The 230,686-nt window shown below is 42.9% G+C and carries 174 protein-coding genes, 3 tRNA genes, 3 rRNA genes and 1 pseudogene (2 of these 181 cut by a window edge); 76 read left to right on the top strand and 105 right to left on the bottom strand.

Annotated features, from left to right (window positions below):
- The 3 genes in view from rpsB to rplM are tightly spaced (at most 25 nt apart) and all read right to left on the bottom strand, a layout consistent with a single transcriptional unit that may run on beyond the window.
- A protein-coding gene (rpsB, locus tag SNE26_RS28325) for a 30S ribosomal protein S2 (RefSeq protein ID WP_090529482.1) crosses the window boundary here: on the bottom strand, positions 1 to 798 show its 5' portion. It extends 45 nt beyond the left edge of the window; only the first 798 of its 843 coding nucleotides appear in the window; the start codon lies at positions 796 to 798; its stop codon lies off the left edge, out of view.
- 18 nt (positions 799 to 816) lie between these two features.
- On the bottom strand, positions 817 to 1,203 hold the full coding sequence (rpsI, locus tag SNE26_RS28320) for a 30S ribosomal protein S9 (RefSeq protein WP_110587286.1): 387 nt from the start codon (positions 1,201 to 1,203) through the stop codon (positions 817 to 819).
- Positions 1,204 to 1,228: 25 nt separating this feature from the next.
- A complete protein-coding gene (rplM, locus tag SNE26_RS28315; RefSeq protein WP_110587285.1) occupies positions 1,229 to 1,666 on the bottom strand; it encodes a 50S ribosomal protein L13 in 438 nt (145 codons plus the stop codon).
- A gap of 881 nt (positions 1,667 to 2,547) precedes the next feature.
- On the opposite strand from rplM, the gene SNE26_RS28310 reads away from it, so the two are divergent.
- Both SNE26_RS28310 and SNE26_RS28305 read left to right on the top strand, forming a co-directional pair.
- On the top strand, positions 2,548 to 3,837 hold the full coding sequence (locus SNE26_RS28310) for a BamA/TamA family outer membrane protein (protein ID WP_321557179.1): 1,290 nt from the start codon (positions 2,548 to 2,550) through the stop codon (positions 3,835 to 3,837).
- Between the two features lie 87 nt (positions 3,838 to 3,924).
- Positions 3,925 to 4,611, top strand: coding sequence for a PAS domain S-box protein (locus SNE26_RS28305; protein ID WP_321557178.1), 687 nt, complete (start codon positions 3,925 to 3,927; stop codon positions 4,609 to 4,611).
- A gap of 54 nt (positions 4,612 to 4,665) precedes the next feature.
- Here SNE26_RS28305 and SNE26_RS28300 read toward each other — a convergent pair whose 3' ends face one another.
- Positions 4,666 to 5,067: an SPW repeat protein gene (locus SNE26_RS28300; RefSeq protein WP_321557177.1), complete on the bottom strand. Its 402-nt coding sequence runs from the start codon at positions 5,065 to 5,067 to the stop codon at positions 4,666 to 4,668.
- Positions 5,068 to 5,396: 329 nt separating this feature from the next.
- Here SNE26_RS28300 and SNE26_RS28295 point away from each other — a divergent pair, with 329 nt between their 5' ends.
- A complete protein-coding gene (locus SNE26_RS28295; protein WP_321557176.1) occupies positions 5,397 to 5,531 on the top strand; it encodes a hypothetical protein in 135 nt (44 codons plus the stop codon).
- 117 nt (positions 5,532 to 5,648) lie between these two features.
- Here the strand turns inward: SNE26_RS28295 and SNE26_RS28290 are convergent, their stop codons facing one another.
- Positions 5,649 to 6,134 (bottom strand): ABC transporter ATPase, encoded by a 486-nt coding sequence (locus SNE26_RS28290; protein WP_321557175.1) that lies wholly within the window; start codon positions 6,132 to 6,134, stop codon positions 5,649 to 5,651.
- Positions 6,135 to 6,179: 45 nt separating this feature from the next.
- Here SNE26_RS28290 and SNE26_RS28285 point away from each other — a divergent pair, with 45 nt between their 5' ends.
- Positions 6,180 to 6,662, top strand: a complete 483-nt coding sequence (locus tag SNE26_RS28285) for a hypothetical protein (protein WP_321557174.1) — start codon at positions 6,180 to 6,182, stop codon at positions 6,660 to 6,662.
- On the opposite strand, the gene SNE26_RS28280 is transcribed toward SNE26_RS28285, so the two are convergent.
- Positions 6,657 to 7,448: a (Fe-S)-binding protein gene (locus tag SNE26_RS28280; RefSeq protein WP_321557173.1), complete on the bottom strand. Its 792-nt coding sequence runs from the start codon at positions 7,446 to 7,448 to the stop codon at positions 6,657 to 6,659. The two genes, SNE26_RS28285 and SNE26_RS28280, sit on opposite strands and share 6 nt — an antisense overlap.
- A gap of 77 nt (positions 7,449 to 7,525) precedes the next feature.
- Positions 7,526 to 8,824 carry a (Fe-S)-binding protein gene (locus SNE26_RS28275; RefSeq protein ID WP_321557172.1) on the bottom strand — a complete coding sequence of 433 codons (1,299 nt, stop codon included), beginning with the start codon at positions 8,822 to 8,824 and terminating at the stop codon, positions 7,526 to 7,528.
- Positions 8,825 to 9,030: 206 nt separating this feature from the next.
- On the opposite strand from SNE26_RS28275, the gene SNE26_RS28270 reads away from it, so the two are divergent.
- Positions 9,031 to 9,103, top strand: a tRNA-Phe gene (locus tag SNE26_RS28270).
- A gap of 415 nt (positions 9,104 to 9,518) precedes the next feature.
- Here SNE26_RS28270 and SNE26_RS28265 read toward each other — a convergent pair.
- From SNE26_RS28265 to SNE26_RS28230, 8 genes are all read right to left on the bottom strand, one after another.
- Positions 9,519 to 10,454, bottom strand: coding sequence for a DNA/RNA non-specific endonuclease (locus tag SNE26_RS28265; protein ID WP_321557171.1), 936 nt, complete (start codon positions 10,452 to 10,454; stop codon positions 9,519 to 9,521).
- 5 nt (positions 10,455 to 10,459) lie between these two features.
- Entirely contained in the window at positions 10,460 to 13,576 is a 3,117-nt protein-coding gene (locus tag SNE26_RS28260) for an ATP-binding protein (protein ID WP_321557170.1), read from the bottom strand.
- 4 nt (positions 13,577 to 13,580) lie between these two features.
- Positions 13,581 to 14,657, bottom strand: a complete 1,077-nt coding sequence (locus SNE26_RS28255; protein WP_321557169.1) for an SIR2 family protein — start codon at positions 14,655 to 14,657, stop codon at positions 13,581 to 13,583.
- A 23-nt stretch (positions 14,658 to 14,680) separates the two neighbouring features.
- Positions 14,681 to 15,649, bottom strand: coding sequence for a trypsin-like peptidase domain-containing protein (locus SNE26_RS28250; RefSeq protein ID WP_321557168.1), 969 nt, complete (start codon positions 15,647 to 15,649; stop codon positions 14,681 to 14,683).
- Between the two features lie 3 nt (positions 15,650 to 15,652).
- Complete coding sequence (locus SNE26_RS28245) at positions 15,653 to 16,378, bottom strand: hypothetical protein (protein WP_321557167.1); 726 nt, start codon at positions 16,376 to 16,378, stop codon at positions 15,653 to 15,655.
- Positions 16,379 to 16,603: 225 nt separating this feature from the next.
- Positions 16,604 to 16,825 (bottom strand): hypothetical protein, encoded by a 222-nt coding sequence (locus tag SNE26_RS28240; RefSeq protein WP_321557166.1) that lies wholly within the window; start codon positions 16,823 to 16,825, stop codon positions 16,604 to 16,606.
- Between the two features lie 6 nt (positions 16,826 to 16,831).
- Positions 16,832 to 18,484: a S8/S53 family peptidase gene (locus SNE26_RS28235; RefSeq protein ID WP_321557165.1), complete on the bottom strand. Its 1,653-nt coding sequence runs from the start codon at positions 18,482 to 18,484 to the stop codon at positions 16,832 to 16,834.
- Between the two features lie 859 nt (positions 18,485 to 19,343).
- Positions 19,344 to 20,408: a hypothetical protein gene (locus SNE26_RS28230; protein WP_321557164.1), complete on the bottom strand. Its 1,065-nt coding sequence runs from the start codon at positions 20,406 to 20,408 to the stop codon at positions 19,344 to 19,346.
- A 1,134-nt stretch (positions 20,409 to 21,542) separates the two neighbouring features.
- On the opposite strand from SNE26_RS28230, the gene SNE26_RS28225 reads away from it, so the two are divergent.
- Positions 21,543 to 21,890: a hypothetical protein gene (locus tag SNE26_RS28225; RefSeq protein ID WP_321557163.1), complete on the top strand. Its 348-nt coding sequence runs from the start codon at positions 21,543 to 21,545 to the stop codon at positions 21,888 to 21,890.
- 627 nt (positions 21,891 to 22,517) lie between these two features.
- The gene (locus tag SNE26_RS28220; RefSeq protein ID WP_321557162.1) at positions 22,518 to 22,643 is read left to right on the top strand and encodes a hypothetical protein; all 126 of its coding nucleotides are present in this window, start codon (positions 22,518 to 22,520) and stop codon (positions 22,641 to 22,643) included.
- A gap of 451 nt (positions 22,644 to 23,094) precedes the next feature.
- Here the strand turns inward: SNE26_RS28220 and SNE26_RS28215 are convergent, their stop codons facing one another.
- The 12 genes from SNE26_RS28215 to SNE26_RS28160 all read right to left on the bottom strand — a co-directional run bounded on the left by SNE26_RS28215 (position 23,095) and on the right by SNE26_RS28160 (position 41,294).
- A complete protein-coding gene (locus tag SNE26_RS28215; protein ID WP_321557161.1) occupies positions 23,095 to 23,385 on the bottom strand; it encodes a hypothetical protein in 291 nt (96 codons plus the stop codon).
- Positions 23,375 to 23,971: a DUF4304 domain-containing protein gene (locus tag SNE26_RS28210; RefSeq protein ID WP_321557160.1), complete on the bottom strand. Its 597-nt coding sequence runs from the start codon at positions 23,969 to 23,971 to the stop codon at positions 23,375 to 23,377. The genes SNE26_RS28215 and SNE26_RS28210 overlap by 11 nt, the downstream gene beginning before the upstream one ends.
- Positions 23,972 to 23,980: 9 nt before the next feature.
- Complete coding sequence (locus SNE26_RS28205) at positions 23,981 to 28,135, bottom strand: RHS repeat-associated core domain-containing protein (protein ID WP_321557159.1); 4,155 nt, start codon at positions 28,133 to 28,135, stop codon at positions 23,981 to 23,983.
- A gap of 38 nt (positions 28,136 to 28,173) precedes the next feature.
- The gene (locus SNE26_RS28200; protein WP_321557158.1) at positions 28,174 to 33,540 is read right to left on the bottom strand and encodes a hypothetical protein; all 5,367 of its coding nucleotides are present in this window, start codon (positions 33,538 to 33,540) and stop codon (positions 28,174 to 28,176) included.
- A gap of 6 nt (positions 33,541 to 33,546) precedes the next feature.
- Positions 33,547 to 34,110, bottom strand: coding sequence for a hypothetical protein (locus SNE26_RS28195; RefSeq protein WP_321557157.1), 564 nt, complete (start codon positions 34,108 to 34,110; stop codon positions 33,547 to 33,549).
- A 4-nt stretch (positions 34,111 to 34,114) separates the two neighbouring features.
- Positions 34,115 to 34,666 carry an OmpH family outer membrane protein gene (locus SNE26_RS28190; RefSeq protein ID WP_321557156.1) on the bottom strand — a complete coding sequence of 184 codons (552 nt, stop codon included), beginning with the start codon at positions 34,664 to 34,666 and terminating at the stop codon, positions 34,115 to 34,117.
- Positions 34,667 to 35,226: 560 nt separating this feature from the next.
- Positions 35,227 to 35,754 carry a hypothetical protein gene (locus SNE26_RS28185; protein WP_321557155.1) on the bottom strand — a complete coding sequence of 176 codons (528 nt, stop codon included), beginning with the start codon at positions 35,752 to 35,754 and terminating at the stop codon, positions 35,227 to 35,229.
- A gap of 1 nt (position 35,755) precedes the next feature.
- Positions 35,756 to 36,970, bottom strand: coding sequence for a hypothetical protein (locus SNE26_RS28180; RefSeq protein WP_321557154.1), 1,215 nt, complete (start codon positions 36,968 to 36,970; stop codon positions 35,756 to 35,758).
- 4 nt (positions 36,971 to 36,974) lie between these two features.
- Positions 36,975 to 38,903: a hypothetical protein gene (locus SNE26_RS28175; RefSeq protein WP_321557153.1), complete on the bottom strand. Its 1,929-nt coding sequence runs from the start codon at positions 38,901 to 38,903 to the stop codon at positions 36,975 to 36,977.
- Positions 38,904 to 38,909: 6 nt separating this feature from the next.
- Complete coding sequence (locus SNE26_RS28170) at positions 38,910 to 40,343, bottom strand: GspE/PulE family protein (RefSeq protein WP_321557152.1); 1,434 nt, start codon at positions 40,341 to 40,343, stop codon at positions 38,910 to 38,912.
- Positions 40,340 to 40,867 carry a hypothetical protein gene (locus SNE26_RS28165; RefSeq protein WP_321557151.1) on the bottom strand — a complete coding sequence of 176 codons (528 nt, stop codon included), beginning with the start codon at positions 40,865 to 40,867 and terminating at the stop codon, positions 40,340 to 40,342. Before SNE26_RS28165 ends, SNE26_RS28170 begins: the two co-directional genes overlap by 4 nt.
- Before the next feature lies 1 nt (position 40,868).
- Positions 40,869 to 41,294: a type IV pilin protein gene (locus SNE26_RS28160; protein WP_321557150.1), complete on the bottom strand. Its 426-nt coding sequence runs from the start codon at positions 41,292 to 41,294 to the stop codon at positions 40,869 to 40,871.
- 242 nt (positions 41,295 to 41,536) lie between these two features.
- Between SNE26_RS28160 and SNE26_RS28155 the strand changes: the two genes are divergently transcribed.
- The 10 genes from SNE26_RS28155 (at position 41,537) to SNE26_RS28110 (ending at position 50,400) form a co-directional block, all read left to right on the top strand.
- Complete coding sequence (locus SNE26_RS28155; RefSeq protein ID WP_321557149.1) at positions 41,537 to 42,496, top strand: hypothetical protein; 960 nt, start codon at positions 41,537 to 41,539, stop codon at positions 42,494 to 42,496.
- Positions 42,497 to 42,504: 8 nt separating this feature from the next.
- A complete protein-coding gene (locus tag SNE26_RS28150) occupies positions 42,505 to 43,008 on the top strand; it encodes a hypothetical protein (RefSeq protein ID WP_321557148.1) in 504 nt (167 codons plus the stop codon).
- Positions 43,005 to 43,604: a hypothetical protein gene (locus SNE26_RS28145; RefSeq protein ID WP_321557147.1), complete on the top strand. Its 600-nt coding sequence runs from the start codon at positions 43,005 to 43,007 to the stop codon at positions 43,602 to 43,604. Before SNE26_RS28150 ends, SNE26_RS28145 begins: the two co-directional genes overlap by 4 nt.
- A gap of 1 nt (position 43,605) precedes the next feature.
- Positions 43,606 to 44,874, top strand: a complete 1,269-nt coding sequence (locus SNE26_RS28140) for a hypothetical protein (protein WP_321557146.1) — start codon at positions 43,606 to 43,608, stop codon at positions 44,872 to 44,874.
- Complete coding sequence (locus tag SNE26_RS28135) at positions 44,856 to 45,224, top strand: hypothetical protein (protein WP_321557145.1); 369 nt, start codon at positions 44,856 to 44,858, stop codon at positions 45,222 to 45,224. Before SNE26_RS28140 ends, SNE26_RS28135 begins: the two co-directional genes overlap by 19 nt.
- Positions 45,214 to 45,711 (top strand): hypothetical protein, encoded by a 498-nt coding sequence (locus SNE26_RS28130; protein WP_321557144.1) that lies wholly within the window; start codon positions 45,214 to 45,216, stop codon positions 45,709 to 45,711. The genes SNE26_RS28135 and SNE26_RS28130 overlap by 11 nt, the downstream gene beginning before the upstream one ends.
- Entirely contained in the window at positions 45,711 to 46,859 is a 1,149-nt protein-coding gene (locus SNE26_RS28125) for a type II secretion system F family protein (RefSeq protein ID WP_321557143.1), read from the top strand. The genes SNE26_RS28130 and SNE26_RS28125 overlap by 1 nt, the downstream gene beginning before the upstream one ends.
- An 854-nt stretch (positions 46,860 to 47,713) precedes the next feature.
- Positions 47,714 to 48,499 (top strand): hypothetical protein, encoded by a 786-nt coding sequence (locus tag SNE26_RS28120; protein WP_321557142.1) that lies wholly within the window; start codon positions 47,714 to 47,716, stop codon positions 48,497 to 48,499.
- 166 nt (positions 48,500 to 48,665) lie between these two features.
- A complete protein-coding gene (locus tag SNE26_RS28115; protein ID WP_321557141.1) occupies positions 48,666 to 49,424 on the top strand; it encodes a DoxX family protein in 759 nt (252 codons plus the stop codon).
- Positions 49,425 to 49,620: 196 nt separating this feature from the next.
- The gene (locus SNE26_RS28110; protein WP_321557140.1) at positions 49,621 to 50,400 is read left to right on the top strand and encodes a CHAD domain-containing protein; all 780 of its coding nucleotides are present in this window, start codon (positions 49,621 to 49,623) and stop codon (positions 50,398 to 50,400) included.
- A gap of 103 nt (positions 50,401 to 50,503) precedes the next feature.
- Here the strand turns inward: SNE26_RS28110 and SNE26_RS28105 are convergent, their stop codons facing one another.
- The gene (locus SNE26_RS28105) at positions 50,504 to 52,492 is read right to left on the bottom strand and encodes a PAS domain S-box protein (RefSeq protein ID WP_321557139.1); all 1,989 of its coding nucleotides are present in this window, start codon (positions 52,490 to 52,492) and stop codon (positions 50,504 to 50,506) included.
- A gap of 224 nt (positions 52,493 to 52,716) precedes the next feature.
- A complete protein-coding gene (locus SNE26_RS28100) occupies positions 52,717 to 55,503 on the bottom strand; it encodes a substrate-binding domain-containing protein (protein WP_321557138.1) in 2,787 nt (928 codons plus the stop codon).
- 353 nt (positions 55,504 to 55,856) lie between these two features.
- On the opposite strand from SNE26_RS28100, the gene SNE26_RS28095 reads away from it, so the two are divergent.
- From SNE26_RS28095 to SNE26_RS28065, 7 genes are all read left to right on the top strand, one after another.
- A complete protein-coding gene (locus SNE26_RS28095) occupies positions 55,857 to 57,182 on the top strand; it encodes a sugar porter family MFS transporter (RefSeq protein WP_321557137.1) in 1,326 nt (441 codons plus the stop codon).
- Between the two features lie 12 nt (positions 57,183 to 57,194).
- Positions 57,195 to 58,106 (top strand): carbohydrate kinase, encoded by a 912-nt coding sequence (locus SNE26_RS28090; RefSeq protein ID WP_321557136.1) that lies wholly within the window; start codon positions 57,195 to 57,197, stop codon positions 58,104 to 58,106.
- Positions 58,107 to 58,134: 28 nt separating this feature from the next.
- A complete protein-coding gene (locus SNE26_RS28085; protein WP_321557135.1) occupies positions 58,135 to 61,275 on the top strand; it encodes a SusC/RagA family TonB-linked outer membrane protein in 3,141 nt (1,046 codons plus the stop codon).
- Between the two features lie 18 nt (positions 61,276 to 61,293).
- Entirely contained in the window at positions 61,294 to 63,000 is a 1,707-nt protein-coding gene (locus SNE26_RS28080; protein ID WP_321557134.1) for a RagB/SusD family nutrient uptake outer membrane protein, read from the top strand.
- Positions 63,001 to 63,110: 110 nt separating this feature from the next.
- Positions 63,111 to 64,640, top strand: a complete 1,530-nt coding sequence (locus tag SNE26_RS28075; RefSeq protein ID WP_321557133.1) for a glycoside hydrolase family 32 protein — start codon at positions 63,111 to 63,113, stop codon at positions 64,638 to 64,640.
- Between the two features lie 493 nt (positions 64,641 to 65,133).
- Positions 65,134 to 65,958 (top strand): family 16 glycosylhydrolase, encoded by an 825-nt coding sequence (locus SNE26_RS28070; protein WP_321557132.1) that lies wholly within the window; start codon positions 65,134 to 65,136, stop codon positions 65,956 to 65,958.
- Between the two features lie 265 nt (positions 65,959 to 66,223).
- Positions 66,224 to 66,628 carry a response regulator gene (locus SNE26_RS28065; RefSeq protein WP_321557131.1) on the top strand — a complete coding sequence of 135 codons (405 nt, stop codon included), beginning with the start codon at positions 66,224 to 66,226 and terminating at the stop codon, positions 66,626 to 66,628.
- 431 nt (positions 66,629 to 67,059) lie between these two features.
- On the opposite strand, the gene SNE26_RS28060 is transcribed toward SNE26_RS28065, so the two are convergent.
- From SNE26_RS28060 to SNE26_RS28035, 6 genes are all read right to left on the bottom strand, one after another.
- Positions 67,060 to 67,533, bottom strand: a complete 474-nt coding sequence (locus tag SNE26_RS28060; RefSeq protein WP_321557130.1) for a macro domain-containing protein — start codon at positions 67,531 to 67,533, stop codon at positions 67,060 to 67,062.
- On the bottom strand, positions 67,533 to 67,775 hold the full coding sequence (locus SNE26_RS28055) for a hypothetical protein (protein ID WP_321557129.1): 243 nt from the start codon (positions 67,773 to 67,775) through the stop codon (positions 67,533 to 67,535). The genes SNE26_RS28060 and SNE26_RS28055 overlap by 1 nt, the downstream gene beginning before the upstream one ends.
- 7 nt (positions 67,776 to 67,782) lie before the next feature.
- On the bottom strand, positions 67,783 to 71,370 hold the full coding sequence (locus tag SNE26_RS28050; RefSeq protein ID WP_321557128.1) for a DUF6443 domain-containing protein: 3,588 nt from the start codon (positions 71,368 to 71,370) through the stop codon (positions 67,783 to 67,785).
- Positions 71,371 to 71,400: 30 nt separating this feature from the next.
- Positions 71,401 to 74,790 (bottom strand): hypothetical protein, encoded by a 3,390-nt coding sequence (locus SNE26_RS28045; protein ID WP_321557127.1) that lies wholly within the window; start codon positions 74,788 to 74,790, stop codon positions 71,401 to 71,403.
- Between the two features lie 532 nt (positions 74,791 to 75,322).
- A complete protein-coding gene (locus SNE26_RS28040; protein WP_321557126.1) occupies positions 75,323 to 77,452 on the bottom strand; it encodes a glycoside hydrolase 43 family protein in 2,130 nt (709 codons plus the stop codon).
- A gap of 48 nt (positions 77,453 to 77,500) precedes the next feature.
- On the bottom strand, positions 77,501 to 79,489 hold the full coding sequence (locus tag SNE26_RS28035; protein WP_321557125.1) for an alpha-L-arabinofuranosidase C-terminal domain-containing protein: 1,989 nt from the start codon (positions 79,487 to 79,489) through the stop codon (positions 77,501 to 77,503).
- Between the two features lie 519 nt (positions 79,490 to 80,008).
- On the opposite strand from SNE26_RS28035, the gene SNE26_RS28030 reads away from it, so the two are divergent.
- Together SNE26_RS28030 and SNE26_RS28025 are read left to right on the top strand one after the other, a co-directional pair.
- Positions 80,009 to 83,329, top strand: a complete 3,321-nt coding sequence (locus tag SNE26_RS28030) for a TonB-dependent receptor (RefSeq protein ID WP_321557124.1) — start codon at positions 80,009 to 80,011, stop codon at positions 83,327 to 83,329.
- A gap of 11 nt (positions 83,330 to 83,340) precedes the next feature.
- The gene (locus SNE26_RS28025; RefSeq protein ID WP_321557123.1) at positions 83,341 to 85,149 is read left to right on the top strand and encodes a RagB/SusD family nutrient uptake outer membrane protein; all 1,809 of its coding nucleotides are present in this window, start codon (positions 83,341 to 83,343) and stop codon (positions 85,147 to 85,149) included.
- 612 nt (positions 85,150 to 85,761) lie between these two features.
- Here SNE26_RS28025 and SNE26_RS28020 read toward each other — a convergent pair.
- Together SNE26_RS28020 and SNE26_RS28015 are read right to left on the bottom strand one after the other, a co-directional pair.
- Entirely contained in the window at positions 85,762 to 86,289 is a 528-nt protein-coding gene (locus SNE26_RS28020) for an adenine phosphoribosyltransferase (protein WP_321557122.1), read from the bottom strand.
- Positions 86,286 to 87,155, bottom strand: a complete 870-nt coding sequence (locus SNE26_RS28015; RefSeq protein WP_321557121.1) for a helix-hairpin-helix domain-containing protein — start codon at positions 87,153 to 87,155, stop codon at positions 86,286 to 86,288. The genes SNE26_RS28020 and SNE26_RS28015 overlap by 4 nt, the downstream gene beginning before the upstream one ends.
- 74 nt (positions 87,156 to 87,229) lie before the next feature.
- Between SNE26_RS28015 and SNE26_RS28010 the strand changes: the two genes are divergently transcribed.
- Positions 87,230 to 88,984: a lysophospholipid acyltransferase family protein gene (locus tag SNE26_RS28010; RefSeq protein WP_321557120.1), complete on the top strand. Its 1,755-nt coding sequence runs from the start codon at positions 87,230 to 87,232 to the stop codon at positions 88,982 to 88,984.
- A 241-nt stretch (positions 88,985 to 89,225) separates the two neighbouring features.
- On the opposite strand, the gene SNE26_RS28005 is transcribed toward SNE26_RS28010, so the two are convergent.
- The 10 genes from SNE26_RS28005 to rpsT all read right to left on the bottom strand — a co-directional run bounded on the left by SNE26_RS28005 (position 89,226) and on the right by rpsT (position 101,409).
- Positions 89,226 to 90,152, bottom strand: coding sequence for a hypothetical protein (locus tag SNE26_RS28005; protein WP_321557119.1), 927 nt, complete (start codon positions 90,150 to 90,152; stop codon positions 89,226 to 89,228).
- A 2-nt stretch (positions 90,153 to 90,154) separates the two neighbouring features.
- Positions 90,155 to 90,853 carry a hypothetical protein gene (locus SNE26_RS28000; RefSeq protein ID WP_321557118.1) on the bottom strand — a complete coding sequence of 233 codons (699 nt, stop codon included), beginning with the start codon at positions 90,851 to 90,853 and terminating at the stop codon, positions 90,155 to 90,157.
- Positions 90,854 to 91,000: 147 nt separating this feature from the next.
- Complete coding sequence (locus SNE26_RS27995; protein WP_321557117.1) at positions 91,001 to 94,312, bottom strand: carboxypeptidase regulatory-like domain-containing protein; 3,312 nt, start codon at positions 94,310 to 94,312, stop codon at positions 91,001 to 91,003.
- Positions 94,313 to 94,623: 311 nt separating this feature from the next.
- The gene (locus SNE26_RS27990; protein WP_321557116.1) at positions 94,624 to 95,169 is read right to left on the bottom strand and encodes an Mpo1-like protein; all 546 of its coding nucleotides are present in this window, start codon (positions 95,167 to 95,169) and stop codon (positions 94,624 to 94,626) included.
- A 65-nt stretch (positions 95,170 to 95,234) separates the two neighbouring features.
- The gene (rny, locus tag SNE26_RS27985; RefSeq protein WP_321557115.1) at positions 95,235 to 96,800 is read right to left on the bottom strand and encodes a ribonuclease Y; all 1,566 of its coding nucleotides are present in this window, start codon (positions 96,798 to 96,800) and stop codon (positions 95,235 to 95,237) included.
- 243 nt (positions 96,801 to 97,043) lie between these two features.
- Positions 97,044 to 97,334 carry a cell division protein ZapA gene (locus SNE26_RS27980; RefSeq protein WP_090529762.1) on the bottom strand — a complete coding sequence of 97 codons (291 nt, stop codon included), beginning with the start codon at positions 97,332 to 97,334 and terminating at the stop codon, positions 97,044 to 97,046.
- A gap of 21 nt (positions 97,335 to 97,355) precedes the next feature.
- The gene (locus tag SNE26_RS27975) at positions 97,356 to 97,646 is read right to left on the bottom strand and encodes a hypothetical protein (protein ID WP_090529765.1); all 291 of its coding nucleotides are present in this window, start codon (positions 97,644 to 97,646) and stop codon (positions 97,356 to 97,358) included.
- 92 nt (positions 97,647 to 97,738) lie between these two features.
- On the bottom strand, positions 97,739 to 100,138 hold the full coding sequence (gene pheT, locus SNE26_RS27970; protein ID WP_321557114.1) for a phenylalanine--tRNA ligase subunit beta: 2,400 nt from the start codon (positions 100,136 to 100,138) through the stop codon (positions 97,739 to 97,741).
- Between the two features lie 233 nt (positions 100,139 to 100,371).
- Positions 100,372 to 101,070 (bottom strand): DNA repair protein RadC, encoded by a 699-nt coding sequence (gene radC / locus SNE26_RS27965; protein ID WP_321557113.1) that lies wholly within the window; start codon positions 101,068 to 101,070, stop codon positions 100,372 to 100,374.
- An 84-nt stretch (positions 101,071 to 101,154) separates the two neighbouring features.
- Positions 101,155 to 101,409, bottom strand: a complete 255-nt coding sequence (gene rpsT, locus SNE26_RS27960) for a 30S ribosomal protein S20 (RefSeq protein ID WP_076374856.1) — start codon at positions 101,407 to 101,409, stop codon at positions 101,155 to 101,157.
- Between the two features lie 244 nt (positions 101,410 to 101,653).
- Here rpsT and SNE26_RS27955 point away from each other — a divergent pair, with 244 nt between their 5' ends.
- Positions 101,654 to 102,412: a class I SAM-dependent methyltransferase gene (locus tag SNE26_RS27955; protein WP_321557112.1), complete on the top strand. Its 759-nt coding sequence runs from the start codon at positions 101,654 to 101,656 to the stop codon at positions 102,410 to 102,412.
- A gap of 16 nt (positions 102,413 to 102,428) precedes the next feature.
- On the opposite strand, the gene SNE26_RS27950 is transcribed toward SNE26_RS27955, so the two are convergent.
- Positions 102,429 to 102,695 carry a type II toxin-antitoxin system Phd/YefM family antitoxin gene (locus tag SNE26_RS27950; protein ID WP_321557111.1) on the bottom strand — a complete coding sequence of 89 codons (267 nt, stop codon included), beginning with the start codon at positions 102,693 to 102,695 and terminating at the stop codon, positions 102,429 to 102,431.
- 79 nt (positions 102,696 to 102,774) lie between these two features.
- On the opposite strand from SNE26_RS27950, the gene SNE26_RS27945 reads away from it, so the two are divergent.
- Both SNE26_RS27945 and SNE26_RS27940 read left to right on the top strand, forming a co-directional pair.
- Positions 102,775 to 103,737, top strand: coding sequence for a zinc dependent phospholipase C family protein (locus SNE26_RS27945; RefSeq protein ID WP_321557110.1), 963 nt, complete (start codon positions 102,775 to 102,777; stop codon positions 103,735 to 103,737).
- A 98-nt stretch (positions 103,738 to 103,835) separates the two neighbouring features.
- Positions 103,836 to 104,516 carry a hypothetical protein gene (locus SNE26_RS27940; protein ID WP_321557109.1) on the top strand — a complete coding sequence of 227 codons (681 nt, stop codon included), beginning with the start codon at positions 103,836 to 103,838 and terminating at the stop codon, positions 104,514 to 104,516.
- A gap of 24 nt (positions 104,517 to 104,540) precedes the next feature.
- On the opposite strand, the gene SNE26_RS27935 is transcribed toward SNE26_RS27940, so the two are convergent.
- The 7 genes from SNE26_RS27935 to SNE26_RS27905 form a co-directional block, all read right to left on the bottom strand.
- Positions 104,541 to 105,191, bottom strand: coding sequence for a DedA family protein (locus SNE26_RS27935; protein WP_321557108.1), 651 nt, complete (start codon positions 105,189 to 105,191; stop codon positions 104,541 to 104,543).
- A 45-nt stretch (positions 105,192 to 105,236) separates the two neighbouring features.
- Positions 105,237 to 105,977 (bottom strand): DUF4397 domain-containing protein, encoded by a 741-nt coding sequence (locus SNE26_RS27930; RefSeq protein ID WP_321557107.1) that lies wholly within the window; start codon positions 105,975 to 105,977, stop codon positions 105,237 to 105,239.
- 8 nt (positions 105,978 to 105,985) lie between these two features.
- Positions 105,986 to 106,681: a DUF4397 domain-containing protein gene (locus SNE26_RS27925; protein WP_321557106.1), complete on the bottom strand. Its 696-nt coding sequence runs from the start codon at positions 106,679 to 106,681 to the stop codon at positions 105,986 to 105,988.
- Positions 106,682 to 106,794: 113 nt separating this feature from the next.
- Positions 106,795 to 107,919 (bottom strand): DNA polymerase III subunit beta, encoded by a 1,125-nt coding sequence (gene dnaN, locus SNE26_RS27920; RefSeq protein WP_321557105.1) that lies wholly within the window; start codon positions 107,917 to 107,919, stop codon positions 106,795 to 106,797.
- A gap of 33 nt (positions 107,920 to 107,952) precedes the next feature.
- Positions 107,953 to 110,349 carry a gliding motility-associated ABC transporter substrate-binding protein GldG gene (gene gldG, locus SNE26_RS27915; RefSeq protein ID WP_321557104.1) on the bottom strand — a complete coding sequence of 799 codons (2,397 nt, stop codon included), beginning with the start codon at positions 110,347 to 110,349 and terminating at the stop codon, positions 107,953 to 107,955.
- Positions 110,350 to 110,615: 266 nt separating this feature from the next.
- Positions 110,616 to 111,101, bottom strand: a complete 486-nt coding sequence (locus SNE26_RS27910) for a hypothetical protein (protein WP_321557103.1) — start codon at positions 111,099 to 111,101, stop codon at positions 110,616 to 110,618.
- 60 nt (positions 111,102 to 111,161) lie between these two features.
- A complete protein-coding gene (locus SNE26_RS27905) occupies positions 111,162 to 111,662 on the bottom strand; it encodes an outer membrane beta-barrel protein (protein ID WP_321557102.1) in 501 nt (166 codons plus the stop codon).
- Positions 111,663 to 111,920: 258 nt separating this feature from the next.
- Between SNE26_RS27905 and SNE26_RS27900 the strand changes: the two genes are divergently transcribed.
- Positions 111,921 to 112,919, top strand: a complete 999-nt coding sequence (locus SNE26_RS27900; protein WP_321557101.1) for a helix-turn-helix domain-containing protein — start codon at positions 111,921 to 111,923, stop codon at positions 112,917 to 112,919.
- Positions 112,920 to 112,928: 9 nt separating this feature from the next.
- Here SNE26_RS27900 and SNE26_RS27895 read toward each other — a convergent pair whose 3' ends face one another.
- The 3 genes from SNE26_RS27895 to SNE26_RS27885 form a co-directional block, all read right to left on the bottom strand.
- A complete protein-coding gene (locus SNE26_RS27895; protein WP_321557100.1) occupies positions 112,929 to 113,636 on the bottom strand; it encodes an ATP-binding cassette domain-containing protein in 708 nt (235 codons plus the stop codon).
- A 158-nt stretch (positions 113,637 to 113,794) separates the two neighbouring features.
- Positions 113,795 to 116,383: a gliding motility-associated C-terminal domain-containing protein gene (locus tag SNE26_RS27890; protein WP_321557099.1), complete on the bottom strand. Its 2,589-nt coding sequence runs from the start codon at positions 116,381 to 116,383 to the stop codon at positions 113,795 to 113,797.
- Positions 116,384 to 116,769: 386 nt separating this feature from the next.
- On the bottom strand, positions 116,770 to 117,435 hold the full coding sequence (locus SNE26_RS27885) for an FAD-binding oxidoreductase (protein ID WP_321557098.1): 666 nt from the start codon (positions 117,433 to 117,435) through the stop codon (positions 116,770 to 116,772).
- A gap of 532 nt (positions 117,436 to 117,967) precedes the next feature.
- On the opposite strand from SNE26_RS27885, the gene SNE26_RS27880 reads away from it, so the two are divergent.
- Positions 117,968 to 119,449 (top strand): glycine--tRNA ligase, encoded by a 1,482-nt coding sequence (locus tag SNE26_RS27880; protein ID WP_321557097.1) that lies wholly within the window; start codon positions 117,968 to 117,970, stop codon positions 119,447 to 119,449.
- Positions 119,450 to 120,363: 914 nt separating this feature from the next.
- Here the strand turns inward: SNE26_RS27880 and SNE26_RS27875 are convergent.
- The 3 genes from SNE26_RS27875 to SNE26_RS27865 all read right to left on the bottom strand — a co-directional run bounded on the left by SNE26_RS27875 (position 120,364) and on the right by SNE26_RS27865 (position 123,463).
- A complete protein-coding gene (locus SNE26_RS27875) occupies positions 120,364 to 120,921 on the bottom strand; it encodes a hypothetical protein (protein ID WP_321557096.1) in 558 nt (185 codons plus the stop codon).
- 130 nt (positions 120,922 to 121,051) lie between these two features.
- Positions 121,052 to 121,249 (bottom strand): hypothetical protein, encoded by a 198-nt coding sequence (locus tag SNE26_RS27870; RefSeq protein ID WP_321557095.1) that lies wholly within the window; start codon positions 121,247 to 121,249, stop codon positions 121,052 to 121,054.
- A gap of 75 nt (positions 121,250 to 121,324) precedes the next feature.
- On the bottom strand, positions 121,325 to 123,463 hold the full coding sequence (locus SNE26_RS27865) for a hypothetical protein (protein WP_321557094.1): 2,139 nt from the start codon (positions 123,461 to 123,463) through the stop codon (positions 121,325 to 121,327).
- Between the two features lie 332 nt (positions 123,464 to 123,795).
- On the opposite strand from SNE26_RS27865, the gene SNE26_RS27860 reads away from it, so the two are divergent.
- Complete coding sequence (locus tag SNE26_RS27860; protein WP_321554927.1) at positions 123,796 to 124,176, top strand: hypothetical protein; 381 nt, start codon at positions 123,796 to 123,798, stop codon at positions 124,174 to 124,176.
- Between the two features lie 29 nt (positions 124,177 to 124,205).
- Positions 124,206 to 125,081 carry an IS3 family transposase gene (locus SNE26_RS27855; protein ID WP_321554928.1) on the top strand — a complete coding sequence of 292 codons (876 nt, stop codon included), beginning with the start codon at positions 124,206 to 124,208 and terminating at the stop codon, positions 125,079 to 125,081.
- A gap of 202 nt (positions 125,082 to 125,283) precedes the next feature.
- On the opposite strand, the gene SNE26_RS27850 is transcribed toward SNE26_RS27855, so the two are convergent.
- The 7 genes from SNE26_RS27850 to SNE26_RS27820 all read right to left on the bottom strand — a co-directional run bounded on the left by SNE26_RS27850 (position 125,284) and on the right by SNE26_RS27820 (position 133,411).
- Positions 125,284 to 126,351, bottom strand: a complete 1,068-nt coding sequence (locus SNE26_RS27850) for an AAA family ATPase (RefSeq protein WP_321557093.1) — start codon at positions 126,349 to 126,351, stop codon at positions 125,284 to 125,286.
- A gap of 500 nt (positions 126,352 to 126,851) precedes the next feature.
- Positions 126,852 to 127,091: a hypothetical protein gene (locus SNE26_RS27845; protein ID WP_321557092.1), complete on the bottom strand. Its 240-nt coding sequence runs from the start codon at positions 127,089 to 127,091 to the stop codon at positions 126,852 to 126,854.
- Positions 127,092 to 127,819: 728 nt separating this feature from the next.
- Positions 127,820 to 127,931: ribosomal RNA gene (gene rrf / locus SNE26_RS27840) — 5S ribosomal RNA — on the bottom strand.
- Between the two features lie 273 nt (positions 127,932 to 128,204).
- A 23S ribosomal RNA gene (locus SNE26_RS27835) occupies positions 128,205 to 131,084 on the bottom strand.
- A 283-nt stretch (positions 131,085 to 131,367) separates the two neighbouring features.
- Positions 131,368 to 131,441, bottom strand: a tRNA-Ala gene (locus SNE26_RS27830).
- Between the two features lie 95 nt (positions 131,442 to 131,536).
- A tRNA-Ile gene (locus tag SNE26_RS27825) sits at positions 131,537 to 131,611 on the bottom strand.
- 279 nt (positions 131,612 to 131,890) lie between these two features.
- Positions 131,891 to 133,411: ribosomal RNA gene (locus tag SNE26_RS27820) — 16S ribosomal RNA — on the bottom strand.
- Together the 16S, 23S and 5S rRNA genes with 2 tRNA genes alongside form the textbook arrangement of a ribosomal RNA operon.
- Before the next feature lie 1,131 nt (positions 133,412 to 134,542).
- Between SNE26_RS27820 and SNE26_RS27815 the strand changes: the two genes are divergently transcribed.
- Entirely contained in the window at positions 134,543 to 135,850 is a 1,308-nt protein-coding gene (locus SNE26_RS27815) for an IS110 family transposase (RefSeq protein WP_321555135.1), read from the top strand.
- A gap of 117 nt (positions 135,851 to 135,967) precedes the next feature.
- On the opposite strand, the gene SNE26_RS27810 is transcribed toward SNE26_RS27815, so the two are convergent.
- Positions 135,968 to 137,047 carry an IS110 family transposase gene (locus tag SNE26_RS27810; protein WP_321555355.1) on the bottom strand — a complete coding sequence of 360 codons (1,080 nt, stop codon included), beginning with the start codon at positions 137,045 to 137,047 and terminating at the stop codon, positions 135,968 to 135,970.
- 459 nt (positions 137,048 to 137,506) lie between these two features.
- On the opposite strand from SNE26_RS27810, the gene SNE26_RS27805 reads away from it, so the two are divergent.
- From SNE26_RS27805 to SNE26_RS27785, 5 genes are all read left to right on the top strand, one after another.
- Positions 137,507 to 138,844, top strand: a complete 1,338-nt coding sequence (locus tag SNE26_RS27805; protein ID WP_321555623.1) for an IS4 family transposase — start codon at positions 137,507 to 137,509, stop codon at positions 138,842 to 138,844.
- A gap of 469 nt (positions 138,845 to 139,313) precedes the next feature.
- Positions 139,314 to 140,240 carry an outer membrane protein assembly factor BamD gene (locus SNE26_RS27800; RefSeq protein WP_321557091.1) on the top strand — a complete coding sequence of 309 codons (927 nt, stop codon included), beginning with the start codon at positions 139,314 to 139,316 and terminating at the stop codon, positions 140,238 to 140,240.
- Between the two features lie 31 nt (positions 140,241 to 140,271).
- The gene (locus tag SNE26_RS27795) at positions 140,272 to 140,604 is read left to right on the top strand and encodes a DNA-directed RNA polymerase subunit omega (RefSeq protein WP_090529735.1); all 333 of its coding nucleotides are present in this window, start codon (positions 140,272 to 140,274) and stop codon (positions 140,602 to 140,604) included.
- 130 nt (positions 140,605 to 140,734) lie between these two features.
- Positions 140,735 to 141,937, top strand: coding sequence for a bifunctional phosphopantothenoylcysteine decarboxylase/phosphopantothenate--cysteine ligase CoaBC (gene coaBC / locus SNE26_RS27790; RefSeq protein WP_321557090.1), 1,203 nt, complete (start codon positions 140,735 to 140,737; stop codon positions 141,935 to 141,937).
- Positions 141,934 to 142,827, top strand: a complete 894-nt coding sequence (locus SNE26_RS27785) for a DUF4835 family protein (protein ID WP_321557089.1) — start codon at positions 141,934 to 141,936, stop codon at positions 142,825 to 142,827. The genes coaBC and SNE26_RS27785 overlap by 4 nt, the downstream gene beginning before the upstream one ends.
- Before the next feature lie 560 nt (positions 142,828 to 143,387).
- Here the strand turns inward: SNE26_RS27785 and SNE26_RS27780 are convergent.
- On the bottom strand, positions 143,388 to 145,055 hold the full coding sequence (locus tag SNE26_RS27780; RefSeq protein ID WP_321557088.1) for a glycosyltransferase family 39 protein: 1,668 nt from the start codon (positions 145,053 to 145,055) through the stop codon (positions 143,388 to 143,390).
- 32 nt (positions 145,056 to 145,087) lie between these two features.
- A complete protein-coding gene (locus SNE26_RS27775; RefSeq protein WP_321557087.1) occupies positions 145,088 to 146,068 on the bottom strand; it encodes a glycosyltransferase in 981 nt (326 codons plus the stop codon).
- 76 nt (positions 146,069 to 146,144) lie between these two features.
- Here SNE26_RS27775 and SNE26_RS27770 point away from each other — a divergent pair, with 76 nt between their 5' ends.
- Both SNE26_RS27770 and SNE26_RS27765 read left to right on the top strand, forming a co-directional pair.
- Positions 146,145 to 146,354, top strand: a complete 210-nt coding sequence (locus SNE26_RS27770) for a hypothetical protein (RefSeq protein WP_321557086.1) — start codon at positions 146,145 to 146,147, stop codon at positions 146,352 to 146,354.
- Positions 146,332 to 146,766 carry a putative toxin-antitoxin system toxin component, PIN family gene (locus tag SNE26_RS27765; RefSeq protein WP_321557085.1) on the top strand — a complete coding sequence of 145 codons (435 nt, stop codon included), beginning with the start codon at positions 146,332 to 146,334 and terminating at the stop codon, positions 146,764 to 146,766. Before SNE26_RS27770 ends, SNE26_RS27765 begins: the two co-directional genes overlap by 23 nt.
- On the opposite strand, the gene SNE26_RS27760 is transcribed toward SNE26_RS27765, so the two are convergent.
- The 3 genes from SNE26_RS27760 to lpdA all read right to left on the bottom strand — a co-directional run bounded on the left by SNE26_RS27760 (position 146,756) and on the right by lpdA (position 149,327).
- Positions 146,756 to 147,196, bottom strand: coding sequence for a sterol desaturase family protein (locus SNE26_RS27760; RefSeq protein ID WP_321557084.1), 441 nt, complete (start codon positions 147,194 to 147,196; stop codon positions 146,756 to 146,758). The genes SNE26_RS27765 and SNE26_RS27760 overlap by 11 nt on opposite strands.
- Position 147,197: 1 nt before the next feature.
- Positions 147,198 to 147,821: a TlpA disulfide reductase family protein gene (locus tag SNE26_RS27755; RefSeq protein WP_321557083.1), complete on the bottom strand. Its 624-nt coding sequence runs from the start codon at positions 147,819 to 147,821 to the stop codon at positions 147,198 to 147,200.
- 102 nt (positions 147,822 to 147,923) lie between these two features.
- Complete coding sequence (gene lpdA / locus SNE26_RS27750) at positions 147,924 to 149,327, bottom strand: dihydrolipoyl dehydrogenase (protein ID WP_321557082.1); 1,404 nt, start codon at positions 149,325 to 149,327, stop codon at positions 147,924 to 147,926.
- A gap of 270 nt (positions 149,328 to 149,597) precedes the next feature.
- Between lpdA and SNE26_RS27745 the strand changes: the two genes are divergently transcribed.
- From SNE26_RS27745 to SNE26_RS29600, 10 genes and pseudogenes are all read left to right on the top strand, one after another.
- Entirely contained in the window at positions 149,598 to 151,454 is a 1,857-nt protein-coding gene (locus tag SNE26_RS27745; protein WP_321557081.1) for a CocE/NonD family hydrolase, read from the top strand.
- A 110-nt stretch (positions 151,455 to 151,564) separates the two neighbouring features.
- Complete coding sequence (locus SNE26_RS27740) at positions 151,565 to 152,182, top strand: hypothetical protein (protein ID WP_321557080.1); 618 nt, start codon at positions 151,565 to 151,567, stop codon at positions 152,180 to 152,182.
- Positions 152,183 to 152,223: 41 nt separating this feature from the next.
- Positions 152,224 to 153,894 (top strand): M1 family metallopeptidase, encoded by a 1,671-nt coding sequence (locus SNE26_RS27735; protein WP_321557079.1) that lies wholly within the window; start codon positions 152,224 to 152,226, stop codon positions 153,892 to 153,894.
- Between the two features lie 11 nt (positions 153,895 to 153,905).
- Complete coding sequence (locus SNE26_RS27730) at positions 153,906 to 155,570, top strand: M1 family metallopeptidase (protein ID WP_321557078.1); 1,665 nt, start codon at positions 153,906 to 153,908, stop codon at positions 155,568 to 155,570.
- Positions 155,571 to 155,710: 140 nt separating this feature from the next.
- The gene (locus SNE26_RS27725) at positions 155,711 to 156,454 is read left to right on the top strand and encodes a head GIN domain-containing protein (RefSeq protein ID WP_321557077.1); all 744 of its coding nucleotides are present in this window, start codon (positions 155,711 to 155,713) and stop codon (positions 156,452 to 156,454) included.
- Positions 156,455 to 156,670: 216 nt separating this feature from the next.
- A complete protein-coding gene (locus tag SNE26_RS27720) occupies positions 156,671 to 157,693 on the top strand; it encodes a proline iminopeptidase-family hydrolase (RefSeq protein WP_321557076.1) in 1,023 nt (340 codons plus the stop codon).
- A 45-nt stretch (positions 157,694 to 157,738) separates the two neighbouring features.
- Positions 157,739 to 158,578, top strand: coding sequence for a DUF2911 domain-containing protein (locus SNE26_RS27715; protein WP_321557075.1), 840 nt, complete (start codon positions 157,739 to 157,741; stop codon positions 158,576 to 158,578).
- A gap of 200 nt (positions 158,579 to 158,778) precedes the next feature.
- A complete protein-coding gene (locus SNE26_RS27710) occupies positions 158,779 to 159,633 on the top strand; it encodes a transposase (RefSeq protein ID WP_321557074.1) in 855 nt (284 codons plus the stop codon).
- A 37-nt stretch (positions 159,634 to 159,670) separates the two neighbouring features.
- Positions 159,671 to 160,267, top strand: coding sequence for a transposase (locus SNE26_RS27705; protein ID WP_321557073.1), 597 nt, complete (start codon positions 159,671 to 159,673; stop codon positions 160,265 to 160,267).
- A gap of 215 nt (positions 160,268 to 160,482) precedes the next feature.
- Positions 160,483 to 161,576: pseudogene (locus SNE26_RS29600) on the top strand (ISAs1 family transposase).
- 67 nt (positions 161,577 to 161,643) lie between these two features.
- Here the strand turns inward: SNE26_RS29600 and SNE26_RS27690 are convergent.
- The 3 genes from SNE26_RS27690 to SNE26_RS27680 form a co-directional block, all read right to left on the bottom strand.
- Positions 161,644 to 162,369, bottom strand: a complete 726-nt coding sequence (locus SNE26_RS27690; RefSeq protein WP_321557071.1) for a DUF2490 domain-containing protein — start codon at positions 162,367 to 162,369, stop codon at positions 161,644 to 161,646.
- Between the two features lie 158 nt (positions 162,370 to 162,527).
- Positions 162,528 to 163,553 carry a hypothetical protein gene (locus tag SNE26_RS27685; protein WP_321557070.1) on the bottom strand — a complete coding sequence of 342 codons (1,026 nt, stop codon included), beginning with the start codon at positions 163,551 to 163,553 and terminating at the stop codon, positions 162,528 to 162,530.
- 10 nt (positions 163,554 to 163,563) lie between these two features.
- Complete coding sequence (locus SNE26_RS27680) at positions 163,564 to 165,288, bottom strand: glycosyltransferase family 39 protein (protein ID WP_321557069.1); 1,725 nt, start codon at positions 165,286 to 165,288, stop codon at positions 163,564 to 163,566.
- Between the two features lie 150 nt (positions 165,289 to 165,438).
- Between SNE26_RS27680 and SNE26_RS27675 the strand changes: the two genes are divergently transcribed.
- On the top strand, positions 165,439 to 165,918 hold the full coding sequence (locus tag SNE26_RS27675) for a DinB family protein (RefSeq protein ID WP_321557068.1): 480 nt from the start codon (positions 165,439 to 165,441) through the stop codon (positions 165,916 to 165,918).
- Here the strand turns inward: SNE26_RS27675 and SNE26_RS27670 are convergent.
- The 9 genes from SNE26_RS27670 to SNE26_RS27630 all read right to left on the bottom strand — a co-directional run bounded on the left by SNE26_RS27670 (position 165,915) and on the right by SNE26_RS27630 (position 174,493).
- Positions 165,915 to 167,258: a hypothetical protein gene (locus SNE26_RS27670; protein ID WP_321557067.1), complete on the bottom strand. Its 1,344-nt coding sequence runs from the start codon at positions 167,256 to 167,258 to the stop codon at positions 165,915 to 165,917. The two genes, SNE26_RS27675 and SNE26_RS27670, sit on opposite strands and share 4 nt — an antisense overlap.
- Positions 167,243 to 168,751: an FAD-binding protein gene (locus SNE26_RS27665; protein ID WP_321557066.1), complete on the bottom strand. Its 1,509-nt coding sequence runs from the start codon at positions 168,749 to 168,751 to the stop codon at positions 167,243 to 167,245. Before SNE26_RS27665 ends, SNE26_RS27670 begins: the two co-directional genes overlap by 16 nt.
- 2 nt (positions 168,752 to 168,753) lie before the next feature.
- A complete protein-coding gene (locus SNE26_RS27660; RefSeq protein ID WP_321557065.1) occupies positions 168,754 to 169,113 on the bottom strand; it encodes a Bor/Iss family lipoprotein in 360 nt (119 codons plus the stop codon).
- 128 nt (positions 169,114 to 169,241) lie between these two features.
- On the bottom strand, positions 169,242 to 170,357 hold the full coding sequence (gene cfa, locus SNE26_RS27655) for a cyclopropane fatty acyl phospholipid synthase (protein WP_321557064.1): 1,116 nt from the start codon (positions 170,355 to 170,357) through the stop codon (positions 169,242 to 169,244).
- A gap of 175 nt (positions 170,358 to 170,532) precedes the next feature.
- The gene (locus SNE26_RS27650) at positions 170,533 to 171,081 is read right to left on the bottom strand and encodes a transposase (RefSeq protein ID WP_321557063.1); all 549 of its coding nucleotides are present in this window, start codon (positions 171,079 to 171,081) and stop codon (positions 170,533 to 170,535) included.
- 178 nt (positions 171,082 to 171,259) lie between these two features.
- A complete protein-coding gene (gene recA, locus SNE26_RS27645; protein ID WP_321557062.1) occupies positions 171,260 to 172,282 on the bottom strand; it encodes a recombinase RecA in 1,023 nt (340 codons plus the stop codon).
- Between the two features lie 158 nt (positions 172,283 to 172,440).
- A complete protein-coding gene (gene nth / locus SNE26_RS27640) occupies positions 172,441 to 173,196 on the bottom strand; it encodes an endonuclease III (protein WP_321557061.1) in 756 nt (251 codons plus the stop codon).
- A gap of 247 nt (positions 173,197 to 173,443) precedes the next feature.
- A complete protein-coding gene (locus SNE26_RS27635; RefSeq protein ID WP_090534406.1) occupies positions 173,444 to 173,638 on the bottom strand; it encodes a hypothetical protein in 195 nt (64 codons plus the stop codon).
- 270 nt (positions 173,639 to 173,908) lie between these two features.
- Positions 173,909 to 174,493, bottom strand: a complete 585-nt coding sequence (locus tag SNE26_RS27630) for an RNA polymerase sigma factor (RefSeq protein WP_090534404.1) — start codon at positions 174,491 to 174,493, stop codon at positions 173,909 to 173,911.
- A 506-nt stretch (positions 174,494 to 174,999) separates the two neighbouring features.
- Between SNE26_RS27630 and uvrA the strand changes: the two genes are divergently transcribed.
- The 4 genes from uvrA (at position 175,000) to SNE26_RS27610 (ending at position 181,345) form a co-directional block, all read left to right on the top strand.
- Positions 175,000 to 177,888: an excinuclease ABC subunit UvrA gene (uvrA, locus tag SNE26_RS27625; RefSeq protein ID WP_321557060.1), complete on the top strand. Its 2,889-nt coding sequence runs from the start codon at positions 175,000 to 175,002 to the stop codon at positions 177,886 to 177,888.
- 244 nt (positions 177,889 to 178,132) lie between these two features.
- On the top strand, positions 178,133 to 178,726 hold the full coding sequence (locus tag SNE26_RS27620; protein ID WP_321557059.1) for a glycoside hydrolase family 19 protein: 594 nt from the start codon (positions 178,133 to 178,135) through the stop codon (positions 178,724 to 178,726).
- Positions 178,727 to 178,815: 89 nt separating this feature from the next.
- Positions 178,816 to 179,613: a Fic family protein gene (locus tag SNE26_RS27615; protein ID WP_321557058.1), complete on the top strand. Its 798-nt coding sequence runs from the start codon at positions 178,816 to 178,818 to the stop codon at positions 179,611 to 179,613.
- A gap of 91 nt (positions 179,614 to 179,704) precedes the next feature.
- Positions 179,705 to 181,345: an ABC transporter substrate-binding protein gene (locus SNE26_RS27610; protein WP_321557057.1), complete on the top strand. Its 1,641-nt coding sequence runs from the start codon at positions 179,705 to 179,707 to the stop codon at positions 181,343 to 181,345.
- A 154-nt stretch (positions 181,346 to 181,499) separates the two neighbouring features.
- On the opposite strand, the gene odhB is transcribed toward SNE26_RS27610, so the two are convergent.
- The gene (odhB, locus tag SNE26_RS27605; RefSeq protein WP_321557056.1) at positions 181,500 to 183,071 is read right to left on the bottom strand and encodes a 2-oxoglutarate dehydrogenase complex dihydrolipoyllysine-residue succinyltransferase; all 1,572 of its coding nucleotides are present in this window, start codon (positions 183,069 to 183,071) and stop codon (positions 181,500 to 181,502) included.
- Positions 183,072 to 183,129: 58 nt separating this feature from the next.
- Positions 183,130 to 185,946, bottom strand: a complete 2,817-nt coding sequence (locus SNE26_RS27600) for a 2-oxoglutarate dehydrogenase E1 component (RefSeq protein WP_321557055.1) — start codon at positions 185,944 to 185,946, stop codon at positions 183,130 to 183,132.
- Between the two features lie 206 nt (positions 185,947 to 186,152).
- On the opposite strand from SNE26_RS27600, the gene SNE26_RS27595 reads away from it, so the two are divergent.
- Positions 186,153 to 186,335, top strand: a complete 183-nt coding sequence (locus SNE26_RS27595) for a hypothetical protein (protein ID WP_321557054.1) — start codon at positions 186,153 to 186,155, stop codon at positions 186,333 to 186,335.
- Positions 186,336 to 186,451: 116 nt separating this feature from the next.
- Here the strand turns inward: SNE26_RS27595 and SNE26_RS27590 are convergent, their stop codons facing one another.
- From SNE26_RS27590 to msrA, 3 genes are all read right to left on the bottom strand, one after another.
- A complete protein-coding gene (locus tag SNE26_RS27590) occupies positions 186,452 to 187,747 on the bottom strand; it encodes a DASH family cryptochrome (protein ID WP_321557053.1) in 1,296 nt (431 codons plus the stop codon).
- Between the two features lie 255 nt (positions 187,748 to 188,002).
- Complete coding sequence (locus SNE26_RS27585; protein ID WP_321557052.1) at positions 188,003 to 188,809, bottom strand: 5'-nucleotidase, lipoprotein e(P4) family; 807 nt, start codon at positions 188,807 to 188,809, stop codon at positions 188,003 to 188,005.
- Positions 188,810 to 188,936: 127 nt separating this feature from the next.
- Entirely contained in the window at positions 188,937 to 189,482 is a 546-nt protein-coding gene (gene msrA, locus SNE26_RS27580) for a peptide-methionine (S)-S-oxide reductase MsrA (protein ID WP_321557051.1), read from the bottom strand.
- 115 nt (positions 189,483 to 189,597) lie between these two features.
- On the opposite strand from msrA, the gene SNE26_RS27575 reads away from it, so the two are divergent.
- Positions 189,598 to 189,990: a DoxX family membrane protein gene (locus tag SNE26_RS27575; protein WP_321557050.1), complete on the top strand. Its 393-nt coding sequence runs from the start codon at positions 189,598 to 189,600 to the stop codon at positions 189,988 to 189,990.
- Positions 189,991 to 190,441: 451 nt separating this feature from the next.
- On the top strand, positions 190,442 to 191,188 hold the full coding sequence (locus SNE26_RS27570; RefSeq protein ID WP_321557049.1) for a hypothetical protein: 747 nt from the start codon (positions 190,442 to 190,444) through the stop codon (positions 191,186 to 191,188).
- Between the two features lie 89 nt (positions 191,189 to 191,277).
- On the opposite strand, the gene SNE26_RS27565 is transcribed toward SNE26_RS27570, so the two are convergent.
- Positions 191,278 to 191,847: a CPBP family intramembrane glutamic endopeptidase gene (locus SNE26_RS27565; RefSeq protein WP_321557048.1), complete on the bottom strand. Its 570-nt coding sequence runs from the start codon at positions 191,845 to 191,847 to the stop codon at positions 191,278 to 191,280.
- Here SNE26_RS27565 and SNE26_RS27560 point away from each other — a divergent pair.
- Positions 191,846 to 192,064, top strand: a complete 219-nt coding sequence (locus tag SNE26_RS27560) for a hypothetical protein (protein WP_321557047.1) — start codon at positions 191,846 to 191,848, stop codon at positions 192,062 to 192,064. The two genes, SNE26_RS27565 and SNE26_RS27560, sit on opposite strands and share 2 nt — an antisense overlap.
- A 308-nt stretch (positions 192,065 to 192,372) precedes the next feature.
- On the opposite strand, the gene SNE26_RS27555 is transcribed toward SNE26_RS27560, so the two are convergent.
- Complete coding sequence (locus tag SNE26_RS27555) at positions 192,373 to 193,269, bottom strand: LysR family transcriptional regulator (RefSeq protein ID WP_321557046.1); 897 nt, start codon at positions 193,267 to 193,269, stop codon at positions 192,373 to 192,375.
- Between the two features lie 99 nt (positions 193,270 to 193,368).
- Between SNE26_RS27555 and SNE26_RS27550 the strand changes: the two genes are divergently transcribed.
- On the top strand, positions 193,369 to 194,007 hold the full coding sequence (locus SNE26_RS27550; protein ID WP_321557045.1) for an NAD(P)H-dependent oxidoreductase: 639 nt from the start codon (positions 193,369 to 193,371) through the stop codon (positions 194,005 to 194,007).
- On the top strand, positions 193,973 to 194,263 hold the full coding sequence (locus SNE26_RS27545; protein WP_321557044.1) for a putative quinol monooxygenase: 291 nt from the start codon (positions 193,973 to 193,975) through the stop codon (positions 194,261 to 194,263). The genes SNE26_RS27550 and SNE26_RS27545 overlap by 35 nt, the downstream gene beginning before the upstream one ends.
- 309 nt (positions 194,264 to 194,572) lie before the next feature.
- Here SNE26_RS27545 and SNE26_RS27540 read toward each other — a convergent pair whose 3' ends face one another.
- Complete coding sequence (locus SNE26_RS27540; protein WP_321557043.1) at positions 194,573 to 194,896, bottom strand: hypothetical protein; 324 nt, start codon at positions 194,894 to 194,896, stop codon at positions 194,573 to 194,575.
- Positions 194,897 to 195,957: 1,061 nt separating this feature from the next.
- On the opposite strand from SNE26_RS27540, the gene galB reads away from it, so the two are divergent.
- The 6 genes from galB to SNE26_RS27510 all read left to right on the top strand — a co-directional run bounded on the left by galB (position 195,958) and on the right by SNE26_RS27510 (position 204,629).
- On the top strand, positions 195,958 to 198,390 hold the full coding sequence (gene galB, locus SNE26_RS27535) for a beta-galactosidase GalB (protein WP_321557042.1): 2,433 nt from the start codon (positions 195,958 to 195,960) through the stop codon (positions 198,388 to 198,390).
- Between the two features lie 393 nt (positions 198,391 to 198,783).
- A complete protein-coding gene (locus SNE26_RS27530) occupies positions 198,784 to 199,605 on the top strand; it encodes an SDR family NAD(P)-dependent oxidoreductase (RefSeq protein WP_321557041.1) in 822 nt (273 codons plus the stop codon).
- 169 nt (positions 199,606 to 199,774) lie between these two features.
- Positions 199,775 to 200,665, top strand: coding sequence for an AraC family transcriptional regulator (locus tag SNE26_RS27525; RefSeq protein ID WP_321557040.1), 891 nt, complete (start codon positions 199,775 to 199,777; stop codon positions 200,663 to 200,665).
- Between the two features lie 107 nt (positions 200,666 to 200,772).
- Complete coding sequence (locus SNE26_RS27520; protein WP_321557039.1) at positions 200,773 to 203,220, top strand: bifunctional YncE family protein/alkaline phosphatase family protein; 2,448 nt, start codon at positions 200,773 to 200,775, stop codon at positions 203,218 to 203,220.
- 111 nt (positions 203,221 to 203,331) lie between these two features.
- Positions 203,332 to 204,201 (top strand): aldose 1-epimerase family protein, encoded by an 870-nt coding sequence (locus tag SNE26_RS27515; protein WP_321557038.1) that lies wholly within the window; start codon positions 203,332 to 203,334, stop codon positions 204,199 to 204,201.
- Positions 204,202 to 204,290: 89 nt separating this feature from the next.
- Positions 204,291 to 204,629, top strand: a complete 339-nt coding sequence (locus SNE26_RS27510) for a hypothetical protein (RefSeq protein ID WP_321557037.1) — start codon at positions 204,291 to 204,293, stop codon at positions 204,627 to 204,629.
- 466 nt (positions 204,630 to 205,095) lie between these two features.
- Here SNE26_RS27510 and SNE26_RS27505 read toward each other — a convergent pair whose 3' ends face one another.
- Positions 205,096 to 206,898 carry a hypothetical protein gene (locus tag SNE26_RS27505; RefSeq protein WP_321557036.1) on the bottom strand — a complete coding sequence of 601 codons (1,803 nt, stop codon included), beginning with the start codon at positions 206,896 to 206,898 and terminating at the stop codon, positions 205,096 to 205,098.
- A 256-nt stretch (positions 206,899 to 207,154) separates the two neighbouring features.
- Here SNE26_RS27505 and SNE26_RS27500 point away from each other — a divergent pair, with 256 nt between their 5' ends.
- The 7 genes from SNE26_RS27500 (at position 207,155) to secG (ending at position 213,996) form a co-directional block, all read left to right on the top strand.
- Positions 207,155 to 208,012 (top strand): hypothetical protein, encoded by an 858-nt coding sequence (locus SNE26_RS27500; protein WP_321557035.1) that lies wholly within the window; start codon positions 207,155 to 207,157, stop codon positions 208,010 to 208,012.
- A gap of 394 nt (positions 208,013 to 208,406) precedes the next feature.
- Entirely contained in the window at positions 208,407 to 209,900 is a 1,494-nt protein-coding gene (locus SNE26_RS27495) for a MiaB/RimO family radical SAM methylthiotransferase (protein ID WP_321557034.1), read from the top strand.
- Between the two features lie 52 nt (positions 209,901 to 209,952).
- Positions 209,953 to 210,189, top strand: a complete 237-nt coding sequence (locus tag SNE26_RS29595; RefSeq protein WP_373695587.1) for a four helix bundle protein — start codon at positions 209,953 to 209,955, stop codon at positions 210,187 to 210,189.
- 247 nt (positions 210,190 to 210,436) lie between these two features.
- On the top strand, positions 210,437 to 211,693 hold the full coding sequence (locus SNE26_RS27490; RefSeq protein ID WP_321557033.1) for a sigma-54 dependent transcriptional regulator: 1,257 nt from the start codon (positions 210,437 to 210,439) through the stop codon (positions 211,691 to 211,693).
- 5 nt (positions 211,694 to 211,698) lie between these two features.
- Positions 211,699 to 212,223, top strand: a complete 525-nt coding sequence (locus tag SNE26_RS27485; RefSeq protein WP_321557032.1) for an LptE family protein — start codon at positions 211,699 to 211,701, stop codon at positions 212,221 to 212,223.
- A gap of 21 nt (positions 212,224 to 212,244) precedes the next feature.
- Positions 212,245 to 213,618, top strand: a complete 1,374-nt coding sequence (locus SNE26_RS27480) for a hypothetical protein (RefSeq protein ID WP_321557031.1) — start codon at positions 212,245 to 212,247, stop codon at positions 213,616 to 213,618.
- Positions 213,619 to 213,627: 9 nt separating this feature from the next.
- A complete protein-coding gene (secG, locus tag SNE26_RS27475; protein WP_321557030.1) occupies positions 213,628 to 213,996 on the top strand; it encodes a preprotein translocase subunit SecG in 369 nt (122 codons plus the stop codon).
- Between the two features lie 350 nt (positions 213,997 to 214,346).
- Here the strand turns inward: secG and sprA are convergent, their stop codons facing one another.
- From sprA to SNE26_RS27425, 10 genes are all read right to left on the bottom strand, one after another.
- Positions 214,347 to 221,360: a cell surface protein SprA gene (sprA, locus tag SNE26_RS27470; protein ID WP_321557029.1), complete on the bottom strand. Its 7,014-nt coding sequence runs from the start codon at positions 221,358 to 221,360 to the stop codon at positions 214,347 to 214,349.
- A 24-nt stretch (positions 221,361 to 221,384) separates the two neighbouring features.
- Entirely contained in the window at positions 221,385 to 221,969 is a 585-nt protein-coding gene (gene ruvA / locus SNE26_RS27465) for a Holliday junction branch migration protein RuvA (RefSeq protein WP_321557028.1), read from the bottom strand.
- Between the two features lie 289 nt (positions 221,970 to 222,258).
- A complete protein-coding gene (locus tag SNE26_RS27460; protein ID WP_321557027.1) occupies positions 222,259 to 224,535 on the bottom strand; it encodes an NADP-dependent malic enzyme in 2,277 nt (758 codons plus the stop codon).
- Between the two features lie 146 nt (positions 224,536 to 224,681).
- Positions 224,682 to 225,050, bottom strand: a complete 369-nt coding sequence (locus SNE26_RS27455; protein ID WP_321557026.1) for a DUF1801 domain-containing protein — start codon at positions 225,048 to 225,050, stop codon at positions 224,682 to 224,684.
- Between the two features lie 362 nt (positions 225,051 to 225,412).
- A complete protein-coding gene (locus SNE26_RS27450; RefSeq protein WP_321557025.1) occupies positions 225,413 to 226,687 on the bottom strand; it encodes a transglycosylase SLT domain-containing protein in 1,275 nt (424 codons plus the stop codon).
- Positions 226,688 to 226,754: 67 nt separating this feature from the next.
- Complete coding sequence (gatA, locus tag SNE26_RS27445) at positions 226,755 to 228,179, bottom strand: Asp-tRNA(Asn)/Glu-tRNA(Gln) amidotransferase subunit GatA (RefSeq protein WP_321557024.1); 1,425 nt, start codon at positions 228,177 to 228,179, stop codon at positions 226,755 to 226,757.
- A 103-nt stretch (positions 228,180 to 228,282) separates the two neighbouring features.
- Entirely contained in the window at positions 228,283 to 228,456 is a 174-nt protein-coding gene (gene tatA, locus SNE26_RS27440) for a twin-arginine translocase TatA/TatE family subunit (RefSeq protein WP_321557023.1), read from the bottom strand.
- A gap of 32 nt (positions 228,457 to 228,488) precedes the next feature.
- Positions 228,489 to 228,932 (bottom strand): twin-arginine translocase TatA/TatE family subunit, encoded by a 444-nt coding sequence (locus SNE26_RS27435; protein ID WP_321557022.1) that lies wholly within the window; start codon positions 228,930 to 228,932, stop codon positions 228,489 to 228,491.
- Positions 228,933 to 228,991: 59 nt separating this feature from the next.
- Positions 228,992 to 230,302: a peptidoglycan DD-metalloendopeptidase family protein gene (locus SNE26_RS27430; RefSeq protein WP_321557021.1), complete on the bottom strand. Its 1,311-nt coding sequence runs from the start codon at positions 230,300 to 230,302 to the stop codon at positions 228,992 to 228,994.
- A gap of 16 nt (positions 230,303 to 230,318) precedes the next feature.
- Positions 230,319 to 230,686: the final stretch of a DUF4292 domain-containing protein gene (locus SNE26_RS27425; protein ID WP_321557020.1), read on the bottom strand. 418 nt of this gene lie beyond the right edge of the window; only the last 368 of its 786 coding nucleotides appear in the window; the start codon falls outside the window, past its right edge; the stop codon is at positions 230,319 to 230,321.

Genomic DNA, 230,686 nt, shown 5'->3' with positions numbered 1-230,686 from the left:
AGCTACTTCAGCAACTTTACGGGTTCTTTTACCGCCTTCGTTAACTTCAGGAGCATCAGCTTTAGCTTTTGCAGCTACTGCTTCTTTTTCAGCTTCGTCTTCTTTCTCGCGTTTGCGCTCATCTAAACCTTCTTCGATAGCTTTGATGATGATGCTGGTGATCAATGAAATTGATTTTGTAGCGTCGTCATTGGCAGGGATCGGGAAGTCGATGTTTGAAGGATCAGAGTTGGTATCAACCATAGCAAATGTAGGGATGTTCAACTTCAATGCTTCTGAAACCGCAATGTGCTCTTTCTTAACGTCGATCAGGAATAATGCAGCCGGTAAACGGTTCAGATCAGAGATACCACCTAAAAGGGTTTCTAATTTGATACGCTCACGCTGGATCATCAGACGCTCTTTTTTAGAAAGGTTGCTGTAAGTACCGTCTTTAGTCAATTTATCGATGTTTGACATCTTTTTGATCGACTTACGTACAGTTGCAAAGTTAGTTAACATACCACCTAACCAACGCTCGGTGATGTATGGCATGTTTACGCTTTTTGCATAATCAGCAACGATATCTTTCGCTTGTTTCTTTGTAGCTACGAATAATACCTTACGGCCTGATTTTACAATTTGTTTTATAGCTGCAGCAGCTTCTTCAACCTTAGTTAAGGTTTTATTTAAATCGATAATGTGGATACCGTTACGCTCCATGAAAATGTACTGTGACATTTTCGGATCCCATTTGCGGGTAAGGTGACCAAAGTGTACACCAGCGTCCAGTAAATCCTGATAAGTTGTTCTTGCCATTTTGTTGTCCTCCTTTGATTAACGTTTACTGAATTGGAATCTCTTACGTGCTTTCCTGCGACCTGGTTTCTTACGCTCAACCATACGGTCATCGCGGGTCATTAAGCCTTTAGCACGTAATGCTGGTTTCTTTTCAGCATCAAGTTCAACAATAGCTTTAGCGATAGCTAAACGAACGGCTTCTGCCTGTCCTTTTACACCACCACCTGCAACGTTTGCTTTAACATCAAATTTTCCGGTGCTACCAGAAACCTCAGTGCTCTGAGTAACGATGTATTGCAATGGCAAAGTAGGGAAATACTCTTTGTAATCTTTACCGTTAACGATGATCGCACCATTTCCTTCTGTAAGGTAGATGCGGGCAACGGCTGTTTTTCTTCTGCCTGAAGTGTTAGTTGTTGGCATTTTTTTTCTCCTTAAAAATTAAAAATTAAATGGCTGTTGGGTTTTGCGCTGCATGAGGATGCTCAGCACCTGCATATACATGCAAATTGCCGAATAATGCTTTACCCAAACGATTTTTAGGTAACATACCACGTACCGCTTTCTCGATGATGCGGGTTGGATGTTTCGCCAATAACTCCTTAGGAGAAATAAAACGCTGACCACCTGGATATCCAGTGTACCTAACATAAGTTTTGTCACTCAGTTTGTTACCGGTCAGTTTTACCTTGTCTGCGTTGATAACGATCACATTATCACCACAGTCTACGTTTGGGGTGAAATCAGGCTTGGTTTTACCACGAATGATCATTGCGATCTTCGTAGACAAGCGCCCCAAAATCTCGCCTTCGGCGTCAACAACAACCCATTGTTTGTTAACGGTTTTTTTGTTGGCTGAGACAGTTTTGTAACTTAACGTATTCACTTGCTTTAAATTAAATTGTTTAAACGTTTACTATACCCCGTATTTTCGGGACTGCAAAGATAGGGTTAATTACGTTATTAGCAAATAGTTTTTAAGGAAATATCTGAACCATGATTTTCCTGATTGACGGATGGCAGGATTGTTTGGACTGAACGGGGATTGGGGAGATTCGGAGATTGTCGGGGTTTTATTTTGTATGAACCTGAATTTGTTGAATTTTGCGAATAGTGAAAATTTTAGAGATTCGAAAAAATTCAACAATTCGTTTAATTCGGGTTCAAACCGAAAAATCCTGACAATCCTTAAATCCTAAAAATCATGGTTCATAATGGTGTTGCCGTTAGCTAACGGCCCGGGCTTTCCGCTCATACGCCTGCAAGCCTTATGCGCATTGGCCGGTATCCGCTACTATCCCTAACACGGAAGCAGTGATATCCAATTCAACTAAAGTTATATTAACACAAGTTTACTTCTTACCCCCGTCAACAATAAGCTTCGGGCGAAATCGGGCAGAACATGATGGCCTCGTGCGGTTGCAGGGGCATTAGCAAACATTGCCGAAGCACGGGCTGTGCGAACGAAGTGGCGGCAGTGTTTAGCAGCCCGTGGTTCTGGCCGATTTGTGGGGCAAAGGCCTTGCGACGGGCTTCAGGAGGGGAAGTGCGGCAAAGAAGCCTCTTTGTTGACTTGACTTTTTGGATACTTTTGTGTCAAGACAAAAGTATCTGGCCCTCCCGCGGCCAAGAGCGGGGCCGATGTTAGTTAATTACAAAATATCACCTTATAATCCCTCTTTAATCCCCTTTTTTATTTCGTAATAAGTTTTTTACATTCAGATGATATAAATATATTAGCAGGAACACTAATTAATCCCTGAATAATTGGCTCCCGCTGTTTACCGGCTTACCTTAACCTTGTTTGTACTTTTAAGTACCTGCAAGCTGTTTGCCCAAACCCTGGCCGATCCGGTTGATTCTTTACAAACACAAATAGACGCCAATGGGATCTTAGCCTCTATATTCAGCGGTAAAAGCAGTAAACCCGCCACAACTACCGGGCAGTCACGCAATCGCACTTATTGGTCGGTATTGCCATCGGCCGCTTATAACCCAAGCGTAGGGTTCGCTGCCGGAGTGATCTCGTCAGGAGGAAAATATTTTGGCGACCCTTCATCTACAACCCTTTCGGTAATTAATGCGGGCTTTTATTTATCTACAGGCGGGCTCTCCACTTTTGAGTTTAAGCAAAACGCTTTTTCGGCCGAAAATAAGTGGAACCTCCAGGGCACTGTACAAATAGGTAAAACTGTTGCTATGGATAACGGCCTCGGCACCGGCAGGCGCAGCTTTGGCGAAGGCAACTTTTTCATGAACAATACCCATTTTGAAAATAACCCTGATGCTTTCCCTATCCGTTATGTATATATCAAGGCCAATGAGCGCATCTACCGTAAACTGGCACATCATATATATGTAGGCGCCGGTCTAAGCTTTAATTATTACAGCCATATCGACGACGACCGTAAAGAGATCCCTATAACCCAAACACACAATTACCGTTATAGCATCCGCAACGGTTTTCCCGTCAGCTCGTACCAGGCCAACGGCTTACTTTTTAATTTTCAATTTAATAACCGCGATCAGCCTAACCGTCCTTTTCGGGGCATTTATGCAGATATAGTTTTGCGGAGCAACCAAACATGGCTGGGCAGCAACCGCAATGCCATGCAGGTAAAACTCGAATTCAGAAAATACTGGAGCTTATCATCAACTAACCCCGAGTGCGTATTTGCCGTTTGGCACTGGTCAAACTACCTGCTAAGCGGTGCACTCCCCTATCTTGAACTGCCCGGTACCGGCAGTGATGCTTACGGGCGTATAGGCAGGGCATTTATAATCGGGCGATTTAAGGGCTTATCATTTGTATATAATGAAGCTGAGTACAGGTTTCCCTTAACTGCTAACAAACTATTAAGCGCTGTTACTTTTGTAAATGTTGAAACCGCCAACAACCAGCAAAGGGTAAAGCTGTTCAGGTATTGGGAGCCCGGAGCGGGCCTTGGCTTACGGTTGTTGTTTAATAAATACACCCGGTCAAACCTTTGTATTGATTATGGTAAAGGCACATACGGTTCAAGTGGTTTCTTTTTAGGACTTAACGAGGTTTTTTAATAATAACAATTGCCTTATCACCTATAAATTGATAACTGGTGTCATTTTTGTGCTTAAAGCTTTTCAAAGGATTAATCTACTACAAAAATGCGCACTCCGTTAACCTCACAACTACTTGGCGATCTGATTGAAAAAGGCTACGAATATGTACTGGTTAAGATCAACCTTAATCAACAGGAAGATGAGGCTGTTGATATAACGCTTGTACCCATAAAAGAAAAGCCGGAGCTAAATAAGCTACCGGCAGGCTTTGAAACTTTTTACCGCATAACCCGCGAGCCTATGCAGCTTGCCTGCGGAGTTGATAATACGAGCATCTTTATCGAATATCAAACCTTTGATGATACCATAACCGGTCAGGATATTTTTAACGACACTTATTTTAGGATGAGCGAAGACTTTTTCAGGCAGGTGCTGGACAGCCTGGAAGATTACGCGGTGATCACCACTGATAAAAACGGCGATATCAACAGCTGGAACACCGGCGCCCAAAAGGTGCTTGGCTATGCCGGGCAGGAAGTTTTAGGCCTTAGCGCCCGGATCTTTTTCACCCCCGAAGATATAGCTGAAGGTAAACCCGAAGCCGAATTAAAAAAGGCCCTGAGCCTGGGCCGCGCCATTGACGAACGTTACCATGTACGCAAGGATGGCACACGTTTCTGGGGCAGCGGGTTGGTTTTCCCGCTGTTTGATGAGCAGCACAATCACCGTGGTTTTACCAAAATCATGCGTAACCAGCGGGAAGAACAACGCTCAAAAGAGCTTGGCATATAAAACAAAAGAGGCGCATAAGCGCCTCTTTTGTTTTATATTTTTCAAGAAAAAGGATTAAGCATTATAGCTTACGCCATGATCTTCTTCTACCTGTGGATTAATAAATGGAGAACCTTTGGTAAAGCAACCTACAATTAAAAGGTATGCACCAAAAATCAATTGAGGCAATACCATTTTATCAGAAAAGGCATAAACCCATGGTGAGCAAAATAAAAACGACCCCATAAGTACGTCACCAGCATTGTGCATAACCATCGGGAATTGTTTAATGAAACCCATTTCGTTTTTAGCAAAGATAGCCATGATCAATTGCAACCAACCAATTATCAAAGGAAGAAACAAAGCAGCACCGCCAACATGCAGGGTACCACCGAAAGTCCATAAGGTTGAAATCATTAACAGGGCTACAACGTAATTTAAAAATCCGTAAGTTTTGGTTGAGATGAAGCCTTTCATTTTTTAGCTTATTTTATAAAGTATGGTATAAATAGTTTGTATCAAAAATTTATCGCAAAGTTAAGCATTTATGCGTGCAGCGCTACATTAAATTTTATATAATATAAATCGCTGTTTCTTTACGGGTTATGTGCTTTAAAACCTCTACCTTTAATTAAAACGCATTAATAATACGTGTAAAGATATACGTTTTAAAATTAAAGCGATCTGTTTCTCTCCTCACCATCGGGCAGTATATACCGTCCGTTTCATTTTGTCCTGCCGCTATCACTATTAACGGATACAAATATCAATAATCCGCTAAAAAATCAAACATTAAAATAAAAATCATGAGCAAGAACAAGCAATCTACCAAAGAAAAAAAGAAACCAGCCGCCGAAGGTAACAGCAAAGCCCCTTCTGATTATCAATCGGGCAAAAAAGACATTGTAAAACCGATCATTACTCCAGCTAAGAAGAAATAAATATTTCTACACGAATGACTTGCAGGGCTTATACAATAATAGCGGATTACACGAATCTTTATTCAAATTAAAAATTCGTGTAATTCGCTATAATTCGAAAAATTAGTGAGCAATTTGTTATGCTGTTACAATATCACGGAACAACTGGATATGCCAGCTGTCCTTAAACGGCACTTCCCATTTGGTTTCGAGCTCGGTTAAATTTTGCACCAGGTTATTGTAAACAACAGTTTCCTTATTGATACTGCCCTCTTTTAGTTTGGCCTCAAAATCATGACGGGGTAACGAAAGCACCTCTTCCCCATCGCGGTAAGCCAAATTAAACCTGTCGAAAAGGTTGATGCCCAAATGCTGCTGCACCTGCTGCATAAAGTGAACCGATTTATCGATAGAGCACCCGCTGGCGCCGGCCTGGCTTTCGTCAACTATCAAAATAAAAAAACGGTTATACCGTACCTCGCCTTTGGCTTTCAACTGGTTATTGTGAGCTGTCCAGTTGGTGGCAAACCTGTCCAGTTCGGGCTGTATCTGCTGTACTTCCAGGTCGGTTAATTTCCTGTTCGACTGATAGATCCAAACTCTTGACTGTGGAGAAAATTTCATTTCCAAAAATATCAATTTATTAACTTCGGGTTACATTTTGTTGTCATGAAAATATCAATTCTGCCTTCAATTGGAAAAACCGCGCTCATTACATCACTTTTAGCCCTTATTGCGCTAAATTACGGTTTTAAAGCCGAAATGAGCGAACAGGAATGGTTAAACTGGAGCAATAAATGCCTCAGCAGCTCATTTAACCCCGCGCCCGATATCAACCTTAAAAAGTGGGAGATTACCCTTACCAACGACTATTTTTTACGTTTGAGGAAAACTTATCAACAGGGTAAACAGGAATATTTTTCTTTCAATCTGCACCGTCTCGCTAATGTTGATTACCTGGTCAGCGATACCACGGGCACGCTCAAATTCAATACCCAAACCGATGATATCATTGTACAAACTTACGAAGACCCCGATGGCAATATCGACTCAATGGCCACTACACTTGGCCTGCCCGTGCATAATATGAACACAGCCAGGTTTGATAGCTTGAAAAGTGCGTTGAATTATTTCAGGATGAAAGGTTTATAAACCGTTAGCCCTTACCGTTATCTCGGCAATATCCAGCACTTTGATCTCCTGTTCTTTATCCTGATTTTTTACGCCATCGGTAAGCATGGTCATACAAAACGGACAAGCAGCAGCTACCACCTGTGCTTTGGCTTCAATAACATCGGCAATACGCTCTATATTGATATCTTTTTTGCCTGGCTCTGGTTCTTTAAACATTTGCGCGCCGCCTGCACCGCAGCACAAGCCGTTTGATTTGCAGCGTTTCATTTCAACCAGTTCGGTATCTAATATTTCAAGTGCGGCACGCGGAGCTTCGTAAACATCATTTCCCCGGCCTAAATAACACGGGTCATGATAGGTGATCCTTTTACCTTTAAAGCTTTCCCCGCCTTCAGCTTTAAGCTTCCCATCGTTTATCAGGCCCTGAATTAACTGCGTGTGATGGATCACTTCGTAATTGCCACCCAAACCGGGATATTCATTTTTTATAGTGTTAAAACAATGCGGGCAACCGGTAACTATTTTTTTGATGTTATAACCGTCCAGCACCTGGATATTCATCATGGCCTGCATCTGGAACAGGAATTCATTTCCTGCACGTTTGGCAGGATCGCCCGTGCAGTTTTCTTCAGTACCTAAAACTGCATAGCTAATACCCACATGCTGCAAGATCTTACAGATATCACGCGTAATTTTGCGGGCCCGTTCATCAAAGCTGCCGGCACACCCAACCCAAAACAATATCTCAGGTTCTTTCCCTTGTGCAGCCATTTCGGCCATGGTAGGTATCTTTATTTCACTCATAAATTAGTCATTGGGTCATTTCGTCATTAAGTCATTAGCCACCATACAATGATTTAATGACAAATGACTTAATGAATTTATTCATCAGCCCAGTTAAACCTGTCGGCCTGGCTATATTTCCATGGGGCACCATTGTTTTCTACGTTGCCAAACATATTGTTTAAACTCGCCGGGGCCTGCGACTCTTCCATCACAATATAACGGCGCATTTCGGTTATGATCTCCAGCGGATTGATGTTTACCGGACAAGCTTCCACACAGGCATTACAACTTGTACAGGCCCAAAGCTCTTCGCGGGTAATGTAATTATCAAGCAGTGCTTTATCGTCCTGGAAGTCTTTACCATGCTTATCAATGTTATTGCCGATCTCGGTAATACGGTCGCGGGTATCCATCATAATTTTCCGTGGCGACAGCAATTTGCCGGTAATGTTGGCCGGGCAAACCGAGGTGCACCTGCCGCATTCGGTGCAGGTATAAGCCTCCATCAGGTTTTTCCAGGTAAGGTCTGTTACATCCTTTGCGCCAAAACGGGCGGGCTCGCCGGTGTTTTCGGGCACGAAAGAAGGATCAAGCATGGCCTTAACCTCATTGGTAACCGATGCCATATTGGTAAATTTACCTTTAGGGTTCAGGTTTGAATAGTACGTATTGGGGAAAGCCAGCAGGATATGAAAATGCTTTGAATATGGCAGGTAATTTAAGAAACACAAGATCCCGACAATATGGAACCACCAGCAAACCCGCTCGGTAATTACCAATGCCGAAGCGCTACCTGGCAGCAACGGCGCCAGCAATGAACTCACCGGGAAGCTTCCGGCGGTGACATAGTGGCCAAAATGCAGCAGTTGTAATTTATAATCGGCCGCATTCATAGTCAGGAAAGCGGTCATGAGCAATATCTCGGTAATGAGGATGTAATTAGCATCAGATTTTGGCCATTGGGTCATTTCTGCACCTGTAAACCGTTTCAGGTGCACAACATTGCGCCTGCACAGGAAAACGATACATGCCGTAAGTACCAGTACTGCAAGCACCTCGAAACCGCCTATTAAAAAACCATACAAACCGCCAAGCGGGTGCGCAAAGATGCGGTGAGAACCAAAAACTCCATCAATCATGATCTCCAGCACTTCAAGATTGATGATAATAAAACCTATATAAATAAAAAAGTGCATTACCGCCGCTACGGGGCGCTTAACCATTTTGGTTTGCCCCAGGGCAATTTTGGCCATCACTTTCCAGCGCAAGGCCGGCCGATCGTTACGGTCCGTGTCTTTACCAAGCAAAATATTGCGCCTTATTTTAGACACATTTTTACCGAAGAAGTAAATGGCAACCCCCAGGATGATAATAAATATAAGCTGAGCAATCATTATGCGTGCATAGTATTTTTCTCAAAGTTAAATGAATTGTTTAAAGCACGAAATGTTTTGGGATTGAAAAAATATTTGAAAATTAATTAGCTGATTACCTGCACAATTATTTAAACCCGGCACACAAATAGAAACTTTTTTCAAAAAAAAATTTTCAAACATAAAAAAAAGGCTACATTTGCACTCCCCAAACACGGGAACGGTTTGGTACCATAGCTCAGATGGTAGAGCAAAGGACTGAAAATCCTTGTGTCACTGGTTCGATCCCAGTTGGTACCACACTTAAAAGCTTCTTAGAATTCTCTAAGGAGCTTTTTTTATGCCTTAAGTGCCTATACAGCGTCCAAATGCAGGTTTTGAATTCGATTGATTAATAATTTGGTTACTTCTTCTGATCAGTTCATTTGCTACTTTTTGGTTCTTTCTAACGGTTTTAGTTGAGTTAGCCATAATTGCAATTTACTTCAATATTTCATAGCGCCGGAGGTAAGTCATATAATCGCTTTTCTATTGAATCCAACGATTCTGTAACTAAATCTGCTAATCTTTTCAAATCGTAGAAGAAATGGTTTGTTATAATTAAAGTCGGGAACCGACCATACTGGATGGGTCCGATAATTCTGAACTCGTCCGGTTCTTGTTTTTACGTTTTTTTAATCCGCAATATATTTCAAGAAATCCAGTCCAGTTTGCATTAAAGTAATAAATTGTCAATTGCAAACCCCAACTCCTGTTGAACGTTGGAACTTTCAAGAAACGATTCATGTACGTCTATTTCTTTTAAGATCAATTTAATTTTCCTGTTATCTGTAAATGGTTCTATCGCTGGTTCAAAATGCAATTTTGTCAAAGATTCAATGGTTCCAACGTTCACCTGGTAGGTATCTGCATCCTCAAAATCCATGAAAATATCTTCTTCACTCCTCAGTTCAAACTCCATGCGTTCTTTAATAATCCCATCTTTAAGCAATAGCGAATTTTGGCTCATCATAAACCCAGCCCGGTAAAATTCACCGTCAGCTTTTTTAAAATAAACAATCTTCCAAAAAATCACCGGGATCTGAAGCTTTTGCCCGTTAATTTCGGTTACAAATTCCGGGTCTTTTTCGTGCAAAACCGGGCCGGTAAAAACCGCAACCCGTAAATTGTTTCCTCGGGTTTCGGTGTGAAGAATATAATCCTCCAGGCTTCTCCATACCTTTTGATTAAGATCGGCATGTTGCGGAACCGCATTGGTATAATAAAATGTAGAATCTGCTGCAAGGCTTGCCAATGCAATTGTAGGTCCCCATTGAACGTCTTCTCTTTTTGTCATGTGCCCTTTATCAAAATCGCTGTTCGCAGCCTTGTAAAGTTCAGGGCCCCATTGATGTTCTTTTGCTACTCTGCTGTCTGTTCTCCAATTATCCTTACGTGGCGCTTTTTGAAATTGAGCCCCGTCTATATTTGAAGCGGTAAAAATTGGGAAGCGCCGTAATGTAGACAGTATAAGGCTATAATTAACATACTTAACTACGCCATCGGTGCTATCTTCGGCGGGAGCGATAACTTCTTTATATGCCCCATGCTCCGGAAGCTTTATCTCAACACCTAAAAAGGCTTCCTGGTAACCATTATAAAAATCATTCATCTCAATTATTTTAAGTTTATTAATTTTTCAGTTCCTTTTGTCAGCTCGGGGAAAATTGTTTTGTAATAATTTCTGTTTCTTACAATATCATTTATGAACACTATGCCTCCCGCATTGTCAAACGTGCTTGCTACCTGGATATAACTATCCGTAAAATATCGCCCAATCTTCTTTACAGGATAGTTTTGAACCTTTTCCTCGCCGGTAATTAAATTCACAATCGTTAACTTGTTTGTTACCCCCGGTTTAATAAATGCAAAATATTTACCCGATGAGCTGAACCTACAAAGCTGGTCAAGGGTAAAAAGGCTCCGTGAGCTCCAGATTGAATCTTGATTAAATATTCGCCAGCGTTTATCTGCTATTTTAGATGCCTCGCTATCTACGGCTTTTATAATAAGATATCCTTTTTGGTTTATATAAGCATAGCGTTCTTCATCTTCACTAATAACATAGTTATTTAGCCTGGAATCCAGTATCACAGAGGTGTCTTTATCATTGAACATCCGAAATGAAGTAGCCTTCGCTAAATCAATGATTACAGGACTGGAAAGAATATTTAACGTAAATTTATCGCCCGATTCTGTCCACCGGATCAGATTCGAGTTAAATTTCACACTCTTAAACCTTTGATAAAGTTTAGTATTTTGATTAAACCTCGTATCAAACCGTTTCTGTTCAAAATCATAAACCATTAATTTCCCTTTAAAAAAGAAAATTGCTTTTGAACCATCCTTTGAGGGTATCATTGTTTCAACATTGGATGCGATTAGTTCTGAATTATCCCGGTTCAAATTATCTAATGATGTGATATCGTATAAAAAAACTTTATGATCCTTCCTGATATATGCAAAAAGTCCTTTTTTTGATGTTGCAAATGCGTTTTCAACATTTTTAACAAGATTTTTATCCACTATCTTACCTGTCATATCCCAAAAATTAATTTTTTTTGATTTCGGTTTGCGGGTAAGGATATAGTTAGATCCCGGCGAATAAAGAAAAAGATCCTTTATATCTTTACTTTGGTATTTATTTTCATAGCTCAGATAAATATAACCCAGCAGTTTTTTTCTGCCTGCATCATATATCTTGAAATTTCCATCAACGTTCATAAACGCAAGCCACGGGGATTTATCTAAAAAATCCATCTTAAAATCGGCTATATTACTACTGATTAATGGGTTATTACCAAAAGATACAGAATTTAGCCTGGAGCCCTTAACAAAAGAGTTCTTTCTCTGCTGGATATCATAAACATTGATCAAACCGCTGGTGTCTCTATAAGCGGCAAAGCGCCCTACCTTAGAAACAATCATGTTCATCGCACTATTTATTATTGTATCAAGTACCAGCTTCCCCCGTCCTTTTATACAGGCGTCGTTAATTTTCCAGATGTAAATGGTATTGTCAGTATAATGAACGGCTACGGTTACGCTATCAACCGTAACAACTTCATCGCCTCCTGAGATATCGTAGAGAAATTTCTTGTCAAAAGCCTGAATATCTTTTCCTTTTTCAGAACTGTAATAAATATTACTTCTTAATTTATTAGCGTATAAAAAAGCCAGGTAATGATTGTTGTGAACATACGCGTCATTTGCCCTATCGTTGAGTATGCTATTGATTGAGCTGCCTGCAATAAAATAAAAAATGAAACCCATGGCAACAGTAACCGCAGATGCAAAGCCCAATATATAAATCCTTGAAATTAATCTGGCACGGGCCGCTCTTCTCAATTCCTCTTCTTTTCTTTTTTCCTCTTCCTCTCTTCTTTTTAATTCCTGCTCTTCTATCCTCTCCCTGTACTTAACTTCCCTTTCCCTGATGTCCTTACGCTTTTGAACTGTAGCTATTAACTTATCATGAATAAGTTCATATCGTGCCCCCCTGCCGGTTTCTTCTTCTCTGATTAAACGGGCATTCAATAATTTCTCTAAGAGTGCAGTATTTTCGTTTAGCCTGTTAAGTAATTGATTTCTCGATAAGCCAACCCGTTCCCCTTTTTCAACAAAGTGATCTTCAATCACCTGCCGTGCAAAATCCACCTCCGCCGCATCACCTAACTTGCCGGTTTGGGTAAGATAAAAAGTATCAAGAATTTGCCCGAGATTTACTTCGGTATTAAACTCATCTTCAGTGAACTCATATGGATTTGATTGATTCTCCTTGTTTTTTTCAATTACTTTTTCCTCAACCGAATAACAGATCACCTGAAGCAACGAACTGTCTACCTCATTAAATTCATTTATTACACTTTTCGCGATTTTTCCGGGTATGTCTCCTTTAAAGTCAATTTTTGGAGATTTAAAGCTACCGTCAAGCCAGGCAGGTTTCATGATCGCCTCCACGGCGTTTGATCCGTTAAAATGCTTGAGTTCCATTCTCGAGCCCAAAATATTGGGAATAAAGCTTATCAGGTTGCCCAATTGGTATAACCTATCTGATCGAATTGAAAAAACAACCTTGATATTGGGTTGCATATACCACTCCAAAATTTCAGGTGTCCGTTCAGAGTCCTCTTTTTTTGCAATCCAATCCAATATCCGCGTTGGTGGTAATTCGTGGAGTACTTCGGCTAATTGGAGGCTAAACTTGTTTTGAGTATCTAACGGCAGGGAAAAAAACTCCTCAAATTGATCAAATACCAAAACGATAGTGAAATTTGAATGGTTTTTGGTTGTTACCTCAGCCAGTTTAACAAGTTCCCATAACGAGTACGAATCCTTGTTGAAAACAATCTGGTTAATATCGTATACAAGCCCCTCTTTCTTGAAAAAACTTTCCAGCTCACATTTTACAATTTCCAGGGGCTCATCCTTTGTTTCAAAGGTATCCGACCCGCGTTTAATATTCTCCGCCGCCTCGTCTTTTATTGGAGCTTCATGAACCTCCCGCGGCTGAAACCTTATCCGGACGGGCTTAAACGACTTAAGGATATCATTTTTTTTATATAACGTATTTAAAAGGGAACTTTTTCCGACACCCGACTTACCAAAAAGCACAAGGAACCTTTCGAAATAAATTATTGAAGCCAATTGTGCGCTTTCCTTTTCCCTGCCAAAAAATAGCGCTTCATCATCTTCTTCAAAAGACCGAAGCCCGAGGTATCTGTTCTTGCTCATAAACTTAAAGGTCCATTAAAAGATCATCTTCCGTGTAAAAGGTCATATTGAATTGCCTGGAATAATATTCCAGGTGCTGCTCTGCTATTTCACCGTCATATACCGAATAATTTCCGGGTTTATTCCGCAGATCAAGAACGTCAAACAAAATTTTCAGATGCCAGTCATGAAAATCAAAACCAACAAACAGGCCGTAGCTTTGCATTACCTGGGTTCGTACTTCTTGCAGGATTGGCGGGTTTTTTTCATACGCGCCCTTTGTAAATGCCACGGCCTCTTTTTCTGTAAAAAGCACCGAATGTTCATTGTCAAAAGAGCCATAAATGTTATACACGATTGTTTTCCCCGAATAATCAGCAGGAAGTGCCTGGGCCTGGGCATTGGATTTATCATACCGCAAGTGGACGAACCTTTCTGTATTGGCCCGCCTGCCAAAAAGTATCTCAGGATTTGTATTGATAACCACCGGGAAATTTAAACTTTCGAGCTTCTCATAAAATGGGATATATGGAGTTGCTTCCCGATACCATTTTGCTGCAAAAGCTTTGGTATCGGCTAACGATGCTGCCTCTCTTGATTCATACCGGTCAATCAGATAGCTTAATTCATTAACAGCTACCGGCTCGCAAAAAATATCCATCCGGTTAAGTTCAGCAACAAACTTCCCGGCTAAATAATCAGAAAAAGGAACTATCCTATCCCTCTGAATACATTTAAAAGCATTGGGGCCTAAAAACAACACGCATTGCCTTGTGTTAATGATGTCCCTTAAATGGTTAAGAAGAAGTTCTGGAGTTTGGGCGTAAATTTCCGTTTTTAGTTCCTCAAAATTTTTTCTGTCCTTGTCAGACTCCGGTTTACTTTGCGTTAGATCGAACGAAATTGCATTTAGAGTTGAACTAAAATCATCTTTGTCTTTGATAAATTCAACAATGTTGTTCCACCGCTTTGACGAAGCCCCTTCAATATCAATATCCTTTGATCTGACATCCCTAATAACCCTTACTACTTCTTCCAGAGTTGGGTAAATTTTTGAGAGGATATCTACCAGCTTATATTTTTGCCGCTTTAATAATGCCATCTTTTGTCAGGTTTTTAATGCTACTATTTAAGCGCTTCAATGATCCTGTTAATATTAATCCCCTCGTTGTATGCTTTAGGTCCGTTTAACTCGGGGCTTTGTATATATTTCCCGGCGTGGTGCAGGGCTACGATTTCCCAATCCGAATTAAAAACCGGTGAGCCTGACGCGCCCGGCAAGGTATCTGTCAGATATTGGACTATACCCGATTCGGCCAGGGTTACTATGTTGTGATACAAAGCAATCTGCTTTTTCTGCCCGGCCGGGTGCTGGATAATATTCACAAACTCATCCTTCTTTACTACGGTATTTTTAAGTTCAAGCGCTCCAAATTGTTCATTGGCAGTTCCAAACTCATTATCTTTAACCTTTACTGCTGTAAAATCGAACTCCTGGGATGTTTTAAAGAAATCATCAGGAGCCAGTTTAAATTCAACCACCTTGCGTTCGTTTCCACTTAGGTTATCCTGGTAATTAAACCAGCACGTGGAGGCCGCGGCTATTTCCGGCGTTTTAAGCACGTGGTTATTTGTAATAAGGATATTTCCGTCAATTAAAAACCCCGTGCCCACTTCTCCTGTAGTTCCAACATTTACCAGGCAAACGGATGCGGCCATGTTAAGCCCTTTTTCGAGAAAGGCAATAGGAAGAAGTGTACTTTGTTTTCCCGTAAGTTTTTCAAAAACTTTTTTATCATCGGCCACTACAGTTCTTGATTCCGCGGGAGGCATCGATACCGATTGGGTATTATTTTTATAAGCAAGAAACTCCGCCGTTCCGGGGTTTTCTTCAAGCCCGATATCTACCAGATTATCAAGTTGCCCTGCATTACGAGCCTGGTCAATTATGATGCTCCATACCACTACAGGTTTATTGCCCCAGGATATATTTCCAACGTTAAGGCCTATAAGTTTAGCCATCCGGGATTGTTCTTCGTAGATCGGATAAAGCCTGCTAAAGGCATATTGTAATCTTATTAAATTTTCGTCCATAATTTATTGTGTCAAAATTCCAGGGAAATCAATTACTATACATTCAACCAATACCGCCACCCTATCAAGCCTGATTGCTTGTTCAAGCAGTACGATTGCCATTCGAGAAGCAGCATCTTCGGTAATTTGCGAGGGCGGGATACCTGCATTTTTTGCAAGGCGGTATATTTCATGAGATGTAGGATACTTATCGGGGATAATTATTGCAAGCCTGTCAATCGTAAAGCCCCTAAAGCAGGAGCCTTTAATCCTTTCTTTAATCAATCTCATCTGAGTTAAGCCGTACCTGTCTTGTGTCTCTAAATCCCTTGGGTATGCATAACGTGCATCAAAATAGGGATCAGAAGGGTCAATTGCCAACAAGTATTCGCCTGCAACACCTGTATGTTCCAGGTACCTCTCAAAAAATTGTTTAGCTTGTTGTCTTGAAGAACGGTCGGCCGCATTCATTGAAACGTACACGAAATCATATAAAAAGCCATCAGCCGCCTGCCGCTCCATTACCGAAAACGGTTGTACTTGTATGTTTGTCTGCTGGCCGGTTTTAGAAATCATATCCGGGTGATCAACTACAAGATATCCTCTCGGAATACCACTAACGGCAGGAAATTTATTTTGCCATTCAACAGACATTTTCTTCCATCTGGCGTTTATTATATTTATGCACTCGCCTTCTTTCAACCGAAGGTATTCCTGTACTTCAGGATAAATTAATACAGGTATGCCCACAGAAGCATTAGCCGAAGTTGAAACCGACGCGAGAAGGTTACCGCGATCATCATTAGGAAGCTTTAAGGTACCTATTCCCCCGGAAACGTGTACAGACTTACCCAGAGGGCGATAAATATGGCCAACGGAGCCAAACTGCTCAGCATTTTCTAAGGGATAGTATTTTGCAAACGACCGAAGCGTTGATGCTGCTTTTGTGTAAAATAACCCCGGTACGCGAGCAATCTAATTGGTAAAACTACAATAATCAATACTGACCCTGACATCCCAAAAATCCTCGGGCGATCTCAAAACATCGTTCCAAAAGGGCAAATCCCCATAAACCCAAATAGTTTTTTCGGAATAATGCGAATCAACATTTGTAGGCACCGTATCAAACGCAACAGGATAATTTTCAAGGGTTTCAATAATACGGCTCCCCTTTACCACATCTAATAAAGCTGACATATTAAATTATGCTAACATTTGTGCAAGAAACTTTTTAAGTGCTTCAGATGCCTGCGGCAAACCGATAATTATCATGATAAATTCCGTCCTTTCTTCGGGGCTAAGCGTTTCTAACTGCTTTTCTTCATAATCAAGAAATTGCTGTAATTCTGCCGACTGCAAGATGAGTTGCTGTATCTCCAGTTCATACATTTCTGCTTCGGCATCAGAGATTTTTATGAACGATTCAGAGAATACAATATCTGCGAGCAAGCCAAGCACAGGCAAAAATATGGAGTCTTCTTTTTCCTGCACCAAGCCCGCACTCAAAGGCTTAATTTCAAGCATGTCTGCCACACGGAGTGTCCCGTTACCAAAATAAAGCTCTTTATCATCAGAGTTACCATTACCCGCGCTTGCAAATAGAGCTTTTCTTATTACTTCTACTTTTTGCCAACCTTCTTGAAGCTCCTCAATATCGCTGAAATATTTTTGATAGTATAAAGCAGCAGCCGCTGCAACCTGCGGGGTAGCCGACGAAGTTCCTGCACCTGAAATATCCACCTTTTGCTCACAACCAAACCTTGCCCAGGGTACATTTGGTGTAAACGCGGCCACTGCGGTCCGCATCATACGCCTTGGCCCATAGTTCCCCTGCATAATTTTTAAGTGGGGCAATAAATCAAATTTATAATAAGGGGTTTTATCATGCGTTGCACCGCAGGCTGCAATTACCCTGTTAAAACGCGCGGGATATACTAACGTCCTGGGCGTAACCCCACCAAAATTATTACCCGATGCCGTTACAATAAAAATACCCAAATCGTAAGCTTTATTAACCAGCCTGGCCCAATTACGCGTTGGGGCACCGCCCATACTCATAGTAATGATATGACAACGTTTAGACGGATCATCATGAAGCCCTATCACGTATTCAAGTGCTTTCTCGAATGCCCGACTTTTAAAAAGCACAACCGAGTGGGCTATACGAACAGGAACAATTTCAATGCCGTGGGCGGCCGATAAACCAATGGTATCTTTGAAGCCATAATCATTATCGTACATCCCGCCCGCTAAAACGCTGAGCGTGCCACAGCCGTGGCCTCCGTTTGCGCCCATTCCTTCATCTCCGGCATTATCAGGGTCTCCGTCTCCCGTGTAGTTTTTTTGAAGATCTAACCTGATTAAGTCTGCCGGATACGTAATATGGCCGCGATCATAACCTGTATCAAAATGCGCTATCCGTACAATTGTTTTCTCGCTTCGCTGAATCAATAACTGTGCAACTTCTTCTCTTGCCTCTAACAATTGAGAAAAAGCGCTTTGAATATGCCACACTTCTTTTTTGCCGGCAACCGGGCTTGGCCAATCGAGATCATAGTCAATTTTTTTTAAACAAAGATCTTGTGCATCCGTAAAAGACTCGTGAAATGTATCTGCAATTTCAAGCTTAAGGTTTGGAAACCCCTGTCCCAATTCATTGATAATATCGGGCTCAATAAAATCAACTTCCGAGCTTAGAGCTAATTTACTATACAACTGATGTGCCTGGTCCCAGGCATTAGCCGGATCTGGCAAAAAGGATTCAAATTCTGACTCTTTAATTAAAGCTGAATCGGGTTTGGTTAATGTTCCGCCTTCCTTTAAATGAATAATAAGATTTTCGGATAAGATTTGCATAAACAAGCGAATAGGTTTTGGCTGGGTTTTGAAATTAGAGCCGAGTAAAATAAACTTAGCTGAAAAAATATTAATCAGCCGTTAATGTATTGTTAATCAGCTATTTTAAACAATATTAAATAAATATATTAGAATATACAAGGTAAAATAAATCTTATTAAGCGTATTCACGTCAGACTGCCAATAGCTAATAAATAAGTTTGAAATTATCGGTTATTACACTATCTACGTAGGCCCTTATTCCATTCTTATACTTGACAGAAACAATAATAAACCCGAAGTCAGATAAACTAATAGTTTTTTGATTGGATAATAAAAACAATACGCCCCCTAATCAAACCTTACTGATAAGAATTATCTCAATTGGATATTCCGGAGGCCTTAATCATCCAGTTTCTGGAATCGCGGCCCAATAGTTCTCCAACACTTTGACCATATCAAATCATTGATCAATAATTGCCATTTTTCAAAGCGATAAACACAAAGCGCTGCTCTAAATGGCACAGAACCACCTGATCAAGGCCTCCGGAACGCCCATACATACGCCTGAACCCTCACTGATGCATTGAGCGTGTACACGTGCTACCGGTAAACACATAAGCATGCCCAGGCACAAGCGTTATCGCAAGGTTAGTAACCGATATCGTTTGATCCCCATGAATATTAGCGACACGGAAAACCTCCGCATCGGTAATTTGATCGGTCAATATCGCCCTCGGGCAATCAGTTACTCCCTGTTGGGCACTAAACGTTTTAGCGCGTCATTTGCATCTACGGTTACAGTTTTAGTTTGTGCATTAACAGCCTCAAATGCAAATAAACTCGCGGTTAATAAAAAAATGATTGGATTTTCATAAGGTTAATTGGACTTTGCTGATGAATTAATCTGTTTTTGGAGTTGGCTGACCTCGGTTTTTAACGCTATCAGGTATAGCGTTAGTTCCTCCACCTTTTTAAGCAGCAATCTGTTCATTTCTCCAAGGTTCTGTCCGTCTTTGGCGATTTCCCGGGCTGAAGGGATTTCGGGCAAATGCTGGTATTGGTCGATGTACGTCTTCACCTCACCTAATGATGGCAACGTATAATCCTTTGTGAATACATAGTCAGGCCATGCAGAATTGAGTTTAACTGTCATGGAGGTTGCTATTGCACTTCCATTAACTGCCAGCTTATAACCCTTGCTGTCCGCGGTTCCGATACTTACATTTCCGCCAGCTATGCGCATCTGTAAATAATTCGATAAATCAGAATTAGTGATATTATAGCTGGATCCGCCGGTAGCAGCACCGTTATAAAAGTTGATTGCCGCACCGTTATTACCGCCATTATCCATTTTAATGGCGCTAAAGTAATTCGAACCTCCGTCACCCCTTACATTATAGGTCCCGTCGCTATTATCTTTAATAGCTCCGCCCAAAAACAAATTGGTGTAATTATTGGCTGGCAGTCGCAAACAGGAAAGATAGCCGAATGAATTCATGGAAATAACCCCGTTTACATCAAGCCTTGTATTGGGTGTCTGGGTTCCGATACCCACATTTCCAAGTACGGTGCCGTCGCCCCTGGTACCTAAAATCGTGTTTCCGTTTAAGGATTTGATAATATCCAGATCACCTCCCGTCGCATTAAGCCCAACGCCATTAGGATACTGGTACACTCCTCTTATTGTCCAGTTTTGTGCACCTGTTATGCCCGATACGCCTAAAGGAATTATATGGACTACATTTAAGGACTGAAAACTTGGGTTGGGATCTAAAATACTTTTTATACTTCCGTTTACAACGAGCTTTTCATCAGGTGTGCTTGTTGTGCCTATACCCACAGTGTTCGGTGTAGTGGTAACAGATCCGGATGTAGTCCATTGAGCGTGCAAAGAACAATTAAAGATAATTGATGTAAGGAGGGTTAAGATCGATTTTTTCATGAGTTTAATTGGTAAATATTGTTCTTGGGAGTGATATCCATATGGACTGACGATACTTTTGTCTTTGATATTTTAAGATGCCGGGCTGCGATACTTAATGATATATTTCTCATTGCATTTTTATGAGTATCTCAATCAGTGGTTTTTACAGGTACAGATGGTCCAAGCCCGCGTTAAACTGGATATGCTCGGCAAAGCCCAAAAAACATCTATTGGCTACTACTAAAGCAAGACATTGAAATTTATATTTCACAGCCTGTTCCAGGCAACATTCGAGATATTCTTATGTATTTCTATTTAATGAATTGCCCTGGGCACCAAAATGGTTGTAGTCAATAGAAAAGCGGATGGGATTTAGCAGGGGGCTAATTTGTGATTTCATGAGATAAGTAAGGTTGTTAAAAAATTCACACAAAAATATTTAATAATATTTAACAAACAACCTTCTCGTTGAAAATATTTGGGGCACGACTCCGCCTATACTACACATCAATAAAACAAACAAAAAGGCCCTTAATATAGCGATTGCTTGATAAGATGATTATTCATCCGGTAAATGGCGGACAATGAAATTTGGCGCCGACATTACGTAAATGCCGTTGGACTGGAAACTCTGATAGAAAACAACTATAACCAAGGCATGACGGCAGATGCAGAAATTATCGCGAAAGACGCTTCTATTTTACAGAGAATTTTAAGTTTGTTTAAAATTTTACGATAGGCTGATCTAACGCAAACTTCCAATTCTATAGCGCATTCGAGGCCTCAGAGCAAAGTTCAATAAACTGTTTACAATAGCTTAAGACAAGGAAGCCAAAGTGGGTTTTGTCAGGTATCAGGATAACGGCAAGGCTGAGAAACGTGAACAGTTTTTAAAGGAGCCTGCACAAGACCAGAAAACAGCGCTAAACAAATCCCAGAGAAAGGAACAGGGAATGGTTGTCTGAAGATCAGCTGAAAATACTCCGGAATATCCAAACTTAGTCATTGATATTGATGAGGTGTAAGATGCGGCAGTAGAGGTGGAAGTAGCAGTATATTATCAAATACAATCTTTATTCTCAAGATATTTTGGATGTAAAAGCTATATTTGACTTCGAAAAACATGTGTCACTAACACCTAAATCCTGATCAATGAAAAAGACATTTTTTTTATTTTCTACATTCATCGTTATAAGCCTCACCACAAAGGCTCAAACCGACCCGACAATTAAAACCAGCCCCAAAGTAAACGCTGAGAGAACATTAGAGACGTTACAGCGCAGGTTATCGCTGACCGATAAACAGAAAACCGGTCTGTATCTGATACTGCTTGAACAAAACAACAAGATAGACAGCCTGAAGAATATCCAGGCCCCCAGGGTAATTATAAAAGAACAGGTTAAGTCGTCGTATCAAAAAATAGCAGGGCTATTGACTCCTGATCAATTAAAAGAATATGATAACTGGATGACCGAGATCAGAAGCAAAGCAAGCCATTAAAATTAATGGCTTGCTTTGCTAAGTGTCCCTGATCTTTTCATCATGAATGATCTGGGACACTTAAACTGTTAAAAAAAGGGGCGGTTCATCTCTCGCATGTCACAGAATTCTAAAACAAGGTCGGCTTATAAAAAGTAAAGGCCAACACTGTAGTCGGGGCTTTGGTATCTTATCGGTCGGCGATATAACAATCACCCGAAATAGAGACATTCGGACAGCGCGTTTGCATGTTTTACATAATTCGCAGCCGATAATTTAATAGCTTATTGAATAGCATTACATTATAACAATTTCGCTATTATACAATGGGTTTACATTAATCAGACCATTACAGAAAATATCTCGTTTGCATATAAAACCTACAAGCCCAACTGTTGTGATTGGGCTTGTATTACCGTTTTTATCAGAACACACGCCGCAGGTTTGCGTAAGCAAGAGGTTCCTATCCTATTTTGCAAAAGCGGGATGCCAGCGGTTCTGGGAATACAGTCCTTAACAAACCAGGCGCCGCGAACAGCCAGTGTGGGCAGAGGGTATCGCGACGGGAACCATGTCGGCGATACGAAGATACAATGCCCAAAACCTTCAGCGTTAAAAAGCTCAGCAAATACCTGCAGGCAACAACGGATGGCTTTCGGAAGATGTGCAGCTATCGAGCCGGTGATGGGCCACCCGAAGGCAGACCACCGGCTAAGCCGTAACTTTTACAAAGGAATATTACGTGATAATATCAATGTGCTGCTTGCAGCATGAGCTTTCCATTTCAAAAGGATGATGGGCAAATGGAAAACATCTTTTTTGGGACTTTCTAGATCAGATATTTCACGTGTTCTTAATTGCTTTTTATTCCAAATCCTCTTTATAAAAACAGAAACCTTGGTTTTTAAGACTCAATTAATTAGCCACTTGTCACAAATTACCGAGAACTGGCTGAAGTGTTTTTATTTACTGCTCATTGGATTACCGTATGGCATATAACACTTATTCTTGCTGCAATTCAATTAGCAGAGGGCGATAATCCATCTGCCCCTATTTTTATATCACGTAAGCACTTAATTGAACTCTCCCATAATGGGAGATATTGTCACTTATTATAAGTATATTAAAGAATTGGTAGAATTCGCATAATTTGTTATTATACGGGATCAGAAGTAAAATCGTTATTGAATTTTAATCTGGAAAAAAAATGGATTTTATAATATACTTATATTCTGATAAAAACTGATTTGACTCCATCAAAATACAATTCTAGTCTATTATCAACTATTGCAAACTGCGTCGTTTCCTGTTTAGGAGACGACGGTTGATCAGTTAATAATTTATTCCCTTGCACTTCATATGTCATAAATACATGCTGTTTTTTATCGCCTTCATTTACTGTATATAACAGTTCCCCATTATCCTTAAACTCCATGGACGTATTCCCGTAAATTTCGAGAGCTTCCAAATTCGTTTCATCCAATTTCCATGTTCCAATTAACTCATTACTTTTCATCAATGAGTTTATTTAAATGTTCATTTCCGACCTCTTCAAAAGCCTTCCCTTTTAAAAAAATAATAAATTGTGCGATAATACTCGACAATTTTTCGCTCTTATTCAATTTTAAAAGTGTTGTTAAATAGATATATCGCTGTAACTCCGTCAATCCAGTAGAGAATCCCGCCAGCCATTCTTTCTCTAACTCCCCTTCTTTCAAATGATTTAAGATTTCCGGGATAGCAATATTCAATATTACAATTAAGATTTCGTCTTCTACTTCTTTTATATTGCTATCATCAATCTTCCACCAGTAATCTGTTTTTTGAGGCAATAAATGTCCAATTCGCATTCCCCAATGACAATCTAAGACATCTGGCTTCTTTTTAATATTTTCATTTTTAAACCTTCTCAATGAAACCAACGAAACTCCTAAATTTATAGTTAATATAGTTTCGGCATTAGTACTGCTTTTGCTTTTTTGAAAATTTAACATGCCCCAATTGCCGTTACTTTCAATGTAGAAAGTGTTTCCCGACTTGACAAATCCTTTTCGTTTGAGAACGTTCTCAATATTAGCAAGAAGTAATTTTAATTTATCCATATTTAAAAATTAAGGTTTTCTAACAAGTTGAACGTGGTAACCTTCGTTAACCGCAAGCCAGATGTCCTTCAATCTTTGCATTGCCGTATAACGTGAACTACCAACTTTTGTTTCAATCCCGCCCAATATTTCACCTGTAGCATCTCTAACTTCAATATCTATGAATCGAGCTCCAAATGGAGTACGTTTAAACACTTCAGTTTTGACGGTTCTGCCTTCTGCTTCTAGTGCAGCTGCTAATTCATCTCTGAATGCATCGCCCGCGATTTTATTTAACTGTACAGTAGCTGTTTCAACTTCTTTAATAGCAATCGCTTCTACCCCTGTTTTAACTACGCTTGCGGTTTTCCCTGTCGGGATAGCTAACGCAAATGTATTTCCAAATGCTCCAACACGCTCATTTGGGGTAGCCCAGGAGCCATCCAAGTTATTAGCCTGATTTTTACTTGGCCAAAAAAGCGTTTTACCTGTAAGATAAATTCCGTTAACTATTCCATATGAGGTTTTTGATGCCCAATTCTTAGACATACTCCAACTTTGCCAAAAATTCGGCTCAAATTGCCTAATAGTCGGTCGTTCAATCCGCTCAGCCGTAATGGTTATATCACTTGTTATATAACCTGTCGGGGTTGACTTAACTGTTACCGGATCACCATCAGCGCCGCCATCAGGATCGCTCCTGGTAACGGGGTTGTTACCCATGCCGACATACGGGGAAGCATATTGCTCCGCAGGATCAACACTTAACCACCTGCCGATACGGCCATCATACATCCTTAAGTCAAAATTATTAAATCCCGTCACCGGATCTTTCTCCGCATAAGCGCCCTGGTAATCATACCTGTAATTTGTACCACCGCTACGGGCAATACTGCCATACGAAAAATAATCATTATAAGTAAAAATATCTACCTGCCCACTACTATTTTTGTTGCGATTTATAACAACCCGTACACTACCGACATTGTCTTTTAGTTCATAAACGTAACTGTTACTGCTTATGGTATACGTACCTAAACGCACACTCCCATAAACCGGAATCTCATTTAATGTAGTTCCTGCGTATATACTCAACACATTTCCGCTGGAATCATATACATAATAACTTGTTACTGGCGATGATCCGGTATTATCCGTTCTGCTGATTCGATTACCACTTTCGTCATAAGTATAACCTACTTTTAACTGGGTTAGCGCTGCATCCGCATAAATTCCGGTAATTTTGCCTGTCACATCATATTTAAGATAGTATGCAAATGGTGAACCGGTTTTATTTTCACTTTTCAATCGTCCTAAATCATCGTATGTAAAACTTGCATAAGCGGTTGGGGCTGCGGCATTACCTACACTGTTTAACTTATTAGTGTTAGCCTGGTATTGATAACTACTGAAATCATCGCTTAGTGCCCCTGCGCTATTGGTGCGTTGCAAGCCTTTGATGTTACCATTAGGGTCGTAGCTAATATTTTTTTCGGCAAACTGGCTTGCCGCGACAAAATTATTGGCTGTAAAGCTTGGCGTTCCCCAGGTAGCATTGTTTAATTGGTATTTATTATCATAGGTATAGGTATACATGGTGGGGTTTTGTATAGCAGCCCCCATAGTGCTAACTACGCTTGCCGGCTTTTTACTTTGCCAGCTAATGCCATTTACATTGCCATTATAATAGCTGGTTTGTCCGGTGGCTATGCTGGCAATATTACTTCCCGTACGGCTATAATCATTCGGAAAGTATTCCATTTGCATCCCAAAAGCATCGGCTGCAAAACCGTTATTGCCGTCGAGCCCAGGATCTTTTGCATTATCGCCCGATGCATGATTAATGCTTTTGAGCAGTCCTTGCGCGGTATACACATAGTCAACTCCCTGTAGCTGGTCACCCAGTTCAACCCGCTTTACAGGGCCGTGCAAATAATATTGGTAATTGGCATGCTGTAATTTAGTTGTACCGTCTCTACTGGTTTGTACATTGATCAAACGCTGATCGGAATCGTAAGTATAATAATGGTAAAACTTTTCGGCAGCTAAGTTTTTCTGATAAGCTACGGAAGTTACATTACTAAAATAATCATAGGTATAGTCAATGGTTTTATAACCCAAACCATTGAGCCATTTAATCACCCAGATCACTTTCCCCTCCTGATCATAACTGTACCAGGTTTTACTGTTGATATTTTCTGTCCAGGATACAGCTCCATCTACAAAATCCTGCACGTAACCACTTTGCCCATGGCTATTATCCGGTAAATCATAGTGGGTACGCACCCAATCCGTTTTTGAACCAGCGGTAAGTCCACCCGTTGCCGTAGTATTTTCCAACAATGCAAGGTTAGTTTTGGCGGCGGCAAAAGTAATATCTCCGGGCAAATATTCACCTGATTCTATCGATCTTCCGCTGTCATCATAGTTGGTATAGCTAAACCGGCCATTTTTGCGCTGCTCGGCATTTTGGCTAAACCGGATCTTACCATCCTTGCGGTAAATGATCTCTGATCTGCCGCTTTCTGATTTATTATCAACTGCCAATAGCCTGCCTTGCTGGTCATATTCGTACAGCGTAACAAATGGGATCGCATTTTTATCCGCGTAAGCCGCAATGCCATTGGTGATCAATTGCTGCACGCCATTTGGCGGAATAGTGGCTACTAATTGCCCTTTCTGATTATAAAAATTATAGTTGATATCGCTCCATTTTGTGGTATAACCTATTTGGGGGGTACCTGACTGGGCTACAACTTTGAACATACCTGCAGTTAAAGTAACCGCAGCCGACTGATTGTTGTATAATACCGAATTGCTGATCAGATCGAGTACCTGAACTGCACCGCCTGAAATATTGAGCGTTCCACCCTGCGGAAGGTTCAGGTAGTGATAATCCTGCCCGTTAGCATTGCCGCTTTGAATCAGGGAATGACAATTTTCGCAGCCCAGTGTCTGTCCGGTAGTACTATTGGCGGCAACATAACTTATTGTAAAGGGCTTATCTGATAAAAAACGATAATTACCTGCGGTAATATCAGGCACCGCGTAGCCGGTAACCGATGGTTGATAAGATGGAGTACCATTCTGGTAAACCAGTAGCTGGCCGGCACCTACAAGTTTGATCTGTTTTAAGGGTACATTCAATGTACTGTAATTGAGATCATACTCCTCTTTTAAATTATTTAAGGTTACCGTATTATTAACAGTGAGCCAGGTACCTGGTAAAGCGCTCATCAACGCATTACCATTTTTGTCCTGAATGGACATTCCCCACTTACCCTGCTGGTCTTTTCCCACATTTTGTACCGAAGCCCCTATCAGATCGGTTTGACCGATCTGCCCCATAGTAGCATCAGTAAAAAAACGATTTCTTATGGCCAGGTAATTCGATAACTCCTGAATAACCGGGAAACTATTACTTACCGCCTCCCTTCCCTTTCCCATCCTCAATTCCTCTCCAATACCTGCGGTGCGTGCAACGGCATTTGTACCATCATCAAAATAATCTGCGCGGCTATATGGATAGGTTGTGGCCGGCACAAATTTATCCCAGGTGTTATTATTACTGTAGTACCAACCTAAAGTACCTTGCTGGCTTGCATCGACGGCATCAGGAGCATTCAGCTTTGTACCTGCATCAAAATTGGTAGTATTATAGCGTTGCCCGCTTCCATTCCTTACAAAATCAGGTTTGTAAATGAAAGTGCTGCTGTTAATTGGCGCAGCCAGCGTCTGTATAGCCGCCCTCCCATAAAGATCATAAATGGGCTGACTGGCTAACACATGCTGGGTGGTTGCGCTTTTGGTTTGTGTTTGCAGGGCTTGGCCACTCAAATCAAAGAAGCTTTTATTTTCGCCTAACAAATTCCCGTTTTGATCAAAAGAACGGCTAAGTGTCCAGTTTAATTCCGGGTTATCAACACCAGATGCCGGTGGCACCGGGTATATTGATGCTGAAACAATTTTAAGTTGAACAACAGATCCTGAAGGTGCTGAAAAACCCGGCATCAACGAAATAGATGTATTGCTGGTAACAGTCAGCGGCGTACCAACGGTGACTGTTTGTGTTGTTGCCGGTGGCGTTGGCAACACAATTGGCCCGGCATTTTGAATGTTCTGTGCCCAGCCACCAATAGCGGGCAATAAAAAAATTGCAAACAGAACTAATTTTAGCTTATGCATATTTTTACTATTTGTGATAGATAACAGGTTCAGGTTAATTAATTGGTACTATGAGCATAATTATATTGGTACTCGTTAGTTTGTTTAACCCCATAGCCAAACCGCTCGGCAAATGTTTTAATTAAACGCCCTTCGGCATCATACTGGAATTTTGCAAACAAATTATTATTATCCAAAAGGTACAGCAACTCGCCAGTCCATGGGTCATATACATAAGAAGTCATAGCTGAATTGATAGGCTTAAACCTAAAGTCATCAAAATAAGCAGTAACAGTCCCATTATTAACACAACCGATTTCCAAAGTACTATTGGCAGTCAATGCTGTTGAAGGTATCTGTAAAGTAACCTGATACCACTGCCCAGCCACTTTTGCCGTATTTACAGTTGCTGGTACAGCTGTACCGCCATTGATACGGTAATAGAGTGTAGCATTGGCAGGCGTAGTACTTTTCATCCAAACCGAGGCTATAAAACTGCGGTTGGTTTTTAGTTTACTCGTATTAATGGTATATGACAAGCCACTTTGTCCTGCATTTAACTGAACCGAATTAGTACCTGTATGGCTTGTACTGGCGGTAATAACGGCCGAACCAAGGTTTACTCCTCTTGGTAATAGTGTTGAAGTTATTATTCCGTCCTCCAGGCCGGCATAGGTCATCTCCGCATAGTTGGCATTTGATGCTGTAGCCGTTACTTTAGATTGCTGGAGATCCATTTTGGTAGTACCATAATTGCCGTTAATATCAAATGCCTCAAGTGCATTTGAATATTTATTATACAAGGTAATCTGTGATCCTAATACCCAACCCGGCAAACTTGAGCCTCCGTTAAAATAAGGGTTAAAATTAGCTATCGGAGTAACTCCTCCGGTTCTGTCCTGCGGCATCCACTGAAAGGTTTGATATGGTCGCCAAATATTAAATGGCGTGGTACCAAACGCGTTGAGTGTATTCACTACCGCTTCTGCGTTGTTAAGTACATTGCTTTGATTGCTCCATACGGTAGCGGAGGCAGACCCAACACCTGTATTGTTGTTATTTTGGTCGACTGTGTAGGTAATGGACTCTGCTAACTGGCTTAACATATTCGCATTTTGCACATTCATCGATTTTAAACCCATTTGCGGATATACCCGATATGCAGGGGTAGCCTGGGTCATAAAACGGTTTCCGTAGCTATCATATGTTAATGTTTTAACAGCCTGACCTGAATACATATCATATGCCAGTGTTTGGCTGTTTGATGTTAATCCTGTTTTATAATCAATGGTTGTAGATCCTGTTGGGATATTGGGGTAAGTTGCATAAGCAGTCATTACGCTTCTGGTTTTGCCATCATTATAACGTCCTTCGGCAGTACGTTCCATAATTACACCTTGCTTATTAAACCTGCCCGTTAAAACTTCGTATTGATTTTTATTAGCATCGGCCGATTCCCCCTGCTGTTCATCATACAAATACTTGTTAATGGTTTCGCTTAATTTATTCCCTTTATCGTCATAACTGATAATCCGTTTTAAACTGCCTATGCGACTGGCATAGTTTTGAATCGACACATTTGATATTTCGGTGGTGCTTGTTTTTGATGACGGACTGTTCCACACACCCAGCATACCTTTATTAAATACTTCAAATTGATACTGGGAACTGCCTAAGCCCTGGACAGTTTGCCCGTCAACGGTACGGGAAGTGGTAACCCCCACGTACTCATACATTACCCCCGGCCCGGGCACCAGCCGCGAAATGCCCAATAAATTGGAGAAATTCTTTGATATTACAGACTGATAAGCACTGGAGGTGACCCCTCTCAATTTCACTGCATCAATACCCAATGGTTCATATGATGTTGTACCAGAGCTCAATGTCGGGATACCAGGTATATTATAATTGTAAGCCACAGTCATTGTGGTACCTGTTATCGGCTCTTTATTAACAACCTGTTTTATCCTTAGTCCGCCGCCATAATTATTGCCAATACCTCCCGCCGAAAGGTTTCCACCGTAAAATGTGGCGCCCTGTTGATTATGAAATACGGCATTATAAAACCCGGGATCGTTAATGGTTATAGAGTTGGCTGTAACCGCGGTTACCAATAAAGATGGCACATCGCCGGATGATATCGTAGTTCCCACATCCACGGGAGCGTAGTAACTATCAGAGCCTGAGCCAGAGTCTTCACTATAGGTGCCGACTAAGGTAAGCTGCACCTTATCCCCCGGCTGAATAAAATCTGTTAAATCCACGCCAAAATCGCCGGTGCTGGTAACCATAAAGCTTGTTCCATTTGCGCCGTTTCCGCTCAAATCTACAGGGGGGCTACCTATAGTTACCGGCGCATTTTTATACAGAGCCACCTTGCTATACACATCAGATTCATAAACGATATCGGTTGTCATTCCAAGAGCATGATGAATCCGTCGTAATGACCATACGTCGGCTGCTTTGGCGGAACCCCTGGATGGTAAACGCGCCAGGTTCTCATTTCCTGAAACTGCCTGGTAATCCCCCTTAAACATTCCCCACATATCGTAATAATCAGGCACATAAGGAGGGTTTTTAGTGGTACTGAAGGAATAGGAGCCGTTTACACTTAAAGATGGCGGTGATGTCCCGATAAATTTGACGTTCATATCATATTTCGAAACCTGAAGCTGAGGGTCATTATGGAGAGCGATTGATTTTATCAACCCGTAATAAGTCTGGCCACTTTGGCTGAACTTTATAATATCTCCCTCTTGAAAAACATTGGCATATGATTTAAAGAACAATATATTGGAATTAGCTTGCTGACCTGTATAGGTTAACTGGTCACTTTTAACAGCATCAGCCGATAATTCATAATCAAATGTAGTTGGCGGTATGCTTGATTGCCCTTGTTTACCCAACAACGATACAGACTTTAAAGTCAGTTTGCCAAGCCCTGTTTCTATGACGTCGTGGGGTGCCCGGTATGGAGGCAGCGTATGGTCTATATAAAAAACAGTGCTGCTGTTCCCACAGCTGTTTGGCATTTGCTGGCTAAGGCTATAATCGTAACCAAGTCTGACATCTCTGATGATCTTCGAGGTAATGTTTAAGGCTTGAATGTCGTCCTTATCGATGACATTTTCACTGTATTGCAACTTTAATTGAGTAACAGATGAAGCGCCGGTCTCGTCGAAACCGTAAAAATTGTTGTAATTGGTTGGGGCATCACCACTCAAATTACGGATCTGATCGATCGACTTGGTCAAATCTTTATTATTAACCAGGATCATATCATTTAATCGCAACGATGATGTATTATTATTATATTCCTGTCCATAGACCGATGCCGATTTTGCATCACTCCTTATTTCCTTTGAAAATAACGCGGTATGCGTAGGAGTGATGATGGCATCCAGATAATACAATTCCTTTAAACCGGTAGTTGAATATTGAAAGTTTTGATCAATATCCTTCTTTACTCCGGTAAATGGTGTACGCCATACATAATTAGGGGTCCATCTGCCGTATTCCATATCTACCCAATACCCCCAATCACCCTGATCGGCTAAGCCATCCCCATTAGCATCTATATAATCAGGGCCTGTCACCGCTGTTAATAACCAGCTGGTTGCATATGGAACATCTCTTTTTTGTTCATTATAATTGTTAACACCGTATATATTTTCGGTATGCGACAGTTCTCCGTAAGAATATACAGGCAAGGCATAATGATAGGTGATACCGCTTGCGTTGGTGATCATAAAACCACCTATCCTGTTGTCACTTGAGCTATTTACAGCAGTTCCATTCGGGTTTTTAGTCCTGTTAAAACCGTTAACCTGCGCATCATGCGTATTGATAAATCCTTTTTGTTTGGCAACTCCTGCGGTTATTTCGGCATTTGTAAAATACTCTATATTCCGTGAGGAGGCCAGGCGTTCCTTACTGTTGTCAAAACCATAATTCCCATCATTTAACCCATAAACCGGGTTAAGATCAAACTGAAATACAGAACCGTTATTGGTTAAATTTTGCTGTAAATATCTGTTTGAGAAATCATCCGTAAAGCGAAAACTCAATTTGGAGGGGTTATTAACATGGTAAACAGTATAATGATACTCGTCGCCGCCGTAGGTAACATAATCCTGGATCCGATCATCCCAACCATATGTAATTGGAGTGTATCCAATTTCATCTGTTACAATATCCCTGTTTGTATGAAAACTATCTGTGCTGTTTTTTCCTTTCCCGGTTACTTCCAACTGATAAGCATATGGGCGCATTAAACCTGATATTCCCTGCCCCAATACAGAATAAGTATCATAATCAGGAAGTGAACCGCCTGTTGATTTCACCGGATCATTTTTACTTGTATTGATTAAATCATAATTAGGATCATTAATATCGGCCATGTAATAGGTATCATATTCCTTATCGGAACTGTAGCCCCTGCTTGTTGGGTAATGTAACGTGCCAAATGTATTTACGGCGTCCGCGGACTCACCCCAGTAACGCATATAATTATGGCTTATTGAGATTGATCCAATCACAATTGGAATACTCATATCTGAACTGGTTGATGTTGATTGGATCTTAAGAGGGTTTCCATTATCAACAGCATTATAGCCATGTGAATCGCTATATCCAATGGGACCGCCGACTTTAAAACCATTTGATGATAAGGAAGCTCCAGCCAGTGAAGGGCCTCCGGCACTTACACTTGCGCCCGCGCCTACATTTAAACTTTTAAAATTGGTTCTGAAATTTAGTCCTATACTGCCACCAAGCGGAGAAGTGCTATTGCCACTAAATGAAGCACCTACGCCGCCAGTTAATGAAGTCCCGCCAAACGGGTCAAAAGCAACACCTAAAGATACGGAAGGACGAAACCCGCTACCCTCCTGCATTTTATAACCGACACTCAAACCAACATTGCCTCCAACACCTGTTCCCAGATATGTATCGTGCGCCACGGTAATACCAATTTCTGCTGACAGGATACCAGTTAAACCAACATTTAGTCCTACAGATGTCGAAGACCTGGTGCCACCGGACCAATATTGCCGCACAACACTTTGTTGCCCGTCAAAATCATCCGGAAAACCACTCACGGAACGGTCAACAGCTCCTGGATTTAGGGTCCAGCCAAGCCCCACCCATGAGGCTTCTTCTTCGGGCATGATACCTGCGTGGTAGGAAAGTGATAACGGGTACCCCCCTTCCGGTCCGGGGACTTCAATCATGGGAATGTTGTAGGCCAAATCACCACTAAACAAATTAACCATATCGGTGGTATCAACAGGCTCAAAACTGGTCGACTCGGGCCTTGAAGGCCCGGATGTTAATGCCAATGCAATGCTTGGGGTAATGATATTATTTAGAAAAATAACGATTAGCGTAACCGCGATGGTTCTTTTAAAGTTGGAAGGTTTAGGCATAGGGGGTTATTTTATCAATTTAATATTGTAGTAGGTCTTTATATCAGTTTTTTTAAAAATAAATTTGCTGTCAGAAATGTCAAATCCAGGATCATCCACATCGAGTTCATATTCTGATTCTGGCAAAGGCGCGTCAAACACCAATAGCAAATTATTAGATGGCGAAGTGCCGTAATTATTTATAAATGAATAATTACTCACCTGAACCGTGTCTTTTTTATTAATAATCAATCTGCAATATTTGGCAGCATTAAAAGATAAGTTCTCAACCAGCTGTGCATAATTATTTTGGCCTGCATATTGCGCCAATGCTTCGCGGTCATTTTTGCTAAAGGCTAACATAAAATATCGTAGAGAATCTTTCTTGTCTTCTTTCTTTTTATCATTTATCAGTTCTGAGCGAACTAAATAAACTTCTAATTTTAGTTGGTTAGCGTCTACAATTTCTTTTTTTACTCCATTCTTTTCATCCAGCATATACTTTCTTAATTCTTGCTCATTCATTTGTTTCGGTGAACAGGAAATCAAAACCATAAATGTCACTGGAAGAAATAATGTCAGTCTGTTCATATAATTACTGCTTATTTATTTCCTTTAAAACATCATCACTGATGTCATATCCGTCTTTTGCGTAAGCAATAGTCCCTGAATTATTTGCTATGAAAATCATATCGTAGCCATGTTCTTTACCGTAAGTTTTTAAGAAAACATTCAGTTTTTCCAGGGCCACTTTACTTAATTTTGCCTCTTCTTCCTGCAATGATTGTTGCATTGCTTTCTGATAATTATATACCTGTTTGTTATGAAACTGTGAAGAGTCCCGGTAATGCTGAAACTGAACTTTATCGTTCCTGAATTTTTCCATATTTAACATATCCAGTTTAACATGGCCGGTCAAGGTATCCATTCGTTCTTTATACAGCTCCACTTTCTTTTGAAATTCCTTTTTTGCCAGATCAATCTCCTTATATCCGCTGATTACCTTATTGGAATCGATGTAGGCGGTTTTACGATGCCATAATATGCTTTGCGTGAACAAACCTATGATCGCACAAATGAATATGATATTGATTATTAATTGTTGTTTGTTTATTGGTGAGTCGGGTTGTGTATTTGTTTTTTTCACTTAATATTTCAATTAAAGCCTTGTATGTATTTTGAAGCCTGTTTATTATATTATTTAGATTTTAATCCTTTGTGCTTACCAATCCAATAAAGGGTTAGTTCTTCTACCTTGTTCATCAGCATAATAATAGAAAGGGCTAAGATTTGTACAGACGACAAAACTATCTTTTCAATAAGATTAGAGATTAGTATAAATTTGGATATCTAACAGCAATCGAGGCTTGTAAGATTGAGTTAGACATTTCTGCCAATAAAATTTTTCCAATTGAATAAGTCCAAATGAGACTCGAAGAGAATTATTTTGATGTTGTGATAAGGTGCCCATATACATGTTGCCAGGTGGGTCAAATATAATTAATTATCATTTCAAACAAATACAACTTTTAAATATTCTTATTATTAAATTGTTATCATTAATGACACCAATAGATTTTTTTCAATATTTATTACTCCGTACTTAAATACGATGAAACAATAAACAATGTGTACTTTGATGGAAAAAACGAGAGGAGCGTTGAAAATATGTTTCACTTTTTCGCTCTTGGAAATCTCGCGGCAAACCTATTTCACGATGACTTCCAAAAACACATCCAGCAGCACCTTTCCATCACCCAACGCCATGTCCTGCCTCGCCGGAACCCTCAAAGAACAGGAACGGATCATCCCTGTGCCATTTGTTCCCTGTAACTGGTTCAGCAATTTCAGTAATGAAAAATAATCACCGGAAAAAACCAGTTTTTGAAGAATATACTTTTCGGTATGATAACCTTTGTCCTGCACCGGCGCGCTCACAAATTTAACATTGTTTTTTTCCGCGAGGAAGGCTATGGCATTGATCGCGCTGCTTCTGTACGTTACTGTATCTGCATGGTAAAGACCAATGATCCTGTTCAGGTTAGCGTTTTTCCGGTCGGTGTACCCGGGCTGCTCAGTCGCATTATTTTGTTGCGCCAGCTGCTCCCGGAGTTGTCCGTTTACACTTCTGGCCTCCAGTGTGTGTTTGAAGGCCAATTCATAACCAGCAACAGCCAGCAGGACAGTTCCAAGCACCAGCAGATAAACTTTTTTAAAAGGCCAGTATTTCAGCATGTCAATAGCTTAGCGTTATCGTGAATATACCTGTATTGAGTTCATTATTGAAGTTGTAGCTTTCCAGCTCCACGTTCTTCACCCATTTCTTTGATTTAAGCCGGGCAGCCCATTCATTGACCAGTATGATCTGCGCCGACTCCCCACGCATCAGTATTTTCCGTTCCCGGAACTTCAGGCTGCCAAAACTATGATCTGCTGCCCCGTCAACCGGGTTAACGCTGATCTCTTTTAATGTGATCTCCGCAGGCATTAATGCCGCCGCCTGGTCAACCAAACTGCTTTTGTTGATGCCGCCATCCCATCCAAGATCCCTCAATAACGACTCCTTCTGCCTGATCTCATCCGACAAGGCCTGCTGATCTGTGCTCGTCCTGGCCGAGGTACTTACTTCTGCCGCAAGCCGGGCATTTTCGGCATTCAGCCCTGAAAGCCATACAAAATTACCCAGCAGCAAAACGAAAAATATCAGCAGGATGACCATTCCGTTCACTTTAAACTTCCGGTCACTGATCAGTCCTTCAAATGCCGATCCCAGCGCAGGCGCATCAGCTTTGACCACATCAATCTTACCCGATAGCAGCAACTGGAAAGCCGCCGCATAAGGCAGCAGCAACTGCTGGTCAAGCACTTCGTTTTCTACTTTAATGGTATAGGGCGCCTGAAATTCTTCGTGAAAACTGACCTTTTCCCAGCTTTTATCCGCAGACCTTACAATTTTTACACCGGCAAATATGATTTCTTCATCATAGATATTCAATTGCGGAAGGATATGTGCTATGGGAAAAGGCCCCAGGCTCAGCATGAGTGGAGAAAGTCCCTGCTTTGATATAGCATCCAGCCATTTATCCGCCTCTGTCTTACGGATTACTGCCACAAAGGAATGCCCGCCGGAAGGGAAATGCTGTACGTAAAAATCATCTATGGCTGCATTGGGCAGCACCGCGGAGAAATTCGAAGGGCCGATCTCCTCTACCCGCTCCAGTTGTTTATACAGTACGCCCCTGCCGGAGATACTGATACTTAGGGGTATTCCCGTTTTGACCTGTTTTCCCAGTTCTTGCAGGCTTAGCCCGGTAACTTTCTTTTCAAAGGAAAGGTTTTTACCATCCAGAGATACCTGGCAGTAATTAACTATAGCGCTGCCATCTTTACCGATAACAACAGCCAACCCTGCCGCCTGCTTAATGCCGTAAAACCTGTCCAGCAATTCCATAGGCCTATCTGATAATGGTCGATTTAATGAATAGCACACTCACCACTTTTGATTTGGTTTTCGTCCGGCTGCTGAAAATCCATTTTAATACCGGGATCCTGGAAAGTATAGGAATACCTGAGCCGCTTTCATCACTCTCTGTCCTTTCAATCCCGCCCAATACAATGGTATCTTCACTATGTACCCGCAAGCTGGTTTCGAACTTGCTGATAGACTGGGGTGGCGGCGAGCCGTCTGTCGGGATGGAAGTAAAGTCAGAAATATTGACGCTGATGCCAAGTGTCACCTCATCATTGCCGGATACGAGCGGTTTGATCCCGATCGACAGGTCGGCATTCACGGCCTCATACACATTGGAAAAAATGGATTGCGTGGCCGTGGTCGTAATCACATTCTGGGTCGTGTTTTTATAATATCTTTTACTGCCGATGCTCATTTTAGCGGTATGCCCGTTCAGGGCGACCAGTTTGGGTACCGAACGCACATCGACATTATTGCTTTCCTCCAGCGCTTTCAGGCTGATATAAAAATTGGGGGTCACCCGGCCCAGATTGATAGAGCTATTTTTACTGAGGCTGCTCAGGAAGCTGTTGATCGACTTGGCCCCAAACGTGTAATCCAGCCCGGAAAGCACCGTCCCTCCTGTTTTTACACTATCGGAAACACCCGCCGAGATCCCGGTAGAAATCGTGTTCGACTTATGGATATCGATCAGCGTCACTTCAACCAATACACTTGGCACCAAAACGTCAAGCTGCCTGATAAAAGCTTCCACTTCGTTGATTTGTGCATCCGATCCTGATACCAGCAGGGTGTTCTGTTCCCGGAATTCTTTGATTTCCAGTCCACGTTTCCAGTCGGAAGGGATCATCATCATGACCGTGTCGATCGCGCGGTTTTGCAAATGGATCGCCCGATAAGATCTTAAGCCTTCCTGCTTGCGGTCGCCGATGATATAGATCCCGCCTTCCGAATGAAAAGTATACTCGGTGCTTTTAAACAGCAGGTTGAGGAAAGTGTCATAACTCACATCCGTTACATGAAGGGTAATAGTTCCTTTGATCTCCGAATAGATCGAATAGCTTTTGCCGGTTTCCTGCGAGGCCTGCTTGACCATATCACTGATCGGCGCATTGACCGCATCAGCGGAGATCAGCTTTTGCCCGTTCACTATCCGCACGTACAGCCCTGTCGCGCCCCCGGCAACTGCCCCAACCGGCCGGAAATTTTTACGTACCGAAGTATTCCGGTCACCGTTTACATACAATTCCTCGTTCTCCCCCAGCGGCTGGAAAAGGTAAAAACCATCTGCAGTCTTGACCATTTTTAACTCATTGGTGTAGGCCAGCTTTTCCAGCGCCCCTTCAAAAGGAGCTCCTTCGATAAACGCCGTAACCACCTTACCCTGCAGAGCGCCCGGCACAATGACATTTTTGCCGGAGACCTGGCTGATCTTTTTGGCTACTGCGGGCAGGCTGTCATTCTGCAGTTCCAGTGACAGTTTATTCTCTGCCTGGTTATACTTCGCATTGATATCCTTCACCAGCGGCTTCACAAAACGGTTGGGGTCCTGAAAGGGGGTAACATAAATAATCGTCCCTACAACCGAAATATCCAGGTTATATTTTTGCGCCAGCAACATGAGGATATTGGCTGCAGTCGCATTGTTGAACGTATCGTAGACCGTTACCGTCAGCGTCGGGTCAACACTGATATTCAAACTATTGACACGCGCCAATGTATTCAGGTATTCCCTGATCGAAACACCACTGACCCTCAGTTGCACACGCTGACTGAGCCCGGGGACCCTTATGGCCAGATCGTCCAGTTTCTGGTGGATACCCTGGATCCGCTCCGTTTCCTGCGCTATAATTGGGCTTATGCAGCCGGCAGCAATGATAAAAAATAAAAAAAGTAAAAATCTTTTCCCCATATCTCCTTAATAATTAAATAACAGCGGGTAGATCTCGTCAATTGAGGTCAGCCCCTCACTGAATATATCGAAAGCATTCTCAGCCAGCGTATGGATACCGCGCTCCGACAACAGGCCGTGGATATTCGCGTTTCCTTTCTTGATCTCTTCAGCCAGCTCAAGATCGATCGGAATTACTTCATAAACCGCTTTTCTTCCTTTATAACCGGTATAGTAACACTGTTCACAGCCATGCGGCTTGTAATGGTGGGCTACATCACGTGAAGGCCGGTACTGGCGCGGATACATCGAATTGTTAAAATCATGCAACGTTTTACAATGCGGGCACAGCAGCCTGATCAAACGTTGTGCAACCGTGGTACTTAAAGTGTTTGCCACCAGGAATGGAGGTATTCCCATATCGATCAGGCGCGACACCGTTCCCCAGGCTGAATTAGTATGGATAGTTGATAACACCAGGTGACCGGTCAGTGCCGCTCTGATCGCCATATTGGCTGTTTCCGGGTCCCTGATCTCCCCTACCATGATCACATCCGGGTCCTGCCGGAGGAAAGTGCGCAGCGCAGCGGCAAAACCCAGCCCGATTGATTCTTTCAGCTGCACCTGGTTGATCCCTTCCAGCGTATATTCCACCGGGTCCTCGATGGTCAGGATATTCCGGGTCTCTTTATTCAATAATTTTAACGTTGCATATAACGTAGTTGTCTTTCCCGAACCCGTAGGCCCGCTGATCAAGAGGATGCCATTGGGACGCTTTACCCCTTGCAGGTAATTTTCCAGGTCAAAACGCGAAAAACCAAGGCTGTTCAGATCGATATCAGTCGCATCATTATTCAACAACCTCAACACCACCTTTTCACCATATAAGGTTGGCAATACGGAAACACGGATATCAAACTGGTTACCCCCGCTTTTGAAGTTGATCCTGCCATCTTGAGGAAGCCGCTTTTCGGCGATGTCCAGATTGGCGTAGATCTTGATTTTGTTGATCAGCGCCGGGTAGTCATCATTTTTAAGCAGGTAGCGCTCTACCATATTTCCGTCGATCCGGATCCTTACCCGGCATTTGTGTTCATACCGTTCGATATGAATATCGCTGCTCTTCAGATTTTTCGCTTCCGCGATCAGGTTTTCGAGGAAATCATCCGCATGGTTACTCAATTGCAATTGGGTAGCGCTCTCTACTGCATTGTCCCGCAAGTAGTATTTGGAAAGCAACCTGGCGATCGAGGTCACCGGCACAGGTTCCAGCAGAACTTCTTTCCCCAACAGTACTTCCAGTTCGGCAGCCAGGCTGTCTTCCTCTGCTCCGGCTTCACAATACAATTCCATACGAAGGTCTGTTCCTCCTTTCGGCAGGACACGGTAATGCCAGGCCTGCTCCTTAGTGAGGAGGTGGACATTTTCGGTTAACAATAAAATTTCTTCCCCGCTTCTCATAACAAAAAGATATGCCGTAACCAATTATCATCCGTCACATCAAAGTGAAAACAATACCAGTCAGCCATTAAAAACACGATCAACAAAATGGATTGAAACCCCGCAAGCGGAATGTAGCGTTCCCCCTTTACTGAAATGAACTGCCACAGCAACCAGCAAAACAATACCACAATTAAACTTGCCACATAAAAGAACAAGAAGTTCAATACTGACAAATAAAAAGCAGCAGCTAAAAAGAACAGGATATCTCCCCAACCCAGAAGCTGACGAGTAATATTCACGACCCGCCCATTTTTGAGCGAAAAGTATAGCGTCAGTAAAGTAAGCTGCAAACTGACAAAAAGAACATTGAAAGTAACCGGTTCCCAGTAATCTCCCAGTTGACGAAACCTGAACCAATGCATGCCAGCAAACGCAACTGCTAAACAAGGGAACCAGAACCAATACACCGACCGGCTCTTAAAATCCTGTATTGCCAAAGCGCCAAGCACCGTCAGGATTATTAACTTTAAAACCAATGACACCTCAATCCGGGGTTACTTCTTTCAGGTTCTTGTCCTGGTCAATTTCCCAAACATTGAACGTGCCGTTACCATTAAAATCGACGACAGCAGTGGCTTTTGCTGTAAATCCGGTATTGGATGCGTTGGTGATCTCGATGCGGTAATTAGCTTTGGCATCTTTTCCCTCCGTGCTCAGCTTTTCCTGGATAAAACCCAGTTCAATCAGGTCCTTGGAGTATTTGGAATGCTCGTAGAAATAGTTTTTTTCCAATACCTGTAAATGATTGAGCTGTAATTTAGCCTCAGTGCTTTTGGCTTTCGTAATTAAAGGAAGCAGGTTCGGCAATACCAGTAAAACCAATATCCCGATGATTACCAAAACCACGAGGATCTCGGTAAGCGTGTACGCGGTAAGCCGCTTTTGTGATTTTAATTTAGGTAACTTCATTATTAAATTTCAGCACTAAGCTAACAAATATTTATTTCGGTGCAAACGCCTCCATTTAATAATATTTGATATTCAGTTGATTAAAGATTATTGATCATGTACCGAAAGCGCAAAACTATTCCCTACGGGTAAATTACACTAAATAAAAGTTTTCATCCGGCAACATTCTCCACGGTGGGTTTGCTAACATGGTATTTAAAATCATTCAAGCCATTTCATGAATTATTTTTAATTTAGTCGAAATGAAACTTAGACCCGCACAAATCCAGTTTGCCATGTTTGCCATACTGATATTTTCCCTATCAGCATGCAAGGATTTTATCGAGCCGAACATTAGCAAACGACCGGTAACGCTCAACGCGCCTTCAGATAAATACCAGAGCACGAATTATAATATTAATTTTTGGTGGGGAGAGGTTGAAGATGCCCTATCCTATCGCCTGCAGGTTGTAACACCCGGCTTTGACACCATTGGCGGCCTGGTTGCCGATACGCTGGTTAAAGGAAACCGCTTTACACTAACGCTCGACCCCGGAGAGTATCAATGGCGGGTAAGGGCAGAGAACGGCAGCTCCCAAACGGAATTCAGTACGCCCAACCACCTTACCGTCATTCCTTCATCACTTACCGCTCAAACCGTAGTCCTGGGCTCTCCCGCCAACAATACGGTTACTAATCAAAGCAGTATAACTTTTAAATGGGGGGCACTTTTCAGTGCTGTTAACTACCATATCCAGGCGGATACCAATAATTTTGCCGATGCCAGCCACATTCTCATTGACCTGACCATCCCAGGCCAGCAGTATACTTACAAATTCCCCAAAGACCAGAATTATCAATGGCGGGTAAGGGCCGAGAACACTACAGAACAATCCAAATGGTCTGTTGTCAATAATATCAGCTTCGATGCCACTCCTCCTGCCGGCGTAGCGCTTTCATCACCACAAAACAATGCAGTGATCAGCAAACCGGTCAGCCTGCAATGGACGAAATCTGCCGCGGCGTCCAATTATAAACTTTACATATATAAGGCCGACTCGACTACGTTATACAGCACCGCGTACCCTGCCTTACTGAATACCAACACTTACAGTTTCACCCTGGGCACACCTGGAGAAAGGATCTACTGGCAGGTTACCGCGCTCGATGCGGCCAGCAATGAAAGTACCCCTTCGGCTCTGCAAAGCTTTGTGCTGCAATAACAGGCCATATGAAGAATAAAAAATTCACATACCTGCTCGGAGCCGCCGTCCTGATCGTCTGGGGGCTGATCCTCTACCGCGTTTTCGGGGCAATGGGCGATAACGGGCCGGATGAACCGGCAATATCCGGACCTGTAAAAAAAGAAGCCTATAATGATTATGCCATTCCCCGGGATACTACGCACCTATTGCTGAACTACCGGGATCCTTTTGGCATAGTGGCAGCTAAAGATACCGTTAGCCATAAGCATAATCCTGCTGGCCCGGCGCAGGCGCAGCTACACGCAGCTGCGCCTGTTATGAACTGGGATTTTATCAGGTACGTGGGCTATGTCAGGAACCCTGATTCTAAAAAACTGGTGGCCATGGTCCACCTGAACGGAACCGAGCTGATGATGAGCGAAGGCGAATCAAGCGGCAACCTGAAACTTATCAAAAACCTGCGGGATTCGATCCGGATCAATTACCAGGGCAAAACAAAATTCATCCCCCTTAAGCCAGCAAACCCATGAGGAAACTATTACTTTTCATTTTCACTCTTTCATCCTGCGGCGCTATGGCCCAAATGCCGGATTACGGGCTTTACAATATTCATATCAGTGATTCAGCTAAAATCATCCGCACCCAGGTGAACCCCGTTTCGGGTACGGTTTCCACGCGGCCAGGGCTTTTATATCATTGGTTTGGGAGTAATTCCATCCATGAACAGCAGGGCGGTTTCAGCGGCAAGCTGCTCAACGGCATTTACGAGGAGTCTGACAGGAATCACCATTTGATCACACAGGGCGGATTTAAGGCCGGCCTCAAAGATGGCACCTGGAAGACCTGGAACGAAGCGGGCCGGCTGAACAGCGTCATTACCTGGGATGAAGGTGTGAAAACAGGAAAATTCGCTTATTATGATGCAGGTGGCAACGAAACACAATCAGGGAGGTATGATCATGATCAATTGGATGGTAAGATCATTTACCATCCAGCCATCGATTCGGTTAAAACCATCCTGTACAAAAACGGCAAAATAGTGCCGGCGAAAAACGGCAGCTTCCTGAAAAGGATCAACATTTTCAAAAAGAAAGCGACCAGGGGCCAGCAACCCAAAACACCATAAGATGCTCAAAGCCTCCGCCCTGTATATGGTCATTGTGATCACCCTGGTTATTGGCGTGATCTGCTCTGCGCTTATCGTGGCGGCATACCTGTATAAATCCCAGTACCAGGCAAAATTCCGTACCGGCCAGTTACAGAACAACCTGAACTCCGGCATCACTATTTTGCTGAACAGCAGGGACAGTATCTATAAAGACGGGCATGCTTTCAGCCTTTTCAACGGCGATGCAGATTCAATCAATTTAAAAAAAACAAGCTGGGGCATCTTTGATGTATGCAGTGCAAGCGCATCCATTAGCAGGGACACGCTTTACAAAGTTTTTTCTTTAGCAAACAGTATCGACTCCGCTAAATGGGGAGCTTTATACCTCATCGATGAAGACCGGCCCGTCTCCGTCAGCGGGAATACCCTTATCCGGGGGAACATTTATATTCCAAAAGCCGGCATCAGGACGGCCTACGTTGACAACCAGGCTTATACCGGTGATCAAAATATCGTTAACGGCAAGACCTTTGATAGTGAAAGAAGGCTGCCGCCGCTTTCTGCAGCCAGGCTGGGGCAATTGCAAAAACAATTATCGTTTTCACCACCCGTTAACGATCTCCCCGCCGGAGTGGACAGCATTGCCCGGTCTTTTCTAAAACCAACCCTTGCTTTCAGCTTTGGCAAAAAGGCAAAGACAATCAGCCATGTTAGCCTCAACGGGAACATCGTTTTATATTCCGATACCACCCTGGTCATCGACAGCACTGCCAGTCTGAATAATGTATTGGTATTCGCCAAAGGTATATTGGTCAAGAGCGGTTTCCGGGGCAGCTGCCAGCTTTTCGCCGCAGACTCCATCAGTGTAGAACGCGATTGTAATTTCAACTATCCGTCCTGCCTTGGCATACTTCGTTTTACTACCGGCAACACGGTGGGACTGCCGGCTAAATTAAACGTCGGGGACCGGACTGATTGCGAGGGGTTGATTTTTAGCTACCAGAAAGACGATCAACAACTGCCGCCGGTTATTTCACTCGGTAAAAAGACCAGGGTGCAGGGCCAGGTTTATTCTATGGGGATTTTAAACCTGAGGGCCGAAACAACAATAAACGGCAGCGTATTCACCAAACGCTTTTTATACCAGAGCGAGTTCACCCGGTACGAAAATTACCTGATCAATGTTAGTATAGACTCCCGGGCGCTTTCCCCCTATTACTTGAGCAGTGACCTTACACCGGTTGCCGGAAAACCTAAAAAAATCCTACAATGGCTGGAAGCAAACTGACAGACAGGCATCGTGTCAAGGGGTCTACCATACTGGAAGTGATCATCTCGATGATCATCATTATTGTGGTTTTCGGTATCGCCATGATGATTTTTACTAATGTAAACCGTTTATCGCTTTCTGTTAAAAAGCTGAAGGCGCAGGCCATATTACAACATACTTTGCTTCAGGCCGAGCAGGCAAAAGACCATAGCGATCAAACGACCACTGTTGACGATCTGGCCATTAGACAGGAAATAACACCATTTGAAAACGAGCCCGGACTATCGGTCATTACACTTACCGCTTTTGATCCCAAACATGAGCAGGTAGCCCGGCTAAAAAAAGTGATCGCCAGCCATGAAGAATAAAAACAGGGTGCCGGCGTTCACGATCATGGAGCTTACTGTTGCCATGCTCATCTCTGCTATTGTGATTGGCCTGATGTACAGCGCTTATGCGATCATCAGTCATTCCTACCTCTCCTTTATCGACCGCAATGGTAATACCAGTACCCTCGCCTTGCTCGACCGGCGTCTTAGCCGTGATATCGATAAGGCAGAAATGATATACAGGGACAGTAATACAGTGACCTTGAGAAGCCATAAAGATACCGTCATTTACCGTTTCCAGGCAAACCGGGTGATCCGTCAAAAACTGCTTGCGGATACGTTTAAAGTCAGCACCGAAAGTTTTAGCACCTTATTTGAATCTGTTCCTGTTGATGGCAATCCGCCTAACGGGGAAGAAAAGAAAATTGATGACCTGCAAATCGTATTGTTGGCGGAGGGAGAGAAAATTCCGTATCATTACCGTAAAACATACAGTTCCGTTAATCTATTCCAGCCCTTAAACTGATGCCATCTATTGATCTGAGCAGGTACGAACCTAAAAAAGCGCCAAAGCCACCGAAGCAAGGCAGCGAAAGCAGCCTGTCGGCCTTGCTCAATAAGGATATCAGTTTTGGCAGCCGGGAACTAACTGATAAAAAAAAAGAAGCCCTGTACCTGGAACTCAGTTCCCTGCTGCTGGCCGGCATCAACCTCAAAAGCAGCTTTGAGCTTATTACTACCGACCAGGAAAAAGAAAAGGACAAGCAGTTGTTCAGTTCCATACAGGAAGCCGTACTGAAAGGGGTGCCTTTTTCACATGCGCTGGAGCAAACCGGCAAATTTTCGCTTTATGAAGTTTACAGCTTGCAAATCGGGGAAGAGACCGGTAAGCTGACTGAAGTACTTGGGGACCTGGCGAAGTTCTATCAAAACAAGATCAAACAGCGCCGGAAAATTGTTTCCGCGCTTACCTATCCCTGCGTAGTATTAAGCACTTCATTAGGTGCGGTATTTTTTATGCTGAAATTTGTGGTACCGATGTTCGGCGATGTGTTCAAACGTTTTGGCGGTCAGCTGCCCTGGATCACCGAAAAGATCATCAGCATCTCGCAGGCTATGGAAAATAACTTTTATGGTTTTGTGATGGTGATAGCTGTTATCGCGGGTTTGACCTGGTACAGCCGTAAAACAGAGCGTTACCGGCAGTTTATTTCCGCTTTGGTACTGCGCCTGCCGCTGGCCGGCCATATTGTTCAAAAAATCTACCTGGCCCGTTTCTGTAATTCCATGCGCCTGCTGATCAACGCCCGTCTGCCCCTGCTGAGGGCCATTGCACTAAGCAGGCAAATGATCGGCTATTACCCGATCGAATCCTCCCTGCAAAAAGTGGAAGATGACATTCTGAAAGGAAAATCCCTGCATCAGAGTCTGCAACAGTTTAAGATCTACCCCGCCAAAATGATCCAACTGTTAAAAGTTGGCGAAGAAACCAATCAACTGGATTATTTCTTCGCTAAAATATCAGAACAATATATCGATGAAGTGGAATACAAGACCTCTACGATCAGCAGCATGATGGAACCATTGATCATTATTTTCCTGGGTCTCATTGTAGGTGTGATCCTGATCGCCATGTACCTGCCGATGTTCCAGATGAGTAATAGTTTTCAGTAAAAATCATGAATCTAAACAACGAAAGAGATTAACGCTGCGAATATGTCCAAGCCCTTAATGTCGACGAAGGGTTGCCTAAAGCAGCATGGTAATTCCGATATCCCGGCTCAAAAGTCGTTTGTTCAAAACTCTCCCTGGCCATCATCGCGCTTAAACTGAGATTCCAACCGGCCTGCTGTCGTTATCGGGCCGGCATATCAAAGCGCAGCGGATAGCCCCTCCAGTGAAGTACTCTCGCCAATTGTACATTCTAAAATATTGACCCTCCTAAAATCTGGAATAATAGCCATATTGGATAAACCACGCATGACTGACCCCGTTTGGCCAATTTCAAAATGACCATCTTTAGTGCATAAATTCAGGCTTTTAGGAAAAGAAAGAAAATTAGCGAAGAGTGGTCAATGTTATTGGTTTATCCAACTATTTGAACCACTTTCAATTTAGGTCTAAATCTGCCAATCTCTTTAAATCATGAAAGAAATGGTTTGTTATAATTAAAGTCTGCACCACAGAAAGAAGAAGGTCATTTTCGATAGAAAATGGCCCTTTTTGCGTTTAAAGGCATCTTTTCTCCCCGGCTGAATATTGATTCACATTCTCATTGTTCCGTATTTAATTAAACGGCCTTACTTCTTTTAAAGAATTCATTAACAAGCTTTTAATAATTCACTAACAAATTGTTTATGATATATATTATTTGTAAGTTTATGTAACCAATTGCATTATTTATGGTGATAGAATTTTAGGCATTATTTTGTCCTTACCTGGCTCTTTTACTAAGAAGTTGTTGCCCGCCAAATAAAAACCGCTACCAGACGAAATAAAGCCTTATATCATATTAAACCTTAAGCATTATGAATAAGATTTTAGTTTTCGCAGCTTTATTTAGCTTCCTGATTTTTGGATGTAAGAAAAAAGAGAAGTCGCCCGAGGCAGGCCTCTCGGGTGTATACGAACTTGAAAAACAAGTGCTTAATCACGGAGGCAAAGACTCTGTTATTAAACGAACGCAAATTAAAATCTACACAGATCATAACTATTTATATGCCAGCATAGTACCCGACTCATCTGTTGGGTTTGGTGTGGGCACTTATACACTTGACTCGGCTAACCGACTTCAGGAACATAGTATTTACACCAGCAGAGCGCTCGACTCATCCCTAACGTATAATCTTGAGGTTACAAAAAAACCTGGTGGCTATAGCCAGGTCATTCCCGACTTCGCCACAGTAAAAGGTGTAAAATATGTATTGACGGAAGATTATAAAAAATTCCCGCCGGCGGATAGTTCTGTGCTTGATGGTTTGTGGAAAATGGAAAGAACCTATACCATAAAAGGCAAAGACACAATCCCGACTGATGTAACACAGTATAAAATATTCTGGGGAGGGCATTTTATTTTCGTCCACAGGCTCGCTCAGAATAAGGAAAAAACCATCTTTAAAAATGGGTTTGGCACCGGGGTATTTACTTTTAGTAATGATACGCTTAGGGAAGAAGAGCAAATATCAAATTACCGGCTTCTTCAGGGTAATAAATTTACTGTTAAAGTTACGATGAATGGTCATGACGAATATACCCAGGTGATTAATAGTGCTACAAATGGCCAATCTATAGAAATCTACAAGCGGGTCAAATAAAAATTCTTTATTTAACCTTGTGTCACTGGTTCGATCCCTGTTGGGGCCACAGAAAAAGAGATCCTCTTGGTTAACTCCAAGGGGATTTTTTGCTTCTTGTAAATATCAATCTATTTTATTAACTTTGTATTTCAAAGTACTTTTATAAACATAATTACAGGTAAACATGCCCCTTTCTACCACACTCGATCAATTGCATTACCAGGCAAGAGGAAATAAATGGATGCGGCTTTTCGCTATTTTTAACAGGATAGTACTGGCGGCTGGTTTTATAATTGCCGGTACTGTTAAGATTATAGGTGAACGGTTCGCCAGCGGCTTATCGGCCAACCAACCGATGGGACATTATTTAGAAGCCTTGCACCATACAGGCTATTATTACACTTTTATCGGCATTTTGCAGGTGGCAGCTGCTATCCTGTTACTGATTCCCCGTACACGGCTCCTGGGCGCGCTAATCTATTTTCCTATTATCCTGAACATCTGTATACTGGCTTATGCCCTCAGGTTTGAAGGCACCCGCATCACTACCTTAATGGTACTTGCCAATTTATATTTGCTGGGCTGGGATTATGACCGTTTAAAATACATTTTGCCATTTAAACAAGATAAAAAAGGCAGTTATCCCCCCCAGGCAGAAATGCGGAGCAACAAGTTTCCGTTCATTTTTTTTGGAGGCGTTTTTGCAACCGTAGTCGCAGTAATAGTAATTAACCAATTTGTATATGATATCCGCCCGGGCAATTCGTTAATTGAATGCAATAACGGATGTGCAGGAAATGCCAAGCCCGAAGCGTGTAAAGTGTTTTGCGATTGCGTACACAACCTGGGCAAACCGCTGGATAGTTGCCTGGCCCAATATGATAAAGCCCCGGCGGAAATCACCAGGCCGCCAGGCGCAGGCAATACAAACCATAGCAAATGAACACAAGGGCTTTATTCTACTGCTTCTGCAGGTATCAGCTGGCTTTTGTGCAGCTAACGTTTATCTGTCTGTAACAATACTGTGTTAATTAGATCGCCTTTTTAGCACCAAATTTGTTGTTTTAGTCGTATTTTTGAATATGTGGCATCCTTTTTTGAGGATATTACCAAAGCCCCCGGCAACAACGGCAACCGCTATGAAAAAGAAGACGGAACGGAAATACGTAGTTAAGACATGGCGAACTATGAAACGCCATCTCCGCTCTTTTGTCAAAAACGACGAACAGGAAGATTTGCATCGTTTTCGCACCGGGGTAAAAAAACTGCGGGCGCTTTTGATCTTAGCAGACAGCGCGGCCAAGGATGCTGTGCTGGAGAAACGCTTCAAACCCGTTCGTAAGATCTTTAAGCAGGCCGGAAAAATCAGGAATGCTTATATAAACCAGGAACTGGGCAAAGCTGTTAGTGAAAACGCCGATTTTATCCAGGAACAACAGCGGATCATGAAAACTACTACCCGGGCTTTTAACGCTGACAAGGACCAGCACAGGGCCTGGCTCCGGAAAACACGCCGCAGGCTCCTCAGGCGGATCAGGTCAATCAGTAAACTGCACCTCTCCCTGTATTACAGGCAGCAACTGGAAACCATTGCTGCAGCCTTAAACCGTCCCCGTTTTAATGAGGACCTGCATACCTGCCGTAAACAACTGAAGGTACTGCTTTATAATTACCCCCTGGCCCGCCCGGAACTGGACCTGGCTTTTAATGAAACTTATCTTGACCAGGTGCAGGCAGCCATCGGCGACTGGCATGACAATGAACTGGCCATCGCACTTCTTTTAACCACTGAAGACACCCGGAATAGCAACGGGACGCTTAACGGACTAAAGAAACAGTCGGCCGCGCTTAAAAGACGGCTCACCAGGCTCACCCGGAATTTTCGCGAACAGGCAAGCTCCCCGCTGGCCGCAGTTTAGCCATGGCGTAACAATGTGAGAAAATACATATCCGAAGCGGCCGATTATAGAACACCTGTAAAATCAGGTGAAGTATATACTTTCAGAACCTTTCTTCCCCGTTTTAATGGAGGCCGGCATTAATACCGCTTTGGGTTTTTAGCGGCAATACAAAGGAAAAAGTTGATCCCATCCGGGGTTCACTTTCTACCCAGATACGGCCCCCATGCCGTTCAATGATCTCTTTGGTAATGTATAATCCTAAGCCCAGGCCTGTAATGCTCCTGTTTACATCTTTTGCACGATAAAACTGGCTGAAAATGTGGCTGATATTTTCCTTATTGATGCCCATACCGTAATCTTTAACCGATACCTGAATTTCAGTTTCTGACTTTTTTACCGACACCTCAATTTTATCAGATTCCGGCGAATATTTGATCGCATTGGTGACCAGGTTGGTTAATACCTGCTCCAGCCTCATTTTATCCCCTTCTAAAATCATTTCTCCGGTTTCGTCAAAATAAATTTCATGTGATGTATATGCCTCCCGAATAGCCTCAAGGTTCTCTTTGATAAGTGTCGTAAAATCAAATTCTTCAAAATAAAACTGCAATTTTCCGGATTGTATTTTTGAGATATCGAACAAGTCATTGATCAGGGCATTCAGCTTTTTTAACTGGGTTATTGCCTTCGCAACAAAAGGCCGGTTTACATCAATTACCTTTCGTTCCAGCAGTTGTAAAAAACCGCTCATAGAAGTGAGGGGCGTTCTTAATTCATGGGAGGCCAAAGCGATAAATTCATCCTTTTTCTGGCTCAGCTCTTTTACTTCGGTAAATAGCCTGGAGTTATCGAGCGCCACTGCCGCCTGGGAAGCAAGGCTGACCACGAAATCTTCGTGCTCTTGCAGGAAAACACCGGCTTTCGGGTGACCAAAAAATAAGCCCCCAATAACATTGCCCGAACTGCTTATAACAGGCACAGCCAGGTAGCTTACTACCGGCAGGTACCCCTCGGGCATCCCAAAATACGGCGCATTTTGTCCATACCCGGGGTCTTTAGTTATATCATCTACCCTTAATACGCCTTCACCGCTAAATGTGCGATGAAAAACGGCCGTATTCCGGGGCATTCCAAAATGTTCAAAAGCCTCCTTTGGCGCGCCCGATAAGGTGTACAACATATGGGCTTCGCCATCCTGATTGATGGTATTATAAAAAAATGCGCCAAAAGCAGCACCGGTAATCTGTGTAGTGGCATCCGTTACTTTTTGCAGGATAGATTCCGTATCAAGTTTCTCTGAAATGGCTTTCCCTATGGCATTCAGGATCTTCAGTTTTTCCGCCTGATGGCGAATAGCTGTTTCGGCGTTTTTGGCGGCTGTAATATCCCTGGCAATCTTTGATGCGCCAATGATGGTTCCATGGCGGTCCTTTACCGGCGAAACGGTAAGGGAAATATCAATGGCGCTTCCATTTTTGTGCAGCCTGACAGTTTGGAAATGATCAACTTTATTACCATTCCTGATGTTTTCAATAATAATATCTTCTTCGGCCAGCCTGTCACGAGGAATAAGAATAGATATATGTTTACCGATAGTTTCTCTTTCCTGGTAACCAAAAATCTTTTCAGCACCGCCATTCCAGGTAGTGATGATCCCGTTAAGGGTTTTACTAATAATGGCATCATCAGAGTTTTCTACAATTGCAGCCAGCATGCCCCGCTTCTCTTCCGTCTCTTTTTCGTCAGTAATGTCACGCATAATGTGAGATGCTCCAACTACCTCCCCCTGTTCATCCCGTATTGGGGAAATAGTAAGTGATACCGGAAAATCAATCTGTAGCTTACTGCTGCGGACAGTATATAAGTGATTTATTCTTTCACCTGACCATACACGTTCAAGAATAGCCAATTGCTCCTGACGGACGCTTTCGGGGATCAAGGTAAGGATGTTCTGCCCTAACAACGCCGGGGCCGGGCAGCCAAACATTTTTTCGGCAGCCGGATTGCAGTTCAAAATAATATAGTCAAGATCATGGCTCAATACCGCATCTTCCATTCCTTCAAAAATGGCGGTTAAGGTGAAGAGGTCAGGTAACAGGTTGTTTTTCATGAAAAGCTACTTCTTTTTTTGCCCTGCCAGTAAATATCCGGTTTTATTTAAATGTATGCGGCTCATACATCTTATCCATTCATTGAAAACCTAACAGGTTGTTTTCGATGCAGGAGTAACATGGATTGGCCAAAAAGGTTTTAAGAACCCTGTACCTGGCCTTATATAGTGCTGTTATACAATAGCTAAGGGTTATTCCTCCGGTAATACTCAGAAAATAAAACCTATGAATGCTGCTGCTTGCGTTTGTATTCGCTTGGCGTACAGCCATATTTTGCTTTAAAAACCGTGGAGAAATAATTTGGTGTAGAGAAACCCACCATATAGGTTATTTCGGATATCGGATACCCTTCATTCATTAACAAATATTTTGCTTTTTTTAGCCGGCGGTTTAATATATAATCAGAGATACTGCAGCCAAGCAACGCTTTAACCTTTCGGTAAAGCTGGATCCTTGAAACGCCTATCAGTTTACATATTTCATCAACACTAAAGTTTTCATTGGCCAAATTTTGCTCTACAATACCCGCAAAATCATTCAGGAATTTTTTGTCAAGAGCTTTTGATACAGGCACAGTTGATTTACTTACATCACTGGTAAAGTGTTCCTTAAGTGTTGCGCGGCTTTTGATCAAATTCTTCACGGTAGCGAGTAAATAATCAAAGTTAAACGGCTTAACAATGTAGGCATCGGCCATGCAGGTAATCCCATCTATCTGTTGTTCAACGCTGCCCTGTGCCGTTAAAAGAATGATTGGGATGTGCGAGGTACGGACATCAGTTTTTAGTTTTACCGTTAAGGTTTTACCAGACATGCCCGGCAATACCACATCAGAGATGATGAGGTCCGGAACGCGCTCAAAGGTTTCATTTAATCCGCTTACGCCATTATCTGCTGTAAATATTTCATAAGTTGTTCCCAGTTTTTCACTCAGGTAGCTCAGCAGGTCTTTATTGTCTTCGATGATCAATATGGATTGCTCCCTGGGAGCGCCGAATATTTGCCCTTCATCCGTTAATGTAAGAGGTGCGGCCAGGTCTGTAACATAAATTTTTGCCCGCTCTTCAAGATCGGTTTGTTTTGTATTGACATGCTCCTGTGCAGTTTGGTCAAAATGACCATTTCCCAATAGGAGGTTAATGGTAAAGGTAGTCCCCTCCCACTTTTTACTCCTAACTTCGATACTGCCATGATGCAGGGACACAATTTCTTTTGACAGCGCAAGCCCTAATCCGGATCCTCCTGATGTGCTGTTCTCGGCCTGGTAAAACTGTTCAAATACATGGGCGGTGTCCTGCGGCTCCATACCTATCCCGTTATCCTGTATGGCAATATCAACAGAGTTATCATCTCTGCTTTTGAAACTTACCTGGATCCGGCCATTGTCGCTGGTAAATTTCAGGGCATTGGCTATGATATTAAAAAACACCTTATCTAACAGGTTAACATCATACCAAACAATTATCTGCTGCTCATCGCTTACCAGGCTCAGGCTGATATTACGCTTCTGCGCATTTTCCTGAAAGCTGGTGATGATCTCCCTGGCAAATTCAATAATATTATTGGGCGATACATTGATCTGCTGTTTATCATATTCTATTTTACGGTACTCTATCAGCTGGTTAACCAGGCGCAGCAACCGGTATACATTTTTATGGATCAGTTTCAAGCTTTTCCCTGCAACCAGGTTTAGTTTTTCATTGCTCATCATATCTTCTACAGGCGAGAGGATAAGCGTGAGCGGAGTACGGAATTCATGAGAAATATTGGTGAAAAATTGCAGTTTAGCCTCTGTCGCAACTTCAGCTTTTGCCGACATCTCAATCAACTGGTTACGTTGCTGCAGAATTTCATTATTTTTAACTTCCAGGCTTTTATTGATCTTCCGGTTTTCCATGAGCCAGTAAAATGCAAGGCCTCCAAAAACAATAGCTAATACCAGCGATATTACAATTACATTTAAAACCAATTGCTGGCTGTTGTATACTTCACGCTGTTCGGCCAATAATGATCGCTGCCGTTCAATATCTTTTTGCTGGCTGCTGATCTTGCTCCATTGCATTTTCATTAACTGCACGTTGGCAGAGTCGATAACGACCGACTGTAACAGGTTTTCCCTGGCAAATGATTCTTTATTCAGGATCCTGAAGGCGGTCATAATTGCTTCCTTACCTCCTGTAGGATATATCATGCTGGCGTTGATGGTTTTTGAGGCCACCATTTGCAGGCCACCTCCATGTCCGGGCAGGGCATCAACGCCCAATACTTTAATACCGTGCATATTAAACCCGTCAAGCACCTCTCTCGTCCCGAGGGCCATTACATCGTTATGGGCAAATATTACATTCGCATTTTTTATAATTGGCGCAATCCTGTTCAATTGCTTTTTGGCGCTATCCTTTAACCAATCGCCATATACCCTGGCGGTTATACTAATATCAGTGTATTTCCTTATCCCGTCAGAAAAGCCGCGGTCCCTTTCAATAGCCGGAGAGGAGCCGGGCAGCCCCATCACTTCTACAACGTTCCCCCTGCCTTTTAAAAGTGCACCGGCATATTCACCCGCCATTTTACCAATCTGGTAATTATCCGCACCAACATAAGCTGTATATAAAGCCGATGATGTTTTACGGTCTATCACAATTACCGGGATGCCTTTATTGTACGTTTGTTCCACTATCCCGGTGAGGGGTTGGGCTTCGTTGGGTGATATGATCAGCAGATCGACACCATCGTCCAGCATTTTCTTTACCTGTTCAACCTGTTTGCTGCTATTACCGTCCGCATCGGCATAAATGAACCGGGCGTCGGGGTGTAACGAAAGTTCCATCCTCATTTCATCGAGCATAGTGCGGCGCCACAGATCGGAACCTATACACTGTGAAAACCCTATCGTATACTGCGATGTTTTATCGGCCCGCTTACAACCGGCAGCAATAAGCATCATAAAACTGATCAGTATGATACCGGTCAGTATGTTTTTTGCATGCCATTTATTAAGCAGGATCATAAGCTCAGATAATTTGGAAGAAAAAGGTAATTAACAGGATTAATTATTGGTTTGTTTTTCCCTTTTAGGATTAAACAAAGTAAAGATATCTATAAACGTTCCTGAAAAACAAATTTATGCGCCCGGCCAGGCTACCCGATGACCTGAGCAATGTAACCAAATTGAAAGTAACAGGTAACATAAACGAATATTTCAATTTCAAACTTTGCATTTTTAATTTTATATAACTGAAAATCAAATAGATATAAAGAGATTGATTTTTATACTTTATTGATACAAAATCAATAACCACCACAGGCCCCATTGCTCTACTTTGGCCTCAATAAATCCAGTTAACACCTTTTATAATTATTATGAGAAAACACTCCGTCCTGGCCTGGTCCATGGTCGTGGCCCTTGGTGGCTTCCTTTTCGGGTTTGATACCGCCGTAATATCGGGCGCTGAAAAATCTATCCAGCAATTCTGGCACCTATCCGTAGTGGAGCATGGGTTCACGATCTCTATCGCATTAATAGGAACAGTCATCGGGTCATTGTTAGGAGCCCGGCCTTCAGATCTGTTTGGCCGCAAAAACACGCTTTACTTTGTAGCTGCTGCTTACTTATTGTCGTCATTAGGTACCGCCCTGGCCGACAACTGGTATATCTTCCTTGTTTTCAGATTACTTGGGGGCCTTGGTGTCGGTATATCATCAGTTACAGCACCTATCTATATTTCAGAGGTATCGCCGGCCGACCGCCGGGGCAGGCTGGTGGGCCTGTTTCAGTTTAACGTGGTACTGGGCATCCTGGTATCATACCTGTCCAACTACCTTATCAGCCAGGTTGGCGAAACTTCATGGCGATGGATGCTTGGCGTACAGGCCTTCCCTTCGGCATTGTTTTTAGTATTGATCTACTTTATACCGGAAAGCCCGCGCTGGCTTATTCTTAAAAAGGGCGAAATGGAAAAAGCCCTCGGGATCTTACGGATCATCAATCCGCTCAACTGTGATCAGGAGCTGGCATCTATCAAAAACTCAACTTTAAATGATACTGCTTCCAGCGGCAGCCTCTTTTCGGGTCAATATAAAACACCTGTAATATTAGCCGTGCTGTTCGCCTTTTTCAACCAGGTTTCGGGCATCAATGCTATTATTTACTATGCGCCGCGCATATTTGAAATGGCCGGACTGGGCGCCCATTCGTCATTACTATCAACAGTTGGCCTCGGTGCAATCAACTTTGTGTTCACGCTCATAGCCATTAACGTGATCGATAAAGTAGGGCGCCGTATACTGATGCTCATCGGCTCGGTTGGCTTAATCATTTCCCTGTTCCTGGTGGCCTACACTTTTTACTCGGGTCATATGAGTGGCTTTGCCGTTCCTGCATACATGATGCTGTTTATCGCATTCTTCGCATTTTCGCAGGGGGCAGTTATCTGGGTGTTTATTTCAGAAATATTTCCAAACCAGGTGCGGGCAAAAGGCCAAACTCTGGGCAGCTCAACCCACTGGATCATGGCGGCACTGATCGCATTTTCCTTCCCATATCTCGCCGAAAAACTTGGCGGAACAGTAACATTTTCCTTCTTCGGTACCATGATGATATGCCAGTTAATTTTTGTGTGGAGGCTGATGCCCGAAACCAAAGGCAGATCGCTGGAGCAAATTGAAACTAATATGGTAATGCATTAATCAAGATCTGCTATGATGAACCTACACACAAATACCATCACCCCGGCCATTTGTTATGGCGAAATACTCTGGGATGTTTTGCCGGACGGCCCGCAACCCGGCGGCGCTTTGCTGAACGTTTCTTATCATCTTAATAAACTGGGCATGCCTGCCAGCCTGGTAAGTAAAATAGGTAATGATGCCGATGGCCAAAAGCTTGAAAACCTGCTGGACAACTGGGGCATAAAAAAACACCTGTTGCAAACAGATCCTGAACATCCCACCAGCCAGGTGATAGCCAAAATGAATAACGGCAACGAGGTATCCTACGAGATTATTTTTCCGGTTGCCTGGGACTTTATAGATGACAGCGAGCATATTAAAACGCAGATCAGGCCATCAACCTATTTCGTTTTCGGAAGCCTGGCATCCAGGAACAGCGTATCGCGCAACACTTTGTTTGAGCTGCTGGAAAATGATGCTATCAAAGTATTCGACATCAATTTAAGACCGCCATTTATAAGCCGCGATCTGCTGGCCGACCTGCTGCACAAAGCCAACATCGTAAAATTTAACCAGGCCGAACTTGAAATGGTACAGGGCCTTTTCAGGGGCTCGTTTTGGAAAGAATCGGAACAGATCAAATTTATCCAGGATCATTTCAACATCCCCGAGATCATAGTTACCAAAGGCGAGTTTGGTGCCTCCTATTATAAAGAAGATAAAGCCTGGCACATTGCCGGGCGCGAGGTGAAAGTAAGGGATACCATAGGCAGCGGCGATTCATTTTTAGCGGCATTTATCGCCAATCATTATCGTGGTGCATCACCAGAAACCTTATTAAAAAATGCAATAGCGATGGGCGGCTTCATTGCAACAAAGAAAGGAGGTTGTCCGGATTATAAAATCAAAGAGTATCAAGACTTTATAAACAAGATGTTTTAACCAACCAATTACACTTAAATCAAAATCAATGAGAAAATTATTACTTATTTGTTCCTTTCTTATACTGCTCATAAGTGAAGGATATGCGCAATCCCGGACCATTACCGGGACCGTGTCAGACAACTCCTTAAAACCTATAGACGGGGTTACTATCGTGGTTGTTGAAACCCAAAAATCAACACTATCAGATGCAAACGGAAAATTCAGCATCGCTGTAAAAAATGGTCAATCGGTACGGTTTTCTTATGTAGGTGCCAAACCAATACTGGTAACTATCACTGCCGATACCAAAACACTTGACGTAGTATTTAAAGACGCAGAAAACAAGCTTAATGAAGTAGTTGTAACCGGTTACACTTCTGAAAGAAAGAAAGATTTGACAGGCGCAGTTGCGGTTGTTGATTTAGCACCGGTAAAAAATAACAGTTCGGGAAATACCATGCAGGCCTTACAGGGCCGTGTTGCCGGTTTATATATTGAAAAAGATGGCTCGGCAAATGGCGCAACCAGCAGGATCCTGATCAGGGGGGCCAATACTTTAGGCAACAATAACCCGCTGTATATTATTGATGGGATCCCTACTACCAGGCCGGAAGTATTTCAAAATCTGTCGCCCTCAAATATTGCATCCGTTCAGGTGTTAAAGGATGCGTCGTCCGAATCAATTTATGGTTCACGCGCGTCTAACGGCGTTGTCATCGTTACTACAAAAAACGGCGGCAACACCGAGGGTAAAGTGCAGTTTCAGTTTAACAACAGTACTTCAATCCAGTCTGAAAAATCGTTAAGGTTTAAAATGCTGAACTCGGTTGACAGAGGCAGGGCCTTGTGGCAAGCTTCTGTTAACGACGGACAGGACCCTGCCGCGGGTTATGGAGAGATCTATAATTTTGATTGGAATAATAATTTCGGCAACCCGGTTTTAAACAGCGTTACTGCTAAACCATTTGTAGGTGGTGACCCCAACACTCCCGCGGGGGATACCGACTGGCAAAGCGTGTTGTACAAAACCGCCTTTGTTTACAATAATGATTTCACTGCTTCGGTAGGTAATAAAAACTCTTCCATCCAGATAAATTTTGGAAACATCAAAAACACCGGCCTTGTACGTTTTACCAAATACGGGCGTACCACCGGTAGCATTAATGCCATAACCAAGGCCTTTGACAGCAAAGTTACCTTTGGCGTTAATATAAAGATCACCAACTCAAACGAAACCCTCACAACTAATGATCTGGGCGGTGCATCAACCCCATTCCTGGCGGTTACCCTGGCGCCCACTATCCCCGTTTATCAAAAAGATGGTGTAACCTACGCCGGCGAATCAGGAGCCGGTTACTCTGACAGGAACAATCCTTTGCATATGCAGGACCTTGCGAAATGGAATAACGCCAACAGGTTAAATACCTTTGGCAACGTATTTTTAGAGGTACAGCCCATTAAAAATTTATTCTTCAGGTCAAACTATGGTGCCGATAATGCAGACTACCTAAGCAAGGTAATTACGCCAACCTTTTCGGAAGGCGCGTTAAACCGCACTACCAACAGCCTGTTCTTTGATCAGAATCATTATTTAAGCACTACGCTTTCAAATACCTTAAGGTATAACTATGATTTAAACGCCAACAACCACTTTAAAATATTAGTGGGTACAGAATACATTAAAACCTTTACTGATTTTCAAACCACCCTGAAACAAGGATATGCAATCCAAACGGAAGACTACTTTACCTTAGATGCGGGCACAGGAAATACCATTGTTACAGGCAGATCAACAGGGAATAGCTTATTCTCACAATTCGGTCGTTTGGATTACAATTATGCAGGCAAATATTTAGTATCCGCTACCGTTCGCCGCGATGGTTCATCAAGGTTCGGCGCCAATAACCAATATGGTATTTTCCCTTCAGCTTCAGTTGGCTGGAAAATAGACCAGGAAAACTTCCTGAAAAACAACAGCATATTCTCTGAACTGAAATTAAGGGCCGGCGTAGGCCGGGTAGGTAACCAGGAAATCGGCGATCTGTCGCGCTACGCGCTTTACAACACCCGATATGGCACTACCCAAAATCAACTTACTCCCGGCTTTTGGGAACAATATATGAACGTTGGTACCGCATATTCATTATCCGGCGCCAATACAGGAGCGCTGCCATCGGGCTTTGTTCAAACCCAGGCAGAAAACCCTGCCCTTAAATGGGAAACCACCGACGAATTAAATACCGGTTTGGACTTTGCCATCTTAAATGGTAAGATCTCCGGTTCATTTGACTATTTTACCAGGAAAACCACCGGCATCCTGATCACTCCGCCGGTTGCATCGGCATTAGGCGAAGGACAATCTAAAACCGTTAACGGTGCATCAAAAACCAATAGGGGCTGGGAGTTTTTAGTAACCTATCACGGCCAACGGTCGGGAGATTTTAATTACAATGTAACTTTAAACTTCTCCCATTTCAGGGATAAGATCACCGATTTACCGGAGAATGTAAGACCAGCCTATCCGGGCAATATAGATAATACCATAATAGGGCATTCGCAGTTTGATATATTTGGTTATAAAACCAATGGCCTTTTTCAATCGCAGGCCGAAGTTGATGCAGCCCCAACACAAATTGGCGCGGGGCCGGGCAGGATCCGTTATGTTGATATCAATCATGACGGAAAAATTGATGCTAACGATCAAACCTGGATAGGCACTACACTGCCAACTTTAGAGTACGGTGCAAGAATTGACCTTACCTACAAAAAATTCGACCTGTCAATATTCGGATCGGGAGTTGCAGGCAGAAAAGGTTTTGATGTATATACCCTGTATAACAATTTGATGCACAGCCGCGAAAATGTTGGCCCGGGTGTATTTGACGGCTGGACACCACAGCATACCAACACCAACGTACCGGCATTAACACTGAAAGACAATAACAACGAAGGCCGTACTTCTGATTATTTTATCGTAAACACCTCCTATTTTAAATTAAGGAACCTTCAACTTGGATATACCATTTTACCTAAAGCTGTATTTACCAGGCTAAGGGTGTTTGCCATGGCCGAAAACATTTTTACTGTAAAAAGCAGCAAGTACCTGAGCCCTGATCCGGAGCGGATTGACCTCAACCCAATCCCAATTCCACGGATCTTCAGTTTTGGCGTCAATGCATCATTTTAACGAAAAAAATCATTCAATATGAAATCGAAAATATTAGTAACAACTATTTTATCGGGGCTAATAATTTTTAGTTCCTGTAAAAAAGCATTAGATTATACACCAAAGGGTGTACTGTCTTCTTCAGATTTAAAATCACCAACCGCTGTTGAAGGTTTGGTAACCGCGGCTTATGCAGCTATCGGGAATGGCGATATGATAGGGCCAATATACAGTGACTGGGCTTATGGCAGCGTTCGCTCAGATGATGCTTATAAAGGCGGCGGCGGCACAGGAGATGTTGGCGAAGTTGATGCTTTGGAACATTACAACCTGGTTACACCATCTATGGATTCCTTTGTTTCGCGCACCTGGAAAAATTTGTTCAAATCTATTTCAAGGGCAAATGTGGCAATCAGGGCGGTTAATTCACTTTCGGACGCCGAATTTCCAAACAAAAAGATCCGCCTGGCCGAATTGAAGTTTTTACGTGCGCATAGCTACTTCACCATGAAATTGCTCTACAAAAACATACCCATTTTTGATGAAACCGCAACTGAGGCCGACATCCTGAAGGTTTCAAATACTTTATCAAATGATGAATCATGGAATAAAATTGCCGCCGATTTTCAATACGCGGTTGATAATTTGCCAACTACGCAACCCGACCTGGCCAGGGCCAATAAATTAAACGCTCAGGCTTATTTAGCTAAATTAAAATTGTACCAGGCCTATGAGCAGGATGATAAACACCATGTGATCAATATCAATAAAACAAGGTTACAGGAAGTTGTTACGCTTACACAAGCGGTTATCGCTTCGGGTAAATATTCGTTAAGTGCAGATATTGCTGACAATTTTTTACCTGAAACAGAGAACGGGCCGGAATCTGTATTCGCCATACAATTTACTATTAATGACGGCACAACCGCCGGGCGTTTAAATTTTGAAGACGGGCTAAACTATCCGCATGGGGCGCCTCAATACGGCTGCTGCGGGTTTCATGCTGCAAGTCAGAATTTAGTAAATGCCTATACAACTGATGCAAATGGTTTGCCTAACTTTGATACATTCAATAACAGCATAGCCGATCTGTCAAAAGTTACTGTCGACACCAGGTTAGACCATACCGTTGGTATTGACGGGCATCCGTATAAATATGATAATACAAAACCATTCAGTAACAGCTGGGTACGTGACCCGGGAGTTTACGGCAACTTTCATACCATGCGTAACCAGCAATTGGCCACAAGCGCATCTTATTTTAAGCTTGGGCCGTTTATGGGCTCGGCAAAAAATTATGATATCATCAGGTATGATGACGTTTTATTAATGCAGGCCGAAGCTTATATTGAATTAGGGCAACAGGCAAATGCACTGCCATTAATTAACCAAATCAGAAACAGGGCGGCAGCCAGTACAGGGCGGCTTAAAAAGCTGGATGGGACTTTCCCTTCATCCTACAACATAAAACCTTATAGCCTGGCAAACTGGACCCAGGACTATGCACGTAAAGCATTACAATGGGAAAGACGGTTAGAATTTGCCACCGAAGGGGCGCGTTTCTTTGATTTAGTTAGATGGGGAATTGCAGAAAAAACTTTAAACGACTACATTACCGTTGAAAAGGTTAGAAGGCCATTTTTATCTACGGCTAAATTTACTGCCGGAAGAGATGAATACCTTCCAATTCCGCAATCGGAGATTACTTTCACCAACGGTTTATATAAACAAAACCCTGGCTATTAAACTATAATTAAACAACGGGAACCTGGCCTGACAATTCAGGCCGGGATTCCCTTTTTTATACCATAGTTTTGCATACCCTGCTCAATATATAACCATTAAAAGCTTAAATTATGAAAACAAAATGCAGCACATTCATATTGCCCCTCCTTATTGCTTTAAATTGTATTTGTAAAGCCCAGGATTCACCCCAAAAATCTTATACGGAACAATACCGCCCGCAGGTACATTTTTCACCGGCCGGGCATTGGATGAATGACCCTAACGGTATGGTTTATTATAACCATACTTATCATCTGTTTTTTCAGTATTATCCTAAAGATATAGTATGGGGACCGATGCACTGGGGACATGCGGAAAGTAAGGACCTGATCCACTGGAAGCACTTACCTATCGCCTTATATCCGGATAGCCTTGGTTATATTTTTTCGGGCAGCGCTGTTGTTGATTCCAATAATACAACCGGTTTTGGTAAAAATGGTAAAATACCCCTGGTTGCCATATTTACCCATCATGACCCTAAAGGTGAAAAAGAAGGTACCGATAAATTTCAAAACCAAAGCCTTGCTTTTAGCCTGGACGGCGGAGCTACATGGACTAAATATAGCGGCAACCCGGTTTTGAAAAACCCCGGTGTCCGGGATTTCCGCGACCCCAAAGTGATGTGGTATGCGCCTGAGAAAAAATGGGTAATGACCCTTGCAACACAAGATCATATATCCTTTTACTCGGCCCCCGACCTGAAAAACTGGAAAAAGGAAAGTGAATTCGGCATCAAAGCAGGTGCACACGGAGGCGTATGGGAATGTCCTGACCTGTTCCCGCTAAAACTGGGTGGAAAAACTTATTGGGTGCTGATTGTAAACCTTAACCCCGGAGGGCCTAACGGCGGTTCGGCCACACAATATTTTGTGGGGGATTTTGACGGTAACAAGTTTAGGCCCCTTGATTCAAATACCCGGTGGCTTGATTACGGCCCTGATGAATATGCCGGTATTACCTGGAGCAATACAGGCAGCCGTAAAATATTTTTAGGGTGGATGAGCAACTGGCAATACGCCAACCAGGTACCAACAAAGGCCTGGCGTAATGCTGCTACAATTCCACGTGAGCTTAGTCTGAAACAAAGCAAAGGCCAAATTTTACTGGCATCTAAACCGGTGGCCGAACTAAAAAATATTGAGGAAAAAACAATTGTGTTAAAGCAACCTGTGGTTAACAGGTCCCTTGATCTTACTTCAAAAATTAAAAACCTCAAAAGCCGGTATGTTTTAAAATTGAGCTTTGCTACCTTAAAAGATTATAGCATCAGGCTGTCAAACACCAAAGGCGAAGAACTGCTCATGGGTTATGATCCTGCCAAAGATGAATACTATATAGATCGGACCAAAGCCGGAAAAATGGATTTCCAAAAGAATTTTTCGGGCCGTTTTACCGCAGCCCGGCTAAGCACTGCTAAAAATTCCGACCTCACTTTAGTGGTCGACAAATCATCTGCAGAGTTATTTGCTGACGGAGGCTTAACCACTATGACTGCAATCTATTTCCCAACCGAAGATTTCAACAACCTTGCCTTTAAAACAACCGGAAAATTAACTATCGATAATATTAGCATTTCCGGATTAAAATCTATCTGGAAATAAGCGGCAGCAGTGAGCTAAAGAAAAGAAGATTTGAAATGGAATTGCACTCCTCATAAAAGAATGTGCAATTCCAACAAATTTATGCTTGTGATAAGGTTTAGGTAAAATATTATATTCCGAACTCAATTCGGTGTAATACGCTGTTTTGTCCATTACAAAAATACTAATATTTTTAGTAATTCAAAATTAAAAAATTTAAAAAGAATAGCAATTCGACATTAAATTAAGCTGGTTTTAGTTCCTGAAAAAAATAGTAAGCCCCAAAGGTTGTTTTCACTCCGAAAACAACCTTTTTTATTTCCGGGCCGTTCTCTCCGTTGCTTTACCTGGGTGTAACTATATATATAATATTATATATATAAATAACCCCCATAAATTCCAGTTTTGTCCCCCATCGATAGAATTTTAAGTAGGTTAATTTGCATTACCAATTAACCAGTACTCTCATTAAGTATCGGGAGAAGCACACCTATTAACCTAAAAAATCTTTATTATGAAAAATTTAACTTTTGTTTTAATTGCATTTATTGTAATTACATCGTTTTTTGCATGTAGAAAAGATAATGCAGCCACCGCCAACTCTGCCGCAAACACTTCGGCCGATCACCTTGCAACGAACGTGGTATCGTGGGTAAATGTTATTCCGGCTACTTCCTTTAGTTCTTACAGCACTTATTGGAATGATCTGTATCCCTGGGGATCTGATCATAACGGCTCTGCCCGCATGCGCTCTCAAAATATTTCAGTCTCAGGAGGTGTGCTCACCCTCACCAGTGCCCCCAGCGGCAGCGTAGGCAACAGCAATAAAGATCCATACTTACCAATCCATTATTATTCAGGGACAATTTATGCCAAGACCGTGCCCGTAGTAACCGACTCCTGGCCTAAATGGCATTTCAAAGGGGAGTTTCAATGTGAATCACAAACCGGGACATGGCCGGCCTTTTGGGTAACAGGCGCCGATTCATGGCCACCAGAAAGCGACTTTATGGAATTTAAAGGGAGTGCTACCTGCTGGACAAATACCTATAAAAATGCAAGCGGAGGCTGGTCAAGTGTGGGTACAACTATTTCCAGCCCCGGAAACTGGCATACTTACTCAGTTTATATGACCAAGACCAATGCAACTGATGTGTCAATCGAGTATTGGATAGATGGTGTTTTAAAAAGCACGCAAACAGGCGCTAACTTTGTTGGGAAAAATCTGAATATCATTATTGATTACCAAATGGAAGGCTCATCAGGATCACCCGGCCCCACCGGAACCACCTATATGCGCGCGAGGAACGTAATTGTTGAAAAAAGCGCTACATTATAACTTCAACCAAATCATAGGCTTGCTTCTCCGGTACCGGTGATATTCCTGGTTCATTAAAACTAAAAAGGGTATGTATACGCAAAAGCGAAATACGTACCCTTTTAGCTATTACTTTCAAAAATAAAACCACGCATAGTTTATAAATAAATTAATTAATACTATAATAACTTTTCCTAACTGCAGGTTGAGCGCAGTAATACCATCCATTTTTTTTTAAATCGGATAATATACCTTAACTTATGCAACAATATCATAATTACCAATTATGTTCCGATTACTCTTTATTGATGACAGTAAACTTGACCATATTATATTGGATAAGCTTATTGCAGGAATTGAAGATTTTGCCCCTGTATCACATAGCTACGATGGTGAAGAGGCATTAAAATCATTTACAGATAATCCGGCCGATTGTCCTGACGTTATTTTTCTGGACATTAGGATGCCCAGGTTTGACGGCTGGGATTTCCTTGAAGGTTTTAAGGACCTGCACCCGGCATTACCGGTTAAACCGCTGCTCTATGTATTTTCGTCATCAATCGATCCGACAGACCGTGAGCGGGCACTCAGCTATAGCTATGTCACCGGCTTCTTCAGCAAACCGGTTTCACGGCCGGTGCTGGAACTGGTATTAGCAGCATGTGTTGAACGTTCAAGGTTGCCGAAATAGAGTTTACCCATGAGTGTTCCAATTTAAAAGTGTGAACATCTCAATTTTTTCAAAACACATAGTTACTGACAATCAACAACTTGCGTTTGTCATAAAATACATCAAATCTCAACCTGAACAAATGAATCTTGATAACCAAGCAGTTACAAAATTGCATTTTCAAAAGTTGAACACCTGTTTTTTGAAAGTGGAACACTGACAAGGTGTTGTCACTAATCCCTGCTCGTGGAAGTTTGCGCCAGCGTAACTTCGATCCAAAATGCCTGGAAGTGTTATGTTCTTGTGTCCGAATTAACAACCCCAGCTTTGCTAATATAAATTATAGCCACTAAAAAAGCACTGATTAATTTTAGCTTAGTTAAGCTGAAAGCTTAATTTGTTTTAGGTCGAAGTTACGCTGTCGCTAAACTTCGACCAGGTGAGGGCTTGAATTAAAGACTATTGAGCAGGGGTTGATTCTTGAAATTTAATACTATGTGAAGCGAAATTTGGGGATGTTTTTTGGCTTCTTCTTCTATGAGATTCTTTACGTCGCCCCAATCTAATCCTCCTAAGCCTGCCCCAATTTTAGGCAACGCTATTTCTGTTATACTATTTTTTTCTGCTATATCAAGCATGCCTCTAAGAGCATGTTTGACAGCGTGGATTTCCGCCTTGGTCCGCCAAGACCGCTGAGTGGCGAGATTAAAAACAATCCCATTTTCATATTTATAGTCAAAAACGTCTCCCAAGTTAAATTTATTCTCGCTGCATAGCGCCTTATACTTAATAAACATTTCAGGAAACCGTTCTTTAAATTGGACTGCAATGCCCTTTCCCATGGCACCCGCACAATTGCAGCCATGTGCGAAGTTTTGAACTCCGGCAATATTAAAGATATCTCCAAACTCGATGTATTCAACCATTACCTATTGCTCCAAACCTCCTCAAATTCTTGTTCACTGATGAAATCATTTTCTTGCAAATCAAGATCCTGTAATGTCTGGTCATACAATATTGAATCGCCTTTTACAGGGTATTCTTCCGACAGAAATACTTTGCCGTTAGAATTAACTTCAATTTGCCTTACAGCTGTATTGTCTTGAAAATGTAGATAGAATAGAGTTTTCTCTTCTTCCCAAAATTTTTTAACAAATGTCTCTTTCATAATAACGCTATTTAGGAACCACTTTAAATACTGAAACGCCGCCTCTAATAATTCGTCCGCCCAAAGGTAAACTTTCTACACCTGGTACTACATAGTTGTATGGTGCATTTTTTATGACGTTCAATCCTTTAATATCTATTTCTATAAAATGTGTTAGTTTGCGGGCGTTCCACGGGACACCAAACAACCTCCTCGAAGCTTGTCCGGCAGTAAAATCTGCTGGTGCTAAGTCTGTTAAATATTGACCAGCCCCGTAACGAGCATTTTTGGCGCCTATTGATGGTAATAATTCTTGCGATTCCATTATAGCATTATAACCAGCTTCAGTTGTATAATGAAATAAACTCGCCCCATCTTCTGAAGTTTTAGCTGCGATCTTGGTAAGCGAGTAAAGAGAAATCGCTGCTTTAATTTCTGTTACTCCGGAAACTGCGCCATATACATCAAGAACGGGGCTGGTTACGGACAAAGCCGTCGAACGCTGCCCGAGATCCTGCATATCTACCCGCTGCGGCGGGGGCCATGACTGCACCACACTAGGATCCTGGGCCAAGTTTGGAACAAATCTTGAATAAATAGAATAGGTCTTAACTTTTGGTTGCAACTTTGACACTTTTGACGCAACGCGGGTCGCATCAGATTTAGCGGCGGGAGGAGTTTCATGCTTCCTTTTCTTTCTCGTTTTTTTCAACTGATCGAAGAAAGTCCTTGCAGCATCACCATACAAGGTAAAACTTGCTGTTTCTACTGGAACGGCGCTATTGGGAGCAACGTCCGCAACAATCATCCCATCGGGGTCGATATTTCTAATCGGATTATCCTCACCGTAATTGTAGGGACTAAATCGTCTGCTAACCTCAGACATCGGATCAATGCTTGTCCACCGCGCAATGCCAGGATCATAATATCTTGCGCCATAATCGTAATCCCCTGTCTCCTGCTTCTCCTTGCCGTTGTACTTGTAATTATTCAATGGCGATGCAGCATACGAATTGCCAGGATTCATGTCCATCCCAAATGCGTAATAATCCTGGACCTGGCTGATCGACCCGTCCTGCCTGATCGCAGCACGCGTATTGCCCAAATGATCTTGCAAGTAATACTCATATAAGTAAGTGGTGCCGCTTGGCGTTGCACGGCCGTCTTCTGTCCTAACAAATTCTATAGCACCATTGTTGTATTCTATCCCGTCTATATATTCTCTCGTAACGCCCCCGGCTATCTTTTGCAGTTTGGTGCCGTTAGCATCGTACACATAGCTGATATTACCCGGTGTGCGGGTTACGGTCGCGGGCAAGTTCAATCGATTATAGGCAATTGCAGTGACCTGATTCCTGGTATCTTTAGTCACATTACCGTTCCCATCATAGGTATAGGTCCCAGCCTGTGCTGCCGTACCCGCATCCGTCACACCCCATAGTTTGTTGCCGGCGCCGCCGGTGGTGTAATCATAGGTAAAGGCATTTAGGTACGTACCGGCTGTTGTTGTATTGGTACGCCACAAATGGTTAATGTTCCCCATCGGGTCATAATCCAGTCGTTCATTGAATTTACCGACCGACCCTGTTGTCGTATAATTTGCATTCAATAACCTGTTTAATTGGTCATAGTAATAGGAATAACTTTGCAGTTGCTGGGTTAGACCAAGCCCTGTCGGCACAGTTGTTTGCCATGTCATGCTTGCAATGTTACCATTATATTGAGGAGAGGTACCGCTATTATAGGTAAGCTGTTCGCCAAATATCTGTGTCGCAGTAAGCGAATTAGGGTTGTTGATGGTCGAAAGCCAGCCGCGCTCGTTGTACGCATAGTTAATGTCCTGCTTGAACGTTGCCCCATTGTCAGGACTATGCAGATGTTTCGTTTTTACCTGCCCAAGCTCATTGTAGTCAGTCTGACTGATGAGCGTCCCGCCAGGCTGCGGTAGCGACTCATCCCAGATCACTTTCCAAATCTGCCGTTGCCGCCCCATGTGGTCATAGTAATATTGGGTCCCGACGCCTACTTTCGGGTTGCTTATACCGGCGAGGATATGAGCGAATGTGCTGTGATTGATTTGATTGTCAAAGTTGTAGGTGGTGGTGGTTATGTCCATGTTCCCCGTGTTATACCCTGCCGAGCCTCCCTTATAGTGCTGTTTGACGATTATAGTTTCCCTGCCGAAGTTATCATAGCCATGTACGGTCCATAGCATTTGTCCTATGGTGCCGTCGGCGTTCAATACCGCCACTTTGGAGCCTGTTGAGAGCCCTGTTACCCCTGTGGTCGACGAATTGGTGAATGCTGTATAAGGGTTGCCGTTGAACGCGTAGTCGTCATAGTAGTTTACGGTAAGCACGGTGGTTAATGTAGGGTAGCTGGTGATGTTGTATCCGGTGGCAACATTGGCATTATTCCGTACGTCCCACTGCGCACCTGCCTCTATACTGCTTTGTAACGCCGACCGCGCTCTCACAGAGCCCGCATCCCACAAGCCTGTAACGATTACTCTTCCTTGTGCGTCGTATTTGGTCACCGACCACTGGTTGGTGAGCCGCTGGACGCTGTCCTGGCTCAAGACGGCCTGATTTAATTTGTTGTATATGATGACCTCCCAGCCCGCTCCGGGAAGCTTCTTCTGACCAAGGCGCCCCCGTTCGTCATAGCGGTACTGGTAGCACCATGCATCAAGCGTTGTTTTGTTTGGGACGCCGTTATCCGGCAATGCAGAAGGAGGCAATACAAAAGCCAGCTTGCCCATGTCATCGTACACATAGTAGGTCGATAGGACTTGCAGGGTGCCGCTAACAAAATTAAAGATGCGCTTCAGCACAATATGGCCTTCCAAATCTTTATATTCTTCAACCGATCCGCCTCGCGTTCCCTTGTTGTTCTCATCCTTGATCACCGTCACGTACAGCTGCCCTGCTGCATAATTCCCGCTGCTTGTTAGTGTCCTGCTGTGATTCGCGTTAACAGTTGCAAGGTAGCATACGACGGCCCGGCCGTTGTTTGTGTCCGTTACTGCCGTTAGATTGTTGGACGTGTACGATATTTTTACAGTATGACCTGATGCCCCCGGCTGCCAGGGAGATCCCGGAGCGCCCTGCTCGGTAGTACGGTTCAACGGAGAGGCTTCGAAAGAGGTTACTGAGTATGGCGCGGGATTAACTACAATGCCATTGGCCTGCTGAGTACCGCTTGTGCCGCTGCCTGTCGGATTGTAAAAGGAGGATAGCTCGGTAAGCGCGGAAGGCCGATAACTTCCGTCGGTGGTTGATGCCGGATAGGATTTATATTTTATTGCCTCGCGTCCGAAGGAATCGTAGGCAATGGGCACCACAATATCCTTCTTTGCCGGACTGCCTTGCATTTGCACTGACTGGATCGGCCTTCCCAGCCCGTCGAGGTACTGGACGTTTGACTCGACCGAATCTTTGTTCGGCGTGAGTAAGTCAAGCTTGGCGTTGGTCGGTATCCCCCGCCTTGGCGTGCGCGTATAGATATAATTTTGAGTAGCGGTTTGGGCCTGCATGTGGTAAGCCGATAGCAGGAAAAAGAATATCAATAGCAGCCTGTACGTTGGCTGAATAGTATGTTTGCTTAGTGATGACATCTTGCTTCGAATAAGGTGTGTAGGCTATTGTTATGGACGATAGTTATAGTTATAGCTTTTGCGGATATTCCCGTCCCTGTCCTTCGCATTCAGCAGCCGCTGGAAGCTGTCATATTCGTAATAGGCCGTTTCGCTCTTGGCGTCCGTGCTGCTTGTCACGCCGAGCATGGGGTCGAAGGTGAACGTATTGAGCTGCGCATCTGCCGGGTAAATTCGGATGTCGTCGTATGCGTCACTCCCGGTCACTGCCATGGGGAACGTCGGCCCGGTGTATGCCTGTTCTTTTTTGAATTGCCACAGGCCGCCAATGCGGTACCAATAACTGATCACATACGCTCTTGTGTTTGGCTTTGTCCAGGAGACCACCGCGTTGGTCGTATATTTGACGCCCGTATGTCCGGTTCCAGTTCCAATACCGGTTCCGGAACTTTCTTCAAACCCTTCATAATAAAATTCGTTCGGCTCTGCGTTGGTGGCTTTTGCAATGGGATAATTCGAGTTGTATCCCCACTTATAGGAGATGAACGGCCCGTTTTCAACGCGCTGCTCGGTCAAATTCCCGAAGCTGTCATAACTAATGGAATTTAGCCGTAGCTCATAGCTCGCGGATTTCGCATATGCCCCTGCTACTCCTGTAATAGGCAGCACTCCGAAACCCGAATTAGAGAATTTGAAAGACGCAAGTGGAATCAGGTTCACCGTCTTGATGCCATATACCGAATCGACGAGCCCTTTTCCATCCGGCTTGTACGTTCTGAACACTCCCGAAATAATATTGGTATTGGTACCATCAGCATTCTGCCGATATGACACTGTCTCCATCGGTACATCGAGTACGTGGTTGGTCACAAGGTTGTTGATGAAGGGTGTTGAAGTCGTATAGTCTTGCGGGTACGTAGTCAACGTCGTTAGCAACTGCCCGTTGCTTTTGGTGATCTGGCTCCGGGTGGGGTTGAAATGTTTCGGGTTATCGTATCGATCCACTTCCAGGTGGGAAGAGATCAGGTTCTGCTGAGCGTCGTACTCAGTTGTCCTGGTAGAATCTTTATATACCCAATATGAGTTGACATTGTATTGCAATACATCAAACTGATCATAATCGGTTGACGCGATAGGGTTATGCTCTATCGTATACTCGCTGGTGATCACATAGCCATAATGTGTTTCTCTTGCCCGGCTGTCATTGACAAAGTGGTTATAAATTTTGCGGGTGTATAGATATCCTGTCCCATTTTTTTTGAAATAGTTGGTATTGGTTTCATGTCCATTATCCCAACCAATATTTGAGAGCGGGGCTCCTTTAACATCATTTCCCATGGTTATATGGGCAGGTATATCGGAATGGACAGTAAATAGGTGTTCTACTCCTCCATTTTCAAAGTTGTTGCCGAACCCTTCGATTACGCTGTCATACACTACATTGTCGCCGTCATAGACAAACAGATTATACATGCTGGATGAACTACCTTGTTTGTAAGTACAGAAAGTCTCACAGTTGGTGATTGACCTATAGTCCTTATAATAAAGAATGGAAGCCGCATCAATAACTGTATTACTTGAATGGGCATTCAAATTAGACAGGGGCGCGTAATAAAACCTTTTAATGGAGGTATTACTCTGAACAGGATCGAATGTTATTACTTTCGCCACCCGCATCCCACCGAATTGCCCAATCTGCTGTTGATACGTGATATCACCGTCAGCATACGTCAGACGAGCATTTCCCGCTATTACGGAACCATAAGCGGTAACCTTTATAGTATAGGTATGCCCTGGGTCAAGCACAACATTGCCCGTCTTCGTTTCAAATGGAAGCGCTTTTAAGTATAGAAGCCTCGAACCGGTAGCGCCATCGTCAACTTCTGCTTCGGCGAACTGGTGTATCGTGTCATAGGTCCCTGATCCTCCAAGCCCCTGGCAATACAATGTAAAGACACCGCCGGCTTGTTTCAATATCACACTTGAGGTAGTTGAAGCCGTTACTGCTGACCTCGTACCGGCACCAGTTACGTTTTGAGAAACGTTCTTATTCGGTGGAGGAATAGCGACAGTAACAAGTCCCTTGTGTGGCTCATAGATAAGGCTGTCACTGCCACCAGTGGGATAAATTATTTTTGTCAGCAATCCTTTTTTTGCATATAGCGAGTCTGGATTTCTGTCGCCCATAAACGCGGGGAACATCCCCTGAACATAAGGATCATCCGCTGGTGGCACAAAAATAGTATTGTCTTTTCCATTGAAGTACCCATAGTGATCCTGCGCAAATGAGAGCCTCGGGGCGAGCCCGTTGATGTCTTCGTAGCTGAATTTATATTTTTGTGAAGCGACGGCACTGGCGTTTTTTTCGGTGACGCTTTGCAGGAATGGCCTGACCTTTTCGCTGTTTCCAATATAGCTATTGGACACGTATTGCGTCCCGCTGTTGGAGTAAATATATCCCAGGGAAAATTGCTTAAGAACGGTCGCGCTGGTATTGCTATATACATTGATGTTGCTCACCAGTATGTCCCCCTGCACATCGGCTCTTGTAATATTATCTATAGTTACTTTCCCCTGATCAAAATCGACCTCGCTCAATGCAACTCCCTGTGTGCTCAGCGATGATCCGCACACAAGATCATTGGAGATCGTCCCGCAGGTTGTCTGATCGCCGGGGCACGTCGCTCCTGCGCCTGTAGTTGGGGTTCGGGTGAGCGACTCGCTGACTGCTGAGCTGTAGAAATAATTTATCGCGGTATATTTGAAGACAATAGAATCGCCCTTTACAGACTTGATCTTGTTCAAATACCAGGCTGTCGGTATCGGCGATCCGTACGTCTTGCTGCAGCTTGCTCCCCCGGCGGTGTAGGTCTTGGTGTTCTCGGTTGCCGAGCCTCCTCCGAAAAAATATTGCGTGCCGTTACCGTCAGTAACCTTAAAATTCCATATTGTTCCGGTGAAGTTAGGCTCGATTTTTAAATTGGATTTCTCCAGCAATATTGGATGCTTAACGGAATCAAGGATGAATTTTCCCGACATGCCGTTAAAATTGAAGTTGAAGATGTCGGGCTGAGTATCTTGCCCGGTATAGTCGCTGTGTACTGCCGTTTTGAGATAGTTATAAAGCGAGGTGATATGGTTACTAAAGCTGGTAGGGGGCGATACGAAGGTACCAAGCTCGTCCGGCACGTCATATACCGTTCTATTAATCACTCCGCCAAAATTCAAAACCCAGCCAATCCCGACACGGGATGCCAGCTCATCTACTTTTACACCGGACGAGTGGTAGGATAGGCTGATTGGCACGTTGAGGTCTCTACTTTGGACAGTAAACAGTGCTATGTGCTGCTGCGCCGCCCCGGTAAACAGACCAGGGCCAACGCCACCAAAACGTCCCAACTGACCGGCATTGGGAGCCGGTGGAAGAACTTCGGTTGCCATGAAAGGGTTCTGCGCTACTGTTGTGATTGAAAAACAGCTGCACAAGACGCAAAGGATTAAATAAAACCTTGGGTTAAGGAGATTCATTTTTGATAATGGTTTAAGTGCAATAATTTCAGAGTCATGACAACTACGTGGCTCTGTTCGGTGATATTTTACGAAAAGGGGCTGTTTGTCTCGGGTATGGAAACGTTGCTGATAATAGTTGTTAACCCGCGAAGGAGTGTCGCAGCTTTCTTATTGTTTTTGATGGGACTGTAATGCATCCTGGCTTAGATTGTTGCGCTAAAGTTAATTATTGTTCCCCGGAATTGCAATCGTATTTTTACGCTAAAACTACTGGTTAAAATACCTATTGATTTTTTCGTTTATTTTCCCGATACAGCTATAGCGATATTAAGCAATCTACTGACCAAAGCCGGCGGAATGCCTCCACTTGCAGCATGGGTGTCAAGAGCATGATAGATAGTCCGCCCTATCCATCCATTGCTAAAGCCAGCCAAGCTCTTCATAGTCCCAATCTCCAAAACACCTACTCCAAAATTGTCCATAAAAAACAGGAGCCGTCCTTCCGGTCGGGCCGGGCACCGGGGGCATCGGCGGAGGTCAGGCTCCCGCCAAAGGGGTCGGCAAAAAGGTAGCGGTGCGTGGCCAGCGACATCAACATAAGGTCTCCGCGCAGCATGTCCTGCCATTGAAACTGCGATGCTTCGCCTTTTTCTTCATTTTCAAGCCGCACTTCGGCCATTCCACCTAATCCCTTTATGGTAACCCACCTGCCGTCGGTAACTGATTGCAGGGCAATCCGCCCATGTCCGCGGTCAAATATTTTAAAACCGGCCGTATTATTTTTAGCAAACGCGCTGTTTTCCGGCACCGGCCTTAAAAATCCTCTCCAGTTAACCAGGATGGTTGAATCGGCAAGGCTCTTTAGCATAATTACTTTGCCATAAGGAATTGGCCTGGTTAAACCGTTTGCCCTTGGCTCACTTACCACAAACGAGTTAAAATCAGCATCCCCCCCGTTTTTGCCCATAAGGTTAAAATTAAAGAGGCAATACCGCTCGCCCTGGAATGTCCGGCCATTATAGATCATAATATATTCATCGCCTATATTGGTAAAGTTTTTCCCGTCTTCGCTATAGCTGAAAACCGTTTTTTCGGTATCAAAGTTGCAGCTTGCCCGAAACCAGATGTGCGGGCTTTTTACAGTTGTCCTCATCGTTTTATTCCGTTGCTGATCAAACTGCCTGATTTCAATAGTATCGTGATTTTTGGTTGCCGCGATCCAGGCATATGGCATATTTAATAACGCCAAACCGGCAAGGTCTCCCTGTTTCAGGTTTTTCAGATCTGCCTCTGCCGTAACAACCGACTCCGGCCCGATTGCCCGCTGGGTAAGGGTATTTTTCGCATTCCAAAAATCAGTAGCAGGAAGCGATTTCAACCTCAGGTAACCCTTTCTTTCAGACAGCGACCACCTGTTATCGACTGGAACATGGTTCCATTGCCAAATCGGTTGGAGAATGGTTGAAGAGAAGTCATCGCTTCTGCGGAAGGTAGCACGGGGTGCCGTGTCAAAGCCTGTATTGGGTTTTACCCAGGTTTGCGGGCTCCGGGTAAGGTTACCGGGCAATCCGAAGTAAGGCCATTCTTTTTCCCAGGTAACCGGCGACAGGCATAGCAACCTTCCTACTGAGTTATGATCCATCATTGACCAGCCCCACCATTCGCCCGATTGGATCTGAACAATCCCGCCCTGATGCATCGGAATTGCGCCAACCAGGTTTTCTACAGGCGGTTTTATCCTGAAAGGTGCTGTTTCCCTTTCATTAGCAAGCCTATACCCTGTCCCTATCCCCAGGTTTTCCTTTGCGCTCATGACATTAATTTCATAAGGGCCGCGGGGATTGTCAGAGCGGAGGCATACCTGGTAACAAACAGGGTCATAATTGGTATTGGTTATATAATATTTACCGTTGATCTTATAAAAATGAGAACCCTCACCGGCTCCGCTCCCTTTTGGAACTATCACCTGTTCGGAGCCTGGTTTAATGTCAGTCATTTCATCATTCAATTCGGCAAGGTGAACTTCATCATATCCCCAAACAATATAGTTTTTACCATCGTCATCAAACAAAACAGAAAGATCATGAAAGCTTTTTTTCATAGATGCCTGCGTCCATGGCCCTGCGGGGCTTGATGCCGTAAATAACTGGGTACTAAAATGGTTTACATTACTGAAAATATAGTATTTGCCGTTATGATAACGAAAGCAGGGCGCCCAGATCCCTTGTCCATAAACATTTTTTCCTTGTTCGAGGCGAAAATCAGGCCCCAGGTCCAGTTTGTTTACAGCATAGCATACAAATTCCCAGTTCACCAAATCTTTTGAATGCAGTACCGGCAAACCGGGCATGGTATGCATGGTTGTTCCGGTAAGGTAATAATCATTACCAACCCTGATCATATCCGGGTCTGAAAATTCGTCGTAAAACAGCGGATTAGTAAAGGTGCCATTTCCGTTATCAGAAATCCATGTGGCCCCCTTTTGCGGCCCGCCGGTTTTTGTTGTACTTTCCTGTGCTTCACCAGTTTTAACAAGTGTACAAAGGATCAATATAGTCGCAGCCGGTAACTTAAAACAGTAAAAACATTTCATAAAATTTAGTGTGATCATTTTAGGTGGACTTTTTTTTGACATACTCAGTTATTTTGTTTTAAGCCTGATCACACTGAGGGAATAAGGAGGGGCGACATATGATGCAAGGCCGGCTGTTGTAATTTCCCGGCTTACTGTTTGTACTGCCTTTGGATCATTGATCGTATTTTTATCTGCGGGGTTCCCCTTTAGCAAATCCAATATAGCCTGTTGCCCGCTGATGTTAATACCGGCCAGGTCAATTGCCGCGTTCGCTTCTTTCCCTCCCGCATTTACAATTTTCAAAATAATATCTCCTGTCCTGCTGTCCTTTACGCAGGAAGCAGCCAACGTTGAATCCCTGCCGGTATTATGCAATTCAAATTTCACAACCCCGGGGACATACAGATCACCCTGGTTAACCGAAAACAGCTGCTGCACATAATAATTTATAGTAGGTGCAAGTGTTTTGTTGTTGAAATAAATGAGGTTGGGGTTCCAGGAGGTATGCGATAAATTAGCAAGCATTGGGGCATAAGACGCCATTGCAACAATATCACCGTTTCTTTCAAGGCCTGTCATGAACGCGGCTTCCGAAAGAGCGTTGAGCAGGCTGTTACCCCATGATGCATATTCGCCGATATATACTTTTGATTTTGTTCGGCGGTAACTGTCATAACGTGTGTTATTATCAAGGAACCAACCCGGTTTTTGATAAAAGTGTTCATCAACAACAGGCACCGAAAGTTTATCGGCAAAAGCCCAGCCAAGGTCAAAATCTTCACCGGAGGGGAATGGGCCAACAGTGCCTACTATGGTAATTTCCGGGTGTTTTACCCGCACTTCGTTACTGATCATTTTAAACCTGTCCCTGAAATCATCGGTTTGTTTGTCTTCATTTCCGATGCCGATGTACTGCAGGTTAAAAGGTTTGGGATGTCCTGCTGCGGCCCGTTTGGCGCCCCATTTTGAAGTTACAGGGCCGTTGGCATATTCTATCAGGTCAAGTATATCCCGGATGTATGATTTCATTTCGGCCAGCGGCAAACCTTTTTGACCGGTGCCTCTTGTTCCCCCCGAATTTTGGCAGCTTACGGCCGCCGCAACCACCGGCAGCGGCTTTGCCCCAATGTCTTCACAAAACCTGAAGTATTCAAAAAATCCAAGACCGTAGCTTTGATGATAATTCCAGATATTCCTTTGCTGTTGCCGGAGTTCGACAGGGCCGATGGTGTTTTTCCACCGGTACATGTTGTCCAGCCCGTCGCCATGAACGAGACAGCCGCCGGGGAAACGCATAAATTTAGGTTTCAGGTCGGCAATGGCCTGCGCAAGGTCGGCCCGCATCCCGTTTTTTTCGTTTTTAAAGGTATGTTCAGGAAATAAGGAGATTTCATCTATTGCAATTTTACATTTTGCGAGGGCGAGCACCGTAAGCTTTGCCGAATCTGCATCCTGGGCAGCTTTAATGGTGCCTGTATATTTTTTCCACCCGCTGCCCTGGGTTTTAAATGCAAATTGCCCGTACGAAATACCTTTCCCTCCGCGAAGTTCTACCTTCACAGGTACCGGCTTAGCAGAAACCTGCCGGATGTACACCGAAAAATTATAGCTCTCGCCTGCATGCAGGCAAATACCGTCAAAACCTGAATTAGTAATACCAACGCCTTCCTTCCCCGGGTCGTCAATATTCAGCAAAACGTAATGCGGATTGACCGGGGCAATGGACTGTGCGCTTTCTACAGAAATTGTCCCATACCCAAAACCGGCTGTAGTATACTCCCAAAAACTCAGCGGCTGCCATTTTTTATTATCGCCAGGGGTGTATTCAAATGAACGGTTTTGGATTAATTCTGCATATAAACCACCATCTGCAGAATAACTCAGATCTTCAAAAAAAACGCCAAACAGGTTGTTACTGATTGGCTTTAGCTGCTTTTGGCCTACGCCCTGTTCTTTTCCGGCAGAAACTTTGACAGATTGCTGAGCCAAAACCAGGGCCGGCATCAAGGCGGCGGCAAAAAAGAAGGGAAGTAATATTTTTTTAATAAGTGTCATATAAATTGGATTTACCCTTATTGTGGTTACGTCGGCCAGTTTCAATCATAAACTTAATAAATGCCGGCCAAGGCAACCAGTATGCAACAAGACAATCTCATGGTCATTTGATACTCTGAAAGTACAGTATTTTCGGGTATAAATTTCTGCCTTGATATTATTTGCGGAGAAAAGAGGATCTGCAGGTAAGCGGATTTTTCCGGATAAGGTTTGTGGCAAATACCCTCGCTTGCAGGATTGGTATATCACGCGCAATGTCATTCTTTATTGGCAGCCTGAACAAGGCTGCAAGCGGGCATTAAAGGCGTTAAACCAGCCTACGTATATTGACGCTATTACCAGGCACCTTAGCTATTTACCTCCCTGATTTCCATCCCGCAATTATTCCCGTAAGCTCAGGCCGCCAAAAAGAATCTCATTCATTAGTGAGTATAATAAAATCCTGCGGGTGTCTTTATGGTGATTGAGCGGATAGAGCTGGTCATCACACTAAGTCATAAACCTAAAAATTTAAGAACTATGAGTTTTTTTTACCAAAAAAAGTATTCGGCGAGGTGCTTTTTAGTTTTTTTGCTGCTAATAGGCATAGGCTATCATGCTGCGGCGCAGGACCGTCAAATCAGCGGTACTGTAACAGATTCTGTCTCCAGGGACCCCTTGCCTGGCGTAACTGTGCAGGTTATTGGCACTACCAATGGCATTCAAACTGATGTAAACGGCAGGTACAAACTAACCGTTAATCCCGGCGCAAAAATATCTTTCGCTTTTGTGGGCTATAACACGCGTAAAGTTACCGTTGGCGATAATCCTGTCATCAACATTCAATTATCAAGCAAAAGAAGCGATCTGGAAGAGGTTGTAGTGGTTGCTTACGGAACACAAAAGAAGCCGTCGGTAGTAGGCGCTATTGCCACCGTGAGCTCAAAAGTATTTGAAGACCGCGGGCCAACAAATAACCCTGTTGCCAATTTACAAGGCCAGGTTCCGGGCATGGTTGTAACAAGAACTTCGGCCCAGCCGGGCCGCGAAAACTGGAACTTCCAGATCCGCGGTGCAACCTCTGTTAATGGACAGGACCCTTTGGTAATTTTAGATGGAGTTGCTCTAAACAATAACAATGAGCTGAACTCGATCAACCCCAATGATATCGACAATATTTCGGTTTTGAAAGATGGCTCGGCTTCAATATATGGTGCACGTGCTGCCTATGGTGTTGTACTGATCACAACCAAAAAAGGCAAAGCAGGTAAAATGCTGATCCAGTACGATCCTTCTGTATCTGAGAAATTTTTAGGTCTTCAGCCTAAAATGACAAACATTGATCAGTGGGCAAATGGCCTCCTCCAGGCTAAAACCAATGATAATTATGGAGTTGCACCGGCGACAGATCTCTGGTATCAGATGGCCAATTTTGCGCTGGCCAACAAGGGTAATGTAATATTGGCATCCCAGATCCCCGGAAATACTACAGGGGGCATCACTGCAAATTCATTTTACAACGGCTTACCCGTACCCGCATTTCTTGATGTAAAGGAACTCGACTTTATTGATGTTTCGTTACAGCAGTATTTATGGGGCAGGGCAACTTCAACACAACATAATCTCGCTGTATCGGGCGGAAATGAGAAAAATACCTATCGCGTCTCTCTGGGTTATTTAAACGATGGCAGCCAGCTTCAGATAGGCAATAATGGTAATCAGCGCTATAACTTACGGCTGAACAACAGCTACAAATTCAGCGACAGGGTACAATTGGAAACCAACATTGCGCTTGAGCAAAACAATATCCAGCAACCAACCATGTATACTACAGGTAGCTACAGTGCACTTGGTAATGGGTTCCAGGTGGGCCTGCCAATGTACACGCAGTCTGGCAAACCTTATCAGTGGGGAGGCGTGGCAAGCCCGGCAGGTTTGCTGAGGGATGGCGGCGACAACCTGGAGAATAACAGCCGGGCTTTATTGAACTCAACACTTACCTACAATTTCATGAAGCACCTTACATTTACCGGAACAGCAGGATACAATGCCTGGTGGCAAGATGACCGTGTGCAAACCAAAACTGTACGCCTTTATTCGTATGATGACAAATATCTAACCGGGACTACCGCGCCGGCAGGTGGTACTTCGGGAGGAAGCCAAAACTATTTCCGTGCGAATATCAATGATAAATATTATAACCTCATTGGCCGTGTTACCTATGCCAATACTTTTAACAGGGTACATGATGTGTCTTTGATGATCGGCAGTTCGTACGAAAGGGATGAGTATGATATGTTCAACACCCGTACCTACAATTTGGGAAGCGATGATGTACCTTCTTTAAATTTGGGGTTGAGCAGTACGCTGGCCGGTTTTGTAACCAATGATGAGCAACGCAACCACTACGCCCTGGGCTCGTATTTTGCAAGGGCTACCTATGCTTTTAAAGGTAAGTATCTTTTTGAGGCAACCGGCCGGTATGATGGTTCTTCAAAATTTATTGCAGATAAACGCTGGAAACCATTTTACAGCATCATGGGCGGCTGGCGCTTAGGCGAGGAAAGCTTCATCAAAAGCACAAATATTTTTAGCGAGTTAAAGCTGCGTGCTTCTTACGCTACATCGGGTAGCCAGGGCGGCATAGGCCTTTATGACTACCTGCAGTCGCTGAATGTAGGCAACAGTAACACTCTTTTAGGTTCAGCACTTGCAACCGCAACTACAACCACCGGAAACCTGGTTTCGCTTGACAGGACCTGGGAAACAGTGATTAAACGGAACATTGGTATTGATTTCGGTTTGCTGAACGGTCGCTTAAACGGAACTTTTGAGGTATTCCGCAATCAAAATAAAAACATGTTGGTAAGTGTTACCTATCCGGCAGTTTTGGGTATCGGCGCTCCTCAGTCAAATAATGGTGACCTGAAAACCTGGGGATGGGAAGGACAGCTAACCTGGAGAGACCACATTGGGCAGGTAACTTACAGCATTTCCGGTAATATAACCGACAGCCAAAACAAATTGGTATATTTTAATGGTGTTCCGGCACTGGGTGCAGGTTATAACCCCACAGTTGAGGGTTATCCGCTCGGCTCATATTTTGGCCTTAAATACGGAGGCCGTTTCCAGACACAATCGCAGGTTGATAGTTATAATTCCACTTATTATGCCCCCGGGGGAGTGATCAATACTATTGGCATCCCTATCGCTTCAGCGCTTACCAATTTGCCGGGTCAAAATTCAGGTTTACGCCCGGGTGATAATTACTATGTTGATGTTAACGGTGATGGTAAACTAACCACCGGTACATCGGCAAAAGATATGGGCGACCTCATATACTTAGGCAGCGACGTTCCGCGCTATACCTTTGGTTTAACCTTAGGCCTGCAATGGAAAGGTTTTGATTTTACAAGCATTTTTCAAGGTGTAGGAAAAAGAACAATATTCAGGGCCAATGGCAGTGCAAACAACTGGCGCATACCTTTTACCGCGCTTGGCCAGGCGCAAACCACCCAATGGGTGGGTAACACCTGGACACCCGAAAACACCAATGCTTTTTATCCCAACCTTCACAGCAACGGTATTAACGGTTACAACTATCAAATCTCCAGTTGGTCCGTTGAGAATGGGGCTTATGTACGCCTGAAAAACCTTGTTATAGGTTATACTTTACCCAAGGCATTACTGGCGCGCACCAAGGCCATCAGCCGTTTAAGAGTCTACATTTCGGGAAGCGACCTGTGGGAATACAGCAAAATCCACGATGGCTGGGACCCTGAAATTACCAGGACCACTGCAGGCAATGAGCGTTATCCCTTTTACAGGTATGTAACTTTAGGTGCAAACATTACTTTTTAATTGAAATGATTATGAAAAATATATACCGAAGGATCTTCAGTATCCTGTCAATCATTATTACCATAGGCTTGTCCGGTTGCAACAAGTCACTTAACCTTAAACCACAGGACCAGCTTTCGGAAGCCGCGTACTTTAAATCGGCCAACGATTTTAAGACCTTTGCCAACCAATATTATGGCTATCTCCGTAATTTCAACAATTCATTCGCAGATAACCCGCATTATGACGGGCGTGCGGATGTATTTGGCGGCGGGGGTACTTATGGGGCAGGTATCAATACCGTGCCGGCAAGTGATGCTTACTGGACTAACAATTATGCAAGGATCAGGACCTGCAATTACTTACTTGAAAAGGCGGCCACTTTCTCCGACCAGGCCAGCATCAGCCAATTTGTAGCCGAAGCTAAATTTTTCAGAGCTTACTGCTACTTTGAATTGCTACAATTGTATGGCGGGGTTCCGCTGATCACCAAAACGCTGAACCTGGATTCGCCTGAGCTTTACGGCGGCAGGGCAACACGTGACCAAATAGTTGATCAGATCGTAGCCGACCTGGAAGCAGCCATACCAAATTTGCCTGCATCCATCTTAGCCAATTCTGCAGATTTTGGCCGGGTGAGCAAGCCGGCTGCACAAGCGTTTTTGGGCAGGGTTGCACTTTATGAGGGTACCTGGCAAAAATTCAGAAACGGCAATGCCGCCCGCTATAATATGCTCCTCGACAAATCGGCTGCGGCTTCCAACGCGGTGATAACCAGTAATCTGTTCGCGCTTTTTGGCACACCGGCATCCAATGCCCTGGGCGGTAACAGTACCATATTGGGTGATTCTGCGCAGAAGTACCTTTTTATCCTCGAAAACCCAAAATCAAACCCTGCTTCAGTTACCAAAACTGCTAATCATGAGTACCTTTTATCGTACCGCTATGATGATGTGAGCAAAACAATCGGAACAAATATCAGCAGGCAGGGAACGCAAATTGGCCCTCAGCATAAATATGTTAATGCATTTTTATGCCAGGATGGGTTACCTATCGAAAAGTCGCCGTTGTTCCAGGGCTTTGAAACCTACGGTTCAGAATTTGTGAACCGTGACAACCGCTTAAAGTATACCATCAAAATAAATAACATGTATTACTGGTATGGTAATGCCAATTACCGTGTAACGTGGCTAAATGACGCCGCTGATATTGCAACGTCTACCGGGAAAGTTGTTCAGATCTCAGGCTACGGAAATCAAAAATGGGTAACTGAGCGTAATTGCCCGGATACGAAAGAATCTGAGGATTACCCGGTGATCCGCTATGCCGAAGTACTGCTCAACTATGCAGAAGCAGTTTATGAACGTGACGGAGCTATAACAGATGCCGACCTCAACAAATCGCTCAACCTGGTACGTTTACGGGCTAATAAAAATATGCCGCCATTAACCAACGGCTTCGCAGGCGCAAACGGATTGGATCTGCGCACAGAGATCAGAAGGGAACGTTTTATTGAGCTTTATTATGAAAACTTCAGGTTTGACGATATCAAGCGCTGGCATAGTGCCGCCACCGACCTGGTTACCAACACCGGGGGTACTGCTTATGGAAACATCAGTGCTTTTGTAAGCCAATGGCCGGTGGGCATTAAATTTAAAGGTACACAGGCCGATGTTGGGCCAAACCCTTTAAAGCCGGCCCCTACCAACGCGTTGGATGCCAATGGCCAGCTGATCATTGACAATACAGCACGCAATTTTTCGGAGAAAAATTATTTATATCCGATCCCGGCACAACAAATCACCCTCAATCCCGCGTTAACGCAAAATCCGGGATGGTAAATTTATTTAACAATCCAAAGGCCGCCTCAGGGGCAGCCTTTGGATTGTTATGTATTATCACCTATAACAATTACAAATTTTTCTTAAATAGATCTGCCGTTTAAGTTGTTTATACATGCAGAGTAATTCGTTGGCGTTCCCGTTAGCTAACGGGCCGGGCTGTACATTCCAGTCCTCGCTTTTCCTGCCCACATCCCAACCCGCGCTGATCTAAAATGGTCTTTTGTTCTATAAGCAGTAATCATAGAACACTATCAGATAGCAGATTAAGCCAATCGAACCGTTAACAAAACAGAAATATTCACGATGAACAAATAGCCGGATTTGGTGATTTGGTAAAAGAAATTACATATGCACGTCAGGATAAGTGAAAGTATTGAAAGTTGATCCCGGCATTGGTTTGTAAATGTTGATTGCTGTGACAATCAACATCGGCCTCTTTAAAATTCAAGTCTAATTAATTGTAATTAAATTTTAAATCATCCTTGCAATTATATCAATTAGTGTTATAATTGCAAGGATGATAAAACGCGAAGCTCAACAGGAAATTGTCATTTTATTGCAGGAGTTTCCTGCTGTAGGGTTATTGGGGCCGCGCCAGGTGGGTAAAATTTAATAATCCGCCAGCACTATCAGCTTATCACAAATAGGCGTTATCCTTTCTTTACCATTCAAAAAACCCAGCCCTACTACAAAGGAAAAACCGGCAACTACACCGCCCATTTCCTTGATAAGCTCGCTGGCCGCGGTTACTGTGCCGCCGGTAGCCAGCAAATCGTCATGAAGTAATATATGCTGACCGGGTTCAAAGGCATCGGTATGCAGCTCGATGGTGGCGGTGCCGTACTCCAGCTTATACGCTTTTTGTTTTATGGTGAAAGGCAGCTTACCCGCCTTACGCACAGGTACAAACGGCACCCCTAATCTGGTAGCCAGCGTAAGCCCGAACAGGAAGCCCCTGCTTTCGATACCGGCCACTGCATCAATCCGGGTCCCCTGCAATTGTTCAACAAAAGCATCGATGATGTTTTCGCACAATCCGGGATCTTTCAGTATGGGCGTGATATCTTTAAAAACAATTCCCGGTTTCGGAAAATCAGGAATATCCCTTATGGCTGCTTTAATTTGCTGAGCTATCATTTGAAAACTAAATAAGGCCCAATTTTACGCAAAATTCCGTCATTAAGTATCGCAATATTTTTCAGGTCGTGCAGGGCATTGTAATTACCGTGCTCATCCCGGTAAGCAACAATGGCATCCATTTGTTTATAGCTCAGGTAGGGGAAGCGCTTAAGCTCATTAAAGGTAGCCGTGTTGATGTTCACTTTAATAATGTGTTTGCCATCAACTTCGATACCGGCTTCAATCTGCTTATACTTTTCTTCATCAATGCCATACACTTCCCTCAATTGTTCCTTATTGTAAAACCCGCCTACCCGCTCCCTGTAATGAACAATGCGCCGGGCAAATGCGGCACCTATTCCCCTGATCATGGTAAGCCTCGCCGAATCGGCTGTGTTAATCTCTACTACTTCACCTGGTTTCACCTTGTTTGTGTGATAGGCAGGGCCACCGGGCAGGTTAATATATGGCTCAAGAAGTTTATATGCTGCCGGGCTGATGCTATACATTTTTTGCACATCGCCTTTAGTAAAAAACCGTCCCCCCTTTTCTTCATAATGCTTAATTACCAGGGCCTGGTGCTCAGTAAGGCCAAGTTTTACCCAACCGGCAACAGGTAAGTTATTGGGGTTAAAATGGAAGAGTGCAGCAGGCCGGGCATTACGATTACCGGTAAAAACTTCATCCGCTGCTATATCATCGCCTGTTTTATCGGCATTGGCTACCGCTTTATCAAAAGCCTTAAAATTTATTGTATTATCTTTGCGGTTTGCCTGAAACACATAAGGGGCCAGCAAAACCATTGCAATTAAAATAATCAGTACTACCATGCCGTTCCACTCTTTTTTAGTGACAGACAGGTAGTTTTTAATTTGCGGCCTCATTTATATATGTTCCCGGCGTTAAATTAAATAAAAATTTAGGATATTTATTTGTTAAAACATACTGCCAATAAACAATGAAAGTTATAACCACCGAAGAGTTTGCCAAAGCCACCAAACTGGATAAGCTGAAAATGCCGGGCCTGGCCGCTTTATTGATGGAGCTAATGAAAATAAACCAGGTTAACGACCTGTTTGCCCAGGCACAGCCCAAACAAGGCCCCGACTTTGTTGATGCTATATTAGAAGGCTGCGGCATTGATGTTGAGTTTGATGAGCGGGAACTGCGTAATATCCCCAAAGACGGCGCATTTATAGCAATAGCCAATCACCCTTATGGAGGTATTGAGGGCATGGTGTTATTAAAAATCCTGTGCATGGCCCGCCCGGATTCAAAACTGATGGCCAACTTCCTCCTCAAAAAAATCCCAAACCTGGCCGATTACTTTGTAGCTGTAAACCCTTTTGAAAACGTTGAGCATTCATCAAGTATCAGCGGCTTAAAAAACACCCTCGAGTTGTTAAACCAGGGCACCCCCATCGGGATTTTCCCCGCCGGCGAGGTTTCAACCTTTAAGGTGGAGCAAAAACAGGTAACCGACCGCATGTGGCACCCTGTTGTAGGCAAAATCATAGCCAAGGCAAAAGTGCCGGTAGTGCCTATTTATTTTCATGGCAACAACGGCTTGTTATTTAACCTGCTCAGCTTGCTGCACCCTACCCTGCGCACGGCTAAGCTACCATCGGAGTTGTTTAATAAACACGGGCATACCATTAAGCTGCGTATAGGCAAGCCCATTAACGTAACAGAGATTCCGGAGTATACCAATACCACTAAGCTTCTTAACTTTTTACGCGCACGTACTTATGCTTTAGGTACCGGTTTGGAAGAAGAAAAAAAGATTTTTAGCCCGCGGAACCTGTTTAAAATTAAACGTGAGCCCGAGGAGGTTACTCCCGAAATAGATAGTGCCATTCTTGAAAAGGAAATTGAGCCATTGCGCGAAACCTACAAAGTTTGGACTGAGAAAAACTACGAGGTGTTCATCGTTCCAACTTCTACTATCCCCAATGTGATACGGGAAATAGGCAGACTGCGCGAGATCACCTTCCGCGAAGTTGGCGAAGGCACCAACAAAGCTATCGACCTTGATGAATATGATATTTACTATCATCACCTGTTCATTTGGGATTTTGAAGCCAAACGGATTGTTGGCGCTTACCGCATTGGTTTGGGAGATGAAATCTTCTATAGCGTTGGCAAAAAAGGCTTTTATGTAAACGAACTGTTTAAACTTAAAACCCAGTTTATACCAGTGTTACGCCGCAGCCTTGAACTGGGCCGCTCATGGATCCGCAAGGAATACCAAACTAAACCGCTGCCGCTGTTTTTGCTTTGGAAAGGCATCCTGAAATTCCTGATCGATAATCCGCGATACCGTTATTTGATAGGCCCGGTAAGTATCAGCAACTCGTTTTCCAAATTTTCCAAATCGCTTATTGTCGATTACATCAACCGCAACCACTTTGATCATGAAATGGCGCAGTACGTTAAGCCGCGCAAAAAATTCAAGGTTGATTTTGCCAAAATTGATACCGACCTGCTTATGGCCGGCGAAGACAGCTTTAAAGGCCTCGACAACCTGATATCAGAGGTGGAAACCCGTAATATGAAAGTTCCGGTACTGCTTCGCCAATACATTGCCCTTAACGCCAAGATCATCAGCTTTAACATCGACCCTAAATTTGCCGATTGTTTAGACGGTTTCCTGGTGCTTGATCTTGAAAAGGTACCACAGGATATATTGGAAAAGCTGGGTAAAAACCTGTAATAGCCAAATTTGCATCAAACTTATTAATGCCGTTTCAGATTTTGCAGCGGCATTTTTGTATTCCAATGCTAATGCAGGTTATCTAATTTGACCAAATTGCCACCCCGATTTACCGCTCACAACCTAAAAATGTTGTAGCAGGGTTTGAGCCTCATTACTATTCATACAGTATGATATATGTTTGGCAGATTGCTTAGGCAGTGAAAAACGAGGGACCCAAATAATCTACTCCCTCGTTTTTTTATTTCCAATCGAGATACTGTACCCCATCGTAATCCGCAAGGACTTTATTATTATCAGGTACGTCATCTTTCAGATAAGTAGCTACTATCTGATGCTTATCCTGATCATTATCGACACCCAAAAGCAGGTACTGCACCTTACTGTTATAAACAGGAGTACTATACCGTGAGCTGGTAGCGCCCATTTTTACTGTAGGGTAAGCATTTAGCCCATCAAACAAATAAACCTTATCCAGATCATCAGTTCCGGAATGAAGCTCCCTGAAACCAAGCATCATATCATTACTGTTGGCGGCGAAATTAATATATGCCATCGGGAAATCGTTATTATCATCTTTAAATATCTTCATCGTACCACCGTTGGCAGGTTTGATGACAACTTCATATTGATCAAGCGCCGAAAAATTGTACTTTTTTAATATATAGGCAAAATCACCTTTATCAGAAATCGCTGCCGATATAAAATCATAATATCCACCCTCATAGGTTACGGAAGGCACTTTTAAAGCCGGGCCGTAAAAAGCTATATTTTCGCCATTTACTATGTATAATGTTTTATCATCTGCGCTCCAATCAAAGTTTCGCACATCTTTATAGTTCATCAGTGTAGCTATAACCTTACCTGCCCGGTCGACTATTTCTATTACGCTTCCGCTCCTTAAGTATGCGAATTTGGTATGATCATGTGAGCTTTTTACAAATTTTTTGACCCCACCCGAATTTGTTACGCGCAGCGCCTTACCCGGAAAATCGGCCACAAAATAAACCTCACTATTGTATATAAAAGCAACGTTTTGCACCGCGGGATGCCTCACGCTGTCTATCTGCTTAATCTGGTCTAAAGTAATGTAGGGATAAGGACCTTTTTGGCAGCTGCTAACTGTATACATTGCAAAAACTACCAGGATGTAATATATTTTTTTCATGCTTAAAACTTAAAGGTTATGCCCGAACCAATTGTGAATGATGAATAAACCGTGCCCACTCTATCATTCCATGCTTTTTTCCCGGTAGTGGCAAAAACGTTATAAGCCCCCTGCAAATTCAATTGAAAATCGTCGTTAAGATCAATTGCAAGGCCCAGTTTTGGAGCAATATAGATCTCTTGCTCGCCGCCTATTACCGTTGTGGCGTCGCGAAAAGCATCAACCGAATGCGAGCTAAATTTTGTTATGTACAAACCAAAGTTAAAGCCGCCAAAACATTTAAAACCTTCGGCAACTTCAATATTATAGGCTCCGCCAATGTAACCAATGTAACTCCTGAAATCAGAATAAGAGATCGTTCCATAATCATTATCTCCCACAGCATAATAAAAAACATCCTGCTTAGGTTTGTAGGTTCGGTAACCAATACCAGCGGTGATGGTGAAATCGTCTTCAAATTTGTAATAATTTAAACCATAATTAATTGCCGGTTTATAAGTGTATTGCAAATTACCAACCGGAGCATCATAGGCTATATTAACACCGATGCCACTTGTAGGCTCATCATAGTTGTCCCTAAAAAAACGTTGTGCATTTGCATGGCTGCAGCTAAATAACAAAAAAATAAAAGACATGAATACACCACGGCATGCCGCCCTGGTAATAGAAAGCCGGGAATCCCCGCTAAGAATGGTATGCATTATATTGTGATAAAGTTTGGTGCAAAGAAACAATATTTGCAACTAATTGCATAACCGCAAATGAATATAATTTCAAAACAGAAGCGCCCCCGATGACATCGGGGGCGCTTCTGTTTTGTTTAATCTTAACTATATGTTGTTTTACAATTACCAGCTGTAACGCACACCAAATTGCATTTGCCAGCGTGAAGCAAATAAATCAACTGAGTATGGTACTCCTGGATCCTTAAATACATATTTAGGATAAGTTGTAGGAGCATTTTCAAATGACGGGGTTCCGCCTTTTGCTGGCGTTAAACCAACGCTTGATGTTGAGTTATATGTATTGGCTGAGAAATAATATTGTCCCCATTTCTTATTTAACAGGTTGGTCAAATTGATTACGTCATAAGTAAACGTGATCATCTGTTTGTGTTTACCGCCAAATTTAAAGTCTTGAGTAAAGCGGAAATCCAATTGATTATTCCATGGTGTAAACGCGGCATTACGCTCGGTAAAGTTACCGCGGCGAGATGACAAATAAGAGTTTTTGTCAATAAATGCATCAAATGCTGCCGCTTGTTGTGTTGCTGTTTGACCACCTACTATATCAGAGAAGAAATTTACTGTTTCGCCATGTTTAGGGATATAAGCTAAGCTAACTTGCTGACCAGTTCCGTCGATGGCATTTGGATAGAAACCATACGTATATGGATTACCTGATTGCGCACTAAAGAAGAAGGTAAAGTTTGCTGTATATTTTTGAGCCGCATCCCAATCGTGCTTGAAATTCAAATTTGATACGATACGGTGACGGATATCAAAGTTTGAATTGGCTATACCCGGGTTATTAGGATTTAAAGCCTGGTTTAATTGCCAGTTTGATTCCATTGAATTACGGATACCATTGGTAACATCTTTTGAATGGCCAAAAGTATAAGCAACCGACACGTTCAAAGCACTGGTTGGGCTAAATTGGGTGTTTTTAGCTATCTGTGCGGTTAAGCTGTAACGATAGCCTTCGCTTGTATTTGATAACAGGTAAGCATTGGTATATGCCGTATTGATCTTACCTTTATTAAGAGCAGTGGCTGTATTATTAAATATAGGCTGTTGTTTTTGTGTATCGTATACGTAATAAGTTACCTGATCAAGCGTGTTTACCTGTTGGAATTTTAAATCATGAATAACCTTGGTATAAATACCTTCGCCGGTAAATTTCCACTGATCATCGGTAGTATAATCAACAGCCAGACTGCTTCTCCATACCTGTGGCATTTTAAAGTTATTGTCGATCATATCAACCTGCGTTGCACCTGAAGCGGAAGTATTTACAGCAGGTATTTGCTTGTTAACATAATTCAATTCACCATTTGCAGCAGTTTGTACCGGGTTGGTACCGAGTGTTTGGCCTGAAATACCAGAGCTTGGAGCTTTTACGTCGTAAGCTCCATACGTTCTGCCATTATTATAAAATGCGTAACCAAACCATGCAAATGGAACACGACCGGTGAAGAAACCACTACCACCACGTAAAACAACGCTTTGATCGCCGTTTAGGTCATAGTTAAATGACACACGTGGGTTCCACTCTATATTACCCAGATAATTTTGCTTAATATCTCTTGGTTTGGTATAAGTGTAGGTGTTACCGTAGTTAGGGTCAACCGGGGCGTTGGTTGTTTTATCGCTCAATGGTTGTTTGTTTGGTACATCGGCGTAATCTGCACGTAAAGCTACAGTCAGTTTGAAATTATCAGTTAACTGAATTTCATCCTGTCCATATAAGCTCAACAAATTAACTTTAAACTTAGCCGATGGATTGGCCAGGATATAATCGCGGGTATTATTGGTGTAATTAAAGTTGGTACGTACTCGGCTGGGGTTATTGGCGATAAAATCATCAATACTGCTATAAGCTACCCTGCCGTTCCATGAGTTTACGAAATTATAGGTGATATTATAAAACTCGTTGTGTGTACCAAAAGTAAAAGTGTGTTTGCCTTTGGTCCAGGTTAAGTTATCAGTGAACTCAGCTGTTTTCTGGTGCATGTCAAAAATAGCGGCCTCACGGTCAGTACCCATGAAAATAGTTGTACCAGGAGTACGTCCTGTGATTTCGATCTGTGGTAAAGACGGATCTGAATTAGGATCGCGGTAGTCATGCACATTTGAATACCCTAATACCAGGCTATTGCTTAGGCTACTGTTGAACCTTGATTTTAACTCGGCAACAGTTGAAGTTGAGTTATTGTGAGAAGTGTAATCGATACCGCTGAAGCGGAAGTTTTGCTGATCACGCTCTAAGTTAGTAGCTTTTGAACTGATGGTATTGTTACGGATAGTTAACTGGTTGTGATCATCGATATTCCAATCCAAACGGTTAAAGAATTTGTTTGAGTTAGAGAAAATCGTGGTATTGTTATATGTACCCGGATCCAAGCCGCCTGTAAATGATTTAAAAGCGGTAACCAATTTATCGCCATCTGCCTGACTTAGTATATTAGACGCCCCGTTGTGGTCAAGGCCTCTGATAACAGGATCCTGCCTGCGGGCAATCTCCTCATTGGTAAAGAAGAATAATTTATTTTTAATGATAGGGAAACCTAAACGGATGCCCGCCTGGTAATCATGAAAATCATTAAGCTTTGAACCATCACCGCCGGAAGCAGCTGCTGCGTTGTTTGGCCCTACCATGAACGAGCCACGGCCATAACCGTAAACCGCGCCACTGAAGTTATTTGTACCGCTACGGGTTACAGCGTTGATACTACCACCTAATACGTTACCGATTTTGATATCATAAGGGGCAACATACACCTGGATATCCTGGATAGCGTCCAGTGAAATAGGGCTTGTACGGGTACTGCTGCCTACCTGGCCTGATGCATTGTTCTGACCGCCTAATGATGGGCTGAAACCGATCGCATCGTTGTTGATAGCACCATCAAGCGTTACGTTATTGTAACGGTAGTTGGTACCCTGAAATGAGTTATTGTTACTTTGAGGGGTATTTCTTGTTAAATCCTGCAAGCTGCGGTTAATTGAAGGAGCAGTACGGATCTGGTTTTGACCAATACGGGTACTTGCACCTGTTTTAGCCGGACCAGCTGATGCTTTCACTTTAACTTCCTGCAGGGTTGTAGTTTCGTCCTGCAGTACAAAGTTTAAAGTGGCGTTACCCAATTGAAGGGTAAGGTCGCTTTTTTCATCCTTTTTATAACCGATAAAAGTAGCGGTTACGGTGTAAGGGCCACCCGGGTTAATGTTGTTAACCGAGAAACGGCCGTCGCCGTTGGTTTGTGCACCATACCTGGTACCTGTACTGGTATTAAGTACAGTAATGGTTACCCCCGGAAGGGTGGTACCTTTTTGATCTGTAACTTTACCAGTAAGTACCGAGGTGGTGATCTGAGCGTTTGCAACGCCCCCAACCCCGATAATTATTAGTGTTAAAATAATAAAGTAGAGCTTTTTCATTTGTGAGTTTTTATTGCACAAAATTGCCCTACCAATGTTAAGTTTATATTAACATCAGATTATTATATTAACAAGTACTTAATGATTTCTTTTTTACTTAACATAGCCAATGCAAAAACACATTACAAACACCTGGCTAACAGTTAAATACAAAAAACAAGTATGTAATAATGTTAATTTTTTCTTTATCGCATGTGAAACACAAATTACACGGCCGTGTATTTCACAGCTAAAAAAATCCACTGTTATTTCGCATTAAAGCTGATAGCAATAAACACTTTAACAAAAGCTTAATATGTAAACAGTCAAAATCAACTTTTGATTCTCAGTTTATTAAGCAATTGATTTAACAGGTATGCAGGGGCAACAACTAATGATCTGATATTGAGCCCATTTTTTGCATATAACGGTTCACGGCTGTTACCTATCAGCACAGCAGATAAAGAAGGAATGAATATAGAAATGCATAATGACCACATGGCAGGTCCTCCGGCTTGTTGCCAGGCCACAAGCTCCATTATACCATAGCTAAAGCCTAATAAAATAAATAAGATAAAGTAAGATATGATCGGCGAAAGCTTTAGATAAAAATAGATAGCAATGGCTATCACAAATGAAGCCCAGTTAAAATATCCATTATAAATACCTAAAAAAGCTAAGTGCGGAAATGGGATTGACCAAATTAGTCCAAATACACTAAATGCTAAGGTTGGGATGCAGATGTAATGTACAATTTGGTTAACCTTATCCTGGTGGGCTTCTGCATATTCCCTGAAATAACGGTCAATGGGGCGTTCATCAATATTTGCAGTGGTTTTACCTGTTGATTTCTGTTTGTTGTTTGTTTTTGTGGCCACGCTGTAAAAATAAAAAACCCTTTCAGTTTTTTGTACCGAAAGGGTTTTGTTTAATGTTATAATGATTACTTGGCAAATGCTACCGAGCGGGTTTCCCTGATAACGGTAACTTTAATTTGGCCAGGGTAGGTCATTTCTGTCTGGATCCTGTTTGAAATATCGGCAGCCAATACTTCTGATTGTGCGTCGCTGATCTTTTCACTTTCTACAACCACACGTAACTCACGGCCGGCCTGTATCGCAAATGTTTTTTCAACACCAGGATATGACAATGCAAGCTCTTCCAGTTCTTTCAATCGTTTAATGTAGCTTTCAACAACCTCGCGGCGTGCACCCGGACGGGCACCTGATATCGCATCACAAGCCTGGATTATCGGCGACAGCATTGAGGTCATTTCAATTTCATCGTGGTGGGCACCTATGGCGTTGCAAACTTCAGGATGCTCTTTATATTTTTCGGCCAGTTGCATACCCAAAATAGCGTGAGGCAGTTCAGGGTTATCATCAGGTACCTTACCTATATCATGCAGTAAACCGGCACGTTTAGCCATTTTAACATTTAAACCAAGCTCTGCAGCCATGGTAGCGCAAAAGTTGGCAACCTCGCGCGAGTGTTGCAACAGGTTTTGCCCGTATGATGAACGGTAACGCATACGGCCAACCATGCGGATCAATTCAGGGTGTAATCCATGAATCCCCAGGTCAATTACGGTGCGTTCGCCTATCTCAACAATTTCTTCTTCAATTTGCTTTTTGGTTTTGGCAACCACCTCTTCAATGCGTGCCGGGTGGATCCTGCCATCAGTAACCAAACGGTGCATAGCCAAACGGGCAATCTCACGCCTTACCGGGTCAAAGCCCGAAAGAATAATTGCCTCCGGGGTATCATCAACAATGATCTCGATACCGGTGGCGGCTTCCAAAGCACGAATGTTACGCCCTTCACGACCGATAATACGGCCCTTGATCTCATCGTTTTCGATATTAAAGATCGATACCGTGTTTTCAATTGCGCTTTCGGTAGCGGTACGCTGGATAGTTTGGATCACTATTTTCTTAGCTTCTTTGGTAGCAGTAAGCTTAGCCTCGTCAACAATATCCTTGATCTGGATCATGGCTTTGGTACGTGCTTCCTCGCGCAGGGTATCAACCAGTTGGTTTTTGGCATCATCGGCTGATAGGCCGGCAATGGTTTCCAGCTGTTGAATGTGCTGATTTTTAAGATGCTCTACCTCGTCTTGTTTTTTAACAACTATCTCGGTTTGCTTTTCAAGGTTTTTGCGGGTATTGTCAAGTTCACTCTCCTTGCGGTTAACATTTTCCAGGCGCTGATTTAATGATTGCTCTTTTTGCTTAACACTATTTTCGCGCTGGTTAACAGCATTATTTTTATTATTTACTTCCTGCTCGTGCTCTGCCTTCATTTGTAAAAACTTCTCCTTGGCTTCAAGCAATTTGTTTTTCTTCAGGATCTCTGCATTATTTTCAGCGTCCTTTAAAATCTTTTTCACTTTATTTTGAGCAGAGGCTTCCTGGTCTTTAAACAATTTGCGGAGCAGGAAGCGGCCTATCATAACGCCAATAATGGCGCCTACAAGCAGGCCGATGATGACGTATAGTAATATGTCCATTTTAGGTTTGGTGGTGTTATATGTATGTAAATAAAAAAACCGCAACTAATTTTTAAGTATCATGTATTTAAAACCTCATTCCGGATATTTGGGGACCATGGGTTGGTTAACGTTAATCGTAACTAACGCATGCCTCTTGATCCGCTTAATATTGAAGCGTTAAGTTTTTAATAGTGAAACCTAAAATTTAACTGCGGTTAAATCTTAATGTGCTCTGTATGTATATTATATAAAGAACGATTATTACTTCGAAAAAAACTCTGTCAACAAATGATCTAAATGATAAACCTTTTCAGTTACCTCAGTATCTTCTACGGTAACCTTCTTTTCTGCCTTTAACGATGAAGTGGCGTAATGCAGCACACACATCGAAAGCAAATCCTGCTTATCCCTAACCGCATAATTTTCCTGATATTCTTTTATCCGGTCGTTGATCAGCTTAGCCGCCCTGCGTATTATTTCTTCTTCCTCCATGTTAACCTTTAAGGGGTAAACACGGTCAGCAATATTTATTTTTATTGAGATTTCTCCCATTTGAGCTTTTCACTTTTTGTACTATTTTTTCAATAATACAATACACTTATCTATTTCCTGCACAAAGTCGTTAATTTTTTGCTTAATGTCAACACTTTTTTCATTTGTTTCAGAAAAAGACTTGGCAACTTTAACAACTTTTAATTTTTCTTCCAGTTCTTTTGTCTTGGCCTTACTGGCATTAAGGGCTACTGTAAGGGCCTCGCTCTCCAGTTTTAAAAGGTCATTTTCCTCCTGCAAAGCAGCGCACAGTTCAATCAGGCGCTCGGTTTTATCTACAATTTTATTTAACTGCTCTGCTAATGAGGCCATGTTTTTGGTTAATGGTTGATTAAGTTGATTGAGTGAGTGGTTTATCAGAAAACAACCTAATCAACCACTCACCCAATCAACCATTCACATAATTATTTTCTGATCTCCGCTCCGGCTTCTTTTCCTAAATTATAAATTAATTTCTGCATAATAGAATCAATTGCCTTATCCGTTAACGTTTTTTCCAGATCCTGGATGATAAAGCTTAGCGCATATGATTTTTTACCTGCAGGCAGCTTATCGCCCTGGTAAACATCAAACACATCAACTTCCTTCAGCAATTTGCGCTCGGTGCGCTGGGCAATTTGTTTCAACTGGCCAAATGATACACCCTGGTCTATCAGCATGGAAAGATCGCGCCTTACTGCCGGGAATTTTGAAACCTCCTGGAACACGATCTTATTTTTACGGATAGCCGCCAGCACAAGGTCGAAGTTAAAATCGGCACAGAATACTTCTTTATCAACATCTGCCTTTTTCAGTGAAACACCTGCTACCGAACCAAATTTCACCAATTGCTTACCATTAAGCATGTATTGAATGCCAAACGACATTTTTTTGCAGGTTGCATCCTCAACTGTAAAGTTGCTGATGTTCAGGCGTTGTAAAATACCATCCACTACAGCCTTGATATTATAGAACGATACCTGCTTTGCTTTCTGGTTCCATTGCTCGGCAGTATTAGCACCGGTAATGAAAATACTGAAACGCTGGGTCTCGAGATACTTGTCATCTTTAAGGCTATAAACTTTGCCAAATTCGTAAAATTTCAAATCGGCACTACGGCGGTTTTGGTTATACGCAATAGCTTCCAAACCAGAGTACAGCAGCGTTTGGCGCATTACATCAAGGTCGCTGCTTAAAGGGTTCAGGATCTTAACGGCAGTATCCAGGTTATCCGAATAAGCAGATTTGGTAAGCGAGTTGGCCAGGATCTCGTTAAAACCGTTCGCGCTCAGCAAATCAGATAACTGATTTTGCACCGTATCTTTCTCCGGGCGGGTGGAGTTATTTAACGAGGCCCTGATCTGTGTAGGGATCTCGATATTGTTATAACCGTAAATCCTCAGGATCTCTTCAACCACATCCACATCGCGGGTAACATCCACGCGGTATGGCGGCACTTGCAATGACAGTGAATCCGCAGTTTCATTCACTATCTTAATATCAAGCGCGGTAATAATACCTTTGATCTCATCATTGCCAATCTTTTTACCGATCAGTTTATCAATGGTGCTATAAGTGATCTCCACAGCAAACGGAGCAACCGGTGCCGGGTAATGATCAGAAATTTCTGACGATACCTCGCCGCCTGCAACCTGCTGAATCAACAATGCGGCACGCTTAAGGGCGAAAACTGTCATATCCGGATCGGTGCCGCGCTCAAACCTGAAAGAAGCATCAGTTTTTAAACCATGCCTTTTCGAAGTTTTACGAACAGATACCGGGTTGAAATAAGCACTCTCGAGGAAAATATTTTTGGTTGACTCCTTAACACCTGATTTTGCACCGCCAAATACGCCGGCAATGCACATAGGCTCTTCGGCATTACCAATCATCAGGTCATCGGCAGATAGTTTCCTGTCAACGTCATCAAGGGTTTTGAATACCGTACCTTCAGCGTAGTTTTTCACCAGCACTTTACCACCGGTTATTTCATCGGCATCGAAAGCATGTAAGGGCTGGCCAAGCTCATGCAGCACATAGTTGGTAACATCCACAATGTTATTGATAGCGCGTACGCCGATAACAGCCAAACGCTCCTTTAGCCACTGTGGTGATTCCTTAACTTCAACCCCGCTGATGGTTAAGCCAGAGTAACGCGGTGATGCCTGTTCATTCTCTACAATAACCTCAATGGTACGACTGGTGTTATTAACTTTAAATGCACTTACATCGGGCTTATTAATGCCTGTTTTCAGAAATGCGGCAATATCCCTTGCCGTACCCAAATGCGAAGCCGCATCGGCACGGTTGGGGGTTAAGCCTATCTCGTACATGTAATCGTCGTTCAGCTTAAAGTATTCTTTGGCTGGCGTACCAACAGGAGCATTCTCCGGCAATACCATAATACCCGCATGGCTGGTCCCTAAACCTATCTCATCTTCGGCACAGATCATCCCGTGCGATTCCTCGCCCCTGATCTTTGATTTTTTTATAGCAAAAGGCTCACCTCCGGTTGGGTAAACCGTAGTACCAACTACGGCAACCACCACTTTTTGCCCGGCAGACACGTTAGCAGCGCCGCAAACAATCTGCAGGTCTTCCGCATCGCCCACGTCAACTTTGGTAACATGCAGGTGATCAGAATTGGCATGGTCAGCACATTCCTTTACATAGCCAATCACCAGGCCTTCCAGTCCGCCGGGAACAGCCTGTACCTTTTCCAGGCTTTCAACTTCCAAACCGGTACCGGTAAGGATGATGGAAATTTCCTGGGGCGTTTTATCAGTATCAATAAATTCTTTAAGCCAGTTATAAGATATTTTCATTATTCCGAAATGATAATCGGCAAAGATATAAAGATTTCGGATGTGGGGTTGGTAGATTTCGGATTTCGAATGTTCGATTTCGGATTTATTTGAATTTCGAAATTGAGAATTGTAGCCTTTGATCTATTTTAATTAAATCTAATCGAGTGCCTCCTGCAACTTTAACAAATCCCAAATTAAAAATTCATGATTCCTAAAATCCGAAATCGAACATTCGAAATCCCAAATCAAACTCACATCAACCCCTCATCGGCCAAACTTAAGTAGCCGGCATCGGTAATGATCAAATGGTCAAATACGCCCATGTCCAGCATCCGGCCGGCAGCGCTTATTTTTTTGGTGAGCTGGAGATCTTCGTTACTGGGTTTCAGGTTGCCCGATGGGTGGTTATGTACCAGGATGAGCCCGCTGGCCTGGTATTGCAGGGCCGAGTAAAAAATGATCTTAGGGTCGCATACCGTAGCCGATAAACCTCCCTTGCTAATCAGCTCCTTCCCTAATACTTTGTTTGAACGGCCTAATAGTATAATCCAGAACTCCTCGTGGTTCAGGTCCATCAAATGACGGCGCATAATATTGTAACCATCCCTGCTTGAGGTGATCACTTCAATAGCACCCGATTCAGATTCATTACGGCGGCGGCCGATCTCCAGCGCGGCAATAATAGATATAGCTTTGGCCTCTCCTATCCCTTTAAATTTGGATAGTTCACTAATGGAAGCTTTGCCAAGCTTGTTCAGGTCGTTATCATAATGGCGCAGGATGCGCTTGCTCAGTTCAACTGCGGTTTCGGTACGACTGCCCGAGCCGATAAGGATGGCGATCAGCTCGGCATCGGTAAGGGCGCGGCGCCCCTGCCCGCTAAGTTTCTCACGCGGGCGGTCTTCCTCGGCCCATGATTTAATGCTGATCTTGCTTTCGTAGTTTTCCACGGCATTAAAGTATGAAAAAGCGCCAAACAAAAAAAGGGATAGCGCTTGAACACTATCCCCTTTGGTATATTTTAATAGCTAAGATTAGCTTAAGCCGTTAACAAATTTAGTAAGCTTTGATTTATTGTTCGAAGCTTTGTTTTTATGAATAACGTTCTTTTTAGCTAAACGATCAAGCATTGAGATCACTTTACCCAACAGTGCAGAAGCATCAGCTTTGGTAGTAGTGTTTCTTAATTTCTTAATAGCGTTCCTGGTTGTTTTAGCCTGGTACCTGTTGCGCAGACGCTTCGCAGCGTTTGACCTGATTCTTTTTAATGATGATTTATGATTTGCCATCTCGTATAGCTTGTTATTCTTTTCTACTTATTTTAAGGACTGCAAATATAGGGCGATTAAATTTAATATGCAAGTGGTTTTTTGATTTATATTTTCATGTAATTGAATTGATAATGTGCAGGATTAGCTTCAACATTAAATTTACAAACCAGTCAATTTAATAACCTGTTAACCTGGCATTCACAAAGTGTTCATACAACACATTGATTTTTGCAGCGTTATTAATTTATAAAACTATTGCATTATGGTAACCAACAGCACTACCCGGTTCAGTAACCGGGTTGAAGATTATGTAAAATATCGTCCCGGCTACCCCGACGAAATTGTTAAGTTTTTACATGACACTTACGGCTTAACACAGGATAAGCTCATTGCTGATATTGGTGCAGGCACAGGGATCTCCACTGCCTTGTTCCTGAAAAAAGGCTACCGGGTAATCGCCGTTGAACCAAATTTGGAGATGCGTGAAAAAGCCATCGGGCTACTTGGCTCCTATAACGGCTTTATTCCTCAAAACGGCACTGCCGAAAATACCGGCATCGAGAGCAATAGTATTAGCGCTATTGTAGCCGGGCAGGCTTTTCATTGGTTTGATGCCGTAAAAACCAATGCTGAATTTAAACGGATCCTGAAACCGGATGGCATTGTTGCCCTCATCTGGAACGAAAGAAAAACAACGTCGGCCTTTGAACAGGAGTATGACGAACTTATTATAAAACATGCCCGCGATTATGTAAAGGTTGATCACCGCAACATCAATACCGAACATATCGCCGCTTTCTTTAAGCCCGAACCCGTTCACCTGGAAATATTCGCCAATAAACAGGTATTTGATTTTGAAGGATTAAAAGGCAGACTGCTGTCATCATCATACATGCCTGCACGTAACGATGAGGGGTACCGGCCGATGATTAACGACCTACGGGCACTTTTTGATAAATTTCAGCAGGATGGCGTTATCGTTATTAATTACGATACGAAAGTTTATTCGGGAAAATTGTAAATACCTGTTCGTCCATTTACTGCTTTCCTGCGTTAAAATCATATTGAATTACTTTTCCTGAATGAATTTGATCTATCGACTCCATAAGGCGTTTGCTGTTTTTATTGTCGAATAACAGGTGGCTGGTTTCAATTAATGCATTGTATTCTTTAATTGAAACAATTACAACTCCATCATCTTCACCATTATCTCCTGGTATCACAATAATATCATCATTATTACTTACCTCATTAAGATAATACTGCATTTTATTTCGCAAAGAAGAAACTGTTAACACTTTCATTTATACTGCAATTAATAAATCAATATACAAAAACGTTTAGCTTATACTAATCTTCAAAACTTAAACTCATCTTTGCCTCATGAACCGCCGGATAATTTTAAGCATAGCAGGTACTTGTTTAATTATGCTATGCTCATCATGGGGTTTCTTTGCGCATTACCGTATTAACCGGCTGGCCGTTTTTACCCTACCTAAGGCCATGTCAGGTTTCTACAGGTCTAATATCGATTATATAACCGAACATGCCGTCAGCGCCGACAAACGCCGCTACGTTGACTCGTCCGAAGCACCGCGCCATTTCTTTGACGCCGACCGTTATGGCAAAAAGCCATTTGAGGCCATGCCTAAAAAATGGAAGGATGCGGTTGCCAAATACTCAAAAGATACCATCGTTAAATACGGCACCGTTCCATGGACCATTCAGTACCAGTATTACAGGCTGGTGCGGGCTTTCAAAGCCCATGATACCACGGCTATCCTCAATGCATCTGCTTATTTAGGGCATTATATTGCCGATGCACATGTACCGCTGCACCTTACCCAAAACTATAACGGCCAGCTTACAGGCCAAACCGGCATCCACGCCCTTTGGGAAAGCCGCCTGCCCGAGTTATTTGCCAATCATTATAATTACTATGTTGGCAAGGCCCGGTATGTTGAAAACCCGCTGAATGAAGCATTCCGGATATGCAGGGCTGCTTACAAAAGCGTTGATAGTGTTTTGCGCTTTGAGCGCATCCTGAACAAAACCTATCCGCAGGATAAAAAATATGAGCCGGTACAGCACGGCAAAAAGCAAATTACCGATTACTCTGCCGCCTATAGCCTGGCTTATCACAAAATGCTGAAGGGGATGGTGGCAAGGCAAATGCGGGCGTCCATCCTTTCTGTGGGCAGTTTCTGGTATTCGGCCTGGGTTGATGCCGGACAGCCCGATCTGAACAAGCTTATCGCGCGGCCTTTAAGTATCCAACAAAAAGCAAAACTTCAACAAGAAGAGGCGCTATACCGATCAGGCAAAGCACTGGTAATTAACCAATAATAACGTAAAACCCGAAGCTAAAACGGGTAGTAGCAACCTTGTTTCTACGTTGCTTTTCTCTCAACTTAGCGTAATCATCCACATTAACTTATTGCGCTATGAAAAAAATAATGATATTGTTATTGGTGCTTTGCTGTAAAGTAAGCTTTGCCCAAAATTGCAGCCAGTTTGTAAACAACGTTAATGGTAAAAAACTCACCTATATAAACCAGGATGCCAAAGGCAAACAACAGATGACCGCCGTTTATGTCACCACTAAAAAAGATGCCGCAACCGTAGCAGTACATGCCGAAATAAATGACAAAAATGGTAAAGCCATTGGCAGCGGCGATTCCGAAATGATCTGCACCGGTAATACTATCAAGGTGGATATGAAATCATTTGTACCCGCATCAAGCATGAAAGGCAATATGCAGGTAAGCGGCGAAGCTAAATACCTTGCTTATCCTGTTGATATGCAGGCAGGGCAAACTTTAGATGATGGTTCCGTTACTATTGATATGGGTAACAACGGCGCCCAGATGGCCAACCTGCAAATGGATATTAAAAACCGTAAAGTTGAACAGGCTGAAACCGTAAGCACCAATGCCGGCAGTTTCGATTGTTTTAAAATAACCTACGAGGCCACAACCAAAATGAAAATGATGGGCATAGGTATCCCTTTTAACATGAAAGTTACCGAATGGTATTCGCCTAAGCTTGGAAGGTTTGTAAAATCCGAAACCTATAATAAAAGCGGTAAACTGGTGGGCACCATGATCCTTGATGCCATCAACTGATAACATCAGGGATGCCCTTTACAATTAAGCCGGTTTCCTGGCAGTGCGGCCTTTTATAGCAGCATAAATTGGCGGTAATATCGAAATCAGGATAATGATCACCCCTACCAGCGAAAAGTTTTTAGCAATTACAGGCACCTGGCCTAATTTGTAACCTGCAAACAGGAACACGATAATCCATAATGCACCGCCGATGATGTTATAAAGGCTGTACTTTAAAAAAGACATCCGGCCAACTCCTGCCACAAATGGCGCTATGGTACGGATAATAGGCATAAAACGGCTAAAGATCACCGCCTTGCCGCCATGCTTATCAAAAAAAGCTTTGGTTTTAAGATAGTATTCAAGTTTGAGGATCTTGTTTTCCTCTTTAAAAACTTTGGGGCCTAAATAGTTGCCCAAAAGGTAATTCACCGTATTGCCGATAAAGGCAGCGGCAATTAATATGATGCCCAGCAGCCAGATATCCAAACCCGAACTGCCACCGGCTATTAAAGCACCGGCTGCAAACAACAGTGAATCGCCGGGTAAAAACGGGGTTACTACAAAACCTGTTTCGGCAAATATGATCAGGAAAAGGATCAGGTAGGTCCATCCCTGGTAAGCGCTGGTGATTTGTACCAGGTGCTTGTCAATATGCAGTATAAAGTCGATTATGCTTTTTATTACTTCCACAGGCTTAATTTTTGCCCAAAAATATAAATATTAAACAAAACGCAGCTACTGAAGTGTCTTACTAAGCAGATTATTAGTGAGCACCCCCGCGCCAAAGGCCAAAGAGTCGGCGCTGCCAACAATACCTTTGGTATAAATGGTATAGGCACGGCCGTCTTGTATGGTTACATTTTGCAGGGTTGTTTCAATTGTTGTAGGCGTTCGGGTAGTTGTAATGGTAAAGTTATAATTACCGGCAGTAAGTTCAACATATTTAGATACCTTATTAAAGGTTGTACCACTTACAACAAGGCTGTCGTTAGCCCTCAGATCCAATGCAGCTGTATTGGGCGAGGTATGCACAAACCTCACTTTTCCCTTTCCTATTGCTGGCAAACCGGTACTATCAGATAGTATAAATGAACTGACAAATGAACTATCCTTCCTGAAACCGGTTATAAACAAGGTATATTTCCTGTTGGCTTTAAGCGTAGTATCAAACTGAAGTAAAATTACAGGCGCAGCAGTAACTGTACGCAATTGCAGCGGAGGCTCAAGTGTTGAAAGGTAAAAATATCCCGAACTGTTTGGATAAGTATAGGTAGTGGTATTATACCTGATAAAATGCTGGTAAAGATAAACCGGCTGGATATCGGGACTTAAATTAACGATCTGGAACTGGGTATTGAGGCCTACCGATGACGCATTGCCCCCTTTACCGCATGAGGAAACGGCACAAATGAAAAGACCGCATAGCACAGCTACAAAAAACGAAACCAGTACCTTGCTTTTATTTTTATTAGCCATTAATGTAATTATTGATTAATGAACAGGCCGGTTGCCAGGCCCGTACTTTTATTACCATAACCATAGTAGGTATATACTTTGCCCCCTGTTAGCTGCACCGTATCCCTTACAACAGTAGTTGGAAATGCGGCCGAATGTAAGGCCATATTATGCTCTCCCGGTGCTACCAAATAAAAAGCCGAGGTGGTTTTAAAACCAAGGTCTTTCACTTGCTCGGTATCTAAGGCAGCGGTTATACCCTCAAAATGGACACTTATATTACCTGCATCAGGAGATGCATTGACAAACCTGATTTTTGCCTTTGGGGCACTACCGGTGTCGGCAACCAGCACATCCGTGCTTTTGAAAACCTGGTCGGCCGTATTACCCCCGATATAAAATGAATATACCGAATCTTTACTCAAAGTTAAGGGCAGGCTAAACAGCGGATTAGGGTTATTAGGCCCATCTAATTTAACCGAATAATTTTGCGTACCCGCCTTTACTAAAATATAACCAAGCGTCCCTCCCGGATAAAAAGTTGTTGTATTGTTTACCCTTGTACCATTAACATAAATATTAACATTATTAAAAGTTGCATTAATAACGTTTAACGATGATGTTGACGAATCCACCGCATCGGGCTTATCATTATTTTTTTTGCAGGACGTAAGGTAGCCCGTTACGGCTATAATAATCAATAAAGCTTTAACCTTAATATTCATATACAATTATAAGCTATAACTGCTTACTGTAATTTTTGGTATCGGGTGTTGAACAAAAAAAGTCCGGTTTATGTTACCGGACTTAGTTTTGGATTTATAATTTAAGTTTACACTTAAGCATAACTATTGAGCATCACCGGCATAACCAGCATCAGCACATCTTCATTCTCATCTCCTCCTTGTGGCAGCAATAAACCGGCACGGTTTGGAGTCGACATTTCCAAAGATACTTCTTCGCAGCTTAAATTCTTCAACATTTCTATTAAAAATCTTGCATTGAAGCCAATTTCCATGTCTTCGCCCTCATATTGGCAGCTTAAACGCTCGTGGGCCTCGTTAGCAAAGTCAATATCTTCTGATGAGATATTTAACTCGCTGCCATTTATTTTAAGCCTTACCTGGTGGGTAGTTTTGTTAGCGTAGATAGCTACACGGTTTAACGAACCCAGGAAAGTAAGCCTGTCGATATTTAATTTATTAGGGTTATTTTGAGGGATAACCGCCTCGTAATCAGGGTAACGCTCGTCAATTAAGCGGCATACCAGGTTAATATTGCCAAACTTGAAGAAAGCACTGGTGGAGTTATACTCAACAGATACATTCACGTCATCGCTCGGTAATGATGATTTAAGCAAGGTTAACGCTTTTTTAGGCAGGATGAACGATGTAGTGCCCGCGGCTTTTGCATCTTTACGACGGTACCGGACCAGTTTATGTGCATCGGTAGCAACAAAAGTAAGGGCCGACGTTGTAAGCTGGCAATAAACACCAGTCATGGCCGGGCGAAGCTCGTCATTACTTACCGCGAAAATGGTTTTGTTGATAGCTTCGGCTAAAACCGAAGCCGGCAGGTTTACTGATGAAGCGTTTTCAACAACCGGGATTTTTGGAAAATCCTCGCCGTTTTCGCCGCTCAGTTTGTATTTACCATCGCCTGCATTAATTTCAATAGCGAAGGTTTTATCATCAACCGAAAAAGCAACAGGCTGCTCGGGTAATGATTTCAGGGTCTCTAACAATATACGCGAGGGGATAGCAATCCTTCCGTTCTCTTTAGCCTCAACAGGCAGAGAGGTGGTCATGCTGGTTTGCAGGTCGGTAGCAGAAATGGTCAAGTTCCCATCCTTTATCTCGAACAAAAAGTTTTCCAGTATCGGCAGCACGGTGCTGCTGCTTAACGCACCACTTACCGCTTGCAGTTGTTTGAGTAATGTTGAGGTAGAAACAATAAATCTCATATGGTTGTAATTAATCTATCAAAAATAGAAAATTTAACGGGCATACTTTTGCCTGCGTAAATAATGTTGAAAAATAGCACATATTAACACTAAAAGCAGCGGTGCTATGGTATTAACCAGCTGCCAGTACATTTTTTCGCTGCGAATGCGTGCCCTGTCAAGCAGGCGGATCCTGATCTCCTTGGTACGCAGCGCTATAAGCCCCGAATCGTCGGTCATGTAATCGGCAATGTTAAGCAGCAGGTTTTTATTGCCATAGGTTTGACGGGTATAATGATCATATCCCAAAGGATATGGCGAACCATCGCTGCCTACCTGGTTTTTGAAAATATCGCCATCGCTGATCACGATCATTTTGGTAGGCACACTTTGTTGCTGTATGGCAATCTGCTCTTTAATACCCTCGGGCATAGGGCGGTTTTGCCAGTCGCTCACAAAGCTGCCCTCCAGCAGTACCCCGGTTATTTTAGGCGTACTTTGAAAATCTTTAGGGTTTGGTTCCTGCTCCAAAGCCTGCAATGATAATATGTGCGGGGCGGTTAGCTTTTTATTATAGGGCGATGAAGTTAGCAGCACCGTTTTATTTACATTTTTAGTATCGAGGATATCGATAGTACTTGCAAACTCGCTGCTGATGCCATCAAGATTTTTCACTACAGGATGTTTGCTTAGCGGGATAAACACCGGGTAATACAGCCAGGGCAGCATCTGGATTTGCGCCTGCCCGCCTACATTGCCGGTACTGATGGGGATCTGTGAGCAGTTCATATCGGCAATCAGATCATAATTAATGCGGATCCCGTAGCGAAAAAGCTGATCATCCAAATTAAGCTGTTTGGGGAAAGCCAGTTGCTCGCCGCCATGGCCGCGAAGGCTATCCAGCTCGGCGCTTACCTGGTCTATCGTCCATAATACCCGGCCACCGTGCATGATGTACTGGTCGAGCTTAAATTTCTCTGCTTCCGAAAACTTTTGATCGGGCTTGGCTATTACCAGCAGTTTGATTTTTTGCAGATCGGCAGTGGAAATAACACCCAAGTCAACCCGGCCTACCTGGAAACCATCAGCAAGGGTTTTCATGGCATCGTTCAGTTGCAGGTCGGTTAATTCATGATGGCCTTCGGTAAAACCTATTTGCGGCCTGCCCCCGTTAACCGCCTTTTTTATGGCCGATGAAAACGCATATTCCAGGTTTTGGACAGAGTTGTTCAGCACTTCATCAGGCGAAAGGCCTATACGGCTCAGCAATAATCTTACCGGGATATCCTTTCCATCTGCCGATACCAGTGCCGAAGGAAAGATAAGCTTCTGCGATACGCCATTATCAGTTTTAACGCTCAGGTTGGTTGGCTCAACACCTTCGGCAGCCATGTTCTGGATCACCTCATTTTGCTGATCGTTGTTTAAACCCTTTAGCGGGTCGCGAAACTCGAACTGGATTTTGCCATGGCTGTATGCCTGCAAATCACTTAACATATCGCGGGTAGCACTTTGCAGGCGTTTAAAGCCGCCGGGCAGGTTATCTCCCTGTAAATAAACCACCACTTTTACCTTTTTTGGCAGCTTATCCATAATTTGCCTGCTAATGGGCGATATGGTATAACGCTTTTCGGCAGTAAAATCAAAACGGGCAAAAGTAAATGATGATAGTATCCCCAGGAAAAGCAAAACTCCTAACACAATGACCATCCCGGCACCACCTACACCTTTTTGGCGTTGCTTTGCCAGTACAAACAGCGTGAGCCAAATAAAAACACCGGTAGTGATGATAAAGTAAACCAGATCGCGGGTATCCAGCACACCCCGGCTTACCGAATCATAGTGCTGGGTAATACCCAAATTTTGCAGGCCAAGGTCCTGCAGGGATAACAGCTGGCTGATTGAATCGAACCCACTGTAAAAAAAGAAACACAGGAAAACGGATATGGTAAAGGCGATGATCTGATTTTTGGTGATGGATGAGGTAAACAAACCAATCCCCACAAATACAGCACCTAATAAAAACAAACCGATGTATGAACCGATAACTGCCCCGGTATCAATATTGCCCTGCGGCGTACCCAGCGCACTTACCGAATAATAATAAACCAGCGTAGGCAGCAAAGCAAAAAGCACTATTAGCAAACAGGCAAAGTATTTACCCAGCACAATTTCCCAATCTTTTAATGGCCGGGTAAACAGCAGCTCAAAAGTACCCTCCTTACGTTCTTCGGCAAGGGAGCGCATGGTAATGGCCGGGATCAGGAACATAAACAGGTACGGAGCGGTGCTGAACAGGCTTTCGAGCCCGGCATAACCGTATTCCAGGATGCTTGAATCAGGAAACACCCATAAAAACAGGCCCAGCACCAGTAAAAACACACCGATAGTAACATAGGCTACCAGCGAACTGAGGTAGGATATTATTTCTTTTTTAAGGATGCTTAGCACGTTATTATGGTATAGTGTTAAGCGCCGAAATTACGACAATATTGCGCCAAAGCAAAGAAGCAGTTTGATATCGGATTTCGGAATTTCAATTCCGGATTTATTTTCCCTGCAGGTTTAAGCATCTTTCGCTTAAACCGAAGTTCAAAAAAGCATCCACGTTTGCTATATTATTAAAAATAAGCGGGATCGTGGATGCTCCTGTTAAAACAACTCAAGCGAAGGACGCTTAAAACTTGCGGGTGGTACACTCTTCAGGTTAACCTGGTTTAAGGTGCCCCTATCTTCCAGGGATCCATTTCAACAATAACAATTGCGCTGGCAACAACAACCATCGCCACTACTCCTATTGTAGCTAAAGGATTGGCTTTTCTCTCTGCAAAATTCAAACCCGATGAATCCCAGTTTAAAACCTTGCCATCATGGTTAAATGTAAACTTTACATACTTATTGTATTGCGAAAATTGCTTTACACTTACCGGGATTGTATTAAAACCGCTGCCTGCATTAAATACGCCATTTACCTTCACCTTTGTTTTTGTATCGTTAAAAACTGAGGGATCGCTGCAATTGTAAAGCCACCCGGTAGTGTCATTTACAATCATGATTTCGTCGGGCTGCCCAAATTGCCGGATAACATCATTTTTGGTATGATAACTTTGCATAACCTCTTTATGCGAGTAAATCTGTTTACTACAGCTGCTAAAAAATACCAAACCGGCAAAAGCAGCGAAAATTGTTGTTATAGTTTTCATGATGATTTTCTTTTAGTGTTAATATGGCATAAAGGCCTTACCGGCCTTTATGCCATTAAATCAAAACCGGTATGCCAACCGCGCGCCCACCTGCCCGATTGTTCCGTTGTTTGACCAGGCTTCATAACGCACAGCTATTTCAAACCCTCCGTTAAAGGTGTAACCTAAGCCCGGCGAATAGAGAAAGGAATTACCACCGTCTTTTTCGGTTGAAAACACAGTACCTAACTGCCCTTCAAAAAAGAAACCTCCATCCAGGTAGGGCTTGATCCCTGCTTTTACCGGGATAAAACCAAATGATGATTTAGTATCAGGCTCCTGAAGGCCGCTTTTAACATGCAACGATTCATAGCCCGCCGATAAGGTGACAAAAACCGTTTTTGAAAGTGGATATTCATATTTAAGCGAGCCGCCTATTCCATAATTAAAAAACTGGTGCGCATCGCCTGTTGGGATAGTCGCTTCAGCACCAATGCTGAATTTTCCCGACCCGTTTGAAGATTGCGCAAAACTGCCGAATGCTGCTCCAACCAGCGACAGTGATAAGAATAACTTTTTCATAATACTTTGATTTTAAGGTTAATAATTATTAATTACTGAATAAAGCTACTATCATTACCAGCCGGTTTAAAATGAGAAAACCAGCATCACAAACCACATTACGCAACAATTAATTAACTGTAATACAACCATTTGGAAACAATTGCATTTTTAGCTACATTTATTATGTGTTAGCGCCGGTTGTTGCATTTTTTACTGATAATGAAGGGGAGGGTGACTAATAATTGCTAAAACAAACCACTTGTTAATTCCTGCATTATGGATAATACCCCTGCCCAGCTGCTGCTTTTTAACCATATAAAGGCAAAGCTGCCACCTCACCTTTCTTTTGTTGATGAAATAGCCGAACTGCTGAATATCAGCAACGATAGTGCTTACAGACGTATCCGGGGCGAAAAACCAATAAGCCTTGATGAAATTCAGATCCTTAGCAATAAATACAAGATCTCTATTGATCAGTTGCTCCGCATGCAAAACAACACCGTAATTTTTGCCGGTAACAAGGTGGATAGCACAAACTTCACCTTTAATGATTACATGCAGGACCTGGTAAATAGCCTGGGTTTATTCAAAACATTAAAAAATGCGCAGATCTATTTTTTTAATAAAGATGTGCCGCTGTTTCATTTTATGCAGTTCCCGGAGCTGAGTGCTTTTAAATTCTTTTTCTGGAAACGTACCCTTATCGGGTACCCTGATTTGGCCAAACAACAATTTACCGGCGAAGAAGGCGATCCGCTGATCCTCCAAAAAGCTCAAAACGTTATCAGGCAGTACGTACAAATACCATCTACCGAAATATGGACCGAAGAAAGTATCCACGTTACCATCAGGCAGATTGAATTTTACAGGCATACCAACATTTTTGCCGGCAAGGAAATCCTGCATAAAGTGTACGCCCAACTGGACGAGCTATTAAATCACGTAGAAATGCAGGCCGAAAAGGGACGAAAATTTATTTATAACCAATCGTCGGCACCCGATGGTGCGCCTTACCAAATTTATATTAATGAATGCCTTATTGGCGATAACTCCATTTTTGTAAAGGGTGACGACCGGCAGATAGCCTACCTGAACCATAACGGGCTAAACTTTATGGCCACGCAAGACGCCGAATTTTGCGAATACACTTTCAAAAATCTTCAAAACATTATCAGCAAATCAACCCACATAAGTTTAGTGGGCGAAAAAGAAAGGAGTATATTTTTTAATACCCTTCGCAAAAAAGTTCAGGACAAGGCAAAAGATATTGGTTAACCGCTCTGTTTAATTATTGGTAAGGCTGATAAAAACCTCCTCGAGCGATTTACCACCGTTATTTTTCCGGAGCTGCTGCAGGGTATCGTTGGCTACAATGGTGCCTTTGTTAATGATGATCACCTGTCTGCATACGGCCTCCACCTCCTGCATAATATGGGTTGACAGTACAATGGTTTTGGTTTTACCCAAATCAAGGATCAGTTGGCGGATCCCTATCAGTTGGTTAGGATCGAGGCCCGAGGTTGGCTCATCCAATATCAGCACCTCCGGGTCATGCAGCATGGCCTGTGCAAGGCCAACCCTTTGGCGGTAGCCTTTTGACAGTTGCCCTATTTTTTTATGCTGCTCGGGGCCGAGGCCTGTTTGCTCAATAATATCTGCAATGCGTTTGGCAGGCTCGCGGAGCTTATGGATGCCGGCAACAAAACCCAGCGATTCTTTAACATACATATCCGTATACAGCGGGTTACTTTCGGGCAGGTAACCAATGCGGCGTTTAACCTCAAGCGGCTGTTTAACCACATCAAACCCGCATACCGATGCCGTACCCGATGTTTGCGGAATAAAGCCGGTAAGGATTTTCATGGTAGTTGATTTACCCGCACCATTAGGCCCCAAAAAGCCCAGCACACCCGGTTGGGCAGTAAAACTGATGCCATCAACAGCCTTTTGCACGCCGTAAACTTTGGTTAACGCCTCAACACTGATACTCATGGCTGTAAAAATAGATTTTAGATTTGAGATTGAGGAATTAGATATGAGATTTGAGACGTGAGATTGCGTTTGCAAACAAACTATATCTGCTTTATTAAAGTGTCCGTCCAGTCTCCTCAGATCTCCGGACTGGCACCGTTTCCTGGTAATTACGCTGATTACCGCAATACAGTTACTTCCCCGCTCAGCTTTGCGCTTCCGTTTTTGGTATCAATTACATAGTAGTACGCTCCGGAAGGTACGGATTTACCGTTATTCGTTCCGTCCCAGGGTTGCTGGTACCCTACCGAGCGGTACATCATGGCGCCATACCGGTTATAAATATTGACGGTACAGTTAGCGTATGACAATAGTCCGGGGATAAACCAGGTATCGTTATATCCGTCACCATTGGGTGTAAAGGTATTGGGGACCACAATTTTTTCGGGAACTATTACAGAAACCGTAATAGCATTTGAGTTTACCGATGGATTAATGATACATTTTCCTCCCGAAATCATGTTACAGCTAATCTCATCACCGTCAACCAGGCTATTACTTGTAAATGTAGCGCTGTTGCCGCCTGCATTTTGCCCGTTAACATACCATTGATAAACAGGATTATCCAAGGTATTAGGTGATACGGCCTTAAAAGTGACCGGGGTACCCGAAATTATTGTTCCGCTCACAGACGAACTGATACTTAGGGAAAGTGTAACATTTAGATCGGCTTTTATTGTAGCCTCATTAGATACCGGGGAGGTTAGGGGTGCACATCCGTCATTATTGGTAACCACGCAGGTAATGATATCGCTTGTGTGTAATGTGCTGCTGATATAAGTGTTAGTATGACCACCACTGTTCTGGCCATTTACCTGCCACTGATAGGTTGGATTATTGCCCGCATTTTGGGCATCGGCTGTGTAGGTAACCTCCAACCCATCGCAACTATTATAAAAATCAGGCGTTATATGCACCGACGGCATAACCGGGGCGGTAACCGTTAATAGTTGCGATTTAGGAGTAGCCGCGTTATACAAATCGTTTCCGGTTTGCGACGCGGTGATGCTGGTTGAGCCGGCGGCTATGATATGAACAGCCCCTGTTGCTGAAACCGTAGCAACAGCCGGATTGCTGCTTACATAAGTAAGCGGAATGGTTGAATTAGAACTTGTTGCCCCAGCCGGGAAATCAGGATCACAGGTAGTTTTGTTAGCAATGGCAGGAAAAGTGATCACCTGGTCCTGTGTAATGGTAAATGTTCTGGGCACGGGGACGGCGGCCAAATATCCCTCATCTCCGGCCTGGTAAGCTGTTATAATTGTTTTGCCGGGAGCTACAACGTGAATTTGCCCATCGGCACCTACATAAGCTACATCGGGGTTACTGCTGGTATAAGTAACAGGCGTTTCGGTGTTGGTATTATTACTGGTAGCCCCGGGATGCAAAATATTATCCGGATCGATATGCACAACCACCGGGGGCGGAAAAGTAATGACTGAGGGAAGCAGGGTAAAATCTGCTACTTCTATATTTACAGTTGTGCTGTTGCTGCCGGTGGCATTATAGGCCGTAACCGTGTAATCCGTTGGTGGCGATAAAACAGTTGGCGTACCTGTTATGATACCTGTTTTAGGGTCAAATACAAGTCCTGCCGGTAAAGCCTTATTAATGGTGTAGCCGGTTATTACTATCTTTCTAACGTCGTTGTTAACGTTTTCGCCAATAAATAAATTACCCTTTCCGTCCATTGCTAATCCAAGCGGCCCGTTAAACCAGGATGCTGCTCCGCCGGCATCTTTTTTGCCGCCCCCTGCAATAATTGTAGTTGTTCCGTTAGGGCTTATTCTTTTTATAGTGTTGCCATCCTGCTCGGCAACATACACATTACCGGTGCCATCTACCTTAAGCTCACGCGGAAAATTCAAACCGGTTGCAAATGTAGATACTATGCCCGCAGGGGTTATTTTTCGTACGGCGCTATTTCCAACATCCGAAACATATAAGTTACCTGCAACATCAAACGCAACACCGGTGGGTGTGTTAAACGATGCGGAAGCTGCAGGGCCGTTATTACCGCCCGAAGCGCCGCTGCCTGCATAAGTGGATACCTCGCCGCCTGGTGTAACTTTCCTGATCCGGTTATTAGCCTGATCAGCAACATAGATATTCCCTGCATTATCTATGGCTAAGCCTCTCGGGTTGTCGAACTTAGCGGCCGAACCCGTGCCATTAGCAAAACCCGGCGCATGCGGCGTTCCCGCAATTGTTTTAACCAAACCTCCCGGTGTTATTTTCCGTATCAGGTGACTTGCCTGATCGCTGAAATATATATTGCCGGCAGCATCCGAAAGCAGTGCATCAGGTTCATAAATTGTTGCGGCGGTACCCTGCCCATCGTCCCAACCAGCTTCTGAATGTCCCACAAATGTTGAAATATCTCCTGCAGGAGTCAATTTGTAAATTCTATTATCGGCCCAATCCGCAACAAATACATTTCCGGCCGGGTCAACCGTTACACTTGTTACCGTATAAAAATATCCGGGGGTACCGCCGCCCGCTATTTTACTCACCTGCCCATAAATAGTTTCCGGCACCGCACCTCCTGTATTAGTTGGAGCTAAAGGCGTTATGGGATTATTGATCCTGTATACATGCGGCGTTGTATATTTAATAACCGGGGCCTGTGCCGATAAATACGGGATATAAGAACCTAACAAAACAAGCAGTAATGCTGCAGCGCGTAAAACAGAAAACAACCGGTACATTATTGTTTTGATCGGATAAAGTGATAAAGTAAAGTTGGCGAAAATTAAGCTTTTTCACTGATACTGTAAATTACTTCTGCTAAAATATTCCGTTGAGTTTTCGTTTCAGGAGATGCCTGGTGTGGCTATTACATATGGGCCATTTTGGTTTTATACTAAACGGGGCAACTTATAGTAAGTATAAAACGTATTACATTAGCTGGCTGACAACGCCTGTCCGCTTTTTTTTGACCGGGTGCCCATTCTTCCGGATAGACACCCGGACAGCTTTCCAGGCTGTTTAATAAAAGGTATTTTGCAGAGGCGCACCACATGTGTCTGTAATATGCAGGGATAACATGCAAGACAAAGCATAATAGACCGCACGTGATGCGTCTCCGCATAAACTACCTTTCAAATACCACCGAATCACTATCGGCTCCGAGTTGCCCCAATATGTCGCTGAGCCCGGCAACCATAGCGTCGGGGCCACATATATAAAAATGCTTTGAGAAATCTTTTACTTCAGCTTTCAGAAATCCGGCATCTATCCGTCGCTGATCATACATACTGTCCTTTTGGCCGGTAATAGTAAAGTGCGCATCGGCACCAAGGATGCTTTTAAGTTCATCCCTCAAAATAATATCCTTATCAGTTTTATTAGAAAAGAAAAGCTTGTTGCCGGCTATTGCGCCATCCTTATTTAATTGCCTTAGTATAGCCAAAAAAGGGGTGATACCAGCACCACCTGCAATGAAGTAACCGGCGCCTTTATATTCAATAGCCCCCCAAGCGTCGCGAATGATAAGCTCATCGCCTTCATTAACCTTGCTTAACCGGTTGGTAACACCATCATGGTCGGTATAAGTTTTTATAGTAAATTCAAGGTAATCATCATCGTTAAGGCAGGTAAAGGTGAAAGGCCGTGTTTCGTCCCGCCAACCCTCCATATTGATAGATAACTCAGTAGCCTGGCCCGGTATAAAGCTGTAACCGGCAGGTTTTTCAAGCCTGAATTGCCTCACATTGTGGGTAACATATTTTGCAGAAAGTATTTTTACAATTTGTTCCATTTGTGATCGGTATTGTAGGCTCACTGCAATAATAATGCAAAACAGCCAATAGTTTATAACTCTTGATAATAATTGTGAATGATTTACAAATTATGAGAAACTGCTGACTGAATATGAGGAACATATGGAGAGCCAGTTTTACTAAAAATGCCCCTCAACATATTATTTTAACACTGATACAATCCGGTTTACCAGACTATGTGTACACAAGTATTGTATAAAAAAAATGTCATTTCGATTGAGCAGGGGCGGGCTAAGAAGTGGGGCGAAAGAGAAATCTTCTACATCAGGCTCTACAATCATACCTATAAAAGCAGGGTGTAGAAGATTTCTCCTCACCCCCCTGCGCGCGAATTCTCCCACCAGGTTCGTTCGAAATGACATTTTTTTCAATTATTGATAGAATTTAAAAGATGTGTACACACAGCCCGTCCACAGCTCAGGGCAGCCGGCCCTCCCCAAATCCCAAATCAAAGTAAATCCGAAATCGAAATTCCCAAATCCGAAATCAAAAATTATCTTTGCAGCTATTATGAGCAAATCAACCGACGAACTTTTTAAAAATGTTATATCGCACGCTAAGGAATATGGCTTTGTTTTCCCTTCCAGCGAGATTTATGATGGCTTAAGCGCAGTTTATGATTACGGCCAAAATGGCGCCGAACTCAAAAACAACATCAAAACCTACTGGTGGAAAGCCATGGTGCAAATGAATGATAACATCGTAGGCATTGATTCGGCCATATTTATGCACCCTAAGATCTGGAAGGCAAGCGGTCATGTGGATGGCTTCAGCGACCCGATGATCGACAATAAAGATTCAAAAAAACGCTACCGCGCCGATCAGCTGCTGGAAGACAAGATAGCTAAATACGACAGCGAAGGCAAAACCGATAAAGCTGAACAACTACAGCATGACATGGACGAGGCCCTGAAAGCCGAAGACCTTACCCGCCTGCGCGATTTGATCATTGAGCATGAAATTGCCTGCCCGGTAAGCGGTACCCGCAACTGGACAGAAGTTCGCCAGTTTAACCTCATGTTCAGCACCCAGATGGGCGCCGTAGCTGATGATGCCGATACCATTTACCTGCGCCCCGAAACCGCTCAGGGCATCTTTGTAAACTACCTTAACGTGCAAAAATCGGGCAGGATGAAAATCCCTTTCGGTATTGCGCAAATTGGTAAGGCGTTCCGTAACGAGGTGATTGCCCGCCAGTTCATTATCCGCATGCGCGAGTTTGAACAAATGGAGATGCAGTTCTTCGTTCGCCCCGGCACACAAAAAGAGTGGTTTGACCAGTGGAAGGAAGCCCGTTTAAAATGGCACCTTGCCCTGGGTACCGATGCTGCCAAATACCGTTACCATGAGCATACCAAACTGGCCCATTACGCCGATGCCGCTTATGACATTGAGTTTGAGTTTCCGTTTGGCTTTAAAGAGGTTGAAGGCATCCACAGCCGTACCAATTTCGATTTAAGCCAGCACCAGGAGTTCTCGGGCAAAAAAATGCAATACTTTGACCCCGAGGTTGATCCTGAAACAGGTAAACCATACGGCAACTATATCCCTTACGTAATTGAAACTTCAATAGGTTTAGACAGGATGTTCCTGCTTACCATGATCAACGCGTACGAAGAAGAAGACCTGAGCACCGAAGAGAAACAGGACAGCCGCACCGTGTTACGCCTGCACCCTTGCCTGGCACCGGTTAAAGCCGCTATTTTCCCGCTTACCAAAAAAGATGGACTGCCCGAAAAAGCCCGCGAGATCATGGATAAGCTGAAGCTCGACTTCAATATCCAGTACGAGGAAAAAGATGCTATCGGCAAGCGCTACCGCAGGCAGGATGCCATTGGTACGCCGTTCTGCATCACGGTAGATCACCAGACTTTAGAAGATAACACCGTAACCATCCGCCACCGCGACAGCATGGCCCAGGAACGCGTTCCCGCCGATCAGCTGGATAAGATCATCGGCAACCTGGTGAGCTGGAGGAATGTGTTGAGTTAATAAATTCAGAACACACAATTCATCATAATCGCGTCATTACGAGGCATTAAGCCATCCCAAACTGTACAGGGCGAACCTGCAAATCGGGGATGGCTTAATACCCCGAAATGACGCTTTTTTATTAAGCTTGTTGCCGAATATCGGAACAATCATAAAAGCGCGGGGAATGCTCGGTTCCATACCTCCGGGAGCTACAGTGTGTACACAAGTATTGTATAAAAGAAAACGTCATTTCGAATCCTTTGAGGGCAGGAAATAGCAGGGAAAGGATGAGAAATCTCCTATGTATTATTTACATTGTTCAAAGCGGGCGCGTAAGATTTCTGCTCACCCCTACGCGCAATCCCTCTTCCGGTTCGTTCGAAATGAAAAAGCTTCTTATTTACGGTATACTAAAAAAGATGTGTACACAGTAGCCTCCGGGGAAACAGGTGGCAATACACGTTAGCAGGGATTTGTTATGCAGGCGATAAACAACACGGTTGATAAACATATGCCCCCCTCACCCCTTCTCCATAGAAGAATTCCCGTTCGCTGCTACTGCAAACTGCCACTTGCTACTGCCACTAAATAACAACTGCTAACCGCCAATTAAAAACTGCCAACAGATTTATAAACTGCAAACTAATAACTGCCAACTGAACAATGGCGTTGCCTGCGGCCGGTCTGCCAGCTGGCGGATGCAAATCCTCGCCCTGGCTTTCGCACGAAGGCCTGTGTGGGCTGTGGGTTTTCCGCTGCGATCTAACGCGGGCGGGGCGTAGGGGCCGAAAGAGTGTCTGGTAAAGGCTTTGCTTAACGTTTAGCTTACCTTGTGGCAGCGTTTTTAATTTTTTGATACTGCAAGACTGTGCCTTGTGGTCAGTTTGCTAAGTATTGGATTTGCGTGCGGTTGCAAGGGAGCTCGTTAGAAACTAAATAAATTCTATTGGTGGTGATATTTCGGGTTTAGCATATGTTCCGGTTAAATATTGAATGTAAAAAGTACCTATTTCATCTTTAAAAAAAATCTGCACGTCTATTTTTCTTGATGAATATTCTTTTGGCACCGGCCCTTTTAGAATAAAGATCTGCGCGCCTATTGGAACAAACTGCGTATTTTGGACTTTATAAGCAGAAGTTAGGAAAGGGGTATTATTAACAAATTCAACGTCGATAGCTGAATGTAATATGACACTTATTTCTACTTCAATTTCATGTGTTTCTAAGTAACCATTTGCCGTTTGAAATCGCGGGCCATCCCAAAGTTTTTTATTGTTAATGATAAACTCCGGCCTTAAACTTAGTAGGAATTTCTTGTTTTCCAGTTGAGTTATTTTTTGTTGCTCTTTAAAAGTATCAGCTTGCGTACGAAATGTCTCAGCCTGCAATTCAAACGTTTTCGCTTGAAGCTTAAATAAAACATAGGCTATTACCATCCATGCTACTGTTGCGAGGAAAGTGCCTAAGCTCATTACATCTTGAAAATTCATTTTATGCCATAGTTTGCTGTCTATCATTAAAAGCACTGAAATGCATCCGTTGGTACACACAAGCGAAAATCAGCGTCCTTTGATTTTTTGATACTATAGCGCTATTGAATTTGCTTGAAGTAGCGGGGAATTAAACTGCTGATTTAAGAACGTTACCATCAATATTGTTTATCTGAATATTAATTCCATCTTTATTTAAGTAATGTTCAATTTTGGGTTCCGGATTATTGTTAAGAAATGTTTTCTCAATTACTCTTTTTTTGTCATTAATAAAATCATTCCCTTTTTTACTAATAGAATTAAAAAACCATTTTTTACCAGTCTTCACTTCTTCTTTATCTACTAAATAAGTTCTGAAAAAGAGTTCAATAAGTTGTATAACCCCCAACGCTCCCCATACATACTATTGGCTAATCCCCTTTGATTCTACAAATTTTATTAGCTTCTCGCCAAAAACCTTTATCAATATGGCTAAAAGAATAGGAAGGAAAGTAAACGTAATAACCTTTAAAAAGTAGCGGCTATTTTTCCTCAATTCGATTGATTGCTTTTGCCACTCATCTGAAATGTACTTATCCTTATCTACGAGCCATTTGTTCCTTGCAGCTTCGAACCCTAAAATATTTGTGTTCTTTTGGTTGATCTCCTCTAAAACCTTAATTCTGGTAGCTAAACTGCCGATAAATTCTTCTTTATTATTCAAATCTGTATTAAGCACCTCTAATTCCTTGGCTTTATCCTTTAATATTTTTTCCTTTTCATCTTCAGCCATCGACATTAGCTCAGCTTGTTCTTGTTCCTTCGCTGATAGAATTGCTATTTCATCTTGTTCTTTTTGTTTAATTAATTCTGACATCTGCGATATATCTGCTTTCATCAGATCAATTTCTTTGGCTAACTCAGATTTTATATATTCTTCTGCATTATCCTTTTTTTGTTCCTTTTCAAAGTCTTTCAAAAACAACTCACGTTTAATACAGTTGATAATAACTTCTTCATCTTCAATTCCCATATTTTTAAAATATGTCATAGATTTTTGCAGATTAATGGAATCTGCATTATCTACATATTCAAATGAAGGTGCTGTAAGGGATGTAATGAATGCCTTGCGATAATCGTGTGTTATTATTGGTATAAAGGGTCTAATCTGTTTTAATAAAGCCGAAGGGAATGTAAAATTGGGATTAATTGTTTTATATAAACCAACATTATTTTTCCTCTTGATAAATTGGTCAAAATGTACTAAGCTATTATCCAAAGTTAGACAGACAAAATTAAACTCGTCGTCCTTGTTAAACTTGTCTTTTAAGATGTTAACTGCCTCCCTTAAAAAAATGTCATGTTCTACTTTTTTATCTGTTTTATTCAATCTAAGTTCATAACCCAATTCCTCATTTAAATTATTAAAATACCGTTGAAAGTCATAATACTCGGCTATTTTTTGATTTAAGTACTCCTCATCATCAACTAACTGATCGAATCTTTCATTATAAAGAATTATACCCTTAGATTTCAAAACATCCGATGCATATCTAAGGCTTTCTGAGGGATGAGGCGTATCGGAATTTGCCAATTTTGCCTCGTAATATTGTCTGGCAAATGGCTCTAAATGATCTGATGATAGAAGCGCCTTGATCTGAACCGGCCTGAAATTCTCCCGTGAGACAATTGTTTCAAGCCAAGTCTTGGCTTGCTGAAGTTCTAAATAAGTTTTCGGTAAATAAACCAGTCTTAAATCGATCAACTTTTCCTTTGAGAGTTTTATCAACTCTATTATTGCTGATTTTTCAGGATGAACATGAAGATTCAATATGGAATAAAGAATATTGGTATCAAGGAGAATTACTAAGTCTTTTATCTTTAGGTTCTTTATTTTGTCATATTCATCCTTTTCTATTCCTAAAGAATAAAATTTTTCCGCCCGGGATGTTAAAGTAGATAAATATCGCAACTCTAATTCGGATAACCTTTCCGGGTATTCTAAAACCAAAACCTTAAAAATCTGCTTTAGTTTTTCGGATTTTAGTTTGCTTATAGCTATCTTATGTATTTGATCATTCTCTGAAATTTTATCGATCTTATAAGGTAGAAATATATCAATGGCCTTTCTTCCAAAAACCATAAAACACTCTAACAAATATTCATTAAAGACGTTCCATAGCTCAACAACGTCTTCTTTTGCGAGACTGCCTTCACCTATTTCATTCAAAATTACTTTAAAAAGAGATAGTCTTTTATCAGACTCTTCCTTCGCTTTTAAGGTTATTGAATACAATCTTTGTTTAGATTCTTCACTTAATAAATATTTTTCATTAATTATTTTTAGTTCCTTGCTTTCTATCAAACTCTCAATCCTATTATGAACTTCAAATTTTATAGGCTCTAAATGAAACCCCATCCTAATAAAGTCCATAATCTCGTCACAGCTCAAAGGATCAGAAAAGGTATTAAGAACATTCAGAATTAAATCTGACAACATACCTTCCCTGTTATCTGATTTTGCCAAATATAATGCGCTTATTAATCTATCTATTTCTTTCATTATCAATAAAATACTAATTAGGATATTAAATATAATACTAACTATTAAATAATTGACAAATGTTAATAAGTTGCTAAGCGTTAATAATTCAAATCCCCTCTCCTCGCTGGCGCACGCGTATCGCGTGTGACCCGTATGCTAAGTCTACGTCATCACAAAACTTGCAATTTCTCATTACCGGTAATAATTCAACGATAAATAAAAACGGTTAAACTCCGTCGCATACTTAGCACATTAAGACACACGCGACACGCGTGCGCCAGCTTAAAGATTTATCAATTAATCTGTAAACTGTCTTGTCCTAAAATAGGTTTACACAACAGTAAACAAAAATGGAAAGATATTCAAAAGTGTATGGCAGCAAATGGCAAAGCCAGTACAGCGAGGAGTTTAAGCGTAAAGTTTGTCAAGAATATTTAGAAGGTCAGGAAAGCCGAACAACGATTGAAAGGAAATACAAATTAGGCAATAGCCGTATTGCGTTTTGGCTCAAATCATTCGGATTGGAGATGAAGAAAACAATTTATGTATCTTCGAATGATATGCCAACCAAGAAAGATCAGGATGTCCCGGCCGAAAACAGCGCATCAATTAAGTTATTAAAAAAGCAACTTGAAGATGCATTGCTGGAGAAGGAGCTTTATCGTAAAATGATAGAAGTGGCCGAAAGAGATCTTAAGATCAATATCCGAAAAAAGTCCGATACCAAGTAATCCGTGAGATTAAAGACAGCTACCCTGGGATGAGCCTGGTGAAGTGCTGTTGTTTACTTGGAGTTACCCGGCAGGCCTATTACCAGCATTTTTGGGAGACAGAAGCGATAAGCTTTGAGCAGGAAATATTATTAAATGAGGTCCGGGCAATAAGGGCCATACATCCGATTATTGGCGGTAAAAAACTCTATGTTTTGCTGCAGCCTTTTTTGCTTGAGCACCGGATAAAAATGGGCAGGGATGCGCTTTTTGATCTGCTTGCTGCTCACTACTTGTTAGTTAGAAAGAAAAGGCGGCGCATACATACTACTCAATCTTTTCATTGGCTAAGAAAATATCCTAATTGCATAAGAGAAATTATTCCGACTAAAGTGAACGAAATATGGGTGTCAGATATCACTTACTACAGGACAAAGAAGGGATTCGTTTATATCAGTTTTATAACGGATGCCTATAGTAAAAAGATCGTCGGCTATCATGCCGCTGATACACTGGATGCAGTTCACACACTTAGTGCTTTACAAATGGCCATTAAAGAAAGTGACCAGCCTTTGACTGGCTTAATACATCATTCAGACAGAGGTGTTCAGTACTGTAGCTATGATTATGTAAAGCTATTACAGGACAATGAAATAATCATCAGCATGACCGAAAACGGAGACCCTTTAGAGAACGCAGTAGCGGAACGGATAAATGGAATAATGAAACAGGAGTACCTGGAACATCATATACTTAATGATAAAAACCAGGTTATGGAACTTTTAGCTAAGTCTGTAAACACTTATAATAAGCTAAGGCCTCACATGAGTTGCAATATGCTTACACCTGAGATCGTACATCAAAATAACCTATCTGTACAGCGAAATTGGAAAAGTTATTATAATTCAAAAAATGTCAATCTGTAAACCTATTTTAGGACTAATCAATAATGTAAACCTATAGCAGGATTAATCAATTAAACTGTAAACTTATTTTAGGACGATACAAACTTTATTAGGACGATATAAACCATAGGTCACGAGTACGCAGCCCACAAACCACACCCTGCATACTCGCGCCGGATATGGTGCCCCAGCTTAACTTAAAAGTCTCCCCTTTGGGGGAGATTTAGAGGGGGTGATTCAGCATCTTGTTCACGCTGCCCACGCTCATGCCAAGCCGTTCGGCTATCTGTCGCTGGCTCAAACCTTCGTCGCTCAATTTTTTTGCATCCCGGTTCATGCGTTCGCGCTCCTGCCTGGTGGTGTCGCGCAGGTGGTTTTTCTCGCAATCGTTACCCGTAAAAACAAACTTCAAAAAGCCGTTGTGCCGTTCCAATTGGGCAAGGCATACATTATCGGCACCATAAGTTTCGGCGGTGCTGCGCTGCTTAATCTGCTTCAAATACCGCTGGCCGGGGCGGGAGTGGCTTTCGCCCATGGCAAAGGCGCTGTCGCAGAAATTGATGAGCATTTTACTGCCCTGCAAATCATTACGGCTCAGCGGCAGGCGGGGGTTACGCTTGGGCGTATGGGCCAGCACCAGGATGCTGATCCCATGGCGGGTTTTAAGCTTTTTCAGTTCCTTCATCAGCAAGAGGGCGGCCCCGGCGCTCTCGGTTCCGTTGCGCAGGCAGGTAATATTATCAATAATGAGCACTTCGGCGCCGGTACGCTTAATGCCCCGCGTTAAAGCCTCGATCACATACCTGTCCAGCTTTTGATAGTGCGAGCTTGCACGGTTAAACTGGTTGTATTCGCCGCGGTAAAACTCGGCGGCAAAAGGGTAGCGGTTTTGGCCGTCGGTATAGCGTTGTTCAAACTGCTTGCCGCTAAGCTCAAAATCAATATACAACACCGGCGAGGCGCCGGCCCCAAGCTCAAAAGGGGCAATGGGCTCGCCGCGGCTAATGCTGTCGGCCAGTTGTACGGCCAGGAGGCTTTTGCCCATATTGGTATCGGCAAACAAGATGCACAACTCGCCCTGCAGCCAAAAGTTGCCAAACAGCATTTGCGGCGTTTCGTGTTCGGTTTCCATAGTCATCCACTCATTGGCCGGGTAAATATCAAACAGCTCAACCACCGCATCCGGGTCCGACATCACCATCTGTCCCTTACGCGCGGCCGCATCCGCCATATCCCTCACATCCTTTTGAATCATCTGAACAACCAAAGGTTTCTCCAAAGTATGGTCCATAAAAATTAGTGCCCCGTCCCGCAGCTAAAGCAGGATAATCCATCGTTATTTGCCGCAAACCTGCCGGCAATCATGAAAGGCACTCAAATTTACCCACTAAAAAGTCGCCCCCTGGTGACACCGTTTTGTCAGTGTTCAATTTTTAAAAACCGGGTGTTCAATGTTTTTTAAACCAAAATCTCAAATAGCTGATTATCAGATAGCATTTGTTCAAATGAGGTTCCCGAACAAATTCACCAATTCATAACTCACTGATTATCAAACGTTCAATTTTAAGGTAAAACGCAAAGTGTTTACACCTTCAAAAATTGAACACCAGGTTTTACCGACTACTGCATGCATGCCGAAAGGTAACCGTACGGCCTGATTCGCCGGGAGGGAAGTGTAGCGGCAATCAACTTGAAAGCTCCCGCCACCGCAGCAAACGGGCAAGCCGGATATAAGCAAAAAGGCCGGCCCAACCGGCCGGCCTTTTAAAATTCATTTTCACAAACCCTTGCTTATTCCTTGCTCTTCTTTTTAGCCGGTTCAATATATTTTTCGCCAAGGGCTTCAAGGGCGGCGATGAGTTTCTTTCGCTCAACGGCGTTGTCGGGCACGGTAGCCAGCTTTTCGCGGCGGGCTTCCTCCACCTTGCGGATCTTCTCGTCGAAAGCCTTGTTGATCTTATCAAGCTCGGGCGTGGTATCCAGTTTTGCTATTTCTGCTTTAATTTGGGCTGCTAATTTTTCAAATTCCATGGGGCTATTTTTGGAAGCGCAAACATAAAAAAATGATTGTAAGTTATTATTACCACAATAAAAAGTATGTGTGTTAACTTATATTTTTTGTTGTGTTGATGGGTATAAAACTTATCTGTTATGCGCTGAACGGTAGCGAAGAATCTTCTGCAAGCTACAGTACCGCATTGCAGGGCGAAGAAGATCCTCTTACCGTCTTATCTCTTGAATCTAACAATCCTGGTTCTCTTCCTCCCTGTCAGCAAAACAGTTTCGGGCGAAACCGGGCAGAACGATGCCGGGCGGTGCGGCAGCAGGGGCATAGCAAGTTTTTGCAGAAGCGAGGGGAATGAGCGGGCGAAGCAGGGCAAAATAATTGCAGCCCGTGGTTCTGCCCGGTTTGCAGGGAAAAGGCCCGGTGCGATGGCATCGGGACGGGATGTGCGGCAAAGAAACCTTTTTGCTGACTTGAGTTACTCACTATTGTTTATTTGTGCAGGTATTCGTTATCTCGCTATGGCTCGGTCTTGGTTCTTTTTGTCAAGAAAAAGAACAAAGCCACCCCGCGGCAACTGAGCGGGCCAATGTAAGTTGAATACAACTATGATTTATCCGGGGCGTTTTCTTGCGGCCCGGGCTCTGCGCTCATACGCCTGCTGGTATGCCGGACTTATGAAAAGGCCGTCAACGCAAAAAGCCTTAGTTATTAGCTAAGGCTTTTGCAATGTTGCACCATTAAAGGTGATAAAGGTTGGCACCGACCTACTCTCCCACGTTTTACCGCAGTACCATCGGCTCTGGCGGGCTTGACTTCTCTGTTCGGAATGGGAAGAGGTAGACACCGCCGATATAGGCACCTGAATATTTTTAAGTTAGTGGTTGATTGGGTGAGTGGTGAGTGGTTCTTGTATGGTGTATAGCTTTTAAACTACTCACCTAATGAACCTAATCAACTATTCACCCCCATTAACATGACATATTATTGAAAGAAGTACTTGATTGAAGAGAAAACAACAGCTTTTGTTGTTTATCTGTTTGTTTTGTTTCAGATGAGTGATCGCTTTGGTTTTTTATTTGTGTAGTCTTGCAACCACTCTCCTAATCAACTTAATCAACCACTCACCTTAATCCGTCACGAAGAAAGCTTCGGGCAATTAGTATTACTCGGCTATGATGTCACCACCTTTATACCTGTAACCTATCAACGTAGTAGTCTCCTACGACCCTCAATGGAAGTCTCATCTTGTGGCTAGTTTCGCACTTAGATGCTTTCAGCGCTTATCTATTCCCAACGTAGCTACTCTGCAGTACACCTGGCGGCATAACAGATTCACCAGAGGTTAGTCCAACCCGGTCCTCTCGTACTAAGGTCAGCCCCACTCAAACTTCCTGCGCCCACAACAGATAGGGACCGAACTGTCTCGCGACGTTCTGAACCCAGCTCGCGTGCCACTTTAATGAGCGAACAGCTCAACCCTTGGGACCTTCTCCAGCCCCAGGATGTGACGAGCCGACATCGAGGTGCCAAACCTCCCCGTCGATATGAGCTCTTGGGGGAGATCAGCCTGTTATCCCCAGCGTACCTTTTATCCTTTGAGCGATGGCCCTTCCATGCAGAACCACCGGATCACTATATCCGTCTTTCGACCCAGCTCGACTTGTCTGTCTCACTGTCAAGCAAGCTTTTGCTATTGCACTCCGCGTACGGTTACCAAGCGTACTGAGCTTACCTTTGAAAGCCTCCGTTACCTTTTTGGAGGCGACCACCCCAGTCAAACTACCCGCCAAACAATGTTCTCCGCTTTGCAGAGTTAGACACCAAATACAGAAAGGGTGGTATTTCAACGTTGACTAAATGACTCCTGGCGAAGCCACATCACAGTCTCCCACCTATCCTACACATCCTGTATCCGATATCAATGTTAAGCTATAGTGAAGGTGCATGGGGTCTTTCCGTCCCGTTGCGGGTAACCGGCGTCTTCACCGATACCACAATTTCACCGAGCTCATGGCTGAGACAGCGCCCAGATCGTTACACCATTCGTGCAGGTCGGAACTTACCCGACAAGGAATTTCGCTACCTTAGGACCGTTATAGTTACGGCCGCCGTTTACTGGGGCTTCGATTCAATGCTTCGCCTTGCGACTAACATCCCCTCTTAACCTTCCAGCACCGGGCAGGTGTCAGGCCTTATACGTCATCTTGCGATTTTGCAAAGCCATGTGTTTTTGTTAAACAGTCGCCTGGGCCTTTTCACTGCGGCTGCCATTGCTGACAGCGCCCCTTCTCCCGAAGTTACAGGGCCATTTTGCCGAGTTCCTTAGCCATGATTCACTCGAGCACCTTAGGATTCTCTCCTCGACTACCTGTGTCGGTTTACGGTACGGGTTTTTATTACCTGAAGCTTAGCGGGTTTTCTTGGAAGTCTGATTACCTGAACTATCACATCCCCCGAAGGTTCTGTGTACTATCAGCTTTCAGCAAAACATGCGTACTTAACTACACGTCTTATACCTACAGCCTTTAACGAACTATTCCGTCAGTTCGCGTCAGTGTCACTACTCCGTCACCGCATCGCAGTAATAAAAAGTACTGGAATATTAACCAGTTGTCCATCGGCTACGCCTGTCGGCTTCACCTTAGGCCCCGACTAACCCTGATCCGATTAGCGTTGATCAGGAAACCTTAGTCTTTCGGTGGGCGGGTTTCTCTCCCGCCTTATCGTTACTTATGCCTACATTTGCTTTTCTATTCCCTCCACAGTCAGTTACCTTCCTGCTTCTCCGACAAATAGAATGCTCCCCTACCAGTGCATTTACATGCAATCCATAGCTTCGGTATACTGCTTGATGCCCGTTTATTATCCATGCCCGATCGCTCGACTAGTGAGCTGTTACGCACTCTTTAAATGAATGGCTGCTTCCAAGCCAACATCCTAGCTGTCTGTGCAATCGGACCTCGTTAGTTCAACTTAGCAATAATTTAGGGACCTTAGCTGATGGTCTGGGTTCTTTCCCTCTCGGCCATGGACCTTAGCACCCATAGCCTCACTCCAGCGTATATTATAAAGCATTCGGAGTTTATCTGGATTTGGTAGGATTTGACTCCCCCGCACCCAATTAGTAGCTCTACCTCTTTATAACTCAACCGCCAGGCTGTTCCTAAAAACATTTCGGGGAGTACGAGCTATTTCCCAGTTTGATTAGCCTTTCACCCCTACCCACAAGTCATCCGGAAACTTTTCAACGTTTATCGGTTCGGTCCTCCAGTACCTGTTACGGCACCTTCAACCTGCCCATGGGTAGATCACAAGGTTTCGCGTCTACCTCCCCTGACTATACGCCCTTTTCAGACTCGCTTTCGCTTCGGATCCGTGTCTTAAACACTTAACCTTGCCAGGGAAGAGTAACTCGTAGGCTCATTATGCAAAAGGCACGCCGTCACCCGTTGCCAGGCTCCGACCGCTTGTAAGTACACGGTTTCAGGTTCTATTTCACTCCCCTGTTCGGGGTTCTTTTCACCTTTCCCTCACGGTACTGGTTCACTATCGGTCTCTCAGGAGTATTTAGCCTTACCGGATGGTGCCGGCAAATTCCCACAAGGCGTCTCCGACCTCGCGGTACTCAGGATACCACTATCCTACTATTCATTACCCGTACGCAGCTCTCATGCTCTATGGCCGGGTTTCCCACCCCGTTCCGGTTCTGTTTAATATTCATGTTGTGGTCCTACAACCCCTGCTATGCCGTAACATAACAGGTTTGGGCTTCTTCCATTTCGCTCGCCACTACTCTGGAAATCACTATTGTTTTCTCTTCCTCTGCTTACTTAGATGTTTCAGTTCGGCAGGTTAGCGCATTTATGCAATTAGTCTTCAACTAATTAGGTTTCCCCATTCGGAAATCTGCGGATCAAGTCATATTTGCTGATCCCCGCAGCTTATCGCAGCTTATCACGTCCTTCTTCGCCTCTGAGAGCCAAGGCATCCCCCGTGTACCCTTTCTTACTTTCTTCTACTCATGCGCCTTTTGCGCCGCATGGTATGTCTTTATTTTAGATAATTGTTTGTTAGCGTCAAGAGATCAGGAATCAAGAACCAGGACCGAAGTCTTGTCTCTTTTTTCTTGCAATCTTGCCTCTGAGCAAACAACGTCTCTATCTGTTGTTTTCTCTTGTTTCAATTACTTCTTCCAATATGTCAAAGAACGTTTTGATCCTCCGTCATTCTTTCATTTAGTCACTACGTCATTTTTCAATGACTCAATGACCAGATGACTTAATGACTTCCGGTTCAATGTGGAGAATAACGGATTCGAACCGTTGACCCCCTGCGTGCAAGGCAGGTGCTCTAGCCAGCTGAGCTAATCCCCCCTAAGATGAATTATCGAATTATTGATTTTTTGAATTATTGATTGTTTTTCACTCAATAATTCAGTAATTCTATAATTCAATCATCGCCTCTTTTGTAGTCCCGAGCAGATTTGAACTGCTGACCCCTACATTATCAGTGTAGTGCTCTAACCAAGCTGAGCTACAGGACTTTTTTGTATTTCGGATCTCCGATCTTCGATTTTAGATTTTTTTATTCTTCAAATCGTCAATCGTAATCTCTTACAATCCCGCCTCTCAGATGTTATTGCCACTGATGGCTTCATCTTCTGGGTGTTTCCTTTTGCGTGTGTGTTATCAGTATATGACTGCTCATGTTTTGTGATCTTCGCTTTTCAACTACTCACCACTTAACCTAATCAACCATTTAACTAACTTTAAGAAATATCATGCAGCGAACAGTTCTGAGCCACTCAGAGGGCCTGCTCCAGAAAGGAGGTATTCCAGCCACACCTTCCGGTACGGCTACCTTGTTACGACTTAGCCCCAGTTACCGACTTTACCCTAGGACGCTCCTTGCGGTTACGCACTTCAGGCACTTCCAGCTTCCATGGCTTGACGGGCGGTGTGTACAAGGCCCGGGAACGTATTCACCGCGTCATTGCTGATACGCGATTACTAGCGAATCCAACTTCACGGGGTCGAGTTGCAGACCCCGATCCGAACTGTGAATGGCTTTAAGAGATTGGCATCCTGTTGCCAGGTAGCTGCCCTCTGTACCATCCATTGTAGCACGTGTGTAGCCCCGGACGTAAGGGCCATGATGACTTGACGTCGTCCCCTCCTTCCTCTCTATTTGCATAGGCAGTCTGTTTAGAGTCCCCACCTTAAATGCTGGCAACTAAACATAGGGGTTGCGCTCGTTGCGGGACTTAACCCAACACCTCACGGCACGAGCTGACGACAGCCATGCAGCACCTAGTTTCGTGTTCCGAAGAACTGTGACGTCTCTGTCACATTCACTAACTTTCAAGCCCGGGTAAGGTTCCTCGCGTATCATCGAATTAAACCACATGCTCCTCCGCTTGTGCGGGCCCCCGTCAATTCCTTTGAGTTTCACCCTTGCGGGCGTACTCCCCAGGTGGAACACTTAACGCTTTCGCTTAGACGCTGACCGTATATCGCCAACATCGAGTGTTCATCGTTTAGGGCGTGGACTACCAGGGTATCTAATCCTGTTTGATCCCCACGCTTTCGTGCCTCAGCGTCAATCATACTTTAGTAAGCTGCCTTCGCAATTGGTGTTCTGTGACATATCTATGCATTTCACCGCTACTTGTCACATTCCGCCTACCTCAAGTACATTCAAGCTCTTCAGTATCAAGGGCACTGCGATAGTTGAGCTACCGTCTTTCACCCCTGACTTAAAAAGCCGCCTACGCACCCTTTAAACCCAATAAATCCGGATAACGCTTGGATCCTCCGTATTACCGCGGCTGCTGGCACGGAGTTAGCCGATCCTTATTCTCAAGGTACATTCAACTTCTTTCACGAAAGAAGGTTTATTCCCCTGCAAAAGCAGTTTACAACCCGTAGGGCCGTCTTCCTGCACGCGGCATGGCTGGTTCAGACTTCCGTCCATTGACCAATATTCCTTACTGCTGCCTCCCGTAGGAGTCTGGTCCGTGTCTCAGTACCAGTGTGGGGGGTCATCCTCTCAGATCCCCTAAACATCGTAGCCTTGGTATGCCGTTACCACACCAACTAGCTAATGTTGCGCATGCCCATCTTAGTCCTATAAATATTTGATCACAAAGCGATGCCACTTCGTGATGTTATGCGGTCTTAATCTCTCTTTCGAGAGGCTATCCCCCTGACTAAGGTAGGTTACATACGTGTTACGCACCCGTGCGCCACTCTCATCAGGTGCAAGCACCCGAATCCCGTCCGACTTGCATGTATTAGGCCTGCCGCTAGCGTTCATCCTGAGCCAGGATCAAACTCTCCATTGTAAAATGTTTTGTTTTAATCACTGACCCTATTATTAATTAATAGAATCTGTATTATTATCTCTTTATACAGGCTCTCTTTATTTTGTAACTCTTCAGCTCAGTTTAACCTTGGTTAGACTTCGCCTCCCGTTACGCTACATGATTTCCATTTCTTAAAAGAACTTTCCCGCTTCCCTATCCAGTTCAGCTATATAATCTTTCAGTTTTACCTGAGTTGATTTGTCAATTTTTTTAGTGTGGGAATCGCTCCCTTTCACCCTTGATTCCTAAGGCCTAAAACCCTCATCCTCTTTTCTTTAGAAGCTTTTAAACTTCTTCCCCGCTTGGGGCTGCAAAGGTAGAAAACCTTTTCTTCTTTCCAAAACTTTTTTACTTTTTTATTTTCTAAAAGTTTCAGCCGCTTCCCTCTCTCTTTTCTTCCTCGTTTGCGGGCTGCAAAGGTGTGAATTATTTTCCGGTTTCACAAAAGATTTTTACAATCTTTTTTCTCCTTCCCTTCATTCACGCTCAACCTTTAAAGAACTCCCCGCTTCTTCGTTTGCGGGCTGCAAAGGTACACCCTTTTTACACTCATCCAAATTATTTTTAACCCTTTTCCTTAATGTTTACTTAACATGCTATGCTTCAGTCAGAAAAAGTTTAAACCATATAGACAAATAGATGTGCCCAGTCGTTATCGGCACATTTTACCAGCCAAAACCAATTATTCACCATTTTATGGATAACGTTTATATATACTAACATCCGCGCTTCGCTTGCCTCAGATTATATATACTACCTGCATATTCTGGCAGATGAACCAAACCGTTATATTATATGCTATGTAGCTTCCGAATAATTGACTATATTTTTTTAACGAAAGTAAATTACTCATTATAGTGTCCGTGTTAGGGAAGTCTGGCCGGGTTTCCGGTTGGTTTATAAAGGGACATGCCTTAAATTTGGATAAGGCTTTACAGGAAGTAACAGTGCTACAAATTAGTGTTAATTACCTGATAGGGAATCTTGTTCCAGTTGCTTATTGAAAGGTTTATTGGTGATGCCGTTCTATAGAGCGGTATTCCCGTGCAGGATGCTATCGAATTTTATAAGCAGCAGGCCTTAAAGCTTATTTATTTAACCATTAGGCTTATGTCAAAAACACTTGAGATCGTCCATCCCAATGCGGCAGGGATAGATATTGGCAGCAGAAATTTCTTTGTAGACGCAGGCGAAGATCAGATCCGTATCTTCCCCACTTTTACGGCAGACTGTAACGCGATCCGTGATTACTTGCTTTCTTTAGGTATCAATACAGTAGCGATGGAATCCACGGGTGTTTACTGGATAACACTATACACAGTTTTGGAGGAAGCGGGTGTAGAAGTTTACCTTGTAAATGGGCGTGATGTAAAAAATGTCCCAGGTCGAAAAAGCGATGTGAAAGACTGTCAGTGGCTTCGTCAATTGCATGGCTATGGCCTTTTACGGAAAAGTTTTATACCGGAAATTGAAATGCGTAAAGTTAGAAGTTACCTCCGTTTGCGGCAAGATCATATCCGTGCCGCCGCCACACAGGTTCACTTGATGCAGAAAGCTCTAACCCAAATGAATATCCGTTTTACAGAAGTGATTAACGATATCAGCGGAGCGAGCGGAATACGCATGATAACAGCCATACTTGGAGGCGAAAGAGATGCCATTACGCTGGCAGAATTATGTCATGAGCGGATACTGGAAAAGAAAAGAGATCTGGTGATTAAATCACTGGAGGGGCATTATAGCGAGGAGCATCTGTTCGCCTTGCGTCAGGCTTATGGCACCTGTTGCTATTACAATAGTTTAATAAAAGAATGCGATGCAGAGATAGAGCGTCAGTTAAAAGATATGTCAAAAGATAAAGACGATATTGAAACAGCTGTAAAACGCAAACCGATTCGTTACCATAAACCTGAAATAGATAACCTGCATAAGCCTTTGCTGAAATTGACAGGAGGCAAAGACCCGATAGGCATAGCAGGAATAACCGATTACAGTTTTCTCCAGATCGTAAGCGAGGTGGGAACAGATATGAGTCCCTGGCCAACAGAAAAGCACTTTAGTGGCTGGTTGAAACTGGCACCGATGAAATCGAGTTCGGGAAAGATGCATAAACGGGTACGGATGAAGCGTCAAAATAATGCAGGGCTGATATTCAGAAATCTGGCCCAGGGTCTATTGAACAGCAAACACCTCGCTCTTGGGGCATTTGGTCGGAGAATACGTGCAAGGCGGGGAAGTCCTATCGCCATAAAGGCAATAGCGCGAAAGATAGCGTGCTATTATTATAGGGTAATGACTAATGGCAGTGAGTTTGTAGAAAAAGGAATAGAGGCCTATCAAAACCATTTAAAAGAACAGAAAAGGAAGCAACTTGAAAAATTGGCACTACAGTTTAATATGCAATTAGTCCCTGCATAAAAAAGTGTGTCCTCAGGATTTGTAGAGGAAAGCCCACAGCGCGGGTTGGGTTTGCGGGCAGGAAAGGCGAGGACTTGCAGCGGATAGGTACTGTCTTTACATCCAAATATAATTTCATTAATTTTGTTGCTTAATGAGAGCTTCGTTCAGAAGTTCATCATGTGTAGCCCCAGGCAAAGCCGGGGCTACTTCCTTTTTAAAAGCCGGATCATATTTTTCTTCTTTCTTCCATAGGTAATACATCATTACAAGCAGTTTTTTCTGCACGGCGACATATCCTTTCATTTTTATCCTTGTCCGTTCATAGACCCGTTCGAACAGTTTTTGAAATTGAGGCTGATCGTCCCTTACTGCACAAAGTGCAGGCATGTGCAGTATACGCCTTATTCTTGAATTGCCTTTCTTTGATATCTTCGTTCTGCCTGTATGCTTACCTGATTCATTTTCAATGACATCGTAACCTGCATACTTAACCAGGCTGGCTGCGTTATCAAATAGGATAAATCCGTTTGTTTCAGCAGCGATAACAGCAAAGGACAACAAGCCTAAGCCTTTAATAGCACAAATGTTCTTGTAGTGCCTGTTAAGAATTGGATCGGATTGGATCAATTGAGCGATCAGTTTTTCCAATTCTTTCATATGTTTCTCGTATAGCTTTAAAGAACTTTTGAGTTGTTTAATGATATCTTTGTTTTTAAACTGGCTATGCTCGATACTATGTAGTTGATTGGCCGTGGCTGTATAAAATTCATTCAGGCTTTGATGCTGTCGTGTATAATAGCGTAAGGTATACAGTTCCATGCTGGGTGGCGTCCATTGTTCCAGTTTCTTTTCAGCTCCTACCTTGGCTAAACCACGGGCATCGATCTTATCGTTCTTTGACCTGATTCCGTCTGCCTGCAAATGTTTCTTTGCCTTATTAGGCAAAAGGATACTTACACTATTACCTTTATGGTGTAAAAACCAAGCCAGTTGCTCGTGATAAACGCCGGTAGCTTCCATTGTATAAATAAGAGGTAAGTCTTCTTTTTTATGGCGCTTTACCCATTCCAATAATGCTCCAAAGCCACTTTCAATATTGGCAAATTTGTGAGTAGCCTTTACCTTGACATCCTGTTCATCATTGATGACCGAAATACAACAGGCGAAATCTTTCATGGAGACATCGATCCCTACTGAATACTTTAAGTTCTTCATGCTTTACATTTATTGTTTATCAGAAAAACCCTTCACAGTCTTTGCTCATATTAATAGCTGATCAGGCGCATAACCTGTCATTCGGTACTGTCCAGACTTTAAGAAGCTAAAAAAGGAGAATTAGCCTATCTCGTCAACATCGTAATAGTACGTGTCATGCACGGGCCCAAAGTGTCTCCTTTTATTCTGATTTATTTATAAATGTAAAGATATGAGCCCGGGCCGAAGGCAATGCCATAATCATTTTTAAAGATCAGCGGCAGGTAAAAATTGAAGATTAAATTCTTATTCGCGATACATGGAAGTAAGGCTAACCGGAGTTGTGCACCTCCGGCCAATGTCATTAAGTTAAGGGAAAATAGTTGAGGGTTAGTATTCTTAAGGAAGAAAAAGGGAATAAAAAGGATTGTAGTAAGTAGTTTTGAATCGACTAAAACACAAAACACCACTACAACCTTAATGGCCAGGACCGAGATAAAAATAGGAATAAAAATTATTTCCGAACTAAAAAGCTTTGTTTCTTTAATTGTCCAGAACGAACCTCTGTTGAATAATTTCAGAAAGTCTGAAAAAGACTTCACCCGAAATAGAAAACTCCCCTTTGAACGACTTGTTTTACTTATAGTTAAGCTCTGTAAGAAAACACTTAGCATAGAACTTGAAAAGTTTTTTGAAGAATTAGGAGGTCAGAGTCCCTGCTCAGTAAGCGCCTTTACCCAACAACGTATAAAATTAAAAGCATCTTTCTTTTACTGGTGGAACAATGTTCTATTAAGCAGTTATTACCATCATGCGAAGCAGGGGGATATAAAACGTTGGAAGGGTTTTCGGGTAGTTTCCGCAGATGGTTCTAACGTCAGTTTAGTAAACACACCTGTGCTAAGCAATTATTTTGGAGGTGCAAGCAATCAGAGTGGGTGTTTCGTACAAGCAAAGACATTTTACCACTATGACGTGCTGAATGAGCTTGTTCTGATGTCCCGGATCATGCCTTATCGTTATGGTGAGGTACCAATGGCTTATGATGCGATAGAACAACTGAAAAAAGATATGCTGGTTATTTATGACCGGAATTTTTGCAGTTATAAGATGTTTGCCTTGCATCTGTGGGCTGAAGAGGAAATCAAATTTGTCATCAGGGGAAAGAATGATCAGAATATGATAAAGGATTTCATAGCAGGAGGTAAACACACGGCCATTGTTTACTTAGCCCCTGTAACTACAGCTATCAAATCATTAAAAGAGAGTGGGTTTATCACAACCAATAAAACATTATTAAAACTGAGATTGGTACGGGTAGAACTGGAAAACGCGGTAGAGGTGCTGGTAACCAATCTTTGGGAAGAAGAAGGTTATCCCAATAGTGAATTTAAGGCGCTTTACTTTTTGAGATGGGGCGTAGAAACTAATATATCGATTCAGAAAAATATCCTGCAATTGGAAGCTTTCAGCGGCCTAACCGTTGAATCGGTTGAGCAGGACTTTTATGCAACTGTATTCATGACCAACCTACATGCTGTTTTAATAAAAGATGCTCAAGCATCGGTAGATAATAATCTGATAAATAGAAAATATCCCATGAAAGTGAATAAAAATAAGTCCTTTGGAAAGTTAAAGATTAATTTAGTGGCTATTTTCAACGACAATAATGCCGATCACATTTTAGAGGTATTACACAAACATTTTATCAGAGATATATTGCCCGTGAGAAAAGATAGAACCTTTCCACGAGTCAGAAAAAACAGGCAAACAAATAGTAAACACCGAACTTATTCTAACTTTAAACCAGCTTATTAACCCTTAACTTAATGACATTGGAGCCAGGCACACTAAAGATTATTTTATCAATCGATATCTACAAACCTTTTGTACCTCCTGGTGCAACCTATCAATTCCTACCTTATGTCCTTTAATTCCACTACTTGTTAACTGCTACCCAAGGCTATCAACTAAAGAAACTGCGAGGCCTTAACTTGCACTCAAAATTAATTTAAACTACGTACGGTTAATTCTACAAATCAAATGTTCATCCTACAATCCTCCTTCTTAAAACCTTTAGGTTAATGAAGCCTTCAAAAAAACATATGCACTATATAAGAAAGGGAAATTTTAATCGTATTAACCCAGGAAGCTTATACCCCCAACCCCACAATAGTTAAAAGATGTTAAATACACTATATATATAGGTACCGAGCCAAAGCCTCGTTATATATTAGCAGCTAAATAAATAATTGACTGATTTATATTATTAATCTATCTTTGCAGAATGTTTAAAAAGCAACTAACGTTATTAGCCAGTGTTTTAGCTATCGTAATTATTACGCTTGGCAGTTGTAAAAGCAAATACGAAAAGTTAAAAGCCAGTAACGATTACGCTAAAAAATACCAGGAAGCTATTAAGTACTATAATAAAAAGGACTATAACAAAGCTTTAGGTTTATTTGAGGTGCTGGTTGAGCGTTACCGTGGCCGTGAAGGTGCAGAAGACCTTTTTTATTACTACGCGTTTACGTATTACAAACAAAAAGACTATACATCGGCAAGATATCACTTCAAAACATTCGCCGATACCTATCCTTCAAGCCCAAGGGCCGAGGAGTGCCGTTTTTTCTCGGCTTATTGCTACTACCTTGATTCGCCGATATATTCGCTTGACCAGGATAATACATTAAAAGCTATCGACGCTTTGCAGTTGTTTATTAACCTTTATCCAAAAAGCGACCGTGTAGCCGAGGCCAGCAAGCTGATCCAGAACCTGCGCGATAAACTGGAAACCAAAGCTTATGCCAACGCCAAACTTTATTTAACTATCAGCGATTATCAATCGGCAGTGATAGCGTTCAACAACGCGTTGCGCGACTATCCTGATACCAAATACGGCGAGGAAATGGAATACCTTATTGTTAAAGCACAATATCAGTATGCTTACCATAGCTTTGAAACCAAACAGGAAGACCGTTTTAACCAGGCCATAGCTTATGCCGATCAGTTTGCCGAAAAATATCCTAACAGCAAATACCTGCACGAAACCCAAACTTATGCTAAAGACAGTCAGCAGGGTATAAAACAAGCGCAGCGTTTAATTGCCGAAGCGATGAGCAATGAAAAAACCGCAAAGAAACTTTTAAAGAAAGATACCGTAACAACGGCATCGCCGTCTGAAAAAAACCAGCCGCAAAAAATACCATATTAATTAAGATATATTAAAGAATTTAAATTAAGATATGACAGCTAACAACAGTAATAAACCAGCAGCAGCCAGCAGCACTGTAACCCGCGATTTACGCGAGCTGGATACCAAAACAGAGAACATCTATGAGTCGCTTGTGATTATGTCAAAAAGGGCAAACCAGATCTCGAACAACATTAAAGAAGAGCTTCACCAGAAACTTTCTGAATTTGCATCATCAAATGATAACCTGGAGGAAGTATTTGAAAACCGTGAGCAAATTGAAATTTCAAAATACTACGAAAAATTGCCTAAACCGTCATTAGTTGCCGTTCAGGAATTTTTAGATGGTAAAGTATACTACCGTAACCCAACTAAAGAAGTTTAGTACCCCCAGCCCCTGAAGGGGAGTTTAGGAAACTTATTCATGATATAACAAAAAACTCCCTTACGGGAGTTTTTTGTTACTTTTAACTTTTACAATATAATCATTCCCTCTTTAGGGGGTTATGGGGCTTATGCTTAAAGACAAAAACATTGTTTTAGGAGTTTGCGGCAGTATTGCAGCCTACAAATCGGCACTGCTGGTTAGGCTGCTGGTTAAAGCAGGTGCTAATGTTAAAGTGGTGATGACTGCCGGTGCCACCAACTTTATTACATCGCTTACACTATCAACACTATCAAAAAACCCGGCGTTGGTTGACTATTTTAAGGCTGATACCGGCGAATGGAATAACCATGTGGAGCTTGGCCTTTGGGCCGATGTGATAGTCATTGCCCCCGCCACGGCCAACACCCTTGCTAAAATGGCCAACGGGCTTTGCGATAACCTGCTTAGCGCTGTATATCTTTCGGCCAAATGCCCGGTTTATTTTGCCCCGGCTATGGACCTGGATATGTGGCTGCACCCGGCTACCCGCCAAAACGTAAGCAGGCTGCAATCATTTGGTAACATCATGATTCCGCCCGGTAATGGCGAACTGGCCAGCGGCCTCTATGGTGAAGGCCGGATGGCCGAACCTGAAGAAATTATTGCCTTCCTGGAAGCAGAATCAAAAAAAAAACTTCTTTTAGCCGGTCATAAAATACTGGTAACTGCCGGGCCAACCCATGAAGCTATAGATCCGGTTCGGTTTATCGGCAACCATTCGTCGGGCAAAATGGGATTTGCTATTGCAGATGAACTGGCTTTGATGGGGGCCGATGTCACTTTAGTGACCGGGCCTACTGCTCAGATCAGCAAGCAGCAAAATATAAAACGGGTTAATGTTATTTCGGCGGCACAAATGTTAGCGGCCTGCTTAACCGTTTATGGCGATGCAAAGGCTTGTATTATGAGCGCTGCCGTAGCCGATTATACTCCGGCCGAAGTTGCCACCCAAAAGATCAAGAAAAAAGACAACGACCTCAGCATCGAGCTGAAGAAAACCACTGATATATTAAAAACCCTCGGCGAGGCTAAACGAGAAGGACAAATATTGGTTGGTTTTGCCCTGGAAACCAACGATGAGGAAATGAACGCAATAACCAAACTGCAAAAGAAAAATCTTGATTTTATTGTACTAAATTCGCTTAACGATGCAGGCGCCGGTTTTGCGGGCGATACCAATAAGATAACCATTATTGATCATGAGCTTAAGAAAACTACTTTCGGCCTGAAAAGCAAGGAAGCCGTAGCCCGCGATATTTGCAATAAAGTTGCCCAACTGATAAACGGATGAAAAAACTGCTGCTTTACATTGCGCTGATGTTCCTTTGCTGCCGGACTGTGGCCCAGGACCTGAATGCACGTATCCAGGTATTATCGCCAAAGATCCAGGTAAGCAACAAACGCGTTTTTCAAACACTGGAAACTGCCATGAAGGATTTCCTGAACGGCCGCAAATGGAGCGCCGACCCCATTTTGCCCCAGGAACGAATTGATTGCAATTTTGTGCTGAATATTACCAACTGGGATGGCAGCAGTAACTTCACCGGTGAACTGCAGGTTCAATCGTCCCGGCCAGTTTTTGGCACATCCTATGCCTCTACCCTGTTAAACCTTAACGATAAAGACATCAGCTTTAGTTATACCGAGGGCCAAACCATTGATTATACCGATCAAAACTTCCAGGGCAATTTAAGCTCTATCATGGCTTTTTACGCCAACATCATTGTAGGGCTTGATTATGATACTTTTTCAAAGTTTGGCGGCACACCTTATTTTTTAGCCGCGCAAACTATAGTAACCAATGCACAAACATCATCATACGGTGGCTGGAAGGCTTTTGATGGCAATGTAAACCGCTACTGGTTATCAGAAAACCTCAATAATAAACTATATAATCCGCTGCGCAGTTTTTTGTACGATTATCACCGAAACGGGCTTGATTTGATGGCTGATAATGTAAGTAAAGGCCGCAAAGCCATTGACGCATTGTTACCCCTGCTGCAGCAGATAGACCGGCAGCGTGTAGGCGCCATGCTGCCTCTTATATTTTATACCGCCAAAAGCGATGAGCTGGTTTCCATTTACAGCAAGGCTGATAACCAGGAGCGTTTAACCGCCATGAACCTGTTTTTAAAGCTCGACCCGGCTAATGGGAATAAGTACCAAACTTTGCAGAAATAACTCTTACTGTTAGTTTAAAAACGAACAAAGAAGGCGTCATTGCTGGTGATTAAATCCAGTGGACTCTAAAGGTGAGACGACAAAAAGTTGGACTGTCAGTCAGAGCCTGTCGAAGACTCGCGCGAAGAGGCCCGCCTACTATGCTTCGACGGGCTACCCATGGCATAATAAAAAATGGCGTCATCCAGAACTTGTTTCGGGAACCCACAGGACGATCCCGCATGAAGTATACTTAGCAAATGGGGTGCTGATCCGCCAGCCGGCGGACAGCATGACGGATGGTGGGGATGTCATTATACCTTGAGATTCTTTCGGTTGGTTGTCTTCGTCCCTTATAATGACGTGATTTTAAGTAATTGGTCAGCAACCGTTTTTTGATCTAAATATGGGCGTTGCCTGCGGCCCGGGCTTTCCGCTGCAAGTCCTCGCTTTCCTGGCGCGCAGCGGCCTCACCACGCTCCGGGCTTTACGCTTCTATCCCTAACGCGGCCATCACACAACCCGTTAAAACAACACTTCAACAACGTCATTACATTTTTAAGATTATAGCTGACACCTCTCTACCTGATCCTTATCAAATAAAACTGATCTAAAGTAGCAGTTCTCTTCTTTTTGATAATAAAAGGCAGGCTCAAATTTTCATGAGGGAAATCCTCAAATGTTTTTATTGTAGTATAGTCAATCCCTTTCCCCTTTAATTCAGCTATTGCTTTTTCATCGGCTACTATGATCCGGCTTTTTAGGCTATCGGTTTTCAGGATAACATCAATGTTGGTATAAGTAGCGTCTCCTTTGTAATAAAAATCAAAAGTATTTGATAAAACTGCGGCACTCACTTTTTGCTGAGGATAGTTTTGATTGAGGTATTCGGCCGCCGAAAGGTCTCCGCGGTAATTAACAATAGTAGGGTAAGCAACCGTCGCCAGGTAAGCATTCACCAATATTGAAACAGCGCATGTAAATAAAAATATGGGCTGGCAAACTTGCGTTGACTTTTTGTAGATGTAAATACTTAAACCTATAAAAGCTATAATCAGGATAGTAAATACAAGCCAGCATTCGGGCGCAAAGACAAAGTTGAGCACAATAACAGCTACTAACAAAAGCGTTGTGATAATGTATTGTGTTATCTTGAAAAACTTAAACTCTCCACTAACCTTTAATGAGCGAACAAAAACAGCGGTTATAATAGCGAAAAACGGGAACAGGATATTAGTATAGAAAGGCAACTGGAATTTGGACAATGAAAAAATCAGCAACATCAGCACACTTCCCGAAATGCAAAGATATTCCGGCTGAGCTACTTTTTTTAACATTTTACGGACGGTAGCATAAAGGGCATAGGACAGGATAATAGCCCATGGCGCAAAAGCCCAAAGCAGGGTATGAACAAAAAACAGCTTATCGCCATGTGTATTGGTGATGTAACCGTTATTGTTGAAACGCCCGAACTGGCTGTCCCACAAAAACCAGTGGATGCCGGAAATTCCGGTGCGGCCGAAAACAACTTTTTCGGGGTGAAGATCAAACTGGGTGTATACCGAATAGATCTCGGGCAAGGTAAACACAGCCACCAAAATAAATGCGAGCAGCCATTTCCAATGAAATACCCCTTTAATATTCCCTTTAAATAAATAATCACCAATAATCGCCGTCCCGATAGGGATGAGCAGGTAGATGCCTTTGGTCATTACAGCACATGCCGTAAATATGGATGCCAGCAGGATATCTGCAACACTGAACCGTTCTTTCAGTTTATAAAAATGATAAACAGCGCCCATCAGCAAACCCATAATATAAGGCTCGGCACGTATATCAGTATTTGACATTACACTGTGCTGGGCAGTAAGCAGGATCAGGATGGCTATAATGGCTGTTTCCTCGCCATAAAACTTTTTGGCCAATTTATAGGTATAAACCACGGCCATGAAAAAGAACAACAATGCAGGCAGCTTATAGGCAATGGTATTTACGCCAAAAATCTTAAAGCTAATGGCAATGGCCCAAAAAGGGAAGTGAGGTTTATCGAGCCAATCATTACCATGGTAGATGAGATCGGTAAAATTATTGCTTTGCGACATGCTCCGCGCTAACGCCGAATACAAAGCCGGATCGTCAGTAAAAAATTTGATGCCGATACCTGCTATATTGAGCACGATGGCCAGGAGCAGCACTATGAAGTAAGGCCGTTTTTGCGATGAAAAAATTGAAGCTGATGAACTATCCACTAAAAATATTTATGCCCAAAAATAGCTGAATTTTAATTATTCCATGGCAGGTATTTGGGCTGATGGTTATTGATGAGTTTAGGCTGCTGTGAATTTAACGTTTGCCCGTTCAGAACCTGTTCATACAACGCCAGGTATGCAGCAGCCATTTTACCTATATTAAAATTGTCGACTGCATATTGATGGCAATATTGCCTGCTGAAACTTTCAACGTTTTTAAGTCCGGTGGCTAATTCAGTTTTGCTTGCTGAAAGCAAACCAACTTCTGCCGGTACCAGTTCGGACAATGAACCGTATGGCGTACCGAAAACCGGGCAGCCAAAATAAAGGCTTTCAACAATGGCTATTCCGAATGGCTCGTGCCACAATACCGGGAAAAGCAAAGCTTTTGAGCTGTTCATCACTATCGATTTTGCTTCATCGCCTACCATGCCTTTAAAACGTACATTCAAATTGGGGGTAAAACGCAGCCCCATTTTCAGGTTAAGCCGGGTGCCGCCAAGTACTACTAATTTATTACCGCTCATGATAGCTACATCAATAGCGCCTTTTACGTTTTTGATCCGCCAGGCTGCTTTAGCAAGGAAGTGGGTGAGGGTACGTTTTTTATTCAGATCGGGAACCTGGTAATCGGCCGTGTCGATAGCATTATGTACAAACACCGTTGAACCATGTCTTTGTGCGTGATTGGCCGACACAAATACCGAATTAAGATCCAATTGCGCGCCACCCGGGTTATTATGAACCGTAACTATATAAGGCTTTTTAGTAAAACCACTCACCTGAAATTGAAAATGTACTATATCAATATCATCGGGCACCTGCTGGTTGATATCAACCGCCGGATCATAGATTAATACTCTGGCAAAGGGGCAGGTTGAGCCTGCTCCTACCAGATAAGTGATCTGATGCCCTAACCGGTTCAGCTCACGGCCAAGCCACCAGATAATGCGCTCGGTACCGCCATATTTAGTTGCCGGAATTTGGGTGTTGTTTACGATGAGGATGTTCATAGATGTTGGGGCAAAGATAACATCCACAACAAACACTTCTTCAAAACAAATAAAACAGAATCATTATATTTGTTATATGGATACGCTAAAAATAAATATACTCAATCCGAAAGCCCTGAAGCTTTTGAACGATCTTGCTGAGCTTGATCTTATAGCGATCCAGGACGATTCCAAAGTTGGGTTTCAAGATGTGCTAAAGCGCTTACGAAACAAAAATGCAGATTTAACTCTCGAAGAAATTACGAAAGAGGTAGAAACTGTACGTGCAAAGCGTTATTCCCGGTAAGTTGATTAAAGTAATTTTAGATACCAATTTATGGATAAGCTTCCTTATCAGGAAGGATTATTCTAATCTTGATACTTTACTTTTTAATAACCATGTAAAACTTGTTTTTAGTAAAGAGTTATTGGACGAATTTTTCGAAGTTGCCAAACGTCCAAAGTTTCGGCGCTACTTTACATCGGTCGATATTGAAGATCTCATTGCGACTATCGAAGAATATGCGGAATTTGTAGAGGTGAAAAGCACTGTGGAAGCGTGCCGGGACAAAAAGGATAATTTCCTCTTAGCCTTAGCTGTTGATAGCGATGCCACCTATCTGTTAACAGGAGATCTCGATCTTCTTGATTTAGGTTCGTTTAACGATACAACCATCACAACTATTACCGATTTTTTTAAAAGCGGCATCATTTCTTAAACCGTTTCCTGCTTACCACCAACAACCCAAACTCTTCCGATGGATATTTTTCCGTTGATTTATGATGGATTTTATGCGCCCGGCGGATCCCGGCCAGGTAACGGTTATCACTCTTAAAAGCCTTAAACCGGTTATGGATAAACCAGTCGTGAAAGATAAAATAGATGATCCCGTAAATACTGATGCCAGTCCCTATCCAAAAACGGTAGTTCAAACTCAAATGTCCTATCCACATCAGCCACAAGGCAAAACCTGCGAAACCAATACTGAATAGGTCGTTCAATTCAAGCCAGCCTTGCCTTTGCTGGTGATGTGTTTTATGAATAAACCATAGCGGCCCGTGGAAAAGGTATTTGTGCATGGCCCAGGAGATGAACTCCATTAAAGCAATGGTTAATAAAACAATTCCGATACTAGCCAATATTCTCATATCACTTAGCTGCTATGTTCCGCGCTATCAGGTTTTCCATCTTTTTAGTATTGTCATCTTCATTTTCAGAAGCATATCCAGTTTTTTTGAAGATCAGTTTTCCCTGCTTGTTGAAAATAAAAACTGTAGGGTATCCCCTAAAACCAAACTGTCTGTCGGGACATTTAGTTTTATCATCGGGTGTGTATTTCGCTAAAACTTTGCCGGTGTAAATCTTTTCATTGCAACCAGGTATAAAATAAACCGGTAGTTTAAAATCCTGCCGCTTGCTAAAATCCTTATACATCTGCACAAAATTGGCAATTGATTTATCCTGTGCTATAAACCGTTTAACTATTCCGCTATCGGTTTGACACAAAGTAATAAACCTGAAATTTTTATTGTCTTTGTACTTAGCATAAAGTTTATGCAACATCCCCATTTCACGAAAACAGGGCGGACAAGGCACAAACCAGCAATCAATAAAAAACACTTTGTTTTGGCCTAACTGTTTTAGCGTTGTATGTTTCCCTTTGATATCATAAACCTCAATATCAGGTACCGATTTAATTTTTTTGGTTTGCGCATGCACTATGCAGCCAAGCAAAATGAAAAATGCGAATAAGGAGTAGGTTATTATTTTCATGACAGAAGTATTCACTACTAACTTAATACAAAAAAAGCGGCTATCAAATGATAACCGCTTTTAAATATTTCAAATCCGAGATCGAAAACCCCATTTCCGAAATTAAATATGTATCGCCCTGTTTTCTGTAGCTGCTAAACATGCTTCGCGCATGGCTTCGGTATACGTTGGGTGGGCATGGCTCATGCGCGAAATATCTTCGGCACTTGCACGGTACTCCATGGCCACAACGGCCTCGGCTATCATATCGGCAGCCCGCGGACCAATCATGTGTACACCTAAGATTTCGTCAGTTGCGGCATCAGCCAATACTTTCACAAAGCCGTCCAGGTCACCGCTGGCACGGGCACGGCCGCTTGCTTTGAACGGGAATGAGCCTGTTTTATATTTAACACCGGTTGCTTTCAACTGCTCTTCTGTTTGACCAACAGCAGCAACTTCAGGCCAGGTATAAACTACCCCCGGGATCAGGTTATAATCAATATGCGGTTTTTGGCCGGCAATAATTTCGGCAACCAGCGTACCTTCGTCTTCGGCTTTGTGGGCAAGCATAGCGCCTTTAATTACATCGCCAATAGCATAAACACCTTTAACTTTGGTTTCCAGGTGTTCATCAACTGTAATTTTACGGCCACGTTCTTCAACAGTGATACCGATATTTTCCAACCCTAAACCATCAGTATAAGCTATACGGCCAACGGCTACCAGGCAGTAATCGCCTTTAAGTTCTTTCTTTTCGCCTTTAGGGGTATCAAAACTAACGGTTACTTCTTTGCCTTTTACAGCAGCGCCGGTAACTTTGTGGCCAAGGTAAAATTCCATGCCCAATTTGGTCAGCACTTTTTGTAATTCACGGCCTAAGCCTTTATCCATGGTTGGGATAATACCATCCATGAATTCAATTACAGATACCTTGGCACCTAAACGTGCATAAACCGAACCAAGCTCCAACCCAATAACGCCGCCGCCGATCAGTACCAGGTGTTTAGGCACTTCGCTCAAGGTTAAAGCCTCGGTTGAGGTAATGATGCGTTTTTTATCGATTGGCAAAAACGGCAGAGCCGACGGTTTTGAACCAGTGGCAATAATCACGTTTTTACCTGTGATTTCAGTAACGGTACCATCGCCCTTTTTAACGGTGATAGTGTTTTTATCTTTGAATGATCCTACACCAAAATGAGTGTCGATCTTGTTTTTCTTCATCAGGTAGCTGATACCGCTGGTGTTGGCATCAACAACTTCCTGTTTACGTTTGATCATCTGCCCAAAATCTATCGAAAGATCTTTGAGGTTGATGCCATGTGTTTTAAAAGCATGGGCAGCATTGTGGTAATGTTCAGACGAATCAAGCAGCGCCTTTGACGGGATACAGCCTACGTTAAGGCAGGTACCGCCAAGGGTGTTATACTTTTCAACAATTGCGGTTTTTAAACCCAGCTGGGCACAGCGGATAGCGGCTACATAACCACCCGGGCCCGAACCTATAACTATAACATCATATTGCATAGTAGTGTGTATTTTATGGTGGGCAAAGTTAAGGATTATTGTCTGAACCTGAATTTATCGAATTAAGGAATTATCAGAATACCAGACAAATTAAATAAATTCTAAAAATTCATTTAATGAAAAATCCCGGCAATCCTTTAATCCCATAAATCATGGTTCAGATTTACCCTAAACCAACAACATTTTATCTCATTTTGTAACAGAACCATTGATAAATCGGTTTATCATCAACTGTTTATTAAATTAGCCCAATTAACTTTGACTGATCTCATGAAGAAAATTAATTTATTTTTCGCGCTGGTATTGTTGTATACCGGCGTTAATGCTCAAAGCACTTATGTTAAGGAGCATTTTACCAAAAAAGATGTGTACATCACCATGCGCGATGGTGTAAAGCTGTTCACCTCTATCTACACCCCCAAGGACGCTTCGCCGCAAAACAAGTATCCGATGATGATGATGCGTACCTGCTACAGCATTGCTCCTTATGGCGAAGACAAGTATCCGCAAAAGCTTGGGCCATCTGAAATTATGATGAAAGAAGGCTACATTTTTGTTTACCAGGATGTGCGCGGCCGTTACAAAAGCGAAGGCACCTGGACCAACATGACTCCGGTTATCGACAACAAAAAAAGCAAAAAAGACGTTGACGAAGGTTCCGACACGTATGACACCATCGACTGGCTGGTTAAAAACGCAGCTAACAACAATGGTAAAGTTGGGCAGTATGGCATCTCCTACCCCGGCTTTTATACTGCCGCGGGCATCCTTTCAAATCACCCGGCATTGAAAGCTTCATCTCCCCAGGCTCCAATCTCCGATTTCTTTTTTGACGATTTTCACCACAACGGTGCTTTCATTGAAGGATATTTCTTCACCTTTCCGGTATTTGGCGTGCAAAAAACAGATACAACCAGCAAAGCCTGGTATACCATGCTTAAACCCGACAGCAAAGATGGTTACCAATACCTGTTAGATCTGGGGCCGCTTAAAAATGCCGATAAATTTTACCATGATAACTTCTTTTGGCAGGAAACCGTTAATCACCCTAACTACGATGAATTTTGGCAAAAACGCGGTCTGCTGAAACATTATAGCAAAGTAAAACCTGCCGTAATGCTTGTTGGCGGCTGGTTTGATGCCGAGGATTTAACCGGTCCGCTGGCTATTTACAAAACCATCAACAAAACCGATCCGAACGCCTATAATACCATTGTGATGGGGCCATTTGGTCACGGGCGCTGGTCGCGCGAAACGGGGCATACCATGCACAGCAATGTTTACTTTGGCGACAGCGTGGCCACTTTCTATCAAAAAAATATTGAGGCTAAATTCTTTAACCATTTCCTGAAAGGCAATGGCGATAAAAACTCCGGCTTGCCAAATGCTTACATGTTTAACACCGGCAAAAAGGAATGGGCTACATTTGATAAATGGCCTGCCGCCAATGCCGTACACCAAAAAATGTTTTTAGGTGCTGATGGCAAGCTGTCAACCACTCAAGCCGCATCTGCCGGTTCGGTTTCATATGTAAGCGACCCGCTTAAACCGGTTCCTTATACCGAGGACAATACCACTACTATGGGCTTTACGCCGCACAATTATATGAGCGAAGATCAGCGCTTTGCAGGTCGCCGCCCGGATGTACTGGTTTACCAGAGTGAGGTTTTAAATGATGATGTTACCCTTGGCGGAGAGATCATGGCGCACCTTAAAATTGCCACAACAGGTACCGATGCCGATTTCGTTGTGAAACTGATTGATGTTTATCCCCCCGATGAACCAAACAATCCATACATGCCCAACAAAAACATTATCCTGAGCAACTACTGGCAAATGGTACGTTCGGAAGTGATGCCGGCACGTTTCCGCAACAGCTTTGAAAAGCCGGAGGCACTGGTAGTCAATCAAAAAACGGATGTAAACTTCCGCCTGCAGGATGTGCTGCATACCTTTAAAAAAGGTCACCGCATTATGATCCAGGTACAAAGCACCTGGTTCCCGATAGTAGCACGCAATCCACAAAAATATGTGGAAAACCCGTATAAAGCAGATGAAAGCGACTATATCAAAGCTACCGAAACCGTTTACAACGATAGCTTTATTGATGTGCAGGTGTTGAAGTAGTTATTTAGAGATTAGAGGTTGGAGATAAGAGGTTAGCCACTACCTTCATTTGCCTTAAGCAATTGGCCAGGTTATTAAACACTGGCCAATTGTTTTCGTAACTTGTTAGCATGAACCCAAAATCGCTTTTTATACTGTTAAGCATCTGTGGTATTAATTTAAGGGCAATTGCACAAACCTGCAGGCATTTAAATTTGTCAAAGGCGTATGATTATATGATAGTTTCGGAAAGATATCCATTAAGCGATAGCGTATTTTATGGGGCTAACATGAGTCTTCAGATTTTTCGTAAAAATAAGCCGCATGTCTGGCAAAGCATCAGGTATAAAGCAAGTGTGTTATATGAAGATGCTTTTAAAAACTGTAACGCGACACGTTCTTATATAACCGGCTACAGAAAAAATGCAGAAGTACCTGATTATGATTTTGGCGACCTGGTTATAGCCGACCTTAATTTCGACAAACTTGAAGATATTGCTATCAAATATGATTCAGGTGGTAGCAGCGGTCCGCTTTATTATTTTTACTTTCAGGATAAAAGCGGTCATTTTTATTTAAGCAAATATTTAACCGATCATGTAGGTTCTTTCCCCGCATATATAAATCTCAAAGAAAAAACCATAGCAACTCAGATACACGCTAATGTGAGGTATGAATCAAAGAAAACCTTTCGATACAATTCCAAAACCAAAAGATGGAAATTGATTAGATGGCAGATGGTCAATTAACCGATTTAATAGATATTTTTAAATCTGACACAATTAAGTACATGAAAATAAAACAACTATATCTCGCAGCGCTTACCTTACTAAGCACTGCAATAATTAGCCAGCAGGCAAAGGCGCAGCTCCTGAAAGAAAAAGAGCAGTTTACCCATGCCGATTCGCTGCGGGGTATGCTTAGTCCTTTGCGTAGTTGCTACGATATTAACTACTATCACCTTGATGTTAAGTTTGATATCCATAAAAAATTCATCAGCGGCAGCAACCAGTTTAAATTTACCGCCACGCAGGATTTCACCAAACTCCAGTTCGATCTGTTTGCTAACCTGAAAATTGAAAAGGTAGTTTATAAAGGTAGAGAGTTAGCCTTTACCCGCGATGGTAATGCCGCATTTGTTACCTTTCCCCAAACTATAACGAAAGACAGTAAAGATGAGTTTACCGTTTATTATTCGGGTAACCCCACAATAGCTGTAAACGCCCCCTGGGACGGAGGGGTGATGTTTAAAAAAGATTCGTTGGGTAAACCATTTGTAGCAACTGCCTGCGAAGGTATAGGCGCCAGCATCTGGTGGCCTACTAAAGATCACCTGAGCGATGAGGTTGACAGCATGATGATCAGCATCAGCGTGCCCAAGGGTTTAAAAGATGTATCGAACGGTCGCCTGCGTAAAGTAACCCAGCTTAAGGACGGTTACACCCGCTTCGATTGGTTTGTGGCTAATCCCATTAATAATTATGACGTAGTTGCCAACATTGCTGATTATGTACATTTTGACGATACCTACATGGGCGAAAAAGGCAAGCTCAGCCTTGATTACTGGGTGCTGCCAACCAGCCTCGAAAAAGCAAAAAAACACTTCGCTGCCAATGTAAAACCAATGCTTAAAGCTTTTGAACACTGGTTTGGCCCTTATCCTTTTTATGAGGATGGCTATAAACTGGTTGAAACTCCGCATTTGGGCATGGAACATCAAAGTGCTACCGCCTATGGCAACCATTTCCTGAACGGGTACATGGGTTATGATATATCGGGTACCGGCTGGGGAACTAAATGGGATTACATTATTGTACACGAAAGCGGGCACGAATGGTTCGGCAATAACATCACAGGTAAAGATCTTGCCGATATGTGGATCCATGAAAGCTTTACCTGCTACTCCGAGTCGCTTTTTGTGGAGGACAACTGGGGCAAAAAAGCCGGCCAGGATTATAATTATGGTTTAAGGCTCACCATTAATAATGACAGCCCGATAGTTGGCGTTTATAATGTTAACAAAGAAGGCTCAGGCGATATGTACTCAAAAGGTGCTGTTTTCCTTAACATGATCCGTACTATCATTAACGACGATGAAAAATGGCGCGGCATCCTGCGCGGGCTCAACAAAACTTTTTACCATAAAACGGTTACTTATGATGATGTGGTAGGTTTTATCAATGCGCAATCGGGCATGAACCTTTCGGCTATATTTGATCAGTACCTGCATTACCGCAACCTGCCTGTTCTTGAGTTCACCAGTCATGAAAATAAGCTTTACTGCCGCTGGATTGCCGAAGCCAAAGATTTCAACATGCCAATAAGGGTACGCGTAAAGGGAGGTGAATATAAATTTATCAACCCTACAAAACAGCTGAGCCCTGTTGAAATTCCCGGCGCCAATAAGGAGAATATCGAAATTGACTATTTAAACTACTACGTGGGTTCGCTCATGGACTAATCCCCAAATAAATGAAAAATAAGTTCTTAAATATTTGTGCAGTTGCTTTAGGGCTAACCATAACCGGTATAATAACAGCCCATGCGCAATTAGGCACCAACAAACAAACTTTCACACGTGCCGATTCGCTTCGGGGCAGCTTAACGCCGTTGCGCACCTGTTATGATATCAACTATTATCACCTTGATGTGAAGTTTGATATCGATAAAAAATTCATCAGCGGCAGTAACCTGTTCAAGTTCACAGCTACTCAAAACTTCAGCAAACTTCAGTTCGATCTGTTCGCCAACTTGAAAATAGAGAAGGTGGTTTACGAGGGCGCCGAAATACCATTCACCCGCGAGTTTAATGCTGTGTTTGTTACCTTCCCAAAAATCATCAAAAAAGGAAGCAAAGATGAATTTACCGTTTACTATTCGGGCAATCCAACTGTAGCCAAACATGCTCCATGGGATGGCGGCGTGGTTTACACTACAGATTCATTAGGTCGTCCATGGGTAGCAACAGCCTGCCAGGGTATAGGCGCCAGCATCTGGTGGCCAACAAAAGATCACCAGTATGACGAAGTAGATAGCGCCCTGATCAGTATCAGCGCACCTAATGGTTTGAAGGATGTTTCAAACGGCAGGTTGCGTAAAGTAACCGACCTTAACAACGGCTATACCCGGTTCGACTGGTTTGTGGCCAACCCCATCAACAACTATGATATAGAAGCCAACATTGGCGACTACACCCACTTTGAAGGCACTTACCAGGGCGAAAAAGGACCGCTTACGCTTGATTACTGGCCCTTAAGCTATAACGTTGATAAAGCCAAAAAGCAATGGAAGCTTGACGCGCCACGGATGCTAAAATCATTTGAGTATTGGTTTGGCCCATATCCTTTTTATGAGGATGGCTATAAATTGGTGGAAACACCGCACCTCGGCATGGAACATCAAAGCGGCACCGCCTATGGCAACCATTATAAAAACGGCTACCTCGGTCGCGATTTATCAGGTACCGGCTGGGGATTGAAATGGGATTTTATTGTGGTACATGAAAGCGGGCACGAGTGGTTTGGCAATAACATCACCTCTAAAGATGTAGCCGACATGTGGATCCACGAAAGTTTCACTAACTATTCTGAATCATTGTTTATTGAAACCTTTTACGGCAAACAAGCCGGGCAGGAATATGTGAATGGCACTCGCAAAAATATCCGCAATGATAAACCCATTGTGGGTCCGTATGGTGTAAACATGGAAGGTTCGGGCGATATGTATTATAAAGGCGGTAACCTGTTAAACATGGTGCGTACCATTATCAACAACGATGATAAATGGCGCGGTATTCTTCGCGGGCTAAATAAAACCTTCTACCATAAAACAGTTACTTATGATGATATTGTAGGCTACATCTGCAAACAGGCCGGCATGAACCTGGCCCCGGTATTTGACCAGTATTTGCATTATAAAGATATCCCAACCTTACAATTTGTAGTTAAGGATGGCAAGCTGTATGCTAAATGGATTGCCAATGCCGAAGGCTTTAGCATGCCGGTAAGGGTACGCGTTAAAGGCGGCGGGTATATCTTTATTAAACCAACCACCCAGTTTACCCCCGTTAAGATCGACGGTATAACTAAGGACAATGTAGAGGTGGATACCTTTAATTATTATATTAAGGTTGAGTAATGGTTGATTAGGTGAGTAGTTGATTGGGTGAATGGTTTAACCCAAACAACCACTCACTCCCCCCACAAAAAAATTCAAACTCAGTGCAACTTTCCTCCCCCTGCCGGCGTCTAATTTGAAAACGAACTAAAACAACCGTCATGAAATCGATCTCAAAAATATTATTGACCGCCGTATTGGCAGCAGGAACTACAGGTTACGCATCGGCAAAAACAGTAAACCCAATTGTTAAACACGCCGATCAAACCACTCAGGACCGTCATTTATCAGGCTTCAGCGCTATTGAGCTGGCAGGTTCATTTGATGTTTACTTTACACAGGGCTCAAACGAATCAGTAAAAGTTGAAGCGCCTTCAGATGTTATCGACAAGATCATCACCGAAGTTCAAGGCGGTGTATTGAAGATTTACAGTAAAAAAGGCACCAACTGGGATAACTGGAGTTTTGGCCGCAGCCGTAAAATGATTGTGCATGTGGTAGCTAAAGATATGACCAGCATTAATGTTGCCGGTTCGGGTGATGTTTATTTTAAAGAAGGCATCAGCACTACTTCATTAAAATTAAAAGTTGTTGGCTCTGGCGACATGCTGGGCAAAGTAAATGCTAAAAACCTTGACAGCAGCATTTCTGGTTCAGGTGACATGAAACTTTCGGGCCGTGCCGATAATTCGAGGGTAAATGTTGTAGGCTCTGGTGATTTTACCGCCCGCGACCTGATCACCATTAATACCGAGGTACACATAGCCGGTTCAGGTGATGCCACCATCAACGCCAGTAACAAAATTGAAGCCTCGGTAAGCGGCTCGGGCGATGTGCATTATACCGGCGGAGCTAAAAATATTTCAAGCTCAAAAGCTGGCAGCGGAGATATTGAGAGGATATAGGTGCGCTTCATAAGGCAGGCAACCTGTTAAAATATATAGCGGCATCATTGCGATGTACGAAGCAATTCCCGATTTGCAGGTCCACCTGTATAGTTCGCGATTGCTTCGTACATCGCAATGATGCTTTTTATTTTACAGTATTTGTGAAACTATTTTTATTACGCTTCTTAGTATCTTTATCTAAAAGATAACCATCAACCATTCCTATCGCTTGCCATGAAAAAGCTATTCTTCATCCTGATTGCTGCCTGCTTTTGCGCATGCAATAATCCATCAAAGCCATCGGCAGACACTTCAGCCGAAACATCAAACGCGCCCTACGAAATAAAAACCGGGGGCAATAAACTGATTAAAGTTGCCGGAAAGTATAACGTATGGACAAAAAAAGTTGGCGACGGTAAAATTAAAGTGTTGCTATTGCATGGCGGCCCAGGCTTTTCACATGATTATATGGAATGCTATGAGGATTTCCTGCCGAAGGAAGGAATGGAAATTTACTACTATGATCAGCTTGGTTGCGGTAATTCTGATGCCCCTGCCGATACTTCGTTATGGAATATTCCCCGTTATGTTCAGGAAGTAGAAGAAGTGCGCAAGGGGTTAGGGCTTGATAATTTTTATATAGTGGGCCATTCATGGGGCGGTATGCTGGCTATGGAATACCTGCACAAATACCAGTCGCACGTTAAGGGCGCTGTATTATCAAACATGACAGCCGGAATTAAGGGCTATGTTACCTATGCCGCAGAACTTAAAAAGAAGTTTTTTACTCCACGCGATATTACCGTTTTTGATTCGTTAGACAGGCTTAAACAATACGATTCGCCTCAATATAACGATCTGCTGATGAACAAACTATACACGCAGGTAATTTGCCGCCTCCCTTTAGAGAACTGGCCTGAACCTTTATGGCGTGCATTTAAAAAGGCTAATCATACCATTTATATACAAATGCAGGGGGTTGATGAGTTTCACGTAACCGGCAATTTCAAAGGCTGGGAATTTTGGGACAAACTCGCGGATATAAAAACCCCTACCCTTGTTTTAGGTGGCATGTATGATGAAATGAGCCCTGAAGACATGAAAAAGGAAGGCCGTTTATTACCCAACAGCCGCACCTATTTATGCCCTAACGGCAGCCATATGAGCATGTATGATGATCAGCAAAACTATTTCAAAAACCTCATTACCTTTTTGAAGGATGTTGACGCGGGTACATTTACTGCAGATAAAAAGTAGCACACCAATTATTAACCTTTTATATTAACCACCACACCCTCAATCATGAAAAAGTTATTTACCTGTATCATTGCCATGGTGATCTTCACCGCGGTAAATGTTTATGCGCAGTTAACGCCGCAACCCAGTTCAACACAAAGTATTGTGCAGGATTTCGGCCTCGGCAAAATCAGTCTTGTTTACTCCCGCCCGGATGTAAGAGGCCGTAAAATATTTGGAGGCATGGAACCTTATGGATCCGTTTGGCGCACGGGGGCTAATTCGGCCACGGTAATTAAATTTACCGATGAAGTAAGTATGGAAGGCAACAAGGTCCCGGCGGGCGAGTATGGCCTATTCAGCATCCCCGGCGAAAACGAGTGGACAATCATCCTCAGCAAACAACCTAAACAATGGGGCGCTTATAATTATAAAGAAGCTGATGATTTTGTGCGTTTCAAAGTAAAAACAGAACACCTTAAGGCTTTAACAGAAACAATGACCCTTGCATTCAGCAATATAACCACAAATACCTGCGATTTGCAGATGATGTGGGAGCATAGCGGTTTCACGGTTCACATGACCACCGATATCGACGCGAAAGTAATGGCACGAATCGACTCGGCCATGAATACAGATAAAAAGCCTTACTATGAAGCTTTGATCTATTATTACAATAACAATAAAGACATGGACAAAGCTTTGGCCTGGGCTACAGAATTGGAAAAAGACAAGAACTTTCCGCCATTTGTCCCTAAATTATGGAAAGCGCGCATCTTATTGAGAAAAGGCGATAAAGCCGCAGCCATAACTACAGCCCAGGAAGGCGCAAAAATGGCCGCCGATATGAAAACGGACGAATATGTACGTTTAAATAACGAGTTAATAGCACAGGCGAAGAAATGATGATTTAATCTCCTATTATCGTTAACAAAAAGCTCTTGCCAAGATCACTTGGCAAGAGCTTTTTGTTTGCAAGTAAGCTTTCTAAAAGCTGGGGATTGAGCGATTCCCCTCTCGAGAGGGGTGATCGTTGCACAACTAAAGGTTAATAATATAGTTCTTTGAAATATTGATTAAAACGGTGTTTTTAAGTAAATTGAGACATGCAAGGTAAGCAAGTACAACAGGAAAGTTTATTCATACAATTTCAACTTTCCGACCATGTTCCGACTGATAATTTTTACCGTCGGTTAAAAAGTTTGCTTGATTTAGACTTTCTATATCAGGCCACCTTAAAATATTATGGAAAGGAAGGCCAAAAAAGTATCGATCCCGTTGTATTTATGAAACTGATGCTTGTTGGCTACCTGGAGAATATCAATAGCGATCGTCGCATTATCAGCTCATCCGGCATGCGGATGGATATTCTGTATTTTCTCGGTTACGATCTTGGTCAGGAATTGCCATGGCATTCCACATTAAGTCGTACCCGCAAGCTTTTCGGGGAGGAAACCTTCGTTGAATTATTTAAGCAAGTATTGAAACTTTGCATTAATAACGGAATGATTAGCGGTAAACGGCAGGCTGTGGACAGTGCATTAATACCAGCCAATGCCGCCAAACAAAGTATGGTTGAACGGATAGTAATGGATGATGCTTCTGTTTTTAGCCGTGAACTGAATGATAATATCGAGCATGAAGCGGAAGAACAGGAGAAGTCTAAAGGCGGTGACGATAAAGGATCGAAGGGAAAAAAAGCAGCACCGACCAACCCAACACACTACAGCCCTTCGGATCCTGATGCCCGCTTAACCACCAAACCCGGGAAGCCAATGAGGCTGTATTACCGGGCACAAATGAGTGTAGATACGGCCAGTCACGTAATCACCTATATACAAGCATTTAAAGGAAATCAAGCCGATAACAGCTCTTTACCGGTAATACTCCCGCTGATTGCGGAGAACCTGGCTGGTCATGCCATCCGGGCCAGAAGAAATTCTGGCAGATGCAGGCTATAGTAGTGGTACAGCAATAAGGTCATTAACTTCCAATGGCATGAAAGGATACATCCCCGCTCCCGGAAGCTATAAAGCTTCGCGGGAAGACGAAGGGTTCATTTACGATGATAATTACGACCGGTACACTTGTATTATGGGTGTACATCTCCCATTCAAGCGGGTTGAGTCTGCCTATGATGAACCAACTGTTTTCAAGAAGATCTACGAGTCGAGTATCAGCGATTGTAAAAACTGTCCATGTAGATATATCTGCGCTAATAAAAGAGGCTTTAAGAAGTTGGCTGATTCCGGGGACAAGCCACTGTATGAATATATGCAGCGGCGGGTAGACAGTCCCAAAGGCAAACAGATGATGTCGCTTCGCTCCAGTACCGTTGAGCCGGTATTCGGATCCCTGATTAATTACACCGGCTTAGACCGGATAAATGCGAAGGGGCTTAAACAGGCAAACAAGTGTATGCTTATGGCTGCGGCTGCCTATAATATCAAGAAACTGCTGAAACGTAAACTCCAACCATTCATAACAGCACCTACATCCGCTATCGGAAGCTTTAAAGCTGCTCTTAACTGGTTGTACAAACAGCTTACTTGGCCTAATCAGCAATATGATATAAACTTAATATCATCGTTTTAATCAATACTTCAAAGAACGAAATCACAGTATTACTACTGTATTCTTGTTGTTAATGGTTGTGCAACGATCACGAGGGGCGGAGGGGTGTGTTTCTGCTTTGATAAATCTATCGCAGAACACACACCCCTGCTACCACACATTCCTTCGCCCCCTCTCAAGAGCAGGGCTGTTGCATTCTAAATATTATAAGTTAACTTGAGGTCAAAAAAGTTAGGATGGATAAGAGCATATTAGCGTATTTATCAGAGTTACCGGATATAAGGCGAAAGGCAGGCCAGCGCCATGACCAGACTTTCATTCTGTTGCTTGTGTTAATGAGTACAATGAGCGGTTATCATGGCTATCGTTCGATGGGTGATTTTATAAAGCGGAATGAAGTCGATCTTTTGGCCTTCTTTCAGCCTAATAAAGCCCGCCTTCCAAGCTTTTATACTATAAGACGTGTAATACAAGATTTAGACTTTAACAGCTTAAATGAGAGTTTCCATAAATGGGCCAGTCAGCATATTGATTTGTCTAAAAATGAATGGCTACATATAGATGGTAAGGCAATGAAAGGGACGATGAGCGATTATTCTCTTGACAAACAACGATTTGTAAGCCTGGTAAGCTTGTATAGTAGCAGGAGTAATCAAGTCGTTGGCCATGGTTTAGTTGACAACTCAAAACAAAGTGAAATCTCTGTAGTTCAGCAGCTTATTTCCAGTTTAGGATTACAGGGGGTAACGTTTACACTTGACGCATTACATTGTCAAAAAAAACGGTAGAGGCTATTATTGATACAGATAACAATTATATAATAGGTGTGAAGAAGAATCAAAAGAACCTTTACAAAAAGATCGAAACCATTACATCGGACGAGGCAATGGTTTGTAGTAAGTTTGTTGAGTTGTTGAAAAACAAAGGGCGAATAGAACGTAGAACAGTTTGGGTGTACCCGGGAACAGAGGAAATCAGTAACACATGGGCTGGGGTAAGCCAACTTATTAAAGTGCATCGCTGGGTAAAAGAAAAAGGACGTATCCGGGAAGAATACGCCTTTTTCATCAGTAGCTTAATCGGTAATGCGCAAACATTCTGCCATGGTATTAAAAGCCATTGGAGTATAGAAAACAGTCTTCATTGGGTAAAGGACGTGACATTTAACGAAGACGCTTCACGAATTAGAACATCCAATGCGCCTGAAAATACTTCTGTGTTCAGAAACATAGTTATTAATGTATTTAGGATAAATGATTACCCAAATCTCGCACAAGCACAAAGGCTTGTTTGTAATGATATTAACAAATTGAAACAACTATTAAATTAGAATGCAACAGCCCTGCTCTCAAGAGGGGATTTTCTTGTCCTCTCCTTGGGAGAAAATTTAGGAGAAGTTAAAACCTTGTATAAAAAGCCAACTGCGCTACATGGTTCACCACATAAGCATCGGCTTGTTTAATGTATTGGTTCAGATAACCCGCTTCGGCATCAAACGCTTTGCTGAACCGGTAACCAACGGCTACATAAGCCCGGTTTTGATCGAAGAAGTGCTTGTTTACTTTATTTTTGTTTTGCACGTTTACAAAAGCCTCATTTTGCAGGGCGAGGAAAGTACCTTCCGTAAACACATCCGAATCTTGTTTCATCGGGATCACCGCGCGGGCAAAATATCTAAAACGCTGGGCAAAATAACGATCATTTTTATTGGCGGCAGTATTTCCTAAAAAGCGCTGCTCTAACCTTAAACGATGTGCCAGCTGCACATGCTTGGTAAGCTTGTGGGTATAAGTGTACTGCTGCCAGATGCGGTGTTCCGGGCGGAAAGTTTTATCGTCGTTGGCGGTGCGGCCATAGGTAGCTATGTAGGCATACCCCAACGCCCCTACCTTGTTCTTAGCAAAATAATAATTAGCCGAAGGACGAAGCAGGATATGCTTAAGGTAACTTACTTCATCATGTGAGCGTAATTGCCCATCAAACGAATAGCCCCAATGTTCAGATAATTTTTGGCTGTGAAAAATAGCCGCCCAGCCTGAAAACTGGTTGTCTTGCGCAAGCAGCCTTGCAGGTGCCGCCAGCAGTAATACTACAAAAATTAATAGTTGTTTTTTTAATTGCATGGATGATATATATGTGTTATAAAGGTTAACATTTATTGTAGAGACATATTACATGCCTCGCTTTTTGTGACAGATGTTTGCAGGATCTGTCCGTTAAAAATACTTATGAGTAGCAGATGACAGGCAACCATTCACCTAATCAACCCACTCTCCATTCACTAATCCTTAAACCTTACCAAAGTCTGACGGCCCAGGTCAACCGTAACCCTGAAGGCTTCCTGGTTGCTGCTGTAGCCTGGCGTTTGGTGCAAGCTCAATATAAATTGTCCTTTTATACGCTTGTATAAAAACGGCGTGTAAATGATATCAAGCCTATTGTAGGTTTTCTTTTCAAAAAATGCATCGCCATAAATAATGTGACTGCCCTGGCCCTTGTAAAATTCATCAAACAAAGCAAAACGTTTCCAGCTTAAATAGGCATTTGCCACGAAGCCGGCAGGTTTGTGAAAACCATCAACACCCCGTACCCGCTCAAACGACATCATGCCACCAGCCTCAATAGATAACGAATCTAAGATGGTTTTATGACTTAGGTCGAGCCCTAATCTTATCTGTCCGCCGCCATTATCCTGGATGTGATCATCCGGTAAAAGCACTTCAGCACCTGCATCATGCATCAGCAAAAAATAATGCGATATATAAAAGGGGCCGGTTAAGCTTGGCCGGTATTTACCCGAAAAGCCGAACAGGAACTGCTCACGATCGGTAACGGTTTGGCGGCTTACCCAGTCAATCCAGGCAGTTTCAGTAAAGTGGGCATTATGAAAGCGTGTAAGCAAACCCTCAACATTGGGGCGATAGTAGCGTAAAGTATCATTCAGTAAAGCCCGGGGGTAATCATCCAGCAGTCCTTCCCGCGGGAAAGCACCGGCATTAAATAACCAGTTTTTGCCTGTAAAGCTGTAATAAGCAACCGGATTAACTTTCAAAAAATAAGGTTTTGCGCCAAACTCGTGAATACCGTTAACCCCTACAATAAAATGGTTCACACTATCGATATTCAGGCCCAGGTCAAGCGCGGTACGTACTCCTGAATAAGTACGCGAGCGGGCCACAAAATCCTTGTACTCGCGGTTATCCATAAAACCTAAACCGTTAAAATGAATATCGAGGCTGCCCTGTGCAAGAGCGGCGGTAGTGGTTATGATTGAAAAAAGAATTAAAAGGTATATGCGTTTAAACATAGCTGATTTATTATTTTACTGTGATGTTAATGATCTTATTGTTTCGGCCTCCCGGAAACGGTTCGGTACGGATGGAGAAGATCAGTTCGTACTTACCAGGCTGCATTGGGGCGGCCACGTTAAATTTAAAATGCCCGGTCTCGCCGGTTTTTAATGAAATACGGTTAAAGCTATCGTCAGATTGCTGCATGCCTACCTGGTTGATACTCTTGAAAAAGCATGCCTCTAAAAACACCTTGTGTTTTTGGTTGGTATTAGTAAAACTGATAGGAAAAGGATATGGATTTTTGAAAGTGAGATCAAAATCTTTTTTCTGTCCGGGCGCCAGGATTTCTTTATAAGATTCCACCTGAAAATCGATCTTCTGATAGGTGCGGACATCATCAACCCAGCCACCATACCAGGTACCTGCGTAAATTTTCATAGAATCGGTACTAATGGCGCGATCCGGATAGGTATTGTTTACCACATAAACCCTTTTATGCTGAATGCTATCCTCAATAGGCCAGATATCATACTGGGTACGGCGATAGTAACGGGCATCGTAATCAAACCCGCGTGTAGTATTGTTGTAGAAATTATATTTCGACGGGTTCTGGAACCCCTCGTTAAAAATCACATAGTTACCTCCGGCCTTTTCATGAATAAGATGGGCCCAATCTTTAAAACCAAAAAAGCTGCGCATGGCATCAACTTTTAACAAGGGAGGAAAGGCAATTATGAGCGCTACACGTAAGATAACTATCATACCAATATTCATCACAGCCAAGCGGTTAAACCATTTAGGTTTTGCCCCGGGCTGTGTAAAACGGATAAGCACCACCATAGCCAGCGGAACGTAAGCGATAAGTGTCCAATGCAGTTGAACCTCACCTTTAAACGACGTAAGGAAAAAGAATGCCAGGATCCCAATAGCGTTAACTAAAAGGGCCTGGGTAAAAGTATCCTGAACTTTTGCAGTAAATCCCTTATAAAATAATAGCCAACCAATCAGCGGACCGGCCATCAGCAACTGCCCCAAAGGGTACACATAAGTATATTCAAAGTTATATTGCTCGTTTGAGCGTTCGGATAAGTGGTAACTTAATGACGGGAAGCCGTGCTTTGCCTGCCAAATGATATGCGGTGCATATAAAGCCAGTGCCAGTAATACAATACCATAAAAAGATCCCCGCTTAAGTAATTTAATGTTGGATGCCAGCGTGAAAGCAACCAGCAAAATGCCGTGATATTTGCTATACAACAGGCAGGCAATCACAACTCCCAATATAACGGCCAGTTTTAAGCTATCCTCTTCAATATACTGCTGATAAAAATAAAGGAACAGCACTGTAAAGAACAACAGGGGTGCATCGGGCGTAGTGGTAAAGCCGTAAATATGGAACACGAAGATGCCCGAAATCACCAGTATAAAGTTAATGGCATCAACTTTATACCGCTTTAACATCATCCACATCAGGTACAAGGACGCTGTGGTGCTAATCACCGTAAAAAACCTCAGGCCAAATTCATTATGCATCATGCTGTAGCCTGCCTTAATAAAAACGGCCACCATAGGAGGGTGATCATAATATCCCCAATCTAAAAATCGGGAATACACCCAGTAGTAGGCCTCATCCGCATGGATCTCGAGCGTAAATGCCTGTACAGCGTTTAGCAAAGCCCACAGCAGTAAAAAATAAATTATTGGCTTATTATATTTTACCGGCGTGCTATTTAAAGAGATATCCTGCATTAAAATGGATGAGTAAATGAATGGGCAAAGGTATAATAAAAGATATAAGCCATAAAACGTTGGCGGCGGCGATGTGATAATTTGACGAAAAACATACCACAATCTTCATAATTTAGCGCAGCTGTAAAGCCTTAACCCTTCCGATATAAAATGAAACAAGAATTTGAGGTTATCAAAAAACCACGCCTGATGCTGCTTAATGTTGTTAAAGACCTTACTCCCGAACAACTTAACCATATCCCTGCCGGATTCAACAACAACCTGGTCTGGAACCTGGCGCATATGATTTCCGGGCAACAGGGTATTTGCTATACCCGCGCAGGTGTACCCATTGTTGTTGATGACAAATATTATACACCATACCGCCCCGAAACCAAACCGCAGGGCTTTATTAATGCTGATGACATAGCCGAAGTTAAAGAGCTCCTTATTGCAACTATTGATAAAATGGAGGAAGATTACCAGACAGGTATTTTCTCAAACTATCAACCTATGACAACCCGTTATGGTGTTACCTTGAGCAATATAGAGGAAGCAATCCGCTTTGTGCCATTTCATGATGGTTTGCATGTTGGCTATATCATGGCTTTGAAAAGAGCGGTTTTAGAAGAGATGACTGGGCTCGTTTAGTAAACTATTTTACTAAACGGGATCCCCACCGTTAGCCCGATTGCTGTTTTATTGTAAGGCAGTCGGGTATCTTTTAAGGAGTTATTCATGTCCTGAAGCAAAAGTTGTGCTTCAAAATTTATGGCGGGCACACCTTTTTTATCGATCAATACAATAGGGATCCCGATAATAGAGTTAAGCGCCTTATAAGTCCCCCAGTTTTTTTCTATCCGGAAACTAATGCCAACATGTGAGGTTCCGGGGATATACACCAACTTACCTGCCGCAACGGGTGTTATAAAGTTTTTATATTGGCCTATGTATCGGTCGCCTTTATTTATGGTGATCGCATTTGTCCCGTCATCACCTTGTTGCCCTGTTACATCAGCGCTGAACAGAGAACCGCTTTGTACCGAGTTATTGATAAAGCACTTACCGGCAAAAGTTAAAAAGAATCTCCCTAATCTGGGGCTTTCCCAAAAGCGGGTATGGCTTACAAATAATTCGAGCGGGTAGTTATAATGTTTGTTAACCTGTGTATTAACATCATTGCTTACCATAAACTTTTGTGGAATAACCGGGATATAAATCCCTAAGCTTGTCCAGGTATCGGTTACCAGGTTATAATTGCCTGTATTAACCAATAGTTCTGATTGCTGTTCGGAAAATTGTTGCAAATAATCTGCCCGAAGCGAAGCATAAAAGGTTTTTCGGAGTTTGCTTTTTACTTCATTCAAATTTTGTCCGGGCACTTCATCCTGCTTCAAGGCATTCAGGGATTGCTCAAACTCTTCGGCTTTTTTGTCGATACTTTGAGCGATTGTATTTACCATTAATGCCCGGGCAGCATCCATCTCCATTTTGAAATCGCCATTGGCTGCATAATAAGTTTTCGGCTTTCCCATCCATGTTTTTTGAATGGTAAAACCCAGTTGATTATCATAATACCTGTTAGCACTTTTTGCCGAATATGCGTTGGCAATATTTACCCTTGCGCCCACTACTACAAATGATCTTACCCAATCATCACCATCAACCGGTTGGTGAAAGTTATGATTGATGCTGACCATCCCCTCGGCCGCGTTGATATTAACATAATTTTTATACAACGAAAGATCTTCATTACCGGAGAGATAGGAGCTCGCCTTCTTTGACAGGAAGATATTCATGGCCTTGTTGGAGATCAGCATCCCCTGGCCATCGCTATTAGTGTAATTGGTTATCTTGCTGTTGATCGCTTTTACCTCATTGATAATTTGCCCGGAGGTTTGGGCTTTTAACTCTGCTATTGCACAGCACAAAAATAGCAGGCAGCACGGTACAACCTTTCCATAACTTCCATATGTTAGGCCAGCCCCCATTGCTGCGTAATTTGATTGGTAAAAACTTTCTGGCAATCAGCATTGAGCAGGGTTTTTCTGGCGTTGATCCAACGGGTAGCTGCATCGCCATACATTCTTTGAATGCGTTGCGGAGTAACTTCGTTAGCTTTGCCCCAATGAAATGTAAAGGGGATATTTTCATGCTCAAGCATCAACCATACCTGGGTATAAAAGTTATACGCTTTGTCTGATAGCGGTGCATCCAACTCCATAATGCAGGTATGTTCAAACCGGGTGAAGCCCAATGTTGCTTTGGTTTGCTTAACAAACCTGAATGAAAACACACCGCTGAAAGGGCCGATATCTTTATTGATCTTCAGCATCAGGTCGGCAACTTTGGGCGAAAGTTCTGCCGGGAAACCAATGGCCGAGCTCAGCAACTTGCCCCTTAAAGTAGTATTGCTGAAAATTTCGCCAAGTGTGCCAAAGTGAGGATCAGTATTGGTCGTCATGCTGGTGTTCAACACCTTGGTTACCACAATGGGCACCAAAGCAGGTACAGCATCAGTAATAGTACCTATAAAACTGGCGGCATCATCCCCCGGACCGATCCCTGCCGCATTATCAACCGGCGGCTGATAGTTGGTGCGATACGGGCGCTTATACATAGTGGTTACAAAGGCCCCCTTATCCAGATCATACGGGTTAAGCAATACCGAAAAATGAAACGGGCGTTCATTACCACAAGGCAGCTTATTGGAATTGCTAAAATCAAGTGCCGCCATCATACCCCGCAGCTCCATATCATAAGGAAGTCGCTGCACATAAGTTTCTAATAAAAACAGAGGTTCTGTTTCCAGTAGCATACCATGTATAATCCCGAAACTGCCGAAGCTTACCAAGGCAGCATTGAAAAGCTCATCATCCTGTACCAGTTCAGTCTGTAACAAATCTATAAAGCGTTGTGCCACCACCGGTGCCGAAGCCCTTTCCAGCCAGATATGCCTGTCGGGACTTACTACAATGTGTAGCCCTACCACAAAATCTGGTGTTGCACCAAAGTCAAAAGCCGAGCCATGCGTTCCCGTACCAACTGCACCGGCTATAGTTTGCCCGTTACTGGCCCCCGAAGTTTTAAGTGACAAGCCCCTGTTTTTCAAAAATGCGCCGAGCTCCCAGATACCATTACCACTTTGTGCAAAAAGTAAATGATCCTTGTTACCTGTATAAGCCGGGTTAACCGCTGTATCTGCTATGGTAAACCTGGTATTAAGCGGTTTTGTATCCAGCATCACGCCATCTTTAACCGTTGCTATTTTTGTCCATGACCAGCCTGCCCCTAATGATCGCAATGGAGTATTAGTTTCAATGGCTTCTTTAATTATGTTTTGAAGCCCTTTAGTAGCGTCATTATAACCCTCAAGGGCATCAAGATTGTCTTCGTTGCCCAATTCATACAGGTCTTTAATTTGCTCGGTAAAAGTTTCGTGCCGGTTTTCCCAGCTGCTGACTCCTGTTTTAATAACTTTCATAGCTATTTTCCAATTACGCCTTCTTTGGCACAAGGTTTAGCGCATTTCCACTCTACCCTTGCAGGGCTCCAGATCCCAAGAGTTACCACCGTAAGTAACGAGTAACCGAAATTATTCTTCACTGTAACTTCAGCCATTCCATTAACGCCAAGTGAATCACATATGGGGGTAACTATTCTTTTTGGGCTTTGGATAGCCCCCCAAAAAAAGAAGTTTACATTTTGATGTGATACCTCCGTGCCGGCTTGCGCTTTGGTTTCGACCCGGGCTGTGTAACAGCTGCTTAATAATAGCAAGAGTAAAAGAGCAGGCACGCCTTTTCGATAAAAACGGAAAGGCCGGTTCAAATATGATAGCATCATATAGCAAGCATTTAGGATTTTACTGAATAGATTTAAAGTAAATCCAAATACTTGATTTTCAAATAAGTAAAAACACGCTTATTGAATACGTACTTTTACGTCATTTATTCAATAGTGAGAAGAGGGGATTATCTTATTGACTTGTATAATCCCAGATGCTTTGGTTTGGTTAAAACAATATGCCATAAATGATTTTTCCTTGAACGGAAAGATGCAGCGCTGGCGCTTAGATAGTAGCGCCACATGCGGTAAAACGTCCCTCCATATCTGGCACTAAGCTGCGGCCAGCTTTGCTCAAAGTTTTTTCGCCACTCCATACAGGTTCGGTCGTAATATACACCGAAGTTATGCCAATCCTCCAAAATAAATAAGCCCTGCCATGCGGTTGATAATTGAGCAGCAGATGGCAACATCCCATTCGGAAATATGTATTTCGCAATCCAGGGGTCGGTAACTTTAGTTGAGTAATTACCGCCTATGGTATGAAGCAGACAAATGCCATCATCCGCTAAATTTTCGTTCACTGTTTCCATAAAGATACGATAATTACGATAGCCAACATGTTCAAGCATCCCGACAGAAACTATCCTGTCAAACTTTTCATGCACATCTCGATAATCCTGCACCCTAATCTCTACAGGTAACCCTTTATTAGTTTCCTCTGCAATAATAGCCTGCTCTTCTGAAAGGGTTACGCCAACTCCTTTTACGCCATACTTTTCGGCCGCATATCGAAGAAGCCCGCCCCATCCACAACCTATATCAAGTAAGCTCATGCCGGGTTCCAATTTTAACTTACGACAAATCAGATCAAGCTTAGCTTCCTGAGCTTCATCCAATGTTTGTGCCGTTTCCCAATAGGCACAGGAGTACATCATTCGTTTATCAAGCATCAGCTCAAACAGGTCGTTACCAATATCATAATGCTTATGAGCAACCTCTTTAGCCTTTGATTTGGTTTGCTGATTGCTAAACTTTGCTTTAAGAAAATATTTAAGTGTATTTAAGTCACGCGGAATCATTTTATCAACCCGGTGATACTGGACGCGAAAAAAGAATTCGTCAAGCGCTTCACAATCCCACCAGCCTTCCATATAGGCTTCCCCAAAACCCAGCGAACCACCGGCCAGCAAGCGATCATACAATTTAGGGTTGTGTACCTGTACATCCCAGGGGTTATTCCCGTTCATGGTAATACCTCCCGCAGCAAACATATTTGTAACAATCTCTTTTGATGACCCCATAGTTTTTTTCCGGTTTATGCGGTGATAAAGATATTCTTTTTGTAGAAAAACGGGAACAATTGCTAACATAGTACTGCCGCGGGTTTAGCGCGGGTTACACTACTGCCGCGGGTTTAGCGCAGCGTAACCCGTGGTATAGCATGATTTAAGCTTCCAGCTTAAATCATGCTATATATTAACACATCAATTCAATATCAATCAAACCTTTATCACCGATATAATCCCTCGCACTGCTATAAAGAAAATGCTCCGGCCGATCAACCCAACCAGCCACAACAGGATTATTATGCAAATAATCAAGCTTTTGATCGATCATTTTATCGCCAAATAACTCAATTGGATGGTTACCCGATTGCCAAAACTTGTAATGCTCGTTGCCAGGATCCTTCCTTCCCTCCCGTTCAAAGAACCAAAGCAACCACTTGCGCCTGCTCTCCTGCAAATTTTCGGCAATGGCTTTGGTGATAGTTTTAGAAGTATGCCTTTTGATATCCCTTAAGATATCCTGCATTGGTTTATCCGTTGTTCCGATAATTAAGTGTACATGGTTGCTCTTGATTATCCAGGCATATAACTTGAGCCCTTTGTTTTTGACGCAATATTTCAAGCTTTCAACAAGGATATCTTTGTATTCAATTCTGGTAAATACATCTATCCATTGCACAACGGTGAAGGTTACAAAATAGGGAAACTCCTGATTGTGGAATTTATAATTGCGGCTCATGATTTAGGTTTACTTTTTTTATTTAAGCTGAAAGCTTAAATGATATTACACCACGGGTTACGCTGCGCTAAACCCGCGGTAGCTTTATATTTTACAACAAAAGCCTTCCGCATGAAAGGCTTTTGTTGTATTAGTTTAGTTTATCAGTGAAATCACACAATCATCAGTATAATCCCAATTAAACTTCTTCCATGCTTTCGCCGGTTACCGTTTCTTTGATCTTATTTTCCAATTCTTCCTGTAGCTCAGGATTATCAAGGATCAGTTGTTTAACAGCATCGCGACCCTGGCCCAAACGGGTTTCGCCATAGCTAAACCATGAGCCTGCTTTTTTAATAATGTTGTATTCAACACCCAGGTCAATGATCTCGCCTGCTTTTGAAATACCTTCGCCAAACATGATATCAAACTCAGCTATGCGGAATGGCGGAGCAACTTTATTTTTGACGATCTTAACTTTTACACGGTTACCTGAAACCTCGTCGGTATCTTTAATTTGCGAGATCCGGCGAACATCCAAACGCACTGAAGCATAAAATTTCAATGCATTACCACCCGTTGTAGTTTCAGGGTTACCAAACATAACGCCGATCTTATCGCGCAGCTGATTAATAAAGATACAGCAACATCCTGTTTTACTAATGGTACCGGTTAGCTTACGTAATGCCTGTGACATTAAACGTGCATGCAGGCCCATTTTTGAATCGCCCATTTCACCTTCAATCTCGGCTTTGGGCACCAACGCCGCAACAGAGTCAATAACCAAAATATCAATAGCGCCCGAGCGGATCAGGTTATCGGCAATCTCCAGCGCCTGTTCACCGTTATCCGGTTGAGAGATCAGGAGGTTCTCAACATCTACGCCTAATTTCTTGGCATAAAAACGGTCGAAAGCATGCTCCGCATCAATAAAGGCGGCGATACCACCGTTCTTTTGCGATTCGGCAATAGCATGGATAGCCAAAGTCGTTTTACCTGACGATTCAGGCCCGTAGATTTCAATGATCCTTCCTTTAGGCAAACCGTTAACTCCCAAAGCAATATCAAGCCCTAATGAGCCGGTTGATATAACTTCAGTTTGTTCAATTACGGATTCGCCCAATTTCATGATGGTACCTTTACCGTATGATTTTTCCAGCTTATCTAACGTAAGCTGTAATGCCTTCAATTTATCAGCGCTATTTTTATCTATGTTAGCCATCGTATTAATTTCTTCAACAAATATAATTACATTTTTTACAATTACTAATTTTTTTAGTAATTTATTTTTTAAGTGAGTGGTTGATTAGGTGAATAGTTAATTAGGTTAACTTAGTAAATATAGTAACTACTCACTAAGTCAACCATTCACTTAATCAACTAATTCTCCACACTCCTCTTCTTCAATTCCTTACTTATAGTATTAAGTGCCTTTTTCTTTTTAGCTTCTTTGGCTTTCTTAACTTTAGCAGCTTCGGCCCGTTGCAGCGCGGCTTCAGTATTGTTACGTTCATAATACCAGCAAAACCACGTTAACGGACAAACATCGCATTTAGGGCTTCGCGCTAAACAAATATACCGCCCGTGCAATATAAGCCAGTGATGTGCAATTCCGATATATTCTTTAGGGATATTTTGTACCAACTGTTTTTCAACAGCCAGCGGGGTACGGGCATTATTGGTAAGGCCAATGCGGTTGGCCACCCTAAAAACATGCGTATCAACAGCCATGGCCGGTTCTTCAAAAATAACAGAGGCAATTACATTGGCTGTTTTACGGCCTACACCGGGTAACTTTTGCAGGTTTTCGATCCCGGAGGGTATTTCGCCATTAAAAACTTCCACAAGCATTTTGCCCATGCCTACCAAATGTTTGGCTTTGTTATTAGGATAACTTACAGACCGGATGTATGCAAAAACCTCGTCGGATGTTGCAGCGGCCAAATCTTGCGGGGTTGGGAAACGCTCAAACAGTGCCGGCGTTACCTGGTTAATGCGCTTATCCGTACACTGTGCCGAAAGTATAACGGCCACCAATAACTGAAATGGGTTATTATAATGCAGCTCCGTAACCGGGTTAGGCTGGTTTTTAGAAAAATAATCAACAAAATGGCGGTAGCGTTCGGCTTTTAGCATTTTTAGTTCATGGTTGATAGTTCATGGATCATGGCTGAAGCACCCAGCTTAACACAATAATGATCCGGTTCAAAAGTATAGATATTCACAACAATAAAAAACCATGAACTATGATCCATCAGCCATAGGCCGCCTTAAAAATAGAAAGGTTCATAAATCACTTATTGGGTTTCGGTTTTTCGATTCGCATCGGTAACCTTTTCAACAATCATGATCTATGAACCAGTGGGGAAATCCGCAATAAATACTAACGTAAGCTTTTTGAATAATCCAGGATCTGGTGTATGGTCTGCACCTTGGGTTTCCTGATCAGCAGGTCCAAATCAGCACGAATTGAATTGTAAAAAATCACTTCGTCGGCATCCAGATTTTCTTGTGCATTCCTGTTCATTTCAGCTTCGTTAGCTAATGCATTTAACGTTTTTGTAAAGGTTTCATCCATAAGCTTATTTTACTATAATTTTTATATGGTTTATAACGGTGGCTTAAAGATAATATTTTGTTAAATGAAAATTAAATGAAATTTTTATTTAAAGAAATTAGCGACTGGAAGCTATGAATTAGGTTATTGCAACAGTAAATAACTTTATATCAGGAACTAACGAAATAATATCAAAATTTCATGCAAAAAATAAGGTTAGAATATTATTATCCGGTTTAACCTAAACAATAATATTCTAACCTTTTATCTCTGATCTCTTATACCGAAAAACTAATTTTTCAGGCTAAGCTCTTTGCTCTGCATCATTTTGCGGAGGTTATTAAGGGCATAACGCATACGGCCAAGAGCGGTATTGATACTAACATCAGTAATATCGGCAATCTCTTTAAAACTCATATCGCCGAAATGGCGCATAATGAGCACCTCCTTTTGTTCGGATGGAAGCAATTGGATCAGCGCTTTAAGATCCTTATGGGTTTGGTCCCTAACCATTTTATCCTCGGTACTTTCATCATAATTACCAAGCACTTCAAAAATGTCGAAATCATCGCCATTGCTGATCATAGGCGCACGTTTTTCGCGGCGAAAATGGTCAATCACCAGGTTATGTGCAATACGGGTTACCCAAGGCAAAAATTTACCTTCCTCATTATATTTGCCGGCTTTAAGGGTGTTAATCACCTTTATAAATGCATCCTGAAAAATATCTTCAGCAAGGTATTCATCTTTTACCAGCAGATAAATAGAAGTATATATTTTTGATTGGTAACGCCTTATCAATTCTACCAAACCGGCTTCATCGCCGGCTACATATAGATGGATTAGATCCTGATCACTCTTCAATTGAAAATCCATAGAAAGTACTACTTAAACTTAATTTTTAGTTAAAACCTTTTAAAGTAAAGTATATTCTATAGCGTGCTCCTTAGGGGTTAAAGATTTGTTTGCTCAAATAAAATAAATTATTGATAAAAAAACAAATAAAATTTTTTTTTTTGCGTCCTACTTTACTATTAATCGGTATAATTAACTATAAAACCATCATTTATTTGGCACACTTCCTTTAGACTGATTTTTAATACCGAAGGTTTAATCATTCACCAAAATAAATTTTTTAAAAAGTAGTTGTTAAAACAACATTAAGTTTTAAAAAGTCAGCAAACTGTAAACTCCAATATTTCACGTAGTTTAATCCAATAAACAATTAAAACTCATTTGGATTCTGCTAAATATTTTAGGATTTTTGCATTCGCAAAAGTTCAGGGTTAATAGATCATGGTTCATGGTATAAATTTTGCCACTAACCTGCAAAGCATCCTACTATGATCCATCAACCATCAACTATGAACTAATTCAATAGAATGAGTAAAGAAGCAGAAAAAGATCCGCAAAAACATATTATCATAAAAGGCGCAAGGGTGCACAACCTTAAAAACCTTGATGTGGCTATTCCCAAAAATAAACTGGTGGTAGTTACCGGCATGTCGGGCTCGGGCAAATCATCGCTCGCTTTCGATACTTTGTACGCCGAGGGTCAGCGCCGCTACGTGGAAAGCCTTTCATCATATGCCCGCCAGTTTTTGGGCCGTATGAACAAGCCCGATGTTGATTATATTAAGGGTATTGCGCCAGCCATAGCCATTGAGCAAAAGGTAATTACTTCAAACCCACGCTCAACTGTTGGCACATCAACCGAGATCTATGATTATCTGAAACTGCTTTTTTCACGCATCGGTAAAACCATATCACCCATATCGGGCAACATTGTGAAGAAAGATTCGGTGACCGACGTGGTGAACTTTGTGCTTTCATTGCCTAACGAAACCCAGGTAACCATTCTTGCTCCCCTGCACCCGCACAATAACCGGAGCCTTAAAGAAGAACTTGCCGTATTAATGCAGAAGGGCTTTGTACGTGTTGAATATAACGGCAAACTTTCGCGCATTGAATCGCTGCTTGAGGACCAGGCCGTGGAAAACGTACCGCTCGTAGCAGCTGAGCCTGCGGTTGAGATCAAAAAAACGAAAGCAAAAAAAAACACCCCGGAAACTGCGGAAGCAGACCAGCAAACCGTTGTACGCATAGTTGTTGACCGCGTTACCAAGAATGAAGAAGACGAAACTATTAGCCGCTTAGGCGATTCGATACAAACGGCCTTCTTTGAAGGCAAAGGCGATTGTTTTGTCCGCTTCCAGGAACCTGACGGCGATACCGAACATGAGCGCTTTTTTTGCGACCGTTTTGAGTTAGACGGATTGAAGTTTGAAGAGCCAACTCCAAACTTTTTCAGCTTTAATAATCCATACGGCGCCTGCAAAAAATGCGAAGGTTATGGCAAGGTGATTGGCATTGATGAAGACCTGGTTATTCCGGATAAAAGCAAATCTATTTACGAGGGAGCTATTGCCCCCTGGCGCGGCGAAAAAATGCGCGAATGGAACGATGCACTGGTAAGGCACGCCTTAAAGTTCGACTTTCCTATCCACCGTCAATACAATCAGCTAACCGAAAAAGAACAACGCCTTTTATGGAAAGGCAATAAGTTTTTCCGTGGTCTTGATGAGTTTTTCAAGGAGATGGAGGAGCAAACCTATAAAATCCAGTACCGTGTTTTGCTCTCGCGATACAGGGGCAAAACTACCTGTCCGGAGTGCAAGGGCAGCCGTTTGCGGATGGATGCCTCCTACGTAAAGATCAACGAAAAGTCGATAACCGATGTGGTACTGATGCCGCTGGATAAAGCGTTTGAATTTTTTAAATCACTTGAACTCAGTGAAACAGATGCCAAAATCGGTAAACGTTTGCTGATGGAAATAACCAACCGCCTCGGCTTTTTAAATGATGTAGGCTTGAGCTATTTAACACTCAACCGTTTATCAAATACATTATCGGGCGGTGAATCACAGCGCATTAACCTGGCTACTTCACTGGGCAGCAGCCTGGTAGGTTCCGTTTATGTACTGGATGAGCCAAGCATTGGTTTGCACCCGCGCGATACCCAACGATTGATCAGCGTATTAAAATCCCTCCGCGATGTAGGCAACACGGTATTGGTTGTTGAGCACGAGGAAGAGATCATGAAAGCTGCCGACCACATCATTGATATTGGCCCGGAGGCCGGTACCCATGGCGGGGAGCTGATCTTTACCGGTACCTATAACGAAATTATAAAAGACGATAAAAGCCTCACCGGCAAATACCTGAGCGGCAGGGAAGAAATTGCTATCCCCGCAAGCCGCCGCAAATGGCACGATTTTATTGAAATAAAAGGCGCGCGCGAAAACAACCTGAAACATGTAAACGCCAAATTTCCGTTAGGCGTACTTACTGTTGTTACCGGCGTATCCGGCTCGGGTAAAACCAGTTTGGTAAAACGTATCCTTGCTCCTGCAGTTCAAAAAGCCTTAGGAAACTATTCGGGCGAACAAACGGGCTCATATGATGCCATTGACGGTGATTACAGCAAAATTGAACAGGTTGAACTGGTCGACCAAAACCCGATAGGCCGTTCATCGCGCTCAAACCCGGTTACTTATGTTAAAGCCTGGGACGAGATCCGCAACCTGTACGCCGCTCAGCCGGCAGCAAAAGCCGCCGGGTTAAAACCTTCGGCGTTTTCCTTTAATGTTGAGGGGGGCCGCTGCGATGTTTGCCAGGGCGAAGGGGAAGTCAAAATAGAGATGCAGTTCATGGCTGATATCTTCCTTACCTGCGAAACCTGCGGGGGCCATCGTTTTAAGCAGCATATCTTAGATATCCAATACAAAGAAAAAAACGTATCGGAGATCCTGAACATGACCATTGATGAGGCTGTTGAGTTTTTTGCCAAAGAGCCTAAGATCATCGCTAAAATAAAACCGTTGGTTGATGTTGGTTTGGGTTATGTACAATTGGGGCAGTCGTCAAATACCCTATCAGGAGGCGAAGCACAGCGTATCAAGCTGGCATCGTTCCTGGTAAAAGGCAATAACACCAATAAAACATTGTTTATTTTTGATGAACCTACCACCGGTTTGCACTTTGCCGATATTAAAAAACTGCTGAAATCATTTGATGCATTGCTTGATCATGGCAATACCATCATTGTTATTGAGCATAACATGGATGTGATCAAATGTGCCGACTGGGTTATCGATATTGGCCCGGAAGGTGGTGACCGTGGCGGTAAGGTAGTATTTGAGGGCGTTCCCGAAGAGCTTTTAAAACAAAAAGACAGCTACACAGGCAAGTTTTTGAAAGAGCGGTTTTAATTTAAAGTGCCTGTATAATAAAACGGGCACTTTAAAATTTGCTTTATAAAACATAATCCCGCTTTATGTAGGTTTTTAACCAACACTCGTAATTCGTTTAAAAATCCCATCACAACTCTTTGAATATCAGCCTTGGTATTCCAAACGCGAATATTTATATTTACCTAAATCTTCCACACCTTTTTAATCTGAAACATTCGTTTACAGCAATTAATTTTATTACGAATACCTAAATTTTATTATCATGCCAGGTACAAAAGAATTTTATGACACCATTCGTGCGTCTGTATTTAAAGGCCACATTTCACAAAGCCAGGTCGATGGCATCGAAACCATTTTAAAAGCCGCAGCAGACGCCGGCATTACCGATCAACGCAAAGTAGCCTACATGCTGGGTACAGTTTACCATGAATGCGCAGGCACCATGCAGCCGATAAATGAGTTTGGCAAAGGGAAAGGCCATCCCTATGGCGAAAAATTTAAAATGGGCGGGGGGCCTGGTCACCGTATTCCTTATACAACGCCCGATCAGCTTTACTATGGTCGCGGTTTTGTGCAATTAACCTGGTACGAGAACTATGATGCCATGGGCAAACATTTACATCTCGACCTGCTCAACCATCCCGAGCTGGCGCTTCAGCCTGATATAGCAGCCAATATTATGATTGAAGGGATGACAAAAGGCATGTTTACCGGCGTTGGCTTAGGCAAATACTTTGATGTCACCCATGCCGACTGGATCAACGCCCGCCGCATCATTAACGGAAATGATCACGATGTGCTGATAGCAGGTTATGCCAAACATTTTTATAAGGGATTGACTGGTATTGATGCGTAGTAAAGTTAAATTCAGTTGCCAGGTTTATCGGTGCCAGGCAACTGAACCACTATACAAAAACTTATAAGTATTTTCGCGTTGTTGAAACGATGGAAATAGTTAACCTCATAGAAAAATACAACGACCTTGGCATAACCGATGTAATTGACCATGATCGGTTTAACCTTATTTCAATTGACTATCACTCCACACGGATCGAAGGCTCAACATTGACAGAGGTAGAAACACAAGTGCTGATCAATGAAGGGCGTACTCCCAACGGCAAGCCGTTGGAAGACAGCCTGATGGTAACAGATCATCACGCGGCCCTCCTTTTTACAATTAAAAATGCAAAAGCAAAAAGAGCATTATCAGTACCTCTGTTAAAGGAGATAAATGCAATGGTTATGAAAAATACCGGCAAGGTTTACAATACTATGCTCGGCACAGTTGATTCACGAACCGGGGCATTCCGAAAAGGCAATGTTACTGCAGGCATTTCCTATTTTCCTAATTTCGATAAAGTAGAACGTTTGACGAATGAATTGGTAAATAAGCTTAACGAGTCTATCAGTTCCCCCCTGTCTATCGCAGAACAAATCAACCTATCCTTCGATGCGCATTTCAATCTTGTAAGCATACATCCTTATTATGATGGCAACGGACGTACTTCGCGATTATTAATGAACTACATTCAGGCCTATTACAATCTTCCATTGGCAATGGTACGGAGTGAAAATAAAGTAGCCTATATCCAGGCGCTGATTGATACCCGCGAACAGGAAAATATTGAAGTATTTCGTGAGTTCATGGCAGGCGAGTATTCTTTTTTGATCAATCAGGAAATTGGAAAGTTTGAAGAAATGAAAAAGCCCTCAAAAGGCGGTGGCTTTACTTTTTTATTTTAGCTTTTATCATCACTTTCAATCCATATCATCTACACGTAATAATCAACTATTCATTTACACCGCTAACGCTATATTTAATATATTAGCCTGAATGAATAAGCTGATCACTTACCTTTTGTTGTTATTCACAATTCAGCTTTGCGCCTGCCATACCGATACCTCTTCCAATCAGCATAAAACGGTTTTTAATATCAACCTGGAAGAAGGGCTTACTTCACTTGATCCCGCCTTTTGCCGTAACCATTATACCATATGGATGGATAACCAGCTTTATAATGGCCTGGTACAGATCAATGACAGTTTAAAAACCATTCCCTGTATAGCTAAAAGCTGGGAAACATCGGCAGATGGCTTGCTTTATACCTTTCACCTCCGCAATGATGTTTATTTTCATGACGACCCTCATTTTGCAAATGGTATAGGCCGAAAGGCAGTGGCTTCAGATTTTGCCTATAGCTTCGGTCGTTTGATCGATCCAAAAGTGGCCTCATCCGGCTCATGGATCTTCAGCGATAAGGTAAAGGACAAAAGCGCGTTCATGGCGCCCGATGACAGCACTTTTCAAATCAGGCTAAAACAACCTTTTGCGCCGTTTTTAAGTTTGCTTACTGCGCAATATTGTTCTGTAGTACCCAAAGAGGTAGTCGAGTTTTATGGCAAGGATTTCAGGAGCCATCCGGTAGGTACCGGCCCTTTCAGGTTTAAATACTGGAAAGAAGGTGAAGTACTGGTGTTTTTAAAAAACGAGCATTACTGGGAAAAGGATGAAAAAGGTAACCGCCTGCCCTACCTCGATGCTATCCGCTCCACCTTTATTGCTGATAAGCAAACCTCGTTCCTGGAGTTTGTAAAAAAGAATATCGATTTTTTGAATGATATCGACGGCAGCTATCGCGATGATATCCTCACCAAAGCAGGCAAGATAACGCAAAAATATAAGGGTAAGTTTATACTCAATACCGCTCCTTACCTGAACACCATTTACCTGGGTATGCTGGTGGATACCACTTTACCCATTGTAAAAAAATCCCCTTTAAAAATACTTAAGATCAGACAGGCCATCAACTACGCCATCGACCGCGAAAAGATGATCAAATATCTGCGCAACAGTATGGGTACACCGGGCTATGAAGGTTTTGTGCCCGAAGGCATGCCTGGTTTTAATGGGACGGGAGTAAAAGGCTATACTTACGACCCGGAAAAAGCCCGTTGCCTGCTTCGTGATGCCGGTTATCCCAATGGTAAAAACATGCCCGAAATTACCCTGGCTACCACCGTTGGGTACCGCAGTTTAATAGAATATGTACAGGGCCAACTGGAACGTATCGGCATAAAAACAAATGTAGAGATAACCCAGGGTGCAAGTTTACGTGAGCTGATCTCCAAGAACGGCATCAACTTTTTTTATGGTTCGTGGATAGCCGATTATCCCGATGCCGAAAACTATCTTTCGGTATTTTATTCCAAAAACAAAATCCCTTTCGGCCCAAATTACACCGGGTTCAACAACAAAAGGTTCGATGAACTTTTTGAGCAAACCTACCAGGTAAAAGATGATGAAAAACGCTTCGCCCTCTATCGCCAAATGGACAACCTAATGATGGAGCAATCGCCCATTGTAGTATTATACTATGATAAACTGGTAAATCTATACCAAAACAACATCAGCGGTTATAGTCTCAACGGGCAAAATTTGTTAGTGCTAAAGAGGGTGGTGAAGAGTTCGTTTTAGAGGTTAGAGATCGGAGGTTAGGCTTATATACAAGTTGTTCAACCGCTTATAACCCTCCCATTCATGGTTTGCCAATATCCCGATAAAATATTATCATAAAAAATCCCGGAAGGAAAAAGCCAACCGGGATCTCTTTTATAAAGTTTTTGCAGGGTTATACACCTAACAACAACCTTGCAGGATCTTCAAGCAATTGTTTAACCCTTACCAGGAAACTTACCGATTCGCGGCCGTCAATGATGCGGTGATCATATGACAGGGCAAGGTACATCATCGGGCGGATAACTACCTGACCGTTTACGGCAACAGGGCGCTCAATGATATTATGCATACCTAAAATGGCCGATTGAGGCGCATTGATGATAGGGGTTGATAACATTGAACCAAACACACCACCATTGGTAATGGTAAATGTACCGCCGGTCATTTCAGGGATGGTGAGTTTATTTTCGCGGGCTTTACCGGCAAGTACCACGATAGCCTTTTCAATTTCGGCAAGGCTCATGCTATCAGCATTACGGATAACCGGAACAACCAAACCTTTAGGGGCAGATACAGCGATAGAGATATCAGCAAAATTGCTGTATACGATCTCTTCACCTTCAATACGTGCACCTACAGCCGGCCAGTCTTTCAAAGCCTCAGTAACAGCTTTGGTAAAGAACGACATGAAGCCTAAGCCAACACCATGTTTTTCTTTGAATTTATCTTTGTATTTACCGCGCAATTCCATGATCGGTTGCATATCTACCTCGTTAAAGGTGGTAAGCATTGCCGTTTCATTTTTAACCGATACTAAACGTTTAGCAACGGTTTTGCGCAATGAGGTCATTTTTTCGCGTTTCTCGTCCCTGGCACCACCACCTGTAGAAGTTGCAACCGGAGCGGCAGCAGCAGGCTGAGCAGCCGGAGCAGCTTGTTTAGCTGCAGAGGCTTGCGCACCAAGGGCATCACCTTTAGTGATACGGCCGTCAACACCCGAACCTGAAACTGATTTTGGATCAACACCTTTTTCGGCTAATATTTTGGCAGCAGCAGGAGATGGTGTGCCTGATGCATAAGTTTTAGCACTTTCGGCAGCTCCACCGCCCCTTGGCGACTCGTCAGCAGCGCTAACAACCGCCGGGGTAACCGGAGTAGTGGCCGGTTGTGATGCGCCTGCACCTTCAATAGTGCAAACTACAGCACCGATAGCTAATACATCGCCTTCTTTAGCGATTGTTTTTAATGTGCCTGCTTTCTCGGCAGTAAGTTCAAAAGTCGCTTTATCTGATTCCAGCTCAGCAATAGCTTCGTCCATAGCAACAGCGTCACCATCTTTTTTAATCCAACGTGATAAAGTAACCTCAGTAATAGATTCACCTACCGGTGGTACTTTAATTTCAACAGATGCTGACGCAGCAGCCGGAACCGCAGCAACCGGTGCCGGAGCAGGTGCGTTAGCTACAACTTCAGGCTGTGGCTGTGCTGCAGGAGCAGCAACTTCGGCGCCGCCATCTTCAATATTGGCAACAACAGCGCCAATTGGTAATACATCGCCTTCATTGGCAACGATTTTTAAAGTACCGGCTTTTTCGGCAGTAAGCTCAAAAGTAGCCTTGTCTGATTCCAGTTCGGCAATAACCTCGTCCATTTCAACGTGGTCGCCGTCTTTCTTTTTCCAGCTCGAAAGGGTTACTTCTGTAATTGATTCGCCTACGGTAGGCACCTTAATCGCTAAGCTCATATTGTAGTATTGTAGATTTTATATTTCTTTAATGGATTACCGGATAATAATTGAAAGATCAATCGGCCCCGGCATCAGCCATTTTCTTTGTTGTTTTTTTAACAGCTTCTTTAACCGCTTTGCCGGCGGGGGCCTCAAAAGCTTTTGAAACTATGTATAACTGCTGGGCGGCATGCTGTTTAGCAAAACCGGTTGCTGTACTGCTGCCTTCTATCCTTGAAATAACGCTCAGGTTAATCACCTTATCATTATGGAACTTGCGGCAAATGTAAGGCCATGCCCCCATGTTTTCAGGTTCTTCCTGTACCCAGATAAACTCTGCCTTTTCATATTTGGCTTTGATCTTCAAAATTTGCGTAACCGGAGTTGGATAAAGCTGCTCTACACGTACAATAGCCACATCCTTGCGGTTATCGGCCTGTTGTTTATCAAGCAGGTCGTAATAAACCTTACCGGTACATAACAACACACGTTTTACTTTTTTGGGGTCAACGTAAGTGTCATCTATTAATTCGTGGAATTTGCCATTGGTAAAATCTTCCAGCGGCGATACGCATTTAGGACTACGTAACAAGCTCTTCGGTGTAAAGATGATCAATGGCTTGCGGAAATCGCGGTGCATTTGACGCCTTAAAATATGGAAGAAGTTAGCGGGAGTAGTACAGTTGGCAATTTGAATGTTATCATCGGCACAAAGCTCCAGAAAGCGCTCAACACGTGCAGATGAGTGCTCAGGGCCCTGGCCTTCATAACCGTGAGGCAACAGCATTACCAAACCGTTACCACGCTGCCATTTAGTTTCGGCGCTGGCAATGTACTGGTCAACAATGATCTGCGCACCGTTAAAGAAGTCGCCAAACTGGGCCTCCCAAATGGTTAGTGCGTTAGGGTTTGCAAGGGCATAGCCGTATTCAAAACCTAAAACACCATACTCAGATAATAAAGAGTTATAGATGCTCAGTTTAGCTTCGGGGTTAATGGCAGCAAGCGGTGTAAACTCATCTTCCGAATCAACCAGCGTCAATACCGCATGGCGATGCGAGAAAGTACCGCGTTTCACATCCTCACCACTTAACCTGATCGGGTAACCTTCTTTTAACAAAGTACCGTAAGCAAGCAATTCGCCCATGGCCCAATCAAATACTTTGGTTTTGTTTACCATTGCGCTGCGGTCTTCAAAAAGCTTTTCTATTTTCTTGAAAAACTCTTTGTTAGGTGGCAGCACAGTTAGTTTGTTACCTATTTCCAATATGGTTTCTTCGGCTACTGATGTGTCGATAGCTTTTACCAGTTCTTTATGGCTTGCCAAATGTAAACCGCTCCATGCCCCTTCAAACATGGCAATAGTATCGGTAAACCTTTCTTCAGATTTTACTTCATCCAGCTTTTGCTGTAACTCATCCTTAAAGGTTTTTTCAATAGATTTCAGGAACTCCGCATCTATACTGCCTTCATCTATCAGTTTCTGATTGTAAATCTTTAACGGGTTAGGGTGCGCGTCGATAGCTTTGTATAACAGCGGCTGGGTGAATTTAGGCTCATCAGCTTCGTTATGGCCATAACGGCGGTAACAAAGGATATCGATAAATACGTCCTCGTTAAAGATCTGCCTGTATTCCATAGCCAGGTTTACCACGTAAGCCAAAGCCTCAACATCATCGCCATTTACGTGAAAAACCGGCGAAAGCACCGTTTTGGCAACGTCGGTACAATAGGTACTTGAACGTGCATCTTTATAGTTGGTGGTAAAACCTATCTGGTTGTTGATAACCAGGTGAATGGTGCCGCCGGTGCGGTAGCCATCCAGTTTTTCCATTTGTAAAACTTCATATACTATACCCTGACCGGCAATTGAAGCGTCGCCATGGATCAGGATCGGAGCGATCTTTGAATGATCACCACCATATTTAAAATCGATTTTTGAACGGGTGATACCTTCTACAACCGGGTCAACAGCTTCCAGGTGCGATGGGTTAGGGCAAAGGCTCAGGTGAACTTTTTTGCCATTTTTGGTATGCACATCGGTTGAAAAGCCTAAGTGGTATTTAACGTCACCTCCAAAAGGTGATTCAGAATCGTAGTTTTTACCTTCAAACTCAGAGAACACCTCTTTATAGGTTTTCTCCATAATGTTGGTCAACACGTTCAAACGCCCGCGGTGCGCCATACCAATGATAAACTCTTCTATACCCAGATCGGCCCCTTTTTTAATTACCGAATCCATTGAAGGGATCAGGGCTTCCGCACCTTCTAATGAAAAACGTTTTTGGCCAAGGAATTTAGTACCCAAAAAGTTTTCGAAAGTTACGGCCTCATTCAGCTTGTTAAGCATTTCCTTCTTTTCATCAAGAGTGAAGGAAGGTGCATTGCGGCGGCTTTCCATCCGCTCTTCAAACCATTTTATTTTAATAGGGTTGCGGATGTATTTATATTCAGTACCTATTGAACGGCAGTAGGTATCCTCAAGCAGCTGGCGGATATCGCGCAATTTGGCAGCGCCCAAACCAACTTCAACACCGGCGTTAAAAACTGTATCAAGGTCGGCTTCGCTCAAACCAAAAGTTTCAAGCTCCTTGCCCGGGAAATAATGGCGGCGTTCGCGAACAGGGTTTGTTTTTGCAAACAAGTGCCCGCGCGAGCGGTAACCATCTATCATGTTTAATACGTTGATCTCCTTTAAAAAATGTTCAGGAGTTGCTTCACCAACTGCAGCAGGTGCAATTGCTCCGGCAACATCGGTATCTTTACCGAAATCAAATCCTTCAAAGAATTTTTGCCATCCGAAATCAACCGATTCCGGTTCCTGTTTGTACTGTTCGTATAGGGAAGATATGTAGGCAGCGTTTCCGCTATTTATATAATTGAGACGATCCATGTGAAACTGATCTTTAAAACGGTACAAAAGTAAGCATATACCCCTATATACTTCATAATTAATTGTAAAGAAATTTACCCTTTGTTGAGCCTATTTTATCCTTAAACAGGAAAATACGGAGTTTTGAGGCAAAAGAACAACAGTTATTTAAATAGATGGTTTATAGAAATAATAATTAGATAAAGATTTTTATTAAATTGGTGAGGATGAATACCGACTTAAATATCAAAGAAATTCTGTTACAGGTTGAGCGACCCGATAAGCAAGCACAGCGCAAACCTAAACAAAAGAAAAGTAAAATAAAACTGTCAGGTATATCTGGCTTAGGTACATCACTGTGGAGCACAACGGATATTGATAATTATATAGCCGAAGAACGGCAGTGGTAATTACGGATCTATCATAATTGATTTCCAGTGCTATCCACTCATACCGCACAGGGCATTATCCGTCATATGACGGACAGCATCCGCTACTATCAAAACGCAATAACAGTGAACTTCAATTACACCCCAACCAGATCTCCAGCCTCATCAATTGACGAGGGCTGCCAGGTATTCACAAAATCGGTTTTGGCCTCAAGCTCTTTGGGCAGTTTGGTGACTATAGCGTATTTGCTTTCTTTAGCATCATTAACACCGGCAATAAAGGCCCAGTTACCCCAATTGCTGGCCGGCGAGTAATCAATAAGCTTTTCTTCAAAATAAGCAGCGCCCTGTACCCAGTCGGCTTTGAGGGTATTTACTAAATACCCCGCTACTACCTGCCGGTTTTGATTACTGATATAGCCGGTAGCATTAAGCTCATGCATGGCAGCATCTATGAGGGGTACCCCTGTTTCGCCATTTTTCCATTTCCGGAGCAGCAGGTCGGCATCCGGTGCAAGGTCCCGGGTTTCGTCTTTAGCTTTAATAAATTTTTGTCCGTGTTTTTTAAACATGAACCTGAAGTAATCGCGCCATAGCAGTTCAAGCTTTAACAGGTTGCTATTGCTGCCATATTTCTGAACTTCCCAGTAAACCTGCCGCGGCGAGATACACCCTATCGAGATCCAGGGAGAAAGTTTTGAAGAGCAATCAGAGCCGTTACGGCCATTTTTTTGTTTTAAGAGCTGATCAACATTGGCAAAACACTTATGCATTTGCACCAAAGCTGCGGTTTCGCCCCCCTGAAAATATTCGGTAGCGCGCATATCATCAACAGGCTCATTTAAACCTAACTGTTGCAAGGTTGGCAATTCGCCGGCGTCGGTAATTTCAGGGACGCTGATATGATCCGGTGTTGGCACGCATGGGCGAACATTACTGTCACGTTCCACCTTCTTTTTAAAAACCGCGAAACTATCAGGAATATCCTTTATTGGAAAAGGAAGATCTTCCTTATGGTACATGGTGTGACCGATGAAATGTTTGAGGTTAAGCCTCATTTTCCACAGGGCCGTTTCAACCTGCTCGGAGATGTTGGTTTCCTCGTAAGCTACTTCACGGTGATGATAAACTTCATTTACCTGGTATTCTTCGGCAAGCTGCGGGATCACCTCGGCAGGGTTACCAATACGGATGATCAATTCGGCACCAAAACCCTGTAAATTTTTGCGGAGATCAGCAACGGCTTCTAAAAGGAACCTCGCTCTGAAGCTCCCTGTTTTTGAACCCCCGCTTTCGGTATGCTGAAAATAATAAGGATCAAAACAATAAACCGGCAGTATTTTATCAGCCTTGCGTACAGCCTCTAACAAAATTTCGTTATCGTGAATACGCAAGTCATTTCTAAACCAAACCAGAATAGTTCTATCACTCATAGTTAAACAGGGGTTAACTGAATAATGCAGTATGCAAATTTGCAATTTATTTGCGTTTCATGCATATTTTGCCACAAGATTATGACATCTCCCAAACATTTAATTATTTTATTAAACTAAGTAAAATGCTTTTAGCTATATAAAACAATCAAAGCTATAGAGGGATCAGCGTGTAAATATACGCAAATACAGGCAATTAAGTTATATACCATGCCCCGGCGGCTACCACTTGCCAACCGTTAAACTACAGAAGTTTTATTGATCAGCTTTAATCTTCGCCCTGATCACCGAATCTTTTTGGGCCGGACTAAGCTTATAATTAATCCGGAACAGCGCTCCTTCAAAATCACCATATGAAGGGTTTGGAATAACGATATATCTGCTGCCAAATTCCTTTTGCAGCCTTTGTGTAGTAGCCGTCCTGTTTTCTTCGGCGGGGTGATTATCATATAGCAGGTCAAAATCGGGCAGGTTATCGCCGCAAAGCAGCAGGATGTTGTGTGTTTTTAAAACGTTAAGACGGCGCGCTTCCTTGCTCGATGATGTAGTTTTTAACTGCAGGTGCTCATCATCGGCATTAGGCAATCCATACAACTGCAGATTTTTCAGCGTACTTGCCCGTTCATTTTCATTGCGGTTGGTGATATAAAATATCGTAATCCCTTTTGATGCAGCGTATTTAAAAAAAGCAGGTGCGCCCGGCACGGTATCAGCAACGGCTTTATCTGTCCATTGTTTCCAGGTGGCATCACTGTAATCTAAATTTTGTAAGGCGCGGCGGGCATCATATGGACTGTTATCCAGTACGGTTTCGTCAATGTCGGTAACAATAGCCAGCGGTTTATCGCCAGGGTTCTTCATTGCTTCATCAACCCTGAGCTTAGCTATATTATAGGCCTGAAAACATAACGCCTTGTACTCCGCCGCCCGTTGCTGCCATAACGAAGCCCAGATTTTACCATCGTTGGTAATGCTTGTATTAGGGTTGGCAGTTTTTTTAACAGATGAGCAGGCGCTGAATAACAACAGGCCTAATAGTAGATAGCTATAGCTTTTTTTCATGATGCTAAGAGAGGTTTTTCCCGATAAATACAAACAGGCGTCATGCTGAACTTGTTTCAGCACCTCACGCGCTCAGCAACCATGCAAGTGGGATCCCGAAATAAATTCGGGACGACCACAGTATAGCTTACAACAGCTCCGGCTTTATTTTATCCTTAAACTCCTTGGCAAATTTATTGAGTTTTGGCTGGATAACAAACGCGCAGTACGACTTATTAGGGTTATCATTAAAATAATTCTGGTGATAATCTTCGGCATTGTAAAATGTGCTTGCCGGGGTTATTTCGGTTACGATAGGATTGTCAAAAACCTGCTCGTTGGTAAGCGTTTTGACCATCGCTTCTGAAGCCTGTTTTTGTTCATCTGTATAATAAAATATAGCCGAGCGGTATTGTGTTCCCACATCGTTGCCCTGGCGGTTTAGTGTTGTTGGGTTATGGGTTTTAAAGAATACCAGCAACAGTTCATCAAAAGAGATCACGTCGGCATCATACTCCAGGTGAATCACTTCGGCATGGCCGGTAGCACCGGTGCAAACCTGTTCATAGGTTGGGTTTAAAACCTTGCCGCCCATATAACCCGAGGTTACTGATGTTACACCTTTAAGAGATTGAAAAACGGCTTCGGTGCACCAAAAGCAACCGTTGCCGAAAGTTATTTTTTGAATGTTCATATGTCCTGTTTTATCAAAAGTAATGCCTGTTTAAATAGTTAGCTATGAGGCAGATTTGAATATGTCAATTAAATTACTAAACTTAGTGTTTAACCTTATATTAAACCTATTAATTATGAAAATTGCAGTATTAATTGCCCGCGTTTTGCTGGGCCTCGTCTTCGTGGTGTTTGGTTTAAACTTCTTTTTCCAGTTTCTGCATATGGCCCAACCGCCCATGAGCGATAAGGCACAGGCATTTAGCGGCGGATTATTTGGTTCAGGTTATTTTTTCCAATACATGAAGGTAATTGAAATAACCAGCGGCCTGTTTTTAATTATCAACCGGTATACGGCGCTGTTTGTGTTATTGCTCCTGCCTATTTCACTTAATATATTCCTGTTCCATGCCATTTTGGCACCGGCGGGTTTGCCAATTGGACTGGCGGTTATAGTTTTAGAGGTATTTTTGCTGTTTGCCTATCGCAAGTATTATACAAGCATTTTTACAGCAGCGCCCACGGTGTAAGCACGCCTAATATTGAAAAGGTTCAAAACGCTGATACCCATTGTAACAAACAAGGTGTCCCAATTTTTTGATTCCCGAAAAAAAATTAAAAAAATGTCGGTGTTTCTTTTTCCGTAAATGAGAAGTGTTCCATTTTTTGAATGTGAAATACCGAAACAGACAAATCATGAAACACACTGATAATCAATAATTTAATTTTTCACCCGAAACACCATTAACTGATTGATTATCAATCAATAAAAATTCCCAGAGCAGAAAATCAGCGTTTCAGAACCGGCCTTTTTTACCCACATCTGAAACGTTGATTTTTTTTTGATTTTTTGAGCTTTTTTGAAATAATCCTATTTTCGATAAAAGGTACCTGCACAATAGCGCCACCATTATTTTTATTTGGAATTAGTAATAAAAACAGTAAAATAAAAGCATAAATTGGCGTGTAAACCTTGTCTGTATGAGCAAATGCGGCGCCTTAATTATTGCTTTAGTTTTCATACTTTCTTTCGATCATTTATCCGCGCAAGATTGGTTAAAAACCGCTGAGACAAAAGCAACCAAAAGAGATACAAAAATATATCATCTTGTATCCATCGATGGTAAAAATCAAACGGTAAAGATCATCCCCGATTATGAAAAACACGTTCTCAAAGTAACCTATCTAAAGGATAACATAACCATATCTGATTTTTGGGGTGTACCTCCTGAAACATATTTATTAAACAAGAGCTTTATCGAAATAAGATATGCCGTAAGGGGTGGCTCAAACTTAGGATTAGGTAACTCGTTGATCATTTGCGTAAACGGGCCTCATTTGTATGAAGCCATGCATGTTTTGAACTATATTAATAGTGAGACTGGCGATGAAAAACAACACTATAATATCAAATTAATAGTCACCAGTAACAGGGAGGGCAATTACGGGCTCAAAGTGCATGTTCATGATGACCTTAATTCAAAACGCAATCCCGAAACAAATTACATTTATAACAATGAAAGCGTTCTGGCTTTTGATACTGCGCAAAATGCCTTTTATAGTGTCAAAGAAAACTTATACGACCATTTTATCACCACAAAAAACAAAGCCAGACAAAAAGTTGCCGGTATTTTTCCGATGATCATTTTAGGCAAGGAAACATACTATTTTATTAATGGCAGATGGTATACGGGAAACCTCAATAAAGAAATATTTGGGTTTAAGTAGCCAAATCTCTTTCGCTGGCGCACGTACGCCGGCACCAGGAGTGCATTCCTTATCTGTCTTCTTTATTAAGTATCCAATGCAACAGCAGATCAGACTTTATGTTGGGGCGATTTATAAAAATAAAAGGCTGCTATGGCTCCCAACATAATTACTACATATGAAACCTGGATTACCATTTGATTTGAAGATTGAAATGCTTCCGGAACAACGGCATTGTACATACCCTTTTCAAGTTTAAACCCCATGTACCATTGGCTAAAATTCCATGCTGTATGCATCCCAAGGGGAAGTGCAATGCCTCCGGACCGAAGGGCGGCGATACCAAACAATATAGCGCCTATGCCGGCACCAAAAATTGCTTGTCCCCAGGTATATCCTCCGGCCAAATGCTCTAAAGCAAAAAATACGGCGATAATCGTTTGTGCTTTCCAATTGCCAATAGAAAAGGCAAGACTGCGCAGCGGATAGCCTCTAAATGCGAGCTCTTCACGAAGGGCTGTCAATAAATACAGAAGGAACATGGCTACTGTGATGGTAAATGAGGTGCCTTTAAGCCGGCTCAATGAGATATGGCTGAAAAAAGCAATAGCAGCTATATGCATCCCGGAGATTATCAGTCCTATTATCAATCCCAGTACAACTTTAAAAACTGATCTCATGGAAGGAATTACGCCTATATTGTTAAGCGACAACTTTGACCATTTTGAAAAAGGGATTGTCAATAAAAAGACCAAAACGGATGCTGCACCTGCCAGTAAAATGTCCCCCCATGGCTTCGAAATCTCTTTAAAAAGGATAGAACAGATAATCAGAATAGCCGCGCAAAAAAAACAGAACAGCATTACCATTAACAATGTATACTTCCAGCTTTTTTGATATTGTTCTCTACGTTTCACAGGCAGTAGATTATTGATTTATTATACCTAAATTTTCTATCCCGGCGATATAAATACTGCACCTGGCATGAAAGATCCGGTTACTTTTATTAGATATTGTTAGAAACCGAATCGCAAACCATTTTGCACTTATATTAGTTTCCGGGCAAAATCAATTGTTACAAAAAGTTTTCGTTTAACCCGAGCTTATGTTATCACTACAAGCCCCAGAGGCCGCTTAATAATTGCCACTCGCCAGGAAGCGGGCGGCACCTGTCTCTATTATTTATCTCCTATCATTAGCCCCCCTCAAACCATCTCCCGCTCAAAAATCTCCTGGATCATTCCTACCTGTTCAGCGTAAATGGATTTTTTGCGTGTGCCGAAGTACAGCGTATTTTCTATCAGGTTGTACCCCTCCCAAAGCAGTTTGATATTGCCGCTGTCCCGCTCCTTTTTTGAAAGAAAATCAGGGATCACGGCTATCCCCCTACCATTACTCAGGCAGCGGATAATGGAGCCCATGTTAGGAACGATGAAATTAGGCTTGAAATCAGGCCGCTTCCCGAAGTTAATATGCCAGAAACGCCGCAGGTGTTCCATATCGCCCGATGAGCCGTACCAGATTTGAGCTTTAAGCCAGTTTTGAATCTGAGTAAGATCTTTAGTTTTCAATAGTTCATTAAACTCATCGGTGGGTGTTTGCGCCCCGGCCAACACCACTATGCGTTCCTTAAAAAAAGGTTTATATTCAAGCCCCTTATAATCGCCTTTATGAGGCGTAACGATCATGTCGAGGATGCCGTTGTCCAGGTCGGCCAGCATTTCGGGATATTCGCCAAATTTGATGATCACATTAAAAGGCAGTGTGGGCAGGTAGGGTTCAAGCGTAAACTGAAAAGTTTCAAAGCACATGCCTATACTAATAGTAGGCACATCTTTTTCGGTGCTTTTATGAAAATGCCGTTCGGCTTCTTCCAGCTTACTAATGGATTCCTGAATATAATTATACAGGATCTTGCCCCGTTCTGTCGATACCATTCTGCGCGAGGTACGGTCGAACAATTTGTAGCCCACATAACTTTCCAATGAGCTTAGGTGCAGGCTTACTCCCGGCTGGGAAATAAACAGTGCTTCAGCTGCTCCGGTTAGTGAGCCGGTTTCATAAATCGCCTTAAACGTACGGAACCATTCAAAATTTACCATAGTCTATCTATTATAATTATGATACAAATGTATAAATTATACTATTTTAATAGTAGGCAACATCGGTGTAATTTTGATGAAAATTAAACAAGAAAATAAATGACAAACATATTTGTAATAAACGGAGGGCAGATCTTCGGTCACTCCGGCGGGCGATTTAACAAAACTTTATTGGATACAACCGTGCACTATTTTACCGGTCACCCCGATTTTGAAGTTCGTTCAACCGATATAAACCAAGAGTATGATCCGATGCAGGAGGCCGAAAACTATAAATGGGCCGATGTGATCATTTACCACACCCCGGTTTGGTGGTTCCAGGTACCGCATGCCTTTAAAAAATATATTGACGAAGTTTTTACCGCCGGATATCAAAATGGTATTTACCGCAGCGATGGCCGCACAGCCGAAAATCCCGGTATTAATTACGGCACAGGCGGCTTAATGCAGGGCAAAAAATACATGCTTACCACCTCGTGGAATGCCCCCATCACCGCTTTCACCTTACCCGGCGAGTTTTTTAATGAACGCAGTGTTGACGAAGGCCCGTTGTTTGGTTTTCACCGCATGAATGCCTTTACCGGTATGCAACCCTTAGAAAGTATCCACTTTTATGATGTGATGAAAAACGCTAATATCGAAGAAAACCTGCAACGCTACCAGGATCATTTAAACAAGCTATTTACCCAAAACAACCCAAGCCATGAAAATTTACTTAACAGCCTTAGTGAAGTGTAAGGTCGGAACAACCGCGCAAATGAAAACATTTTTGGATCAGCTGGTAGCAGCATCCCGACAGGAAGAAGCCTGCCTGCAATACGAGCTATACCAGTCAACGACAGATGAAACCCAGTTTATTTTTCACGAAACCTGGGCCAGCCAGGAAGGACTTGATCAGCATGTGAAGCAGGAGCATTTTCGACTGTTCGGCCGGCAAATAACTGATATTATAGATGGCCCGCTTGGAATATATAAAGCCGATAGGGTTCATTAAAATTAGCAAATAACAAAACGGCCCCCGGTTTTCACCGGGGGCCGTTTTGTTATTTGCTACAGGTTTTATTGCAATCTCCGGAAGCCTTACATGATTTGCTGCAGTTATCCAAACACGTTGGCTTGTTGCATGACTTTGCACATTTGGTGCAATGGTTCATTTTGTTATTGCAGCAAGGCGTATTAGCAAATGAGATATTAAATATGGTAAACAGCATCACAGTGGTGATGAAAAGAAACTTTTTCATGATTTTTAATTTGAATTTTTAATAAAAAGATACACTATTGAAAATAGGCAGATGTCTTTTTATCAAGCTTTCGGAGGGTTCCAGCAAGTGTTGGCGTAATCGGATAAATTGCCTGCGAGGTAAAGCAAAGGAGCATTGCTATTAATAATAACGGCAACAGGCCCGGCCTTGACAGGTTCAACTTTTAAAAAGCAGCAATTGTTGCACGATAGCAAAGTCACGCACATACCACCGTCACATCCTTTTTGGCCGCCATGATGTTTCTGCGGCATATTAGCCATGTGATGACAGCAGTTTTTGGCCATGTTATTCATAGGCTCTGCTTTTCCTGGTATTGTGGAAATGAGCACCATAAAAATTAACATGATAAAGGCAATTGCTTTCATTGAGTTTTGAAAACGGAATGTTAGAGGAAATAGTATAAGATGATTTGAAATTAATTTTCCGCTATTATACAGAAACCCGAGTTTGAAGATTCATTTTGTTATTTAATCCAATAAATCTCCAGCCTTTAAAATAACTAAGTACTTTTATTTCATACTTACTATACTTATTTGCAACTCATGGAAGAAAAATTGCCTGCCACCCAGGTTAATTATTACTGCACCACCCGATCTAATCGACAGTCACAATTAAAAAAAAGAGCCATCAACAAAAAAAATCATTCATAACACTTTGGGTTGTTCGATAATACTTCAGATTACAGACAAAAAGCAATTATTTCAAAAACAATTGACAATCTGATATATAACTTAAAAATTTAGCATAAGTATCCCTTTTAACCTTTATTACCAAGATGATCAGATTGAAAAAGAGGCCAAACTCAGCACCTACAGGAATTATTCGGATTCGATTAACAGGATCTCCCTTAAAGCGGTAACTTCTCAAAAATGACTATATTTTTAGCTTGTATCAAATTGGGGTAGTGTCTCAGTTTGAATTTATTTACGCATGTAGTAAAATTCCAAGTGAAACGTAGACAACAACTGACTCAAGGGTCATAATAGGAAACATTTTTAACGTATTTAATTTAAGAGATTTTAAAGTAACTATGATCATACCTAAATACAATATAAAATAAACGCAAAGTAAATATCGTAAAGGAATAAAAAAAGTTGGATTTCCGCTAAAAATGAAATATGATATCCAGCCCATTACGCATATAAAAATATACGTTAGCGGAATGTTTAGAATGTAAGTTATAACTATCTTTTTATTCATATTCTGTTATTATTGTTGTCATCACCGGACCATCCAATTTAGCCGATACGAACGAATGAATTGGAATAATACGAAATTGTTTACAGCACCGACCAAAGCCTAAATATATAAACAATATCGAATAGTCGTTCCTTTTCCCGTTGACAATTGTTTTTGGATTCCCTTTGCTTTTGGCCTATTATTTATAATTTAGTGTCCAAAATACATTTAATCCCAAAACGATATTATGTCATCGATAAAATCACACCGTGCCGGGGCTTATAAGTTTGCATGCATCCTTGCCATCCTGACGCTGGCCACGCTTAAACCTTTTGCCCAGAACCGGCAGAAACTTGATTTTGATAAAAGCTGGCGCTTTAACCTCGGCGCTGTTGAAAACGGCGAAAAGGCAACGCTGAACGACAGCAAATGGCGCGTGCTCAATTTGCCGCATGACTGGAGTATTGAAGGTAAATTTTCAAAAGATAATCCTGCCACACCCGAAGGCGGCGCCCTGCCCGGCGGCATTGGCTGGTACCGCAAAACATTTACTGTTCCTGCTTCATCAAAAGGCAAACTGGTTTATATTGATTTTGATGGCGTATATCAAAAAAGCGATGTGTGGATTAATGGGCACCATCTTGGTTTCAGGCCAAACGGGTATATCTCGTTCAGGTATGAGCTTACCCCTTACTTAAACTTTGGCGGTAGCAACGTTATTGCTGTTAAAGTTGATAACTCGGTTCAGCCAAACTCACGCTGGTACTCGGGTTCGGGTATTTACCGCCATGTGTGGCTGGTTACCACCAACAAAACCGCTATTGATCATTGGGGCACATATGTAACTGCAACTGATATCAGCAAAGCTTCTGCAAAAGTAAATGTGCAGGTGCAACTGCATAATGACCAGGCATCGCCGCAGGTGCTCATCAGCACCAAACTTTATGACGCGGCCGGTAAACAGGTAGCCGCCGCGGGCGAAGCTACATCTGCGGCGCAAAATAAAAATGCATCTTTAACGGTAACCAATACCCTTACGGTAAAAAACCCGGTGCTTTGGTCGGTAGAGAACCCATACTTATATAAGGCAGTTACCCAACTGATTGAAGGCAAAAAAGTAGTTGATGAATATACCACCACTGTTGGCATCCGCTATTTTAATTTCGACGCCGATAAAGGTTTCAGCCTTAATGGGAAGCCGATGAAGATCTTAGGCGTTTGTAATCACCATGACCTCGGCAGTCTCGGTGCAGCTATTAATAACCGCGCATTGGAGCGCCAGTTGCAGATGCTCAAAGCCATGGGCTGTAATGGTATCCGTACCTCACACAACCCTCCGGCACCCGAACTGCTTGACCTTTGCGATAAAATGGGGTTTATTGTGATGGACGAAGCCTTTGATTGCTGGGAATGGAAAAAGGCTACTTATGATTATCACCTGTATTTTAAAGAATGGCATAAACGCGACCTGGAAGACCAGATCAAACGCGACCGTAACCACCCCAGCATCATGATCTGGAGTATCGGTAACGAAATCCCTCAACAGGCCGATAGCAGTGCTTTGCGCATTGCCCCGGAACTGGCTGCCATTGTTCACAGCCTGGATAAAACCCGCCCGCTCACCACAGCCAATGACCGCCCGGATACTACCAATAAGATCGTAAAATCGGGCGCTATTGACCTTGTCGGTTATAACTATCACCAGTTTGATTACGCTAAGTTTCATGACCGTTACCCGGGTAAAACGTTTATTGCTACCGAAACTACTTCGGGCCTGGAAACGCGTGGTTATTATGAAATGCCGTCGGATAGCATCAGGGTTTGGCCTACCAGCTATGACAAGCCTTTTGTAAGGGAAGGCAACAATGTTTCGGCATATGACAATACCCGACCGCCATGGGGCTCAACGCATGAAATGACCTGGAAGGTGATGAAAAAGTACGACTTCCTTTCGGGCATGTTCATCTGGACAGGTTTCGACTATCTTGGCGAACCTACTCCATACTCATGGCCGTCGCGCAGCTCATACTTCGGTATCATTGACCTGGCCGGCTTCCCTAAGGATGTATATTATATGTACCAAAGCGAGTGGACCAATAAAAATGTGCTCCACATTTTTCCGCACTGGAATTGGCAGCCCGGTAAAATGATCGATGTCTGGGCATACTATAACAACGCCGATGAGGTTGAACTGTACCTGAACGGCAAATCATTGGGCATCCAAAAGAAAACCGGCGACGACCTGCATGTGATGTGGCGTGTAAAATATGAGCCGGGAACCTTGAAAGCTATATCACGTAAAAACGGCAAAACCGTGTTAACCCGCGAGATCCATACCTCCGGAGCTCCTGCAAAAATCGAGCTGACTGTCGACCGCTCGCAGATCAAGGCCGATGGCAAAGACCTGTCATTTATCACCGTAAAAATATTGGATAAAGACGGTAACGTTGTACCTGATGCTGATAACAAGGTAAACTTTAAGATCAATGGCGAAGGCTTTATCGCCAGCGTTGACAACGGCGATCCGGTTAGTCACGATCCGTTCAAAGCCAGTTACCGCAAAGTATTTCATGGCCTTGCCTTAGCCATTATTCAGGCAAAAGAAAAAGCAGGTACGATCACTTTAACCGCTTCGGCTGATGGCCTGCAAAGTGCTACACGGGTGCTGAAAAGTAAATAACCTCACCCCGGCCCTCTCCTTTAGAGAGTTTAAAGCATAGAAACAAAACCCGTCTCCTGGAGATGGGTTTTGTTATATATAACCAGAAGCTGTTTAAAAACGAATGGAAAGTTAGATGTAGAGACGCATCACATGCGTCTCCCATAGGACAAGCCGCTTTGTAAGTCATTAAGTTCAGGAATTTGCATGCGGGAGACGCATGTGATGCGTCTCTACATTCAAAAACTATCGTTTTTAAACAGCTTCTGAGTTTCTGTCCATATTTACGCTTAATGACACTTTCATTACCGATTAAACGCCCCCGCGTAAAAATGTATCATTGTTCCCCACTTCTGTATAAATCACCGGACTTTAATCACTCTAATTTTGTCTTAACATTTAAAAACAATAACAATGGCAAAGACAATTTTTATTACCGGCGCGTCACGTGGCTTCGGTAAATTATGGGCCGAAGCATTACTGCAAAGAGGCGATAAAGTAGTGGCAACTGCCCGTGATTTGAACACACTGAATGACCTGGTAAATAAATATGGCAGCAATATTTTACCGCTGCAACTGGACGTTAATGATCGCGCTGCTGATTTTGCAGCCATCAGCAAAGCAAAAGAACATTTCGGCAGCATTGATGTGTTGATCAATAATGCCGGTTACGGTTTATTCGGCAGCGTTGAAGAAACTACCGAGCAGCAGGCACGCGAACAAATGGAAACCAACTTTTTTGGTTTACTATGGCTATCACAAGCTGTGTTACCTGTAATGCGCGAGCAAGGATATGGCCATATCATCCAGCTTTCGAGTGTACTGGGACTGGTTACGCTGCCTGTGCTGGGCATCTATAATGCATCTAAATTTGCTGTAGAAGGTTTAAGTGAAACACTGGCCGCCGAAGTAAAAGGCTTTGGAATAAATGTTTCCCTGATTGAACCTAACGGCTTTGCAACCGACTGGGCCGGTGCTTCTGCCGCGCAAACCGTGGCAATGCCCGAATATGACGCGGTAAGGGCAGCTTTCCAGGCTGGTTTAACCGACGATGATATTTTCGGTGTACCCGAAGCTACTACGGATGCCGTGCTTAAGCTGATTGACACAGAAAATCCTCCGTTGCGTTTATTCCTGGGTAAACATGCCCATCCATGGGTTAAACAAACTTATGAAGGCCGTGCTGCCGAGTGGGATAGCTGGAGCGAGGTATCTGCCGCTGCACATGGTAAATAATATGATATAGAATCTGTTATTTAATTTCGCACAAAGCAATTAATTATTATTAATATCAGACTGTTAGCTTTTGGCTTTGAGCATTCTGCTTTCAGCTTCTATATAAATGGTATTCGCCTGACATAATCTACGCCGCATTCCGGCGTAGATTTGTTTAACTTTATTGATCATGCAGCATTTTAAAAATTTAGCCGATATGCACCGCTCAAATGGTTTCCCGATGCCGGAGAACCCACTTTTCAGTTTGTATAGGTGCACCCATACTTGTGGGTTTGGCGACAGAGAATTTACATCTGATTTTTACATGATCGGGTTTAAAAAGCTTAAAGCAGGCCAGATCATGTATGGTCGTACCAAATATGATCACGATAATGGCAGCATGATGTTCATCAAACCCCGGCAGGTGATCCAGTTTAACAGTGTGGAGTATGATGAGGATGCGTTTATCATGTTCATTCATGAGGATTTTCTGAATGGTCATTTTTTGCATAACGAAATAAGTAAGTATGCTTTTTTTGACTATGAGGCAAACGAAGCACTGCACCTTTCGCCATCGGAAGAGCAGATCATGTGGGACCTTTATTACAAGATAGAAGCAGAATATCACAATAACACCGATGAGTACAGCCGCGATATTATACTTACACATATTGATTCTATCCTGAAATACTCGCAACGGTTTTACAAACGCCAGTTCATTAACCGTACAGAGCTTTCGGGTAAAACAGTATCAAAATTTAATGAAGTGTTAGCAGCTTATTTTACCAACGGCTTATTGCTAACCCAGGGACTGCCCTCTGTTAACGCGTTGGCCTCACAACTTAATTTATCACCCCGTTACCTAAGTGATATGCTTAAGCAGGAAACAGGAAAAACTGCTATTGAACTGATCCATATTTATCTTATAAACGAGGCAAAAAACCGTCTTAAAAGTGATTACCAAAGCGTTTCTGAAATAGCATACGAACTTGGTTTTGAGAACTTACCCTATTTTTCCCGGTTGTTTAAAAAAGAAACGGGTATCAGCCCTAACCAGTTTAAAAAACAGCTGGTAAATTGATGAGCTAAGTCAATGCACAGAAAAGTCCAATTTATTCATATTAAGTTTCTGTTAACAGCTCTTTCGGAATAAAACGATTTTGTAATTTTGGCTACAATCGTTTTCTTATGAAACTAAAACTCGTCGTCGGCATTGTTCTTTTATGTGCGGCCTTACAATCCTTCGCTCAAACTCCGGGTAAAATTGAACAAACAGGACAGGTATTATTGCCCAACGGCTGGAAGCTTAGTCCCGCGGGCAGGTCTTTACCGCTTGGCGATCTGCCGTTGAACATGCAGCTTTCCGTATCGGGTAAATTATTAGCCGTTACCAATAACGGCCAAAGCACCCAGTCGGTACAGCTCATCGACCCTAAAAATGAAAAACTGCTTGATGAGGTAGTGGTTAAAAAATCATGGTATGGGCTTGCTTTCAGCCGTGATGAAAAAAAGCTGTACGCTTCAGGCGGTAATGACAACTGGATTTTGGTATTCAACATAGCCGGTAACAAATTAGGCACCCCGGATACCATTAAGTTAGCCCCAAATGCATGGCCTAAAAATAAGGTATGCCCTACCGGCATGGTAACCAATAAAAGCAACAGCCGCCTGTATTCGGTTACTAAGGAAGACAGTACCCTTTATATTATCGATCCTGATAAAAAAGATATTCTGAAACAGGTAAAACTGCCGGCCGAGGCTTACAGCTGCATTTTATCGCCCGATGAAAAAACGCTATACATCTCTTTATGGGGTGGTGATATGCTTGGCTTTTACAACATCGCTACGCAAACGCTCAGCACCATTAAAACCAGCAGCCATCCCAATGAGTTACTTTTAGATAAGAAAGGGAAATTCCTGTACGTGGCCGATGCTAACGATAATGCAGTATCGGTAGTAAATACTTCAACTCGCAAAATAATAGAAACTGTTTCTACTGCGCTTTATCCTACCCGCCTCACCGGCTCAACAAGCAACGGCCTGGCCTTATCACAAAACGGAAAAACACTTTATATAGCTAACGCAGATAATAACTGCCTTGCCGTATTTGATGTTACTACGCCGGGCAGCAGCAAAAGCAAAGGTTTTATCCCGGTAGGCTGGTACCCAACCAATGTAAAAGTGCTGGGTAGTAAAATCCTGGTTTCAAACGGTAAAGGTTTCTCATCAATGGCCAATCCCAAAGGGCCGCAGCCTGTTAAAAAAACAGATAACAGCGGTTACAAGCAGGGGGCCATCAACAGCCGGGAGCAATACATCGGCGGCCTGTTTAAAGGTACACTATCATTTATCAACGGCCCGTCTGATGCCGAACTGAAAACTTATACCAAACAAGTTTATGCCAACACGCCGTTTACCGATAAAATTGCGAAAACAGCCAAAGGCGAAACAGGCAACCCGATCCCCCGCCGGCTGGGCGAAAAGTCGCCTATTAAATACGTGTTTTATATCATTAAAGAAAACCGCACTTACGACCAGGTTTTAGGCGATATGCCGCAGGGTAATGGCGATACTTCACTGTGCATCTTCGGCAATAAAGTAACGCCTAACCATCACGCCATCGCCAACGAATTTGTGTTGCTTGATAATTTTTATGTTGATGCAGAAGTAAGTGCCGACGGCCACAACTGGAGTATGGCGGCCTACGCTACTGATTTTGTGGAAAAAACCTGGCCAACCAGCTATGGCAGCCGCGGCGGCAACTACGATTTTGAAGGTACCCGTAAAGCTGCCTATCCGCGCGACGGCTTTATATGGGATTATTGCAAACGCGCAGGTGTAAGTTACCGTACTTACGGCGAGTTTGTAAGTGATGGCAACCCCGGCAAAGCAAACTTAAAATCGCTTGAGGGACATTTTTGTCTTAAATCTCCGGGCTTTGACCTGAATGTGAAAGATGTTAAAAGGACAGAGATCTGGGCCCATGACTTTGATTCGTTACTAACTATAAATGCCGTACCGCATTTTAATACCGTGCGCATTTCAAATGACCATACCAGCGGACAGCGGAAAGGCGCCATATCCCCCATTGCTGCCGTGGCCGATAATGATCTTGCGATAGGCCAGTTTATTGAGCATTTATCACATAGCTCAATCTGGAAAGAATCGGTAGTTTTTATTTTGGAGGATGATGCCCAAAACGGCCCCGACCATATTGATGCCCACCGCTCGCCGGTGTTTGTAGCCGGTCCGTATGTAAAACGCAACGCGGTGATCCACGGCATGTATTCAACCTCTGGGGTTTTGCGTACTATCGAGCTTATTTTGGGTTTACCGCCGATGAGCCAGTATGATGCCGCAGCTATGCCGTTATATGATTGCTTCACCAGCAAGCCCGATCTTACACCCTATACGGCCAAACCCGCACAGGTTGATTTGGAGCAGCGGAACATAGCGGTAAACGAGAGCAGCAAACGTTCGGAACTGTTTAATTTTGCCAGGGAAGACGCCGCACCCGATATCGACCTGAATGAAGTGGTTTGGAAGTACGTAAAAGGCGAAGCATCCGTTATGCCTGCACCAAAAAGGAGTGCCTTTGTAATTTTAGAACCTAAAAAAGAACAGGATGATGATTGATTTGTTAACTTCGTTGAACCGGAAGTTGTCCAATTAACGAATTCTTAATACATTGGTTTAAGGCCCGGTTTATGATTTATAAAGCCGGGCTTTTACATTAATTATACACCTATGATTACTCATTTAGAAAACGACCACATTAAAGTAGCTATTGACACCAAAGGCGCTCAGCTGAGTTCATTCATCAACAAGGCAACAGGTATTGAACATATGTGGCAGGCCGATGAAAAAATATGGCCATGGCATGCCCCCAATCTTTTCCCGGTAGTTGGCGGCCTCATTAATAATGAACTTTTGGTTGGTGGTGAAAAGTATGCCATGTCGCGCCATGGTTTTGCAAGGCAGTCGGAATTTTTCTTATTAGAGTCGGATGAGACATCGGCAAGCTATTCGTTACCTAATTGCGAAAACACTTTAAAGGTTTATCCTTTTAAATTTGATTTCCAGATATTGTACCATCTTATTGATAACGCGCTCCGGATTACCTATAAAGTGATCAACCTTGATAAAAAATCGATATATTTTTCTGTTGGCGGGCACCCGGCATTTAATGTTCCCTTTAACAAAGGCGAAAACTACGAAGACTATTACCTGGAGTTTGAAACCGAAGAACATTTTAACACCCACCTTTTATCAAAAGATGGCTTTTTTAACGGTGTAACCCATCCTGTACCAACGCCCAACAAAAAACTTTATTTAACCCGCGACTTGTTTAAGGATGACGCGCTTGTTTTTAAAGATCTAAAATCGCGCATGGTAACCATTAAAAGCGATAAACATGATCAAACCTTAGCACTTGAATTTCCTCATTTTAATTATCTTGGCTTATGGGCCAAACCGGGAGCCGATTTTGTTTGCATAGAACCATGGCTTGGCTGCGCCGATACGGAAGGCAAACATGTCGACATTAAAGAGAAAGAAGCTATCCAAAAATTAAGTGTAGGACATGTTTTTGAATCAGCTTATTTTGTTTGCTTATAAACATTGGGGTTACAATAATTTTATACTTCGGTAAAACATTTTTCACACTTTTTCTCTTTCATAGAAAGAATCACTTAAATATTAAAACTATGAAAACTAAAGTTTATTTATTAGCCCTCACCATGCTGCTGTCATTTACAGCGTTGAGTACCTTTGCCGCTGATAGCCACGCGCTTACCCCGCTAAGCAAGGAAGAAATAGCAACCATGACAACCGAGCAAAAACAAGCCCGTGTTGAGGAGATCAAGGCCCGCGTTAACGAGATTAAAGCGATGGATAAATCGGAGCTTACAAAAGCAGAGCGTAAGGAATTGCGTACCGAATTAAAATCAATGAAAAAAGAAGCCAATGCCCTTGGCGGCGGCGGTATTTACCTTTCAGTAGGTGCTATTATCATCATTATTTTGGTATTGATCCTGATATTATAATTTGAATTACCTTGTATAATAAAACGCCTCCGACGAAAATCGGGGGCGTTTTTGTTATAGTTCCCCCATGAATACGATCTCCACAACGTTATTGCGGGTAACCACCAGGGAATCGCCGGAAAAATCATGATGCCGTATAAAATACATTTAGCGGTGATGTGCGGGGCCGCGTTAGTGATAGGAGCGGATACCGTCCGTCAGCTGGCGGATAATGCCTTGTGCAGAATGAGCGGATAACACGGCCCGTTAACTAACGGGAACGCCCATATTTATATATCGATCAAAAAAATATATTTAATAATCAACAACTCGTGTCCCATCATGGTCTCAAATAAAAGTGGACTTTACCCGGATTATGCGATCTGGGAGGTTGAAGACTCACTAAAGCAGGTTATTGAAGGAAAACTGACTCTATGTACTGAATTTAGGGATGTGTTGAAGCAGAGATAAGTTTGAACACTCCAAATCAAAACTTACCCTGATCCATCAGTTTCTTTCGCTCCGCTTTCCTTTTTTGACGTTCTGCTTTGTTTTTTAGGCGCTCCTTTTTGTTTTCGAGATGCTCATCGATACGATCTTTTGTTGCTTTCTGGCTTTTTTCATCGAGGCCAATGCACGGCTTGATCCCCGTAAGCAGGGTTTTCCAAATAGTTTTAAAAAATGGCGAATCTTTAGGCCGTTTATAGATCACTAATGAGGAAGTAAGCTTCCCCTTATCATCAGGATTACTGCGCCTGATCACGAAGAGGTTTGCATATATCGACATGATCGATTTTCTTTTAAAACGATCATTAACCGTATCGGCTTTTAGTAGTACCACCTTTAAATCGTTATATAAAAAATCAACCTTACCTTTAAATACCCTGCTGTTGGCCTGGATATCAAAACTGAATTTTTTCACACTGCCCGATGTCATTTTTACCATGGCCAAGGGCATAGTTGCGGGGTTTAATCTCCCAAACTCCATGGGGCCTAATGTGCCTTTATAACTGAAAGCTGCATCTTCATCGCTTAAATTAAATTTCAATTGCACATCGAGCCGCCCGCGGTTCATAAAATAGGTTGTCAGATCAACAAGGGTAATGTTGTTTTTGGCTATGGCCGATGGATTGTTGGTAATATTATAAATATACCCGCTTGTATTATTAAATGTAACGGTGCCTGTTTTTTGAGATTTTTTATTGAACTCGTTATAGATCACATCAACGTGCCGGATTTTCATGGTATCGATCCTTAAATCAAGATTTAATTTCCTGATCATCATATTGGGGAACGTTTTAACCTTATCCGTTACATGATCTGGTTTTTTACCCGGGTTGGTGAAAGCTGTTATTTTGCCATTTGCCATGGTTAGGCCCGAAGCAGAAACAGTGCGGTATTTGTGATAATTTAAATAGTCGAAATTGTTTAGCTGCACAGAATCGGCCAGTAAGCCCAGCCGGTCTTTCTTGCTTTTATCAAAAAAAACATCCGATTTTGCCGGCTGCATAGCCAGCCCTTCGATATTTAGCCTTGATGTAAGGGTTGAGAGTTTAAGATGTTTGATCTTATAAGTGTACAAGCCGCTTGGTGTTTCTCCGGCGTAGTTATTAAGTTCAGTAATTATGTCTTTGCAATAAAGCAGGCGCGATTTATCATATTGGGTAGCCGAATCTATGAGCAGGTCGTTTGCACTTAAGTTTAGCTCTTTAAGTTTGGAAATGGCCACCTTGTTGCCCGAGTAATCTTCATAGTTCAGGTTAACATCATTAAGCAGGATGTTGCCGATATGGATCGATTTCAAGCTTTTGGAAATCCGCTGCCAGGCTGTACGGCGATCTTTAACAACTGTATCTCTGGTATGGTTTAGCTGGTAGCTTACACTCAGGCGGGGCTCATTGAGGATGATTTGGCCAATATTCAGCTTTTTTTGAAAATAGAGGCTAAATGGATGCACGTGATTAAGTACCAACCGTTTTACCTTAAGCTCAACCAGGGTATTTGGGGCCAGGCGTAAACGCTTTTTTTGATTATAAACTGTTGTATCAGGTTTAAGGGTTATATTGTAAATAATGATCTTACCCTGCAGGATATGAAGCTCAGCATCCGAAAAATCGGCTTTATAAAGGCTGTCGCTGCTGCTTAATACCACATCCTTTACCTTGTCGGCCAAAATGGGCGACCAATACCTGTTTACCACTACTGCCAGCAGCAGTATCACGATAACCGGTATCAGCACAAATTTGAAAGTCTTTTTTTGCCACTGGTGCCTTAAAAAATTTAATGCCATTTACCGGTTGTTACTTTTTACCTGTGTTTTATGCTTTAACAGCAAGTTAGCAACTTTTGTTACAGTTGATAGCCGGGTAAATTGTTTTTTTATTAAAACTCATACTTAATTCATCATTTGAGGGTTGGTGCCTGAAGTGGTTTGCATGCTGTTGGTTAACTGATATTGTAGTTTTGTTTAACTGTTAAGCAACCCTTGGGGATTTCAGGGCGTTATGTTTATATAAAAACCTTTTTTAACACTAAACAGACTCCCGATGAAAACAAAAATGTACTTAGCCCTGACGGGCTCAATTGCCTTGACTTTATTAGCAACATCGTGTAAAAAAAATCACGACAGCAATCCAACCACACCTAAAGCTGTTACCGGCGTACAACTTACCTCAAACGCAACATTTGGCAGTATCATAACAGACAATAACGGCCGTGCGCTTTACCTGTTCTCTGACGATGCTGCCAATGTTTCAACTTGTACCGGTGGATGCGCCGTAGCCTGGCCTGCCTTTTACAAAGAAAATCCATCTATAGGTACCGGCCTGGCAGCTACCGACTTCGGCGTTATCACCAACACTGACGGAAACAAGCAAACTACCTATAAAGGCTGGCCTTTATATTATTATGCAAAAGATGTAGCTATTACTGATGTTAACGGTGATGGGGTTGGCAAATCATGGTTTATAGCCAAGCCGGATTACACTGTTATGGTTTCCTACGCGCAACTGATAGGGCATGATGGTAACCAATACACAAGCAAAGGTATTGCCGGCACCGAAAACTCGCAATATATCACTGATGCCAATGGCCGTACTTTGTACCTGTTTACTAAGGATACGTTTAAGACAAATAAATTCAGCACAGGTGTGGCAGCGCATGACGCCAACTGGCCAATCGATGCGGTTACGGCGGTTCAGAATGTTCCTTCTATTTTAAATAAAGCCGACTTTGACGTGATAACCGTATTCGGACAAACACAACTGGTGTATAAAGGGCACCCGCTGTATTACTTTGGCCAGGATAACGGTGTTAAAGGCAGTACTAAAGGTGTTAGCTTCCCTACTCCGGGGGCGGCTATATGGCAAATCAACAACACCAATACGGTAGCCTTAACGCAATAAGTGAGTAGGCAATTAAATATATTGAGCGAGGCTGTATCATAAATCAAAGTGACCATCCCAGGTGTTGTATTAACTATGAATTGAAATTTAGCCGATTTATGCAAAAAGGGGGGTTAACATGTTTTTCGATAAATACTACTCAATTGGTTGATTGTTAGATGATTATATAAATGTTAACCCTAAATTGTGTTAACCCTGTTAACCCCCTTTTGTTAGTAGGATCAATCCAACCTAAAACTATACAGTGCCTAAGTATCTGAATAAGTCAAAAAAAGCGAGGCTGATCATACAGCCTCGTTTTTTGTGAAGTAAACAGAGATTTTATTTAATACTGACAATATGTCATTTAGGTATTTAAATTTTGTTTATTTTTGCAAACTAATTTTTTATATAAATGATGGATTTGCTTATTCCGGATAAAACACATGATGAGAGCAGGCAGGGTGAGGCGCTAATGTTAAAAGCCGAAACAGCTAAAAATAATGGCCGCAAGCTATATATTGAAAGCTATGGCTGCGCCATGAATTTTTCTGACAGTGAGATAGTAGCATCGATATTGGCCGAAAGCGGTTTTGAAACTACTGCCGACTATAGCATTGCCGATGTAATTTTCATCAATACCTGTTCTATCCGCGAAAATGCCGAACAACGTGTGCGCAACCGCTTAAAGGAATTTACCGTTGCCAAAGTAAAAAATCCAGGATTGGTAGTGGGCGTGTTGGGCTGTATGGCCGAACGCCTCAAATCAAAATTCCTGGAAGAAGAAAAATTAGTGGATGTTGTGGTTGGTCCGGATGCTTACCGTGACCTGCCGAACCTGATTGATCAGGTTGACGGCGGGCAAAAAGCGGTTAACGTGCTGCTATCGCGTGAGGAAACTTATGCCGATATCAGTCCAGTGCGTTTAAACAGCAATGGCATTAATGCCTTTGTATCCATTATGCGTGGCTGCGATAACATGTGCTCATTTTGCGTGGTTCCATTTACCCGTGGCCGCGAGCGCAGCCGCGATCCGTTATCAATAGTAGCCGAATGCCGCGATTTGTTTGATAGAGGCTACCGTGAGGTTACCTTGTTGGGACAAAATGTGGATTCATATAAATGGACCTCGCCCCAACCCTCTCCAAAGGAGAGGGCTTTAGAAGGGCAAGTTGAAGCAAGTCTTGAAAATGACAAAAGCCTCCCCCTTGGGGAGGTTGGAGGGGTCAACTTCGCCAACCTGCTGGAGATGGTTGCTTTGATCAACCCCGATCTGCGGGTTAGGTTTTCAACCTCGCATCCAAAGGATATTACCGATGATGTGCTGTATACCATCAATAAATACGATAATATCTGCAATTATATCCACTTGCCGGTACAATCGGGCAACAGCCGCATTCTTGATCTGATGAACCGCACTTATGACCGTGAATGGTACATCAACAGGATCGACGCTATCCGCCGCATCATCCCTGATTGCGCTATATCAACCGATGTGATCACCGGCTTTTGCAGCGAAACCGATGAGGAGCATAAAGAAACTGTAAGCATGATGGATTATGTAAAGTATGACTTTGCCTACATGTTTAAATACAGCGAAAGGCCCGGCACTTTGGCTGCAAAACGTTATGCCGACGATATCCCGGAAGAGGTAAAACAGAAACGCCTGACCGAAATTGTAGCCAAACAGCAGGAGTATTCTTTTTACAGGATGCAGGCCCGCATAGGCAGGGTAGAGCGGGTGCTGATAGAAGGTTTCTCCAAAAAATCAGACAAAGATTATTGCGGCCGCAGCGACCAAAACGCGATGGTGATTTTCCCGGTTGGCGAAGGCTACAAGCCTGGAGAATACGTTAACGTACTTATCGAACGTAGTACTACCGCTACGTTGATAGGGAAGGTTGTATAGAGGCAAGAGGTCAAGATACAGGAATCAAGAAAGAAGGTAAAAGAATTAAGTAATGATGAGGCATAATTTTAAGAGCTTGAAGATTTGGCAAAAGTCGATGGATCTTACTGATTTAACTTATGATTATTGTAAAGCATTACCTATCGAGGAAAGATATAATCTGATTGACCAATTAAACAGATGTTCCTGTTCGGTTCCGTCTAACATAGCGGAAGGTTCAGGTAAAAGAACTAAGGCACATTTTGCTGAATTCTTAACAACGTCCCTTACTTCATCGTTTGAGGTATAGACGCAATTATTAATATGTGAACGAAGGGGCTACGGCTCTAAAGACAAATTAAAGGAATGTTTAGACCTTGTTGTTGAAGTTCAAAAAATGATATTTTCTTTTAGAGAATACATTTTGAACTCTGATGATGAATAAAAACATGATCTTATATAAAAGACAAGATGTATGTAAGAAGTTATATTTGGGTGAGAGGATTCTCCGCTCAAATCTTGCTTCCTGACTCTTGACTTCTTGAATCTTTTTTAACATGGAAGTACAGGAAATAAAACAACGCTTCGGGATCATTGGCAATTCGCCATTGCTTAACCGGGCTATAACTATAGCAAACCAGGTTGCACCTACTGATATCTCGGTATTGATTACCGGCGAGAGTGGTAGTGGCAAGGAGGTTTTTTCGCATATCATACACCAGATGAGCCCGCGTAAGCATGGGCCTTTTATTGCCGTTAACTGCGGCGCGATACCTGAAGGTACCATCGATTCGGAACTTTTTGGTCACGAAAAGGGCGCTTATACAGGCGCTGTTGGCGAACGTAAAGGTTATTTTGAAACCGTTAATGGCGGCACCATATTTTTAGATGAGATTGCCGAAATGCCGCTGGGTACCCAGGCCCGTTTGCTTAGGGTACTTGAATCAGGGCAATATATCAAAGTAGGTTCGTCAAAAGTTGAAAAAACTAATGTGCGTGTCATCGCAGCTACTAATGTTGATGTATATGAGGCGGTAAAGAACGGCAAATTTCGTGAAGACCTTTACTACCGTTTAAACACCGTACCACTGAAGATCCCGCCATTGCGCGACAGGAAGGAAGACGTATTTTTACTATTCCGCAAGTTTACAGCCGATTTTACTGATAAATACCGTACACCGCCAATTCAGTTGGATGAAGAAGCGCAGCAGGTATTAACCAACTATTCATGGCCGGGTAATGTAAGGCAGTTGAAAAACATGGCCGAACAATTGGCTGTACTTGAGCGCGACAGGATCATTACTGCCCAAACACTGCTTACCTATATCCCGCACGAGGCCGGCGCGCGGAACCTGCCAATGCGCCTGGACCATCAGCCTAAAGAAGACTTTTCCGAGCGTGACATCCTGTATAAAGTATTGTTTGATATGAAGCGGGATATGGTGGAGTTGAAAAAACTGGTAGCTGATATTATTGAGCATGGCGGTGTTTCGCCCCATTATGCCAATAATCCGCAAACCTTAAACCAGCTTTACCGCGATATTGAGCTGCATGGTAATAACGAACCACAATTTACTTTACAACAACCCGTTAATACCGTTACAAACAATAGCAGTAATAGCAACACTATCGACGGTTTTAATATAACACATGATGCCGAAGAAGTGGAAGAATCGCTGTCGCTGATTGAAAAGGAATCGGACCTGATCCGTAAAGCCTTGAAAAAACATAAAGGTAAACGTAAGCTTGCCGCTAATGAACTGGGGATCTCTGAACGTACTTTATACAGGAAAATAAAAGAACTAAACTTATAAAATTGATGAAAAAACTCTTGGGGATTATTTCAGTGTGTGTGCTGGTACTTATATGCCCGTCATGTTATACGCTCAAAAATCAATCAATCCCGCCCAGTTTGAAGACCATCAATGTACAGTTTTTTGAAAATAACGCAGCTTTGGTGGTAAATAACCTGAGCCAAACTTTCACCGAAGCGTTAAAAGACAGGATCCGTACACAAACCAGCCTAAGCTTAGTCCGCGGCGAGGCCGATGCAACCATGTCGGGCGCTATTACCGGTTATTCTATCGCTCCGGCATCTATTCAGGCTACTGCAAATAATGTGGCCCCAATTGCTGACGCTAACAGGCTTACTATTACCGTTCGTGTTAAATTTTCATTTGATGCCGCGAAAACTCCGGCAGATAAAAAAATTAGCTTTGAAGATAGTTTTACTAAGTTTGCCGATTATAGGGGAGATATTTCTTCGCAGGAGCAAAACCTGATACAGCAAATCAATAAGCAATTAATTGATGATATTTTTAACAAGGCCTTTTCTAATTGGTAGGCAATTTGTATTTTCAACCACGTGGATCAATATTTGAACAGCAGGCAATACGAAATATTAGATGAACTGTTGGCCAATCCGGCCGAAACAGGTTCTTTTTATGGTTATAACCTGCAGCAACTGGTTGATGCCTACCCGCAAAGCGGTATTTTGCGTGCTTTGCTTGCCCATGCCGGTACCAATAAGGATGTGCAGCGCGCGGCCGTTTATTACAAACCTGTTTTACTGCATAAATTAATTCAGGAGCCGGAGGGGCTTTCTCCTGTAAATTCATCACAGGTAATTGACCTGGTTGATGTTGGTTCGGTAACCAATACTCCTGCTTCCGAAAACTATTTCAATATCGGCCCCGCTGTTGATGAAGTGCCTGATGCCCTGCCGCCTATTCCGGAAGATTTATCCGCTGGCGCAGACCAGGATAGAAACAGCTTTAATTTTATCAATGCCGATGATCATGAACCGGAAACTGCAGAACCGGTAGCAGAAGTTGTTGATTCGGGGTCGGTTGCAACTGTAACCGGCAGGGAGGATATTGCATCTGCTCATGATATAGATGATGAGGTTTATGATGAAATTGTTGGCATCGAGAATATAAGTATAGGCCAGGCTAATGTGAATGAACCTGTTGCAGCTGAGATTAATGCCGATGAAGCGATAAGCGATAAAACAGAGGTGACCGGTGAGCCGCCGGTTGCTGTTGACGAAGCTAAAGATGTAAGGGACGATGTAACTGAAAAATGGATAATCGGTAATATCGCATCGACAGATTATTTTTTGTTTGATAACTCGGTTGTTGACACAAGAAATGAAGATAAGGCTATATCGGAGGAGTCAGCTCCGCAACCGGCAGAAGTTGAAGTTACTGAACAGCAAGAGGTTTTATCAAAGTACAATGACGAGAAAATGCCTTATACCTTTATGTGGTGGTTAGATAAAACCCGTAAGGAATATGCATCAACCTATCAGCCTTATAATGTTGAAACTGTTGCCCCGTCAAAAGCACCTGTAACCGCCGACAACCAAACTGCCGATGAATTACAGCATCAGTATTATGAAAATATCTTCCATTCGCAATCTCTGGAAGAGCTGGAGAAAACCCCTCAGCCTGATGTGCCGGAGATAAAAAGGAAGGAAGATATCATCATTGAGAAATTTATTAAAGAGGAGCCCCAGATCAGGCCGCCATCAATTGATAAGCTCGATAATGAGAACAAAGCGAAGAAGAGCTCGGAAGACAGAAATGACCTGGTAAGTGAAACATTAGCCCAGATTTACATCGACCAGATGTTATATCACAAAGCTATTGCAACTTACAAAAAATTGATGTTGAAATTCCCGGAAAAAAGCCGTTACTTTGCAAGCCAAATTGAGGAGTTAGAGAAGAAAACTAATTAATATAAAGAAATGTATATCGTTTTAATCATTGTTACCGTAATTGTATGTGCTCTGTTAGGGCTTATCGTACTTATCCAAAACCCTAAAGGCGGTGGTTTGGCATCAAATTTTTCAAGCTCATCACAGTTAATGGGGGTACAAAAAACCGGCGACTTCTTAGAAAAAGGTACCTGGGCATTAGCTATAACCCTTATGGTATTGTCATTGGCTATTAATGTTGCTGTAAAAGGAGGCTCATCAAACAATGCAGACAATCCTGCGCTGCGTGAGCAAATTGAAAAAGCTTCAAAACCAAGCAACGCGCTTCCTTCAGCAACTCCGGCATTAACGCCATCTGCTACACCGGCAGCTCCTAAAGCCGACAGCAGCAAAAAATAATAAAGTATTTAATTAAGATATATTAAAAGCCTCTGGATATATTCAGGGGCTTTTTTTGTTCCCCAGGTTCTCCCGCAGATTTAAGTTAATCCACAAAATCTAAATGTGAACTAAACAACGCACGGAAAGCAAGTTCACGATCAGGAGACTCGGCCGGCGTCCGCACGTTTTTTGGCTCCGTAGCTGCCTCCTATTAAAATTTCAGGTTGATAATTTTATGGGGTAGCTTAAATCTGCGAGAAGCCCTTAGGGGCCAGGAAGCAATTCCTCATTTGAAGAGCCGCCCTGTATGGTTTGGGCTTGCTCCGTATTTCGCAACAAGCTCTTAGGAATCACACTGCACCCAACTTTTATTGCAGCAACAACTTCAAATTAATTCCAAAATTGGTAAATGATGTATTAAACGTTTGCGAAGTATAGGGCTTGGTAAGGTTCGAATCGTAAAACAAATTCAGGTTAAAGCGCTGGTTGATCACATAATCAACAGATGGCCTTACGGTAATATTTTGCGCACCTGATGAGATTTCGGCCGATTCAACATCGGCACGGTAAATAAGTGTTTTATTATCGCGCAATGAAAAATCGAGCTTAAAGTTCACATCCTTATGCTGAATGCCTTCAAACCAGCCAAACGGAAAATGAAAATCTTTGGTATGATAACCAAAGCCAAAAACGATGATCTTTTCATTTTGCTGTGCCAACTGGCTGTTAAGCATACTTAAGCTCAGCGAACGGCTTTGGCGATATTCGGCATTGGCAGTCATGCTGTTCTTGAAGCGAACGCTTGCGCCTAACAAGGGTACAAACTGCTCAAAAATGGTAACCTGCGAAAACTGGTACAATGGCAGGAAATCATTGTTCAAATCGCGCGAGGAGGCAGCTCCATTGGCCTCGCGATATTGCAGCAGCGATGTAAAGCCGCTTACATTATATGACGAACGGTAACCATGGCTCAGGTCGAACGAATCAAAAATATCCTGGAACCAGGAGATCTTACTTAAACCATTGTACGTTACCTGCCAGTTAGGAATAGGAATTTTAGGGAATTGCGACAGATTACTGCCCGAAGCATTTTTACCGGCATATGCCGCCAGAAACGCCGGCACCAATACGTTTTGCGAATTTGGCCCGTAACCATCGGCATAACCATCAGCAACTCCGGCCGAATTTGGATTGGTACGCCCTAATCTTTGCGATATCACGGCGCGGGCATCCAAAAATTTCTGGAAAGTACCGGAAACATTGTTTATTCCTTTTGCCGATTCAAAGGCGGTGCCAATGGTAAGGAACGATACACTGTAGTTGCCCGATGTAACCGGGCTTAATGTTTCTATACTATTGCTTGAGGCCAGGTATTTGAAGTTAGCCTGGTAGTTATGGTCCTGGGTTTTAAAGGCGCTGAGCTCAATCCGCAGATCTTTAAATGGTTCAATAATACCCCTGAAGTGCATATCCTCATTAAGCGATGTAGTATATAACTGATTTTGCAGGGTATCGGTAGTGATCCAGCCGTTAGCAACAGCCCTGGCCCGGATATCTGCCTGGCTACCTAATAAAAAGCCTAATCCGGGGGCATTGCCATCTGCACCAAAAAAGCCCGACTGCGGTAAGTATCCCGGTAAAAACGTTCCCTGTGTACGGGTATAGGTTGCGCTCAGGTTTTTAACACTGGTTAGCAAGCCAATCAGGATGTTGCTCTTTTTATTGTTAGGATTATTAGCCTTACGGATAAAAGGGAATTTGTTATACAGCGAAACCATATTGAGGGTTGGGTTAAGCTGGATAGCCCTTGAGTTTTGGATACTGTTGCCCACATCATAGTTGGTACTATTAATAGCAAACAGCGGCTGTGTTTGCCAGTTAAAGTGTGTACTGTAACGCGCTACCGCCGATACCCAATCCAATCCCGGGATTTTGTTGATAGGTACTGTATAGTTAAAATTGATGGTATGGTTATAGTTGGTGGTGCGGCCAAGCTTTTTCAGGTTATCCCAAAGGGTATCGCGTTTTAAACCGTTTATGCGCCCGGCGGGTTCATCCACAACCGAAAGGTTGGTAGCGTCGATATCCATTTGTAATGATTTTGACAGGTTCCAGCCTATGCCGTATACACGGGTTATGTTGAAATACTTATTGAAGGTGGTTGTCGGGATAGGGATATAATTATTAGGATCATTATCGCGCAGGGTATTCTCCGAATAAAAACGATCGAAGTTAATACTGAAATTCAATCGCGATGGCAGCAGACTAAAGTTCAAATCCCTGAACAGAGCCAGCATATTGCTTTTGATGATCTTAGCGAATGGGCTGTAGTATTTGGGCTGATTGGTATAGTTATAAGCGAGTGTGAGATTATAGGTTTTCTCCACATCATTCTGTGTCACAAAATCATGGTGATTGTATTCGGTGTAAGCGTAAGTAGCATTAAAGTTTTCAATATCCCAAATGTGGTTAATAGCATTTTGGTTTGTACGTGCCTTATGCACATTGGTAAAGTTGATGCTTTTGCGGGTGGTAATATCAATAGCCGCATTCCTGATAGAGTCGCGCTCTTTGGTACTGGTTGCCGCCGCCAGCGACGCCTTCAGCTCAACATCCGGCGCACCGGGATCATACTGCGGCATGCTCCTTTGTGATGACAAATTGATATATGCCGGGATATGGATGCCGCTTTTATCCGGGAAAAACTTACCTAGCTCAACATTGGCAGATACATCATAGGTTTGGTCATCGCTCTGGCTCCGGTCGTTCAGCCTTGAATCAAGCGTACCGAAACCGATGGTTGTTTTACTGCCGGATACGGTGATATCGGCAAAGTCGGCAAGCTTGGCATCAATCCTCGCGGTAGCAGCCCAACCGCCGCGCTGATCAAAATCGGTAAGGCGCAGCTCATCAAACCAAACAGTTCCTGATTTATCCAGTCCATCATCCGGAAGCACATTTGTACCTTTATAAGGATTGCGCACGCCAAGCATAATGGTGCGTAGTTTACTTAAATCGGGCTGGCCTTTTATATAAACCACCTTATCACCCTCTGTATATTTGAAAAGCTGGTTATAGGCCACGTTAGAGTGATTACGCGCAAGCTTTGCCCGGATCAGCAAATCAAGTTCCAGGTCCATCTCATTAACATCGGGCCATATCGCTCCTGCATCGCTGGTACCCGGCTGGGTTATTTTCAAAGGCAATTCGTACTCATAATAGTTATCCTGGTAATCAACGCCGAGGCGGATAAACGCGTTCAGGTCATTATCTTTCAAATAATCACCTTCGGCATGGATAAACATTTGCATCCGTTTGTATTTGCGCAGGTCATTATAAAAGGTACGGAAAGCTGCTCTCGAATACCCATCACGCAGGCTTTTTACGTTAAGCGATAAAGATTGCTCGTTAAGCTTGGTATTGGTTTGCAGGTTATTGTAATTGCGCTGACGGTTAATACCCGGCGGCACCACATAAGGTATAGGCGTGCGGTTACCGTTCTCTTCAATATTTACCGCCTGCACGTCGATGGTCGAATTATCTATCGGCGGGTTTTGGATTGCAGGATCGGCAATTACGTTCAGCGGATTTTTTTCGCTGTTGTAAGCACGCCACTCACCACGTACCAGTTCAAGTGTAGCGAAACGAAGAACTGCGGTATCAGCGAAATTGGTCATGAACATCCTCATAAAACGGATTGCCTTAAAATCCTGGATATTGCCCACCTTTGATTGATAATCGGTAATAGGAATGCGGAACTGGTACCAGTTAACCGCCTGTGTTGTACCGTTGGGCAGTTTTACCTGTGCGGTAACTTTATCACTGATGTAATTTTGGCCGACAACCATATCGGCAGGGCGCATGGATACTTTGTATTGGAAGTACGAATCTTCCTGGCTCATGTTGTTATCCCGGTTAATATCCTCTCCGTCGGGCAGAGATGTTGAAGCCGAGTTTTGCAAGCCAAGTTCGGCCTGCGATTGCTGGGCCGTTTTCGAGTTACCATCGGTGCCGTTGTATTTGCTGTAACGCTCAAGGATGCCGGCACGGGCCTGGTCAAGGGCTGGCCCCTGGTAATACTGATAGTCATCCGATGAAGGGTCGGCTGCGATGGCGGTTGCGGCCTGCGCGTTCAGTTGCCCTTTTATCTGCTGAACAACCGGTGCAAATTTGGTTTGCTCATCCTGGTCATTCATGCCGTCCAAACCAACGTCCTGCAGTTTACGGGCATCGGGGTTGTTATCAAACGCGTTTATAACGGGCTGTAGTTTGGATACCCTGCCCCAGCTGGTTTCATCAACCTTGGTCAAATCACCATCAACAGGCAAACCATTTTCCAGGCTTTTACGGCCGTCTTTCAAGATATCTTCCGATAATGAACCTAAGTTAAAATACAAATCGCCACCAGCCGAGTTTGGTTTGTATATGAACGGATCAAGCATCCAAAACTCGATGTATGATACGTTTAAAGATTCAAAATCATTTGTTTCCAGCTTGCGGAACATACCGCCCCAGCGTGTTTTGGGGTTTTGTAATGTACCATCAGGGTTGATACCGGTTGTAGCATAGTTGTACGGACCACGGATGGTTGGATAAAAAGCCATATTCAGGGTAGCCAAACTAAGCGGCTGCCCGGTAGCCGACTGCTTATACGGGAAAACTTCCTGTTCAATCACCTGCCTTACGTAATGGTTGGAAAGTTCACTTCTTGATATGGGGATGGAACCTGTGTTGGTATAAAATACAGGGTCGATATTATAAAATGCCAGCCGTGCACGGTTATAACCATAGCTCAGGTTATCAAACAAAGCCGATTCGCCAAATAGCTGCGGCGTTCCTGAAATTTGCCAGCTGTTAGCTCCTTTAATATCTATTACCGATTGACTGTTCTCAAAATCATCAAGATAGGATGTGCCGTTTTTGGAACCTGCAAAATTCAATGCACCGGGACTGCCCGGCATCAGTTTGGCAAACTCGCCATAAAAATTAATGGACGATGGCACCTTGGTATGGATGCCGGGAATCTTATCAACCAATCTTGTTAAAAACCTGGAGTTTGAACTGTAATTGGCATCAAAGCCCCAAATGGTATTGGAGATGGATTCTTCGCCGGCAATTTCATTTTGGGTGATGGGCTGCTCGGTGAGGTGCATCAAAGTAGCACCTAACTGAAGCTTATCGCTGGCATGATAATCAAGCCTGGTGCCGTACAATGACTTTTGCTGCACGCCGAACAATTCATTATTCTCCAGCTTTACGGTAATAGGCTGGCCGGAAGATAATAGCGCCTGGTTCAGGATCCTGATCCGCCCTGCGTTATAATCAACGGTATAATCGTTTCCTTCCTGTAGCTTTACTGTACCGGCGGTTACAATTACTGAACCTTGAGGAATGTTAACCGCGTTCAGCTGGTACTCCGAACCGCCCGTTGAGGTATAGGTTCCCTTGATCACATACCTGTTTAATGCCGGGAAATATTGCTGCGCGATGGTTTTGGTTGAGTCATACAATGGCTGATAAACGTATCGTTTAACCAGGTCAGTCTCGCCCGCGGTAAATTTTGATGCAAGATCTGAACCAAAGGGTTCCACCACCGGGAACGAAATCCGCCCGTTTTGCGAATCGATGGTAATCCCCTCTAAAAAGTCAAAGTAACCATCCGGTTTTTTATCACTTTGCTGGTTGAGGTTATCGAGCCCGGCTATCTGAAGCCACAGTTTACCTTTGGTATTTTGCCCCTCCTCCATTACCGTTTTTTCAATGCCCGATTTATCATCCAGGCGGGTAACAGTTAATTTAAAATCGGTAGGTGCTATCTGGAAAGCGCCAAGGGAGTAGATGTTTTTCATCATCAAATCCCAGGTTGGCAAGTTGGTTTTCAGCAACTCGCCTTTCAGCAATTTCACAAACAGTACGTTCGGGGTGTTTGGGTTAACTGCAACATCGCTGCTAAATTCACCCACCTGGTATTGCACACCATTAACAGTATACTGGTAAGCAACCGCCAGCACCTCGTCATTATTTAAAGGATAATTTAAGGAGATGTAACCTAATTGCGGGTGCAGGGTATACTCTTTATCGGTAAGCTTACGGGCGTAAGTCAGTTTTGAATAGTTATCCGTACTGCCCGATCCCTGGAAAAAACTGGCAACATCATTGGAATTGGTGAGCCTTGCATTTTGTGGCAATACGGTTAACAGGTTGTTTGATTGCTGTGCGAAACCCGGCCCCTTAAAACCGGCAGGCAGGGCGCTGCCGCCGCCTACAATCCTTGTTTTATTGTATGGGTTATTTTCACCAAGGTCGATAAAAGCCAATATATCGCGCGAATCGGTAGTTACATTTGTCCGGTTGGTAGTCCAAACCTCAATTTTAGTGATATTAACATTGGAGCTGATAATAGGGATATTGGCCAGCGCCCTGTTGTAATTATTCCTGAAATATTGCGACAGGAAAAAGTGCTTATTAGCCTCATAATCGGCAGGCGTTAACCTAAACTCACCCTGTTGCGATCCGTTAGTGATGGTGATGGTTTTTGACTGTGAACGTTGCTGCGAAAAAATACTGGTAACATCCAACCGACCGAATTTCAGCTTGGTTTTAACGCCGAAAAGCGCCTGGCTGCCTGTAATCAGCGTGGTGTTAAGCGGCATACTAACGGTACCGGCTTCAATCTTTTGAATGATCTCATCCGGCGAGCCTGTATAATCCAGCTTAATCTGGTTTTCAAACTGGAACTGCGCATCGGTGTTGTAATTGGTGGTGATCTTTAACTTATCGCCTATATTACCGGTTACGTTGAGCTGGATACGCTGATCAAAATTAAAATTGAACTGGCTGCGCTGGCGGGTATTAAAAAGCGGATTTTGATTTTTATTTATCTGCCCCGCCATGATCATCTCTGCCGAACCCTGCGGGCGGATATCAATCACCGAGCTGCCAAAGATCTGCTCAAAGGTACGGCTCCTGACCTTTATAGGCGGTATAAACCCCGGCTGCTGTGAATCATAGGCGTAATTATCTGCCAGCTGCTGAAAATAGCCCCGTTGGGTCGATCTTTCTTTAAGCTTCAAATATTGCTCAAACGTAAGATACTGCGGCGGGCGGTAAAGTAAATTACCTACCCTTTCGTATAAAATGTAACGGTTTGTGGCCGGATCATATTCAATAGTACGTACCAGACCTGCCGGGTCGGTATTGAAAATACCTTCCCTCATCCGCTGGCTTCGTGGCGCGGTCAGGTTTATCGGTGCATTTGATTTGGTTGTATCATTTTTAGCCGCAGGCGAGGGCTTTTGTTGTGCATACACATTCCCCAGCCCCCCGAACACCACAATGAACAACACACTTATAAGTGTCTTATAAGTAAATACTTTGGTCAAAAGTTAGTAGATATTTATCCGTAATTATAGCGTTTTTAACGCGAACTTAATTAGTTCTTCAACCGTTAATTCGCCATTATTTTTCTTGATCTCCTGGTCTAATACTTTTTCGGCAACGTTACGCGCAAAACCCAGCATCACTAATGCTGATAGTGCTTCGTCCTTAACAGTCTGGCTCACCGGCACAACAGTTAAGGTATCGGGGCCTTCCTTACGCAGCTTATCCTGCAACTCCAAAATAATCCGCTGTGCTGATTTTGGCCCAATTCCTTTTATCCGCTGAATCAGCGATACATTCCCGCTCACAATAGCTGCCTGAATCTCGGCCGGGCTTATCGATGACAGCATCATCCTTGCCGTATTAGGCCCGATACCCGAAATGGAGATTAAATGTAAGAACAACCTGCGCTCACCTTCGGTAGCAAAGCCGTAAAGCGTGTGCGCATCCTCTTTTACGTGTAACCACACAAAGAGTTTACATTTTTCGTCGTCACTAATGCCCGAGTAGGTATTTACAGAAATGTTGATATGATACCCTATCCCTCCCGCATCTATCACTATATAAGACGGGCTTTTGAACATTAGCTTACCACTAATATAATCATACATATATTATTACCTTATTAAGTTTATTAAACAATGATGTTAATGGCAAAACAGCCTTACAGTGATTATCCAAAGATAAAATTCCGGCGTCATTATGTTATATAATGACAAACAAAAAGCTGCAGGATACTCACCTTAAAAAACAAAGACGCTAAGCATTTAAATACCAGCGTCTTTAGCCCCCTCTAAATCTCCCCCGGCAAGCCCCACCCAAACCCTCCCCGGAAGGGAGGGCTTTTAAGAAATTTCCATAAAGTCTCCCCTACAGGGGGAGATTTAGAGGGGGCTTGGCTTATTTGGCAGCAGCTTTTGCCTGGGCGTCAACCACGGCAATGGTAACCATATTTACAATTTCGCGTACCGAACTGCCTAACTGCAGCACATGCACAGGTTTCTTTAAGCCAACCAATATCGGCCCAACAGCTTCGGCACCGCCTATTTCCTGTAAAAGTTTATAGGCAATATTACCCGACTCCAGGTTGGGGAAGATCAGCGTATTGGCTGGCTTACCATTAAGTGTTGAGAACGGGAAGTTATCATCAAGCAAATCAGCATTCAGTGCAAAGTTGGCCTGCATATCACCGTCAACAACCATATCAGGGTATTTCTCATGCAGAATCGCTACCGTTTCTCTTGTTTTTTCCGGTATCTCGCCTTCGTTCGACCCAAAGTTGGAGTACGATAACACAGCTATCCTCGGGCTGATGTTAAACTGCTTTACAGAGCGTTCAATCAGCACGGTAATATCAACCAGGTCATTAACACATGGGTTCACATTCACCGTAGTATCGCCAAAAAACACAGGGCCCTTAGCCGTGATCATCATATACATCCCCGCAACACGGTTCACACCTTCCTCAGTACCGATAATTTGCAGGGCCGGCTTTACTGTGGTTACGTAGTTTTTGGTTAAACCTGAGATCAGCGCATCGGCCCGGCCAAACTGCACCATACAAGCGCCGTAGTAGTTACGGTCTACCAATTGCTTTTTAGCCTCGTACAGGGTAATCCCCCTGCGCTGGCGTTTGTTATACAGAAACTCGGTATACTCATCCATATGCTCACAGCCTTCCCGCGGATCAATGATATGAACATCACCCAAATCAAGGTCATTATCATGGATGATCTTTTTAATCCTGTCCACATTGCCCAGCAAAATAGGCGTTGCAATGCCTTCCTCTTTTACAATCTGGGCCGATCTTAAGATCTTATAATTATCAGCCTCGGCAAATACTACGCGCTTAGGGTTTTGTTTTGCTTTTGCTGTAAGGTTACGCAACAGTTTATCATTAGTACCCAGGCGCACCCTCAGCTCCTCGGCATACGCATCCCAATCGGTGATCACTTTACGGGCTACACCTGAAGCAATGGCCGCTTTTGCCACCGCCATGGATACCTCGGTGATCAATCTTTGATCCATTGGTTTCGGGATGATATAATCCTTGCCAAATTTCAGGTTAGTAAGGTTATAAGCGAGGTTAACGGCTTCCGGAACCGGCTTTTTAGCCATTTCGGCTATGGCGTGTGTAGCGGCAATCTTCATTTCCTCGTTAATAGCGGTAGCCCTTACGTCAAGTGCTCCACGAAAAATGTAAGGGAAACCGAGCACGTTATTTACCTGGTTAGGAAAATCGGAACGACCGGTTGCCATAATAATATCATCGCGCGTGCCGGCTGCAAGGTCATAATCAATTTCAGGAACCGGGTTGGCCATAGCAAAAACGATAGGCTTTTTAGCCATTGTTTTCAGCATATCGGGCGTTACCACGTTGCCTGCCGAAAGGCCGACAAATACATCGGCATTTTTCATGGCATCGGCCAGTGTTTTAACATCTTTGCGGTCAGTAGCAAACTCCATCCTGATCTCGTCAAGGTCGGTGCGTTCATGGTTTAACACGCCATTGATATCAAACATCACCAGGTTTTCTTTTTTTACCCCTAATGACAGGTACATTTTTGAGCAGGATACGGCTGCTGCACCGGCGCCATTAACCACCATTTTTATCTTATCCAGTTTTTTGCCCTGAATTTCGCAGGCGTTCATCAATGCTGCGCCGGATATAATGGCGGTACCATGCTGATCGTCATGCATTACGGGGATATTCATTTCGGCCTTTAACCTGCGCTCAATTTCAAAGCAGGTTGGAGCCGAGATATCTTCCAAATTTACGCCGCCGAAAGTTGGCTCAAGCGCCTTAACGATGTTCACAAAATCATCTACACTTTTGGCGTTCAACTCAAGATCAAACACATCAATATCTGCATAGATCTTAAACAGCAGGCCCTTCCCTTCCATTACCGGCTTGCTGGCTTCGGGGCCAATATTGCCTAAGCCAAGTACGGCAGTACCATTGCTGATCACAGCTACCAGGTTACCTTTGGCGGTATATTTATAAACATCTTCGGTATTGTCAGCAATCTTTAAACATGGTTCGGCTACACCTGGAGAGTAAGCCATAGTTAAGTCGCGCTGCGAATTTGTTGGTTTGGTAGGTACAACTTGTATCTTCCCGGGACGGCCTTGCGAGTGGTAGTTCAGCGCGTCCTGTTTTCGGTTAGTTTTATTCATTTTTTTCAAATTGAAGCGCCCAAAATTACAATTCTTTTTATGGAACAGACATAAAAAAGCCCCTTTTTACGATTATGTTAAAAAGAGGGTAAAATATGGTTAATGTTTTGATAAGATGTGTTTAAAAGAACGGATTTGGCAATGTTCTATTTTTTCTTCTTTGCCTTCTCCATATTTTTCTGTACCCTGAACTTTACAATTTTGGTAATGAGATCGAGCGGTAGCGGTTCATCCAGCGGAAACTGAACTGAGCCTTTTGCCCCTTTATATCCCGAAAGTTCTTCTTTAAACTCTTCCAAACCCTGCGGTGCCGGATAAAAACCAATGTGATTTTTAAAACCGCCGAAATGTACCAGGTTACCGTTAAGAATAAATGTTGGGATGGCGTATTTAATAGCCTCTTCAGCATCAGGCGCGGCGGCCTTTATGGTAGCACGTACCAATTGCAGTTTTTGCTGAACATCCTCCGGGAAACCGGCTATATATTCATCAATATTTTCCTTTGGCTTTTCCATAGCTATATTTTTGTCCGAAAGTCCGCATAAGTCCGAAAGATGTTCACGGAAAGACTTTATATCTATAAAAATACAAATTTTTTATGTCCGAAAGTCGGGGAGCCCGGAAGTCCGAAAGATTCTTACACTACTATTAAAGACAAATCCGAAAGCTGATCTCAACTTTCGGGTCTTTCAAGCTCCCCTCTTGAGAGCGGGCGCGATGGAAAAAGCGCGGTAGCAGGGGTGTGTTTATGCGATCAGGGTATCAAAGCAGAGACACACCCCTCCACCCCTCTCAAGAGGGGAATCGCACTTCCCCACGCTTTCTGTGGCGAAATAATCTTACAGCAGGCTAAAAAAACACTTCCCGACTAAACAAACTAATTCTTCGAATACGGCTCATCATCCGGCACGTTGGCAGCAACTTCACCGGCCGATACTTTTAACATGGCCCCTATCGGCGCCCGGTTAGTTTTGAGATGGTTCCAGACTTTAAGGTCTGACACTTCGCAACCAAACATATCAGCAATAGACGCAAGTGTTTCCCCCCTTTTCACTTTATGATGGGTAGGGATTTTGCGCTCGGGCTTAGCAGGTGTATATTGAACGGCAGCATAAGCAGCCGGTTTAGCAGCTGGTCGCACAGGGGCGTCGGCTCCATTTAAAACAGCATACAAGGCGGCATAATTATCTTTTGCGGTTTGGGGGATGATCAACCTGCGGGGTGTTTTGGCACTGCCATTAACTACAGCCATCCGGTACGATGGATTAAGAATGGTGATCTCCCTTAAACTAACATCAAGCGCCTGGGCAACGCTGTTTAATGGCACTACCCTTTTTACCATCACCGTATCGGTACGGGTAGAGAAGTTACAGGCCTGCGCTACGATATTATGTTTATTAAAATAGTGCATTACGTAGTTCATGGCAATAAAAGCCGGTACATATCCACGGGTTTCCACAGGAAGATATTGGCGAATGCTCCAAAAATCGGTTACACCACCTGCTTTTTCAACGGCACGTTCAACATTACTTTTACCGCAATTGTATGAGGCAATGGCCAGCAGCCAGTCGCCAAATTCCTGGTACGCGTCTTTTAGATAGGCCGCTGCTGCATAGCTCGACTGGATAGGGTCACGGCGGTCATCAACATAGTTGTCCATGTTTAGGCCATATGTCTTTGCTGTTGTGCCCATAAACTGCCAAAGGCCGGTCGCCCCTACCCTTGATACCGCGTTTGGATCAAGCTTTGATTCAACAATCGACAGGAATTTTATTTCTTCAGGGATTCCGGCCTCGCGGAAAGCCTTTTCATAAATGGGGAAGTAATATTTGGTTAAGCCTGCAACCTGGCCCATTTCTTCGCGGTTATGCATATACAAGTCGATATAAGCCTGCACATATTCATTATAATCCAATTGGATATCCTTGCGGATAGAATCTAACCTGCGTTTGTACAAACCACCGTACGTACTTAACGGCAACGACTGGTTAAGCACCGGCAAAATAGTAGTATCGGCATTTACAACATCGGGGTTAAATTTGGCTACCCGGTTTATTTGCTTAATTGACTTTGCCGAATTGGTTGTGTTTGTTTCGGCTTGTAAAACTTGGAGTGATAAGAGGCAAATGGTCAGCGTAAATAATCTCTTCATTTATTCAAGGGATTTGATTAATTTATAATGCCCAAAGCATCAGCATTTTACTAAAATATCATTTTTATTACAGATCGAGAAAATATTTGGCAAAATCTAACAGTTGCTGTTCGCCAAAATGCTTTGTTAATAACTGTAAACCTAACGGCAAACCGTTGCTGTTATTGCCCGTAGGTATTGATATGGCCGGTACACCGGTTAATGACGCTTGTACGGTAAAAATGTCAGAAAGATACATTACCACCGGATCTTTCTCTTCTTTACCTATTTCAAAAGCCGGTTCGGGTGCCGACGGCACCAGTATAAAATCATACTCTTCCAGTATCTGGTTGGTTTTTTCCTGGATCAGCCTGCGTACTTTCTGCGCTTTTGCGTAGTAGGCATCGTAGTATCCTGCGCTCAGTACAAAAGTGCCCAGCATGATGCGGCGCTTTACTTCCTTACCAAATCCTTCGGAACGGGAACGTTTATAAGTAGACTGTAAATCTGTAGCCAGCGGACTGCGATAGCCATAATGTACGCCATCGTACCTTGCCAGGTTTGATGACGCTTCGGCCATGGCCAGGATATAGTAAGTTGGTACCAGGTACTCCAGCAGTTCAAAAGCTATTGGTGTAACGGTGTGACCGTCAGCCCGCAGCTTATCAATATATTGTATAAGATTGTCCTTTACTTCATTATCAACACCGGGGCTGGATATGGCTTCCTGCAGATAGGCTATCTTCTTTTTGCCCGGTTTTTGAAGATTAGTATATGACGATGGCGGAGGAGTTTGCGATAAAGTACTGTCATATTCATCCGGCCCGGCCAGTACTTCCAACAATAATGCAGCATCTTCAACCGATTTGGTAATTGGCCCTACCTGGTCAAAGGATGAAGCATAAGCAATAATACCATGCCTTGAAATTGTGCCGTATGTTGGCTTTAAACCTACAACCCCGCAAAAAGAGGCCGGCTGCCTTACCGAGCCACCGGTATCAGTACCTAAAGTAGCATGGCACATCCCGGCTTGTACGGCCACAGCCGAACCGCCTGATGAACCACCTGCTACTTTGGTTTCATCGGCATGGTTTTTTACCGGGCCAAAGTATGATGATTCGTTGGTGGCCCCCATGGCAAATTCATCGCAGTTACAGCGACCAATGATCACGGCGTCTTCGGCCAGCAGGCGTTCAACTACGGTTGATGAAAAGATAGAGGTGAAACCGGTTAAGATTTTTGATGAAGCACTAACCTGGTGCCCTTTGTAGCAGATATTGTCTTTAATACCCACAACCATCCCGGCTAATTTACCGGCGGTGCCATTTTTTATTTTGTTGTCAACGTTTTTTGCAGCAATTAATGCTTCATCAGCAAACACTTCATTAAAAGCGTTTAAATGAGCATTTTTTTCAATCTCAAGCAAATAGCCTTTTACAAGACCTTCAACAGTAATTTCTGCACGTTGCAACCCGCTCTTTATTTCGGTTAAAGAGGAATAAATATTAGCCATGGGGCTAAAATAAAAAACTTATCCGTTGAAATAAGAAATAAATCAACAGATAAGTTCATATACTCAATAAAAACGGCATTAAAACCTAATCCCCGTTAGGGTACTAAGCTTTTTTTTCTTCAGATGAAGAAGATGTGCCTTCGCTGTTTTGCGCGTCTTTAAATTCTTTAACGCCTTTCCCTAAGCCTCTCATTAGTTCGGGTATTTTTTTACCGCCGAATAATAAAAGTATCGCAATGATGATCAGAATAATTTCTGGTGCGCCTAATCCACCCATGATTTTAAGTTTTATGTATGATTAATATTATATTATGACTTGTATTCTTCTTCTTTTTCGGCATCCAGATGGCTGCCGGTAATGGTCTTATCTAAATTGATATGACTTTGGTGTTCCGGCTCGGCCGGGGTGTTTACGTGATAATCACTGATAGCGATTGTATTTGGAACAGTGTTTTCAACAACCGGCTTTTCATGCTCAGCTGCAACTTCCGGAGCTTCTGAAGCTTTTTCATCTAAAAGAGGCGTTTCTTCTTCTACTTTAGGTGCAGGTTTCTTTTCCTCGTAATTATTGATCTGGTTATTGATCTCACGCTTAACGTCTTCAGAGGCATCTTTAAAATCGCGGATACCTTTACCCAGGCTCCGTGCCAGGCCGGGCAGCTTTTCGCCGCCAAATAGCATCAATGCTGCAAAAAGTATCAGTACCATCTCGCCCGTACCAATATTTAAAAATAACAAAACTGAACTTAACATAGCATTCTGTTTAAGGATACAAATATATACAATTAAAATTTCTTATAGTTCATAACTAATTAGTTAGGCGCCAGCCAGATCTTAGGGTTAACCGGTGTTGTTCCTTTATAAATTTCAAAGTGCGCCTCCGTTTCTCCTGTCGATGGATCGGTAGCCACTGTACCGATAGCTTGTTTGGTGCTCACTTTTTGTCCACGCGCAACAGTTACCGACCGTAAATTACTGTAAGCCGTAAAGTACTCGCCATGCAGTATAATTACTAAATAAGTACCGCTCACATCTCCCACTTTTACAACCGTACCATCAAATACCGCCCTTACAGTGCTGCCCTGGTTGGTACGGATATCAACGCCTGTACTTTCACTCCTGATACCCTCAGGTGTGGTATAGGTACCAAATCCCTGGGTAATTATTCCATTGGATACCGGCCATGGCAAACCACCACGATTACCCAAAAAGTCGTTCGACAGCTTAGCGGCTTCAGGTGTGGCATTCAATACACTTGATGTACTGCGCGCCGCAACTGGCTTAGCCGGAGCTGGAGCAACAGGTGCGGGCTTATTTTCGGCCTTTGCTTTTGCTGCGGCCAGCCTTGCAGCTTCTTCTGCCCTGCGCCTTTCTTCTTCAGCAGCTCTGCGCCTGGCCTCTTCAATCTCCTTACGGATAGCGTCGTTAATTGCTCGGGTTGTCTTAACGATCTTGGCCTGCAGGTCCTTCTGCTGCTTTTTCAGGATCCCCTCATGCTGCGACAGATCGCTTACTACTTTCACCTGGTTATTCCGCTCGTTACCCAGTGTTTCTTTTTCTTTTTGCTGATCTTTTAAAAGGTCATTTTTTTCATCCTTGGTACGGTCAAGCTCATTAATTTTAACGTGCAGCTCTTTTTGCGTGCCCTGTATATAGTTTGCCTGCCGCTCGCGGTAGGTGCCGAACTGCTGTAAATACTTTAAACGCTTATAGGCCTGGTTAAAGTCTTTTGATGCAAAAAGGAACATCATTTTATTATAGGCGCTCTGGTTGCGGTATGCAAACAGGATCATGGCGGCATACTCCTTTTTAAGCTGGTCTAACTGCGACTGCAAGCTGCGCACGTTATTATTACTCTCGGAGATTTGGTTATCCAGGTTTCTTACCTCCGAGTTGATATTTTCAATTTTTTCCTGCCGCAGGTTTATTTGTGCTTTAAGGATACTTAATTGCTTTAATGAAGTTTTTTTATTGTTCAGGGTTTCCTGATAGTCCTGGTTAAGCTGCTCAAGCTCCTTATTTAATTTATCGCGCCTGCGTTTCAGCTCATCACTGCTTTGGGCATGTACCGTAAACACCGTAAATACCAATAATAAAAAGAAAACTGCTTTTAAAAACTTCATCAAATAAACATATTAATTATTTGCCAGGCTCGTATCCGTCAGGAATGCTGAAGGGATAGTTTTGCTGTACTTCAAAATCGGCCTTAGTATAATGCAAATTAACTTGTATTTTTTTATCTTTTACTACTGATGCGATATCTATTTGCGCAGGCAGTACCCGGTTTGTTGCCTGGATAAAGGTATTATTGGTAACCTGTAATGATTGCGCCTGGCTTTGGTTATCTAAATTGGTTTGCGTAACCTTGTTATCCGGACCAAGTATCAGCTTGTATACCAGGTCGTTCAGGGTGCCGCTTAAGGTTGTATTACCATCGGCATGGTCAAAGGCCGACTGTTCGTTCAGCAGTTCGGGCACCGCATTGCCAATCAGCAATGATTCCAGCG

The sequence above is a fragment of the Mucilaginibacter sp. cycad4 genome, assembly GCF_034263275.1.
In the GTDB taxonomy this organism is placed as follows: Bacteria; Bacteroidota; Bacteroidia; order Sphingobacteriales; family Sphingobacteriaceae; genus Mucilaginibacter.
Note: the sequence above shows the minus strand (reverse complement) of the source record. Positions and strands in the feature narration are given on the sequence as shown.

Bases quoted from the DNA above. Each gene is read 5' to 3' on its own strand.
- SNE26_RS27995 (WP_321557117.1), bottom strand. From the start codon at position 94,312: ATGAAAAAGCTCTACTTTATTATTTTAACACTAATAATTATCGGGGTT.
- SNE26_RS27530 (WP_321557041.1), top strand. From the start codon at position 198,784: ATGGCAAAGACAATTTTTATTACCGGCGCGTCACGTGGCTTCGGTAAA.
- SNE26_RS28280 (WP_321557173.1), bottom strand. From the start codon at position 7,448: ATGAGTGAAATAAAGATACCTACCATGGCCGAAATGGCTGCACAAGGG.
- SNE26_RS28080 (WP_321557134.1), top strand. From the start codon at position 61,294: ATGAAATCGAAAATATTAGTAACAACTATTTTATCGGGGCTAATAATT.
- SNE26_RS27925 (WP_321557106.1), bottom strand. From the start codon at position 106,681: ATGAATATTAAGGTTAAAGCTTTATTGATTATTATAGCCGTAACGGGC.
- cfa (WP_321557064.1), bottom strand. From the start codon at position 170,357: ATGGGGTCATCAAAAGAGATTGTTACAAATATGTTTGCTGCGGGAGGT.
- SNE26_RS27675 (WP_321557068.1), top strand. From the start codon at position 165,439: ATGAAACAAGAATTTGAGGTTATCAAAAAACCACGCCTGATGCTGCTT.
- SNE26_RS28230 (WP_321557164.1), bottom strand. From the start codon at position 20,408: ATGAAAAAATCGATCTTAACCCTCCTTACATCAATTATCTTTAATTGT.
- SNE26_RS27565 (WP_321557048.1), bottom strand. From the start codon at position 191,847: ATGAGATCAGTTTTTAAAGTTGTACTGGGATTGATAATAGGACTGATA.
- SNE26_RS28105 (WP_321557139.1), bottom strand. From the start codon at position 52,492: ATGAAAAACAACCTGTTACCTGACCTCTTCACCTTAACCGCCATTTTT.
- SNE26_RS27685 (WP_321557070.1), bottom strand. From the start codon at position 163,553: ATGTTTAAACGCATATACCTTTTAATTCTTTTTTCAATCATAACCACT.
- SNE26_RS28185 (WP_321557155.1), bottom strand. From the start codon at position 35,754: ATGCTGAAATACTGGCCTTTTAAAAAAGTTTATCTGCTGGTGCTTGGA.
- SNE26_RS27715 (WP_321557075.1), top strand. From the start codon at position 157,739: ATGAAAAAGTTATTTACCTGTATCATTGCCATGGTGATCTTCACCGCG.
- SNE26_RS27885 (WP_321557098.1), bottom strand. From the start codon at position 117,435: ATGGAACAAATTGTAAAAATACTTTCTGCAAAATATGTTACCCACAAT.
- SNE26_RS27900 (WP_321557101.1), top strand. From the start codon at position 111,921: ATGGATAATACCCCTGCCCAGCTGCTGCTTTTTAACCATATAAAGGCA.
- SNE26_RS27555 (WP_321557046.1), bottom strand. From the start codon at position 193,269: ATGGTAAATTTTGAATGGTTCCGTACGTTTAAGGCGATTTATGAAACC.
- SNE26_RS27975 (WP_090529765.1), bottom strand. From the start codon at position 97,646: ATGGCCTCATTAGCAGAGCAGTTAAATAAAATTGTAGATAAAACCGAG.
- SNE26_RS27880 (WP_321557097.1), top strand. From the start codon at position 117,968: ATGAGCAAATCAACCGACGAACTTTTTAAAAATGTTATATCGCACGCT.
- SNE26_RS28290 (WP_321557175.1), bottom strand. From the start codon at position 6,134: ATGAAATTTTCTCCACAGTCAAGAGTTTGGATCTATCAGTCGAACAGG.
- SNE26_RS28125 (WP_321557143.1), top strand. From the start codon at position 45,711: ATGCCATCTATTGATCTGAGCAGGTACGAACCTAAAAAAGCGCCAAAG.
- rny (WP_321557115.1), bottom strand. From the start codon at position 96,800: ATGGACATATTACTATACGTCATCATCGGCCTGCTTGTAGGCGCCATT.
- SNE26_RS28075 (WP_321557133.1), top strand. From the start codon at position 63,111: ATGAAAACAAAATGCAGCACATTCATATTGCCCCTCCTTATTGCTTTA.
- SNE26_RS27570 (WP_321557049.1), top strand. From the start codon at position 190,442: ATGAGCAAATGCGGCGCCTTAATTATTGCTTTAGTTTTCATACTTTCT.
- SNE26_RS27450 (WP_321557025.1), bottom strand. From the start codon at position 226,687: ATGAAGAGATTATTTACGCTGACCATTTGCCTCTTATCACTCCAAGTT.
- dnaN (WP_321557105.1), bottom strand. From the start codon at position 107,919: ATGAGATTTATTGTTTCTACCTCAACATTACTCAAACAACTGCAAGCG.
- SNE26_RS27590 (WP_321557053.1), bottom strand. From the start codon at position 187,747: ATGAGTGATAGAACTATTCTGGTTTGGTTTAGAAATGACTTGCGTATT.
- SNE26_RS28215 (WP_321557161.1), bottom strand. From the start codon at position 23,385: ATGAAAAGTAATGAGTTAATTGGAACATGGAAATTGGATGAAACGAAT.
- SNE26_RS28010 (WP_321557120.1), top strand. From the start codon at position 87,230: ATGAAAGTTATAACCACCGAAGAGTTTGCCAAAGCCACCAAACTGGAT.
- SNE26_RS27600 (WP_321557055.1), bottom strand. From the start codon at position 185,946: ATGGATCGTCTCAATTATATAAATAGCGGAAACGCTGCCTACATATCT.
- SNE26_RS27725 (WP_321557077.1), top strand. From the start codon at position 155,711: ATGAAATCGATCTCAAAAATATTATTGACCGCCGTATTGGCAGCAGGA.
- SNE26_RS27865 (WP_321557094.1), bottom strand. From the start codon at position 123,463: ATGAAAGAAATAGATAGATTAATAAGCGCATTATATTTGGCAAAATCA.
- SNE26_RS27740 (WP_321557080.1), top strand. From the start codon at position 151,565: ATGAACCCAAAATCGCTTTTTATACTGTTAAGCATCTGTGGTATTAAT.
- SNE26_RS27575 (WP_321557050.1), top strand. From the start codon at position 189,598: ATGAAAATTGCAGTATTAATTGCCCGCGTTTTGCTGGGCCTCGTCTTC.
- ruvA (WP_321557028.1), bottom strand. From the start codon at position 221,969: ATGTATGATTATATTAGTGGTAAGCTAATGTTCAAAAGCCCGTCTTAT.
- SNE26_RS28235 (WP_321557165.1), bottom strand. From the start codon at position 18,484: ATGCAAATCTTATCCGAAAATCTTATTATTCATTTAAAGGAAGGCGGA.
- SNE26_RS27945 (WP_321557110.1), top strand. From the start codon at position 102,775: ATGAACCGCCGGATAATTTTAAGCATAGCAGGTACTTGTTTAATTATG.
- SNE26_RS28175 (WP_321557153.1), bottom strand. From the start codon at position 38,903: ATGGGGAAAAGATTTTTACTTTTTTTATTTTTTATCATTGCTGCCGGC.
- SNE26_RS27730 (WP_321557078.1), top strand. From the start codon at position 153,906: ATGAAAAATAAGTTCTTAAATATTTGTGCAGTTGCTTTAGGGCTAACC.
- SNE26_RS28005 (WP_321557119.1), bottom strand. From the start codon at position 90,152: ATGAAAAAAATATATTACATCCTGGTAGTTTTTGCAATGTATACAGTT.
- SNE26_RS27810 (WP_321555355.1), bottom strand. From the start codon at position 137,047: ATGAAGAACTTAAAGTATTCAGTAGGGATCGATGTCTCCATGAAAGAT.
- galB (WP_321557042.1), top strand. From the start codon at position 195,958: ATGTCATCGATAAAATCACACCGTGCCGGGGCTTATAAGTTTGCATGC.
- recA (WP_321557062.1), bottom strand. From the start codon at position 172,282: ATGGCTAACATAGATAAAAATAGCGCTGATAAATTGAAGGCATTACAG.
- SNE26_RS28030 (WP_321557124.1), top strand. From the start codon at position 80,009: ATGAGTTTTTTTTACCAAAAAAAGTATTCGGCGAGGTGCTTTTTAGTT.
- SNE26_RS28300 (WP_321557177.1), bottom strand. From the start codon at position 5,067: ATGAAAGGCTTCATCTCAACCAAAACTTACGGATTTTTAAATTACGTT.
- SNE26_RS28250 (WP_321557168.1), bottom strand. From the start codon at position 15,649: ATGGACGAAAATTTAATAAGATTACAATATGCCTTTAGCAGGCTTTAT.
- SNE26_RS28265 (WP_321557171.1), bottom strand. From the start codon at position 10,454: ATGAATGATTTTTATAATGGTTACCAGGAAGCCTTTTTAGGTGTTGAG.
- SNE26_RS27955 (WP_321557112.1), top strand. From the start codon at position 101,654: ATGGTAACCAACAGCACTACCCGGTTCAGTAACCGGGTTGAAGATTAT.
- SNE26_RS27745 (WP_321557081.1), top strand. From the start codon at position 149,598: ATGAAGAAAATTAATTTATTTTTCGCGCTGGTATTGTTGTATACCGGC.
- SNE26_RS28040 (WP_321557126.1), bottom strand. From the start codon at position 77,452: ATGAAATGTTTTTACTGTTTTAAGTTACCGGCTGCGACTATATTGATC.
- SNE26_RS27635 (WP_090534406.1), bottom strand. From the start codon at position 173,638: ATGGATGAAACCTTTACAAAAACGTTAAATGCATTAGCTAACGAAGCT.
- SNE26_RS28140 (WP_321557146.1), top strand. From the start codon at position 43,606: ATGCTCAAAGCCTCCGCCCTGTATATGGTCATTGTGATCACCCTGGTT.
- SNE26_RS28025 (WP_321557123.1), top strand. From the start codon at position 83,341: ATGAAAAATATATACCGAAGGATCTTCAGTATCCTGTCAATCATTATT.
- uvrA (WP_321557060.1), top strand. From the start codon at position 175,000: ATGAGTAAAGAAGCAGAAAAAGATCCGCAAAAACATATTATCATAAAA.
- SNE26_RS28020 (WP_321557122.1), bottom strand. From the start codon at position 86,289: ATGATAGCTCAGCAAATTAAAGCAGCCATAAGGGATATTCCTGATTTT.
- SNE26_RS27860 (WP_321554927.1), top strand. From the start codon at position 123,796: ATGGAAAGATATTCAAAAGTGTATGGCAGCAAATGGCAAAGCCAGTAC.
- SNE26_RS28305 (WP_321557178.1), top strand. From the start codon at position 3,925: ATGCGCACTCCGTTAACCTCACAACTACTTGGCGATCTGATTGAAAAA.
- SNE26_RS27770 (WP_321557086.1), top strand. From the start codon at position 146,145: ATGGATACGCTAAAAATAAATATACTCAATCCGAAAGCCCTGAAGCTT.
- SNE26_RS27665 (WP_321557066.1), bottom strand. From the start codon at position 168,751: ATGAAAGTTATTAAAACAGGAGTCAGCAGCTGGGAAAACCGGCACGAA.
- SNE26_RS27650 (WP_321557063.1), bottom strand. From the start codon at position 171,081: ATGAGCCGCAATTATAAATTCCACAATCAGGAGTTTCCCTATTTTGTA.
- SNE26_RS28210 (WP_321557160.1), bottom strand. From the start codon at position 23,971: ATGGATAAATTAAAATTACTTCTTGCTAATATTGAGAACGTTCTCAAA.
- tatA (WP_321557023.1), bottom strand. From the start codon at position 228,456: ATGGGTGGATTAGGCGCACCAGAAATTATTCTGATCATCATTGCGATA.
- SNE26_RS27850 (WP_321557093.1), bottom strand. From the start codon at position 126,351: ATGGACCATACTTTGGAGAAACCTTTGGTTGTTCAGATGATTCAAAAG.
- lpdA (WP_321557082.1), bottom strand. From the start codon at position 149,327: ATGCAATATGATGTTATAGTTATAGGTTCGGGCCCGGGTGGTTATGTA.
- SNE26_RS27545 (WP_321557044.1), top strand. From the start codon at position 193,973: ATGAAAATTTACTTAACAGCCTTAGTGAAGTGTAAGGTCGGAACAACC.
- SNE26_RS27910 (WP_321557103.1), bottom strand. From the start codon at position 111,101: ATGAAAACTATAACAACAATTTTCGCTGCTTTTGCCGGTTTGGTATTT.
- SNE26_RS28255 (WP_321557169.1), bottom strand. From the start codon at position 14,657: ATGGCATTATTAAAGCGGCAAAAATATAAGCTGGTAGATATCCTCTCA.
- SNE26_RS28285 (WP_321557174.1), top strand. From the start codon at position 6,180: ATGAAAATATCAATTCTGCCTTCAATTGGAAAAACCGCGCTCATTACA.
- SNE26_RS27845 (WP_321557092.1), bottom strand. From the start codon at position 127,091: ATGGAATTTGAAAAATTAGCAGCCCAAATTAAAGCAGAAATAGCAAAA.
- SNE26_RS28065 (WP_321557131.1), top strand. From the start codon at position 66,224: ATGTTCCGATTACTCTTTATTGATGACAGTAAACTTGACCATATTATA.
- SNE26_RS27980 (WP_090529762.1), bottom strand. From the start codon at position 97,334: ATGGGAGAAATCTCAATAAAAATAAATATTGCTGACCGTGTTTACCCC.
- SNE26_RS27800 (WP_321557091.1), top strand. From the start codon at position 139,314: ATGTTTAAAAAGCAACTAACGTTATTAGCCAGTGTTTTAGCTATCGTA.
- SNE26_RS28275 (WP_321557172.1), bottom strand. From the start codon at position 8,824: ATGATTGCTCAGCTTATATTTATTATCATCCTGGGGGTTGCCATTTAC.
- SNE26_RS28295 (WP_321557176.1), top strand. From the start codon at position 5,397: ATGAGCAAGAACAAGCAATCTACCAAAGAAAAAAAGAAACCAGCCGCC.
- SNE26_RS27550 (WP_321557045.1), top strand. From the start codon at position 193,369: ATGACAAACATATTTGTAATAAACGGAGGGCAGATCTTCGGTCACTCC.
- SNE26_RS28220 (WP_321557162.1), top strand. From the start codon at position 22,518: ATGGCTTTCGGAAGATGTGCAGCTATCGAGCCGGTGATGGGCCACCCG.
- rpsI (WP_110587286.1), bottom strand. From the start codon at position 1,203: ATGCCAACAACTAACACTTCAGGCAGAAGAAAAACAGCCGTTGCCCGC.
- SNE26_RS27560 (WP_321557047.1), top strand. From the start codon at position 191,846: ATGGAAGGAATTACGCCTATATTGTTAAGCGACAACTTTGACCATTTT.
- SNE26_RS27620 (WP_321557059.1), top strand. From the start codon at position 178,133: ATGCCAGGTACAAAAGAATTTTATGACACCATTCGTGCGTCTGTATTT.
- SNE26_RS28150 (WP_321557148.1), top strand. From the start codon at position 42,505: ATGAAGAATAAAAAATTCACATACCTGCTCGGAGCCGCCGTCCTGATC.
- SNE26_RS27500 (WP_321557035.1), top strand. From the start codon at position 207,155: ATGAAAACAAAAATGTACTTAGCCCTGACGGGCTCAATTGCCTTGACT.
- SNE26_RS28035 (WP_321557125.1), bottom strand. From the start codon at position 79,489: ATGACACTTATTAAAAAAATATTACTTCCCTTCTTTTTTGCCGCCGCC.
- SNE26_RS27855 (WP_321554928.1), top strand. From the start codon at position 124,206: ATGAGCCTGGTGAAGTGCTGTTGTTTACTTGGAGTTACCCGGCAGGCC.
- SNE26_RS27905 (WP_321557102.1), bottom strand. From the start codon at position 111,662: ATGAAAAAGTTATTCTTATCACTGTCGCTGGTTGGAGCAGCATTCGGC.
- SNE26_RS27615 (WP_321557058.1), top strand. From the start codon at position 178,816: ATGGAAATAGTTAACCTCATAGAAAAATACAACGACCTTGGCATAACC.
- SNE26_RS27515 (WP_321557038.1), top strand. From the start codon at position 203,332: ATGATTACTCATTTAGAAAACGACCACATTAAAGTAGCTATTGACACC.
- SNE26_RS27495 (WP_321557034.1), top strand. From the start codon at position 208,407: ATGATGGATTTGCTTATTCCGGATAAAACACATGATGAGAGCAGGCAG.
- SNE26_RS27775 (WP_321557087.1), bottom strand. From the start codon at position 146,068: ATGAACATCCTCATCGTAAACAACACCCAAATTCCGGCAACTAAATAT.
- SNE26_RS28050 (WP_321557128.1), bottom strand. From the start codon at position 71,370: ATGTCATCACTAAGCAAACATACTATTCAGCCAACGTACAGGCTGCTA.
- SNE26_RS28060 (WP_321557130.1), bottom strand. From the start codon at position 67,533: ATGGTTGAATACATCGAGTTTGGAGATATCTTTAATATTGCCGGAGTT.
- SNE26_RS28115 (WP_321557141.1), top strand. From the start codon at position 48,666: ATGCCCCTTTCTACCACACTCGATCAATTGCATTACCAGGCAAGAGGA.
- SNE26_RS27735 (WP_321557079.1), top strand. From the start codon at position 152,224: ATGAAAATAAAACAACTATATCTCGCAGCGCTTACCTTACTAAGCACT.
- SNE26_RS27805 (WP_321555623.1), top strand. From the start codon at position 137,507: ATGGCCAGGACCGAGATAAAAATAGGAATAAAAATTATTTCCGAACTA.
- SNE26_RS28100 (WP_321557138.1), bottom strand. From the start codon at position 55,503: ATGATCCTGCTTAATAAATGGCATGCAAAAAACATACTGACCGGTATC.
- SNE26_RS27595 (WP_321557054.1), top strand. From the start codon at position 186,153: ATGAATACCGACTTAAATATCAAAGAAATTCTGTTACAGGTTGAGCGA.
- SNE26_RS28170 (WP_321557152.1), bottom strand. From the start codon at position 40,343: ATGAGAAGCGGGGAAGAAATTTTATTGTTAACCGAAAATGTCCACCTC.
- SNE26_RS28155 (WP_321557149.1), top strand. From the start codon at position 41,537: ATGAAACTTAGACCCGCACAAATCCAGTTTGCCATGTTTGCCATACTG.
- SNE26_RS27510 (WP_321557037.1), top strand. From the start codon at position 204,291: ATGAAAACTAAAGTTTATTTATTAGCCCTCACCATGCTGCTGTCATTT.
- coaBC (WP_321557090.1), top strand. From the start codon at position 140,735: ATGCTTAAAGACAAAAACATTGTTTTAGGAGTTTGCGGCAGTATTGCA.
- SNE26_RS27795 (WP_090529735.1), top strand. From the start codon at position 140,272: ATGACAGCTAACAACAGTAATAAACCAGCAGCAGCCAGCAGCACTGTA.
- SNE26_RS28130 (WP_321557144.1), top strand. From the start codon at position 45,214: ATGAAGAATAAAAACAGGGTGCCGGCGTTCACGATCATGGAGCTTACT.
- SNE26_RS27435 (WP_321557022.1), bottom strand. From the start codon at position 228,932: ATGTTAAGTTCAGTTTTGTTATTTTTAAATATTGGTACGGGCGAGATG.
- SNE26_RS28090 (WP_321557136.1), top strand. From the start codon at position 57,195: ATGATGAACCTACACACAAATACCATCACCCCGGCCATTTGTTATGGC.
- odhB (WP_321557056.1), bottom strand. From the start codon at position 183,071: ATGAGCTTAGCGATTAAGGTGCCTACCGTAGGCGAATCAATTACAGAA.
- SNE26_RS27485 (WP_321557032.1), top strand. From the start codon at position 211,699: ATGAAAAAACTCTTGGGGATTATTTCAGTGTGTGTGCTGGTACTTATA.
- SNE26_RS27520 (WP_321557039.1), top strand. From the start codon at position 200,773: ATGAAACTAAAACTCGTCGTCGGCATTGTTCTTTTATGTGCGGCCTTA.
- SNE26_RS27505 (WP_321557036.1), bottom strand. From the start codon at position 206,898: ATGGCATTAAATTTTTTAAGGCACCAGTGGCAAAAAAAGACTTTCAAA.
- SNE26_RS28200 (WP_321557158.1), bottom strand. From the start codon at position 33,540: ATGCCTAAACCTTCCAACTTTAAAAGAACCATCGCGGTTACGCTAATC.
- SNE26_RS27455 (WP_321557026.1), bottom strand. From the start codon at position 225,050: ATGGAAAAGCCAAAGGAAAATATTGATGAATATATAGCCGGTTTCCCG.
- SNE26_RS27610 (WP_321557057.1), top strand. From the start codon at position 179,705: ATGAATAAGCTGATCACTTACCTTTTGTTGTTATTCACAATTCAGCTT.
- SNE26_RS27755 (WP_321557083.1), bottom strand. From the start codon at position 147,821: ATGAAAATAATAACCTACTCCTTATTCGCATTTTTCATTTTGCTTGGC.
- SNE26_RS28160 (WP_321557150.1), bottom strand. From the start codon at position 41,294: ATGAAGTTACCTAAATTAAAATCACAAAAGCGGCTTACCGCGTACACG.
- SNE26_RS27660 (WP_321557065.1), bottom strand. From the start codon at position 169,113: ATGATGCTATCATATTTGAACCGGCCTTTCCGTTTTTATCGAAAAGGC.
- rpsT (WP_076374856.1), bottom strand. From the start codon at position 101,409: ATGGCAAATCATAAATCATCATTAAAAAGAATCAGGTCAAACGCTGCG.
- SNE26_RS28195 (WP_321557157.1), bottom strand. From the start codon at position 34,110: ATGAACAGACTGACATTATTTCTTCCAGTGACATTTATGGTTTTGATT.
- SNE26_RS27670 (WP_321557067.1), bottom strand. From the start codon at position 167,258: ATGGGGGCTGGCCTAACATATGGAAGTTATGGAAAGGTTGTACCGTGC.
- SNE26_RS28070 (WP_321557132.1), top strand. From the start codon at position 65,134: ATGAAAAATTTAACTTTTGTTTTAATTGCATTTATTGTAATTACATCG.
- SNE26_RS29595 (WP_373695587.1), top strand. From the start codon at position 209,953: ATGATGAGGCATAATTTTAAGAGCTTGAAGATTTGGCAAAAGTCGATG.
- secG (WP_321557030.1), top strand. From the start codon at position 213,628: ATGTATATCGTTTTAATCATTGTTACCGTAATTGTATGTGCTCTGTTA.
- SNE26_RS28000 (WP_321557118.1), bottom strand. From the start codon at position 90,853: ATGCATACCATTCTTAGCGGGGATTCCCGGCTTTCTATTACCAGGGCG.
- SNE26_RS27490 (WP_321557033.1), top strand. From the start codon at position 210,437: ATGGAAGTACAGGAAATAAAACAACGCTTCGGGATCATTGGCAATTCG.
- SNE26_RS27940 (WP_321557109.1), top strand. From the start codon at position 103,836: ATGAAAAAAATAATGATATTGTTATTGGTGCTTTGCTGTAAAGTAAGC.
- SNE26_RS27585 (WP_321557052.1), bottom strand. From the start codon at position 188,809: ATGAAAAAAAGCTATAGCTATCTACTATTAGGCCTGTTGTTATTCAGC.
- msrA (WP_321557051.1), bottom strand. From the start codon at position 189,482: ATGAACATTCAAAAAATAACTTTCGGCAACGGTTGCTTTTGGTGCACC.
- SNE26_RS28120 (WP_321557142.1), top strand. From the start codon at position 47,714: ATGAATAAGATTTTAGTTTTCGCAGCTTTATTTAGCTTCCTGATTTTT.
- SNE26_RS27875 (WP_321557096.1), bottom strand. From the start codon at position 120,921: ATGAATTTTCAAGATGTAATGAGCTTAGGCACTTTCCTCGCAACAGTA.
- SNE26_RS27460 (WP_321557027.1), bottom strand. From the start codon at position 224,535: ATGAATAAAACTAACCGAAAACAGGACGCGCTGAACTACCACTCGCAA.
- SNE26_RS28055 (WP_321557129.1), bottom strand. From the start codon at position 67,775: ATGAAAGAGACATTTGTTAAAAAATTTTGGGAAGAAGAGAAAACTCTA.
- SNE26_RS27705 (WP_321557073.1), top strand. From the start codon at position 159,671: ATGAAAGGATACATCCCCGCTCCCGGAAGCTATAAAGCTTCGCGGGAA.
- SNE26_RS28095 (WP_321557137.1), top strand. From the start codon at position 55,857: ATGAGAAAACACTCCGTCCTGGCCTGGTCCATGGTCGTGGCCCTTGGT.
- SNE26_RS27630 (WP_090534404.1), bottom strand. From the start codon at position 174,493: ATGGATTTTCAATTGAAGAGTGATCAGGATCTAATCCATCTATATGTA.
- gatA (WP_321557024.1), bottom strand. From the start codon at position 228,179: ATGGCTAATATTTATTCCTCTTTAACCGAAATAAAGAGCGGGTTGCAA.
- SNE26_RS27430 (WP_321557021.1), bottom strand. From the start codon at position 230,302: ATGAAGTTTTTAAAAGCAGTTTTCTTTTTATTATTGGTATTTACGGTG.
- SNE26_RS28205 (WP_321557159.1), bottom strand. From the start codon at position 28,135: ATGCATAAGCTAAAATTAGTTCTGTTTGCAATTTTTTTATTGCCCGCT.
- SNE26_RS28045 (WP_321557127.1), bottom strand. From the start codon at position 74,790: ATGGCAACCGAAGTTCTTCCACCGGCTCCCAATGCCGGTCAGTTGGGA.
- SNE26_RS28015 (WP_321557121.1), bottom strand. From the start codon at position 87,155: ATGAGGCCGCAAATTAAAAACTACCTGTCTGTCACTAAAAAAGAGTGG.
- SNE26_RS28260 (WP_321557170.1), bottom strand. From the start codon at position 13,576: ATGAGCAAGAACAGATACCTCGGGCTTCGGTCTTTTGAAGAAGATGAT.
- SNE26_RS27815 (WP_321555135.1), top strand. From the start codon at position 134,543: ATGTCAAAAACACTTGAGATCGTCCATCCCAATGCGGCAGGGATAGAT.
- SNE26_RS28135 (WP_321557145.1), top strand. From the start codon at position 44,856: ATGGCTGGAAGCAAACTGACAGACAGGCATCGTGTCAAGGGGTCTACC.
- SNE26_RS27930 (WP_321557107.1), bottom strand. From the start codon at position 105,977: ATGGCTAATAAAAATAAAAGCAAGGTACTGGTTTCGTTTTTTGTAGCT.
- SNE26_RS28240 (WP_321557166.1), bottom strand. From the start codon at position 16,825: ATGTCAGCTTTATTAGATGTGGTAAAGGGGAGCCGTATTATTGAAACC.
- SNE26_RS27540 (WP_321557043.1), bottom strand. From the start codon at position 194,896: ATGAAAGCAATTGCCTTTATCATGTTAATTTTTATGGTGCTCATTTCC.
- SNE26_RS28145 (WP_321557147.1), top strand. From the start codon at position 43,005: ATGAGGAAACTATTACTTTTCATTTTCACTCTTTCATCCTGCGGCGCT.
- SNE26_RS28225 (WP_321557163.1), top strand. From the start codon at position 21,543: ATGAAAAAGACATTTTTTTTATTTTCTACATTCATCGTTATAAGCCTC.
- SNE26_RS27785 (WP_321557089.1), top strand. From the start codon at position 141,934: ATGAAAAAACTGCTGCTTTACATTGCGCTGATGTTCCTTTGCTGCCGG.
- SNE26_RS28180 (WP_321557154.1), bottom strand. From the start codon at position 36,970: ATGGAATTGCTGGACAGGTTTTACGGCATTAAGCAGGCGGCAGGGTTG.
- nth (WP_321557061.1), bottom strand. From the start codon at position 173,196: ATGCTAAAAGCCGAACGCTACCGCCATTTTGTTGATTATTTTTCTAAA.
- SNE26_RS27525 (WP_321557040.1), top strand. From the start codon at position 199,775: ATGCAGCATTTTAAAAATTTAGCCGATATGCACCGCTCAAATGGTTTC.
- SNE26_RS27680 (WP_321557069.1), bottom strand. From the start codon at position 165,288: ATGCAGGATATCTCTTTAAATAGCACGCCGGTAAAATATAATAAGCCA.
- SNE26_RS28110 (WP_321557140.1), top strand. From the start codon at position 49,621: ATGAAAAAGAAGACGGAACGGAAATACGTAGTTAAGACATGGCGAACT.
- SNE26_RS27760 (WP_321557084.1), bottom strand. From the start codon at position 147,196: ATGAGAATATTGGCTAGTATCGGAATTGTTTTATTAACCATTGCTTTA.
- pheT (WP_321557114.1), bottom strand. From the start codon at position 100,138: ATGAAAATATCTTATAACTGGCTTAAAGAATTTATTGATACTGATAAA.
- SNE26_RS27690 (WP_321557071.1), bottom strand. From the start codon at position 162,369: ATGCAATTAAAAAAACAACTATTAATTTTTGTAGTATTACTGCTGGCG.
- SNE26_RS27890 (WP_321557099.1), bottom strand. From the start codon at position 116,383: ATGTACCGGTTGTTTTCTGTTTTACGCGCTGCAGCATTACTGCTTGTT.
- SNE26_RS28085 (WP_321557135.1), top strand. From the start codon at position 58,135: ATGAGAAAATTATTACTTATTTGTTCCTTTCTTATACTGCTCATAAGT.
- SNE26_RS27895 (WP_321557100.1), bottom strand. From the start codon at position 113,636: ATGAGTATCAGTGTTGAGGCGTTAACCAAAGTTTACGGCGTGCAAAAG.
- SNE26_RS27950 (WP_321557111.1), bottom strand. From the start codon at position 102,695: ATGAAAGTGTTAACAGTTTCTTCTTTGCGAAATAAAATGCAGTATTAT.
- SNE26_RS27720 (WP_321557076.1), top strand. From the start codon at position 156,671: ATGAAAAAGCTATTCTTCATCCTGATTGCTGCCTGCTTTTGCGCATGC.
- SNE26_RS27710 (WP_321557074.1), top strand. From the start codon at position 158,779: ATGCAAGGTAAGCAAGTACAACAGGAAAGTTTATTCATACAATTTCAA.